At 48.5% G+C, this 230,686-nt stretch carries 193 protein-coding genes and 1 riboswitch (2 of these 194 running past the window's edge); of the genes, 32 read left to right on the top strand and 161 right to left on the bottom strand.

Going from position 1 to position 230,686, the window contains the following annotated elements; all coding sequences use genetic code 11:
• From pcrB to M1D61_RS03155, 12 genes are all read right to left on the bottom strand, one after another.
• Positions 1-549: the 5' portion of a heptaprenylglyceryl phosphate synthase gene (gene pcrB, locus M1D61_RS03210; protein ID WP_458121175.1), read on the bottom strand. It extends 141 nt beyond the left edge of the window; 549 of the gene's 690 nt are visible here — the first part of the coding sequence; it begins with the start codon at positions 547-549; its stop codon lies off the left edge, out of view.
• A 217-nt stretch (positions 550-766) separates the two neighbouring features.
• A complete protein-coding gene (locus M1D61_RS03205) occupies positions 767-2,191 on the bottom strand; it encodes an undecaprenyl-phosphate glucose phosphotransferase (RefSeq protein ID WP_458121174.1) in 1,425 nt (474 codons plus the stop codon).
• Positions 2,188-3,093 (bottom strand): glycosyltransferase family 2 protein, encoded by a 906-nt coding sequence (locus M1D61_RS03200; RefSeq protein WP_458121173.1) that lies wholly within the window; start codon positions 3,091-3,093, stop codon positions 2,188-2,190. The genes M1D61_RS03205 and M1D61_RS03200 overlap by 4 nt, the downstream gene beginning before the upstream one ends.
• Positions 3,094-3,272: 179 nt before the next feature.
• Positions 3,273-4,280, bottom strand: coding sequence for a glycosyltransferase family 2 protein (locus M1D61_RS03195; protein ID WP_458121172.1), 1,008 nt, complete (start codon positions 4,278-4,280; stop codon positions 3,273-3,275).
• A 220-nt stretch (positions 4,281-4,500) separates the two neighbouring features.
• Complete coding sequence (gene rfbD, locus M1D61_RS03190; protein ID WP_458121171.1) at positions 4,501-5,373, bottom strand: dTDP-4-dehydrorhamnose reductase; 873 nt, start codon at positions 5,371-5,373, stop codon at positions 4,501-4,503.
• Positions 5,373-6,392, bottom strand: a complete 1,020-nt coding sequence (gene rfbB / locus M1D61_RS03185) for a dTDP-glucose 4,6-dehydratase (RefSeq protein ID WP_458121170.1) — start codon at positions 6,390-6,392, stop codon at positions 5,373-5,375. Before rfbB ends, rfbD begins: the two co-directional genes overlap by 1 nt.
• A 96-nt stretch (positions 6,393-6,488) precedes the next feature.
• A complete protein-coding gene (rfbC, locus tag M1D61_RS03180) occupies positions 6,489-7,034 on the bottom strand; it encodes a dTDP-4-dehydrorhamnose 3,5-epimerase (RefSeq protein ID WP_458121169.1) in 546 nt (181 codons plus the stop codon).
• Between the two features lie 9 nt (positions 7,035-7,043).
• A complete protein-coding gene (locus M1D61_RS03175; protein WP_458121168.1) occupies positions 7,044-7,787 on the bottom strand; it encodes a sugar phosphate nucleotidyltransferase in 744 nt (247 codons plus the stop codon).
• Between the two features lie 224 nt (positions 7,788-8,011).
• Positions 8,012-10,306 (bottom strand): glycosyltransferase family 2 protein, encoded by a 2,295-nt coding sequence (locus M1D61_RS03170; RefSeq protein ID WP_458121167.1) that lies wholly within the window; start codon positions 10,304-10,306, stop codon positions 8,012-8,014.
• Between the two features lie 19 nt (positions 10,307-10,325).
• The gene (locus M1D61_RS03165) at positions 10,326-11,894 is read right to left on the bottom strand and encodes a class I SAM-dependent methyltransferase (RefSeq protein ID WP_458121166.1); all 1,569 of its coding nucleotides are present in this window, start codon (positions 11,892-11,894) and stop codon (positions 10,326-10,328) included.
• Complete coding sequence (locus tag M1D61_RS03160) at positions 11,891-13,120, bottom strand: ABC transporter ATP-binding protein (RefSeq protein WP_458121165.1); 1,230 nt, start codon at positions 13,118-13,120, stop codon at positions 11,891-11,893. Before M1D61_RS03160 ends, M1D61_RS03165 begins: the two co-directional genes overlap by 4 nt.
• Positions 13,121-13,131: 11 nt before the next feature.
• The gene (locus M1D61_RS03155) at positions 13,132-14,502 is read right to left on the bottom strand and encodes an ABC transporter permease (protein ID WP_458121164.1); all 1,371 of its coding nucleotides are present in this window, start codon (positions 14,500-14,502) and stop codon (positions 13,132-13,134) included.
• Between the two features lie 177 nt (positions 14,503-14,679).
• Here M1D61_RS03155 and M1D61_RS03150 point away from each other — a divergent pair, with 177 nt between their 5' ends.
• Positions 14,680-17,142, top strand: a complete 2,463-nt coding sequence (locus M1D61_RS03150; RefSeq protein WP_458121163.1) for an O-antigen ligase family protein — start codon at positions 14,680-14,682, stop codon at positions 17,140-17,142.
• Positions 17,143-17,350: 208 nt separating this feature from the next.
• Here M1D61_RS03150 and galU (M1D61_RS03145) read toward each other — a convergent pair whose 3' ends face one another.
• The 7 genes from galU (M1D61_RS03145) to uvrB all read right to left on the bottom strand — a co-directional run bounded on the left by galU (M1D61_RS03145) (position 17,351) and on the right by uvrB (position 31,049).
• On the bottom strand, positions 17,351-18,247 hold the full coding sequence (galU, locus tag M1D61_RS03145; RefSeq protein ID WP_458121162.1) for a UTP--glucose-1-phosphate uridylyltransferase GalU: 897 nt from the start codon (positions 18,245-18,247) through the stop codon (positions 17,351-17,353).
• 296 nt (positions 18,248-18,543) lie between these two features.
• Positions 18,544-19,431 (bottom strand): UTP--glucose-1-phosphate uridylyltransferase GalU, encoded by an 888-nt coding sequence (gene galU, locus M1D61_RS03140; protein ID WP_458121161.1) that lies wholly within the window; start codon positions 19,429-19,431, stop codon positions 18,544-18,546.
• A gap of 320 nt (positions 19,432-19,751) precedes the next feature.
• Complete coding sequence (locus tag M1D61_RS03135; protein ID WP_458121160.1) at positions 19,752-22,262, bottom strand: DUF3656 domain-containing U32 family peptidase; 2,511 nt, start codon at positions 22,260-22,262, stop codon at positions 19,752-19,754.
• Between the two features lie 367 nt (positions 22,263-22,629).
• On the bottom strand, positions 22,630-24,561 hold the full coding sequence (locus M1D61_RS03130; protein WP_458121159.1) for a stalk domain-containing protein: 1,932 nt from the start codon (positions 24,559-24,561) through the stop codon (positions 22,630-22,632).
• A gap of 54 nt (positions 24,562-24,615) precedes the next feature.
• Entirely contained in the window at positions 24,616-25,773 is a 1,158-nt protein-coding gene (locus M1D61_RS03125) for a S1C family serine protease (protein ID WP_458121158.1), read from the bottom strand.
• 191 nt (positions 25,774-25,964) lie between these two features.
• Positions 25,965-28,826 (bottom strand): excinuclease ABC subunit UvrA, encoded by a 2,862-nt coding sequence (gene uvrA, locus M1D61_RS03120; RefSeq protein ID WP_458121157.1) that lies wholly within the window; start codon positions 28,824-28,826, stop codon positions 25,965-25,967.
• A 222-nt stretch (positions 28,827-29,048) separates the two neighbouring features.
• A complete protein-coding gene (uvrB, locus tag M1D61_RS03115) occupies positions 29,049-31,049 on the bottom strand; it encodes an excinuclease ABC subunit UvrB (RefSeq protein ID WP_458121156.1) in 2,001 nt (666 codons plus the stop codon).
• A 372-nt stretch (positions 31,050-31,421) separates the two neighbouring features.
• Here uvrB and M1D61_RS03110 point away from each other — a divergent pair, with 372 nt between their 5' ends.
• Entirely contained in the window at positions 31,422-32,207 is a 786-nt protein-coding gene (locus M1D61_RS03110; protein WP_458121155.1) for a flagellar motor protein, read from the top strand.
• A gap of 2 nt (positions 32,208-32,209) precedes the next feature.
• Positions 32,210-33,016: a flagellar motor protein MotB gene (locus M1D61_RS03105; protein WP_458121154.1), complete on the top strand. Its 807-nt coding sequence runs from the start codon at positions 32,210-32,212 to the stop codon at positions 33,014-33,016.
• Between the two features lie 211 nt (positions 33,017-33,227).
• Here M1D61_RS03105 and M1D61_RS03100 read toward each other — a convergent pair whose 3' ends face one another.
• The 6 genes from M1D61_RS03100 to M1D61_RS03075 form a co-directional block, all read right to left on the bottom strand.
• Positions 33,228-34,670 carry a PDZ domain-containing protein gene (locus tag M1D61_RS03100; protein ID WP_458122399.1) on the bottom strand — a complete coding sequence of 481 codons (1,443 nt, stop codon included), beginning with the start codon at positions 34,668-34,670 and terminating at the stop codon, positions 33,228-33,230.
• 166 nt (positions 34,671-34,836) lie between these two features.
• Positions 34,837-36,297, bottom strand: coding sequence for a S41 family peptidase (locus M1D61_RS03095; protein WP_458121153.1), 1,461 nt, complete (start codon positions 36,295-36,297; stop codon positions 34,837-34,839).
• Positions 36,298-36,337: 40 nt separating this feature from the next.
• Positions 36,338-37,633 (bottom strand): murein hydrolase activator EnvC family protein, encoded by a 1,296-nt coding sequence (locus tag M1D61_RS03090; protein ID WP_458121152.1) that lies wholly within the window; start codon positions 37,631-37,633, stop codon positions 36,338-36,340.
• A 137-nt stretch (positions 37,634-37,770) separates the two neighbouring features.
• Complete coding sequence (gene ftsX, locus M1D61_RS03085; RefSeq protein WP_458121151.1) at positions 37,771-38,691, bottom strand: permease-like cell division protein FtsX; 921 nt, start codon at positions 38,689-38,691, stop codon at positions 37,771-37,773.
• On the bottom strand, positions 38,681-39,367 hold the full coding sequence (gene ftsE / locus M1D61_RS03080) for a cell division ATP-binding protein FtsE (RefSeq protein WP_017815490.1): 687 nt from the start codon (positions 39,365-39,367) through the stop codon (positions 38,681-38,683). The genes ftsX and ftsE overlap by 11 nt, the downstream gene beginning before the upstream one ends.
• A 262-nt stretch (positions 39,368-39,629) precedes the next feature.
• The gene (locus M1D61_RS03075) at positions 39,630-41,156 is read right to left on the bottom strand and encodes an MDR family MFS transporter (protein WP_458121150.1); all 1,527 of its coding nucleotides are present in this window, start codon (positions 41,154-41,156) and stop codon (positions 39,630-39,632) included.
• A gap of 203 nt (positions 41,157-41,359) precedes the next feature.
• Between M1D61_RS03075 and M1D61_RS03070 the strand changes: the two genes are divergently transcribed.
• The 4 genes from M1D61_RS03070 (at position 41,360) to M1D61_RS03055 (ending at position 44,410) form a co-directional block, all read left to right on the top strand.
• Positions 41,360-41,737: a GntR family transcriptional regulator gene (locus M1D61_RS03070; RefSeq protein ID WP_458121149.1), complete on the top strand. Its 378-nt coding sequence runs from the start codon at positions 41,360-41,362 to the stop codon at positions 41,735-41,737.
• Positions 41,734-42,612: an ATP-binding cassette domain-containing protein gene (locus tag M1D61_RS03065; RefSeq protein ID WP_458121148.1), complete on the top strand. Its 879-nt coding sequence runs from the start codon at positions 41,734-41,736 to the stop codon at positions 42,610-42,612. Before M1D61_RS03070 ends, M1D61_RS03065 begins: the two co-directional genes overlap by 4 nt.
• Positions 42,605-43,294, top strand: coding sequence for a hypothetical protein (locus tag M1D61_RS03060; RefSeq protein ID WP_458121147.1), 690 nt, complete (start codon positions 42,605-42,607; stop codon positions 43,292-43,294). Before M1D61_RS03065 ends, M1D61_RS03060 begins: the two co-directional genes overlap by 8 nt.
• A 78-nt stretch (positions 43,295-43,372) precedes the next feature.
• Positions 43,373-44,410, top strand: a complete 1,038-nt coding sequence (locus tag M1D61_RS03055; RefSeq protein ID WP_458121146.1) for an alpha/beta fold hydrolase — start codon at positions 43,373-43,375, stop codon at positions 44,408-44,410.
• A 132-nt stretch (positions 44,411-44,542) separates the two neighbouring features.
• On the opposite strand, the gene M1D61_RS03050 is transcribed toward M1D61_RS03055, so the two are convergent.
• From M1D61_RS03050 to prfA, 79 genes are all read right to left on the bottom strand, one after another.
• Entirely contained in the window at positions 44,543-46,033 is a 1,491-nt protein-coding gene (locus M1D61_RS03050; protein WP_458121145.1) for a UxaA family hydrolase, read from the bottom strand.
• 36 nt (positions 46,034-46,069) lie between these two features.
• The gene (locus M1D61_RS03045) at positions 46,070-47,551 is read right to left on the bottom strand and encodes a tagaturonate reductase (RefSeq protein WP_458121144.1); all 1,482 of its coding nucleotides are present in this window, start codon (positions 47,549-47,551) and stop codon (positions 46,070-46,072) included.
• 306 nt (positions 47,552-47,857) lie between these two features.
• Positions 47,858-48,859, bottom strand: coding sequence for a LacI family DNA-binding transcriptional regulator (locus tag M1D61_RS03040; RefSeq protein WP_458121143.1), 1,002 nt, complete (start codon positions 48,857-48,859; stop codon positions 47,858-47,860).
• Between the two features lie 186 nt (positions 48,860-49,045).
• Positions 49,046-50,437, bottom strand: a complete 1,392-nt coding sequence (locus tag M1D61_RS03035; protein ID WP_458121142.1) for a glycoside-pentoside-hexuronide (GPH):cation symporter — start codon at positions 50,435-50,437, stop codon at positions 49,046-49,048.
• A 201-nt stretch (positions 50,438-50,638) separates the two neighbouring features.
• Positions 50,639-52,066 (bottom strand): glucuronate isomerase, encoded by a 1,428-nt coding sequence (gene uxaC / locus M1D61_RS03030; protein ID WP_458121141.1) that lies wholly within the window; start codon positions 52,064-52,066, stop codon positions 50,639-50,641.
• Positions 52,067-52,812: 746 nt separating this feature from the next.
• Positions 52,813-54,225 (bottom strand): argininosuccinate lyase, encoded by a 1,413-nt coding sequence (argH, locus tag M1D61_RS03025; RefSeq protein ID WP_458121140.1) that lies wholly within the window; start codon positions 54,223-54,225, stop codon positions 52,813-52,815.
• Between the two features lie 8 nt (positions 54,226-54,233).
• Positions 54,234-55,490, bottom strand: coding sequence for an argininosuccinate synthase (locus tag M1D61_RS03020; RefSeq protein ID WP_458121139.1), 1,257 nt, complete (start codon positions 55,488-55,490; stop codon positions 54,234-54,236).
• A 146-nt stretch (positions 55,491-55,636) separates the two neighbouring features.
• Positions 55,637-56,590 (bottom strand): ornithine carbamoyltransferase, encoded by a 954-nt coding sequence (gene argF / locus M1D61_RS03015; protein ID WP_458122398.1) that lies wholly within the window; start codon positions 56,588-56,590, stop codon positions 55,637-55,639.
• A gap of 37 nt (positions 56,591-56,627) precedes the next feature.
• Positions 56,628-57,869 (bottom strand): acetylornithine transaminase, encoded by a 1,242-nt coding sequence (locus M1D61_RS03010; RefSeq protein ID WP_458121138.1) that lies wholly within the window; start codon positions 57,867-57,869, stop codon positions 56,628-56,630.
• 59 nt (positions 57,870-57,928) lie between these two features.
• Complete coding sequence (argB, locus tag M1D61_RS03005) at positions 57,929-58,732, bottom strand: acetylglutamate kinase (RefSeq protein WP_458121137.1); 804 nt, start codon at positions 58,730-58,732, stop codon at positions 57,929-57,931.
• Positions 58,733-58,754: 22 nt separating this feature from the next.
• Positions 58,755-59,981, bottom strand: coding sequence for a bifunctional glutamate N-acetyltransferase/amino-acid acetyltransferase ArgJ (gene argJ / locus M1D61_RS03000; RefSeq protein ID WP_458121136.1), 1,227 nt, complete (start codon positions 59,979-59,981; stop codon positions 58,755-58,757).
• A gap of 109 nt (positions 59,982-60,090) precedes the next feature.
• Positions 60,091-61,143, bottom strand: coding sequence for an N-acetyl-gamma-glutamyl-phosphate reductase (gene argC, locus M1D61_RS02995; RefSeq protein ID WP_458121135.1), 1,053 nt, complete (start codon positions 61,141-61,143; stop codon positions 60,091-60,093).
• Between the two features lie 537 nt (positions 61,144-61,680).
• Entirely contained in the window at positions 61,681-62,580 is a 900-nt protein-coding gene (locus M1D61_RS02990; protein WP_458121134.1) for a YitT family protein, read from the bottom strand.
• 337 nt (positions 62,581-62,917) lie between these two features.
• Positions 62,918-64,034 (bottom strand): peptide chain release factor 2 gene (gene prfB, locus M1D61_RS02985; protein ID WP_458121133.1). Its coding sequence is split into 2 segments (ribosomal slippage): positions 62,918-63,961 and positions 63,963-64,034, totalling 1,116 coding nucleotides; the frame shifts between segments, so codons are not numbered across the junction.
• A 108-nt stretch (positions 64,035-64,142) separates the two neighbouring features.
• Positions 64,143-66,602, bottom strand: coding sequence for a preprotein translocase subunit SecA (secA, locus tag M1D61_RS02980; protein WP_458121132.1), 2,460 nt, complete (start codon positions 66,600-66,602; stop codon positions 64,143-64,145).
• A 679-nt stretch (positions 66,603-67,281) separates the two neighbouring features.
• Complete coding sequence (gene hpf, locus M1D61_RS02975; protein ID WP_458121131.1) at positions 67,282-67,854, bottom strand: ribosome hibernation-promoting factor, HPF/YfiA family; 573 nt, start codon at positions 67,852-67,854, stop codon at positions 67,282-67,284.
• Between the two features lie 468 nt (positions 67,855-68,322).
• Entirely contained in the window at positions 68,323-68,520 is a 198-nt protein-coding gene (locus M1D61_RS02970; protein WP_046216421.1) for a cold shock domain-containing protein, read from the bottom strand.
• Between the two features lie 312 nt (positions 68,521-68,832).
• Complete coding sequence (locus M1D61_RS02965; RefSeq protein WP_458121130.1) at positions 68,833-70,032, bottom strand: glycosyltransferase family protein; 1,200 nt, start codon at positions 70,030-70,032, stop codon at positions 68,833-68,835.
• Positions 70,033-70,180: 148 nt separating this feature from the next.
• On the bottom strand, positions 70,181-71,326 hold the full coding sequence (locus M1D61_RS02960; protein WP_458121129.1) for a DegT/DnrJ/EryC1/StrS family aminotransferase: 1,146 nt from the start codon (positions 71,324-71,326) through the stop codon (positions 70,181-70,183).
• Between the two features lie 13 nt (positions 71,327-71,339).
• Positions 71,340-71,966 carry an acetyltransferase gene (locus M1D61_RS02955; protein ID WP_458121128.1) on the bottom strand — a complete coding sequence of 209 codons (627 nt, stop codon included), beginning with the start codon at positions 71,964-71,966 and terminating at the stop codon, positions 71,340-71,342.
• Between the two features lie 16 nt (positions 71,967-71,982).
• A complete protein-coding gene (gene neuC, locus M1D61_RS02950) occupies positions 71,983-73,122 on the bottom strand; it encodes a UDP-N-acetylglucosamine 2-epimerase (RefSeq protein ID WP_458121127.1) in 1,140 nt (379 codons plus the stop codon).
• Positions 73,119-74,153, bottom strand: a complete 1,035-nt coding sequence (gene neuB / locus M1D61_RS02945; protein ID WP_458121126.1) for an N-acetylneuraminate synthase — start codon at positions 74,151-74,153, stop codon at positions 73,119-73,121. Before neuB ends, neuC begins: the two co-directional genes overlap by 4 nt.
• Before the next feature lie 52 nt (positions 74,154-74,205).
• Complete coding sequence (locus M1D61_RS02940; RefSeq protein ID WP_458121125.1) at positions 74,206-74,910, bottom strand: acylneuraminate cytidylyltransferase family protein; 705 nt, start codon at positions 74,908-74,910, stop codon at positions 74,206-74,208.
• A complete protein-coding gene (locus tag M1D61_RS02935) occupies positions 74,907-75,929 on the bottom strand; it encodes a UDP-N-acetylglucosamine 4,6-dehydratase family protein (RefSeq protein ID WP_046216412.1) in 1,023 nt (340 codons plus the stop codon). The genes M1D61_RS02940 and M1D61_RS02935 overlap by 4 nt, the downstream gene beginning before the upstream one ends.
• A 68-nt stretch (positions 75,930-75,997) precedes the next feature.
• On the bottom strand, positions 75,998-77,806 hold the full coding sequence (locus M1D61_RS02930; protein ID WP_458121124.1) for a motility associated factor glycosyltransferase family protein: 1,809 nt from the start codon (positions 77,804-77,806) through the stop codon (positions 75,998-76,000).
• A 148-nt stretch (positions 77,807-77,954) separates the two neighbouring features.
• Positions 77,955-78,299: a hypothetical protein gene (locus M1D61_RS02925; RefSeq protein WP_458121123.1), complete on the bottom strand. Its 345-nt coding sequence runs from the start codon at positions 78,297-78,299 to the stop codon at positions 77,955-77,957.
• A complete protein-coding gene (fliS, locus tag M1D61_RS02920; RefSeq protein ID WP_046216409.1) occupies positions 78,299-78,682 on the bottom strand; it encodes a flagellar export chaperone FliS in 384 nt (127 codons plus the stop codon). Before fliS ends, M1D61_RS02925 begins: the two co-directional genes overlap by 1 nt.
• Positions 78,683-78,703: 21 nt before the next feature.
• Positions 78,704-80,179, bottom strand: coding sequence for a flagellar filament capping protein FliD (gene fliD / locus M1D61_RS02915; RefSeq protein ID WP_458121122.1), 1,476 nt, complete (start codon positions 80,177-80,179; stop codon positions 78,704-78,706).
• A gap of 12 nt (positions 80,180-80,191) precedes the next feature.
• The gene (locus tag M1D61_RS02910; RefSeq protein ID WP_458121121.1) at positions 80,192-80,569 is read right to left on the bottom strand and encodes a flagellar protein FlaG; all 378 of its coding nucleotides are present in this window, start codon (positions 80,567-80,569) and stop codon (positions 80,192-80,194) included.
• Between the two features lie 179 nt (positions 80,570-80,748).
• Positions 80,749-81,516: a flagellin N-terminal helical domain-containing protein gene (locus tag M1D61_RS02905; protein ID WP_458121120.1), complete on the bottom strand. Its 768-nt coding sequence runs from the start codon at positions 81,514-81,516 to the stop codon at positions 80,749-80,751.
• 237 nt (positions 81,517-81,753) lie between these two features.
• On the bottom strand, positions 81,754-82,521 hold the full coding sequence (locus tag M1D61_RS02900) for a flagellin N-terminal helical domain-containing protein (RefSeq protein WP_458121119.1): 768 nt from the start codon (positions 82,519-82,521) through the stop codon (positions 81,754-81,756).
• Positions 82,522-82,804: 283 nt separating this feature from the next.
• Complete coding sequence (locus M1D61_RS02895) at positions 82,805-83,572, bottom strand: flagellin N-terminal helical domain-containing protein (RefSeq protein WP_458121118.1); 768 nt, start codon at positions 83,570-83,572, stop codon at positions 82,805-82,807.
• A gap of 175 nt (positions 83,573-83,747) precedes the next feature.
• Positions 83,748-83,975 carry a carbon storage regulator CsrA gene (gene csrA, locus M1D61_RS02890; RefSeq protein WP_046212870.1) on the bottom strand — a complete coding sequence of 76 codons (228 nt, stop codon included), beginning with the start codon at positions 83,973-83,975 and terminating at the stop codon, positions 83,748-83,750.
• Between the two features lie 5 nt (positions 83,976-83,980).
• A complete protein-coding gene (fliW, locus tag M1D61_RS02885; protein WP_458121117.1) occupies positions 83,981-84,415 on the bottom strand; it encodes a flagellar assembly protein FliW in 435 nt (144 codons plus the stop codon).
• 101 nt (positions 84,416-84,516) lie between these two features.
• Positions 84,517-85,425 (bottom strand): flagellar hook-associated protein FlgL, encoded by a 909-nt coding sequence (gene flgL / locus M1D61_RS02880; RefSeq protein WP_458121116.1) that lies wholly within the window; start codon positions 85,423-85,425, stop codon positions 84,517-84,519.
• A gap of 19 nt (positions 85,426-85,444) precedes the next feature.
• On the bottom strand, positions 85,445-86,992 hold the full coding sequence (flgK, locus tag M1D61_RS02875; protein WP_458121115.1) for a flagellar hook-associated protein FlgK: 1,548 nt from the start codon (positions 86,990-86,992) through the stop codon (positions 85,445-85,447).
• A gap of 16 nt (positions 86,993-87,008) precedes the next feature.
• Entirely contained in the window at positions 87,009-87,515 is a 507-nt protein-coding gene (locus M1D61_RS02870) for a flagellar protein FlgN (protein WP_458121114.1), read from the bottom strand.
• Positions 87,516-87,518: 3 nt separating this feature from the next.
• Positions 87,519-87,806, bottom strand: coding sequence for a flagellar biosynthesis anti-sigma factor FlgM (flgM, locus tag M1D61_RS02865; RefSeq protein WP_458121113.1), 288 nt, complete (start codon positions 87,804-87,806; stop codon positions 87,519-87,521).
• 342 nt (positions 87,807-88,148) lie between these two features.
• Positions 88,149-88,559, bottom strand: coding sequence for a TIGR03826 family flagellar region protein (locus M1D61_RS02860; protein ID WP_458121112.1), 411 nt, complete (start codon positions 88,557-88,559; stop codon positions 88,149-88,151).
• Between the two features lie 239 nt (positions 88,560-88,798).
• Positions 88,799-89,644 (bottom strand): double zinc ribbon domain-containing protein, encoded by an 846-nt coding sequence (locus M1D61_RS02855; protein ID WP_458121111.1) that lies wholly within the window; start codon positions 89,642-89,644, stop codon positions 88,799-88,801.
• A 71-nt stretch (positions 89,645-89,715) separates the two neighbouring features.
• Entirely contained in the window at positions 89,716-91,746 is a 2,031-nt protein-coding gene (locus M1D61_RS02850) for a DEAD/DEAH box helicase (protein WP_458121110.1), read from the bottom strand.
• 137 nt (positions 91,747-91,883) lie between these two features.
• Complete coding sequence (locus tag M1D61_RS02845) at positions 91,884-92,609, bottom strand: response regulator (RefSeq protein WP_017810950.1); 726 nt, start codon at positions 92,607-92,609, stop codon at positions 91,884-91,886.
• A 13-nt stretch (positions 92,610-92,622) separates the two neighbouring features.
• Positions 92,623-93,774 carry a sensor histidine kinase gene (locus M1D61_RS02840; RefSeq protein WP_046212861.1) on the bottom strand — a complete coding sequence of 384 codons (1,152 nt, stop codon included), beginning with the start codon at positions 93,772-93,774 and terminating at the stop codon, positions 92,623-92,625.
• 60 nt (positions 93,775-93,834) lie between these two features.
• Positions 93,835-96,516 (bottom strand): stalk domain-containing protein, encoded by a 2,682-nt coding sequence (locus M1D61_RS02835; RefSeq protein ID WP_458121109.1) that lies wholly within the window; start codon positions 96,514-96,516, stop codon positions 93,835-93,837.
• 511 nt (positions 96,517-97,027) lie between these two features.
• The gene (gene metK / locus M1D61_RS02830) at positions 97,028-98,248 is read right to left on the bottom strand and encodes a methionine adenosyltransferase (RefSeq protein ID WP_458121108.1); all 1,221 of its coding nucleotides are present in this window, start codon (positions 98,246-98,248) and stop codon (positions 97,028-97,030) included.
• 629 nt (positions 98,249-98,877) lie between these two features.
• Entirely contained in the window at positions 98,878-99,513 is a 636-nt protein-coding gene (locus M1D61_RS02825; RefSeq protein WP_458121107.1) for a hypothetical protein, read from the bottom strand.
• 236 nt (positions 99,514-99,749) lie between these two features.
• Entirely contained in the window at positions 99,750-102,074 is a 2,325-nt protein-coding gene (locus tag M1D61_RS02820) for a stalk domain-containing protein (RefSeq protein ID WP_458121106.1), read from the bottom strand.
• A gap of 706 nt (positions 102,075-102,780) precedes the next feature.
• A complete protein-coding gene (locus M1D61_RS02815) occupies positions 102,781-106,848 on the bottom strand; it encodes an S-layer homology domain-containing protein (protein WP_458121105.1) in 4,068 nt (1,355 codons plus the stop codon).
• Between the two features lie 231 nt (positions 106,849-107,079).
• Positions 107,080-108,207: an MraY family glycosyltransferase gene (locus M1D61_RS02810; protein WP_458121104.1), complete on the bottom strand. Its 1,128-nt coding sequence runs from the start codon at positions 108,205-108,207 to the stop codon at positions 107,080-107,082.
• A 113-nt stretch (positions 108,208-108,320) separates the two neighbouring features.
• Positions 108,321-109,079, bottom strand: a complete 759-nt coding sequence (locus M1D61_RS02805; protein ID WP_458121103.1) for a WecB/TagA/CpsF family glycosyltransferase — start codon at positions 109,077-109,079, stop codon at positions 108,321-108,323.
• 6 nt (positions 109,080-109,085) lie between these two features.
• A complete protein-coding gene (gene csaB / locus M1D61_RS02800) occupies positions 109,086-110,264 on the bottom strand; it encodes a polysaccharide pyruvyl transferase CsaB (RefSeq protein WP_458121102.1) in 1,179 nt (392 codons plus the stop codon).
• Complete coding sequence (locus M1D61_RS02795) at positions 110,237-112,264, bottom strand: DUF5693 family protein (protein WP_458121101.1); 2,028 nt, start codon at positions 112,262-112,264, stop codon at positions 110,237-110,239. Before M1D61_RS02795 ends, csaB begins: the two co-directional genes overlap by 28 nt.
• A 222-nt stretch (positions 112,265-112,486) precedes the next feature.
• A complete protein-coding gene (locus M1D61_RS02790) occupies positions 112,487-114,202 on the bottom strand; it encodes a phospho-sugar mutase (protein ID WP_458121100.1) in 1,716 nt (571 codons plus the stop codon).
• Between the two features lie 66 nt (positions 114,203-114,268).
• Positions 114,269-114,706, bottom strand: coding sequence for a 3-hydroxyacyl-ACP dehydratase FabZ (fabZ, locus tag M1D61_RS02785; protein WP_458121099.1), 438 nt, complete (start codon positions 114,704-114,706; stop codon positions 114,269-114,271).
• A 232-nt stretch (positions 114,707-114,938) separates the two neighbouring features.
• A complete protein-coding gene (locus tag M1D61_RS02780) occupies positions 114,939-115,088 on the bottom strand; it encodes a DNA-directed RNA polymerase subunit beta (RefSeq protein ID WP_458121098.1) in 150 nt (49 codons plus the stop codon).
• A 142-nt stretch (positions 115,089-115,230) separates the two neighbouring features.
• Positions 115,231-116,088, bottom strand: a complete 858-nt coding sequence (locus tag M1D61_RS02775) for a flagellar hook-basal body protein (RefSeq protein WP_458121097.1) — start codon at positions 116,086-116,088, stop codon at positions 115,231-115,233.
• A gap of 36 nt (positions 116,089-116,124) precedes the next feature.
• Positions 116,125-117,006 carry a flagellar hook-basal body protein gene (locus M1D61_RS02770; RefSeq protein WP_458121096.1) on the bottom strand — a complete coding sequence of 294 codons (882 nt, stop codon included), beginning with the start codon at positions 117,004-117,006 and terminating at the stop codon, positions 116,125-116,127.
• A 97-nt stretch (positions 117,007-117,103) separates the two neighbouring features.
• Positions 117,104-118,102 carry a rod shape-determining protein MreB gene (gene mreB / locus M1D61_RS02765; RefSeq protein WP_458121095.1) on the bottom strand — a complete coding sequence of 333 codons (999 nt, stop codon included), beginning with the start codon at positions 118,100-118,102 and terminating at the stop codon, positions 117,104-117,106.
• A gap of 349 nt (positions 118,103-118,451) precedes the next feature.
• Positions 118,452-119,816: a UDP-N-acetylglucosamine 1-carboxyvinyltransferase gene (gene murA, locus M1D61_RS02760; protein ID WP_458121094.1), complete on the bottom strand. Its 1,365-nt coding sequence runs from the start codon at positions 119,814-119,816 to the stop codon at positions 118,452-118,454.
• A 297-nt stretch (positions 119,817-120,113) separates the two neighbouring features.
• A complete protein-coding gene (locus tag M1D61_RS02755; protein WP_458121093.1) occupies positions 120,114-120,362 on the bottom strand; it encodes a DUF1146 family protein in 249 nt (82 codons plus the stop codon).
• A gap of 388 nt (positions 120,363-120,750) precedes the next feature.
• A complete protein-coding gene (locus M1D61_RS02750) occupies positions 120,751-121,164 on the bottom strand; it encodes a F0F1 ATP synthase subunit epsilon (RefSeq protein WP_458121092.1) in 414 nt (137 codons plus the stop codon).
• Between the two features lie 33 nt (positions 121,165-121,197).
• Positions 121,198-122,598, bottom strand: coding sequence for a F0F1 ATP synthase subunit beta (gene atpD, locus M1D61_RS02745; RefSeq protein ID WP_458121091.1), 1,401 nt, complete (start codon positions 122,596-122,598; stop codon positions 121,198-121,200).
• 94 nt (positions 122,599-122,692) lie between these two features.
• Positions 122,693-123,562 carry an ATP synthase F1 subunit gamma gene (gene atpG, locus M1D61_RS02740; protein WP_046212842.1) on the bottom strand — a complete coding sequence of 290 codons (870 nt, stop codon included), beginning with the start codon at positions 123,560-123,562 and terminating at the stop codon, positions 122,693-122,695.
• Between the two features lie 192 nt (positions 123,563-123,754).
• A complete protein-coding gene (gene atpA, locus M1D61_RS02735) occupies positions 123,755-125,266 on the bottom strand; it encodes a F0F1 ATP synthase subunit alpha (RefSeq protein WP_458121090.1) in 1,512 nt (503 codons plus the stop codon).
• Between the two features lie 19 nt (positions 125,267-125,285).
• Complete coding sequence (locus tag M1D61_RS02730) at positions 125,286-125,831, bottom strand: F0F1 ATP synthase subunit delta (protein ID WP_458121089.1); 546 nt, start codon at positions 125,829-125,831, stop codon at positions 125,286-125,288.
• Positions 125,828-126,313, bottom strand: coding sequence for a F0F1 ATP synthase subunit B (gene atpF / locus M1D61_RS02725; protein ID WP_458121088.1), 486 nt, complete (start codon positions 126,311-126,313; stop codon positions 125,828-125,830). The genes M1D61_RS02730 and atpF overlap by 4 nt, the downstream gene beginning before the upstream one ends.
• 134 nt (positions 126,314-126,447) lie before the next feature.
• Positions 126,448-126,672: a F0F1 ATP synthase subunit C gene (gene atpE, locus M1D61_RS02720; RefSeq protein ID WP_188774165.1), complete on the bottom strand. Its 225-nt coding sequence runs from the start codon at positions 126,670-126,672 to the stop codon at positions 126,448-126,450.
• Positions 126,673-126,817: 145 nt separating this feature from the next.
• Entirely contained in the window at positions 126,818-127,618 is an 801-nt protein-coding gene (gene atpB / locus M1D61_RS02715; RefSeq protein WP_458121087.1) for a F0F1 ATP synthase subunit A, read from the bottom strand.
• Positions 127,611-128,030: an ATP synthase subunit I gene (locus M1D61_RS02710; RefSeq protein ID WP_458121086.1), complete on the bottom strand. Its 420-nt coding sequence runs from the start codon at positions 128,028-128,030 to the stop codon at positions 127,611-127,613. The genes atpB and M1D61_RS02710 overlap by 8 nt, the downstream gene beginning before the upstream one ends.
• Entirely contained in the window at positions 128,023-128,268 is a 246-nt protein-coding gene (locus tag M1D61_RS02705; RefSeq protein ID WP_458121085.1) for an AtpZ/AtpI family protein, read from the bottom strand. Before M1D61_RS02705 ends, M1D61_RS02710 begins: the two co-directional genes overlap by 8 nt.
• 167 nt (positions 128,269-128,435) lie before the next feature.
• Entirely contained in the window at positions 128,436-129,608 is a 1,173-nt protein-coding gene (gene wecB / locus M1D61_RS02700; RefSeq protein WP_458121084.1) for a non-hydrolyzing UDP-N-acetylglucosamine 2-epimerase, read from the bottom strand.
• Positions 129,609-129,628: 20 nt separating this feature from the next.
• Positions 129,629-130,258 (bottom strand): uracil phosphoribosyltransferase, encoded by a 630-nt coding sequence (gene upp, locus M1D61_RS02695; protein WP_458121083.1) that lies wholly within the window; start codon positions 130,256-130,258, stop codon positions 129,629-129,631.
• 516 nt (positions 130,259-130,774) lie between these two features.
• Positions 130,775-132,025 (bottom strand): serine hydroxymethyltransferase, encoded by a 1,251-nt coding sequence (locus tag M1D61_RS02690; protein WP_458121082.1) that lies wholly within the window; start codon positions 132,023-132,025, stop codon positions 130,775-130,777.
• A 91-nt stretch (positions 132,026-132,116) separates the two neighbouring features.
• Complete coding sequence (locus tag M1D61_RS02685; RefSeq protein ID WP_458121081.1) at positions 132,117-132,704, bottom strand: TIGR01440 family protein; 588 nt, start codon at positions 132,702-132,704, stop codon at positions 132,117-132,119.
• A 265-nt stretch (positions 132,705-132,969) separates the two neighbouring features.
• A riboswitch (ZMP/ZTP riboswitch) is annotated at positions 132,970-133,053 on the bottom strand.
• Positions 133,054-133,120: 67 nt separating this feature from the next.
• On the bottom strand, positions 133,121-133,714 hold the full coding sequence (locus tag M1D61_RS02680; protein ID WP_458121080.1) for a low molecular weight protein arginine phosphatase: 594 nt from the start codon (positions 133,712-133,714) through the stop codon (positions 133,121-133,123).
• A 108-nt stretch (positions 133,715-133,822) separates the two neighbouring features.
• Positions 133,823-134,929, bottom strand: a complete 1,107-nt coding sequence (locus M1D61_RS02675) for an L-threonylcarbamoyladenylate synthase (RefSeq protein WP_458121079.1) — start codon at positions 134,927-134,929, stop codon at positions 133,823-133,825.
• A gap of 236 nt (positions 134,930-135,165) precedes the next feature.
• A complete protein-coding gene (locus M1D61_RS02670) occupies positions 135,166-136,344 on the bottom strand; it encodes an FtsW/RodA/SpoVE family cell cycle protein (protein WP_458121078.1) in 1,179 nt (392 codons plus the stop codon).
• A 34-nt stretch (positions 136,345-136,378) separates the two neighbouring features.
• On the bottom strand, positions 136,379-137,248 hold the full coding sequence (gene prmC / locus M1D61_RS02665) for a peptide chain release factor N(5)-glutamine methyltransferase (protein ID WP_458122397.1): 870 nt from the start codon (positions 137,246-137,248) through the stop codon (positions 136,379-136,381).
• Between the two features lie 31 nt (positions 137,249-137,279).
• A complete protein-coding gene (gene prfA / locus M1D61_RS02660) occupies positions 137,280-138,347 on the bottom strand; it encodes a peptide chain release factor 1 (RefSeq protein WP_458121077.1) in 1,068 nt (355 codons plus the stop codon).
• 459 nt (positions 138,348-138,806) lie between these two features.
• On the opposite strand from prfA, the gene M1D61_RS02655 reads away from it, so the two are divergent.
• The gene (locus M1D61_RS02655; RefSeq protein WP_458122396.1) at positions 138,807-139,793 is read left to right on the top strand and encodes an aldo/keto reductase; all 987 of its coding nucleotides are present in this window, start codon (positions 138,807-138,809) and stop codon (positions 139,791-139,793) included.
• A 159-nt stretch (positions 139,794-139,952) separates the two neighbouring features.
• Here M1D61_RS02655 and ychF read toward each other — a convergent pair whose 3' ends face one another.
• The 10 genes from ychF to M1D61_RS02605 form a co-directional block, all read right to left on the bottom strand.
• Complete coding sequence (ychF, locus tag M1D61_RS02650; RefSeq protein ID WP_046212827.1) at positions 139,953-141,053, bottom strand: redox-regulated ATPase YchF; 1,101 nt, start codon at positions 141,051-141,053, stop codon at positions 139,953-139,955.
• A gap of 91 nt (positions 141,054-141,144) precedes the next feature.
• Positions 141,145-142,884, bottom strand: coding sequence for a methyl-accepting chemotaxis protein (locus M1D61_RS02645; RefSeq protein ID WP_458121076.1), 1,740 nt, complete (start codon positions 142,882-142,884; stop codon positions 141,145-141,147).
• A 211-nt stretch (positions 142,885-143,095) separates the two neighbouring features.
• Positions 143,096-144,145 carry a type 2 isopentenyl-diphosphate Delta-isomerase gene (gene fni, locus M1D61_RS02640; RefSeq protein WP_458121075.1) on the bottom strand — a complete coding sequence of 350 codons (1,050 nt, stop codon included), beginning with the start codon at positions 144,143-144,145 and terminating at the stop codon, positions 143,096-143,098.
• Between the two features lie 215 nt (positions 144,146-144,360).
• Entirely contained in the window at positions 144,361-145,857 is a 1,497-nt protein-coding gene (locus M1D61_RS02635) for a phytoene desaturase family protein (protein WP_458121074.1), read from the bottom strand.
• On the bottom strand, positions 145,854-147,110 hold the full coding sequence (locus M1D61_RS02630) for a glycosyltransferase (protein ID WP_458121073.1): 1,257 nt from the start codon (positions 147,108-147,110) through the stop codon (positions 145,854-145,856). The genes M1D61_RS02635 and M1D61_RS02630 overlap by 4 nt, the downstream gene beginning before the upstream one ends.
• Before the next feature lie 13 nt (positions 147,111-147,123).
• Positions 147,124-147,858, bottom strand: a complete 735-nt coding sequence (locus tag M1D61_RS02625) for a lysophospholipid acyltransferase family protein (protein ID WP_458121072.1) — start codon at positions 147,856-147,858, stop codon at positions 147,124-147,126.
• A complete protein-coding gene (locus tag M1D61_RS02620) occupies positions 147,842-148,567 on the bottom strand; it encodes a carotenoid biosynthesis protein (protein WP_458121071.1) in 726 nt (241 codons plus the stop codon). Before M1D61_RS02620 ends, M1D61_RS02625 begins: the two co-directional genes overlap by 17 nt.
• A gap of 68 nt (positions 148,568-148,635) precedes the next feature.
• A complete protein-coding gene (locus M1D61_RS02615) occupies positions 148,636-149,517 on the bottom strand; it encodes a phytoene/squalene synthase family protein (protein ID WP_458121070.1) in 882 nt (293 codons plus the stop codon).
• Positions 149,514-150,989 carry a phytoene desaturase family protein gene (locus tag M1D61_RS02610; RefSeq protein ID WP_458121069.1) on the bottom strand — a complete coding sequence of 492 codons (1,476 nt, stop codon included), beginning with the start codon at positions 150,987-150,989 and terminating at the stop codon, positions 149,514-149,516. The genes M1D61_RS02615 and M1D61_RS02610 overlap by 4 nt, the downstream gene beginning before the upstream one ends.
• Positions 150,986-152,536, bottom strand: a complete 1,551-nt coding sequence (locus M1D61_RS02605; protein ID WP_458121068.1) for a phytoene desaturase family protein — start codon at positions 152,534-152,536, stop codon at positions 150,986-150,988. The genes M1D61_RS02610 and M1D61_RS02605 overlap by 4 nt, the downstream gene beginning before the upstream one ends.
• A gap of 253 nt (positions 152,537-152,789) precedes the next feature.
• Between M1D61_RS02605 and M1D61_RS02600 the strand changes: the two genes are divergently transcribed.
• The 5 genes from M1D61_RS02600 to M1D61_RS02580 all read left to right on the top strand — a co-directional run bounded on the left by M1D61_RS02600 (position 152,790) and on the right by M1D61_RS02580 (position 156,856).
• The gene (locus M1D61_RS02600) at positions 152,790-154,346 is read left to right on the top strand and encodes a phospholipase D family protein (RefSeq protein WP_458121067.1); all 1,557 of its coding nucleotides are present in this window, start codon (positions 152,790-152,792) and stop codon (positions 154,344-154,346) included.
• 197 nt (positions 154,347-154,543) lie between these two features.
• Entirely contained in the window at positions 154,544-155,134 is a 591-nt protein-coding gene (locus M1D61_RS02595; RefSeq protein ID WP_458121066.1) for a TetR/AcrR family transcriptional regulator, read from the top strand.
• 61 nt (positions 155,135-155,195) lie between these two features.
• A complete protein-coding gene (locus M1D61_RS02590) occupies positions 155,196-155,546 on the top strand; it encodes a DMT family transporter (RefSeq protein WP_458121065.1) in 351 nt (116 codons plus the stop codon).
• Positions 155,546-155,860 carry a DMT family transporter gene (locus M1D61_RS02585; protein WP_046212815.1) on the top strand — a complete coding sequence of 105 codons (315 nt, stop codon included), beginning with the start codon at positions 155,546-155,548 and terminating at the stop codon, positions 155,858-155,860. Before M1D61_RS02590 ends, M1D61_RS02585 begins: the two co-directional genes overlap by 1 nt.
• Positions 155,861-155,908: 48 nt before the next feature.
• The gene (locus tag M1D61_RS02580; protein WP_458121064.1) at positions 155,909-156,856 is read left to right on the top strand and encodes a 1-phosphofructokinase family hexose kinase; all 948 of its coding nucleotides are present in this window, start codon (positions 155,909-155,911) and stop codon (positions 156,854-156,856) included.
• Between the two features lie 2 nt (positions 156,857-156,858).
• On the opposite strand, the gene M1D61_RS02575 is transcribed toward M1D61_RS02580, so the two are convergent.
• The 3 genes from M1D61_RS02575 to mobA form a co-directional block, all read right to left on the bottom strand.
• Entirely contained in the window at positions 156,859-157,059 is a 201-nt protein-coding gene (locus M1D61_RS02575) for a hypothetical protein (protein ID WP_458121063.1), read from the bottom strand.
• Between the two features lie 126 nt (positions 157,060-157,185).
• Positions 157,186-157,854, bottom strand: coding sequence for a TorD/DmsD family molecular chaperone (locus M1D61_RS02570; RefSeq protein ID WP_458121062.1), 669 nt, complete (start codon positions 157,852-157,854; stop codon positions 157,186-157,188).
• 243 nt (positions 157,855-158,097) lie between these two features.
• Positions 158,098-158,748 (bottom strand): molybdenum cofactor guanylyltransferase, encoded by a 651-nt coding sequence (gene mobA / locus M1D61_RS02565; RefSeq protein WP_458121061.1) that lies wholly within the window; start codon positions 158,746-158,748, stop codon positions 158,098-158,100.
• 253 nt (positions 158,749-159,001) lie between these two features.
• On the opposite strand from mobA, the gene M1D61_RS02560 reads away from it, so the two are divergent.
• Positions 159,002-160,198, top strand: coding sequence for an MFS transporter (locus M1D61_RS02560; RefSeq protein ID WP_458121060.1), 1,197 nt, complete (start codon positions 159,002-159,004; stop codon positions 160,196-160,198).
• A gap of 161 nt (positions 160,199-160,359) precedes the next feature.
• On the opposite strand, the gene M1D61_RS02555 is transcribed toward M1D61_RS02560, so the two are convergent.
• Positions 160,360-162,066, bottom strand: a complete 1,707-nt coding sequence (locus tag M1D61_RS02555) for a glutamine--tRNA ligase/YqeY domain fusion protein (RefSeq protein WP_458121059.1) — start codon at positions 162,064-162,066, stop codon at positions 160,360-160,362.
• A gap of 190 nt (positions 162,067-162,256) precedes the next feature.
• On the opposite strand from M1D61_RS02555, the gene M1D61_RS02550 reads away from it, so the two are divergent.
• Together M1D61_RS02550 and M1D61_RS02545 are read left to right on the top strand one after the other, a co-directional pair.
• Entirely contained in the window at positions 162,257-162,514 is a 258-nt protein-coding gene (locus tag M1D61_RS02550; RefSeq protein WP_046212809.1) for a DUF2164 domain-containing protein, read from the top strand.
• Positions 162,515-162,563: 49 nt separating this feature from the next.
• Positions 162,564-163,112, top strand: a complete 549-nt coding sequence (locus tag M1D61_RS02545) for a GNAT family N-acetyltransferase (RefSeq protein WP_458121058.1) — start codon at positions 162,564-162,566, stop codon at positions 163,110-163,112.
• 208 nt (positions 163,113-163,320) lie between these two features.
• Here M1D61_RS02545 and M1D61_RS02540 read toward each other — a convergent pair whose 3' ends face one another.
• On the bottom strand, positions 163,321-164,967 hold the full coding sequence (locus tag M1D61_RS02540) for a response regulator (RefSeq protein ID WP_458121057.1): 1,647 nt from the start codon (positions 164,965-164,967) through the stop codon (positions 163,321-163,323).
• 379 nt (positions 164,968-165,346) lie between these two features.
• Between M1D61_RS02540 and M1D61_RS02535 the strand changes: the two genes are divergently transcribed.
• A complete protein-coding gene (locus M1D61_RS02535; protein ID WP_458121056.1) occupies positions 165,347-165,772 on the top strand; it encodes a hypothetical protein in 426 nt (141 codons plus the stop codon).
• On the opposite strand, the gene M1D61_RS02530 is transcribed toward M1D61_RS02535, so the two are convergent.
• The 3 genes from M1D61_RS02530 to M1D61_RS02520 all read right to left on the bottom strand — a co-directional run bounded on the left by M1D61_RS02530 (position 165,760) and on the right by M1D61_RS02520 (position 168,111).
• Complete coding sequence (locus tag M1D61_RS02530) at positions 165,760-166,251, bottom strand: N-acetyltransferase family protein (protein WP_458121055.1); 492 nt, start codon at positions 166,249-166,251, stop codon at positions 165,760-165,762. The genes M1D61_RS02535 and M1D61_RS02530 overlap by 13 nt on opposite strands.
• A gap of 150 nt (positions 166,252-166,401) precedes the next feature.
• Positions 166,402-167,637 (bottom strand): MFS transporter, encoded by a 1,236-nt coding sequence (locus M1D61_RS02525; protein ID WP_458121054.1) that lies wholly within the window; start codon positions 167,635-167,637, stop codon positions 166,402-166,404.
• A 33-nt stretch (positions 167,638-167,670) separates the two neighbouring features.
• Positions 167,671-168,111 (bottom strand): hypothetical protein, encoded by a 441-nt coding sequence (locus M1D61_RS02520; RefSeq protein ID WP_458121053.1) that lies wholly within the window; start codon positions 168,109-168,111, stop codon positions 167,671-167,673.
• A gap of 266 nt (positions 168,112-168,377) precedes the next feature.
• Between M1D61_RS02520 and M1D61_RS02515 the strand changes: the two genes are divergently transcribed.
• Together M1D61_RS02515 and M1D61_RS02510 are read left to right on the top strand one after the other, a co-directional pair.
• Positions 168,378-169,517: a sigma-70 family RNA polymerase sigma factor gene (locus tag M1D61_RS02515; RefSeq protein WP_458121052.1), complete on the top strand. Its 1,140-nt coding sequence runs from the start codon at positions 168,378-168,380 to the stop codon at positions 169,515-169,517.
• Positions 169,518-169,655: 138 nt separating this feature from the next.
• Positions 169,656-170,102 carry a carboxymuconolactone decarboxylase family protein gene (locus M1D61_RS02510; protein ID WP_458121051.1) on the top strand — a complete coding sequence of 149 codons (447 nt, stop codon included), beginning with the start codon at positions 169,656-169,658 and terminating at the stop codon, positions 170,100-170,102.
• Between the two features lie 504 nt (positions 170,103-170,606).
• On the opposite strand, the gene M1D61_RS02505 is transcribed toward M1D61_RS02510, so the two are convergent.
• The 24 genes from M1D61_RS02505 to M1D61_RS02390 all read right to left on the bottom strand — a co-directional run bounded on the left by M1D61_RS02505 (position 170,607) and on the right by M1D61_RS02390 (position 198,081).
• Entirely contained in the window at positions 170,607-171,815 is a 1,209-nt protein-coding gene (locus tag M1D61_RS02505) for an ATP-binding protein (RefSeq protein ID WP_458121050.1), read from the bottom strand.
• A 191-nt stretch (positions 171,816-172,006) separates the two neighbouring features.
• The gene (locus tag M1D61_RS02500) at positions 172,007-172,900 is read right to left on the bottom strand and encodes a formate/nitrite transporter family protein (RefSeq protein ID WP_458121049.1); all 894 of its coding nucleotides are present in this window, start codon (positions 172,898-172,900) and stop codon (positions 172,007-172,009) included.
• A 424-nt stretch (positions 172,901-173,324) separates the two neighbouring features.
• Positions 173,325-174,686 carry an FAD-dependent oxidoreductase gene (locus M1D61_RS02495; RefSeq protein ID WP_458121048.1) on the bottom strand — a complete coding sequence of 454 codons (1,362 nt, stop codon included), beginning with the start codon at positions 174,684-174,686 and terminating at the stop codon, positions 173,325-173,327.
• 420 nt (positions 174,687-175,106) lie between these two features.
• Positions 175,107-175,973 carry an ABC transporter ATP-binding protein gene (locus tag M1D61_RS02490; RefSeq protein ID WP_458121047.1) on the bottom strand — a complete coding sequence of 289 codons (867 nt, stop codon included), beginning with the start codon at positions 175,971-175,973 and terminating at the stop codon, positions 175,107-175,109.
• Positions 175,974-176,147: 174 nt separating this feature from the next.
• Positions 176,148-177,173 carry a FecCD family ABC transporter permease gene (locus tag M1D61_RS02485; protein ID WP_458121046.1) on the bottom strand — a complete coding sequence of 342 codons (1,026 nt, stop codon included), beginning with the start codon at positions 177,171-177,173 and terminating at the stop codon, positions 176,148-176,150.
• Positions 177,170-178,225, bottom strand: coding sequence for a FecCD family ABC transporter permease (locus M1D61_RS02480; RefSeq protein WP_458121045.1), 1,056 nt, complete (start codon positions 178,223-178,225; stop codon positions 177,170-177,172). The genes M1D61_RS02485 and M1D61_RS02480 overlap by 4 nt, the downstream gene beginning before the upstream one ends.
• A gap of 360 nt (positions 178,226-178,585) precedes the next feature.
• Complete coding sequence (gene glsA / locus M1D61_RS02475; RefSeq protein WP_458121044.1) at positions 178,586-179,527, bottom strand: glutaminase A; 942 nt, start codon at positions 179,525-179,527, stop codon at positions 178,586-178,588.
• Between the two features lie 266 nt (positions 179,528-179,793).
• Positions 179,794-180,279, bottom strand: coding sequence for a DMT family transporter (locus tag M1D61_RS02470; RefSeq protein WP_458121043.1), 486 nt, complete (start codon positions 180,277-180,279; stop codon positions 179,794-179,796).
• A 96-nt stretch (positions 180,280-180,375) separates the two neighbouring features.
• Entirely contained in the window at positions 180,376-180,801 is a 426-nt protein-coding gene (locus M1D61_RS02465) for a DMT family transporter (protein WP_458121042.1), read from the bottom strand.
• 367 nt (positions 180,802-181,168) lie between these two features.
• Positions 181,169-182,812 (bottom strand): DEAD/DEAH box helicase, encoded by a 1,644-nt coding sequence (locus M1D61_RS02460; protein ID WP_458121041.1) that lies wholly within the window; start codon positions 182,810-182,812, stop codon positions 181,169-181,171.
• Between the two features lie 197 nt (positions 182,813-183,009).
• On the bottom strand, positions 183,010-184,458 hold the full coding sequence (locus M1D61_RS02455; protein ID WP_458121040.1) for a SulP family inorganic anion transporter: 1,449 nt from the start codon (positions 184,456-184,458) through the stop codon (positions 183,010-183,012).
• Positions 184,459-184,859: 401 nt separating this feature from the next.
• Positions 184,860-186,530: an ABC1 kinase family protein gene (locus M1D61_RS02450; protein WP_458121039.1), complete on the bottom strand. Its 1,671-nt coding sequence runs from the start codon at positions 186,528-186,530 to the stop codon at positions 184,860-184,862.
• Position 186,531: 1 nt separating this feature from the next.
• Positions 186,532-186,855: a phasin family protein gene (locus M1D61_RS02445; RefSeq protein WP_046212791.1), complete on the bottom strand. Its 324-nt coding sequence runs from the start codon at positions 186,853-186,855 to the stop codon at positions 186,532-186,534.
• 198 nt (positions 186,856-187,053) lie between these two features.
• Positions 187,054-187,719, bottom strand: a complete 666-nt coding sequence (locus tag M1D61_RS02440; RefSeq protein ID WP_458121038.1) for a ThuA domain-containing protein — start codon at positions 187,717-187,719, stop codon at positions 187,054-187,056.
• Between the two features lie 290 nt (positions 187,720-188,009).
• The gene (locus M1D61_RS02435) at positions 188,010-188,336 is read right to left on the bottom strand and encodes a hypothetical protein (RefSeq protein ID WP_458121037.1); all 327 of its coding nucleotides are present in this window, start codon (positions 188,334-188,336) and stop codon (positions 188,010-188,012) included.
• 460 nt (positions 188,337-188,796) lie between these two features.
• Positions 188,797-189,498: a pirin family protein gene (locus M1D61_RS02430; protein WP_458121036.1), complete on the bottom strand. Its 702-nt coding sequence runs from the start codon at positions 189,496-189,498 to the stop codon at positions 188,797-188,799.
• A gap of 221 nt (positions 189,499-189,719) precedes the next feature.
• Positions 189,720-191,699, bottom strand: coding sequence for a methyl-accepting chemotaxis protein (locus M1D61_RS02425; RefSeq protein ID WP_458121035.1), 1,980 nt, complete (start codon positions 191,697-191,699; stop codon positions 189,720-189,722).
• Between the two features lie 317 nt (positions 191,700-192,016).
• Positions 192,017-192,445, bottom strand: a complete 429-nt coding sequence (locus M1D61_RS02420) for a DoxX family protein (RefSeq protein ID WP_458121034.1) — start codon at positions 192,443-192,445, stop codon at positions 192,017-192,019.
• Between the two features lie 109 nt (positions 192,446-192,554).
• Positions 192,555-193,436 carry a M56 family metallopeptidase gene (locus tag M1D61_RS02415; protein ID WP_458121033.1) on the bottom strand — a complete coding sequence of 294 codons (882 nt, stop codon included), beginning with the start codon at positions 193,434-193,436 and terminating at the stop codon, positions 192,555-192,557.
• The gene (locus M1D61_RS02410; RefSeq protein ID WP_458121032.1) at positions 193,418-193,834 is read right to left on the bottom strand and encodes a BlaI/MecI/CopY family transcriptional regulator; all 417 of its coding nucleotides are present in this window, start codon (positions 193,832-193,834) and stop codon (positions 193,418-193,420) included. The genes M1D61_RS02415 and M1D61_RS02410 overlap by 19 nt, the downstream gene beginning before the upstream one ends.
• Positions 193,835-194,204: 370 nt before the next feature.
• Positions 194,205-194,642, bottom strand: coding sequence for a hypothetical protein (locus tag M1D61_RS02405; RefSeq protein ID WP_458121031.1), 438 nt, complete (start codon positions 194,640-194,642; stop codon positions 194,205-194,207).
• A 462-nt stretch (positions 194,643-195,104) separates the two neighbouring features.
• The gene (locus M1D61_RS02400) at positions 195,105-196,565 is read right to left on the bottom strand and encodes a catalase (RefSeq protein WP_458121030.1); all 1,461 of its coding nucleotides are present in this window, start codon (positions 196,563-196,565) and stop codon (positions 195,105-195,107) included.
• 329 nt (positions 196,566-196,894) lie between these two features.
• The gene (locus tag M1D61_RS02395; protein ID WP_458121029.1) at positions 196,895-197,710 is read right to left on the bottom strand and encodes a winged helix-turn-helix transcriptional regulator; all 816 of its coding nucleotides are present in this window, start codon (positions 197,708-197,710) and stop codon (positions 196,895-196,897) included.
• The gene (locus tag M1D61_RS02390) at positions 197,686-198,081 is read right to left on the bottom strand and encodes a Fur family transcriptional regulator (protein WP_046212781.1); all 396 of its coding nucleotides are present in this window, start codon (positions 198,079-198,081) and stop codon (positions 197,686-197,688) included. Before M1D61_RS02390 ends, M1D61_RS02395 begins: the two co-directional genes overlap by 25 nt.
• 530 nt (positions 198,082-198,611) lie before the next feature.
• Between M1D61_RS02390 and M1D61_RS02385 the strand changes: the two genes are divergently transcribed.
• Positions 198,612-199,979, top strand: a complete 1,368-nt coding sequence (locus tag M1D61_RS02385) for a transcriptional regulator (protein ID WP_458121028.1) — start codon at positions 198,612-198,614, stop codon at positions 199,977-199,979.
• A gap of 657 nt (positions 199,980-200,636) precedes the next feature.
• On the opposite strand, the gene M1D61_RS02380 is transcribed toward M1D61_RS02385, so the two are convergent.
• Positions 200,637-201,578 carry an aldo/keto reductase family protein gene (locus M1D61_RS02380; RefSeq protein WP_458122395.1) on the bottom strand — a complete coding sequence of 314 codons (942 nt, stop codon included), beginning with the start codon at positions 201,576-201,578 and terminating at the stop codon, positions 200,637-200,639.
• Between the two features lie 344 nt (positions 201,579-201,922).
• On the opposite strand from M1D61_RS02380, the gene M1D61_RS02375 reads away from it, so the two are divergent.
• From M1D61_RS02375 to M1D61_RS02340, 8 genes are all read left to right on the top strand, one after another.
• Entirely contained in the window at positions 201,923-203,017 is a 1,095-nt protein-coding gene (locus M1D61_RS02375; RefSeq protein ID WP_458121027.1) for an AI-2E family transporter, read from the top strand.
• Positions 203,018-203,428: 411 nt separating this feature from the next.
• The gene (locus M1D61_RS02370) at positions 203,429-204,283 is read left to right on the top strand and encodes a manganese catalase family protein (RefSeq protein WP_458121026.1); all 855 of its coding nucleotides are present in this window, start codon (positions 203,429-203,431) and stop codon (positions 204,281-204,283) included.
• A gap of 259 nt (positions 204,284-204,542) precedes the next feature.
• The gene (locus tag M1D61_RS02365; protein WP_458121025.1) at positions 204,543-204,884 is read left to right on the top strand and encodes a YtxH domain-containing protein; all 342 of its coding nucleotides are present in this window, start codon (positions 204,543-204,545) and stop codon (positions 204,882-204,884) included.
• A gap of 341 nt (positions 204,885-205,225) precedes the next feature.
• The gene (locus M1D61_RS02360; protein WP_458121024.1) at positions 205,226-206,164 is read left to right on the top strand and encodes a phosphate ABC transporter substrate-binding protein; all 939 of its coding nucleotides are present in this window, start codon (positions 205,226-205,228) and stop codon (positions 206,162-206,164) included.
• A gap of 187 nt (positions 206,165-206,351) precedes the next feature.
• Complete coding sequence (gene pstC, locus M1D61_RS02355) at positions 206,352-207,278, top strand: phosphate ABC transporter permease subunit PstC (protein ID WP_046212774.1); 927 nt, start codon at positions 206,352-206,354, stop codon at positions 207,276-207,278.
• On the top strand, positions 207,275-208,204 hold the full coding sequence (gene pstA, locus M1D61_RS02350; protein WP_458121023.1) for a phosphate ABC transporter permease PstA: 930 nt from the start codon (positions 207,275-207,277) through the stop codon (positions 208,202-208,204). The genes pstC and pstA overlap by 4 nt, the downstream gene beginning before the upstream one ends.
• Positions 208,205-208,275: 71 nt before the next feature.
• On the top strand, positions 208,276-209,031 hold the full coding sequence (gene pstB, locus M1D61_RS02345; protein ID WP_458121022.1) for a phosphate ABC transporter ATP-binding protein PstB: 756 nt from the start codon (positions 208,276-208,278) through the stop codon (positions 209,029-209,031).
• A 202-nt stretch (positions 209,032-209,233) separates the two neighbouring features.
• Complete coding sequence (locus M1D61_RS02340; RefSeq protein WP_458121021.1) at positions 209,234-210,196, top strand: DUF418 domain-containing protein; 963 nt, start codon at positions 209,234-209,236, stop codon at positions 210,194-210,196.
• Positions 210,197-210,588: 392 nt separating this feature from the next.
• Here the strand turns inward: M1D61_RS02340 and M1D61_RS02335 are convergent, their stop codons facing one another.
• The 13 genes from M1D61_RS02335 to M1D61_RS02275 form a co-directional block, all read right to left on the bottom strand.
• Entirely contained in the window at positions 210,589-213,501 is a 2,913-nt protein-coding gene (locus tag M1D61_RS02335) for a glycoside hydrolase family 3 C-terminal domain-containing protein (protein WP_458121020.1), read from the bottom strand.
• 376 nt (positions 213,502-213,877) lie between these two features.
• Positions 213,878-215,005, bottom strand: coding sequence for a toxic anion resistance protein (locus M1D61_RS02330; RefSeq protein ID WP_458121019.1), 1,128 nt, complete (start codon positions 215,003-215,005; stop codon positions 213,878-213,880).
• Between the two features lie 77 nt (positions 215,006-215,082).
• Positions 215,083-215,814 carry a hypothetical protein gene (locus M1D61_RS02325; RefSeq protein WP_458121018.1) on the bottom strand — a complete coding sequence of 244 codons (732 nt, stop codon included), beginning with the start codon at positions 215,812-215,814 and terminating at the stop codon, positions 215,083-215,085.
• 31 nt (positions 215,815-215,845) lie between these two features.
• A complete protein-coding gene (locus tag M1D61_RS02320) occupies positions 215,846-216,886 on the bottom strand; it encodes an ATP-grasp domain-containing protein (protein WP_458121017.1) in 1,041 nt (346 codons plus the stop codon).
• Positions 216,867-217,709 (bottom strand): HAD family hydrolase, encoded by an 843-nt coding sequence (locus M1D61_RS02315; RefSeq protein ID WP_458121016.1) that lies wholly within the window; start codon positions 217,707-217,709, stop codon positions 216,867-216,869. Before M1D61_RS02315 ends, M1D61_RS02320 begins: the two co-directional genes overlap by 20 nt.
• On the bottom strand, positions 217,709-218,857 hold the full coding sequence (locus M1D61_RS02310) for a cysteine protease StiP family protein (protein WP_458121015.1): 1,149 nt from the start codon (positions 218,855-218,857) through the stop codon (positions 217,709-217,711). The genes M1D61_RS02315 and M1D61_RS02310 overlap by 1 nt, the downstream gene beginning before the upstream one ends.
• A gap of 1 nt (position 218,858) precedes the next feature.
• Positions 218,859-220,280, bottom strand: a complete 1,422-nt coding sequence (locus tag M1D61_RS02305) for a phosphoribosyltransferase family protein (protein WP_458121014.1) — start codon at positions 220,278-220,280, stop codon at positions 218,859-218,861.
• On the bottom strand, positions 220,222-221,430 hold the full coding sequence (locus M1D61_RS02300; RefSeq protein WP_458121013.1) for an HpcH/HpaI aldolase/citrate lyase family protein: 1,209 nt from the start codon (positions 221,428-221,430) through the stop codon (positions 220,222-220,224). Before M1D61_RS02300 ends, M1D61_RS02305 begins: the two co-directional genes overlap by 59 nt.
• A gap of 160 nt (positions 221,431-221,590) precedes the next feature.
• On the bottom strand, positions 221,591-222,883 hold the full coding sequence (locus M1D61_RS02295) for a TerD family protein (protein WP_458121012.1): 1,293 nt from the start codon (positions 222,881-222,883) through the stop codon (positions 221,591-221,593).
• 119 nt (positions 222,884-223,002) lie between these two features.
• Positions 223,003-223,581, bottom strand: coding sequence for a TerD family protein (locus M1D61_RS02290; RefSeq protein WP_458121011.1), 579 nt, complete (start codon positions 223,579-223,581; stop codon positions 223,003-223,005).
• Positions 223,582-223,635: 54 nt separating this feature from the next.
• A complete protein-coding gene (locus tag M1D61_RS02285; protein WP_458121010.1) occupies positions 223,636-224,214 on the bottom strand; it encodes a TerD family protein in 579 nt (192 codons plus the stop codon).
• Between the two features lie 86 nt (positions 224,215-224,300).
• Entirely contained in the window at positions 224,301-224,900 is a 600-nt protein-coding gene (locus M1D61_RS02280; protein WP_046212761.1) for a TerD family protein, read from the bottom strand.
• 255 nt (positions 224,901-225,155) lie between these two features.
• The gene (locus M1D61_RS02275; RefSeq protein ID WP_458121009.1) at positions 225,156-226,040 is read right to left on the bottom strand and encodes a LysR family transcriptional regulator; all 885 of its coding nucleotides are present in this window, start codon (positions 226,038-226,040) and stop codon (positions 225,156-225,158) included.
• Positions 226,041-226,262: 222 nt separating this feature from the next.
• On the opposite strand from M1D61_RS02275, the gene M1D61_RS02270 reads away from it, so the two are divergent.
• From M1D61_RS02270 to M1D61_RS02260, 3 genes are all read left to right on the top strand, one after another.
• Entirely contained in the window at positions 226,263-226,826 is a 564-nt protein-coding gene (locus M1D61_RS02270; protein WP_458121008.1) for a non-oxidative hydroxyarylic acid decarboxylases subunit B, read from the top strand.
• An 86-nt stretch (positions 226,827-226,912) separates the two neighbouring features.
• Positions 226,913-228,349, top strand: a complete 1,437-nt coding sequence (locus M1D61_RS02265) for a non-oxidative hydroxyarylic acid decarboxylases subunit C (RefSeq protein WP_458122394.1) — start codon at positions 226,913-226,915, stop codon at positions 228,347-228,349.
• Positions 228,350-228,391: 42 nt separating this feature from the next.
• Entirely contained in the window at positions 228,392-228,619 is a 228-nt protein-coding gene (locus M1D61_RS02260; RefSeq protein ID WP_458121007.1) for a non-oxidative hydroxyarylic acid decarboxylases subunit D, read from the top strand.
• Positions 228,620-228,857: 238 nt separating this feature from the next.
• On the opposite strand, the gene M1D61_RS02255 is transcribed toward M1D61_RS02260, so the two are convergent.
• Positions 228,858-229,082, bottom strand: a complete 225-nt coding sequence (locus M1D61_RS02255) for a hypothetical protein (RefSeq protein WP_046212756.1) — start codon at positions 229,080-229,082, stop codon at positions 228,858-228,860.
• Positions 229,083-230,616: 1,534 nt separating this feature from the next.
• Between M1D61_RS02255 and M1D61_RS02250 the strand changes: the two genes are divergently transcribed.
• Positions 230,617-230,686 carry the 5' end (the start) of a DNA-binding protein gene (locus tag M1D61_RS02250; protein ID WP_458121006.1) on the top strand. 1,274 nt of this gene lie beyond the right edge of the window, so 70 of the gene's 1,344 nt are visible here — the first part of the coding sequence; it begins with the start codon at positions 230,617-230,619; its stop codon lies off the right edge, out of view.

Genomic DNA, 230,686 nt, shown 5'->3' with positions numbered 1-230,686 from the left:
GGCCTCGCCGGCAGCACGCTTGATATCCGCTGCAAGCTCCATATCGCCAAAGCGTCCGCTGTATTCGATGTAAATGATCGGCAGCTTCAGCAGCCGGTCAGCCGCCTGCGCATAAGCTGCAGCCCGGTCTCCATCGATCGAAGTCAGCGCATCGGTCAGTTGGGCTACAGTGGAATCGGGATTCAGCACAATGTAGCCTTCCGGCATAAGCAGTTCCCATGGAATCAGATGGCTGTACTGCTCAATCGCCTGCACATGCTGCCCGAGCAGCCATTTCCCATGATCGGTATTCAGCACCATTGGGATCATATACAGATCGAATCCGGGTACAACGGCTTCCAGATCGGATACTTCCAGTACGCAGGGAAGTTCATACCTGCGGACACGGGACATCAGATCCACCGTATTATCATAGGTCACACCGGATGAACCACCAATCATGATCGCATCGGTACCGGACAGGCAAATACGATCCAGATCTTCGTCCGAGATCAGACGGTCAGGGTCCAATTTGAATACGTGCTGCCACGCTTTGATTTCATCTCTCAACCTTCATTCCTCCGTCTTTCTGCAACCTTCAGAATAAGTCTATGACAGTGGTTGTACAGTGTCAATTTTTTGTTCGTATTTCATGGGAACAAAATGATATTATACGATATTTGGCAGCGGGTTTGCACCTTAATTTGCAAATAAAAATGCCCCGTCTGTTCAAACGGGGCATTTCGGTACAGGCAGCGCCATTCAGGCGTGGTGCCTGCAGCTGATCTTAATACGCATTTTTGTTCATGAATCCATTACGGATCGTTTTGAAAATAATCTTGATATCGAATAACAGCGACCAGTTCTCGATATAGAAAATGTCGTGGTTGATCCGCTCTTCAATCGATGTATCCCCGCGCAGTCCATTGCTCTGCGCCCAGCCGGTAATGCCGGGACGGACATGGTGCTTGACCATGTATTTGGGAATTTCCTCGCGGAACTGCTCCACGAAGTAAGGACGCTCCGGCCGCGGGCCGACTACACTCATATCGCCGATCAGTACATTGAAGAACTGGGGCAGCTCATCCAGGCTCGTACGCCGGATAAAGGAACCAAACTTGGTCTTGCGCGGATCATTGGCTGTCGTCCAGCCGGTATCGATCTGTCCTTCCGGGATCACCCGCATGGAGCGGAACTTAAACATCATAAATGTACGACGGTTCAGTCCGACACGCTCCTGCTTGAAAATGATCGGCCCAGAGGAAGTCAGCTTCACCCCGATCGCTACGAACAGCATAATCGGTGAAGTGATAATGATGGCAGCCAGTGAAAATACGATATCAAACAGCCTTTTGAAAATACGATTGGCTGCAATATCCAGCGGGATATCTCGCACATTGATCATCGGCATACCGGCAAAGTTATCAAAATACGGACGTGCCGGCAAATAATCGAAAAAGTCCGGTATGATCAGCGTACGCACGCCGGCCTTTTCACATTCGGCGATAATGAGCGGATACTTGTTATGTGCATCCAGCGGCAGTGCCAGAATGACCTCATCAATCATCATCTCATGCAGCTTGTGGCCCAGATCGTCGATCTTGCCAAGCACTGGCTTGTACTTCTTCGATTCAATCCCGTCGAATTCACGGTAATCATCAAGAAATCCCACAATCTCGTAGCCCATTTCCGGGTACTGCAGCAGATTGTCGTAGAAGCGCTTGCCGAGCGAACCTGCTCCGAGAATAAGCACAAACTGCTTGTTAAAGCCCTTCTGACGGGCACGTTTCAGTCCAAGCTTGATAATGTAACGGTAGCCCATAATGAGCAGCAGATTCATCACTACATACAGCAGCAGATAGTAACGCGAGATATTGATTTCTTTGAAGAAGAACAATGCACCAAGCAGGATAAAGATGCTGACCGCATGGGTCTGTATAATTTTGAGCAGCTCATCCGCAAAGCGCTTTTTACGCTTGGGCGAATACAGACTGCTGAGCGTTCCAATCAGGATGGCAATCACGCCGTAAATCAAGCTCCATTTGCCATATGTCTCAACCGGCAGTGCACCATAGCCTGCTGTTGGACTATCGTAAGGAAGAATATCACTCTGGAATTTGATAAACCAGGCAATTAGAAAGGAAATTTGAATCACAGAGAAATCCGCCAGAATATACAGTCTGGTCAAAAAATGCTGATTTTTGCGGATCACGTATGGACTCTCCTTTCCGAATCGGATACCGGCGCCGGGTGGGCGCGAAGCAGTTTATTTTTGAGTAGAGACATGGCCAGTTTGACACCGATACCCGTGAAGACAATACCATTGGTAATGAACGAATACTTTTGACGGTAATGCTTGCGGTGGAACAACCACATCGCCCGGTGAAACTCGTAGATGATTTTGAAAGGCTTGCGCCGGCTGCTGGCACCTTTGTGATGCACGATGAATGTATCGGCACAGTAGTGAATCTCCCAGTCCGCTTCCTTGATCCGGTAGCACCAGTCGATATCTTCCCCATACATAAAGAACTCTTCATCCAATCCACCAACCTGCTCGATCACCTCGCGGCGCACCAGCATAAACGCACCAACCAGGGAATCCACCTGATACGATTCATCCGGGCTCAGATAGCCCAGCTGGTAGCCGTTGAACCGTGGATGGTTTGGAAACAGTTTCGAAAATCCAAAAGCATAATAGAACGATGCCGAAGGTGTCGGGAATCCTCGCTTGCACGCTTTATCCAAGGAACCGTCCGGCAGGATAATTTTGCAGCCTGCTGCGCCTGCACGAGGATGGGCATCCATGAAAGACACCATCGTCTCCAGGGTGTCCGGCTGAACGATGGTGTCGGAATTAAGCAGCAAAGTATATCGTCCCCGGGCGACCTTCATCCCGATATTATTGCCTTTGGCAAAGCCACCATTATTGGAGTTGGCAATAAATACAGCATCCGGATACGCTGCCGGAATACGGGTGGTTGAATCATCACTGGAATGATTATCGACGACAATAATCTCGTAGGAATACTGTGTCTGTGAATTGTATACGGATTGAATACAGTCCATGGTCAGCTGGCATGTATTGTAGTTAAGAATTAAAATGCTAACGTCCATAATAACGCTCCTGCTCTATATTGAAGACTTCTAAAAATCACGAAATATGTTTATCGGCTTATCTTCCTGAAATTTTTCATTCATTAGTGTAATCTAATCGCATTATAGCATAGATATAGAAACAGGAGTTAGCTTCGGGAACCGGAAAAACATTTATTACCATTTTGATTATATTAAGGTTAAATATAACCAACCAAAATTAGAAATCGAAATAATAATTGCTCTGTTAGCGATTGTCTAAATAATTTGCAGTGCCGCAAATAATGAATACGATCCATAATTGTATTTCTCGGCGTAATAAATTGATTAAGCTGCTTGGTCATTTCTTTATCGGATATACTGGAACCATAAATTCGTTTGAATTCTTTCGCTTGCTTGACGAGCAGCTTTTTATCTCCTTTGTGCTTAAGAAAACTGTTCCACTTCTTTTTTACTTTCTGATAAACGGTCCACTCTCCGCCAACAGCATTTCCACCATGTTGGCGGTAATAAATGGATGGACTATGCACAAAGTGAATTTTTCCAAAACATGAGATAACTAAATACGCCCACCAGTCATGCATTTGTATACAATCAATATTTACCTCTTTCTTAGTGTTTACAAGCAACTGTAAGGCAGAACGGTTAAAGGATACCGTCGCTCCTACAGCGATATTCTGAATAAGTGCATTATAAAAAGAAGGCTTCAAATGAGGCATTCCTGGCCAGATTGCAGTCGGATTAAGTTCTCCATCCGTAAGCTGAGTATCCGTACAGATCAGTGAAGGTAGACGACCGGTAAGATAGTTATTTTGTACCAAAAACTCAGGTGTCTGATTATACAGCGATTTAGGGTCTCTTTCCATATCCGATAAAAGCTGGACTGCCTGCTGTGCTTTGTGTGGCATCCATACATCATCCTGATCACAAAAACAAAAATATTCAGATTCCTGATTGGCCTGCTGCATCAGAGTCCAAAAACTAGGAATCACACCAATGTTGTCTCCTTGTATTAATTTAATAAGTGTAGGGTACATTTGTTCATATTTAGCTAATATAGAAAGGGTGTTATCACTTGATCCATCGTCACGAATCAAAATATGAATAGGTCTGTACGGTTGTGACAGTATACTATCCAGTTGTGCTTCGATATATTGCGCTCCATTGTACGTAGACATAAGAACTTGCAGCATCCCATTCTGGTTCATAACCATACCTCATTTTTCGAAAAATATATGTACATGGCTTGGTCTAATAAGCATCCTTGCTATTGCATAGTGATCTAAACTTCGCCTGATATGCATTATACACAACAACTAGAGTGTCTGATATCAATCCTAACCAAAAAGTTGAATGATGATCCTGTAACCGATCATCATTCAACTTCTGGTTTAATCTATTTTATTTATCATCTGCGCTGTAAATTTTTCACTTTATACCATTTTTATATTCTTCCAAAAATGCTTTCAATCCATCCTGCCAGGAACGGATATCTTCAAAGCCGTTTGTACGAATCGATAAATGCTCCATTACTGAATTGGCTGGACGTGGAGCAGGTCTTGGAAAGTCAGCAGTTGTACAGGGCTCAATCTTGGCTGTAATGGATGCACCAAGAATTTCCTTAGCCTGTGCAAAGATCTCACCTGTAAACTCGTACCATGTACAAGAATCACTGTTGGATGCATGGTAAATACCATATTTTTCTGTCAGCATGAGTTCAGATATGAAATTCGCTAAATCAACGGTATACGTTGGCGAACCTTTCTGGTCATGAACTACTTTTAATTGGGGTTTTTCCTGTCCCAGCTTCAGCATCGTTTTGACAAAGTTATTGCCATGCATACCATATACCCATGATGTACGCACGATAAAGTAACGGCTGCATAGGGATTGAGTCAACACTTCACCTGCACGCTTGGACTTGCCGTAAATACCCTGTGGATCAGTATTATCATATTCATGGTAAGGAGTATTTCCCTGTCCATTAAATACATAATCCGTGCTGATATAAACTACCTTGGCCTGTACCGCTTCGGCGGCAACTGCAATATTACGGCTGCCTGTCGCATTTACCAGATAAGCACCATCCACATCTGTCTCGGCTGCATCTACCGCTGTATAGGCAGCACAGTGGACAACCACATCCGGATGAAACTGACCAATGACCTGCTGACACTGCTCCAGATCGATAATGTCCAGCTGGCTGCGATCACAGCCTAATACAGTATGTCCTTTGCGTTTCAGTACAGCTACTGTATCAACACCAAGTTGACCAGAAGCTCCGGTAACCAGTACTTTCATTATTTCTCACCCAAACGGCTACCATACTGCTTTTGGTAGTATGCCTGGTATTCACCTGATGCAATACGAGCCCACCACTCTTTATTATCCAGGTACCACTGGATAGTAGCTTTGATACCCGATTCAAAATTGTGTTTTGGCTTCCAGCCAAGCTCAGTCATTGTTTTTGTTGGATCGATACCATAGCGACGGTCATGTCCAGGACGATCTTCTACATACTTAATGAGCGATTCCGGTTTGCCCAGCTGCTCCAGGATTGTTTTAACAATATGAATATTCGTACGCTCATTGTTACCGCCGATATTGTATACTTCACCATCGCGTCCATTATGGATGACCAGGTCAATTGCACTGCAGTGGTCTTCTACATATAACCAGTCACGAATATTCAACCCGTCTCCATATACAGGCAATGCTTCATCAGCCAATGCACGTGAAATGATCAACGGGATCAATTTCTCTGGGAATTGGAACGGACCATAGTTGTTGGAGCAGCGAGTAATGTTTACAGGCAGACCAAATGTTTCATTATAGGCACGTACCAATAGATCGCCGCCTGCTTTACTTGCAGAATAAGGGCTGTTTGGAGTTAGTGGAGTCTCTTCAGTAAACAGGCCAGTTTCACCGAGTGTACCGTATACTTCATCTGTGGATACTTGAACAAATTTAGTAATATTGTGCTTTTTCGCTACATCCAAGAGCACCTGAGTGCCCAGTACGTTTGTTTTTACAAATACATCCGGTTCCAGAATACTGCGGTCTACGTGAGACTCTGCCGCAAAATTGACGATGATATCTACTCCTTGAGATACCAGCTCATTCATTTTGGCTGTATCGCCGATATCAGCTTTAACAAATGTGTGGTTGGGATTGCCTTCGATTGCTTTTAGGTTTTCCAGGTTGCCCGCATAGGTTAGCGAATCAACATTGATAATTTGGTATTCGGGATGTTCACGCAGCATGTACAGTACAAAGTTGCTGCCAATGAATCCGGCGCCGCCGGTAACAAGTAGTTTCATAAAATAGCCTCCTGTAATCAGTGAATAAGATTCAGCAAAGGTGCTGAATCTTATTCTTTCCAAATTGATATTTTAATATATTAGAAATATGATGTCTTAAAAATTAATGTCTGCATCTTTTAGTAACGGATGACGTGTATCTTTATCAGAAAGTGTTGGCTTATCTATAGGCCAATCAATTCCGAGCGCCGGATCATTCCAGAGAATACCACGGTCATGTTCCGGTGAATAATATTCATCCACTTTATACAGAACTTGTGTATTTGGGACGATTGTACAGAATCCATGAGCAAACCCTTGAGGCACCAGCAGCTGACGTTTATTGTATTCACTCAGAATAAATCCCTGCCATTGTCCGAATGTTGGAGAATCTTTCCGGATATCGACAATAACGTCGTAAATAGCCCCTGAAATAACACGTACCAATTTGGTTTGAGCTTTCGGATTTAACTGATAATGTAATCCTCGCAAGACTCCTGGTTCTGCAGAAAGAGATTGATTATCCTGGATAAACTTGTAATTGATACCCAGATCATGCATTATCGTTTCATTGTAACTCTCCATAAAGAAGCCTCTATGATCCCCATGAACAACAGGATCCAGCAGCTTTGCTCCTTGAAGTTGTAGATCAATAGCTTTCATAATGGCCTCCTATAGCTTCAACTTGCCGAATTCTTCACCGAATGTAATATCTTTTGCCAGTTCATTCGCTTTAGCCAGAGATGCATGAGTACCTGCATCGGTCCACCAACCTTCAAGAATATCAAAGGAAAGCTCACCACGTTGGATATAGGCGTTATTCACATCGGTAATTTCCAATTCACCGCGTGCAGAAGGTTTTAACGTTTTTACAATATTGAAGACATTGCTATCAAACATGTAAATGCCTGTTACAGCATACTCGCTTTTAGGCATTTTTGGTTTTTCTTCGATAGAAACGATGCGTTCTCCGTCCAATTCGGCTACACCGTAACGCTGCGGATCGTGAACCTTTTGCAAGAGCAGCTTGGCACCTTTTTGTTGCGTACGGAAATTCTCTACGAATGGTGTAATATCATCTTCAAAGACATTGTCGCCCAGGATAACTGCCATTTGATCATCCCCAACAAAATGTTCTGCCAAATCAAGCGCTTGAGCAATTCCGCCTGCTTCGTCCTGCACCTTGTATGTAAAGGTTACACCCATATCATGACCGCTACCAAGCAGGTTTACTACATCGCCCATGTGGTCTTTACCAGTTACGATAAGAATATCTTTGATGCCAGCCTGCTTCAGTTTTTGCACCGAATAAAAAATCATTGGATATTTACCAACAGGCAGCAAATGCTTGTTCGTTACTTTAGTAAGGGGATACAGGCGTGTACCTGTTCCTCCCGCAAGAATAATACCTTTCATAAAAAAACCTCCTGATTTTTATTATGGCCCTTATTTAAAATCGTATTTTCAAATGTCATTCCTAATAGTATATTAATAAGCAGTAAAATTCCATGAAGCTGACTAATTTTTTCGTAACTTTACTTCTGCCTTTTATCATATAGTCAGAAATGAACAATTTAGGATCTAACAAAGCTTGCTAAAAGAAATCTTCCATCAACACACCTATCGTGTGTTTCTGTCCATTAATCAATATAAGGATAGCCTAGAGAAAAGTCTTCTCTATCCTTAGTTAAATTAGGATTGTAAAATGGATCTTCTTTCAATTGTTCCGGCCATTTATTTTTCATGTACATAACTTCATTTGTAAATCTTTTTTGCTTTTCAGGAGTATCTTCATATCCTCGACTTTTGGATTCATAGTGAATAAGGACAGCTTGTGGAAGCCAAATATTCCAATATCCTTTACGACGAACTTCTAGACAGAAATCAATATCATTAAAAGCAACTTGCAGCTCTTCATTAAAACCGCCCACTTCTTCGCATATCTCACGACGAATCATCAAACATGCGGCTGTAACCGCTGAATAGTTACAAACCATTTGTAGTCTTCTGAAATAACCAGGATCAGTTGCCATATAATGTTTGTGACTATGCCCTGCTACGCCTCCTAAACTCAATACAACACCTGCATGTTGCATTGTTTCATCAGGATAAAGTAACTTAGCACCTACAGCTCCTATTTCAGGACGTATTGCCTGACTAGCCATTTCTCCGAGCCAATCAGGAGTAACAATCTCAACATCATTATTCAAGAAAAGAAAAAGTTCTCCCTTTGCCTTACTGCAACCATAATTATTCAGTTTGGAGTAGTTAAACGGGATATCATATTCAACTACATTAAAGCGATTCGGTTCCTTTTCCAGCCATTTATCATACAATTGCTTGGTTGTAGGATCGGTACTACCATTATCTACAATAATCACTTCATAATTTGTATAAGTCGTTTTTTCATAAATCGATGTCAAACATGTGGATAGCGTCTCTGTCATATTTTTACTTGGAATAATAATAGAGATAAGCGGTTCTGTTTTAGCTTGATAATGAACACGATACAGATTGAAAGCATCCTCTACATCCTCTACCCATCCATTTAGCTTTCGCCGTACTAACGCATCCTCTACAGCTCTCCGTCCGGATTCTTGTGTGTAATTTTTGGATGAATTACTTGAAGCTGTTGATTCAGGTATCGCTCTCCAGTGATATAGGATTTTAGGAATATGATAGATATACTTTGTCTTTTCGGATACACGTAACATTAAATCATAGTCTTGACTACCTTCAAATCCTATTCGGAATCCTCCTACTTCTTCTATCAAAGATTTTCGATACAAAGTTAAATGCGAAGTATACATTTGTGAAAGAAGTGTATCTGGCGACCAGTCCGGTTTGAAAAATGGAGAAAAGCGTTCGCCTTCTAAAGAAATTTTATCTTCATCACTATAGATGACATCTGCTTCTGGCGAATGGTTAAGCAAGCGTACATTTTCCAGCAAAGCAATTTCTGCCAACTCGTCATCATGATCCAACAAAGCAATAAACTCGCCAGTACTTGCTTCAACTCCTGAATTGGATGCTCTGGAAATATGTCCATTTTCTTTACGGAAAATAGGTTTTATTCGTTCATCTTTCTCAGCATACTCTTTAAGTACACGTTGAATATGCTCTTTGGATGAACAATCATCAACTATACATAATTCCCAATTTGGATACACCTGCGCAATAACAGAATCTATACATTTTCGCAACCAAACTTCATCAACATTGTATACCGGAACAATGATTGAAATTAAAGGCCGATAACTCAAACTATCAAGTCTGCTTTCCAAAACATCACGAGAATAAAGTGGTGAAGCGGTCCATAATTTGTATCTATCCTCATCAATCGCATGTATACTGTGCTGATTAAACACACCTGATGCATTTTTTGTTTTTTCCCACACTTCTCGCAAGCCCTTGTCTCTGTATATTCTCACGGCTTTCTTCATAAGAAAAACAAACGTAGACCAGGAACTCCCTTTTTGTTTCATAACATTTTTAACGGATTTGAGTAGAATATGCATTTTATTTACTTTTTTGAATTCCAGATCACTAATTTCAAATTCTGTTACTTCTTCCCCAGGATCCAAACGTAAATTTTGAGCATAAGGAGGAATAAAAATAGTAACGTATTGTTTACTACCTTCAATTGATATAGTTGACATTGAGCAGCTGTTTTCTTCCTGAAATCCATTACCATCATCCCAATATAATTTTAAAGGAATGTAATTGTCAGCTTTGGATTCCCATTCAATATTGTTCCAACCTTTATATACTGTCCCCTTAATTATAAAAGCAGGATCATTTCCAGTAATTTCCCACCTTGTATCATTGAGCTTCTTTAAGTCCGAAATCGGAACGAGTTGTACCTTAGTTTTTACTTTTAATAGACCAGCCAAAAATTGAGACAGACTTTTTCGATTTGTTTCTTCTATAGACAAAGTTAATCCTCCATATATTTTATCTTTTCCCCATTAATTTTTTTAATATAATTATCATCTTCCAAGTTTTAGAATTATATACACTGTTTAATTCTTTGAGCAATTCCATTTTTTCATTACTAACCTGTTCTATACGTTCATTTGCGCGATTTTTATAATCATCTAGTTGCCGCTGACATTGCTTGATTTTTTCTTGGTATTCTAGTATCTCTTGCTGATAATTCAATATATCTTGTTGGTATTTATCTGACTCTTCTTTTTGTAACAGCAAAAGTTGATCATAATTATTTTGAAGCAGTTGAAGACCATTCTTTATTTTTTTTCGTTTGTCTTTTTTGGCTTGGAATATTTTTTTAAACTCTTTTACTACAGTCTCATAATCTTTGGAAAACAAATATATATCTAATGACATTTTTAAAATGTTAACAGGCTGTTCAAGATCTAGTATGATGTAAGGATCATCATTTTCATAAACATATACTTCGTTTAAATTGAAGTCGAAATTTCCATTTATAGAATAAGTGAGCTCTTCTCCATTCTCATTTACTAACTGAATATTATTAATCTTATAGATACCTGAATAATTGGATGGGTCTATTCGAATTGAATAAATAGAGTTATGATTTAAAAGATCTATGTCATGAGAATGCAAATTAACAGGCTCATTTAGCTTATATACAATAGTATTTTCCTCATTATACCCTTCGCCTGTATTGATATATATTTTTAATTCATCTAGGTATTGTTTTTGTTCAGCATCTACTTCTTTATTTAATAAAGAAACAAGATTATAAAAATCTTTTTCCATTATTTTTAGTTCTTCATCATATTTTGATGGAATGGTCTTTTCTTCGAAAACTTCATTTAATATATTAACATTATAACATTTGGAAACAACAACTATTTTTCTGTACGACTCTTCTGAATAATCCCACTCAAAAATTTTGGAATTATAAAACTTGTCAATTTCATCTCTGAAAAAATTAAGTTTAGAGTTATATGCTGCAAAAAAATGAATTTTCATCATTCTTTCCCATATATCAACATTCCCATGTCCAATAATCTTATAAGATATATCCTTCTTTTGTGTCAAGTAGCTCTTCATAGCATCTAACTTTGGTAATCCATTATCTCTATGCTCTCTAAGCCATATAAAATCCTCACCAAATATTCCCTTATAAATGGAATTTGCTACTATTTCAGAATCTACTACTTTAGGTGAATCAAATGGAGCGGTAATCACAAAAAATTCTTTACTCACACGCTGAAGTTCATCAATAAATTTATTTCTCTTTGCTTCGGGAATATGCTCGAAAACGTCCAAAGCTACAACAATATCATATTCATCATCTTCAAACTCCATAGCAGTTGCATCACCAAGTATATATTGTGGATCATTCATAAGATGTTCAGGCAATTCAATATCCAAATATGTGATTTGATCATTTGGAAGGAATTTTTCCAAATTTCTATGTTCGTTTGCTCCGACTTCAAGTATACGAAAACATTTATTTTGAGTTCTAAAGCGGTTTACGATTGTAGTCACATTATTATAACGTTGATATTGATCAAAAATAACATGGATCACTGTACCACTTCCCATCTATGATTCATATATACAAGACCTTCAGAAATATATTTATTGGTTATAGAAATACGTTCAGCATTTTCTTTATAATGTAAGCACACTAATCCTTCATTGTTAAATATCCCTACATCTATACAGTATTTCCCACCTAGTAGAGGGATTTGCGAAATGATATATCTGACTGTATGCTTGCCAAGAGTTTGCGGTATATCGATTTCTTCCAGAAAAGTATTAGGACCAAAAATATATTCTCTGTTAGGTGTATATAGAGCAACGCCAAGTAGTAAGTCTTTAACATTGGATTCATATACTTCATATTCAATTTCAACGATAATCTCGTCAAAAGTTTTAACATTTTCTTTGTTTACTTTCACATTAGAAATGTAAGCCATATACTCTGATGATACTCCTGAAATGGTTGGAACTTCCGTTTCTTCCGGCTGCTCGTCAACAACTGCTTTATTTCGCTCTAAGTCTGAAGATGCATTGCCCGAATCAGTTTTCATATAGCTTTCATAAATATCTACAACTTCACTTGATTCTCCTACAGCTTCGATTTTACCTTCTCTAATCCATACCGCTCTGTTACAGAAACGTTTAACTTGTTCTGTAGCATGTGATACAAAAAGAATGGTGACTCCTCTTTTCTTCAATTCCTTCATTTTTTCTATACACTTTGTTTGAAAACGACTATCCCCTACTGCCAAAGCTTCGTCCACAATAAGAATATCTGGATCTACATTAATAGAAACAGCAAAGGCCAGGCGGGCAAACATACCACTTGAATAAAGCTTGACCGGTTGTTCTATAAAAGATCCTATATCAGCAAATTCTATAATGTTCTCAATTTTCTGGTTCATTTCCTCACGACTGATACCCAGCATAAGGCCATTCAAATAGATATTTTCACGACCTGTATATTCCGGGTTAAAACCTGCTCCAAGCTCCAAAATTGCAGAAATTCTACCGTGTGCAATTATTTCGCCATGTGTAGGCGTTAAGATACCTGTGATCAACTTAAGTAATGTCGATTTCCCAGATCCATTTCTCCCCAAAAACCCAACTGCTTCCCCAGGGTAAATATTTAAATTCAAACCATCCAAAGCATTAAATGTCTGGTGGTACTTTTTATCTGATAGACTAAGGGACTCCTTTAACCGATCAATGGGTTTATCATACAATTTATAGGTTTTAATCACATTCTTCACTTCAATAATAGGCTCCATAATTTCCACTCCTAAAGCACATCAGAGAAATGTGGCTTTAATTTTTTGAAAACTTTAATCCCCAAAACGAGAATAATGCTGCAGAACACCCAAAAATACAGGGTCTGATAAGGTCTCTCCCAAAACATGATATGCTCAATAAGCGTATCTCTGTAACCCTGTACAATGTAATACATTGGATTAAGTTTAAATACAAATGCCCAGAAGTCATTCAACATAGTAACGGCCCAGCCAATAGGTGTAAACCAGAAACCAACTTGTAATATGATTCCAATAATCTGGTTAAGATCTTTGAAAAACAAAATAATAGCTGATGTTAAAATTGATAAAGCAAATACTAGCATAAGTGAGCAAAATAAATAATAAACTAACTGTAAATCAACAAGCTCTGGATAAAGGCCATAAGAACTATAAACAATAAAAATAAATGCTATAAAAAATAAATGTACAAACAAAGCTGAAACAATCTTAACAACCGGCAATAACTCTATTTTAAATACAACCTTCTTTACCAGATAACTGTACTCCATAAAAACATTCGTTCCCCCCAGTAATGCTTCTGAGAAGAAAAACCATGGGATAATACCAGCTATAAACCATAGAATAAATGGAACGCTCGATATATCACCACTTCTCAAACCCACTTGGAAAACAAACCAATACGTAGCAATGGTAATAAGCGGTTGTATAAATCCCCAAATTATTCCCAAATACGACGCTGCATATTTAGTTTTAAAATCATTTTTCGCCAAATTAACTATTAATTTCCGTCCCTGAATCGTATATTTGATATATCTTGCCACTTCTTTAACATTTCTGATAGCCCAAGTACAGAGGATCGCAGTGATTACACTCAAAATTAGGAACAGGGCTAAATAAACGTAGTTCTCTTTTAAGATCATTGTATGAAAATAACCAATATTAAAGCCTATAAAAGGATCTTTTCCGAGTGACTTTAAACGAATAAAGTTTTGTTCTTTATTCAAGACTTTAACCTGTTGAACAGATAAATCCAGATTAGAAATATTAATATTAACAGTATGATTTTTAGATAATTTTATATCTTTTATATCTATATCAGCTGGCTGATTACCAGTATCCAATCTTACTTTACTTACATTTTGCGGGATATTAAACTGTATTTTTTTCCATTCTGTCGAGTCTGTATAACTTTTAATGATGGACTGACTTTCATCCCACTTCCCATTTGGTTCTTCGGCAAAATATAATTGAACATCTGCATTTACATTGGATTTGTATTGGAGACTAAGTGTAGTAGCTACCGTAGTTTGATAATAAGTTCTTATTATCAAAAAAAATGATATTGTTAGTATTAAAGCTAATATAATTAAAGTGGTGTTTCTTGCAAATGAATTTTTCATTAATACTCTCCTTACGTTATCCAAATAATAAATTAACTTTTAGTCATTTCACGAATTCGAACTCATTTTACAATTTATTAAATCAAAAATATTGAACGTAATAATAGCCTAGTGGTGAACACAGGGCGCATTATGCTAAAATGTCTTAGTACCTCTTATGTAAAGGAGTTTAAAACATTGGCTAATCCAGTATACGGCAAACAGTTTAAAGCGTCCACTGAGGACGACAAACGTAATGGCATGTTCTGGGTCGTTAACATCTGTCTCATTTTGTTCCTGTTATGGACCCCATTTCAAATTGCATTGTTCAATGGTCTTGGCGTAAGTTTTGAGAAACCGATTTTCTGGGCAGTGATGATGTCGGGTATCCTGCTGATTTTGGGATTGATTCAATTCCACAAAAAAATCAAGCTGGACGATCAGCGTGATCTGGCGGCACTGCTTATCATTCTGCTGCCGATCTCGTATATGATCTCCATGTTTTCGGCCGCCTCTTGGCATTATGCCGTAAATATGGTGCTAATACAATGGATGTACGCATTTATTTTCGTGATGGGTGTGTATATGCTGCGTGACCGGTTGTCCAACAAAATCATTCAAATTACGATCATGGGTTCCGCTTACCTGATCATCATGTTTGGATTTCTCAACTGGTTCGGCCAGGGGATTCTGGGCGGGCATCTGGTATCCTGGTTCTCGGTTGCAGTCAACAACGGTGTATATGTCGACGCGATCATGCAGGATTCCAACGGCTGGCGTCTGACTTCCGTATTCCAGTATGCGAATACATATGCAGCCTTCCTGATGGCGATCCTGTTCGCAGGACTATTTAATGTAAGCCGTCTGAAAAGATCGTATGACCACTTTATCCACGGCTTTATGCTCGTGCCGGTCATCCTGTCTCTGATTCTGACGCTGTCACGTGGTGGTCTGGTCGTCCTGCCATTCGTGCTGCTCGTGCTGCTGCTGATGCTGCGCCCGGCACAGCAGATTCTCTGGGTCATTTACATTGTGATCGCCGGTATTGCTTCGGCCGTGATTCTGAATCCGGTAACGAATATCGGTCTGCAGGTCATCGCCAAGTATGACGGCGGCGTTGCAGCCAAAGGCTGGGCGTACCTGCTGATCACATCGCTGATCGTTGGACTGATCGCGGTAGTGATCGGACGGTTCCTCGCTCCGAAGCTGGAGCATGGTGTGGAAGGCTGGACAGCGAAGCGCTTCTCCAGCGTATGGCTGCCGATCGGTGCAGCTGTTGTCGGAGGTGTGATTCTGGTACTGCTCATTGCCACCAACCTGCGCAATCTGCTGCCGGCAAATATCCGTGTCCGTTTTGAAAATATCAACTTCCAGCAAAGTAGTGTACTGGAACGTTTCACTTTTTATCGTGATGCAATGAAATTGCTGCGCGACTACCCGTTCTTCGGCGGTGGCGGCGGTGCATGGGGTGCGGCTTTTGAAGCGTATCAGAATAACCCGTATGTCAGCCGTCAGGCGCATAACTTCTTCGTTCAGTATCTGGTCGAAGTCGGGGTAATCGGATTTATTATTTTCATCTTGTTTGTCGGTTTTATTTTCTACAAATATATTCGCGGTTATATCAAATCGGATCGCGAGAAAAAAGAATCGCATTTCCTTTACTTTATACTTGTTGTCTCGATTCTGATGCACAGTCTGCTCGACTTTAACTTGAGTTATGTGTACATGAGCATTCTCGTATTCCTCGGTCTCGGCGGAATGGCTGCTGCGATGGATGCACAGCCGCTCAAGCGACTTCAGCTGGGTGCAGGTACCATCCGCGGCATTTACGTATCGCTGATGGGTATAGCCGTTATTGCGGTCGTCTTCACCTCTCTGCGCTTCAAGCAAGCTTCGGGTGATGTAATGGAAGTATCGGCGATGGCGAATACGCCAAATGCCACGTATGAAGGACTTCGTAAGCCTCTGGATGACGCACTGTCGATCCGCAGCACATTCCCGGATGGCGTTGTCTTCCTGAGTTCCCTGCTCGTACAGGGCTATCAGCAGACCAAGGATGAGCAGTTCTACAATGAGGATATGGCTCTGTTGACCAAAGCTCACGAAAAAGAGCCATTCAACAAGGATATCCTCAAACAGATGGTTACTCTCTACCAGGTACATGGAGATACCGATCAGGCGTTTAATGTAATGGTTGATAATATTCCGAAATACAAATGGGATATTTCTTGGTATGAAGGTGTCATTTCCCAGGCGTATATTCTCGGTAACCAGGCTTATGAGAAAAAAGATAAGGCTGCCGAACAGAAATACTTCCAGGCTGGACTTCAAGCGTACCAAGAAGTTCTCGATGGCATGCAGTATCTGACGACACTGCCGGAAGGTCAGCTGCAAGGTCGTGAATTTGACGTTACTCCGAAGATTGCACTGAGTATCGGTCAGATTCAGCTGATGCAAGGCAAAAATGCCGATGCGGCAGCAACCCTGAAGCGCGGACTGAAAGATGATCTGAATGACGAGACCAACAGACAGGTCGCACGTTATTATCTGGTTGCTCTGAAAAAAGAAGGTCAGAACGATCAGGCGGTCTATGACAAACTGATCGCAATCGATGCCAAGGAAAAAGAACAGATTGATCAGCTGGCCAAAACGACTTACTGATGTAGGTACCGTTTGATTCAGTCGGGATCATGAGAAATGAGAAAGAGACTTCTCCTATGATGGAGAAGCCTCTTTTTTTTGCTGTTTGTTTTATAGGATATGGATATGCATTTGCAGTACACATCGTTCATTCATACCGTTATACGTTATAGCCGATCCCTAGTCTATCCAGTTTTGAACGAGCATTTTTGTGTGAATAGTGTACTACTTATGCGGTTGGATAATCGATCTCTGTCAGTACTTTGCGCAGATATTGAATCGTTTCTTCACGCAGCTCAGGATGCTTCAATGCGTAATGGATGGTTGTCTGGATAAACCCGCTTTTCTCCCCTACATCATGGCGCAGTCCTTCGAACTGGTAAGCCAGAATGTCCTGTTGCTGGCTCAGTTTGGAAATGGCATCGGTTAGCTGGATCTCTCCGCCGGCGCCAATATCCTGATTTCCCAAAATATCAAAAATCTCCGGTGTCAGGATGTAGCGGCCCATAATCGCCAGGTTGGACGGTGCATCTTCGCGCTTGGGCTTCTCGACCAGACGGGTTGCTTTGTACAGTCGGCCGGAATCGTCGCCAGGCATCTGATCGCCTGCAACCAGACCATAGCGGGATACATGCTCCCACGGTACTTCCTTGATCCCTACAACCGATGATTCATGCTGTTCGTAGACATCCATCATCTGCTTCAGGCAAGGGATGTCCGACTCGACAATATCATCACCGAGCAGTACGGCGAATGGTTCATTGCCAATAAACTTGCGCGCACACCAGATGGCATGACCGAGTCCTTTTGGTTCCTTTTGACGGATATAGTGGATATCCGCCATCTCGGAAGATTCGCGAACCGCATCCAGCAGCTTCCACTTTTCTTTTTCTTCCAGGTTCTGTTCCAGTTCAATCGAATAGTCAAAATGGTCTTCAATCGCGCGTTTGCCTTTACCGGTAACGATGATAATATCCTCGATGCCCGATGCTACGGCTTCTTCAATAATGTACTGGATCGTTGGCTTATCCACGATCGGCAGCATTTCTTTCGGCATCGCTTTGGTGGCTGGCAGGAAACGGGTTCCGAGTCCGGCTGCGGGAATAATCGCTTTACGTATTTTCATTAATATATCTCCTTTAGCTATTTAGCAAGCATTAATTTTGGTATAAAATATACTGTAATTACCTGGAAACTTATCCCTGATGGACTTATCATCAGCCTATAATAGTAGAACACGCTTAGAACTGACAGCCAGGACTACTGTTTTCCTGAGCAGTATTCTTTCAGGTATAAATTCAACTTCATCCTGCTTGCCTATCTGATCGTAATAACAAAAAAGACACACCGTTCACTACATAAAGCAGAAAACAGTGTGTCTTTTATCATTATAGACCGAATAGGCTGTATCCTGTTTCGGATTTATTTATCCACTTCAGCCATTACTTTGCGCAGATATTCAACCGTAGAGTCGCGCAGTTCCGGATGGTTCAGTGCATAGTGGATTGTTGTCTCAATAAACCCGCTCTTCTCCCCTACGTCATGACGCAGTCCTTCGAACTGGTATGCCAGGATATCCTGCTGCTGGCCGAGTTTGGAAATGGCATCGGTCAGTTGGATCTCGCCACCGGCGCCAATATCCTGATTTCCCAAAATATCAAAAATCTCCGGTGTCAGGATGTAGCGGCCCATGATCGCCAGGTTGGATGGTGCATCTTCGCGTTTGGGCTTCTCGACCAGACCGGTTGCTTTGTACAGTCGGCCGGAATCGTCGCCAGGCATCTGATCACCTGCAACCAGACCGTAGCGGGATACATGCTCCCAAGGTACTTCTTTGACCCCTACTACAGAGGACTCATGCTTCTCGTACACGTCCATCATCTGCTTCAGGCAAGGGACATCGGATTCGACGATATCATCACCGAGCAGTACCGCAAATGGCTCGTCACCAATAAACTTGCGGGCACACCAGATGGCATGACCGAGTCCTTTTGGTTCTTTCTGGCGAATATAGTGGATATCCGCCATCTCGGACGGTTCACGAACAGCATCCAGCAGCTTCCATTTTTCTTTCTCTTCGAGGTTTTGTTCCAGCTCGAACGAGTAGTCAAAATGGTCCTCAATCGCGCGTTTGCCTTTACCGGTAACGATGATAATATCTTCAATACCGGAAGCGACCGCTTCTTCGATAATATACTGGATCGTTGGCTTGTCCACGATCGGCAGCATTTCTTTTGGCATCGCTTTGGTGGCTGGCAGGAAACGGGTTCCGAGACCTGCAGCCGGAATAATCGCTTTACGTATTTTCATCTTGTATTCCTCCATATCCCATTCAGATAAGTAATGTACAGCCGCTTAACCGCCTGCACGCTTGTCGGTTGGTAGCAGTGCTATGTAAGCCGGCAACTCGTCAATCTCACTCTGATATCTTACCCAATTTACCTGTTTTTTACCCATTCGATTGCTCTCTTCTTGGTAGCTATATTACATATGTGGATAACCTGTGAAAAAAGGATGCCCCGAAGGACATCCTTTTGCATTTATTGTGGATGATTTGCGGATAACTTCTCCGCTGAGCTGCTCGTGTTATACACAGGCTGTATCCGGATCATTCTTGGATTACGACTATCTTATTTCACCAGTTGACCGCGCGTTACGCCCAGCTGGTTGGTTGCTTTCAGACTGCGCCATACCTGGGTACCGCTGATCTCGCCGCGCAGCGCTTTGCTGTACAGTTCGATAACTTCCAGCACCTGCTCCGGCGTCTCTTCCAGGAATTCCACACGGTAGTTAGGCACACCCAGCTCCAGGAAATCTTTGAGGTATTCTGCACCGGACTGCTCGATCGCATTGTATACCGTGTTGCGGCAGCCTTCGTCCACACGTACCGGATGGGACATACCGATCCGATCCTGCAGGGATACGCGGCTGTCTTCACATGGACGACCACAGTTGGTAAAGTCGGTACCTTCGCTCAGGAAAGTACAGTACACACAGTGCTCGGTATGGAACATTGGCAGATGCTGATGGATAACCACTTCCATCTGGGACGTCTGGCTGCGTCCGAGCAGATCTACCATCTGCTGGATATTCAGGTCATACGATGGAGTAACCATATCTACGCCAGCTTCCAGGAACAGGCTTACCGCTTTGTGGTTGGCGATATTCAGTGAGAAATCCCCAATCAGCTGTGGATGGTTGTCCTGTGGATGACTCTGGCGGCGAGCCAGATAATAGTACAGTGCACCGGTATTGCGCACCAGTACCGCATCCGGTTGCAGACGCAGAATGTTGGCATGATAGCCATTTTCACCAGGCATATGGATACGCGGCGTTGCCAGCGCAATCTTTTTGCCGGCTGCGCGTACAGCAGCTACAGCTGCCGGGAACTGCTTAATAAATTCGAAATCGGCATAGATCATTTCTACATCGGTCTTCACTACAGCTTCGACCTGATCCAGATTACGGCACAGTGCAGTCAGCATCGCTTCGGTACCCTGAACCGGAGCAGTAGCCGGAGCGATATCTGCGTATGTCGTAATATCGCGCTTGATATATACCGGTGGTTTTGGACGTTCGCCTTCCAGCTGTTCTACCGCCTGACGGCGGATCGCATTCAGTTCACGCATCGGAATGATGATATCGCCGTGCAGCTGCACTTCCAGTTCATCCAGTTGGAAAATGGTACCGCCCAGACGGCCAAACTGTTCTTCCAGCAGTTCAGCAGTCATTGGACGCTTGGCTGCGATTTCCAGTTCCATCTCGGAATCCACGCGGATCGTTACGCCTTTTTGTACATCGGTCCAGTAAGTCACAAGCGGCTGACCGGCATGACCGATTGCTTTGACATGTACCGGGAATACGCGGTACGGCTTGTCGGTCTCGTACGTCTGTCTCATGCGCTTATCCAGTGCAGGATCGTTGGTTTTCCAGATCTTATCCCCAACATGTACTTTTTTGAGGTTCACATCGCTGCGACCCGGTACGATATCCACAATCCAGCTCTCTCCGGCTTCGCCTTCGAGCTTGACGCCCTGACGACGCAGATCGTAGATACGTCCGCCTTCTTCTTTTTGCGTTGGATCGCCGGCATCGAACACGATACCATCGCCGCGCTTGACCGGCGCCTCCAGACGGCAGACAACGCCATCACGCAGAATTTTCTCGACACGACCGAGGTATACGCCGCGGCTTTTCGGGAAAGTGCCGTCGACCAGTTTCTTGTTGTTGGTACCATCGAGGAACCCATGGGTAAACCCGCGTGAGAAACTCTGTTCCAGTTCGCGAATATCTTCGCGGCTGATCGGTGTGCTGTCTCCTTCAAAGTAGCGGTCAATCGCTTTGCGGTATTTGCTGACCACATTCGCGACATAGGTCGGGCTTTTCAGACGACCTTCGATTTTGAAAGAGGTAACGCCCGCTTCGATCAGTTCCGGCATGATGTCGATCGCTGCCAGATCTTTTGGCGACAGCAGATACGTCACATCGCCCATAATCTTCTGCTCGCCGTCAACGATCAGATCGTACGGCAGACGGCAGGCCTGTGCACATTCACCACGGTTCGCGGAGCGTCCGCCCCACATTTCCGAAGTCAGACACTGTCCGGAGTAGGATACACACAAAGCGCCGTGTACGAATACTTCCATTGGCAGACGTGCCTGTTCGCCGATTTTCTGAATTTGCTTGAGATTGTTCTCCCGGCCTAAGACGACCCGTTCCATATTAAATGGCTTGGTGAATTCCACCGCTTCCGGGGAAGTGATCGTCATCTGGGTCGAACCGTGAATCGGGAAGTCCGGCGAGATCTCGCGGATCATTTTCACCAGGCCCAGATCCTGTACGATTACCGCGTCCACGCCTGCATCCACGCAGGCATCGATCAGTTCCTTGGCATCTTCCAGTTCATTCTCAAATACGAGTATATTAAACGTCAAAAAGCCTTTGACTCCATAGCTGTGCAAAAATGCCATGATCTCCGGCAATTCATCCATACGGAAATTATTCGCCCGCGCACGCGCGTTAAATTTCTCCACGCCAAAAAAGACTGCGTCTGCTCCATTAGCTACCGCCGCCCGCATGCAGTCCCAGTCGCCTGCCGGCGCCAGAAGCTCCACGTCTTCTCTTCGTAATGCTGTATTCATGTAGATTGTTATCCTCCCGGATTGCCTGATGCCCAGGCAATGCTCTATTCGCGGATGAGAGCTCATCCTGATTGTTGGTATGCAACATACGCTGGTGCAGGGTGACAGCGTTACTGCTCGCTGAAGCGTGGCACCTCTGATTTAAAATGATTCTAATTCAGTGTAACAGACATGAGACGGTGTATCTACAGTATCATTTAAATTTGTATGAAAATTATTGAAATAGGGGAAAGTAAATTTGCAAAACAAAAACTGCCGGCTTATCGGTTTGCACTCTGTCAGCAGGACAGAGGCAATTTCGATAAGGCGGCAGTTCAGGTACCAAGTGGATCAGGTAAGATATATATTAGTGTTCAGTCGATTCGGCTTATTTGGTCAGCCATTGAAAAGAACTGAGTATTTTGGCGATTTCTGATTGGTGGAAAGGGGTATTGTTCGCTGTATTCAGTTCGCTGGACAGGATATAGGTACGTTTGCCTTTGTTAAAGATGATGTAGCTGGCCTGGTAAGGTGTGGAAGTATCCGGGTAGGCTGCTGTAAAGGTGTAGGCAGGTTCTCCGGCAAATGTGGTTGCGGTGCCTTCGGACAGCTGACCGCCTGCATTCACTCCTGCGCCCTGGAAGGTTGCTTTCCACTTTTCTACTGCCTTATCCAGGGAGCTCGCGTTGGCGATAGTGATGCGGAAAGTGCCGCCGCTGTGCTGGAAGGCTGTGGATGAAGACTCGTAGTCGTTGCCTGCGCCTGTCCAGTAGCGCGGTACCTGCAAGCTGTAACCGTACGTTTTGGATGCACGGGTAACTGTTTTGCTGCGGTCTTCGGAATAGTAATCGATCGGCAGCTTGCCGAAATTTTCCTGCAGAGTGTCAAAGTCCAGGGAAACGGTCGGCAGAATGGCTTCCAGATCGGAAGTCAATGTCGGCGAATCGGACATTCCGCCATATTCCATATAATAACGGTAATCGTCACGCTGGAACAAAATCTGGTATTCCGTATACCAAATATCTCCGTCATACGTATACTGTACCTGATTGACCACTGCCGTCTGCTCGCCGATCTGGCGCTCGGTCGTGCTCACATGGCGATAATGATCCGGTGTAAAGTTGTCGCTGAACCAGGTCTGGATCTGCTTGGCCCAATCTTGGACAGTCGCACCTGTCGGAGCACTGTAGGCATAGATTCCGGTATAACTACCGTCCGCTGTTCCCGCTTCCAGTGTATCACTGCTAACCGACCAATTGGATGGCAGTGATGCCGAGATGCCGTACTCTTCATTGGCCAGCATATTATCGCTTACTACCGGCTCTTCACCGGACTCGGTCGATGTGATGTCCTTTACCGTTTTATTGCCATTGTCGAATGACATACGGAATGAATCCAGCAGATCGGCTGCTCCATCGAAGTCCTTGTAGCTGTAAGCTTCGGAATCGGCATACATTACGTAATACAGATTGCCATTGCCGGAATACAGTCTGTTCTCGGACAGATAACCTTCTTCGGAACGGCTGATTACTCTGGCATAATCTCCGGCTGGACTGCTCATGACCTGCTGATCCAGCACCGTTTCTCCCAATTCCTCGTTATAACCAACCAGGTAATCCAGCAGATCTTCAGGATCGGAATGACCATAGACCGAAGAATTGACCGTATCCGGTTCTACCGATACCTGCAGCAGATACGTACTTTCCCGATTCATAAAGTTGGCTGTGCTGCTGCTCGAACCTCCCATATAAACCAGATCTTCCGGATAGTTGATCGTCCATTGATACTGGCTGCTGCCTACCAGCTTTTTACCTGCATGTTCGTTTGCGCTGCCACTTTCGCCCGTCTGTGCCGCCGATGCCGGCAGCGTAATGATAATCTGGCCGGATACGACTTTCATTTTACCGCCAATGCCCTGAACGAGTGAACGCAGAGGAACCATCAGCGTATTGGATTTCATCACGGGAGCGGCATCCAGCGTTACTTTTTTGCCGTTAATGGTCGCGGCTTTACTGCCGATTTTCATGGAAATAGTATGCTTGCCCGAGGTAAGCTGGACGGTATTGTTTTCATGAAGCTGTACATCGGCATGGAATGCACGGGAAAACAACCCAAGCTGCACCATAGTGGTACCGCCAGCTTCATAAGGTTTGATGATCGTCTCTTTTTCACCATTGATCGTTGCGGCTGTACTGCCCTTTTTGATTTTGAGTTCCAGCAGTTCAGCAGCTGCCGCTGTATGTACTCCGGCATATGCCATAGTAATGGTAATGATGGAGGCCAGCAGGCCGGTGGCGGCAATACGCACCCATTTGTTCATTCCGTTTCCTCATTTCTATAGTCAAAGTAGATGGCCTATCCGGCGGATCGCATATTACTGTTCAGGAGACGTTGCTTCGTCTGCCTGGCTGCTGTCGAGCAGATCTTCAGGCTGCGCCTGGACCAGCTTCAGCGTACGGCTTACAATATCTCCTCCGGATTGCATCATTAATTTGACAGTTTGACCGGGAGTATAGGCTTTGAGCAGCTCATTGAGTTCGACGGTCGTATGCACTCTTTTGCCGTTGATGCTGTAGAGTACATCGCCTTCTTTGATGCCTGCTTTTTTGGCGGAGGCGGAGGTGACTTCAGTGACTTTCATCGCATCATTGGTCGGCATGCCGATCAGTGCATCTTCGCTCTCCTCCAGCTGCACACCAATCGAAGCGCGCCGAACTTCGCCATACGTATACAGCTGATCGATAATATATTCCACTGTATCGGCCGGAATGGTAAAGCCCAGATTGTCTACACCGAGCGCTTCATATTTCATCGTATTAATGCCGATGACCTTGCCATCCATATTAACCAGCGGACCGCCGCTGTTGCCGGGGTTAATCGCTGCATCGGTCTGGAGCAGGCTGTACGAAGCATCCACCGCGCGGTTCACCCCGCTGATAATGCCGGATGTCGCCGAATTGCGAAGCGAGAGAGACAGCGGTGTGCCGATCGCGATCACCTGCTCACCTACTTCGGGCTTCTGGCTGCCGGAGATGAATGAAGCGGCCTTCAGTCCGGTGGCATTAATCTTGATCAGCGCCAGATCGCTCACCGTATCACTGTAGACTTCCTTGACCAGATAGGCCTTACTCTGTCCGTTCGCTTCAGACGTAATGACTTTGGCACCTTCCTGCATACTGTCGATGACATGGGCATTGGTCACAATCCAGCCATTGGATGCGATGATGACACCCGAGCCAAAGGCGATTCCTTCCTTGTCCTGGCCGTAGCCGCCGTCATCGCTGCCAGCCTCTTCGGCCATGGCTTCCGGCGTCGGTACACCTACGATGCCAACGACGGACGGTGAAACTTTGGCAATAATTTTGCTATATCCCGGGTGGATAGAAGAAGCGCCCAGCTGGGGCGCATGGTATGTATAATGTGAAGACAGTTCCGCTGCAGACGCTATGGCCGCATAGGGGGTAGACACGGTGAGAACCGAAGCCAGTAGTACAAATGCAGGTATTTTCGTGGAAATTATTTTCAAATTCATCCAGCCTTTCTATAGTTGCTTACGTGTCCACCATCAAACTGGTAATTCCAGTAAAATGAGTCTAATTTCAGATTACCATAATCTCTTGTTCAGGCACAATTACCTATAAGCCTATCTTTATGTATAAATAAGCAGGCTGTTGAATAGAAAAAATGCTTGTTTTCTTTCAACAGCCTGCCATAGGTGAAGGGTTAGACCTGGCTGCTTTCCAGTTCACGGCTACGTGCCGTATCCCGTTCCAGTACAGGTTTGAGGTAGTGTCCGGTATAGGACTCCTTTACCTTGGTAATGTCTTCCGGAGTACCGGAAGCGAGGATCGTACCGCCGCCGCTGCCGCCTTCCGGTCCGAGATCGATCAGATAATCGGCCGTTTTGATCACGTCCAGATTGTGTTCGATAACCAGTACGGATTCACCGGAATCGACCAATCGATGCAGCACAACCAGCAGACGGTCAATATCATCCACATGCAGACCGGTTGTCGGCTCATCCAGAATATAGATCGTCTTGCCGGTGCTGCGGCGATGCAGCTCGGAAGCCAGCTTCACACGCTGTGCTTCACCGCCGGACAGTGTGGTGGCCGGCTGGCCCAGCTTCACATAACCGAGACCCACATCCAGCAGGGTCTGCATTTTGCGCTGAATACGCGGAATGTTCTGGAAAAAGTCTACCGCATCTTCCACCGTCATATTCAGTACATCCGCGATATTGCGGTTTTTGTATTTCACTTCCAGCGTCTCGCGGTTATAGCGCTGGCCTTTGCATACTTCACATGGAACGTACACATCAGGCAGGAAGTGCATCTCAATCTTGATAATACCGTCGCCGCGGCAGGCTTCACAGCGGCCGCCTTTGATATTGAAGCTAAAGCGGCCTTTTTTGTAACCGCGTACCTTGGCTTCATTCGTCTGGGCGAACAGATCGCGGATATCATCGAATACGCCGGTATAGGTCGCCGGATTGGAACGAGGCGTACGACCGATCGGGGACTGGTCAATATCGATGACTTTCTCGACATGCTCCAGACCGCGTATTTCCCGGTACTGTCCCGGAATCACACGCGCACGATTCAGGTCACGCGCCAGCGTTTTGTACAGAATCTCGTTGACCAGTGTTGATTTACCGGAACCGGATACGCCGGTTACTGCAGTGAATACACCGATCGGTATTTTGACATTAATGTTCTTGAGGTTGTTCTCCTTGGCTCCGCGAATCTCCAGCCAGCGGTTATCCGGCTTGCGGCGCTCCAGCGGTACAGGAACGAATTTGCGGCCGCTCAGGTACTGTCCGGTCAGTGAGTTGGGATCATTCATAATCTCTTCCGGTGTGCCCTGGGCGATTACCTGACCGCCATGAATCCCTGCACCCGGTCCGATATCGATAATATGGTCTGCTGCCATCATCGTATCCTCATCATGCTCGACAACGATCAGTGTGTTGCCCAGATTACGCATATGCTCCAGCGTCTTGATCAGTCGGTCATTATCCCGCTGATGCAGACCGATACTCGGCTCATCCAGAATATAGAGAACCCCGGTCAGACTGGAACCGATTTGGGTCGCCAGACGAATCCGCTGTGCTTCACCGCCGGACAGAGTACCGGCTGCACGTGACATGGTCAGATACTCCAGACCGACATTGACGAGGAAGCCCAATCGGCTGCAGATCTCCTTGAGGATCAGACGCGCGATGCTCTGTTCCTTTTCACTCAGATGAATATGCTCGAAAAATTCCTTGGCATCACCAATCGGCATATCGGTAACGTCAGCGATATTCTGCTTGTCTACCGTTACTGCAAGAATTTCCTTTTTGAGACGTTTGCCTTTACATACCGGACAAGGCTTGGCACTCATAAAGCCTTCGATATATTCGCGCATGCTCTCGGAGGACGTATCTTTGTAGCGGCGCTCCAGGTTGGGAATGATGCCTTCGAACACAACCTGTGCTTCCTTCACACGGCCAAAGTCGCTTTCGTAGCGGAAGCGGATCTTGTGTCCATCAGAGCCATTCAGAATCAGATTCACCTGCTGCTCGGTCAATTCGGATACCGGTACATCCGTCGGAATCTTATAATGTTCGCAGACCGATTTCAGGAACTGTGGATAATAGTTGGATAATCCGCCGCTCCATGCCTGGAAAGCTCCTTCTTCAATCGTTTTGCTGCGATCAGGCAGCAGCAGATCCTGGTCAACGACCATACGGATACCGAGCCCGTCGCATTCCGGACAAGCACCGAACGGACTGTTGAACGAGAACATCCGTGGAGACAGTTCTTCAATACTGAATCCGCAGATTGGGCAGGCAAAGTTGGAACTGAAACGCAGCTCCTCCTGACCGATAATGTCCACCAGCAGTTGACCGCCGGACATTTTGAGCGCCATTTCAATCGAATCGGCCAGACGTACAGCGATGTCTTCCTTAACGACGATCCGGTCAACTACGACTTCAATTGTATGCTTTTTGTTTTTCTCCAGCTGGATATCTTCGGACAGATCACGCAGTTCTCCGTTTACACGCACACGTACAAAGCCCTGTTTGGAGATTTCCGAAAAAATACTTTTATGTTCACCCTTGCGGCCGGATACGACCGGTGCCAGAATCTGCAGACGGGTACGCTCCGGATATTCCATAATCCGGTCCACCATCTGCTCTACCGTCTGAGAAGTGATCTCGACGCCATGGTTCGGACAATGCGGATGTCCCACACGTGCAAACAGCAGCCGCAAATAGTCATAGATCTCGGTGACTGTACCTACCGTGGAACGCGGGTTACGGCTGGTCGTCTTCTGATCAATCGAGATCGCCGGAGACAATCCTTCGATCGAGTCCACATCCGGTTTGTCCATCTGTCCGAGGAACTGACGTGCGTAGGCAGACAGGGATTCCACATAACGGCGCTGCCCTTCTGCATAAATGGTATCAAAAGCCAGCGATGACTTGCCTGATCCGCTCAGTCCGGTCAATACGACAAAACGATCACGCGGGATACTGATATCAATATTTTTCAGGTTATGCGCTCGTGCGCCCTTGATTTCAATATATTTATTCGACAAATAATCCAACCTCCAAATCCGGTGCTTCCGGAATAATCACCACGTGCCCAGCCATTTCATAGTGTACCTGTGAAATGTCAGAGCTGTGCGCATAAACGGCCAAACTATGATAAAGGTTGCCGGGGATTCCGGTTCTGTATCCGGAATCACCCAACAACCTTGGATTGTGCATAATGTTCATTCGGTATAATAGCAGCGATCCATCGTCAGCAGGAACAGGAATTAACTGATCTCTGCCCGCAGTTCCAGTACCGCATCGCGCAGCTCGGCTGCACGTTCGAACTGAAGCTCCTTGGCGGCAGACTTCATCTCGGTCTCCAGACGCTGAATCAGTGCCATACGGTCGCGCTTGGACATCTTGGCTTTGCCCACTTCCGCCATATAGTCCGCTTTGCCTTCGGCCACTTTGGTCGCTTCGATGACATCGCGTATTTTTTTGCGGATCGTCTGTGGGGTAATGCCATGTTCTTCATTATAGGCAATCTGGATCGTACGACGGCGTTCGGTCTCGCGCATCGCACTGGCCATGGAGTCGGTGATTTTGTCACCGTACATAATAACCCGGCCTTCGGAGTTACGCGCTGCCCGGCCTATCGTCTGGATGAGTGAACGTTCGGAACGCAGGAAGCCTTCCTTGTCGGCATCCAGAATGGTAACGAGTGAGACTTCCGGCAGATCCAGTCCTTCCCGCAGCAGGTTGATCCCGACCAGTACATGGAATGTCCCCAGCCTCAGATCTCTCAAAATCGCCATCCGTTCCAGCGTTTTGATATCGGAGTGCATGTACCTGACCTTAATGCCGACTTCCTTGAGATAATCGGTCAGATCCTCGGACATTTTCTTGGTCAGTGTAGTCACCAGCACCCGTTCATCCCGTTCGATACGCAGATGAATCTCGCTGATCAGATCATCGATCTGTCCTTTGGTCGGACGAACTTCGATAATCGGATCAAGCAGTCCGGTAGGACGAATAATCTGCTGGGCCATCGTGTCGCAGTGCTCCATCTCATACGGTCCCGGAGTAGCGGATACGAAAATGATCTGGTTGATCTTGTCTTCGAACTCTTCAAATTTCAATGGACGGTTGTCCAGTGCGGATGGCAGGCGGAATCCATGATCCACCAGCACATTTTTGCGCGCCTGGTCACCATTATACATCGCCCGGATCTGCGGCAGGGTCACATGGGACTCATCGACCACGATCAGCATATCATCCGGGAAATAATCGAGCAGTGTAAATGGCGTATCTCCCCGTTCACGGAAAGTAAGCGGTCCGGAATAGTTCTCAATCCCGGAACAGAAGCCGACTTCCTTCATCATCTCGATATCGTAGCGTGTACGCTGTTCCAGACGCTGTGCTTCCAGCAGCTTGCCCTGTTCCTTGAGCACGGCGAGGCGGTCTTCCAACTCACGTTCGATATTTTTGATGGCGACTTTCATCGTTTCTTCTTTGGTGACAAAGTGAGATGCCGGGAAGATCGCGATATGTTCGCGTTCACCGACCAACTCGCCGGTCAATACATCGATCTCGGTAATCCGCTCGATCTCATCACCGAACAGTTCGACCCGTACGGCATGTTCACTTTTGGAAGCCGGGAAAATCTCAATAACATCCCCGCGTACACGGAATGTACCACGAACGAAGTTGATATCATTGCGCTGGTACTGAATATCTACCAGACGGGATAAAATCTCGTTGCGTGACTTTTCCATGCCTACCCGCAGAGACAGCAGCATGCCACCATATTCCTGCGGTGAACCGAGACCGTAGATACAGGATACGCTGGCTACGATGATGACATCACGACGTTCAAACAGCGAACTGGTCGCCGAGTGACGCAGCTTGTCGATCTCTTCATTAATACTGGAGTCTTTCTCAATATACGTGTCGGAAGACGGAATATACGCTTCCGGCTGATAGTAATCATAATAGCTGACAAAATAATCGACCGAGTTATTCGGGAAAAACTCCTTGAACTCGCTCGCCAGCTGGGCTGCCAACGTCTTGTTATGTGCAATAACCAGCGTAGGACGCTGCAGTTTGGAAATGGTCTGTGCAATGGTAAATGTCTTACCTGTACCGGTCGCGCCCAGCAGTGTCTGGAACTTCTTGCCCTGCTGTACGCCCTGTACGAGCTCTTCAATCGCGGCAGGCTGGTCACCCTGCGGCGTGAATTCCGACTCAATCTCGAATTTTTTGGAGCTGACAACAATATCGTTCATTGCCCTGCATCACCCTATCGTCTAAAATATATATTACGCTTGCCCGATAATAACAAAAGAGACCGTTCATCAGAGTGCCGGACACATAATACTATACCCAGCGTTGGCTGTAATGGCACATCCTGAATAGACGAATCTCATTATTGGTTAATACTTATATAACATAAATTAACAACATAAAAGTCCTGAATAGGAATGTTTGTTCCCTTCTATTATACTCTCCAGCTTTCACTTATGCAATTGAAACACGTCTGTAAACGACAACTTTTTCAGACGTTTTTTTCATATTGAAACATTGTCTGTTCTTTTTCCGGAGAGCCGGCAAGCATAAATATACAATTACTTCCCAGACGCAGAACAGGAGATGGATAAATGGATTTAACAACGATTATCGGTATTATTGCAGGAATCGCTGCATTGATTGGGGGGTTTTTATGGGAAGGCGGCGACGCTGGAGGATTGCTTCAGGGAGCTGCAGCTTTGATCGTATTTGGGGGAACGGCTGCTGCCGTGGCCATCAGCTTTCCGGCATCACGTCTGAAAAAGCTTCCGCAGGCCATGCGGACGGTACTCGTGCCGGTTCGTTCGGATAATGAGCAGCTCATCGAAGATGTCGTCAATATGTCCATGCATGCCCGGCGTGCCGGTGTACTCGCACTGGAGCCGCAGGCCGTATCGCATGAAAATGCCTTTTTGCGGGAAGGTTTACAGCAGGTTGTCGATGGCACCGACCGGGATGTAATCCGGCAGATTCTGGAGCTGGAAATGGCCAAGGTCGAGCAGGAATATGAACAGCATGCCAAAATCTTTGATTCTGCCGGCGGTTATGCGCCAACGATGGGGATTATCGGTACGGTTATGGGCCTGATCCAGGTTCTTGGCAGTCTCAGTGAACCAACCGGCCTGGGCAGCTCGATTGCGGTTGCCTTTACAGCCACTCTGTACGGGGTTGCCAGTGCCAACCTGATCTTCCTGCCGCTCGCTTCCAAAATCCGGGCACGCAGCGAACTGGAGACGCAGACGATGGAAATGCTGCTCGAAGGCATTCTTTCCATCCAGAACGGTGAGAATCCACAGCTGGTGCGCCGCAAGCTGGAGACATTCCTGACGGATACGGATGGTTATTCCGATAATGAACCACGAATGAGGGAGGAATAACGATGCGACGTTATTCTCGCCGCAATAAAAATACCGGTCACGACCACAAGGACCGCTGGTTAATTACCTATGCCGATCTGATCACGCTGCTGCTGATTTTCTTCATCGTAATGTACTCGGTCAGCCAGATCGACTCCGACAAATACAAGGTGCTGACCGAGTCGCTGCAGCTCACTTTCCAGAGTCCCAACTCGGTGCTGGACGGTGGCAAGGGAGTGACCGGGACAGCAGGCCAGAATGTAAACAACGGCGGTTCCGATTCCGAGCAGAACCAGGCGGGAGAGCAGGGCGGCAAACAAGGCCAGGAACAGCTGACCAGCCGCGAAGAAGCCTTTCGCAAGCAGGAACAGGAACTGGCAAATCTGATGCAGGTCATTGAAAATTATGTACAGACCAATAATTTGCAGAATCAGGTATCTGTCGTAGACAAGCCGCAGGGCATCTCCATTACCCTGAGCGACCAGTTTCTGTTCGATGAAGGCCAGGCCGATCTCAAAGCCCGCTCACTCGGTACGCTTGCCCGGCTCGCCAGCTTGTTCCAATCGATCAATACAACGATCAGCATTGAAGGCCATACGGATAGTCTTCCGATCGTCTACGCTTCCCGGTATCAGGATAATTGGGAACTGTCAGGCGCACGGGCACTGTCGGTACTTCGCTACTTTATCGATACCAAAAGACTTGATCAAGCCAACTTCCAGTATGCCGGTTACGGGGCTACCCGCCCTGCCGCCGATAATTCCACCGCAGCCGGAAGACAGAAAAACCGGCGCGTTGAAATTATCGTGCTGCGCCAATTGCAGGAGTAGCCAGCCGGCCTGATCGGATAATGTAAACTGTATATCCATATCAAAAAGCACACGAACAGCGGGATCTCCCGGCTTGTCCGTGTGCTTTTTTTGCTGTTCAGATGAAATTTACTGTTCACATTAACATTTCTTTTCACATTAATTTTTCTATTCGTATGAACAACGAAATCATCCTGCACTGCAAGAATGGATACTGCTGGACGGCTTCCCTTTATTTCTTGCTGCCTGCCCGGCGGCTTCGCTTGGGCAGAATGCCATTAGCATTAGAAGCGGCAGTAGAGTGCGCTTCAGTTGACGTATCCGTGTCTGCTTCTGCCGGAGCTGTTTCTTTAACTGAACCGGCTGGCAATCCGGTCGCTTCAATCTGCCTATTCCCATTGGATTGACCCATACCGCCTGACAAACGGCGTGTCCGCGGACGACCCAGCAGATGAAATGCCGACAGCTGCTGGATATCCGGTGAGACCGGCGCCTGATCATCCGGAGCAAAAATCATGCCCAGCTGATGATGATCCCCGGCATAGATCGCCCGCTGCAGGAATTTGCTTTCCCCGTGAATATTGAGTATTTCCAGTTTGCAAAAGGCCGGGTTCATCCGCAGCGCTTCATGCAGGGACTGTGGATGATGCACAGGAACTCCATTGACCTTATATACCGTCTCGGCTGCCCGTATACCCAGTTCATGCGCCGGACTGCCCGGAATCACATCCAGTACCCGCAGACCGCGCAGTGTCTCGGTATAGAGCGGGATGCTCTCCAGCTCTTCTCGTCTGCTGAGGTAAACGATTACCTCGCGCCAGATAACAGCGATCCAGATCACCAGCACTGCCAGCGGCGCCCACCAGAGCGCGACAGCAACCAGTACAAGCAGCACCAGACTGCTCAGCAGAAGCCTTCTGGAGACGATACGTGCCTTGTCCACCGGCAGACGACTCTGTGTTAGAATACTGCATCCGATCATTACCGGCAGAGCAGTAACCGCTGCTCCGCCGCTCCAGAATTCGCCGCTGTGGAGAGGACTCCATGGCAGCATAAATCCTTCTGCCGCCGGCATTAACAGCCAGAGCGGCACCGGCCAGAAAGCCTCCATCGCATAAGCGCCTACCGGTTTGCCGCGCTTGCCTTCAATCACTACTGGAGAAGATAGCCCGGGGCCCTGCACACGGAACAGTATGGCTTCTGCTAGCTGCAGCAGCACGCCAATCACCAGCAGACCCGGCAGATCGGCATGACGGATCGCTTGTACCGCTTCACCAAACCATCCTGCCGGCTGCCATGACGGAGCGAGCAGCAGCGCTACATGAAGAATAACGAGCACAGCGAGCGCATCCATCAGATGTGCCAGCCGCAGACGAATCAGCGACAGCAGCACAATGATAATCCCCAGACACCAGATCACTTCTTTTTCAATATGTATGCCAATTCCCAGCATCACCGCTGACAGGATAACCCCAATGATCAAACCGGTAATCACGGTCCGGACGACCCTGCCGGCATATACGTGCACCCTTATATTAAACAGTTTGCGTTCCAATAGCCCCTGCCGCCTGTAATGCAGCAGCAGACCGATCAGAAATATATAGTAAAACGGCTGCGAAAGCAGCTGTCCTATGGCACCACCAGTGATACGGAGTGCTTCTCCCAACACTGTCATCACGCTTCACACTCCTTTGCTTTCCATACGCGCTAACCCGCTGTCCAACACTCTTTATTGTACATAAAAAAAGAAGGCTGTGACAGCCTTCTTTTTACAATCCATCATTCATCCTCAGATGCCCTTCCGGTCGCTCATGCTGCTATAGCATTATACTCCAGGGGCTTTACTTTGTTCCGCTCAGCTTTTGCTTGATACCAGCGATGGCTTTATTCAGTTGTACGTCATATTGAGGATCCTGGATATGCTTGATCAGTTCGGCTTCCAGTGCAGCAGCGGTCTTGGCATCAATCGTACCGGTTACGGCCAGCTTGTGATTCTGCTGGAACGATCGAACAGCCACTTCCGTCTCGCGGTCAAAATAACCGTCTTTGCGATCCACCGTATAATCCAGTCCGGCGAGCATAATCTGTGCACTTTTCACATCATTGTTGTTCATGTCATATTTCAAGGTTTTGTCCTTGTTGATCGGTGTCACGGTGTAATAATCCGGTGGATCCACTTCCACATCGGGCTTGATTCCTTTTTTGTGAATCCAGTCGCCATTTGGTGTCAGCCACTTGGCAATCGTGATCTTGATCAGACTGCCATCATTGAACAGATTATCCATGCTGGTCTGTACGGTGCCTTTGCCGTAGGTAGTCTCTCCGTAGAGGGTAGCACCGGCAGACTGCTTCAGTGCACCGGCCAGAATCTCCGACGCGCTGGCGCTGCCGCCATTGGTTACTACGGCAATCGGATAATTCACACCCTGACCGTTCGAATTGGTGACCTGACGCTGACCATTTTTGTCCTCGACCTGTACGAGCGCTTTACCTTTGGGTACAAATTGCTCGGCCATCTCTTCGACAACAGACAGTACGCCGCCCGGATTATTGCGGACATCGATTACAAGTCCCTTCATTCCCTTGGCATCCAGCTTTTGCAGCTCTTCTCCGAAACGTTGTGCCGTATTCAGCGAGAACTGGGTAATCTCGATTACGCCGATCTTATCATCGGTCATACGCGCATACACAGTCTCCATTGCGATATCATCACGTACAATATCGAATGTCATCGTCTCGCTGCTGCCCGCCCGTTTGACTTCCAGCTTGGCCGTTGAACCTTTTTCTCCCCGGATCTTGGCTACTGCGGCATTGAGGTCTTTGCCCGACAGACTCTCTCCGTTGACGGAGACAATCACATCTCTGGCACGCAGTCCGGCCTGCTCTGCAGGTGAACCCTTAATCGGGGATACGATGACCACATTGCCGTTATCCTCGGATACCTCGGCACCGATACCGGTAAAGGAACCGGCGATCGATTCGGAGAATTGTCCGGCTGTATCGGTATCCATATAACTGGAATACGGATCACCGAGCGCTTCCAGCATGCCGTTAATCGCTCCATCGACCAATTTATCTTCATCTACGTTCTGGTAATAATTATTTTCAATCAGACTGGCGACAGTACTCAGCTTGCTTTGCTCCTGGTCGGTGAGTCCACCGCCGCTCAGCGCACCGATTACGCCCTGCCCCATTGAAGCTCTTTGCACAAAAGACGGTAGATTGACTACAGCCAGCGTCAGTACGCTGCTGAGCACCATCATGGCAATAACGAGCAGTGCCACCGTGCGTTTTCTCATCATGTATTACCGCCTCTCTCCATTAAAAAGCTGTTCCGCCGGCTTACAGATAGCCCAGCGGATCAACGGCTGTTCCATTTACACGTACTTCAAAGTGACAGTGTGGTCCGGTAGAGTTACCTGTAGAACCCACTTCGGCAATCTTCTGGCCTTTGCTGACACTCTGACCTTGGGATACCATCACGCCGCCATTACGAATATGACCATACAGCGTCTGGATTCCATTACCGTGATCGATAATAACCGCATTACCATAACCGCTCATCGCTCCGGCTATAACAACCGTGCCGCCATCCGAGGCTACGATAGGTGTGCCCTGAGGTGCTGCAAAGTCTACACCCGCATGCAGTTTGTAGATTCCGGTAACCGGGTTGGTACGATAACCGAACGGAGAAGACAAGCGGGCACCAATAACCGGTACACCAAGTATACCATTGCCGCTGGCCTGGTAACCTCCGCCTCCACCACCGCTGCTGCCACCGCCCGAAGAAGATCCGCCACTGGATGCTGCGGCTGCGGCACGGGCGGCAGCTTCGGCGGCTGCACGAGCTGCTTCAGCTGCTGCGCGTTCCTGTGCTTCAGCAGCTGTTTTTTCACGATACAGGGCTGCCCGCTTGTCGGCCAGATCCCACAGTGCCTGCTCCTGCTCTGCCGTTGCTTCTTCGGCATTTACAATTTGCAGATCATATTTGGCAATCAGACGTTGTTTTTCTTTTTCTTTGGCATCCAGTTCACCTTTACGCGATGCTTTTTCGGCGTACAGGCTTTTCGCGTAGGCATACTGTGCTTTTAATTTATTCTGAGTCACAATGACAAATTGTTTGTCTTTCTCATGTTGGGCCAGAATATCCTGATCCTGATCCACAATCATGCGCAGCGAATCTGCACGATCCACAAAATCAGAGAAACTGGTGGAAGACATCAGTACATCCAGATAGGATACCATACCATCGGTGTACATCATTCTTACTCGCGTATCAATCATGCCTTCACGTGCCTTGATACGTTCTTTAGCTTCGGCCAGATCTTTTTTGGACTGGCGAAGACCCGATTCGGTCTTCGTAATGTTATTGGACACACGCGCAATCTGGCTGTTTACTTCATTGATTGCATGCAGAACGGCACTCAGGTCTTTTTGTGCACTTTTCTTGAGTGCAGCAGATTTTTGCTTTTGCGCCTGGGCTTTTTTCTGCTGTTGCTCTGCCTTCTGGGCCTTTTGCTCAACAGCGTTTAGCTCTTTTTGGATTTCACTTGAAGATTTGGCGGCATGTCCGTGTCCAGGTTGTACCACTGCAGCGGCCAGCAACATGATGGCCATGACTGATGCGACTTTTTTCAATTGTTTTCCCATCCTTTTAACATTTATAGGTTGTTGAAATAGTCGGTTCCGGCATTCAGCAATTACGTCAACTCTATTATCGGCAGCCTGCTTGGATACCTTGATAGTTTTCATGAAAATTATGGTAAATTATAGTATTAAACTTTCAGGAAGCGGCGAATTGATACCGTACTTCCCCATACTCCGATCACAATGCCCAGTATAAGCAGCAATCCGCCGAGCCACGGCCAGATCTGCTGTAGTGGAATGAGTGTCACCATGGAGGCCAGACTGAGTGAAGTCACCGAAGCGACCACCAGCTGATGATAACCGACAAATAAAATAATAATCGTCACTACCGAGCCAATCCCGCCCAACAGTGCACCTTCTATGAAGAAAGGCCAGCGAATAAACTGATTGGTCGCACCGACAAGCTTCATAATGCTGATCTCCCGGCGGCGTGCCAGGATCGTCACGCGAATCGTATTGGCAATCAGGAACATCGCCATCAGTGCCAGCGCGGCTACCAGAATCAGCCCGATATTGCGGATCAGTGCCGTTACCTTGAACAGGGTCTGCACCGTCTCACCGCCATAGCGTACTTTGAGGATAGGCTTCTCTACATGCTCCGTATTGAGCGCTTCGATCTTTTGCGCGACAAATGGAACGGTGGTCGCTTCGATCACCTGTACCCGGAAAGCGTCCGGCAGCGGGTTGTTGTCTTTGGCATAGCCTTCAAGGAAGCTCTCGCCGCCCTCACCAAGATTCTCGCGCAGTTCATCCAGCCCTTTATCCTTAGGAATATACTGGATATTGCTGACTTCCGGCATTTCGCTGATTTCCTGCTGCAGCTGTTCGCGCAGATCCTGATTCACGTTCAGTTCCAGGAATACATTCACTTCGACCTGGCTGTCGGCCTGATCGGCGAGGTTATTAACATTAAATACGAGCAAAATAAATACGCCCAGAATAAACAGAGACACAATGATCGAGGTAATGGATGCAATCGACATCCATCCGTTGCGGAATACGCTTCTAAAACCTTCCCGCATATGCCGCAAGAAGGTGCTAAAATTCATAACCGTACTCCCCTCTGATCTGGTCTCTGACAATCATACCGTTCTCAATGGCCAGTACGCGTCGACGCATGGAATTGACGATATCCCTGTTATGTGTAGCCATAATGATCGTGGTCCCCCGGAAATTAATTTCGTCCAGCAGCTGCATGATGCCGTAGGATGTCTCCGGATCAAGGTTCCCTGTCGGCTCATCCGCGATAATCACGGAAGGATTATTGACGATGGCTCTGGCAATGGCGATCCGCTGCTGTTCTCCACCGGACAGATGGTCCGGATAACGATTGGCTTTGCTTTGCAGACCGACCAGATCGAGTACTTCCATGACCCGCTTCTTGATCTGCCGTCTCGGCGCTTCGATAACTTCCATGGCAAAAGCGACATTTTCATAGGCAGTCAGCTTCGGCAGCAGACGAAAATCCTGGAAAATGACGCCGATATTCCGGCGCAGCAACGGAATCTTGCGCTGCTTGAGCTTGCTCAGATTAAATCCATTGACAGAAATCTGTCCTTTGGTCGGCTGCTCTTCACGGTACATTAATTTCATAAAGGTCGATTTGCCCGCTCCGGAAGGTCCGACCACGTATACAAACTCATTACGGTCAATTTTTACGGAAACGCCTTGCAGGGCATGCGCACCATTAGGGTACGTTTTCCATACGTCTTGCATCTCTATCAATTCATCACTTCCTAAGCACAGGTTCAATTATGACAGCAATATTCCATTCCGGCAGAACCGGGAAACATGATAATCATAAGGTTTTTACAAATTTTATGAACAATTCAACAATCTCTATTGTAACAAATTCGTTACCTCTTGAGTACTATAATAACTCGAAAATATAGACATAATCAAAAAAAGCCCGATTTCATTTTGGAAATGAAACCGGGCTTTTCGTCATTACTCCATACTATGACTGTGCTCAGCGCCCTGCAGCGTTCTATTCTTCCCGGGAAGATACCGCGCGGGCATTCCCCATAAACGATACAGCGATCAGTGCGCAGACCGCTGGAATGATCGCCCAGCCAAATGTACCGGCAACCGATCCGGTCAGCGCCTGGCGGATCACTTCCAGCACCGCTGCCGGAATATGGGACTGCATCTCCTCCGACAGCAGTGCTCTCGGATCAATGACAGACAAATCCATACCACCGGGCTGCGCTTGTCCACTGCCCAGCTGACTCTCCATCTCTCTAGTGAGTAAACTCCGTTGAACAAGCCCAAATATCGTCACTCCGACAGACATACCCAGCGAGCGCACAAAGGAAAGCGTCGAATTGGCTGCTCCCCGCTGGCGGAAATCAAATTCCTGAATCCCGCTGATCCCCAACACGGAAAAGGAGAATCCGATCCCGAAGCCGGTAATCGCCAGATCGGTGACCAGCAGCCAGGTTGGCGTATCGGACGTCAGTCTGCTCAGCAGGAACATGCCTACGGTGAACATAACCGCCGAGAAGATCATAATCCGCCGAAACGTCATTTTGTTCACCAGTATTCCGCCCATCATCGCCGCAATCACCGATCCGATTGTCATCGGCATCAAGGTCAGTCCCGAATTGACCGCCGTTCCGCCGGTGACTCCCTGTACATAAATAGGGATATACAGCGTTACGGTAATAAAGGCCGCTCCATAAAAGAAAGAGGCTGCGACGCTGCCGGCAAACAGCTGCTTGCGGAACATTGGGAACGAGATAATCGGCTCTGCCGCCCGCTGCTCTGCAAACACAAATGCTACTGCCAGAACGGCAAAACAACACAGCAAGCCCATAATGATGCCCGAATCCCAGGCATAGGTGCCGCCGCCCAATTCCAGTGCGAACATCAGTGACACTACGGCACCGACGAGCAGCCCGGCGCCGGACCAGTCGATTTTCTGACGGGAACGTTCCAGCGATTCCCGGTAAAAGATAAGGATCAGCAGCAGCGATATAATGCCCAGCGGCACATTGATATAGAATACCCAGCGCCAGCTGAAATACTCGGTAATATAAGCACCAAGCAGCGGCCCGACCAAGCCGGACATACCGAATACCGCACCAAGCAGACCGGTCATCTTGCCTCGCTTTTCCGGAGGGAACGTATCAAATACGATCGTAAAGGCAATCGGCACCAGCGCGCCGCCGCCAATCCCCTGAATCGCCCGGTAAATACTCAGTTCCACAATCGAATGCGCCGTACCGCATAGGATCGAACCGATCATAAACATAATCAGACCAAAAATGAAAAACCGTCTGCGACCATACATATCGGATAATTTACCGAATATCGGAGTCCCTGCCAGTGAAGCGACCAGATATGCCGATGTCACCCAGACAAACTGATCAAACCCGCCCAGATCGCCGACGATCGTTGCAATCGCTGTCGCTACAATCGTATTGTCAATCGAAGCCATAAATATACCGAGCAGCAGAGCGGCCACTACCCAGCCGGTCCCAGCCTTTTTGTTATTAGCGGCTATTTGAGCCATTCCTGCTCACTCCCTGTTTTGAATTCAATAGGTTCTGCTTAAAGTTCATACGTTAATATTAACACACAAATCGCAAAATGACCCATCGGTCATCTGATTACGTTATAATATCTCTTTTTCTTTTTAGCCACCATTTTATTTGACAATTCATTCCAAACCCATTATGGTATGTTACATGACTAACATACCAATAGGGTGATTTGATGAAAGCTAGTTTTGATGATGGACAGCCGATCTTCCAGCAGATCGCGCATATGATCGAAGATGACATTCTTAACGGAACTTATTCGGAAGGAGACCAGATTATTTCCATGGCTCAATTTGCCAGTACATTTCAGGTAAATCCGGCTACAGCCGTCAAGGGCATTGGGCTGCTCGTGAATGATGGTATTCTGTACAAAAAAAGGGGATTGGGTATGTTTGTGACCACTGAAGCCAGAACAATTATTGTAAACAAACGCAAAGATCGTCTATACCGTGATCTGGTAGTCAAACTATTGGAGGAAGCCGCCAAGCTGGAGCTAACGACAGAAGAGATTATTGCCATGATCCGTCAAGGAAAAGGAGCTGAGCCGAAATGAATCCCATTCTTTCCTGTTCCCAGCTGAACAAACGCTTCGGTACCATCCACGCCGTCCGCCAGCTGCAGCTTGAATTGGAAGAAGATAAAATTTATGCACTGCTTGGCCGTAACGGTGCCGGCAAAACGACGCTGCTCCATATGATCGCCGGCGGAATCTCACCGGATAGCGGAGAGATCATTTTATCCGGGCAGATTTTGAAAAAAGGAGATATCCCCCGTCATCTCTGCTATGTACGGGAAAAGCATCTATTTTTCAGAAGCGCGAAGATCATAGAGACTCTTCAGCTCGCTTCTTCCTTTTATGAACACTGGGATTGGTCATTCGCTCATGAGCTGCTGACACGGTTCAAGCTGAATCCGGATATGAAGATCAAGCAGCTGTCCCGGGGAATGGAATCGCTGGTCGGCAATATTATCGGCCTTGCCAGCCGGGCACCGGTAACGATATTTGATGAACCTGTGCTCGGACTGGATGTAATGATGCGGGATCATTTCTACCGGATGCTAATGAAGGATTATGCCGATCATCCACGAACCATTCTGGTCTCCACCCATCTGATCGACGAGATCGCTCCGGTCGCAGAAGAAGTATACATTATGGACAATGGCAGTGTGATCCTGCATGACGAAGTGGATCATATCCGCACCCGGTCTTATCTGATCAGAGGGAATCAAGAGGCCGTCTGGCAGTTCACCGAGAGCAAGCGGGTCATTCATCAGGAAACGTACGGAAACGGGATGATGGCAGCGGTGTATGACTTGATTGAAGAAGAGGAACGCACATGGGCAGCACGACAGGGGATCTCGATTGAAGGTCTTCCGCTGCAGCAATTTTTTGCCTATCTGATTGAAGGGAGCACGATTCATGCCTAAATGGATTGCGTACTGGAAAGCCTCCTATCTGGAACTGCGTTTGTACATCTACATTATAATGGCGTTGATCGCTGCCGGGGTACTCGCCAATTTTATCATTAATCTGGCGATGGGACCGGAGCTGGATAATCGTGAAGTGACATTTGCCAATCTGTGTCTGTGTATGCTCGTGTTTGTAGCGAGTGTACTGCCGCTTCGCTTTTTCACCCGAATCATTCATCTTGGTGCTTCACGTTCGCAGTACTATACTTTGCTGATTACGATCTATGCTGTCTGGGCGGCGGCAATGGCCTTGCTCAATACCATATGGCAGCAGGTTCAACCGACGCTGGTATCTTCCTCTTTGCATACTTACAATCTTGTCGATATTTTTGGTTGGAGTCAGTTTGGCATCATCGGAAGCTTTGTGTATCAGTTTGGTATCTATATGCTGTTCCTGTCAGTATGGAGTCTGCTGTTCTCCGGCATGTACCGGTTGATCGGCTGGATCCTATGGTTCGTGCTGATTATCGGCATTACGCTCGGTACCTCACTGCCTGCTTACCGGCCCCTGTTAGCCAAAGGATTCTCGGTACTCCTGTTCAATGATTCGCTTATTCAGGGATTCGGCATTGCCCTGCTGCTTACACTGGTCTTTCTTGCCGGAGGATGGGGACTTACCCGCAAACGGCCTGTTCTGTAAAGCAGCGCATGGAATCAATTGATAGCACCTGCTTGATCTCTTTACTCTACATCCAAAATGTCAAGAGGAGACATACATATGAAGCGATGGATAAAAGGTTTTAAAATTACATGTATTACACTCGTCGCTCTGGTGCTCATTTTGCTCTTTTTTCCGACATGGACTTCGAACATCCCCGGAGATAACAGCATCAGTACACTGGAGCAGGTTCAGATCAATGGTACCGATCATGAGATTATGATACGCGGCAACAATCGTGATAATCCCGTAATCATCAATGTGCATGGTGGACCGGGAGCCTCCGAAATTCCTTATGCCGAGCAGGTTCAGGATCTGCTGGAGAGCCAGTTTACCATCGTCAATTATGATCAGCGAGCCAGCGGCAAATCCTATCACTTCTTCGAAGATTACTCCAACCTGTCCTCGGATCTGCTCGTCAATGATCTGCTCGCTGTCACAGATTATGCAGCCAGCCAGCTGGGCAAGCAAAAAGTGATTCTGATCGGCCATTCTTATGGCACGTATATTGCTGCACAGGCAGCTTATCGGGCGCCCGGCAAATATGAAGCTTATATCGGAATCGGACAGATGGGCGATTCTGCACAGAGTGAGCGCGACAGTCTAAACTATGTACTGGATCAGGCCAGGCTTGCGGGTAATACGGAAGATGTGCAGCAGTTACAGCACGTATCCACAGCCATCCGGCAGGGGAAGGCATTCACTCCCCGGAGCTATGTGGCCAAATATGGCGGTGCCACTCGATTAATCGAGAATCCCGACGGCGATCTGCTGGCGATGTTATACAGCGAGGAATATAATGCACTGGATCTGCTTCGTTATTATAAAGGAATAATCGGCAGTCAGGGCGTACTGATCAATGAAGTGTTCCTGCATCCTCTCCCCCGACTTGTACCGAAGCTGGAACTGCCGGTTTATTTCGTCATGGGCAAATACGATTATATGACTTCGGCTAAATCTGCTGAATCATACCTGAAGCAGTTGGATGCCAAGCACAAGGAATTGATTATTTATGATCAGTCTGCCCACTACCCTCAATTCGAGGAAAAAACGCGGTTTTTCAACTGGATGACAGATACATTTGCGACACACAAATAAATCATCCGCTTCATGTTACGGGTGTCTGCTGTATCATACAGCCGGCACCCGTTTGGACGTTCACATGAAGCGCATGATTGAGGTTGTACTAACAGATTCGCTGTTTGCTGATGCATAGGTTATCGCATTGTTTTACAGCGTTACACCATTTTTGAAAATGGCAATCTCGCGGAAGTTGTTCTTCTCATTGTTCACCCAGCGACCACTGGCGACTTCGATAATATAGTCGATAAAATCGGTCAGTGCGTCTTCCATCGTCGTCTCTTCCACCAGTACGCCTGCATTGTAGTCGATCCAGTGCGGCTTGTTGGCATACAGCGGCGAATTGGTCGATACTTTCATCGTAGGCACAAAAGAACCGAACGGCGTACCCCGGCCTGTCGTGAAAATGACCAGCTGACAGCCGGCTGCACCCAGCGCCGAGGAAGCGACCAGATCATTGCCGGGTGCACTCAGCAGGTTCAGCCCTTTGGTATGCAGACGCTCTCCATACTGCAGCACATCCTGTACAGTGGATACACCTGACTTTTGCGTGCAGCCGAGCGATTTGTCTTCCAAGGTCGTAATCCCGCCTGCCTTGTTGCCTGGTGAAGGATTCTCGTAGACCGGCTGCTTGTAGTCGAGAAAATACTGCTTGAAGTCGTTGATCAGATGCACGATTTTGCCGAACACTTCCTCATTCGCAGCCCGTTCCATCAGAATCTTCTCGGCGCCGAACATCTCGGGCACTTCGGTCAGCACAGTCGTGCCACCCTGGGCGGCCATATAATCGGACAGCTTGCCGAGCAGCGGATTAGCGGTAATGCCGGACAGTCCGTCCGAACCGCCGCATTTGAGACCGATGCGCAGTTCAGACAGCGGAATCTCTTCGCGTCGATCCAGGCGGGCGCTGTGGTAAATGTCCCGCAGCAGCTCTACACCGGCCTCCACTTCATCCGAGACAGACTGGGAGACGAGGAACTTGACGCGGGAATCATCGTAATCACCGATCGCCTGCTTGAAATCTTCCATCATATTGTTCTCGCAGCCCAATCCCAGCACCAGCACCCCGCCTGCATTCGGATGCCGAACCGCATCCGCCAGAATCGTCTGGGTGTGCAGATGATCATCGCCCAACTGGGAACAGCCGTAGCTGTGCTTGAGAACCAGTGCATTTTCAAAAGGAGCCAGGTCGTTGATTTCCGCCTGGAACTGCTTGAGGATCATCTCGGCAATACCGTTGACGCAGCCTACCGTCGGGACGATCCACAGCTCGTTGCGGATACCCACTTCCCCATTGGCACGGCGATAACCCTGAAATGTCCGGTTCTCCAGCGTGTAAGGCAGCGGGAAAGTGCGCGGTTCATAATGGTAATCCTCCACACCCGTCAGATTGGTTCGTGTATTGTGGGTATGCACATGTCCGCCCGCCGGAATGAGCTGAAGCGCATGGCCGATCGGGTAGCCGTATTTGATAATATGACGGTCCGGTTCGATCGGCTCGATCGCAATCTTGTGTCCTCTGGCTATATCCTCCTGCAGTATAATTTGACGACTGCCTGCCTGAATACTCTCTCCCTGTCGGTAATCGCGCAGGGCAACCACTACGTTATCCTGTTCATGAATCTGTATCATCTCCAGCACGGTCACTGCCTCCTGTTCATTATGAATATCAATCATCTAGTGGGACAGCAGCGTATCGGATGCAGTCAGCTCATGCAGCTCATGCAGCGCCTGACGCATCCCGAAAGTGCGGATATTCAGCAGATACTGCGCTGTCTGCTCGGTCAATCCGGCAATTTCGTTCAGACTCATGCCCCAGAATTGTTCCTGACCCAATACATCCCTCACCAGCTGCTCTATTCCCTGAACGGTATCTTCATATCGTGTCCATACCTGTTCAAAATAACCCAGCACCTCTGCATCATCTGCCAGCGCAATCCGCTCTCCATCCCGTTCCCCCCGATAAAAAGCGATCAGTGCAGCCAGCGAGAAAGTGAGCCGCTGCGGCAGCTGCCCCTGCTCTGCTGCATAGGCTGTCAGCGTCGGCAGATCACGGGTTTTGAATTTGGATATCGAGTTGAGAGCGATACTCATCACATAATGTTCCACATACGGATTGCGGAACCGCTCCATTACAGCTGCAGCAAAAGATTGCAGCTCCTCCTCCGGCAGATCCAGCGTCGGCATAATCTCCTCATGGATCAGTTCCCGGATAAAGGCACCGACCACCTCATCGTTGACCGCCTGCCCAACCGTCTCCAGTCCATACAGATAGGCTACCGGCGTAAGCGCCGTATGGGCACCGTTCAGAATTCGCACTTTTCGTGTCCGGTATGGACTGAGATCGTCGACAATCTTGACCTGCAACCCTGCCTCTTCTGCCGGGAATTCCCGGGCTATCCAGTCCGGTCCTTCGATGACCCACAAGTGAAATGGTTCACCTACTACCACAAACTGATCTTCATAACCAAGCTCGGCCGTAATCTCCGGCATACGCTGCTGCGGATAACCCGGCACAATCCGATCGACCAGACTGCAGCAGAACGTATTGGCCTTTTCCAGCCAGTTGATAAATTCGCTCCCTAACCCCCACAGCTTGCTGTACTGCAGCACGATATCCCGAAGCACCGCACCATTACGGTCGATCAGCTCGCACGGGATGATAATAAACCCTTTGGATACATCGCCCTGGAAATGAAGATACCGGCGATACAGCAGGGCAGTCAATTTGCCCGGATAACTGCTCTGCGGCCGGTCATCCAGCCGGTCTTCCGGATTGAAAGTAATCCCTGCTTCGGTCGTATTGGAAATAATAAAGCGCAGTTCCGGCTGCTGTATCAGCTGCTCATAGGCTTCGTAGCGGGCATACGGATCGATGCCCCGGGTTACACATTCCATCACCCGGTGTTCACGCAGCGGCTGTCCGTTTTGCATACCTTCCAGATAGACAGTATATAGTCCATCCTGTTCATTCAATCGCTCCGCCATACCGGTTGGCAGCGGCTGTACAACGACCACTCCGGTATCAAAGCCGGCCTTGCGATTCATCTCATCAATCTGCCAGTCGGCAAAAGCACGCAAAAAGTTTCCTTCTCCAAACTGCAGTACACGTTCCGTATATTCGGTCGCCTGATAATGGGTCCGGTTCAATCGATCCATGGATATCGCCTCCTGTAAATTCAACAATCCAGTACGTTATAGGTCTATTCTAAATTTATGCACACGTTAACAAAATGAGTTAAATCACATTAATTCGTTAAATTATATGCAGCCCTATACAAAAACAGAACGATAAATGGGCTGGCTTCATACTATCCGTTAATGGCTGCCATGGATCGGATGCTGCAGACTCTCTGACTGGCTGCGGTGAGTCCGATGCTGCAGGCCATCTGACTGGCTGCAGCATCTTCACTGTATTGTCTGCCACTATGACGGTTTTTCCCATATAGCCAGCAGTACCCGCATTCAGCCGCGGCGGACAGCGGACTGCCGCTCGACCAGTTCGGTCTCCAGGAAAATCAGTTCCTCCCGGTTGGCATCCTCTTCGATCCGTTCCATAATCTTCTCTGCTCCGTGCGCGCTGATCTCCTCGACAGGCCGCTTCACGGTCGTCAGCGCCGGATTGGTATACCGGGAAAAGTTAATATCATCAAATCCAATCACCGATACATCCTCAGGTACATTCCGTCCGAGTGCATAGGCCGCATTGATCGCCCCGATCGCCATATCGTCATTGGAGCAAAACACAGCGGTCGGCGGCGTTTCCAGCTGCAGCAGCTGACGCATCGCCTGATGCCCGCTCTCGGTCGTATAGTCACCGGCGACCCGGTAGCTGCCTGGTACGGTAATACCGTGCTGCTCCATCGCCTGCAGGAAACCGGCTCGGCGCTGCTCGGTCGACTTGAATCCTTTGAGTCCTTCAATAATCGCAATCCGCTCATGTCCCTGGGCAGCTAGATAGCATCCGGCGTCATAAGAGCCTTCCCGGTCATTGGAAACAATATTGACAAAACCGCCGCCAGGGATCAGCCGATTCAATACGACCAGCGGAATATCTTGCTCCAGTACATGCTGGATAAAGGCATTGTCATCATCGCTCTGGCTCATCAGGATAATCCCGTCAAACCGTTTGCGATGAATGGAACCGAAATCCTCGTATTCATCAATCCCGCGGACGAAAAGATTGTAGCCTACATCAATTACCGAGTTCACCCCGCGAATCGTATCCGCGAAAAAGCTGCTGCTCGTTCCCATCGAAATGCTCGTAAAGAACAGTCCGATCGTATGCGAACGCTGAAGCACGAGACTTTTGGCGTTGTAGTTGGGAATATAGTTCACTTCCCGCGCAATCTCCATAATTTTACGCTTGGTCACTTCCTTGATCAGCGGGCTGTTATTGAGTGCACGTGATACTGTGGTATGAGAGACATTGGCGAGTCTGGCAATGTCCTTGATCGTAGCCGCCATATGCATAACCTTCCTTTTCCGTAACTTGAGTATCCGCCCTGTACATGCGCTCTTGAGGCGCTGCAGTTCCGGCAGATCAGACGTATCGTCTGCTTTCCCCTAAGAATACCATAACTATGCATATTGACCATAACCAGAACTGTCCGGACATGCTGTGCCTTTTATCGCTGCATCCCGTATTCGGTATTACTGCTGATTGCGTATGCGCAGCTCGGCGACGATCTCCTCATGCTTGCTGTCTGTCAGCTTGTACATAAATCCGATAATGACCATGGCAATCGCCAGCGCAATTGCCGGATACAGACAGAGCAGACCTTTGATCCCGAGCAGTGTGCCTGTACTCTGGGCAACGTTTGGAATATAACCGACCAGTCCAAGACCAATCCCGGATAATGTACCTGCCAGTGACTGAGCCAGCTTGCGTGAGAAGTTAAACAACGAATACGTAATACCGTCTTTGCGCTCGCCGGACTCCCATTCTCCATAATCGATAATGTCCGATACAAAGGCCCATGTAATTCCGTTAGGAATACTGATCCCAATAAACGCGATACTGGCGAGAATTGTGAAGAGTACCACATTTGACGGCGCCAAAAAGTTGATTGTATCTGCGACGACACTGACACCGAGTCCGATCAGCGCCGTATTGCGCTTACCGAATTTTTTGACCAGCTTTGGCAGGAACAATACCCCTATAAAGGAAGATCCGATAATAATAAAGTTCATATACGCCATCAGTTCCACATTACCCAGATTGTACTGGGCAAAATACACCAGCATCGCCGACTTGATATTGTAGGCGGAAATAGTGAACACCGTCATCAGCACAAGTACCAGCAGCGGTTTGTTGCTGATAAATGTCTTGATGATCAGCCACGGCGTTAATTTCTCCTTGGGCGGCGCCTGATTCACTACCCGCTCCCGGGTTCCTTTGTAACAGAAAAAGAAAGCGATTACGCCAATCAGCGACATAATGCCCATTACGATCGGATACCCGACCTTCGGATTGGCAAAATGAACAATAATCGGCATCACGATAACGCTTGTCACAAACAACGCACCCAGCGAACCTGCCTGCCGGAACGAAGACAGCGACGCCCTCTCGACCGTATCCTGCGTAATCGCCGCTCCGAGCGAACCGTACGGAATATTAACAAAGGAATATCCGATTCCCCAGATCATATACGAAGCATACGCATAGATCAGCTTGCCGGAGGTCGACAGATTCGGCGAGATAAAGGTTAGGATCGTCAGAATCGCCAGCGCAATGCTGCCCATAATGAGATAAGGTCTGAATTTGCCGCGCGGTCCAATGTTTTTACGGTAATCAATGCTGGAACCGACAATCGGATCGCAGAAGGCAGCAAACAGCTTGCTTGCCGCAAAGATTCCACCGGCTGCAATTGCCGGAATCCCTGCCACATCGGTAAAGAATTTTAACAGATACAACTGGCCCAGGTCGAACATGAATCCGTTTCCAAAGTCACCCATGCCGTACGATATTTTTTCTTTCAAACTGATCTTGGCAGTAACTGCCGGCTCCTCAATCGATACAGGCTTTAATGCTGTAGCTCCCATCCGTAACACTTCCTTCGATCTTTGTAATGGTTTTATTAGTGAAATAATTCACAATATAAGTGTAAATGTACCGCTTGAACAATAAACTGGTTCTGAACCGGATGACAAGCTGCCTTTATAGATAACAGACAGCATGCGTCCTGTTCCTGTATTATTCAAGCGGTCATGTGATACCTTTAATACCTTTGGTCAACTATCTTCTCAGACGCGGCTCGATACAACAGCCGGGAAATTAAAATACTGCTGCGCATTGTTGTAGCAGATGCCCTGAACGAGGCTTTGCAGCAGCTGTGGATCATTCGGCGCTTCGCCGCTCTCCACCCAGGTGCCCAGCAGATCGCAGAGCAACCGGCGGAAATATTCATGCCGGGTATACGACAGGAAGCTGCGGGAATCGGTCAGCATGCCGACGAATCGGGACAGCACGCCCAGATTGCCGAGGATTCGCATCTGCTCGCGAATACCGTCACGATGATCGTTGTACCACCATGAAGTACCGAACTGGATTTTACCAGGAACGCCGCCGCCCTGGAAGCTGCCCGCAGCGCTTGCCAGCACATGATAATCATTTGGATTCAGGGAATACAAAATGGTCTTCGGCAGCCCGCCTGCATTCTCCATTGCATCCAGCAGGGAGACGAGCGGCTGGGCGATCACACCGTCATTGATGGAGTCGTAGCCCGTATCCGGTCCCAGTTTGCCAAAAGCGACCGAGTTGTTGTTGCGCAGCGCATGGATATGCAGCTGCATCGCCCAGCCGAGTTCGGCATACAGACTGCTCAGGAAGACGAGTGTATACGTCTTGTGCTTCGCTTCTTCTTCCGGGCTGACCTGACCCTGTTCCAGCAGTCTGGCAAAAATCTCGGCCGCTTCTTCGCGAGTCGTATCCGCATACATTACTTTATCGATTGCATGGTCGGAGACGCGTCCGCCTGCTTCATGGAAGAAGCGTACCCGTTTCTCCAGTGCAGCCAGGAACTCATCATAGGTACGCACCTCGGAGCCATTCACTTCGCTTAATTGCTGCAGCCATGGCTTGAAGGTCGCACGGTTCACTTCCAGCGCCTTGTCCGGGCGGAAGCTCGGCAGTACCGCTGTCTCGAAGCCGCTAATTTCGCGAATTCGGGCGTGATATTCCAGCGAATCGACAGGATCATCGGTTGTACAGACGACGGTTACTTTGGATTTGGTGATCAGATCACGAGCGCCGAATCCCGGGCCCTGCAGCTGCTTGTTCACCTTTTCCCAGATCATCGGAGCAGACTGCTCATTCAGCAGCTCATATACGCCAAAGAAACGCTGCAGCTCCAGATGGGTCCAGTGATAGAGCGGATTGCCGATCAGCTGCGGCACAGTACGTGCCCAGGCGAGGAATTTGTCATAGTCTTCGGCATCACCGGTAATGTAGCGTTCCTCTACTCCATTCGCCCGCATCACCCGCCATTTGTAATGATCCCCGTACAGCCAGGCTTCGGTAATGTTTTTGAATGTTTTATTTTCGTAGATCTCCTGCGGACTCAGATGACAGTGATAATCGATAATCGGCATATCTTTGGCGGTGTCATGATACAGCCGGATCGCCGTCTCACTGTTTAACAGAAAATTCTCATCCAGAAACTTCTTGGTCATCTTCTTCATTCCCTTCGCGAATAAATGCTGCTATGTCGCTGAATTATCATTGTACACTCAAATTGTTAACGTTAACATTTCTAGTCTCATTGTAGCGCTTTCTGTAGAATACGCAATACCATTTATGGATTTTTCTTGTTACAGTTTTTTGAAAAGAAACAGGCTGTTACTGTAACAGATATCACAGATAAAATGTGTAGGTATCGCTCTCGCTTCCCCGCTGTTTTAGATTTCCCATGGTTTTCCTGCTTACATGACTCTTTCTTTTCATTACATTTAGGCGGTTATTAACGGATATTGCTCTTTTGATATTGAAAATAATAAAAATGATACGTTAATGGCACTGTATGTTTCTCTCCAGACCTTTCCCTGATTACTTCAAAACGTATCTTTCTCATTAGTTCACGTACTTTTTACACCGAATAAAGTCCGTAACAAGCCCGAATCTGAATTTATCGTCTCCATTTGCCATACAAGTTTCTTGAAATTCAAAACGTTAATATGACTTTTGATATAGGCAGCCCTGTCATTCCTCACCATACTCCTGCAAAAATCCAGACCAAAAAGCAGCATTCCCAATGAGAATGCTGCCTGGTTGCAGTGAGTATACTGCTTGTACATGGTCATGCATTCCATCTGATACCAGACTACTGCATACCGAAATGCCGCATACAATACAGGCTTTTGATCGTTACAGCCCGCTTGTCTAACGTTTCATCTCACTTCGACTATTAACTGTATCCTCTTTACTGCGGCTGTGCATAGCCTTCCAGCCACTGTACCGTATGACCCAGCTTCTGCTCGGCGCGTTCAATCGCTGCCGCCACCTGTACCGTCGCTGTACCACCGTATACATTACGGGCATTGACGACCGTCTCCGGCTGCAGCACCTGATAAATGCTGTCATCGAACAGCGGGGAGAATTCCTGGAACTCCTCCAGCGTCAGATCGAGCAAATATTTGCCTTCCTGGATACAGTACAGCACCGTTTTGCCAATCACTTCATGGGCCTGACGGAATGGCAGGCCTTTGCCAACGAGGAAGTCGGCAATATCCGTTGCATTGGAAAAGTCCTTGTTGACCGCTTCGCGCATCCGGCCAGTGTTGACCTTCATTGTAGCGATCATCGGTGCAAACAGCTGCAGTGCACCTTCCAGCGTCGCTACCGTATCGAACATGCCTTCCTTGTCTTCCTGCATATCCTTGTTATAGGCAAGCGGCAGCGATTTGAGCACGGTCAGCAGACCGATCAGATTACCGTACACACGTCCGGTTTTACCGCGTACCAGTTCGGCTACATCGGGATTTTTCTTTTGCGGCATAATGCTGCTGCCGGTACAGAACGCATCATCCAGCTCGACAAAATTGAACTCGGTACTGCTCCACAGCACCAGCTCCTCGCTCAGACGGGACAGATGCGTCATGATCAGCGATGCGCCGGACAGGAATTCTACGATAAAGTCGCGATCACTGACCGCATCCAGACTGTTCTCATAGACCGCATCGAACCCGAGCTGTTCGGCTACAAAATGGCGATCGATCGGGAACGTTGTGCCCGCGAGGGCACCTGCTCCGAGCGGCAGTACATTGATGCGCTTGTAGCTGTCCTTGAGACGGTCAATATCCCGCTCGAACATGGACACATAAGCCATCAGATGATGCGGGAACAGAATCGGCTGGGCACGCTGCAGATGCGTATAGCCTGGCACGATCGTCTCCATATTGCTTTTCGCCTGCGTGATCAGTGATTCCTGCAGCGCATGCAGCAATCCGACCAGCTCTACGACCCGTTTGCGCAGGTACAAATGCATATCGGTCGCCACCTGGTCGTTACGGCTGCGGCCGGTGTGCAGCTTGCCGCCGACAGCCCCCACTTCCTCGATCAGATGCTTTTCAATATTCATATGGATGTCTTCATCCGAGACGGAGAAGTTTACTTCGCCCGCCTGAATTTTGGCCAGTACCTTGTTCAGCCCTGCCTTGATCGTCTCTACATCTTCCGCAGGCACGATGCCGCATTTGCCCAGCATTGTCACATGAGCGAGGCTGCCCTGGATATCTTCTTCTGCAAGTGCTTTATCGAAATGGATGGAAGCTGTATATTCTTCCACCAGATGGTTGGTTTGCTTGGTAAAACGTCCGCCCCATAGTTTGCTCATACTGCCGGTCACACTCCCTGCTTCGCTTGAGTTGCTGCCTGCTGCTGTACCCCTGCGCCCACTCTGAGACGAAGTGCATTCAGCTGGATAAAGCCTGCTGCATCGCCCTGATCATACGCATTGGTCGGATCAGCTTCCATGGTGGCGATATCCGGGTTGTACAGGCTGACCGGGCTGCTGAGACCTGCCGCGATAATATTGCCTTTGTACAGTTTTACTTTGACCGTACCGGTCACATTTTTCTGGCTTTCCGTAACGAGAGCCTGAAGTGCCAGGCGCTCCGGTGCAAACCAGAAGCCGTTGTACACCAGATTCGCATAACGGGTGATCAGGGAATCGCGCAGGCTCATCACTTCGCGGTCCATCGTCAGGGACTCCATTTTGCGGTGAGCAGTGAACAGGATCGTTCCGCCCGGTGTCTCGTATACGCCGCGGCTCTTCATGCCGACAAAGCGATTTTCCACCATATCGACGCGGCCGATGCCATGCTTGCCGCCCAGCTCATTGAGCTTTTCCATAACTTCCAGCGGAGTCATGGACTGGCCATTCAGTGCGACACAGTTGCCTTTTTCAAATTGCAGTTCCAGCATTTCCGGCTGATCCGGTGCATCTTCCGGCGATACGCTCAGTATGAACATATCCTTGTTGCTCGCTGCACTGGCGTCAAAGTCCGGATCTTCCAGCACGCCGCTCTCATAGCTGATATGCAGCAGGTTGCGGTCGGTGGAGTACGGCTTGGCTGCCGAAGCCGTCACCGGGATACCATGCGCTTCGGCATAGGCGATCATCTCGGCACGCCCCGGGAAGTCCGCGCGGAACTGCTCCAGACGCCATGGTGCAATAACCTGAATCTCCGGTGCCAGTGCAGCTGCGTTCAGTTCGAAGCGCACCTGGTCGTTCCCTTTGCCGGTAGCGCCGTGAGCGATAGCGATCGCTCCCTCGGCACGAGCAATCTCCACCATGCGCTTGGCAATCAGCGGACGGGCGATACTCGTTCCGAGCAGGTATTGTCCTTCATACAATGCGCCCGCTTGGAACATCGGATAAATGAAATCTTCGGCAAACTCGGCACGCAGATCGTCGATGTATACTTTGGATGCGCCGGTAGCCAGTGCTTTTTCTTCCAGACCGTCGAGTTCGTCTGCCTGTCCGATATCCGCTGTAAAAGCGATAATTTCGGCATCATAGGTTTCTTTGAGCCATTTTAGAATGATGGATGTATCCAGACCGCCGGAATAGGCGAGTACAATTTTATCTTTAGCCATGAGTAGGTTCCTCCAGTTACTGATTTACTTGGTTGGGTGCAGCTGACGATTATTGTGTATGGGTCATGATCGTTGTGATCATGTTGACGTAAGCAGGATTGGAAATGGATGCTGTTTATCGTATTCATCGTTTAATAATGGAATTGCTAACCGATCAGTGCGGCCATGATTGCTTTCTGGGCATGCAAGCGGTTCTCGGCTTCATCGAAAATGACGCTGTTCGGTCCGTCGATAACACCGGCGCTGACTTCCTCGCCGCGGTGGGCGGGCAGGCAGTGCAGGAAGATATAATCCGGCTTGGCATGGCTCACCAGTGCTTCATTGACCTGATAGTCGGCAAAAGCCTGCTCACGGATCTTCTGCTCTTCTTCGAAGCCCATGCTGGCCCATACGTCGGTATAGATCGCATCGGCATTTCGTACAGCTTCAACCGGATCACGTACGACCTTGATTGTAGCGCCGCTCTCGGCAGCGAGCTGTTCGCACTGCTTGATAACAGCCGGATCCGGTTCGTAGCCTTCCGGACTGGCGACATAGACGTCCAGGCCGACCCGTGCCCCGCCAATCATCAGGGAATGTGCCATATTGTTGCCATCGCCAATATAGGCTAATTTGAGGCCTTTGAGCTGGCCTTTTTGTTCCACGATGGTCTGGAAGTCAGCCAGCACCTGACACGGATGTCCCAGATCGCTCAGGCCGTTAATGACCGGGATATCGGCATATTTCGCCAGCTCGGTGACATTCTCATGGCCAAATGTACGGATCATAATACCATCGAGATAGCGGGACATGACACGCGCCGTATCCGCAATCGTCTCGCCGCGCCCCATCTGGATATCGTTTTTGCTGAGGAACAGTGCATGTCCGCCCAGCTGATACGTTCCTACTTCAAAGGAAACCCGTGTACGGGTCGATGACTTTTCAAAAATCAATCCGACGGTCTTGCCTTCGAGCGGATGATAGATTTCCCCTGCTTTCTGCTTGCGCTTCAGCTCAATCGCCAAATGGATCAGAAAGTTAATCTCATCCGCCGTATAGTCACTCAGTTCGATAAAGTCTTTGCCTTTAAAATGACTGAGTTCCAGCTTGTTCTGCACCATATCTTCCATGTCCCCATTCCCCCTTGATTGCTGCTGTTTAGCTTCCGCTTGGTCCTGACGCGCTAACGACAGGCGCATATTCCTGAATCACTTCATTCAGTATTTGAATCGCCTGGTCGATCTCCTGCTCTGTGATGAGCAGATTCGGCAGCAGACGGATTACATTGGGTCCTGCATTGACGAACAGCAGTCCTTTTTCCTGTCCCGCCATGATCAGTTCATTGACCGGTGATACACATTCAATCCCGATCATCAGACCTTTACCACGGATTTCTTTGACAAAGGAATGACCGGCCAGCTTGTCATGCAGCTGCTGTATCAGATAGTCGCCCATCTTGGCTGCATGCTCCACTACATTCTGCTCCTGCATCGTCTCCAGCGTAGCTATTACCGCAGCCGTTGCCAGCGGTGTTCCGCCAAAGGTCGACCCGTGACTGCCAGCGGTAAAAGCATCCTTGAGATATGCCTTGCCGACCATCGCACCTACCGGGAAGCCGCTCGCCAGCCCTTTGGCCAGAGTGAAGATATCCGGCTCAATCCCGTAATGTTCAAAGGACATCAGCTTGCCTGTACGTCCCATCCCCGTCTGAATCTCATCGATGATGAGCAGCAGTCCATGCTGCTTGCACAGCTCGGCAACAGCCTGCACATATTCCACCTCAGCCGGATACACGCCGCCTTCCGCCTGGATCATCTCCAGCATAACAGCCGCCGTATGCGGTCCAATCGCCGACTGGAGTGCCTCCAGATCATTCAGCGGCACCGTTACGAAGCCGGCAGGCAGCGGATGGAATCCTTCTTTGACCTTGTCCTGTCCGGTCGCTGTCAGTGTCGCCAGCGTCCGTCCATGGAATGACTGGGTAAAGGTAATGATTTCGTAGCGTTCTTCCCCTTTGACCTTTTGCTGATATTTGCGCGCCAGCTTGATCGCCGCTTCATTGGCCTCAGCACCGCTGTTGCAGAAAAATACAGCATCGCCGGAACTCATCGATGTCAGCAGCTGCGCTGCTTTTTCCTGATTCGGAATCTGGAACAGATTGGACGTATGCCACAGTTCATCCAGCTGCCGCTTCAGCTTGTCGGCCACCGCTGTTGGAGCATGGCCCAGATTGGTCACTGCCAGACCACACATGAAGTCCAGATACTTTTTACCGTTCACATCCCACAGATAGCTTCCTTTTCCTTTTGCAAAAGCGAGCGGGTATCGCGCGTACGTCGGAAATAATGCACTTTCTTCGCTTGACTGTGATTGCTGCTGATTACTCGTCGGATTAGCCATACGGGGCACACTCCTCTAATGTGTAGTCAAATGTATGTGAATCACTTATGGACGATCGATCATTTACGAATAATGCGGGTACCTACCGGATCGCCGCTCAGTACACGGCTCAAGATTTGCGGCTCACTGCCATCGACAATGATGACTTCCTGTACCTCTCCCTGGATGCAGGCAATGGCTGCCTTGACCTTGGGAATCATGCCGCCGTAGATTTCACCGGTGGATATCATCTCGTCAATCTCTTGTATGGTAACCTGGGGCAGTACTTTTTTGTCGCCGTCCACCGTGCGCATAATTCCCGGCACATCGGTGACGACGATCATTCGCGGTACACCCAGATGCGAAGCAACAGCACCGGCTGCGGTATCGGCGTTAATGTTATATCGCTGACCGGTTGCATCCACGCCGACCGGGGCGATGACCGGGATATAACCCAGATCGACAATCGCCCGGATAATGGAGGCTTCCACATAAGTCACATCACCGACCAGACCCACCTCTGCCGAGTTACTCACCGGACGCGCCTGAATCAGTCCGCCATCCACACCGGAGATGCCGATGGCTCTGGCTGGGCTGCCCTGAATACGCCGTACGATCTGCTTGTTGATGCTGCCGGACAATACCATTTCCACTACATCCAGCACCTGCTCTGTCGTCTTGCGCAGGCCGCCGACAAATTCCGTCTCAATTCCCAAGCGGGTCAGATTATCTGAAATGGCCGGGCCGCCGCCATGTACAATGACCGGCGTCGTACCCGACTCCTGAATATGCTTCAAATCTTCAAAAAAAGATGCCGGCAGTGCTGCCAGTGTACTTCCACCGCACTTCATGACAAAGGTACGGTCTGCTGCAGTTCCAGTCATGATCATATTCCTCCTGTTTCCATTAAGTACGGTAGGCAGCGTTAATACGAACATAGTCATACGTCAAATCACAGCCCCATGCCCGAGCCTGACCTTCTCCATAATGCAGATCCACCACGATCTGCACCGTATCGCCCTGCAGATACTGCAGGGCCCTTTCTTCGTCAAATGGCACCGGCCTGGAATCGGTCAATACTACAATGTCTCCGAGCCGGATATCCACCGTATTCACATTCACCGGTTCACCGGCACGTCCGACAGCTGCAATGACCCGTCCCCAGTTGGCATCGGCTCCGAACATGGCAGACTTCACGAGGCTGGAACCTATGACGGTTTTGGCAATGGCACGCGCAGACAGATCACTTACTGCTCCATTAACAATAACTTCAACCAGCTTGGTGGCTCCTTCGCCATCTTTGGCAATCGACTTGGCCAGATATTCACATACCTGACGGAAACCCGCTGCAAATGCCTCCCAATCCGGATGTTCCGGCGTCAGCTCCTCGTGTCCGGCGAGGCCGCTGGCCATCGCTACCAGCATGTCATTGGTGCTCGTATCGCCATCCACCGTAATCATGTTAAAGGTCTGATCGGTCGTCGTCCGCAGCAGCTGCTGCAGATTCTCCGCCGAAATGACCGCATCTGTCGTCATAAATGCCAGCATCGTCGCCATATTCGGGTGGATCATGCCTGACCCTTTGGCGGCTCCAGCAATATGTACCTGCCGGCCGTTCACCTGTACTGCCACACCAATTTCCTTTTTCACCAGATCTGTTGTCAGAATCGCCCGGCAAAATTGTTCCGCATGTTCCGGCTCTCCGCCGATGGCTGCCGGCAGCCGGGTAATGCCGGAGGTGACACAGTCCATCTTGAGCAGTTCCCCGATGACTCCGGTAGAAGCTACTGCCACATCCTCTTCAGCGATTCCCAGCTGTCTCGCCGTCTCCGCACGCATCGTATAGGCATCCTGCTCGCCCTGCTGCCCGGTACAGGCATTGGCGTTACCGCTGTTTACCACAACAGCCCGAAGGGTTCCGTTCGTCAGACTCTGCCGGGTCACCTGAAGCGGTGCCGCCTGAAAAAGATTCGTTGTATATACAGCAGCCGCTGCTGCCGGTACCTCGCATACAATAACACCAAGATCATTACACTCTGTTTTTTTCAGTCCGCAATGCAGACCTCCAGCCTGAAATCCTTGCGGAGTCACGATAGTTCCGTTTGGAATCTGCTCAAACCAAGATTCTGACATGATAGTTCCTCCTACTTTTCCGTCGGCAATGTATATTCTGTATAGGTATGCGTACATTTATATGCAATTTCACACGATATCATTCAATAATTCTTCCGAATAAAAATGATTAAGGATATACAGGCAGCATATTCAGCCCGGTGTTCTCCGCCCAGCCCAGCATTCGGTTCATATTCTGGATAGCCTGACCGGCGGCTCCTTTGACCAGGTTGTCGATTACTGAGATAATTGTCATCCGGCCTGTACGTTCGTCCAATGCAAACCCGATATCACAGTAGTTGGAACCGGCCACTTCCTTGGTGGAAGGCCACTGTCCCTGCTTGCGGATACGTACAAATGGACGACCCCGATAATATTCACGATACAGCTCAATCCATTCTTCTTCCGAATGACTGCCTACCGCTGTTCCATACATCGTACTCATAATTCCCCGTGTCATCGGTACGAGATGGGTAGTAAAGGTGACAGTTACCGGCTGACCGGCGGCTTTGCCAAGCACCTGCTCAATCTCGGGAATATGCTGATGTTTATTAATTTTATAAGCTTTGAAGTTCTCGTTCATTTCCGCATAATGCGAAGACAGGCTTGTGCCGCGACCTGCGCCGGATACGCCGGACTTGGCATCAATAATGATGCTGTCTGCCGCCAGCCAGCCTGCTTCCACTCCAGGCAGCAGGCCCAGCAATGTCGCTGTCGGGTAACAGCCCGGATTGGAGATCAGGCGCTTGCCGTGTACGTCATTGCCTTTCCATTCACACAATCCATAGACCGCTTCTTCGAGATAGGATGCTTCCGGTGCATCATGCTTGTACCACTGTTCATAGGTTGCGCTGTCCTTGATCCGGTAATCCCCGGACAGGTCAATGACCCGCAGACCTGCTTCGGCATACTGGGGAACCAGCTTGCTGCTTACTCCCGATGGTGTAGCCAGAAAAACAATATCCGCCTTTTGCGCCGTCTCAGCCGCATCCACTCCATCCAGTTCCATGTCCATTACACCGCTCAGATGGGGGAACTGATCGGACATCGGCTTACCGCTGCTTGAAGCCGAGATGACTGAAGTAATCTCCACCTCCGGATGATGCTGCAAAAAACGAATCAGTTCCACCCCGCCATAGCCGGTGGAACCTACAATCGCTACTCTTGTTTTAACTGAACTCAAGCTCAATTCCTCCTGTTCGGCACATTCTTGGCCTTTGCATTTCCGAATATAAGATGTGTATTATTATACATCCGATGTAATATAAATACAACCTTCATTACGAATGACTGCGCGCAGCAGGCAAAGTGCCATGATTAATAATAACCTGATCTTCCCAGCTTTATTCTTTTCTTTTCAATATTGGGTGTTTTGTCCTTATTTGGTTTAAATTGATCGCTTGTATTTTCCTCATTTAGTAGCTACTTTAGTGAAAATATAAGCACATATGCATATGTAACATTATATTTACAGATGTATCGACTTTCATTTCCTGTTAATTTTCCTTATATGCATGGTTGTATGGTTGTACGTTTTTTTCTACTTACCTTCACACTTCTCTCATCGAAGCGCCAAAAAGCGTGCTGCCCGGTAATCTTCCTACCCGGCAGCACGCTTTTATTATTATTTATACTTCTTATTTTCTTTTTCGTTTTTTACTCTTACTTCTCTATTCTTACCTTTTGTTTGCTCCCTTTGGTTTCAAGCACATACTCAGCCTTATCCAGGCAGCTTGAACCCTTTGCCCAACACTTCATGTGCATTACTGATAATAACAAAAGCGTCCGGATCTACCGCACGGACGATCGTTTTCAGCCGGCTTGCTTCATTTTGCCCGACAACGACCATGAATACAGTTCGTTCGTCTCCTGTATAGCCGCCTTCTGCATTCAGTTTGGTCAGTCCGCGATCGAGGTCATTCAAAATCGCCAGCCGCATCGGCTCGACTTCCTCTGAGATAATATAGGCCACTTTCGAGTTGCTGAATCCCAACTCGACTGCATCGATCATTTTACTCGTTACAAACAGACCGATCAGTGCATATAATGCCTGCTCCGGCTTGAGCAGCAGACCGGCCAGCAGAATGACCGTACCATCCGTTAGAATTACACAGAATGACATGCTAAAACCGGTCAGCTTGTGTATAATCTGCGCCAGGATTGCCATCCCGCCTGTCGATCCCCGGCCGCGAAAGACGATGCCAAGACCCAGACCTACACCAATACCACCATATAATGCACCCAGCAGTGGATTGGTGGTAGGTGCAGGCAGATCACGCGTCAAATAAATAAACATCGGCAGTACAATTGTACCCAGCAGTGACCTTATGCTCGCCTGATGTCCCAGCAGCAGATATCCTGCCACAAACAGCGGAATATTAAATACCCACTGCGTATACGCCGGCTCAATCCCCATAATCTCTGAAGCAATAATCGATATCCCCGCTACTCCGCCGGAAGCGATATGATTGGGCAGCAAAAATAAATTAAACGCCAGTGCCATAATACAGGCTCCGATCACGATCAGAGCGGCATCCCAGCTATTGCGCAGCGGACCGGTCAGCGGAATAATCGGCGGTTTCCTCCTGCGTGAATTGGTCTGAGAAGATGTTGTTGTCATATTATTTATTCACCTGTACCCTATCAAATTTGCATCAGTTGCCGAACAACCCTTACAGATCATATCCCTCATCCGGAATACATATTTCTGTTGCGTTTTTTATTGTAGTGCATATTGTTTATTTCTGAAAGAACATGCGGCAAATAGGTGACACTTTAATCCGGGACCGGGCCACCGCATCTGTGTAAATGCACAAAAATACATCATCCATGTACCCAAAAAATCAATATATCAAAAATCCAACACACCAAAAAAGACCTTCATCCATAAGGCATGAAGGTCTCTATATTTAGTACAACTCTGTCCATACTATTGGAATATGATTGTTGTAATATTCTTACTGATCCACTTCCACTTTCAGCTGGCTGCGCAGATATCCATCGATAAATGGATCCAGGTCCCCGTCCATTACCGCTCCAATATTACCTGTCTCCACCTGGGTACGATGGTCTTTGACCATGCTGTACGGATGGAATACATAGGAGCGAATTTGGCTGCCCCAGGCAATCTCGGATTGCTCACCACGGATTTCATCCAGTTGTTTGCGTTCTTCTTCGATTTTGCGTTCATACAATTTAGAACGCAGCATCGTCATTGCACGCTCACGGTTTTTGATCTGGGAACGTTCGGTCTGACAGCTGACGACTACGCCGGATGGCAAATGCGTAATCCGGACAGCAGAGTCAGTCGTATTGATATGCTGACCGCCCGCGCCGCTGGCACGGTACGTATCCACTTTTAGATCTTCCGTACGAATCTCGATCTCGGTATCATTGGTAATCTCGGGTACCACATCACAGGATACAAAAGACGTATGACGACGGCCCGAAGAGTCGAATGGAGAAATACGCACCAGACGGTGTACTCCTTTTTCCGCTTTCAGGTAGCCGTAGGCATTATAACCTTTGATCAGCAGAGTAACGCTCTTAATCCCTGCTTCATCGCCTGGCAGATAATCCATTACTTCCACCTTGAAGCCGCTCTTCTCTGCCCAGCGTGTATACATCCGCAGCAGCATGGAGCCCCAGTCCTGGGATTCCGTGCCGCCTGCACCCGGATGAAGTTCCAGAATCGCATTCAGCTTGTCATACGGCTCATTGAGCAGCAGCTGCAGTTCGAACTCTTCCAGCTTTTTGACCAGCGCCTGTACGCCGGAAGTGACTTCCTGTGCCAGTTCTTCATCGTTTTCCTCGTCGGCCAGTTCAGCCATCAGGCTGATATCGTCATATTCCTGCTGCAGTTTGTTGTACTGGTCTACCGATCCTTTGACCGCATTCATCTCTGCAATGACCTCTTGAGCCGATTCATTGTCATCCCAGAAATCCGGAGCCGACATTTTCACCTCAAAGTTACCGATCATTTCATTTTTGAGATCTAAGTCAAAGAGACCCCCTAAGGTTGGATAATTTTTGAGCCATTTCACGCAGATCATGCTTTACATTCGGTTCGATCATGAACATTCACCTCTTCGTTAGTATACGATTCCTTTATCCGAGAAAAGACACCCACAACCATGGTGAGTGTCTCCCGGTATCCTCTGCTGCCTGGTTCGATAACCTTAATTATCTGCGTCTGCGACGGCGTTCTTCACGGGAAGGACGTTTCTCTGCCGCTTCGGAGCTGTTGGTACTGACTTTGCTTGTATCCACAACCGCCTGACGTTCCTGCTGGCTTTGGCTCTGGATCTGTGCTCTCATTACATAGCCGGCAACTTCCTCTTGGATGTCTGCCACCATCTGATTGAACATTTCAAAGCCTTCAAACTGGTATTCACGCAGTGGATCGGTACCACCGTATGCACGCAGGTGGATACCCTGACGGAGCTGTTCCATCGCATCGATATGGTCCATCCATTTACGGTCAACCGCACGCAGAACAACCACTTTCTCGAATTCGCGGATTGTTTCTTCCCCGATTTCCTTTTCACGCTGCAGATAACGCAGTTCCACACGCTCGAAGAGGTAGTTGACCATCTCTTCTTTTTCTTTCTCATGCAGCTCGGACTCATCTACGGTATTCTCAATCAGGAAGTTGTTGTTTACATAGTCTGCCACTTCCTGCAGTTCCCAGTTTTCCGGAATATCATCATTACAGTGAACTTCAACCACACGTTCGATACAAGGCTTGATCATCTGCAGAACAACCTCACGGATATTCGCCGATTCCAGCACTTCACGACGCTGTTTGTAGATGATTTCACGCTGCTTGTTCATCACATCATCATACTGCAGGACGATTTTACGCATATCAAAGTTACTGCCTTCGACGCGGCGCTGTGCAGATTCAACCGCACGCGTAATCATCCGGCTCTCGATCGGCTGGTCTTCTTCAAAGCCCAGCTTTTCCATCATATTCATGACATTATCCGCACCAAAGCGCTTCATCAACTCATCGCCCAGTGACAGGTAGAACTGGGTAGAACCCGGGTCACCCTGACGACCGGCACGACCGCGCAGCTGGTTATCGATCCGGCGGGATTCGTGACGCTCTGTACCGATAATGTGCAGACCGCCCACTTCCGCGACGCCTTCACCCAGAATGATATCCGTACCGCGACCGGCCATATTGGTAGCGATCGTTACCGTCCCCGGCTGACCGGCACGGGAGATAATTTCCGCTTCTTCGGCGTGGTACTTGGCATTCAGTACCTGGTGTTTGATGCCTTTGCGTTTCAGCATTTCGGACAACAGCTCCGAGTTCTCGATGGAGACTGTACCGACCAGTACCGGCTGGTTTTTCTCATGACGACGTACAATCTCATCGACGACAGCACGGAACTTGCTTTGTACGCTCTTGTATACAACGTCCGGAGCATCCTGACGCTGATTCACGCGGTTCGTTGGAACCTGCAGTACTTCGAGACCATAGATTTTTTTGAACTCTTCTTCCTCGGTTTTTGCTGTACCGGTCATACCTGCCAGCTTTTTGTACATACGGAAGTAGTTCTGGAACGTGATCGTTGCCAGCGTCATGCTTTCATTTTGTACATCGAGGTTTTCCTTGGCTTCGATTGCCTGGTGCAGACCATCGCTGTAACGACGGCCGGCCATCAGACGTCCGGTAAATTCATCGACGATCAGAACTTCACCATCGGCTACGACATAATCCACATCACGGTGCATGATAGCATTCGCTTTGAGCGCCTGTACCACGTGATGGTTAATCGTTACATTGCTATTATCATACAGGTTCTCCAGACCAAAGAAGTTCTCGGCCTTTTCAACGCCTGCTTCAGTCAGAGCTACGGATTTTACTTTGATATCGACGGTGTAATCATCTTCAGCCTTGAGGCTTTTCACAAAACGGTCAGCTGCAAAATACAGTTCGGTCGATTTCTGTGCCTGACCGGAGATGATCAGTGGTGTACGGGCTTCATCGATCAGAATGGAATCGACTTCATCAATGATACAGAAGTGCAGCGGACGCTGTACCATCTGTTCTTTGTACAGCACCATGTTGTCACGCAGATAGTCAAATCCAAACTCATTGTTTGTACCGTACGTAATATCGCAGGCATAAGCAGCCTGTTTCTCCTCATGCTTCATACCGCTGAGGTTAACACCGACTTCCATGCCCAGATAGTTGTAGATACGACCCATTTGCAGGCTATCCCGTTTGGCCAGATAATCATTGACCGTAACGACGTGGGCGCCTTTGCCTTCGAGTGCGTTCAGGTAGACCGGCAGCGTACCTACCAGCGTTTTACCTTCACCTGTTCTCATCTCGGCAATTTTTCCTTCGTGAAGAGCAATACCGCCGACCAGCTGTACGTCAAAATGACGCATGCCCAGCTGACGTTTCGAAGCTTCACGCACAGTGGCAAAAGCTTCGGGAAGCAGCTGTTCAAGCGTTTCACCTTTTTCCAGACGTTCGCGGAATTCAGCGGTTTTCCCCTGAAGTTCATCGTGGGAAAGTGCTTCAAATTCCTTTTCCATATTGTTGATGATGTCAACCGTCTTCATAATTCGTTTAACATCACGCTCATTTGTGTCACCAAATATTTTCTTAACGATACCTAGCATGGTTAACCCCTTTCGCGCTAAACAGAGATGGATTATTGAATAAATGGAAATTACACGACGCTTCCGGGGGATTATTCAATAACCTCAGTTGCAATAAATTGTACCAGTTTCAGGTAAATGCCGCAACAAATCGGCTATTTCCGGAGGCAAAATCATATAATGATGCAGCAATATATTTTGCTTTATAAGAATCGCTTTTATTGGAAATTGCGTTTCAAGTTTCGAACGCTGAATCGTAAACTTACTTCAACGTGCACAAGCCGTCTTTTGATCAGGTCTTGCATTTCATAAGGTGTAGGCTACAACAATCAAGTTCAATAGGACACAAGATAAATATATCCCGTGCCTGGCTGTATCCATATGGTATTCATTACTGTGAATAATACTGCGTATACTTATACGTATAAAAAGCAAAAATGTTTCATTATGTCGGTGATACGGATCAGATCGGCCATGACTGAACAGTTAAGCCGGGGTCTGCCGCTGTGTATGCAGGCTGCAAGGCTGTTCTGCAGGATGCATCAGCGCTTGGAACACTCTATATAGTATACTCCACTTTGGGCAGGATTGCACTTCTTTCACGGCGGCCAGGCTGTATTCCGTGCCAGCCTGTACCTGCATGATCAGGCCGCTAAAAAGCCCCGTCCGGTTGGACGAGGCTCTATTACATTTACGTATATTATTCTTGTTCAATCAGGCCGTATTTACCATCATCACGACGGTAGACCACATTGACCTGCTGGCTGTTAATGTTCGAGAATACAAAGAATGTATGCCCGATCAGATTCATTTGCAGAATGGCTTCTTCAACGTCCATCGGCTTCAGGAGGAAGCGTTTGTTACGGACGATTTCGAATTCATCGCTTTCCACTTCCACGTCTGCATCTTCATCTACTGCGAGAGAAGCCGCAGTTGGATCTTCTACGAAGAATGACTTCAGATTTTCGTCATTTTGACGGAATTTCCGGTTCAGCTTTGTTTTGTGCTTGCGGATCTGACGCTCCAGTTTGTCGACAACAGAGTCGATAGAAGCGTACATATCTTCGCTGCGATCCTCAGCACGCAACAGCAGGCCGGGGAGAGGAATTGTAACCTCAACGGTAAAGCGTCCGCGATTGGAACTTAGTGTAACCATACCGTCGGATACGGGAGGTGAATCGAAGTACCTTTCAAGTCTGTTAAGCTTTTTGTCCACATAATCTTTAATAGCATCTGTGACATCAAAGTGTTGACCTCGAATAGCAAAATTCATAGAGCATTCCTCCTTTAGGGAATTATAACATAGATGTTAGCGGCAAGTAAAAGGAGCGTTAAAGGAAAGAAGCTGTGATTTATAGAAAATTGATGACCGACTGCTACAGCGTCTGTTCAAGCTCATTACAAGCCGGAATATTGTTGCGATAGCATGGATGACAGTAGGCACAGAAACGCCTGTTTATATTCACTGACTGTACCCATATGGAATGTGTATATTGTGTAAGATTGTGCAGTCGGCAAAAGATGGTTCTGCTTTGTTCTTAACCTGTTTTGGCTGGATTGAATAGGCCGGAAAACGGGTATTGGCAAGCAACTTTTATTGCTGATTGTCGTCTATGTATACCGATATTGGAACAAGCCGTACATACTGAAAAAGACCCCGGAATCTACCGGAGTCTTAGCTAATTGTTCAAATGTAACCATCAGAATTACCTATGTAAGGTCGGCATGCGCCAAGGGATGATTATAATTTGATAACGTTAGCTGCTTGAGGTCCACGCGCGCCTTCGACAATGTCGAATTCTACGGATTGGCCTTCTTCAAGCGTCTTGAAACCTTCGGACTGGATTGCGGAAAAGTGTACAAATACGTCTCCGCCTTCTTCTGTCTCGATGAAGCCGTAACCTTTTTCTGCGTTAAACCATTTTACTTTACCTTGCATGCAATAACATTCCCTTCGTTATCAAATAAATAAGCTTCGCTTACATTTCTGAATATACCATCTCTGGTTGGAAAATGTCAATTGGAAAAGAAAAGGTTTTATTGTAATTTTATTACATAAAAAAGGTATATCATGTATTTATTTATGGATTGCAATAACCATTAATTTTTACCCTGGTTGCTTAAAGTAGAACCAGCTAAAACTATTACAATATGCTGGCACCTTGATTATGCTAAGTTCAGTATTCAACATTCCTGTTGCCTCTCAAAAGCAAATAGCTTAAAGAACTGTTGAAATATATGTTTAAGCTGGTCAACCCACTAGGTTCGTATGAATAAATACAGCTTCCAATATGTTCGCAGCCCGGTGTCTCCACTGATGACCTGTTAAAACAAGAGAACGACCATTATCAGCGATATTTTGAAGAGAATCTGGGGCAGCTAGAGATTTACTTGCCACTTGTGCAGCATCTTCAATATCTTTAAAAAATAATATATTTTCACCTGCTTTAAAAGTATTCTCAAAATAAGGCGAAGGTAATGTCATTGAAACAGCACCAGCTGCTGCCGTATCGAACACTCTTTCATGTGAATATTGATTATAAGTAGAAAAAGCATTGACGACCAATTTCGAATTTTGCATAGTTCGCAGCATCTCAGGATAGGGAAGAGCCGGCGAAATTCTAATCTTCTGTTTGGCATTCTTGAATTTTTCCCATCCGTTCCCGGCAACAAATATATTTTCATTCTTGAGAGCCAGCACGAGATCGTGTCGAAATCTCCTTCTCAAATATGTATCTGCTATCCGCAAGAACTCATAGGATTTATCATTGTAAAAGGTATCAAAAAGAAACCCTTTGCTAGATAAAACTTGTTCGAATGACTGCTGCAAAGTATGGGATGGGTATGCTAAAGCACACTCTATTACTTGCTCCATCATATTGGCAAGTGGCGAACTCCAATCTTTCCACATTTCCCGTGTCTCTTCTGGATCTCCATATCCTCCAGGCATAAACATATCAATCTCTCTATCCTTGACTGCTTTCAACTCTAGATCTGGTCCATTAATGTGACTTGCAGCATGAGGCAAAGCAATTGCTGTACTGCTATTCATTAAATGATCCTTAGCAAATGTGGCTTGGTTAAAATCTAAGAATGAATACATATGCTGATTGTTTTTTGATGATTTATCTTGCTTGCGTAATCGCTGTACATGATAAATAGGATGATCAACAAAGAAAGAAAAAAAGGGTATATCAATCTGTTCGTGTAACCGTCTTCCTTCACTCAGTGTGATATCACTTCCAATCCCATTAAAAGAAAAAATAAAAAATACTTGGCCTTCTTGCAGTATTTCAAACAACTCTATAAGAGCCTGTTTCCCTTTAACAAGATCGATAATAATTACATCATAATTATATTCTCTAAATCCTTCTGCCAAGTCGTCTACAAAGTAACGAAGTACATCATACTGGCTTTGTCCTTTATACATAATAATTTTAGGAATGGTCATCGCTCTACCCCTTACAATTTTAATTATATAAATAGATGAATACTGCATTAGGAGCACTGCTGGGCAGTGCTCTACAACATACTGCCAAAGAGGAGTTGGAAATGAACAAATAACTCTAAAGAATTTGTACTACAAGTATACTAATAAATTACTTGAGTACTTTTACAATCTCTTCAATACATAATTTTTGATCTTCCTCAGTCATATTGGTATCTGAGGGCAAACAAATTCCTCTTTCAAATAAGTTTCCACTTACATCCGCATTTTCCTCATGAGCATAATAACTAAACGTACTAAATAACGGTTGCATATGCAATGGCTTCCATACAGGGCGGGATTCTATATTCAGTTTTTCCAAATGTACAATAATGTCAGTAACCGAAACTGAAATATACTGGGGATCAAGTACCATAGCAGTTAACCATCGGGTAGTACTGCCCATGTCTGATTCAGGCATGAAACTTATACCCTGGATTTTGGATAGTTCTCTTTGGTAACGCAAAAATATTTCTCTTTTTTGGCTAATCCTTTCGTTCAGAACTTGCAGTTGTCCCCTACCAATTCCTGCCAACACATTACTTAACCGATAGTTATAGCCAACTTCACTATGTTGATAATGTCGTGCCTGATCCCGAGCTTGGGTTGCATAGAATCTTGCCTTTTCCAAAGCGGCAACATCATTAGATACCAGCATGCCACCACCGGAAGTCGTAATAATCTTATTGCCATTAAATGAGAAAACTCCAAATTTTCCGAAAGTACCAGTCATTTTTGTATCATATGTGGCTCCCAGCGATTCAGCAGCGTCTTCCACAATAGGCACTTCATAAGTATCACAAATGCGCTTCAATTTATGATAGTCTGCACTTTGTCCATACAAATTGACAATAACTACTGCCTTAGGCTTCTGACCTTTGGCTACATATTCTTTGATTGCTCGTTCCAGAGCTGCAGGAGACATATTCCATGTTTCAGGCTCCGAATCAATAAATACAGGTGTAGCTCCCTGATACAATATCGGGTTAGCACTTGCAACAAACGTAAAGGAAGAGCAGAAAACAATATCATTCTTTCCTACGTCCAATAAAATTAGTGCCAGATGAATGGCTGCTGTACCTGAGCTGAGCGCTACAGCTCCAGCACTCCCTACATAATCAGCAACCTCTGCTTCAAACCTATCGACATTTTTGCCCAGCGGAGCGATCCAATTTGTATCAAATGCTTCCGTAATATACTGTTGTTCCAGTCCGCTCATATGCGGAGAAGAGAGATAAATCCGGGAACGTTCAGACATTGCTGCTCACCCTTTACTCTAAATTTCTAATAATTTTTGCGGGACAGCCTACTGCCAGCACCTGATCAGGAATATCGTACACCACACAAGCAGAAGCGCCGATTATACTGTAGCATCCTACACTGACACCAGGGATTAGACTCGCTGCAATGCCAATGTGACTCCCTTTATCAATAGTGACATTGCCAGCAGTATGTACGCCTGGCGACAAATGTACGTAATCGGCAATCCGATTATCATGATCCACAGTCGCAGCAGTATTAATAATGACATGCTTACCAATAACAGTATCTGCGTTTATTACCACACGTGGCATTAGCACGCTTCCCTCTCCAATTACGGTGCCGGAACCAATAATTGCATCTGGATGAATGGCTGTGCCCCAGCGCACATTAAAACGACCTAGCTGTTCGGTAAGCATTCTACGCACACGGTTATCACCGATTGCTATCAGCCATAATGCTTCTGGATACCCGGCCAGAATCTGTGGCATCTTATTCATACCACCCAGTATGGGTATGCCCTGCCATTCACCGGTTTGATGATCATCCATTAATCCGATAATATGCCCGCCCTGTGCCCGAACAATATCAACGATCACTTTGGCATGCCCGCCAGCTCCATAGAGAATATAATCCATCTGCTGCTTGCACCCCTTAATAAGTAATCACTTTCTGGATCAGCTTTTCCGATTTGCCATAGGTTTGTAAACATTTCACTATACGGTCACTTGTACCCGGCTGTTCATATACATTCTTTTCGGAACGAACAAGCTCACGGAAAGGATTAGACAGAGCCTTCGATAAAGCCTGGCTTAGATCATCCGCCCTTGCTGCAATATCGATTACATTGGCGGAACGTTCCCTTGCTCCTTGACGGCTGCCGATATTAATGACAGGGATATGAAAGGATGCCGCTTCAATGATGCCTGACGATGAATTACCAGCCAATACTGCTGCCCCTTTTAACATGGTCAGATAATCCAGCTGCCTAAAGCTTGTGATCGGATGAAAGTTGGAATGTACCAGCATCGGTTCATATACTTGCATAATCGTTTCTGTACCAGCATCTGCATTGGGCATTACACAGACGATATCTTTTCCAGTATTCAGCAGTACTTTCAGCATACGTGCAAGTTCCAATTGATCAGCCTGTTCTGTCGTTACCGGATGATAGATGAATATAATGTATTCCTGGACCGCATCCAGTCCATATCTATGTTTTACTTCATTCAGCTCAGGCAGAACTGTATTTATCATTGTCTCAATTCTTGGTGCACCCACTACGTGAATACGCCAGTCATCTTCCCCCATACGCAGCAGACGCTGTCTGCTCCCCTCTGTTGCTGCAAGATGAATATGAGCCAGCTTACTGATTGCATGACGGACTGATTCATCAATGGTACCCGATACTTCTCCACCATGCAGATGGAATAACGGTATATTCATATGCGAAGCCGCAATTGCAGCAGCCAGCATTTCTCCGCGATCTCCCAGAATAAGTACTCGATCTGGCATAATCATTTCAAAAGCCTGCGTCATTCCCATCAAAGCAAGCCCTACAGATTTTGCCATATTTGCATGAGTAGATCCTTGCAGTAAACAATCCACCTGTGCAGCAATCGTAAATCCATCTTTCCGGATATGATCAATTGTATAGCCGTACTGTGGGGACAAATGCATCCCGGTCACCAGGAGATTCAGCTCCATATTTTCTGTTTGTTCAATCGCTTTGAGAATAGGGTAATAAATGCCATAATCCGCCCGGGTCCCTGTGATAACAAGTATTTTGATCATTGGATATCTTCCCAGGTCAGCATTTGGTCTTGTTTCAGATTTCTGGTCAATGTCTTACCAATAAATTGACTATAAAATTTCGGTTCAATTCCCGTTCCTGGACGCTTTACCGATATATCGGCTTCGGTCAGTATGTCTCCAGCATGCTTATCTACTGTCAGCACCAAACTTTTACGCGCCACAGCTTTGGTGTTTTTTTCTGACGGCATGCAGCGTTTTACTCCGTCTCCAAGCGCTTGTTCAATACCGCGTACAGCTTTTACGAGTGCAGCAAACTGTTTTGGTTCCAGAGAAGCCTTATGATCAGGTCCAGGCAGATTGCGATCCAGTGTAAAATGCTTCTCGATCACACGTGCACCCAGTGCTACCGCTGCTACTGTCACTTCAATTCCTTCCGTATGGTCAGAGTATCCGATGATTTTTCCATAAGTGTACGCCATAGTACGAATAGCTCTCAAATTAACATCTTCCAACGGCGCTGGATAATCAGAAGTACAATGCAGCAGAATCACCGGACAGTTCTCAAGTGCTGTCAGTGGCTCACGAATTTCATCTAGTTCAGACATTCCAGTCGACAGCAGAACCGGCCGCCGATATTGATTAATTTTTTGCAGAAACGGGATGTTATTCATATCACCTGATCCGATTTTAAACGCATCAACTTTAATAGAGTCAAGAAATTCAGCGCTCTCATCATCAAATGGAGTGGACATGAAATCAATTGACTTCTCTGCACAATAATCTTTTAACGTTACAAAGTCCTCAAAACGCAATTCCAGTTTTTTGAGCATGTCCAACTGGCTTTCCGTGGAGGCTGTATTTTTATTCTGGTAATCCGCTTTTTGCGCCTGTTGAGTGACCAGCTTTTCACTTTTAAAAGTCTGGAACTTAACAGCGTTGGCTCCGCATGCAACCGCCGCATCTATGCATTGCATAGCCCGCTCCAGAGAGCCATTATGATTTACACCTATCTCGGCAATAATATAGATTGGAGTACGTTCATCCGAAAAAAGGCTGCTTACTGACATCATTACACCTCCGTATTAGTAAACTAAAATACATCTCCCGAGTAGAATAATGAATTTAATTATTGTATTCGTCCCAGATCAACTGAGCAAATTTCAGATCCAGCTCATTATCAATATCAATCGAACGTTCCTTTGGCATAACATAACCGCAATTATGCTCGCCAACAATACGATACCGATCCATCAACAAGCTGCGATTCATAATATAAATGGCTCCATTCAGTACATAAATGTCCTCAAGTTCCTGTCTGCGCAAATGAGAAGATTCCTCTTTCAAATAAGGTTTTAACTGTTCATTCGTGAACGTCCGCAGCAAGTAAGGATGAGTATGAGAAGAAGTTACACTTTGCAGGGAATCTGCCTGATGACTCTGAAAAATGGAAAAAGCCTGTTCAATATCTTTTGTTGTACGAAGTGGTGAAGTCGGCTGCAGCAGCATAATATATTCAAAGGAGCGCTGCTGCTCCTGTTCATAATAATGAACCGCATGAATAAGTACATCGATGCTTTTGGCTTCATCTGTAGCGAGTTCCGCCGGACGTATAAAAGGAACCGCAGCGCCTGCATGAAGGGATACTTCTGCAATTTTAGTACTATCTGTCGATACAACCACTTCTGCCACACATTCACTGTTTAGAGCAGCTTCGATTGTATGCTGAATCATCGGTTTGCCACCCAGCATTGCAACGTTCTTACCTGGCAATCCTTTGGATCCGCCTCGTGCAGGAATGATAGCCAGACATCCTGCTTCTCGAATCATATTAGCATTCCTTTCTCAAATCCCAAATTATTTCTTTCAATCAATTCACGGATTTCCGGCATAAATAATTGGGGAGCAGTATGGGACGAATATTCCTGATGCTTGGCTTTACTGAATCCTTCATATACCTGATTGACCGGATTGAATGGAGAGGGAATTAGATACATGCTTTCACTTTCCAGCGCACGTTCTGATTCATCCAGCGTCATAAGCTCTTCATACAGCTTTTCTCCTGGACGGATACCGGATTCTATAACTTTACCAGCATACGGGCGCCGGGCTGCTTTTTCATAAGATTCAATCAGACACTGTGCCAGATCTGAGATTTTAAGAATCGGCATTTTGAGCACAAATACTTCTCCCCCCTGCGAATACTGGGCTGCATCGATAACCAGCTGGGCTGCTTGAGGAATGGACATCATAAAACGGGTCATCTCTTTGTGAGTGATGGTCAATGGCTGTCCTTTGGCAATCTGATCACGAAACAGTGGAATTACAGATCCACGCGAACCCATAACATTGCCGAAGCGTACACATGCAAATACAGTGCCCCGACTTCCTTTATACAGGTTGGCTGCAGAAATCAGCTTCTCAGAAAGGAGCTTGGTCGCTCCCATCGTATTGGTAGGATTAACAACCTTATCCGTACTGATCGCTATAACTTTTTCAACATGGTTTTCAATCGCACTTTCAATAATGTTTTGGACACCCATCACATTTGTTTTAACAGCTTCCATCGGATTGTACTCACAGGCAGGTACATGTTTGAGAGCAGCTGCATGGAAGATATAGTTCACATCCTCCATCGCATAATTCAACCGTTTCTGATCACGAATATCTCCAATCAGATAGCGAACATTATCGTATTCTTTTAATTCATGCTGCAAAGCAAACTGCTTGCTTTCATCCCTGCTGTAAATCCGTACAGCTTTCGGGCGGTGAGAGAGAATATTTCTAACAATCTCACTCCCGATAGATCCTGTACCTCCTGTAATAAGCACTACTTTATCCTTGAACATAGGCTACCTCCGTGGGACCGTATTTTACATGGCTATGAATCTGAGTAGGTTTATAATAAAAAATATACTTACCCGATCTCCATATTGGAATTCATAATATGATCAATACGGGAAATTGACTCGAGCACCATTTTTTCCATCGTTGGAATTATATTGGTGATATCCTTTAATAACTTGCCCAGATGTTCATGAATCAAATCGGCTTTTTTCGTTATAGTCTGCTCTGTTACAACACTTGGTAGCACCTGATCAAAGCGGGCCACCTCCAAAGGAATAATCGTCTCCAACACCGGTGCGAACCAAGGACGATTCGCAATGATTCCCCATAATCTTTCGACTTCCTCAATCGTTTTTTGCGCTTTAACCGGCTTGGTACGACTGAGTTCACGCACTTTGCCCAGCTGTTTTTCGACCAACTTTACTTCCATTTGGACCTGGGTAAGATCATACACATAATTTTCCATACGCTGCTTTAATTGCTCCGCATGCTCCATATTGACCTGATGGTTATTTTCTTTCAACCAATTGGAGATTACATTCGGATCTACCGACTCCTGTTTTAACTCTTCATAAAAAGTATCAATCGGCTGGAAAGGAGCCCCTTCAATCGCTGCGCCATGACGAGTTGTATTTACAAACTGGATTTCCGGCAAGGATGCAATCAGACCTTCCAATGCGTCTTTCATAAATAAGAAGCTGTCTTCTGTCGCATTGTATCCACCTTTTACATTGAGTACAGTTTGGGTTGCCCTTTGCACCTTTTGATCAGTGGTTTCACTTGCAAAGTGAGCAACTCCATCCGTATAAAACTGATTGTTAGGGAAAGATAAATCCTGCCCTGCCAGCAAAATACGCTTGGCACCCAAAATGGCTGCTACCTGTATCCCATTACCTGCTACCGTCGCAGTTGGAATCATTAATACATCTTCTTGGTTCAAACCCAGAAAATATTGAGATAACTCATCATTTTTCATAATCCCATAAATTTTTTCATCTTTTTTTCGTTCCGAAATTTCATGATAGGATGAGCTCGTATATACTAGTGGAGCACTAAGTGTCTCGGGTGTAGAAAAGATTTTGTTATTGACCGGATGTCCATCCATAATTACTGCTACATGCGGTTTGATTCCGTGTTTGACAAGCGCTTGAATGCTGGAACCTACCGCAATGACCAGAGTATGCGGATGAAGCTTACGAACCCATTCAATATCTTCCTGCAAAGAAGGACCTGATGAGACTACAATAGCCGTTGTATCTTTACAGGTATACACCATTTCCTCAATGAAAGGAGATGTTAATCCTTCAGCCAGATGATACAAATAGTTGCGTGTCCAATCTTCACGGAAAAAATGTTCTGTATGCTTGTTGGAGTAAAAGCTGCTGCGATAATCATCGAATTGTTTCCGGATTTCTTCCAATTTTCCATCTTCACTCTCTAGATACTTACGCTGAGCAACAAACACCATTTCCTGCTGCATATAACTGCATACCATATGAAACAACATTTTCAGCTGTGAACTGCCCAGCGAGAAAAAGTATAAATTGGGATGCTGCAATAATGGACGCAGATCATATTCCTGTACTGCTTTATAAAACAATCGCTCGTCCGGCTCATAGATAAACAACCAACGATCCGGATACAATTCCAATAAGTCCGCTACACTAAGTCCCCTTTCGAATCCATATACAAACACAATCTTGCATTCTCCCATTAATCCTTCAACAGCTTTAAGCCAATTATGATCCCGTTCGAACGCTTCCTTAAAATCATGATTTGAATCTATAGAAGCATTCTGCCTTTTCATTTCCATCACCTTGTTGAAAGCATGAGGAAAACGAGCCTGCAGTATCTGTGTATTTGCCTGTAAATGTGACAAAAAAATACCACCATTCTATAAAGTATTTATTACATATTATATCGGTTTGCGCATTTATGAAATGAATACTCTTATTTCACAAAATAAATAACAAAACCTCATCCTTGATCCGGATGAGGTTCTCCAAAATACAGCTGAATTTTCATGTTTACTTGCGGTGATCAACGAACAGACTATCTCCGGCATAAGCATGCTGGTAGGCATTTTGCTGTGTACGTACTGTCCCTTTGCGCTCCAGCCACTTGCCAGCCTCATCTTTGAGAAAAGTCATCCGCTGCAGAATAATTGGATCACTATCAAGCAGCGTTGCAATCTGAACACGATGTCCGTCTGTAATATCATTACGGTACCCTTCAAGCTTCTGTGTAAGAAGCTCACGCTTTGTCGCAAAGTCCTCGAACTGTTCCTCTGTCATTTCATGCAGTTGATGAAGAGCTTCTGTAGTCAGTTCATTCATCTGGTTCAGCAAAGATTGTATGATTTCAGCTGGCATTATACTTCACCAACAGCTATTTGCATTTTACTTGCTTCTACCCAGGCTTCTCTCAGTTCGGACAAATGCTCCAATACTTCACGTGCAGGTGCAGCATCTTTTTTCACATTAGCTTCAATCAGCAAGCGAAGACTGTAATCATAAATAGTAACCAGATCATTCGCAATTGGATAATCAAAGTTTAATGCAGAGACCAGTTCATGAACAATTGCCTGTGCTTTACAAAGATTGGTATTGGCTTTGCCATAATCACGTTCTTCAATACCTTCAATGCCTGCACGTACAAAGCGAATGGCTCCATCATACAGCATAATAAGCAATTTGGGTTTAGATGCCGTCTGTGCTTGAGTTTGCTGGTATTTCTGATATGGTGATTTAATCAATTTATGTCCCTCCTTGGGTTATCACATGCCCGCCAGGCTTGATGATGTGCTGTTATATTTATTAATGGCAGTTTCCATTGCAGTAAATTTCTTATAGTAATTGGTTTCCAATCGATTCAGACGGGCAGTCATATCACTAACACGACGGTCCAAACTATTCAGTTGTTCTCCGATCGTACTATTAGCGATAAAAGTGGATGTCAGATCAGAACTAACGCGTGACGTACCGGCAGTCTCTGCCATTCTTTGCAATGAAACATTACCGACTTTTTTAAGTTTAGCAATAATTCCATCCTGCTGGGTATAATTATTGGTCAGCTGGGTACTTGCATCCCGTGTACCAAAAAATTTGGATACCACATCCGGGTCCTTATCAATTGCTGCACGCAATTTATCTGCATCCAGAATCAACTTGCCTTTGGTCTCATATCCTCCTGTTGTAATACCAAGATCAGACATTGTCATTAGCAGTGGATTTCCTTGAGCATCCTTGTTACCTACGTCTACTCCCTGAACCATTGCATTACGCATGCTGGAGACTGTTTCTTGCAGTATACTGTCATTTTTGAGCATCCCGCTTTTGGCTTTGTCTGTCCACAGTTTGGCTTCCTCATCACTCATTCCAGAACGCTGTTCAGTCGTCAGCGGCGCATACTTACTGTAACGTTCTTCACTCAGCTTATTGTTGTAGGTAGACAATACATCATTGTATGCATCCACAAAAGATTGCACGTTCGCTACCAGCGCGTCAACATCCTTGACGACCTCAATATGAGTAGAAGCACCACCTGCTTTTTTTAGAGAAATTTCTACGCCATTTATAGAGAAATTATTCGACGTTTTTGTCATGGATAGACCATTAACCGTCAGCTCAGCATTAACGCCTAGATTAGAGGTGAGTTTAAATGCCGTACTTACATCGCTACTAACATTCATAGCCTGAGCACCTGTAGCTTTATTTGTTAAGGACAACCCAGATGCTTCATCATAGATCGCAGTCACACCTGTTTTGGTGTTATTGTTAATTTTATTGATAAAGGAATCAATAGTTTCTCCAGCATCAATTGTAATGCTTGCTGCTCCAATCGTTACACTGCTAGGAGCAGTCCCACCAAAAAGCGAGGAAAGTGAAGTACTGCTTGCTGTAGATGTCCAGCCACTGGAAGTGGCTGACGATGCTGTAGCCAGCTTATTGACGGTAATATCCATTACACCGCCGCTTGCAGAGGAAGCAGCTTTGGCAGTTAATGCATCCGTATTTCCAGTCACAGTAGCAGATTGCGCATTGATGGAAGCAGTACGACTAAGAGTATCCAATTTATTTTGTAAAAAGGACACCATTTTGGTACTGGATTCGCGGTAACTTTCGCGCTTCCATTGGAGCGTTTGCTGCTGCTGATTCATCTTATCAAGCGGTGCCTTTTCTGCTGTCATCAACTTTTTGACAATAGAATCAATATCCAGACCACTTGAGAATCCTGTAATTCTTGTTACCATGTGAATAGCCCCCTATACTTTCTTATCAACAATCAATCCAGTGACTTCCATAAGCTTGGCCACTGCATCCAGTACTTTTTCCGGTGGAGCTTCACGAATAATTTCCCCGGTTTCTTTATTTTTTACTTTAATCATGATGGCATGAGTTTCCTCATGAACAGACACTTCCAAAGATTTCTGAGGACCCTGAATGGCATTAATAGTTTTTTGCAATTCTTTGATAGCTTCTTCAGGATTTTTGGCAGGCAGTTGGTTAATCTGAAGCTGCGAAGCCAGCTCACTTACCAGATCAGGCTGTGGCGCCTCAGTATTATCCTTTTTGATGATTGGCACTGGCCCGGATAGCGGTACAAATCCGCCCGGTGTGCCAGAAGAGTTAATAGAACTCATTGGTTAGCCCCCTTTTATAAGGATTGGTTATGTGTAATTTATAATGGTTACGCGTATTCATCTGTTAGTATATATATCGGTCAGATCATAGCTTTTTTTAGATAATAGCTCCAAAATAAGCAAAAAGACCCTGCTGAAGGCAGGGTCTTTTACAAGATTCAACATATTTATGCAAATTATTAACGAAGCAGGGACAGTACGCCTTGTGGCGAAGAGTTTGCCTGGGACAGCATGGATTGGGAAGCTTGTACCAGAATGTTGTTCTTGGACAGTGCCACCATTTCTTTCGCCATGTCTGTATCACGGATACGGGACTCGGATGCTGTCAGGTTTTCTACTGTAGTTCCCAGGTTGTTGGAAGTGTATTCCAGACGGTTTTGCATCGCACCCAAGTTAGCACGTTGTTTTGCTACGTTTTTGATCGCGTCGCTTGTGCTAGCCAGAGTAACACCGGAAGTCATGCCTTTGAAGCCAACAGTAGAGATTCCTTTAATCGTGATTTTGAATTTATCATCATCCGCTTGGATACTGATGCTGGAAGTGATTTTGATTCCGTTGAAGTTCGTGTTGCTCATGATCGCATCAATTTGCGCGCCCAGTTGACCCAGTTCCGCTTTGATGTTCGATTTGTCGCCTGCGCTGTACGTTCCGTTTTCTTGCTGTACGCCCAGCTCTTTCATACGAGTCAGCATGGAGCTCACTTCGTTCATTGCACCCTCTGCTGTTTGTGCAAAAGAGATACCATCTTGTACGTTGCGTTGTGCTTGTTCCAGACCACGAATCTGACCACGCATTTTCTCGGAGATCGACAGACCTGCTGCATCGTCTGCTGCACGGTTAATACGCAGACCGGAAGACAACTTCTCCATATTCTTGCTTGCAGATGTGCTGTTGAGGTTCAAGTTACGCTGTGTGTTCAAAGCCTGGATATTATGGTTGATAATCATTGTTATTTCCTCCCTGAAATTGAATCATCCCACATCCATGTGGTTGATTATTTTGATTTAGCGATTGTTTGTACAAGGTCGGCCGCGCCCTTTTGCATTCTTTCGCCGTATATACTATATCGGTCATTACTCTTATTAATGTATAGTCATTGATTAATTTTATAATTTATATGTTAGTACCATATAACAAAAAGGCCCTGCCAAAACAGGAACCTTTTTGTTGCCAAGCGATTAAAATTAACGAAGCAGGGACAGTACGCCTTGTGGCGAAGAGTTTGCCTGGGATAGCATGGATTGGGAAGCTTGTACCAGAATGTTGTTCTTGGACAGTGCCACCATTTCTTTCGCCATATCTGTATCACGGATACGGGACTCGGATGCTGTCAGGTTTTCTACTGTAGTTCCCAGGTTGTTGGAAGTGTATTCCAGACGGTTTTGGATCGCACCCAAGTTAGCACGTTGTTTTGCTACATCTTTGATTGCAGCTGATGTAGCAGACAGCGTTACGCCAGAAGTCAGACCTTTAAAGCCAGCAGTAGAGATTCCTTTGATCGTGATTTTGAAGCTGTCATCATCTGCTTGTACGTTTATGCTGGAAGTGATTTTGATTCCGTTGAAGTTCGTGTTACTTACAATCGCATCAATTTGCGCGCCCAGTTGACCCAGTTCCGCTTTGATGTTCGATTTGTCGCCTGCGCTGTACGTTCCGTTTTCTTGCTGTACGCCCAGCTCTTTCATACGAGTCAGCATGGAGCTGATTTCGTTCATTGCACCCTCTGCTGTTTGTGCAAAAGAGATACCATCTTGTACGTTGCGTTGTGCTTGTTCCAGACCACGAATCTGACCACGCATTTTCTCGGAGATCGACAGACCTGCTGCATCGTCTGCTGCACGGTTAATACGCAGACCGGAAGACAACTTCTCCATATTCTTGCTTGCAGATGTGCTGTTGAGGTTCAAGTTACGCTGTGTGTTCAAAGCCTGGATATTATGGTTGATAATCATTGTTATTTCCTCCCTGAAATTGAATCATCCCACATCCATGTGGTTGATTGACTATTTGAGTTATATAATACTTAGCAATAAAGCTGCAAGACGGCCGTTCCTTGCAGCTCTCTTGCTCTATTATATATATCGTCCACGTAATTTAAATTGTTTATAGCATTTATTGTTTTTCCTCGAACATTTTCGCGACTTCATTTTCCTTATATCATAAATTTGTATAACAAAAAACCCCTGCCATAAATGGCAAGGGTTGAATAAGCAGATTGCAAATTGAGCTTTAAAATTAACGAAGCAGGGACAGTACGCCTTGTGGCGAAGAGTTTGCCTGGGACAGCATGGATTGGGAAGCTTGTACCAGAATGTTGTTCTTGGACAGTGCCACCATTTCTTTCGCCATGTCTGTATCACGGATACGGGACTCGGATGCTGTCAGGTTTTCTACTGTAGTTCCCAGGTTGTTGGAAGTGTATTCCAGACGGTTTTGCATCGCACCCAAGTTAGCACGTTGTTTTGCTACGTTTTTGATCGCGTCGCTTGTGCTAGCCAGAGTAACACCGGAAGTCATGCCTTTGAAGCCAGCAGTAGAGATTCCTTTAATCGTGATTTTGAATTTATCATCATCCGCTTGGATACTGATGCTGGAAGTGATTTTGATTCCGTTGAAGTTCGTGTTACTTACAATCGCATCAATTTGCGCGCCCAGTTGACCCAGTTCCGCTTTGATGTTCGATTTGTCGCCTGCGCTGTACGTTCCGTTTTCTTGCTGTACGCCCAGCTCTTTCATACGAGTCAGCATGGAGCTGATTTCGTTCATTGCACCCTCTGCTGTTTGTGCAAAAGAGATACCATCTTGTACGTTGCGTTGTGCTTGTTCCAGACCACGAATCTGACCACGCATTTTCTCGGAGATCGACAGACCTGCTGCATCGTCTGCTGCACGGTTAATACGCAGACCGGAAGACAACTTCTCCATATTCTTGCTTGCAGATGTGCTGTTGAGGTTCAAGTTACGCTGTGTGTTCAAAGCCTGGATATTATGGTTAATAATCATTGTTATTTCCTCCCTGAAATTGAATCATCCCACATCCATGTGGTTGATTGATCATTTTAGTTTTTCCTCATAGTGTTCAAAGTCCAAGTCGGCCGTCTCCTGAACTCCTGCTCACTATATATTATATCGACCATAATCCTAATTTTATTATAGATAATTAGATTTATCCTAAAATTTAATTTTTGTTTTCGGATTGCAGCCAACTTTTTAATTGAGCCGAGCTAGCTGCTGCATTCTGGTTATTTGACTGAATGGCTTCATAAATTTCCTTACGATGAATCTCTATATTTTTTGGCGCTTTAATACCTACTTTGATTGTTTCAGCATCAATCGCCAAGATCGTAATTTCAATCTGATCATTAATCATAATAGATTCGCCTTTTTTACGTGACAGTACCAGCATAAGCTTCAATCTCCTTTCAGATTAGACTGCTGCAAAGGATGACGGATCATATATGCAGGATTCTGTAGAATAATTTGTCTGGCCTGATGGTTAACCAGGTTGAATACAAGTGGTGCTACCAGATTAACCGTTCTCTTCTCCGGATCCTTATGCCAGGAAACAATATTGCGGATAACTACCTGATCCTCCGCTGTAATATCCAATTCATTTATAACTTCCTCTGGCAGTTCAATCTGATAATCAGAATGGATCTGAAAAGGATCGACAATAATAAAGCCGACTTCTGGCTGGTCTACAGCCTGTAATACGCTAAACAGATTATCATATTCAACAATTACATATTTGTTTACTTCTTGAAACCCCGGAATACCTTTTGCAAATGTAAATTCACTATCCTGCTCTACAACAGGACCGTTAGAATTGATATGTGAATCCGACATGACCCAAATTCCTCCTTGATTCAACAAAAGGCTACGGACAAACTGAGTCCATAGCCTTTTATCGTTAATTAAATTTCTAACGAATTACTTATATTGTAAATTTATTTCAGAAAATTCACAAGTGACATCTGCATAACAGACGCAGATGTCTGCAATGCCGCCTGATATACAGTTTGTGCAGTTGTTGTTCTAATCAGTGTATCCGAGATATCTGCATCTTCTACCCTTGCCTGAAGTGTAGTAACATTCAGACGGCGATCATCGAGACGATTATTGATCAAATCCACACGATTTGTCTTCGCGCCAATCTCTGCACGTGAAGTAACCATTTTATCTTTCCTGCTCTCAATGTTACTGATTTCTTTCGTGATTGCTTCATGATCACCTTTGGTCAAAGCATCATTCAGACGATCCAGTGTAGCAAATACATTGTCAGGATCTGCTTTACTGCCAAAAAACTCATTACCAGTAACATTAACGTCTATAGATACGCCTTCACTAATACCATAAGTTACTCCACCAGTATCAGTTACCACATCACTATAGGTGGGAACCGTGCTGGATAATTGGTAAGGTGGCTTGTCCAGTTCCTGACCGTTAAAAACATATTTACCATTCAATTGGCTATTACCGATATTAACCAGTTGATTTTTCAATTCTGTTATTTCACTTTGAACAGCTTTGAGTCCATCCGAATCTGTTGTGCCGGATCCGGCCTGTATAGCCAATTCTTTGATACGTGTGATTACATCACCGGCCTGCCCCATAACTGTATCCGAATAATCCAGCCAGCTTTTGGCTTCATCTGTGTTACTCAAATACTGATCATTTGCTGCAAGTTCAGCACGGTAGCGTAAAGCATACGTTGTACCTACCGGATCATCTGAAGGCTTATTAATTTTACGGCCGGAAGAAGCTTGGTCACTTAATTTATCCAGCGTCGCGCGGTTACTGTTCAGGTTACGCAGTGACTGCGAAGACATCATATTGGAAGTTATGCGAATCGCCATTATAATACTCCTTCTTAAATTAGAGTCCAACTCGTCCAGTGCCGTTAATAAGCTTATCAAGCAACTGGTCCATTGTGGTCATAAAACGTGAAGCGGCACTGTAAGCATGCTGAAATTTGATAAGATCAGCCATTTCTTCATCTTGAGAGACCCCGCTAACCGATTGTCGATTGGAATCAACCTGACTGGTTAACGTCGCTGCATTCTCTGCTTGGCGTGTAGCTTCTGCAGAATCCACGCCCAATTGCCCTACCAGACCATTAAAGAAATCTTGCACTGTTGTTGGCGTAGCACCACCAAAGTCGATTTTCGCATTTTTCAGTTCTGACATCATTAAAGCTAGACCGCCATTACCTGTTACAACTTTTTCATTTGTACCGGTACCTGTTGTGCGGAGAGAGAATGCAATATTACTGGGCGTGCTTTGAAGATCAGGATTAAGCGTAATATTGCCTGCAGTGATTGTAGCACTGCCTCCAGTTGCTGTGAAGAAGTCACCACCGGATTTGCCTGCACTATTATAACCCAATTGGTGTAACCCATTAATGCCTTTAACGGTTAAAGTCAGTTCAGATGTTAGCGTACGATTACCTGCTGCATCGGAATAAGTAACCCCATTGATTACTGTCCCTTCCGGAATTACAGAGCCTGCTGGAAGGGTGGCTGTGAATTCGCCATTAGCCAGTGTATTGGCAAGCTGATCCAACTCGGCTTTTTGTCCGGCTACATATTGATCACGAGAGTATATCAATCCATGTAACTCACCACCAGTGAGCGTACCTCCATCATAAGCAGCTTGTACTGCATCAGCAGTAAGAGCTGTTACCGTACTGCCTGTAACAAGTTGCTGACCGGCAAAATTGACTTGATAACCATCATTTAATTCAGTCACCGTAACATTACCATATTTAGACAACTGATCTACTGCATAATCGCGTTGATCACGAAGGTCATTTGCATCGTTACCTTGGGCTTCAATTTTCATAATATTCTGGTTAAGGCTGGATACGGTGGAGACGAGAGAGTTAATCGTCGACACATTCAAGCCTACACTTGAAGTCAAGTCTGTATTTAGTGCATCCAATTGTTTGCTCGTCTGATTCAAAGCATCAGTAAGAGCCAGCGTTGTTTCTTTCAGAATTTTTTGGTTGGTTGTACTTTGCGGATTGTTACTTAGGTCAGACCACGCACTCCAGAATTTATTGAGTACAGTCTGCATACCTGTCTCAGAAGGTTCGTTAATCACTTTTTCCAGCTTGGAGAGTGTATCTGCACGAACATCCCAACTTCCCAGCGAAGCATTTTCACCACGGAATTGTCCATCTAGAAATAAAGAACGAACGCGTTTAACTGCTGTGGCTTCTACACCGGTACCAATTTGGCCAGCAGAAGTTGAATTTTTAAAGGCTACTGCTTCGAGCGGGTTAGTCGCACTGGTGTGCACGACTTGTCGCGAATATCCTACTGTATTAGCATTCGCAATATTATGGGCAACAGTATTCAGCGATGTGCTTGTTGTATTAAGACTTCGTCTGGACGTTTCAATGGAATGAAATGTTGATGTCATAGGATCCTCCTAAATATTAACCTCTTGTATCAAACAATCCGGAACGAGTTGCTCCGTAGGCTTTTTCCGCCGGATGCTGGTAAGTTATATCCAACTCAGGAACAAGTGTCAACGTCTCCAATGAAAAGTCCACATAATCCAAAGCCTGCTGAATCAGCTGTTTATTCAAATCGTTGAGTTGCTGGAGATTGTGCAGCGTATTGAATAACTTGGAGCTAGCATCAAGGAGTAGTTGTTTTTCATTGGGATCAAATACCAGACGCGCCAGTTCAGTCAGGTTCAGACGCAGCTTGGATTTGATACCTCTTTCGAGCAGGAACGCATAAATTAGTTCTTCACGTTCTTGATCCAGCTGCTCGATATGTTTGGCTAACTTGGACTCCTGATTCATAATTCTAATCAGAGAACCTATATCGTTTTGAATTACTGTCTGCTTTTTGCTCTCTCCCAGTTCAATCATTTGCAGGTGGCTATCGTTTAGTTCATTTAGCTTAGCCACCAGCGGCTGCACAGTTCCACTCATTTTTTAATTCCCCGTTCCCTTTAAGAAAGGAAGTAGTTTGTCTGCAAGGGCACCAGCGTCTACTTTGTAAGTGCCTGCAGCTACTTGCTCTTTCAGACTTTGTATTTTTTGTGCACGTTCTGCATCGGCAGATGCTTGAGTTGCATTGGCTTGCAGCATTTCCATAGCTTCCGGCGAGATGGACACTTCGTCTTTACGACCTGCTTTTTTATCGTTAGTGACGGACTTGGCTTCTGCACTTCTTTGATATGGGTTAATTGCGCTTACACGTTGAGTATCGTTAATTTTCATGGTTTTTTACACACTCCTTAGTAAATTTGAGAAAGAGTTCCTACTTCTTACCGTCTATTGTACCCGCAAGAGGGACTGTCTTTTTAAAATAGGAAGTCCTTCAGAGGATACCAGGAAAGTTGGGTGATATCCAAATTGCTTCATTTCCTGGTATCATGAGGCAACCGATTGTTCTTACTAAGATTATCGACGAGTTTAGCTACAAATTTTATAGTCTTAAAGTGGCTAATTATGAAGTGTTTTTTTTCGCTGCTTAAGTCCTAAAGCTGCGTAGCTACGCAAGTTTCAGCCCTCTTATAGTACTAGGAAATGTCGTTATTTGACTAGGAATAGGAACAATTCCTAGTTATTGCGGTATTTGTCGACAATACGGTAGGCACCATGACTATTACTGCCCGATTCTTTGGCAGCTTCATCATCCTGATAGGCATTGCGAATATCCTTGGTGAGACGAGTACGACATGGCTCACACATATTGTTCTCACGAATAACCGTTCCGCATACCTCACAGGCATATCCCATATTCGGCGCATTCGCAATCGAGATGCGTCCTTCTCGGATAAATGTTGTAATCTGCTTAATGGATACATCCACAGCTTCAGATAAATCGGTAATCGTTGTTCCTTTGTGCTCGCGCAGATACTGGTTGCACCGTTCGTACTGTTGATCGATATTCTTGATACAATTTCCACACATTCCTCTAAGATTGGCCACGTATAATTTACCGCAATGCGGGCAGTTTGCTAAGTTCATTTGTATTCGCCTCCTGAAATGTATACCATCTATATGATTAAGCTTAACAATTAAAATGTTTGTCTATACTTATATCGTATAATGGAGGCTGTTTTGTTAGTAAACATATCTAAAATAAATAGTCATTTTAGCATTTTCATCTTCTGATTGCTCCGAATATGCCCATGAACCTTTATACATATAGCCCTATCTTCTTATTCTCAATTTATTTCCTATTTTTCTGTAATGCATATTACTAATCAGGAACGTGACCAGGTTAATGAACACACTTCAACTGTGATTCTGCTGCCTGCAACAGCTTGTTGCAGCGCCTGAGCACAGCTGTTAATAGTACTTCCTGTAGTATAAATATCATCTATCAGTAGAATACGGCAAAGATTTTCCCCATTCCCCGTTCCTATCGTTGAAGACGGCGAAGTATCGGAAAGAGTAGCTTCTCCCTGTAAAATGTGAAGCAGCCATTCCGGCGCCTGTGGGTGATAGGAGAATACTCCCTGTACATTTTGCATCCTGCCCCGGCGGTCCTGTGTACTCTGTTTGACGGTATGACGATTGCGGATCAGCAGCGGAAGACACGGAACCATGATCGCTTTTGCCAATTCATCGGCCATGACTCCGGCTTGATCAAATCCCCGGCTCACCAGACGATCCGGACTGGCAGGAACCCATGTAATGAGATCCGGACACCATATCTGCCGGTAAAAAGAAGTCATTTCCTGCTGCATACGGTAATATCCCTCTTTCAATATACCTCCGATGACCTCGGTGTAACCCTCATTCCCACTATATTTATATTCTGCCAGCCATCTTCTCATCTCGGTATCATATTGTACTGCACTCCGATTAAATGTGAAGTAACGATCTGCAAATGCACGACGGCGGCAATCCGGACAATCTATGGCACGTCCGCACACCTTGCATACCGACTGATAAATCCATGGAATCGCAGCAGCGCAACGGGTGCATAAACCAGATATTCTGCCGTTCATGGTTGTATGACGATGACAGGCAATACAGGCAGAGTGGTGCGGATACAGATAAGATAATACTTTCTCCCATAAGGTAGACAGCTGCTGAATAGACATATTTGGCTCCTTTCCTTGATGTGTTTATCTCTGGATAGGTTGGTCCTATACGAGTAGATCATGACTTTTATTCATCTCAAATACCCCTGCTGTTTCGCAGTTCGATTCATAAGCCTGATCTGACTCACAGCCCTCTTCTGTTCTAGCGTCCAATCCGATGAAGCAAAAAAAACACCTCCTGCCGGATCATCCATGGAGCGTCCTGCTCGACCAGCCATCTGGATAAGTGCAGCTGAATCATACAGCTTGTCATGCGCATCCATAATATATACATCGCTTCGTGGAATTGTAACACCTCGCTCCAGAATAGTCGTCGTCACCAGCAAACGAATGTGCTGCTGCCGGAAAAGACTGACTTTATCTGTACGATCGGGGTCCTGCGAGGATGTACCTTCTATATGTATATTCGGAAAATGGCTTCGGATCAGTTCAACTGCATCTTTAATCCAGGCAATACGGGGAATAAACAGAAATATTTGTGCCCCCCGATTGATGGATATATACAATTGACTTCGCAGAGCAGCCGGGATCTGCTTGCTGTGGATACACTTGGTTAGGGATGGTATTCTGAGATGTCTGGGTACAGGCAGCGGATGACGATGATAACGAACCGGCACCTTGGCATGGGCAAGGGTTCCCTGCTTTATTTCCTGCTGCAGTTCAGCAGATGGTGTGGCAGATAAATAAATGAATTTGCCATCCTCTCTGCATGCCTGAGCAGCTGCATAGCTGAGCATAGGGTTATTATGGTAGGGAAAAGCATCGAGCTCATCAATAATCACTAGCTCAAAAGCTTCATGAAACCGCATTAGCTGATGTGTTGTAGCGATCGTAAGTGCTGCTGCCCGCCACCTCTCCTCACTACCGCCATATAATACGGCAATCCCAATATCCGGAAATGCTCTGGCGATACGTGGAGCCAGCTCCAGGACCACATCTCGGCGCGGAGTTGCAATCACTGCCCTGCCACCGGTACGAATCGCATGTTCAAGTAGTGGAAACACCATTTCTGTCTTGCCTGCCCCGGTGACTGCCCAAAGTAGAAACCGCTCTCTACCGGTTGCGCCTATTTTACAGGCTCGTCGATGACTGGTTAAAAATAGCAACGCCTGATAAGCTGCTGCTGTCTGAGCTGGGCTTAGTCCCCAGCGCTGCTGGATCGTTTGGGAAGTATAGGACATTTCGCAGAATAAAAGTGAAACTGGATGACTGTGACCATTCTCTTGATCCTGCAGACTAGGAAGATTCGAGCATCCCGATTGTGCAGCCTGCTCATCGGGATGGACAGCCTGCAGCAGCAGCCCACACTCCCGGCTTCGTCCAAGAGTCAGACAGTCCTCGCAGTAACCGCACGCAGCAGAGCCACAGCTGGCACAGGCTGTATAGCGTATGCGTGTGCCTCCGCAGCGGCGGCACTGTGATGCGTTAGGACGGGACGAACGTAATCGATTAGCCAATCGCTGGTGTATCCATGTTTGCCGCTTCTGCTTATCTGCGGGATGAACCGCTGATAGCATTCGAATGTGCTGGCCGAGATAAGCGAGCTGGATGGAGCTTTTCCAACCTTTTTGTGGAGTTCCTGTCTCATGGAGCATCATAGTACATTCACTGAGCAGAAGGGAACGTCCGATTATTTTTTTGCTTATGTAAGCTGCTTCATCGGTAAGCTGTCTTTTCCACAGGAATGAGTCTGGATTGCCCGGCAGTTGATCTTCTTCCCAGCCGCTTAGTACATACTCGCCCGCAGTAGTCCAGCCTGTCTGAATATCCCAGAGTAGATGTCTCATCTGTTTGATATTTAGATGATGATATGGAATCTTAGCTGCAGAAGATAAGTTGGTGCGATACAAGTCTGCCAGAAAATTATGAATATGTTCCCACCATGCCTTCTGCTGCATAGAAGACTGATCCAATGATTGCATATGGGAACAGCACTGCAGAGCCCACCCCAGCGGTATACCGGATATTACCAGCCAGATTTGCTCAGTGAGCTGTTCCCGTTTTGCTGAAGCTGTCCACCACATAAGGTCTACCCTTAAATCGAGCGATATCTGGATCGACCAGCTTCGTTCCTCCTTTACCGTATACAAAGCCACCTGCATTTTTACTGCCTCCTGTCTGATTGAACTGTCTATCTGCTGCGCAATGATCCTGAAAGCAAAAAAAGCACACTCTCCCTTACAGGAAAGTGTGCTTCACTTGTTATATCTCTATTCGATTGGATTATTCAGCAAATGGATTACAGTGTAACCCATCCATGCTTAATGGAATTAATAACTGCCTGCGTACGATCGTCAACTTCCATCTTCTGCAAAATGCTGCTGACATGGTTTTTAACTGTTTTCTCACTGATAAACAAATATTCACCAATCATTTTGTTGCTCTTGCCTTCTGCCATCAGACGCAGAACTTCAGCTTCGCGACGGGTCAGCGGATTGTCATCACCTGCGACAAACTTAACGCCTGTCTCGCCATTGTTATTATTATCTGCCAGCGTGCCGGTCTCATTCACATACGTCATGCGGCGCAGCTGCTGAATCAGTTTGCCAGTTACTTTGGGATGAATATAGGCATGCCCTTCAACAACAGAACGAATAGCATTAACCAGAGATTCTGCTTCCATGTCTTTCAGCAGGTAACCGGATGCTCCTTTGCGCAGTGTTTCGAAGACATAGCTTTCATCATCATGAATGGAGAGAATGATAACCTTAATATCCGGGAAAAGCTCGCGAAGCTTCTCTGTAGCTTCTACCCCATTTTCAATTGGCATATTGATATCCATCAATACAACTTCAGGTGGAGTATGGTTACAAAACTCCAGCACTTGAATGCCATCTCCACATTCGCCAATAACTTCAAGATCATCCTCCATGTTAAGGATGCGCTTTAGCCCCTCGCGAAACAGTTGATGATCATCGGCCAGCAGTATTTTAATTTTTTTAGAGCCGTAATCATGGTTTTCCATTCTGTTGCCCCTTTCACTTTTCCACGTTCGTCGGAATATGAATTACAATTTTTGTTCCCTGATTTTCAGCAGATTCAATTTCCATTCTGCCGTCCAGTAATTCAACCCGCTCCCGCATACCGATTAAGCCAAAATTATTATGGTCCTTGGTACGCTGCTCTACTTTTTCCAGATTGAAGCCTTTACCGTTATCTTCCACAGTCAGCTTCACGATCTGTGCCTGGAATGTAAGAATAACTGTTACATACGTAGGCTCAGCGTGTTTGGAAGCGTTAGTAAGTGCTTCCTGAACCAGCCGATAGATAGCAGCCTCCATAGCTGAAGTGAGTCGGTATTCCTTGCCTCTCGTTTCGAAGATAGAACGAATTCGAGTTTTTTCCTCATAATCCTGCACATATTTTCGAAGAGTAGGAATAAGGCCCAGATCATCCAGTGCCATCGGTCTTAGATTAAATATTACTTTTCTCATTTCTTGTAAGCTTGAACGCACTTGTGCTTTCAAATCTACTATTTCGTCCTTAACCATCTGATATTCCTGCTTGGCAATCATTCTTTCCAAAATTTCCGTCCTAAGAACTAGATTAGCCAGCAGTTGTGCAGGCCCATCATGGATTTCCCGGGAAATTCTTTTGCGTTCATCTTCCTGAGCCAAAATGATCTTCAGACCAATCAACTGGCGGTTTTTGGCAGATTCCAGGATACGAGTGACCTGATTCAGCTCGCCGGACAGATATTCCAGTACGACCCCCATCTGCGAACCGATCGTCTCGGCCCGTTCGATGGAGCTTTCCACATTTTTAACCCGCTTCTGCAAATCGTCCCGTCTGGCTTTCAGGTACATTTCCTTTTCCCGGTATATCATCAGATCAAGCTGTAGCTGAGTCGCCTTCTCATAGGCTTGCTTGATATCCTCTTCATTATACCGCACAAAGTCGCGACTTACCTCAGTGAGTCTAATTCGGGAACTGCGATAACCGACTTCGAGCTGATCTACCTTCTCGATGGTCTCCGCTGTCTCGCGCAATACGAGTTCCAACTCCGTATTGAGAGAAAGCAGTTCTCGGCGGGAAGTATCCAGGATCTCAAAGATCTGATATTTGCTGTTTTCCATTACGTTTGTTGCGTTCTTAATGACGTGATCTATCGCATCAGCGTGGAACTCCACTTGATCTTCTCCATTTCTGTAAGTCAATTATATGATACTTTTATATCATATTATAACTTATCATGATTGGACAGTAATCGTCTTGGTTTTTTGATCCCATTTTACAGTCAGTCCAAGCTCTTCAGAAACCAATCTGAGTGGGACTAAAGTCCTTCCAGACATGACTAAAGGCGCTACACTGGAGTTTTGAAGCTTGCCGTTCATCACATATTGCTTGTCACCAACAGTCAGATCCATCAGTTCGCCTGAGCGAAGAATGGTCACTCGCTGATTTTTCTGATCCCAGTTCGCCTGTCCGCCAAAAGCGTCAATAATGTATTTTACCGGGATATAGGTAGCATTATTACGAAGCATCGGAGCCGCATCGACAGATTGGGATTTACCATTCAGTGTAGCGGTCTTTTTGCCAACTGTCATCGCCAGTGTTCCCGAAGGATTGGTAAAGCTTGCAGCCTGGGCAGCACCTGTCAGCTTGATATTGTCAATCTGGATGCTGCCGGTTGCAGAGCGCTCATCCTGTCCTTCTTCCACATTAACCAGATAGATCCGCTTCAACTTGGCTGGATAGCTGATTCCCAGTGAAGACAGATCTACATTGAGTGTTTTCCAGCCCTTCCAGTTTACGCTTTTCGCCAGATCAATATAGACGGTTTTACCGCTGGCATCTGCGACTTCAGCGCGCAGCCAGTTAAAGCTCTGATCGCCGTATACATCAACAGACATTGCTTTGGTGCCGGCATTCAGCGTTTTGCCCGCATTACCATTAAGCTGGACATAGGCATATTTTTTGCCGGTTCCATTGGTCATATCATAGGTGAGCTGCAGTACTTTGGAGTTGGCATGATCCTCCGCCCCTTGTATAATCGCTGCTGTACCGGTAACTGCACTCGGATTGCCGAGGAAGCTGACGCTGTAACCTGTATTTTCAAAGTCTTCCCATGTAGTTGTCGAACCACCACCGGTCGTAAGCACCATCATGGTGCTGAAGCCATCATAACGGGCAATAGCGTAGCCCACTGTAGTACTACTATCTACAGAATTGATCGTCAGTTGATCATTCTTGATAGTTCCTTTGAATCCGATAAATTCCCAATCCAGTGTCTCTGGCGAAATGGTCATGCCGGATCCGTTTTTCAGCTTGGCTGTTACAGGTACGGCAATCGTCGTGCCTGCTTTCAGCGTAGCTGTAGCGCTTGCTGGAGACAGGCTTTGAATGGCATCTGCTCCTACGATATTTACATTCATGCTGGTACTGATGCCATTGCTGGTAGCAATAACCTTGGCTGTACCCGAACCGGTCGCTTTGAACTCGCTGCCTGTCCATTTGATATTGCTGCTGCCTGCTTTCCAGGTAGGCTTGATATTTTCATTGTTAATCGGATTGTAGTACGTGTCATATCCGTTAGCTGTGTATTTCGCAGTCTGACCCAGCAGCAGCTGCTTCGGACCACTGATGTTGAATCCTTTGACACTGCCCTGAGGAGCTGTCGTATACACTCCCAGACCGTTTACCACGCTGCGCTGCGTTGTGCCGCCATACTCTGTCTCGAAGGTTAACTCCACTTCCTTCTCACCCAAAGGACGCGTTACGAGCGTCGTGGATCCGCCACCGTCCAGGTTGATCCCTTTCCATACTCCGATCGAGACCATAAAGGACTGCAGTTCATACAGCGACATACCTGCACTGTTATTATTATCCTGAACAGCGATAATATAAGCATAGCGTCCATTCTGAGAGTAACCTACTGCCGTACGCGCGCGGTTGCCGCCAATAGCATTAACGTTACGGGAAAAAGATGTCGTTTTCCCTTGATCCACCAGAATGGTATGACCGCCTATCATCATTTTTAGATCGGCCGGATCTACTGTTTTACCGGTAGAACGGACTTTTAACGCATAGTCGGTTGATACTTTTTGACCGACTGCCATATGCTGCTGAATATATTTGGCAGCTGTTCCATGAGCCCTTAAAATATATGCGCCTGCAGGAACAGTCTGTTTGATCCCTTTATTTAATGAAATCTGAGTAATTACTCCATCCTGTACCAGTACTTCGGTAGGCGTGGTAGAGCTGTTCGCCGGACGTTCTACTGCTTTCCAGGCATCTGTGTAAATATACAACTTATTGGTATGGCTGAAATTCTTATCCGGCTCGGTCATGTAGGAAGCCTGGTTGATACCTGCCAGATCAAACGTGGCACCATCTTCTGCTGTTACCTTGCCTTCAAAGGTGAACTGTTCGATCATTGGTGTTCCACTTTTGGTTACACCAAAAGCGTACATACCAGCTAATTGGGACGGACTGGACATTAACACTCCATCCGATGCCTGAGCTCCCATCGGGACACCTTCTGCGCTGGTATTAAAATAGTCACCATTCACGCCTGCGACAGCATTCGTTTCTTTGGCCATGCCTTCTACAGACTGACGGGTAGTAAATTTACCGCCTTGTCCGGTCATTACGTTCAGATTGACATAGGGGTTCTGCAAATCCACTTTTACCACGTCTGCGATAGCAGTCGCCGATTTGCCGGAACGAGTGGTAGTGTAACGGTATTCCAGTAATTGGGCTCCTGAAGTGATATTACTTTCACTCAACTTGGTAGTTGAAGCTGCTTCGGCCCGGTGTACAGGGAACCATGCTGCCGATGGTACACCGATCTCCAGTACAGGTTGAATCCACAACGTACCTGCAATGGTAAGTGCCATCCATTTGCGCATTGTTTTTGCTTTGCCAGTCATAATTTTGAACGCTCCTATTCCTTGGAATTCCAGGTTTTCTCTTTATCTATTCATTTTCAACAGGGATATCCTATTCATACGCCTCGGTTATCATCAAGTTTATCCATCCAATTGTCAAACGGTAAAGTTATCCTTATATCAGTTAGACTACAAAAAGGACAAAAAGTTACGGAACAATCATTACTTTATTGAAATATTGTCATCTTTTATTAGATTGACTTTATACCCTCCTGGAGATTTGTATAACACAATATCGGAATAAGATGTACCCTCAGTGATATAAGAAGCTAAATAATAGAATATTGACATTGAAAATAAAAAGCCGCCCGGCAGTTGGACCGGACGGCGTGAACACAGTTCATTATTTATAACCAAAAATGATATCAAAACCGACTTCCCTGCAATACAACTGCTATGAAAATCTCCAATACCTGTGGATATCAAAAGAATTCCATCACTGCTGTACTTCAAGTGTTCGATCAATAATATAAAATCGGTTGTTAGGCTTATATTACAGACCTGCCTGGGATTTCAGCAGTTCTGCTTTGTCGACACGTTCCCAAGGAAGATCTACATCTGTACGGCCAAAGTGACCATAAGCTGCAGTTTGACGGTAAATCGGACGACGCAGATCCAGCATACGAATAATGCCTGTAGGACGCAGATCAAAGTTGTCGCGTACCAGTTCTACCAGTTTATCTTCGTCAATTTTGCCTGTTCCATACGTATCTACGTTGATCGATACCGGGTTAGCAACACCAATTGCATAAGCCAGCTGAATCTCGCACTTCTCAGCAAGACCCGCAGCAACCAGGTTTTTCGCTACATAACGTGCAGCATAAGCCGCGGAACGGTCTACTTTTGTAGGATCCTTACCGGAGAATGCACCACCGCCATGGCGTGCATAGCCACCATAGGTATCTACAATGATTTTACGGCCAGTCAGACCCGCATCACCTTGAGGACCACCAATAACGAAGCGGCCAGTAGGGTTAATGAAGTATTTGGTTTCATCATCTAACAGTTCTGCAGGCACGACCGGCAGAATAACATGCTCGCGAATGTCTTTCTGGATTTGCTCCAGTGTTATTTCTTCGGCGTGTTGCGTGGATACAACAATTGTATCTACACGTACAGGCTTGCCATCCTGGTATTCCACAGTGACCTGTGTTTTACCATCCGGACGCAGGTAGTCCAGCGTACCGTCTTTACGCACTTCAGACAAACGGCGTGCGATACGATGGGACAGAGCGATAGGCAAAGGCATCAGTTCAGGCGTCTCATTCGCAGCAAAACCGAACATCAGACCCTGGTCACCTGCACCAATATTTTCGGTTTCTTTTTCCATTTGTTCCGGATCGCGAGTCTCCAGAGCAGCGTTTACGCCCTGAGCGATATCTGCAGATTGCTCGTTCAGGGAAGTCAGTACTGCGCATGTATTATAGTCAAAGCCGTATTTGGCACGAGTATAGCCAATTTCTTTGACGGTATTTCTAACGATAGATGGAATATCCACATATTCCGAGTTTGTGCTAATTTCACCAATGACAAGTACCAGGCCTGTAGCTACAGACACTTCACATGCAACACGTGCATTCGGGTCATTTGCCAAAAAAGCGTCCAGTACGGCATCAGAAATTTGGTCACAAATCTTATCCGGATGTCCCTCAGTTACAGACTCTGATGTAAATAGATGTTTTTTAATATTGGACAACAGTTTCCAACCTCCCATATGGATAATAAGGTGTGAGCGTTGTGCAAAATACCTCAGTGTGCATATCAAGAGTTTCTACACAAAAAATGAACCCTTTCCATAGGGGAAAAGGTTGCTTTACAAGCCTCAAAAGTCATAATAACGTATTTAATACCTGGTGTCAAACTTATTATTTGTAAGTTTGTACATTGAAATAACTGCATATCTGAAGCAGTATGATTAGCTGAATAAGCATCATTTTCATGGATCATAGTTGTGGGTTGCAAATTGTCTCAAAAAGGGGGCGCCATTATTGGTCTGTACAAAAAAATATAAAGGATCCGTAAAGTAGTTGTATTAGCTAATTGCATTACTTCTATTATTAATAGTGTACATTTGAATACAAAAATCGCCTGGACATACACAGCAATTGAAAGAGAATAGATTCTCTTATCCTTAACGTTTCTGCTCTTTTCGTTATATCGTATAATTGCTTCCATACTATCTTACAGACATGGCTACGTTTAATAACAGCATATTGAACTTATAGAACAGCTACTCACTAAAGTTATAACAGTAGAAGAAAGAGGCTTACAACTTCATGATCAATAAAATCAAATAAACTTTACTAAACTTCTATAAATCTTGCTTTATTATAAATAATTTAATTACAGCACCTTATAATTCCCAATGACCATAATTGTCGCATTATAACGCAGTCTGGAATCCACTTCTACGCCACGGCCTTCTCTCGGAAATAATAGCAGATGATTATTGGGTGCCGCCTGAGCACTTCCAATCTCGTTCCCCACTGTAATATCAATAATTCCATTCGTTCCCTCACTGTATACCTTCGCTTTGCCTGTCCGAACAATCAACTGTGTGCCGGGTTCAGCAATCAGCTTCTTGCCTGGACGCAGCTCTACAATGCTTACACCATTGCTGGCAGATGAACTCGAACCTGTCTGTGAAGCAGGAGTACTTGTACTTCCACTTACTGGCGGTGTAGTTGTCGTGCTGCCGGCACTATTATTTTTACTGCTTGCGCTACTGGATGTATTAGTGCTTGTAGAATTCGGAGAAATTGCGTTTTTCGAACTGCTGTTCGTTTTGGAATCGGTACTGCTGATCGTGCCACCCAGAGCTTTTTGGATTTGCTGATCGACGTAGCTTTTAGTGACGACTGGATCATCAGCAGAACCCAATTGACTGCTTGCATTACTGACTGTAGTAAACGAACTTCCTGCCCAGATACCTACCATGATTGTTCCTGCTGCCAATAACCAGGTTGAATGTTTTTTCATTGTTTTCCTCCAAGCAAAGTAATCATTGATTAGATCTCACTCCATATAGCCACTTAATAACACTATCCATATAGTATGCAGATACAGCATATAATGCTGCAAATAATTTGAGGATATATACTCTTGTAACTGAAATGGAAATGTATAAAAAAAACACCCCGGAGCAGTTGCCTACTCCGAGGTGTCTCAGTGAAGGTATGACTACCTTCTATGGTGTAGCAATAATATCAGGGATATTATTTGCTAGTTACTGTTACAGTTTTAGCAGCTGCATCATATTGTACAGTTGCATCCAGTGCTTTACCAACCCATGCGATTGGCAGTACAGTACGGTTAGCTTTAGTTACAGCTTTAACGTCCATGTTGATTGTGGAACCATTGATAGTCAATTGGTTAGTTTTCAGCTTCAGCTGAACCACGCGGTCGCCTTTGATCAAAGTAACCATAGAAGTTGCTTTGTCAAACAGGATGTTAGCTTGGGATACACCCAGAGCTTCAGCTACGTAACGAACTGGCAAGTAAGTGCGGCCGTTTTCTACATAAGGAGCAACTTCAGCAGTACGAGTAGTACCATTTACGCTATAAGCTGTGCTTCCGATTGTGTAGATTGCAGTTACAGCATTGTCAGTTTGGTCAGCTGGAGCAGTACCGATTGTAGCGATAGCTGCTTGAGCTGCGTAACGATAGCTGTCACGCCATACATCAGTTACGCCATTAACACCATGATAAGCAGTGTTTGCAGCTGCGTCACCTTGTACTTTAGCAATGATTTCACCTTGTGGTACAGTACGGTCGATACGCAGGTTTACACCGGTAATCGCTACAGTACTTGCAGTAGTACTTTCGCTATCTACGTAGAAACGCAGAACGCCTTGAGTACCGCTGTTGTTGTAAGTGTCTACGGATACGTTACGGATACGCAGGTCACCGGAAGTTACGGATACAGTTGGAGTGGATCCGAATGTTACGCCAGCTGGCAGAAGGATTTCAACCAGGCCGTTATCATCGTCAGTCAGGGCACCAGCAGCGCCTTCTTTCAGTGTCAGATCGCCGATTGCAGCGTTATCTGTACCGATAGCGATGTTGTAAGTTGCGTTAGTAGCAGTCAGGGATACGGAAGAAACTGCAGTTGCCAGTTTCACTGTACCAGTCAGACCTTGGCTACCAGCTACAGTTGCGTTCAGATCACCAGTGAATCCTGGTTGAACAGCGATCTCAACGTCACGCAGTGTAACAGAACCAGCGTTGTTGGAAGTGTTTTGAGCAGGGAATGTCATACGCAGTGTACGACCATCAGTACCAGTGTAAGTGATGTTTGGTGCTACCAGACCGTTTGCAGTGTCGATAGAACCAGTAGTACCAGTTACATTTTCGCCATCTTCGTAAACAGACTGCCAACGAGCGCCCTCAGGCAGTTGCAGAGTTACTGTACGACCAGCAATGAAAGAACCTGCTACAGCTTCTTTAACAACGATATCGCCAACTTGTTGCTCATCTTGACCAGCTACTACTGTAGTTGGGGAAGCAACAGTTACGCCACCACCGTATTGGCCATAAGTACCAACAACCAGGGAAGATACGTTTGCAGAAGAGTTACCGCTAACAGTAGCAGTTACATCGCCTTCTTTAGCTTTGTCTTCGTCTTCTACGCTATAGCTCAGAGCCAAGTCGAAGGAAGAAGCTGCGGAAGACAGCGTATCAGCGTTGCGTGCAGAGATGTTCAGTGTATCACCATCTACAGAAGTAGTGATATCGGAAGCGGAAAGATCACCATACAGAGGAGTGAAAGCTCCTACTGCATTCCATTCGAAACCAGTTGGCAGTTTAATTTTAACAGCGTTACCAGTTTTCAGAGATCTAGAAACAGATTCTGTCAAACGCAGTGTGAAGTTAAAGTTGTCGCTGCTGGATTGAGTGTCACGTGCTTCCAGAGCGATTTGGCCGGAAGATACCACGTTAGCAACTTTTACGTTACCAGTTGGCAGACCACTGTTCGGAGCAGCAGTGAAGCTCAGGTTTACGTCGCCACTGTTAGGACCAGTAGAACGGATACCGTTCAGGTTCAGAGCGATAGTGATATCGTCTTTTTGGTTGGCACCAGTAATACCGATACGTGCGCTAGTGTTGCTCAGACGTTGTGAAGTAAGGTCAATCACTTGACCGTTGAAATCTGCTTCAGCAATGTTAGTGCCGCTAGTGCCAGTGAAAGCATCAGCAGCAAACTCGAAACCAGTTGGCAGAGTTACTGTCATGTAAGTTGTTTCAGTTGCAGAAGTCAGTGTATATTGGTCGATGTTAATGTTAACGCGACCCAGGTTTACCAGTGTTCCACCAGTAGAAGAGCTCAGTGTTGGAACGTTGATTACTGTGAAACTACCGGATGCATGTGCTGCTGTTGGAGCGATAACACCTGCAACTGGAGCAACACCCGCCAGCAAAGCTGCGCTTGCTGCTACGTTAATAACTTTTTTAGTAGACTTTTTCATAACCTTTTGTTCTCCTCCTTGAATATCATAAACGTTTTTTTTGTTTTTTTGTTTGTTATGGATTTTGTCACTCATCAGTCGTTACACCCCCTTTCCGAGTTTAAGCAAATCCTGTTTTTGTATGATGATATCTGTGACAAAATCACAGAAAATCGTAACCGGAACATTCGCCAATCGAAACCCGCAGTGTCCAAAAGTATTATACATTGCGTCAATGATGCCGTAAAGACATTTTTTCACATTGAGATTGTTGAGAAGCTCCATTAAGGTTCATGTTCATTCAACAACCTGCCAGCATGTGTTTGCTGTCGTTTTATCAGGTTCATATATGTAGACGCATGTTTTCTCTAAAAGTTGCGGTTCTTCCAAAAAAAGTTTCAATTTTTTAATCGAATCCTGTTTTTTGGCTCAACCTTGTTAATTTTACTACACTTTTAGCAGAAATACCAATTTGCCTACCCTGACTGACTACTTTTTGGTAACTATAGTAGTACTAAACAGCTTGGATACTGTTTAAACAGGTTGGGAGCAGTTATTTCATCGAATCATTTGCTGCTTCCAAAACTATAGACGCAGGGGGTTGCGAAAAGGTTGCAGATGTTGCAAAAGAATTTTAAGTTTTTCTAAATTTATTTATTCTCGTATTAAAATCCGCCTATAAAAAAAACATTTAATCATTTAAAGAAAGGCAGATATTTGCTGGTTTAAAGCTATTTAAACATACAAAAGGGAGTACCTGGTCACCCAGGTACTCCCTCTATGGTATTAATAAAAGCCGGTCTTACATCTTAGGCAAAAGCTTCTGTCCAATCATGACTCTTGCCAGGATTACATCTGTATCCGAACGCAGCATTTTGGCTGTCGGGTCATAGGTGTACCCTTTGCTTGCATCCTTTGGATCAATTGCGGAACCTGTAATATAACCTTTTTTCGCCACAGCAAGTACCGAAGCACGGGCATAGCGGTCAATGGAGTTAAAATCTTTAAAGTATTTAACGAGACCTTTATTAATTTTGTCGATATCGGTCTCCAGTTTGAGATTGGTAGCACTCGCAATAATAACAGCTGCATCCTGACGAGTAATATTGTCCCCAGGGCTGAATACCTGAGGATCTGTACCACGTACAAAGCCTGCACGAGCTGCTGTCTCGATATAACGGAAATCATAAAGTGCATTTTGCGTAATCGAACTCATGTTGGTATTCAAATCAATGAAATGTTTGGTACCTTGATAGTTCAACGGGATCTGCAAAGCTTTTACAATAGAGCGTACAAACTCTCCGCGTGTAATATATTGATTAGCACCAAAAGCAGTATCCGGATCTGTAGCATTCATAATTCCTTTGGCAAACAAAGTCTCCATATAGTTACGTGCATAGCTATGCTGAACGATATCATTGTAAGAATAGCTAAGCTTCGCTACTACATAGTATCCAAAACGATCCAAAGGTACAGTAACCGTACGTTTGGAAGCATTGACCACTCCACCAATATTATCCCATTGTTTCAATTCAGGATCAAAATAGAATACTGTTACAAGTTTACCTGCATCTTCAGCCATATCCGAAAGATAGGATAATGTCATTGTTCCACGCTTGGAAGGAACCAATTCATTGTCCGGATCACGATTGTAGAAGCTTGGTGCTACAGGGTCACTAGGGAAAGTCACTGGTTGATACGGATTTTGACCATCTTTGATGGGATCAAATTTTTTCCCTGTAGAAATATCATCCGCAATACCGGGATCAATCCAGTAAACATCACTTGCTTTAACAAAATGAGAATTAAAGTTATTTACAAAATATTGTCGTCCAATTGTATATTGCTGCTCTACACCAGGTTTAGCATCTTCAAAGTTATAACGATCAGTAACACCATCAGTGCTATTTGCAATAGCAAACAACAGATTATGGTCAGTAAACACTTCTGTTTTCAGCTTTTCCGCAGTATCTGTATCACGACGAACCAGGCTGGTACCTGAAGGGAATTTGAGTGATAATTTTCCGTCAAATACTTTGGCAGAGTTTTTCATTACCTGCATGAATTGTGCACCTGGAATGTTTGTAGGCACATACTTGACTACTACCGTGTCTTTGAAAGTCTCATCACCGATCGTTACAGTAACCGGTATCTTTGTTTCTTTATTAGCTTTAAGATCTTTGACAGTTACTCGATATGCATTTTCAAATTCTGGAGTACCATCACCATTCATATCAAAAGAAGTTTTCTCAGCCTTGATTTTATTAATAGTTACTGCAGTAGCATTCTTGGAGTCAACGATTACATCAATAAAGTTGCTGTTCGTTACTTTTTGCGCAGTTAATGGTCTTACGATATTGTAAGTTCCTGTCAAAGGATCAATTTCAACAGTTGCAGTAGCTGTCGGACCACCGTCTCCAGCGTTGTAAACTGTAAAGCTGTATACAATAGGGCTGTCTTTCATCTCTTGATTTCTCACAATAAATGCAAATGACTGTTTGTCATAGTCATAGTACACAGTCAGGCGGTCTACCGTAGTACCAGAAGAGTTAATTACGTCTCCTGTAGGTTCCCCATTTTTAATACCTGTAAAGGTATTGGACAGATTCCATGAATAAGTCTTGCCTTCAGAGTCAACAACTTGAAGCTTATAATTGGTTTTAGTTGCCACTTTGCTTAAGTTTGCCTCTACCGCTGCCTTGTCTTTACCAAGATCAAGGAAATCGAATGTGCCATATAAATTGAAGAATTTTTCTTTTGTTGTATAATTTGCACCACTCATCGGGAAATTATCGTTATCTTTTGTTTTAGGTGGCGCGTCACTTCCACCGCTATACTTGAATGGGAATATTCCCAGATTGCTATCAGCAGGAATAACCGGAATATCTGTAGGAACCAGATTTATTTTAATCGTATTTTCATAAGTTGTCTTCGGAGAGCTCAGCACAAACTTCACTGTGTTTTCTCCCGAGAACATAGCCTTATAAGCATCAGCACTATTGACTACTTTGAAATGAAACTTGTCCCCCACTTGTTCCAAAGGTACCAGCGTATTATTGATATAGAAGAAAACAGTCTGTCCTGCTCCGCTATACACAATATCAGACTCATTCGCTACGTTGACAATTTGGCCTTTGAATGAATCCAAGGCACCTTCGATTACACTGGTAGCCACATTTGTATCATTTTGACCATACTGTACTACCTGACTATCGTAAGCTTTGGTATAGCTAACATAAGGACCATACAAGAAATTAACCGTTGCTGTCACAGCCGAACTTGTGGCTGTCCCTTTTTTAGCAGTGAATGAGAGTATAGTTGTTCCATTTATCGATACATTGGTCAATTTGTATAGAATTTTTTGCACATTGGTTCCCGCACCCTGAGAGCTTATTGGGGTAAGAGTAACAGCAACATCTTTACCACTGGCATCTTTGGCTGTGGTGGTGATTGTAGTGCTATCATCGCCATTTGCAACCAACAATTCTACTGCGGTTGGCAAAGAGAAGATACTGGCGCCATCCAGAGCGGAACTGCTCAATCCTGCTGCCTGGGTATTACTCGTAGAAGCTGAATAACCCGGCAGATAGTTCACTTTAGTAATATAAGGAGCGGAACTGTCACGCAGTGTGAATCCCAGACTGCTTGTAGAAGCAGAACCACCTTTTAATTTAATCGTTACGTCTACACGTGTGCCGTATTCAATCCCTGAAACACCGGGAATAGTATACTTCATTGTCATATAAGCAGAAGTACTTTCTGCTGCAAGCTTTTCTGGTGTAACAGATCCGGTCTTAGTCACTCCGTTTGCAAGAGTGTATTCAATATAATCTGTAAGAACAGGCTCACCTGCAGTTGTTAAAGGAATAACCACTTTACCTGTAATATCTACAGTACCTTTTCCATCGGCATCAGGAGTTACACTCACATCCGGATAGGTTGCCAAGTCTGCAGAATTAGTAGTACCTTTCACAGCATAAGTGTCATAAAAAGTAGTTTTACCGTTAAAGAAAGTCACTTCACGATAGGTGACCAATTTTTGGGTTCCGTTAATCACTTGAATTTCCAAAGTATTCTTTCCACTGATCAAAGTAAGTGGTGCTACTGTAAACTGATAGCTGTTTGTACTCGATACGTTGGCCGTTCTGCTGGCGCCGCCATTTACAGATACAATAACCTGTTTGGCATTGGGTGCAGAACCTGACAAAGCAATACTCGCTTTATCTTGTCCAAAGCTGATTCCACTTTGGGATGCTTTTAATACTGCAGGAACATTTTCATTCAGCGCTACAGTATCCCCATCCAATGTAGCGGAGAGGTTGTATACTGTTGGGCCATCATGATAATCGAAGTAAATCGCTTCGTTAACTGCATTCCCGCCACCAGCAGGACTGGCTGAAAACTCAACTTTATTCAAACCAGAATATAAAGGAATATCCGTTACGGTCATTTTAGAGTTACTAATCGTATAGTTTGTTAACCCTTTATTCTCGTTGGAAGAGTCTTCCACGTACTTGTCTCCGTTTTTATATACACGAACTACTCTATACTTGATGGTACTGGCATTTACACCGTTAAACGTACCGCTAATCGTAACACGGTTGTCTCCAACCACGTGTGGTGATGCAGGATCATAACTTTCGTTCGGGAAAATAAAGAAGCTCGCTGCTTGGGCCGTATTTCCACCAATCCCCTGCGGCAAAATACCAACCAACAAGACTACCGCCATGAGCATCGATAGTATTTTCTTCAAAATAATGTTCCTCCTTTTATTCCGGTCACCGCTCCAACTCTTTTTGGCGGGCTTAACCTGTCTACCTATTTTATCGGCAGATGTACCCCATATTTTAATAAAAACAGGAAATTCCATAAAAAAGCTCTCTTCCCGGAGGAAGAGAGCTTGGGATGATACTATTCAACTGTACCGTATTCGCTTGTTCAGTTGCCATTGTCTATAATCAATCATAGTCGTTATAGACACTTTGTTTCTTCTACATATTATATAGAAGAAACTCGATTAGACAGTTCATTTTTTAGAGGAATTATTGATTGCATCAAGAGGTTAACCTCCATCAACCAACCCGCTTTTATTACCTTTTGTCTAGGATTTGCTGCCTCTGGTCGGATCAGGTTTGACCCGCAGGCGTGCAATCAGACTAAGCAGCGGTCGTCTTGTTTTGCCAACAAGACCAATCAGTTCGGCACCGATCTGCATCACAAACATCATGATACAAATGACTGCGAACGTAACCCAGTTAGCTTCATTCAATGCAGCCGACGACTGGATAATCGCCAGAACACCGAAGAATGCTGCAATACCGTAAATCATCAATACGGTTTGACGATGGCTGAGTCCCAGTTCGCGCAGACAATGATGCAGATGACCTTTGTCTGGAGCGAAGATTGGCTTTTTATGTACCCAGCGGCGGATAATTGCAAAGAATGTATCGGACAATGGAACACCGATAATGATCAGCGGTGTAATAAAGGATACAACCGCGATCTGTTTGAAACCAAGCAGTGACAGCATGGCCAGACTGAAACCGAGGAATAACGAACCGGTATCCCCCATAAAGATCTTGGCCGGATGGAAATTGAAATACAGGAATCCGATAATGGCACCCAGCAGCAGTACACACAGCAGCGCTACAGGATAGTTCCCCATGATCAGTGACATAGTGAAGATACTGCCGATCGCAATCGCAGATACCCCGGCTGCCAGACCATCGAGTCCATCAATCAGATTAATCGCATTGGTTACGCCAACGATCCAGAAGATCGTAAGCGGAATGGAAATCCAGTTCTCGAGTGAGAAATAATTATCCTGAAAAGGAATATCCACAAAATCAACTTTGATACCGTATCCGAATACTACTGCACAGGCAGCAATGATTTGTCCTAATAATTTAACTTTGGCTGATAATTCAAAACGGTCATCCAGTACTCCAATCAGTACAATAATTGAACCGGCCGTAAAGAAAGCTTTCATAAAGTTAGCGTCGCGTGCAGGAAGATCAAAAGGCAAAAATGGTAAGACTGCAACGAATGCAACCGTAAATGCCAAAAAAATCCCGAGTCCGCCAAGCCGCGGCATAATTCGTGTATGCACTTTGCGGGCATTGGGAACGTCTACTGCTCCGATTCGAATTGCAAACTTTTTGACGAGTGGTGTGAGTGCCAGCGCTAAGGCAAGCGCCAGGACAAACCCGATAATACAAATAGTTAACATTTTGCTTTTCGACCCCCAATTTATCTCACGGAGCCAATTATACTCCGTTCGAATCTAAACACCAAGCTTTTTTTAAGAACTTTTCGACAAAAATGCGTAGGAAATTCAAGGGATTACTGAGCTTTTACTACGCTTTCTTTGTCTTTAAGCACTTTTAGAGCAAATTTGGGAAGAACAAGCATACGTTTATAACGATAAGGTTCTTTCATCAGGCGATAAAACCATTCCATCCGCATTTTCTGAAACGCGATTGGTGCGCGCTTCGTTTTGCCTGAAATGATATCGAAGCTGCCACCTACGCCCATCATAATCGGTACACCAAGTTCCTGCTTATACCTGCCAATCCATGGCTCCTGCGTATCTGCACCCCTTGCTACAAAAAGCAGATCCGGTGCTGCTTCCCGAATACCGGCGATGACTTCTGCATCTTGATCCGGTCCGAAAAATCCGTCTCTGTATCCGGCAATCACAATGCCAGGATATAAACTTTGTAACCGGGCAGCTGCAGCCTGAATCACTTCAGATGTCGAGCCGAGCAGATAGACCTTCCAGTTGTGCTTTTGACCGACATCCAGCAGACGGTGAAGCAGATCGAATCCGGTCACACGTTCAGCAACAGGCTGCCCGCAGGTAGCAGCGGCCCATACCAGGCCTGCACCATCAGGAACGAGCAGTTCGGCATTTTTCATAATATGCATGTACTGCGGCTGCTCCAGTGCTGTCATGATCATGATCGGATTAGCGGTAATGATCTGATGAGGCTTGCCTGTGCCCACAATGGACTCCAGGTAGCTTACGGTATCATTCATATTCAGTTTGGATACATTCAGACCGTAAATTGGCACGGTCGGAATAGATTGGATTTGATTCATTCGTTATCACCTTTTGGCCAGAAAATATTGAGCTATAAAATGAGCCGGTCTGGCAGCATCCTGTTGCAGTGCATGAATAAGCGGTAATTTGTTATGTTTCCATTCCTGCTCATGTTCCAGCAAGTATATCGCATCCTCCACCAAACGTGAAGGTTCGGTAATCGAACTCGTACCTGTCGGTTTGATCTGCATCCGGTTTAGGAACTGATCAATTTTGGGATCATAGGAGACACCCATTAGCGGGACAGACTGTGATGCTGCATAGATCAGACTGTGCAGTCTCATGCCCAGCAGTATGTTACAGCGGCTTACTTCAGCCAGCATCTGCTGTGGATCGGTGACCTGCTCAGCTGTACTGATTATACTACCATTTCCGCTAATGTCTCCAATTTTATCAATTACATAGCGTGAAGCCTGTTCGTCATCCGGCAAGTGGAACGGCAGGAAGCGCAGATGAACCGGACGCTGGGAGCTCAGAATTTTCAGCCCTTCGGAAATTCCATCCAGTTCGCGGCGCTGCTTGTCCCAGAATCGGACTGATATACCGATAACCGGAAGCGAAGCGGCTGTGGTATAGGATGTGCCGGTCTCTGCAACATTTCCATAAAATCCGGTGCTGCCGGATGATTGTGTAGGAGACGTATTTTCCGGTAAAGGAAGGCCCATTACCGGGTCGGCTACCACTTCGACGGAAGAGGCATCAATTCCCATTCTGCCGAGCAGTGCCGCCGATTCCTGATCACGTACGGAAATATAGGCACTTTTGCGGAAAAAATTACGAATCCATTTGAAAAAGAACGGACGCTGTACCGGGCCTACGCCCTGGGCGTAAATGAATACTGGCTTGCGTACCCACTGGGCGATATGGATAATGCCCAGATAATACGGGATGGTGAGCAGTCCGGTAGAATCCTGAAGCAAACTGCCTCCGCCGCTGATCAGACCATCACTTTCCTTGAGCAGCTGGCGAATCTCTCCCAGCTTCATCCGCTGAACGGAACGGACACCATACATACGTGATGTCCATTCGGGATCATTGGATAGGACAACCGGTACGATCCGGATGCCCTGCTCTTCCTCCTGGGCTGCCAATGAATTCAGTATGGATTTCAAGACTGCCTCGTCACCGCTGTTGCGGAAGCCGTAATAGCCTGAGATTACGATTTGAACAGAGACGGGAGCCATTTTTTCCAACACCTTTCAATGATTTGCCAGATTACAATTGCAACCAATCCCAGAATTAGACCGAGTCCCATACCCAGCAGACCGCGGGACAGGGAAATGAGCACCGGGGAATGGATATGGGCAAATGTATCTACCATCGACAGCTGACCAATTGAAGCAATGATCAGAATATAAATGGCATGACGATACTTGGCTGCAATGAACACTCCAACAATGAACAGCGGATGTGCCATCAGGAATTCCTTGTTACGCGGGCGGACATTGAACAGTCCTTCCAAGGCGTTACGGAACTGCATTTCTAGCGGAGATACGGCTCCGGCATTACCAGTACGTTCCAGATAATAACGGCCGACGATAAATACGACACCAATCACGATAATCCATGTTAGGGTAACCGGCGATTTGAGCAGTTTGCGAACACCTGCAAAGCCGAACCCTTCCTTGCCGCGATAAAAAGCAATATAGATGGCCGTCAGTGCAATCGGTGCAAAGTGCAGCAGACTAACGCCGCGGAATTGATTGATAACGAGCTGGTACGTAATATCATCCAGCAGACCGATAATGAACAGTGCTCCGGTCAATGACCAGAAGGATGTAATAATGAATAGTACCACTGCCTGAATAACACGTTTGCCTGTTGACAGGTTATGTCGGGACTCATACAGACGGTCCACTTTGCGTACGGCATAGATCATGGCAATCGTAGGAATGCTGATCGCTGCCAGCAAGGCGACTCCCTGCTCCAGCAGCAGTGCTTTGTGAATCAGGATCAATCCGGCGCTGCCGATCAGCCCAAGCACAAAAGCGATCAGTGTCAGTCGACGTATAAAGTAGTACACCAGCAGTGAAATGGCTGCGATGACTCCAATCAGTACGAGCAGTTTCGCATAGCGCTCCATGGCAAAGCTGCTAACTTCGCGTGCCACAGCCGGACCAATGGTAAAGCCATTTTGCTGAATATCCTGTATGGCATTGCCCCCAGCCTGAAGGCTGTTAATTACATTATCAATGGAATTCGTCATTTTCGCTTTGGTGGTATCACGAGACACCGCCAGATTCAGGTACATCATACGGATATTACGATCTTTGCTGGCCAGTACGAAACGATCAGCAACTGTAATCGGATCCAGTTGGGAATCTCCCTCACTCAGTGAGTAGAGACGAACCACATTGTAATCATTCAGATAGGCCAATTTGCTGAAGCCTTCCTGAGGTGCTTTGAGGTTCTCAATCGCTGCGATCGCGATATGATGTTCTTTCAGCAATTGTGCAAATCCAGTAATACTCTTTTTCTCAATATCGTCATTAAATCCTGTGACGGTACTGCCATCGAACAGAATAGTCTTTACACCGTAAGCGGTAAACTGATCGAGCAGTCCGCTCAGCATCGCCTGATTATACGGCAGTGCATCATTCAGACGCGGAACGATCTGGAAGCCCATATCATGCAGGGTCTTCATCGTGATCGGGTCCGGATCCAGCGGTTTGAGTCCCGCATCATCCGGTGACGTCTGAATCACTACCCCCGGCAGTCCCTGATACGACCAGGAAGACACCGGAATACTCAATGAACCGAACACCCGCTCAAGAACAGGCTTCAACATCTGCGCGTTCTCTTCATTGGTGAACTGGACATATGTAAAATTTTCGTTGAGTGGAATCGCCTGATCTTGGAGATTAGCCACATCCGCAGAACTATACACATGAATTCGTTGTGAGGTTTGCAGTTCACTCAAACTGCTCTGGTATACAGCTGCCGATCCAACCCCTGCATCTTTGAGCCGCTGTAATTGCTGTTGGATATAATCCTGGGGATGAGGCTGATACGACGCAATAGTAATCAGATTACGATAATTAAATACAAACTCCACATTTTTGGACGTTGCTTCTGTCTGGATACGATTATAGGCAATCGGCAAGGAAGCCACCATACCGAGAATTACGAGTATCCATAACCATTTTGCCGAAGCATTGTTCCAGCGCTGCCATTTCTGAACCACTAAAGTACCTCCTTAATAAGATCGTTATATCCGTCTCCCATAATGCTGTTAGCCGGGGCCAAACATAACGAATGGTTCCGCTGCTCAGATTGGACCTGGCAGCGGAACCCCTTCATTCATCTGCTTTATTATATACTGTACGTCAACCAAGTCCTACTACAAATTCATAAGATTTTATACTTTTTGCCGTGGTTTTTATGCCAATTCCGTCGTTATGAACAATTATCCGTCAACACGGCTCATTACAGCCTGCTTGAGAGTGTTCATGCGTGCTTCGGAATCGGCCTGGGAATCACCGCGTACGGCAAAGTACACTTTGATTTTCGGCTCTGTGCCGGATGGACGCAGGCAGAACCAGGAACCATCGGCCATCATGAATTTCAATACATTTTCTTTTGGCAGTCCGTTCAGTCCTTTGGAATAATCAAGGGCTTCAGTTACCTGAACACCATTGATTTCGGAAGGACTGTCTGTACGCCAGCTCTCCATAATCGCCTGGATTTGAGCGACGCCATCTTTACCTTTGAGCGTACGGGATTCCAGGCTTTCCTGGAAGTAGCCGAACTGCTCATACAGTTCCTGCAGTACATCATACAGTGTCTTGCCCTGCTGCTTGTAGTAGGCAGCCGCTTCACTGATCAGCAGTGCTGCAACAACGGCATCTTTGTCACGTGCATAGTTGCCGGCCAGGTAGCCATAGCTTTCTTCATAGCCAAACAGGAAAGTATGCTCGCCGGTCTCTTCGAACTGGTTCATTTTCTCACCGATGTATTTGAATCCTGTCAGTGTGTTGTATACTGTCGCGCCATAATGTTCGGCAATGGCTGCACCCATTTCGCTGGTAACGATCGTCTTCACCACTGCACCGTTGGAAGGCAGTTTGCCCTGCTCCTGCAGCTGGCTCAGATAATAGTGAATCATAATTGCACCGGACTGGTTGCCTGTCAGTACGAAATATTTGCCGGAAGGATCCTTGACGACAGCACCCATACGGTCGCTGTCCGGGTCGGTACCAATCAGGATATCCGCGCCGACTTTTTCACCCAGCTCAATGGCCAGTGTAAAAGCTTCGCGCTCTTCCGGGTTCGGAGACTTAACGGTGCTGAAGTTGCCATCCGGTTCCTGCTGCTGCTCTACGATCGATACATTGGTAAAGCCCAAACGCTGCAGACCTTCGCGCACGGGACGGTATCCTGTACCATGCAGCGGTGTATATACAATCTTCAGGTTTTTGCCGGCCTCTCCCTGCAGCAGTTCACGGTTCACGCTGATGGAAGTCACGGTATCCAGGAAAGCTTCATCCTCTTCATTGCCCAGCCATACAAGCAGTCCCTGACTTTCTGCTTCTTCACGGCTAATACGCTTGATATCTGCAAATGAAGCTACTTCGCGAATATTGCTGATAACCTGCTCCGCTTCATGCGGAACGAGTTGGCCGCCGCTTGCATTGTAGACTTTGTAGCCGTTATATTCAGGCGGATTGTGACTGGCTGTAATAACGATACCGGCTGTTGCATTTAGATGACGCACAGCAAAAGACAGCTCCGGCGTAGCACGCAGCGACGGGAACAGTTTGGTCACGATACCGTTGCCTGCCAGTACCAGGGCAGCTTCCAGAGAGAACTCGGGAGAGAAATGACGGGAATCATGAGCAATAACAACGGACGGTTTTTCCGTTCCTTTATGTACAGACAAAATGAATTCCGCCAGTCCCTGCGTCGCTCTGCCGACCGTGTAAGAGTTCATTCGGTTGCTGCCTGCTCCGATGACACCACGCAGTCCGCCTGTACCGAATTCCAGATCACGATAAAAACGGTCTTCCAGCTCTTGCACCTGTCCATCTAAGCTTTGCAGTTCCTCTTTGGTTTTCGCATCGATTGTCGTATCATTCAGCCATTGATCCAAATTACGTTGTGCCTGTTCACTAAGGGTTGTCATTATATCCTTCCTTTCTCCACTCGAATATATTTTCTCAATCCAATATCGTTTTATTTATCCCACGGTTCAGGCATTATCCCGCGCAGTGAGTGCAAACATAATCTCCCCTTCGGCCACTACATTGCCGTCTACGGTAGCAACAGCATGTCCTTTGCCGATCGAAGCTTTCATACGGGTAATCTCCACTTCCAGATGAAGCGTATCTCCAGGCACAACCTGGCCGCGGAAACGAATATTATCGATTCCGGCAAACATCGCCAGCTTGCTGCGGTTCGCTTCCACTTTGAGAATGGCAGCTGCCCCCACCTGGGCGAGTGCTTCAACAATCAGTACCCCCGGCATAACCGGATACCCCGGGAAATGGCCTGCGAAGAAAGGCTCATTGATCGTGACATTCTTGATCCCTACGGCGCGCTTGCCTTCTTCCAGCTCCAGAAGGCGGTCTACCAGCAGAAAAGGAGGGCGGTGCGGAATGATTTCCTGAATTTCTTGTACATTGTACATGGATAGTCTCCTCTCATTTTCCATTATTATAGATTCTTGACCCATATAATGGAATATATCTTTTGGGCATATTTCATTTGCTGCCAGTATGATATATCCATTTATACTCCCATATCATATGTAAGCAATTTTCAGCCATTTTAAGCATCCCCATCATTATAACGGTTTCGGCATAAAAAATAAAACTCCTGCCAAAGCAGGAGTCTCTTCTTTAATAACATCATCTATTCGTTTAGGGGGCAAAAATCAGCTGGAAAATGTGTGCCCATGTCTCCGGGTACAATATATCCGCAATACTTTTGTGCCCCAGCAATGCATAACCTACGATCATACCGAGCAAAATCGCTACGACAAATCCGGCAATCGTCAGCATGATACGCATGGTTTTGGTTCCCGCTGAACTGGAAGAAGGGGCTGGCTTCTTCTCCCGTTCTTTTGGTTCAGGAGCAGCCGGTCTTCGGGTTAGCTTTTTGTTTGGAGCTGCTTTCTGAGTCTTAGCTGCTTCCTGAATCGCGGAGCGGCGACTAGCCACGAAGCGTATTGGTCAGGTTCATCATTTGATCACTGGATGTAAGGGCACGCGCTGCCAGCTGATAAGCGCGCTGCACTGTCATCATTTCCGTCATTTCATTGCTGAGATCCACATTGGAACTTTCCAGATAGCCCTGACGAACTTCTGTAGATGCAGACATCAGTCCGATCACGTTAGCACGTTCCTGATTAGCCGGCAGTACGAATAGATTGCCATCCATCTGCTGCAGGCCTTCCGGATGGGTAATCCGGTCAATCTGGATACGCTGCGGAACAATAGTTTCTCTGCCTGTGTTAGGATCTACTGTACGGGTACCGACAACCGTTACTTTTCCTTTGCCGTCTGTAGAACGGATGACACCTTTGGCATCAATATCGATCTGTGTCTTGGCAGGTACTTTGACCGGTTGGCCATTGTCTCCGAGCAGCAGGTAACCCTGATCGGTTGCCATATAAGCGCTCTTTGGATCATTGGCTACAGGAACATAATGAAAGGATCCTTCACGTGTCCAGCCTTGCTGTCCATCTACACTTACTGCGAACATTCCGTCTCCCTGGATAGCCAGGTCGGTCGGATTCTGGGTACTCTTCAGCGCACCCTGGGTCATATCCATCGTCACATCACCCATACGGGCTCCAAATCCGATGTTATAACCAGGAGCAGTAACACGACCCGGCAGCTGTGATGCGGCGCCCGGCTGCTGTTTGACTGTAGTGAATACATCCTCAAACGTAGCCTGCTTGCCTTTGTAGCCTACCGTATCGGCATTGGCGATATTATCGGATACTACACCCAGCTTTTGCTGAATACCGGTCATTGCCACCATTGCGCTGATCATGGAGTTATTCATTATTGGCCTCCTTTGCTTACGATCTATTGTGCTTTATTATACACGTCCGATTTCGTTGACGGTTTTCTCAAGACTCTTGTCATAAAATTGTACAACTTTCTGGTTGGCTTCATAAGCGCGCATCGCTGCTGTCAGATCGACCATGGAGGCCGCTGCATCCACCGTAGAGCCTTCAAGGTAACCCTGGCGCACTTCCACATTATCGCCTGCTTCCAGCGCTCTTGCTCCGGCTGCCTCGGCATTGGCGATACGGAACAGTCCATCACCGCTGCGGGACATCTGACCTGGCTGTGTAACGACGGTAATACCCATACGTCCCACTTCATCGCCTGTTGCCCTCGCTGTAATCACACCGCGGGAATCAACCATGTAATCTTCCATGGAACCCTGCAGCGTAATCGGGTTACCATTCTCGCCAAGTACCTGGTTGCCGGTGGATGTAAGCAGATTGCCTGCCCCGTTCAGTTGGAAGTTACCATCACGAGTATAACCCGTCTCGCCATCTTTGCCGGTTACTGCGAAAAAGGCTTGTGGACGATAGGTTACCGTGCCATTTTCCGCGATATATTTACCAGAAGCATCGAAAGGAATATTTTGTCCGGTGGCCGGATCTGCCAGATTAATCTCCGATACCAGGGCGAAGTCGTCCAGTGCATTCGTCTGACGCATATCTCCCTGTACGTTCATGGAGATACTTTCTTCAGCCAGCACACCTGTATTCAGGCGGCCAATGTTACGGTTCGTTGCGCCATGGTCCCCGTGTGTCAGGGAAATCAGCATTTCCGGGAAAGACCGTTCAATGCTCTCTACCTGTTTGTAGCCGGGGGTATTGATATTTGCGATATTCTGCGTCACTGTATCATGGCGGCGCTGTTGAGTAATCATACCAGAAGCAGCAGTGTAAAGACCTCTTAACATTTCCGGATACTCCTCTCACGTTCTGAATCTAACCAAAGTATTGCTCTATGGATAAAAAAACCGTCATTTATGCATTATATGTTTTATATCGGCTTGGTCAGAACTTTTTTTTAGAGACTTTATCCAAATTATTTAACATAATTCCAGTTCCTTTGACTACACAGTGCATTGGGTCTTCAGCAACCAGTACCGGAACATGAAGTTCCTGGGACAACAGTTCTTCCAGACCGTCGAGCAGTGCTCCGCCACCTGTCAGGATAACGCCGCGATCAATAATATCTGCAGACAATTCCGGTGGGGTCTGTTCCAGAACCACTTTGGCTGATGCCACGATGGATAGGATCGTATCGGACAGGGCAGCCTGTACTTCATTGGCGGTAATGGTCACTGTCTTCGGCAGACCGGACACCATATCCCGGCCGCGGATATCCATCTCTCTCTGCGTTCCGCCCGGACGAACGGTAGCAATATTGATTTTGATATCTTCGGCAGTACGTTCACCGATCAGCAGCTTATATTCATTTTTGATATGACGCATGATCGCATCGTCAAATTTGTCACCGGCTACCTTGAGGGATGAGGAAGTAACAATGTCACCGAGGGACAGTACAGCAATGTCGCTGGTACCTCCACCGATATCGATAACCATATTGCCGCTTGGCTCATAAATATTCATGCCCGCACCGATGGCAGCGGCTTTGGGTTCTGCTTCCAAAAACACTTCTTTGGCCCCACTTCGCTCGGCAGCTTCACGGATTGATTTTTGTTCTACGGAAGTAATATTGGTTGGTGCACAGATCAAAATGCGCGGATGACTGTACCAGTTTCTCGCGCCCACTTTATTAATGAAATACTTAAGCATCATCTCAGTCACTTCAAAGTCAGCGATAACCCCGTCACGCAGCGGGCGGATCGCCACAATATTCTCAGGGGTACGTCCGATCATACGACGTGCTTCCTCGCCTACAGCAAGAACGCGCTTGGTATCCCTTTCCAATGTCACTACCGAAGGTTCATTCAGAACGACACCTCTTCCTTTCACGTGAATCAGTACGTTCGCTGTCCCCAGATCAATCCCGATATCCTTGCTAAACATGTCAAGAGCCTCCAAAAGTTGTATTTCCGGTAAAAGAGTCTCTTATCACCACACCGTCTGGGCGAATTCACCAATACAGCTGCCTGCATCCTGAGAACGTTACTATCTATAGTAGAATTCGCATTTCGTCCAAATGCTCAGATCGTCAAACTCTAATCACGGTCAATCTTTATTAAAATTAGCATACTTACCGGGTGTATTCAACGCCATTGTTCGTTATTTGCCGAAAATGAGATTCATTTAACCATACAAAAAGCCAGGCCCCGGAAGGTCTGGCTCTCTGTCTATTGTATTTGGCCGATCTGACCGTCTAACATAAACGGCCAGACAAGCAGGATTATTGAATGAATTAGACACCTGTTGGCTGTGCATTCAGCAGGGCAGCGCCTGCCGGTTTGGATTGGTCGCCCAAGGTAACCGTCTGCTCTTGCTCCGCCGCAACCGTTTTGGTTTCGGTTTCTTCCAGACGCCAGATATCTGCGCCCAGACCGGACAGTTTCTCAGCCAGATGAACATAACCGCGGTCGATATGATGAGTACCACGTACTTCGGTAGTGCCCTCTGCAATCAGACCTGCACAGATTAACGCTGCACCGGCACGCAGGTCGGTAGCACACACTTTGGCGCCTACGAGGCTTGCATCTCCGGTAACAATCGATGTTCTGCCTTCGATGCGGATGCCTGCGTTCATCAGGTTGAACTCATCGACGTGCATAAAGCGGTTCTCAAATACAGTCTCGGTAATGATGCTTGTTCCTTCGGAAGCCAGCATTAATGCCATCATCTGTGCCTGCATATCCGTAGGGAAGCCCGGATATGGCAAAGTTTTTACGTCTACGGCGCGCAAAGGATGGTCTGCAATGACCTGAACCCCATTCTCATCAGGAATGATCTCCACGCCCATCTCTTCCATCTTCGCAATAACAGGACCAAGGTGGTCAGCAATCGCACCTTCCACATATACATTACCGCCAGTAATAGCAGCTGCTACCATATATGTGCCTGCTTCAATACGATCCGGAATAACCGTGTGTTCAGTCCCCTGAAGCTTCTCAACACCTTCAATCCGAATAACACCAGTACCGGCACCGCGGACTTTGGCTCCCATTCCATTCAGGAAGTTCGCCAGATCCACAATCTCGGGCTCTTTTGCGGCATTCTCAATTGTAGTAATACCTTCTGCCAGTGTCGCAGCCATCATGATATTCTCGGTTGCGCCAACACTCGCTACGTCCAGATAAATCTTGGTACCACGAAGTCTGCCTTCGCATTTGGCTTCAATGTAGCCCTGTCCAAGATTAATCTCTGCTCCCATTGCTTCAAAGCCTTTGAGATGCTGATCAATTGGACGTGTGCCAATTGCGCAGCCGCCAGGCAGAGAAATGCGAGTATGACCCATACGAGTCAAGAGTGGACCCATCACCAGAAAAGAGGCACGCATTTTGCTTACCCATTCATAAGGTGCTTCGCATGAGGACAATTCCTGTGCGTTCACATGAATCGTCTCATCCTGGTATGTAACCACCGCTCCAAGCGATTCCAATACTTTGTTAATCGTCATTACATCGTCTAGGGATGGTGCATCATGAATAATACTTACACCGTTTTCTCCCAGTAGTGAGGCAGCAATAATTGGAAGAACAGAATTTTTAGCTCCGCTAACTTTGACACTTCCTGTCAATCGCTTGCCACCGCGGACGATAAATTTGCTCATTAGGGTTCCCTCCGCGCGTCATTTTGCTTATCCGGCATAATAAAGGAGGAATCAATAGTATAACAGGCTGGCGGAGACAAGTTTGTCTTGATGCAATGCCATTCGTATATTATCTATTCGCTCTGTATTATAATGCCCTATTGCATAAATTTTGATTTTTAATATTTGGTATAGTAGTTGATTATCCTGCGGTCGTCTCAACATAGAGAGGTACACTGTTACGCTGTTGATCTCGCATCTTCGGATGCAATAAACCATGAAATAAGTCTAAAACACTTATAACCATCCTCTTTACATTCAAAACATAAATCGCAGAGACTGTGTCCAGCGGATGTAATCGAGCAAAAAGGCAGATACGAAATGCCCAAGCACAATGGCCAGCAGCAGTTGAAGCAACTTACCGGCAGCACTCTTGGGATAACGGATCAGCAGGTCCAGCTTTAAGTTTTGCAGTGCCCAAAATGAAAGACCGATGCAAAGAAGCGAGATGAAGATGGATAGCAAACCGTTTACGCCGACAGCGGCTCCCGCATCTACTGTATTCATTTCAGCTCTTGCCCTCCTTACAAAAATTACTTAGCAATCAGCCTTAATACGGACTATTCTATAATACTTGCCCTTACCCAAAGAATCTAGTCCCAAATTTACAAAAATCACCGTTTTATTGACATAATCGTGTATTTACAGAAAATAACCAGCATTGGCGCTGTTTTTTTCTCATAACATGCATAAATTTACAGCATTGAGCGATCTATTTATATAGGTCGAAATACCTGACGTCCTGTCCAGAAAGCGGCTGTTTGGGCCGGTTAACGCTTTGTATTTCCGGGAAAGGCTCATTGGTCAGACATCGTTAATAGTCATGGTTAGTCGATAGGAATAACGTCAATAACGCAAAAAGCCGGACCGCTTTGGACGGGCCGGCTGCATACGTTTATCTATTTTCACCTGATGATGATACCTTGATCCGGTTCATCGCCCGCTGCAGAGCAAGCTCTGCACGACGGAAATCAGTGTGATCCTGACCTCGGTTGTTCAGACGACGCTCGGCACGCTCTTTGGCAGCACGTGCACGATCCAGATCAATCTCCGTTGCTTTCTCGGCACTGTCTGCCAATACAACGACTTTATCCGAACGGACTTCGAGGAATCCGCCCTGGATAGCGTACGTTGTACGCTGTTTACCGGCCTGGAAAACCAGTGGAGCGACTTTGAGCGGTGTAACCATCGGAACATGACCAGCCAGGATACCCAGCTCTCCGTCAATTCCGGTCGCTTTCAGCCGGTCTACCTGTTCGGAAAACACCAGGCGTTCAGGTGTAACGATCTCCAGTAAAAACGTGCTCACTTTCATCCCTCCTCACGTTTTGCAGGCATCTGCTTACAGTGTTTTCGCTTTTTCCACTGCCTCTTCAATTGTGCCTACAAAGAGGAATGCTGCTTCCGGAAGGTCATCATGCTTACCGTCCAGAATTTCTTTAAAGCTGCGCACTGTTTCTTTTACAGGTACATAACATCCCTTGATACCGGTAAATTGCTCTGCGACGTGGAAAGGCTGGGACAGGAAGCGCTGAATCTTACGTGCGCGTGATACTGTCAGCTTGTCTTCTTCACTCAACTCGTCCATACCCAGAATAGCGATGATGTCCTGCAGTTCCTGATAACGAGCCAGAATACGCTGTACGCCCTGTGCGACGTTGTAATGCTCTTCGCCTACAACTTCAGGAGTCAGGATACGGGAGCTGGAAGCCAGCGGATCTACCGCAGGGAAGATACCCATCTCGGAAATTTTACGCTCCAGATTCGTCGTTGCATCCAAGTGGGCAAACGTCGTCGCTGGCGCTGGATCCGTATAGTCATCCGCAGGTACGTAGATCGCCTGGATGGATGTAACCGATCCTTTTTTGGTGGAAGTGATACGTTCCTGCAATTGACCCATCTCGGTAGCCAGCGTAGGCTGGTAACCTACCGCAGACGGCATACGTCCAAGCAGGGCAGATACTTCGGAACCCGCTTGAGTAAAGCGGAAGATGTTATCGATGAACAGAAGTACGTCTTTACCTTCTACATCACGGAAATATTCGGCCATTGTTAGACCAGTCAGTGCAACACGTAGACGTGCGCCCGGAGGCTCGTTCATCTGGCCGAATACCATGGCTGTTTTGTTGATAACGCCGGACTCTCTCATCTCGTGGTAAAGGTCATTACCTTCACGAGTACGCTCGCCGACACCGGAGAATACGGAGATACCGCCATGCTCCTGGGCGATATTGTTGATCAATTCCTGGATTGTTACCGTTTTACCTACACCGGCACCACCGAACAGACCGATTTTACCACCTTTGGCATAAGGAGCGAGAAGGTCGATAACCTTGATGCCTGTCTCCAGCATTTCTGCCTGTGTGGATAACTCATCAAATTTTGGTGCTTCACGGTGAATCGGATTTCTGACTTCAGCGACAACTTCGCCCGCTTCATCGATTGGGTTACCGAGTACGTTAAATACACGTCCCAGGGTAACATTACCTACAGGTACAGAGATTGGACCGCCCAGATTGATTACATCCAGACCGCGTACCAGACCATCTGTGGAAGACATCGCAATACAGCGGACAAGATTATCGCCCAGGTGATTGGATACTTCAAGCGTCAAATCGATAATCGTACCATTATCCAGTGTAGTCTCGACTTTGAGCGCATGCAGAATTTCCGGAAGTTGACCACGTTCGAACTCCACGTCTACGACCGGACCCGTGATACTTACAACGCGTCCTTTGTTCATTATCGTTTTCCCTCCTACTGACTTGCTGTATAAAACAATTGGTTTATGTGATTGCCCATTTGCCGTTCATAACTGTTGCCTATGTGTAGACCGATCAGTTCTGTGCGCTGGCACCTGCTACGATTTCCGTAATTTCCTGTGTAATGGCAGCCTGACGTGCACGGTTGTACACCAGTTTCAGATCGCCGATCAGCTGGGAAGCATTTTTTGTTGCACTGCCCATTGCTGTCATCCGTGCGCCCTGCTCACTTGCTTTACCCTCAAGAAGGGCATTGTAAATGAGTGTCTGTGCATACCGCGGCAGCAGAACGGCGAGTACATCCTCAGCGGAAGGCTCGTATTCATAGCTGGCTTTGACACTAACCTGTTCGGCAGTCTCCATAGCGTCCATAGGCAGCAGACGTGTCAACGTCGGAACCTGAGTTAACGGGTTCACAAACTGGTTATAACATAAGTGAAGCTCGTCGTAACGCCCTTCTTCATATCCCTGTACAGCAGCCTGTGCGATCGTCTTGATATCCGCATAGGTCGGGAAATCGGACAGTTCGGTTACCGCTTCGGTTGTCGGCATACTGCGACGACGGAAATAGTCGCGTCCTTTACGGCCGATTACGAATAATTCATACTGGTCTGTTGACGTATGACGCTTGCGTATTTCAGCAGAGACGTGACGAAGTACGTTGGCATTGTAACCGCCTGCGAGTCCACGGTCGGAAGTAACGACCAGATAGGCTACTCTTTTGACAGGACGGGTATCGAGCATTGGATGATGAATCCCCTTGGTGCCGGAAGCGATACTTGCTACCACTTCACGCAGCTTGTCGGAATACGGGCGAGCCGATTGGGCTTTCTCCTGGGCTTTGCGCAGCTTGGAGGCAGCAACCATCTCCATCGCTTTGGTAATCTGACGGGTGTTCTGTACACTCTTGATCTGCCTTTTGATCTCACGCATACCTTTAGCCATATGATTTCACCACCTTGACCTTGAATCTACTTCAAAGTATAAGATTTGGAGCAGGCTTACCGGCAAATACTCACCGGACCTGCCAGATCCTGCTGCTGTTCAATCATCAGGCTGAATCGCATGATCATGAACAGCAATGGACCTTATATAAGAAAACTACTGATTTATATATCTTGGTTACCGATCAGCGGCTCAGCTGGTAGCAAAGCCTTTTTTGAATGCATTGATCGCATCAACCAGTGCTTTTTCGTTATCTGCTGTAATATCCTTGGTGTCACGGATAGATTGCAGAACGGCATTATGGTTGCTGGCCATGAATGCGAGGAACTCACCTTCAAAACGACGTACATCATTTACCGGAATATCATCCAGATGACCTTTGACAGCGGTGTACAGGCTGACTACCTGTTGTTCAACGAGCAGCGGCTGGTTGACACCCTGTTTCAGGATTTCCATCATCCGTGCACCACGATTCAGACGGGACAGCGTGGATTTATCCAGATCGGAACCGAACTGGGCAAAAGCCTGAAGCTCACGATATTGTGCCAGATCCAGACGCAGTGTACCTGCTACCTTTTTCATGGCTTTGATCTGTGCGGAACCACCTACACGGGATACAGAGATACCGACGTTAATCGCCGGACGCTGACCTGCATAGAACAGCTCGGATTCCAGGAAGATCTGACCGTCTGTGATCGAGATCACGTTGGTCGGGATATATGCGGATACGTCGGATGCCTGAGTCTCGATAAATGGCAGAGCTGTCAGGGAACCGCCGCCTCTTGCATCGCTCAGTTTGGCTGCACGTTCCAGCAAACGGGAATGCAGATAGAAGACGTCACCCGGGAATGCTTCACGACCCGGTGGACGGCGAAGCAGCAGGGAAAGTTCACGATAAGCAGCAGCCTGTTTGGACAGATCATCATAAATAATCAGGGCATGCTCGCCTTTGTACATGAAGTATTCGCCCATTGCACAACCTGCGTATGGAGCGATATACAGCAGTGGAGAAGGCTCGGAAGCGGATGCTGTAACGACGATCGTGTAGTCCAGTGCACCATGGCGACGCAGTGTCTCAACAACCTGTGCTACAGTAGATTGCTTTTGTCCGATCGCAACGTAAATACATTTTACGTTTTGACCCTTCTGGTTAATAATCGCATCAATGGCAATCGCCGTTTTACCGGTCTGACGGTCACCGATGATCAATTCACGCTGTCCACGACCGATTGGAACCATTGCGTCGATCGCCTTGATTCCTGTCTGCATTGGTTCATGAACCGATTTACGGTCAATAACACCTGGTGCAGCACTCTCGATAGGACGGTATTCTGTAGCGGCGATTGGTCCTTTGCCATCCACTGGTTGACCCAGTGCATTGACAACACGGCCGAGCATCGCTTCGCCTACAGGAACCTGCATGATGCGGCCAGTACGTTTAACCTGATCGCCTTCACGAATATTGGTATATTCACCCAGAATGATCGCACCGACATTGTTGGCTTCCAGGTTCTGGGCCATACCCATTACACCATTGGAGAACTCAAGCAGTTCGCCGGCCATTACGTTTTGCAAACCATATATACGGGCAATACCGTCGCTTACCTGGATAACGGTACCGACTTCAACGACTTCAATATCGCTTCTGTATTGCTCGATTTGACTTTTTATCAATGTACTGATTTCTTCAGGTCTGATACTCAAGTCAGTCCCTCCTGTCTACTTATGCTTGTCTTTGAAAAGACTTTTCCAAACGTTCAAGCTTGCCCGAGATGCTTCCGTCATACAATGTGTCACCGATCACGACTTTGAGTCCACCGATCAGCTTCTCATCGATAAGGTTTACAACTTTCAGGCGCTTGCCTGATATCTGTCCGAAAGTGGCTGCCACTTCGGCCTGTTCCTGTTCACTCAGCGGATAAGGGGTATACACTACAGCATCTGCAACATTCAGCGTACGGCTGACAATGTTGTTATAGCTGCTCAGCAATTCACTGAACACGCCCTGTCTGCCCCGTTCAATCAGCAGCAGTATGGTATTCAGCAGTACATCGGATACTTTGCCGGAAAGGACGTTCTTCAGTACATTTTCTTTATCCGTAAGCGATATATTCGGTGTAGCGATAAAGTTGCGCATCTCGCTATCCATTTCAAAAGCCTCAACGACCGATTTCAGTTCCTGTCCTGTCTCTTCTACACGTCCCTGATCGGACGCTGCGTCAAAAAGTGCTCTGGCATAGCGGGAAGATACTACCGAATCCCGGCTCATTGTCTGATCCCTACGTCTTTCAGGTAGTTATCCACCAGTTGTTCCTGCGCATTGGCATCGACTTCTTTTTGCAGCACTTTAGAAGCAATTTGTACAGAGACAGCACCGATTTCACTGCGAAGTGCAGCCACGGCTTTGTTTTTCTCATTCTCGATATCGCGTGCAGCCTCATCTTTGAGACGCATGGATTCTTCTTTGGCTTGATTCAGCAGCTGTTCCGTCTGGCTGTTGCTCGTCTGGCGAGCCTGCTCGATAATATCCTGAGCATCTTTACGAGCCTGCTGCAAAGCCTCTTTTTGTTCTTCTACATATTGAGTCGCCTGCTGGCGTGTCTGAGCTGCTTCATCCATTTGCTGTTTAATCAGCTCACGACGTTTTTCCATAACGGAAAATAGTGGACCAAACGCATAACGGTTCAAAAGCCAATACAGGATTAAAAACGCGATAAGCACAACGACAAGATTCGTCCATTCGAAATGCAAATCAAGTCACTCCTTCCTTAGAACTTCTGTTTGAAATATATCTGTTTTATGCCCATTCACGTCCCTACACTAGTACGCTAAAAAGAAGGCGCGGATGGCTGTGGCCTTCCCCGCCAATTGATTTGTTTTTTTGTTTACGCAGCTGCGTAGAAAATAAATGCAAGTACAACACCGATGATTGGCAGTGCTTCTACCAGACCTACACCGATAAACATAACCGTTTGAAGCGTAGATTTCGCTTCTGGTTGGCGAGCGATACCTTCTACTGTTTTACTTACAATCAGACCGTTACCAATACCTGCGCCTAATGCGCCCAAACCTACAGCGATAGCTGCTGCTAGAAATGCTAATGCTCCCATTGAAAAAATCCTCCTTAGAGATGTATAAGTTAGTTTATATGTTGAGTCCGGCACGAAGGTCCCCCTACTTCCGAACTTTGAAACCATGTACAAAACGAGAATAGTCAATACTATTCAAAATACGGCAGACGGAATCGATAATGAATTAGTGATCCTCTTCTGTCTCCAGCGATTGTGATATGTATACCATGGCCAGAATAGTGAAAACAAAAGCCTGGATGGTACCAACGAATATACTGAATCCCTGCCAGACAACCAAACCAAGGACAGAAACGATTGCTCCTGCTCCGAACCAAAGACCAGTCATTTTTACCAAAACCGAAATCAGAACTTCTCCGGCAAAAATGTTACCAAACAGACGCATTCCGTGTGTCAGCAATTTGGAGAATTGCTCAATCAGGTTGATTGGGAAAAAGAAGAAGAAGGGTTTAAAATAATGTCCAAAGTAATGTTTAGGATTTTTCACCATACCCAGATAATGGACAATCACAAATACGATTAATGCTAGTCCCATTGCTGATGCAGCATCAGCTGTTGGTGACTTCCACCACGCCACTTCAACCGATTCTCGGCCAGCTGCCAGACCTTCAACCACAGAGGTGATCGGCATACCAAAGAAAGTTGCCGATGCTGGATCTGTGTAATTCACTGCAAACAGCAAAGGCAGTCCAAGCATATTGCTAACAAAGATAAACATAATCAATGTCAGGCCGAGTGACAGAAATGGTTTTCCCTTTTTGTAGTCCATTGTACTTGAGATCAACCCCTGTACAAATTCGACAACCCACTCCATGAAATTCTGCAGTTTACCAGGATTTTCGACGGACAGATTGCGTATAGACAACTTAGCTAATAGGAAAACAATAACAGAACTAACAATAACGGTAATAATTAGTGCAAGATCAAAATGTAAACCTCCAACTTCAATAATCGGTGCTTCATGCATTTTTCTCACCCCTTTCGTTAGCAGAGTTCAATTTGCTTTCGTGGCGGGAAAGAAAAAAGCCGATTATGATCAAGGCAAAGGGTGCAAATACAAGACTTCCTGCCAGAGAATGAATCTCAAACAGATGTGGGAACTCAATCGCCAGTATGACCCCGCCAATCGATATAGCCGCCCGCTGCGCAAAACCTAAACCTTTAAATCTTTTTCCAGTACCGCTTGCTGCCTCGTCAGTCATTTTTTGTACTTTTCGAGCCAGATACTTTGTATTTACAAAGCTAACCATCGAACCTACTATAATCCCAAAAAAAATAGAACGATATTCCGGAAGCAATGCAACTGCTAAAAAGCAGAAAGCCAGAAAGACAAAGGTGGTCCGGGTCAACCAACAAATGTAACTTGGTATTTCATTCATTCGTGTCCCCCACTATTTTTTTGATAATAACAATGATGCCGAAAATACCTGCAATCAGGCCAATCAGCACACCGATACCAATCCATAATCCAGAACCGTTCCACAAACGGTCTAGCCAAGACCCGAACCAGAATCCTACGAGTGTACATACAGCCAGATCAAGTCCTATAGCACTCACCAAACTTATTGCTTTCCATGGTGATGAATTCGGCGGTTTATGCTTTGGTTGTTCTGTCATTTTATATTCCACCCTCAGAATCCCAGTTCATTGTACTGAATCGGTCAAGTCTTTGTCAAACCCTTTTGCTTTAATACGTTAACGCAATGCCCTGAAGGAATATCCTTGTTATAGCAAGGTTAATGGCACTAACCCTACAGTACCACTGTATACTGCAATCTGCTTTTTCACAAGACTGCTGTAGACCCTTTTTTGAACGTTGTGTGAAATTCTTCAGGACGCTCTTTCAAGACGCCATAATGATGCAAAATGGCATTGACAATTCGCTTGGATGCCTGACCATCTCCATACGGATTAGCCGCTTTGCTCATGGAATCATACAGTTCTTGATCGGTCAGCAGTGCCTGTGCACGCTCGTAAATTTTCTCTTCATCGGTCCCTACCAATTCCAGTGTGCCAGCTTCGATGCCTTCCGGACGCTCTGTCGTATCACGTAGTACCAGTACCGGTACGCCGAATGAAGGGGCTTCTTCCTGCAAACCGCCGGAATCTGTCAGAATCAGGTGGGTGTGCGGGTAGAAATTATGCAGATCCACGACATCCAGCGGGTCGATCAGCTGAATGCGCGGATGGTTGCCCAGGATCTCATGCGCAGGTTCCTTGACGGCCGGACTTGGATGAACCGGATATACGATGGCGATATCTTCGAACTCATCGGCAATACGTTTGACGGCACGGAAAATATTACGATGCGGTTCACCCTGTGACTCACGACGGTGTGCGGTCATCAATATCAGGCGCTTGCCTGCTGCCCATTCCAGTACTGGATGGTTATAATCAGGCTGCACAGTATATTGAAACACATCCGTAACGGTGTTGCCTGTGATATACACGCTTGACGCAAGCTTATTTTCTTTGTACAGATTACCGGCAGACCATTCCGTCGGGGAAAAATGAAGATCAGCCAGTACGCCGGTCAGCTGACGGTTCATCTCCTCCGGATATGGAGACATCTTGTTCCATGTGCGAAGACCGGCTTCTACGTGTCCTACACTGATCTGTTGCATGAATGCGGCATAACTCGCGAGGAACGTGGTCAGTGTGTCGCCGTGAACCAGTACGATATCCGGCTTGGCTTCACGCAGTACAGGCTCCAATCCTCCCAAAACGCGAATGGAAATCTCATTCAGCGTCTGGCGGTCTTTCATAACGTCCAGATCATAGTCCGGAGTAATATTGAATACTTCCAGAACCTGATCCAGCATTTGACGGTGCTGGGCGGTAACGCAGACAACGGATTCGATATGTTCAGGATGCTGCTGAAGCTCCAGGATGAGCGGAGCCATTTTGATCGCTTCCGGACGCACGCCAAAAATAGTCATTACTTTGATCTTTTTCATAATAGTGGTCATACCTCGCTTTACTTAGTTCCGTACAGACGGTCGCCGGCATCACCGAGACCAGGGACAATATAGCCGTGATCATTCAGATGATCATCCAGGGCTGCTACATAAATATCAACGTCAGGATGCACATCATGCACAGCTTTGACACCTTCAGGAGCAGCAATCAGATTCATCATTTTGATCTGGGTGCAGCCGCGTTTTTTGAGTACGTCGATCGCTGCGATCGCAGAGCCGCCTGTAGCCAGCATTGGATCGATCACGATCAGTTCGCGCTCCTGTACATCTGTCGGAAGCTTCACATAATATTCCACCGGCTGCATGGTATCGGGATCACGGAACAATCCGACATGGCCCACCTTGGCTGCAGGAAGCAGCTTCAGGACGCCGTCGAGCATACCCAGACCCGCGCGCAGAATCGGAATTAATCCGAGCATACGTCCGGAGATCACTTTGCCTTCCGTCTGAACGACAGGCGTCTCCACAGGGATCGATTCCAGCGGAATATCACGTGTAATCTCGTAAGCCATTAAGGTTGCCACTTCATCAACGAGTTCTCGGAATTCTTTGGTATTGGTGTTAACGTCACGAATGAACGTGAGTTTGTGTTGAATTAAAGGGTGATCGCATATCACCAGTTTTGCCATGGTTTGTCCCTCCGGTATGTTCAATAATAACAAATAGGTAAGTCCTGCGTATCCGTATGTAGTCACATGACCTGTCATAAGGGTAAGGACTGGGGAAAATGCTTTTCCCCGTAAATCTTGTCTATTATATCATTACCTCAGGGCAATTTCATCCGCAACTCTACTGATTTCACGCAATTCTCGAATCCTGTAGTATAACGCTTACATTTTCCAAATATAAGCGTATTCATCCTGTTTTCACCCAGTCCTTATTATTATAAGGGTAAATGGCTTGAATGGGGTAAATTATTTTAATTTTTTCAAAAAAATTTACTGGAAAAGTATACAAAAACCGGCAGAAGGAGATTCTTCTGCCGGTTTGCAAGTTCAGGCTGAATATAAGGACTGTATAAATGTCATATCCAGTCAGGTTTTCATAAGGATATAATGACATATAAGCTGATTGGACTACTGCTCAGCAGCTCGATGCAATGGTGAAATTTCAGGCTGAGTGCGGTTCATTTTACAAATGGTTGCTTAGTATTTGACCTGCTCATACAGCGGGAAACGATCTGTCAGTTCAGCAACAAGCTTACTTGCCTGTGCCAGTACAGCTTCATCTTTTGGAGACTTGAGGGTCATGGCGATAATTTTGCCGATCTGCTCCATTGCTGCTTCGTCCATGCCGCGGGATGTGGCGGCAGGTGTACCGAGACGGATACCGCTCGTTATGAACGGGCTGGTCGGATCGAACGGAATGGCGTTTTTGTTGGTCGTGATGCCGACGGAATCCAGTACATGCTCGGCTTCTTTACCGGTGATGTTAATATTGCGGGTATCGACCAGCATCAGATGGTTATCGGTACCGCCGGATACAATGGTCAATCCTTCGTCCACCAGTGTCTGTGCGAGCACTTTGGCATTTTTGACTACATTTTGGGCATAGGTTTTGAAAGAAGGCTGCAACGCTTCCCCAAAAGCTACCGCTTTGGATGCAATTACGTGCATCAGCGGACCGCCCTGGGAGCCCGGGAATACGGCTTTGTCGATAGCAGCTGCCCATGGCTGGCGGCACATGATCATTCCGCCACGCGGCCCGCGCAGTGTCTTGTGGGTCGTCGTCGTCACGAAATGGGCATGCGGCACAGGGCTCGGATGCTCGCCTGCAGCGACCAGACCGGCGATATGAGCCATATCCACCATGAACAGCGCACCTACATCGTTGGCAATGGAAGCCAGTGCTTCAAAGTCGATCGTACGCGGGTAAGCACTCGCACCGGCCACGATCAGACGGGGACGATGTTTGAATGCTGCTTTGCGGACTTCATCGTAATCGATCAGGAAGTTGTCTTCACGTACGCCATAAGCGACAAAGTTGTACAGCAGGCCGGAAGCATTAACCGGGCTGCCGTGTGTCAGATGTCCGCCGTGAGCCAGATTCATGCCGAGTACAGTATCGCCAGGTTTGAGTGCTGCCAGGTATACCGCCATATTGGCCTGTGCGCCGGAGTGCGGCTGCACGTTGACATGCTCCGCGCCAAACAGTTCCTTCGCACGGTCACGGGCGATATTCTCGACAATATCCACATGCTCACAGCCGCCATAGTAGCGTTTGCCCGGATAACCTTCGGCATATTTGTTGGTCAGTACGGAACCCATGGCTTCCATAACGGCTTCACTTACGATGTTCTCGGAGGCGATCAGTTCGATATTGGTGCGCTGACGCTTCAGTTCCAATCCCATTGCTTCCAGTACTGCCGGATCACTGTTTCTCAATTGCTCCATCATTCGTCGTTTCCCCCTGTAGGTCATTATTTATTCAAGTTAAAATCGCAGACTGGCTGCGTGTAAACACAATTGTCATCGGTCTTTCCCGGAATCAGTCGCATGTTCCGCCATCCGCATGTGGAAGCGGAGCATATACGGCACGTTCGCCGCCGATCAGCTTGGGACGGGTACGTGCTGCATTAACGCGGGCTTCGCCTATGTAGCGGATAGCCGGCCGGTAAGGGACAGCTACGCGTCGCAGATGCATACCGATCAGCGTCTCACCGATATCGATTCCGGCATGGGCTTCCACCGCCTCGGCCAGGCACGGGTTTTCCATCGTCTGGTACACATATGCGGCCATGGAGCCTCCGGCACGTGGAATGGGTACTGCCGCCACCTCGGTCCAGTTATACCGCTCCAGGGTGGAACGTTCAATGACCAGCGCACGGTTCAGGTGCTCACAGCATTGAAAGGCCAGCTGAAATCCCAGCTCCGCCTGTACTTCCCGGATTCCTTCTACCAGGGCTTCTGCAATATCGAGCGTTCCGGATGTACCAATATGCTGTCCCGCAATCTCGCTGGTACTGGCACCGATTACCAGCAGCTTGTGGGGTCCCAGATTCGCAGCTTCCGCCACTTCACGGGTAACCGCCGCAGCATCCCGTCGAATCGATGCAATCTTTTCCTGATCAGCCATTATTGTTCTCCTGCCTCCTTTGTGCTTTTATCACAATGTTCAACAGCACCGACATGATTCAGTTCCGCTTTTCATCATTATTATAGCGCAGGCAGGAGAGGTACGGCGACATTGATCCAAAAACATATACCGTTCCGGCATTTCCTGCTGCTTGTGGGCCGCAATGTATACTGCCGGACAGAAGACGATCACAAACAACAAAACATCCCCGACTCCCAAAGACCAAAAAAAGAGCAGGACACACATGCGTATGCGATGTGTATCTGCTCTTTGCCCAGGCGACCGGCCGTATATCCCAGTGCTCCATCGTGGTCAGGTTCCACTCTTGTCGCCAGTTACACCGGGTCTGTCTTGTGCTTACATCATAAGATATGTTTTTTATAAAATCAACACGTTCCTGCGATAAAATTAATTTTTCAGGAGGATCTGGGACGGTAGGCTTCCAGCTTGTCCAACAGCTTGTCCAGTGCAGCGCGAATATCGGCTGCAGCTACTTCATAGTCATCCCGGCTGCCGCCATACGGATCGACAATATCAAAGCCCGGGATACGCTGCTGAATCTCGATCAGCCGCTCATACTCGTCGGAGTCAATCTTTTCCCCGAGGGCACGGCGTATTTCCAGTGAGGCATGCAGGCTGTCCAGTTCTTCCAGATCAGACAGTACATAGGTGTCATTCTCCACATATTCCTTGAGTGTATACACTTTGCCCGGTGCTGTCGGAAAACGACTCAGCACATGCTGCTTGTGGCTGCCGGTCAGTGTCAGTACGAGATCCGCCCATTCCAGCATCTCTCTCGTAAGCGAGGAGGAGGTCAGACGGTCATGGATCTGATGATCTTTCAATACAGCTTCGGCATGATGGGAAACGGACATTCCATCGACCGCAGCCACCCCCGCTGAACGAACTTCTACCGATATTCCGCGTTCCTGCGCCAACTTCCGCATAAAAGCCTCCGCCATGGGACTGCGGCAGGTATTGCCGGTACATACAAATAAAATACGATGCATACCATGCACCTCCGTTCAATGGATTGGGATCATGCTACTGCTTAACCTCTATTATACCAAAAGACGTCTTATCGTTCACTTGTACAGGCAGATTATCCAGGAACACGATCATACGTGTATCATCCGGCCTCCGGCTGCTTTGGACAGGCGGTTCATCACGGCCGCGCCGACGCCTTGTTCGGAACAGCCTGTAGCCATGATAAAGGTAATTCCATGTGCGTCCAGCGTACGCAGACAGGCATACAGACGGCTTGCCGCCACCTCTGGCGTGTATCGGCTGCCAAGCGACAGCTGCAGCGCTGTTCCATAATCATCCTGATCCTCCTCAAACCGCAGCACCCCGGTGTGCTCTCCGTGCTCTTCTGCCTGATGCAGCTGCTCATGAATATGATGGCGTACCGCATCATGGTCCTCACCCAGCACAATGGTCATACTGCCGCGCGGAGCGTAATGGGCATACTTCATCCCCGGTGCACGTGGTGCCGTATCGGCTGACAGGCCAGATAGCCCCGGGTCCGTCATAACCGATGAAGCGACTGTGAGCAGCTGATCTTCCGTAATGCCGCCTGGACGGAGGATCAGTACCGCTCCATCCTCCTGCACCTGAATAACGGTCGACTCAACCCCGACACCCGCACTGCCGCCATCCACGATTCCCTGTATGCGGGAAGACAGATCTTCGGCCACATGCTCCGCTGTGGTTGGACTGGGCCGGCCGGAGCGGTTGGCGCTTGGCGCAGCCAGTGGACATCCTGCCGCCGTAATTAGACGCAGTGCGACCGGATGATCCGGCATCCGCACACCTACCGTATCCAGGCCGGCTGTGACATACGGAGATACCGCTCCCGGCTGCACCGGCATGACCAGAGTAAGCGGACCCGGCCAGAACTGCTCCATCAACTCCCGCTCCACCGGCTTCACATTCGTGACCAGACGATCCAGCTGCTCCAGCTGTGAAATATGCACGATAAGCGGATTGTCGGATGGTCTTCCTTTGGCAGCAAATACAGCCTCAACGGCTGCGGAATTGCCTGCATCTGCACCCAGCCCGTACACCGTCTCTGTCGGAAAAGCGACAATTCCGCCCTTTCTCAGAATCTCCCCGGCTTCTGCAATATGTTGTTCTGCTGTATTCACCTGCCGCGCATCCCAGATTCTCACCGGTTGATCCGCAGACAATGGAGAATAACCATTCTCCGTCCAATCGTTCATCATGTACTGCCTCCCTGTCTTGTATGCATTACCCTGCCTGTCATTCTCTATACATTATTTATACATCCATATCCCCGGTCATATAGAAAAGGAGCCCCGATGGCAAGCTCCCGGTTCTCCTTTTGTGTCCTGACGCCGTCTGCTGTTGGTTTTTGCAGTAGAATAAAATTTATCCTTCTGCGAGATCCTCAGATAGGATCACATCAGGACTGTACGGTGAGTACGCTATGTACTCCAATCTAGTTCAGTGTGTAACGACTCGACGCTTCCATGGGAAGATCTTCCGTATCCAGCTGATTATGAATCCGGATACTCATGACCAGACCCATACAGGCCATATTCATAACAAGCGAGGTACCGCCAAAACTGATAAACGGCAGCGTAATCCCGGTCAACGGCATCAGACCGATAAACATGCCGATATTTTCAAATATCTGATACAGCAGCATCGCCACAATACCAATAATCAGATACGGGCCGGCTCGCTCCCGGCATTCCAGGGATACCAGTACCAGCCGATGAATAAGCGTAAAATACAGCAGGAGCAGTACCGCTGCCCCGATAAATCCGAACTCCTCTGCCACCACGACAAAGATCGAATCCGAATACGTTAACGGCACGCGTTCCGCCTGTACAGAACTGCCTTTCATGAAACCTTCTCCGCCCAGACCACCTGAAGCGATGGCCAGCTTGGCATTACGTGTATGATAGATTGCCTTTGGTGTTGCTTCGTCCGGCATCAGCCACGGATCAATACGTTCCATCCAGTGATCCCGCTTGATATCTGACAGATACGTCTCAATCTGATCATGGTACGTTACATAACTGCGAATACCCACAATGACCATTACCGCTACCAGCGTAGTGAAAATAATCGCCTGCGTGTATTTGATATTGCCGATCCATAGCAGTGCTACCATGATGATCAGATAGCTCAGCGCATTTCCAAGGTCATTTTGCGCCATAACGATAGCAAATGGAACAAATGCTACGGCAATCAAAGGTGTAATGTCCTGCCAGAACAAAAGCTTGAGCTTTTTTTTGGAAGCCAACAATGTAGACAGGGCAATAATAAGCACCAGCTTGAACAACTCAGCAGGCTGTAGACTCAAACCGCCTATGCTCAGCCAGCCCTGGGCGTTGTTAAGCGTCTGACCGATGATCATAACGAGCAGCAGCAGAGCAATTCCGCCAATATAAATATATTTGGCGTACCGGATCCAGAGCCGGTAATCGACCAATGCAGCTATAAAAAAGACGATAAAACCGGCCAGATAGTACAGGGCCATTTTGCTGGTGGAGCCGCCAAAACGGGAACTGCTGTGGGTCGCGCTGTAAATAACCACCAGACTTATCGCCATCATGATCAGTAAAATTGTAAATAATGTCCAATCGATCCGTTTCAGCTTTGTGATCATGCCTGTCTCCTTTTCGCATTCAACCTGTACTGCTTCAGGTTAGGATTCCAATTACATGACGTTCAATACCGGCCAGGTCCTTGATAATATGAATCTGTTCATAGCCCGCTTCACGAACCATCCGGGCAACATCCGGGGCCTGCCCCTGGCCCAGTTCAAAAGCGACCATCTCCGGGCGGTTCGCCAGCAGACTCAGCTGGGACATCATAATCCGGTAAGGTCCAAGACCGTCCGGGCCGCCGGCCAATGCGGTCAGCGGCTCATGCTCTCTCACTTCCGGCTGCAATCCGGCGATGTCTTCATCGGGAATATACGGCGGATTGGATACCACAATATTCACACGCTTCCCGGCAAATGGCTCCAGCAGATTGCCCTGCTGCCAGCCAATCTCCGTGCCCTGCTGTCTGCTGTTATGCTGTGCGACCTGCAGGGCGTCCGCTGAAATATCACTTGCCCATACTTCCCAGTCCGGACAAAGACGAGCAATCGTGAGCGCAATGGCTCCACTGCCTGTACCGATATCGACGCAGATTGGACGTTTTTCATTTTCACTTGAAGGAAGCGTATGACCCAGATTCACCACCGCTTCGACGAGCAGCTCTGTTTCTGGACGTGGAATAAGTACCGAACGATTCACGTGGAACAATTCTCCGTAAAATTCCTGTTCCCCGATAATATACTGTGCCGGTTCACCCTGAGCTTTGCGATTCACTGCGCTCTCCCAGGCTTCACGCTTGTCCGCTGGAAACGGATCGGGCAGCGCCATATAATAAGCAGCTCCCGACAAATCCAGCACCCATTCCAGCAGCAGCCTGGTATTGGATTCCGGCTCCATCACCTGCTGCTCCCTTAAAAAAGAAGAAGCCTCAACATAGGCTTCCCTTATACTTCGCTGCGGCTGCATGACGAACAGCTGTTGATCCTGTGCCAACCGATCAGGCCTCTTTCGCCATCAGATCAGCCTGCTCGGCCAAGGTCAGCGCCGATACAATCTCTTCGATCTCGCCATTCATAACCTGATCCAGCTTGTGCAGTGTCAGTCCGATCCGGTGGTCGGTCACACGACTCTGCGGAAAATTATACGTACGGATACGCTCACTGCGATCTCCGGTACCTACTTTGCTTTTACGCTCGCCGGCGTATTTGGCTTCTTCTTCCTGGCGCATCATATCGGAGATACGGGCGCGCAGTACCTGAAGTGCTTTTTCCTTGTTGGAGTTCTGGGATTTGCCGTCCTGACAGGTGGCCATGATTCCGGTTGGCATATGGGTAACCCGTACTGCCGATTTGGTCGTGTTGACGGACTGGCCGCCGGCACCGCTGGAACAGAATGTATCCACACGGATATCGCGATCATGAATCTCAATGTCCAGTTCTTCCGCTTCCGGCATAACCGCTACTGTCGAAGTGGAAGTATGAATACGTCCGCCGGATTCTGTCGAAGGAATACGCTGTACACGGTGTGCACCGCTCTCGAATTTGAGTTTGCTGTAAGCGCCGCGTCCATTGATCAGGAAAGTCACTTCCTTAAATCCGCCCAGATCGCTGACATTGGTATCCAGCACTTCGACACGCCAGCCCTGTGTATCTGCGAAACGGGTATACATGCGGTACAGATCAGCTGCGAACAATGCTGCCTCGTCGCCGCCTGCCGCGCCGCGAATCTCCACGATGACATTTTTATCGTCATTTGGATCTTTTGGCATCAACAGAATATGAATCTGCTCTTCCAGTTCTTCCTTGCGGGCAGACAGTTCATCGATCTCCATCTTGACCATCTCGCGCATCTCGTCGTCGAGCTTCTCACCCTGGAGCTGCTTGGCTGCATCCAGCTCTTCGGTTACCCGGCGATATTCGGTATACGCTTCAAATGTCGGCTGCAAATCCGACTGTTCCTTGGAATAATCACGCAGACGCTTGGAATCACTCGCCACATCCGGATCACATAACAACTCGCTCAATTTCTCATAGCGGTCCGCTAATGCCTGTAAACGATCTAACACGGAAAACCACCTCTTCATATATTCAATAGTTATTTATAAAATTCAGGAAAAATACGATACCGCACATCCACTTGGAACTGTGAAATATGCCTGTTCCAACAACTTCCGCAAACAAAAATATAACGATAAAAGGAATACCCTGCCTCCAACCGCATCACAGATGTACGGGATACAGCTGCAATTATGCGTCAAATACAGGGTTACGACTCTTGATTATAGCATAATCAGAACCGCTTTCCTATCCTAAATATGCAGTTTTCGCCATTTTTTTGCGTATGGCTGACGAAGCATTTTAGCCGGATTTGGCTATTGTTCTGCTGGTTATTTATAATAAGCATATCGGAATGATCGACTTCGATGTCTGTTATGTGCAGCCATCCGATCATGTCCGGTACAGCGTATCTATTTCTCTATCGCCCGTCAGCCATTACATGAACCTCAAGGAGGAAAATCATGACCATTACTCAACGAACCATTGGAAAGCAGGGACTTATCGTATCGCCGCTTGGTCTGGGATGTATGGGAATGTCCGAGTTCTATTCGGGAAGGGATGAGCAGGAATCGCTGCGCACCCTGGAGCTGGCTTTTGAGAAAGGCATCACTTTTTATGATACTGCAGACATGTACGGAAATGGACACAACGAGGAATTTATTGGCCCCTTTATCCGTAAGCATCGCCGTGATGTCGTCATCGCCACCAAGTTCGGTAACGTGCGCGGTGATGACGGATCGTATCAGGGCATCAGCGGGCGTCCCGAATATGTGCGCGAAGCGTGTGAGAAAAGCTTGAAGCGTCTCGGCATCGATACGATCGACCTGTATTATCAGCACCGCGTCGATCCCGATGTACCGATTGAAGAAACGATCGGGGCGATGGCCGAACTGGTACGTGAAGGCAAAGTGCGCTATCTGGGAATGTCCGAGGCTTCTGCTACGACGATTCGCCGGGCGCATGATGTGTTCCCGATCTCGGCGCTGCAGACCGAATACTCTCTCTGGAGCCGGGATGTGGAAGACGAGATTCTGCCGGTGTGCCGTGAGCTGGGAATTGGCTTTGTGCCGTACAGTCCACTCGGACGCGGCTTTTTGACCGGTCAAATCAAGTCATTCGATGATCTGGCGGAAGATGATTACCGCCGCTACTCGCCGCGCTTTCAGGGCGATAATTTCCAGAAAAATCTCGATCTGGTCGACCGGATCGGCGAGATTGCCCAGGAAAAGAACTGTACTCCTTCCCAGCTGGCGCTCGCCTGGCTGCTGGCACAGGGTGAAGATATCGCTCCGATCCCCGGCACGAAAAAGACCAAGTATCTGCTGGAAAATGTGGGGGCACTGGATGTTTCCTTTACCGACGAAGAGCTTCAGCGGATTGATGCCGTCGCTCCCAAGGGTGCAGCGGTCGGCGAACGCTATCCCGAAGCAGGTATGGTTAACGTGAACCGCTAACCACGAGAAAAGACGGGTTATTCTCGTCGTAACCTTTTACGGCAAAACAAAAGCCTTATTCCGCCAGCCCGCTCGTATACCTAGCGTATACGGAGAGCTGTATGGAATAAGGCTTTTATACTTTTATAGTAGGAAAGATCCGGTAGATCCTTTTGATTCTTATACGTTGAAACGGAAGTGCATAACGTCGCCATCCTGCACGACATACTCTTTGCCTTCGAGGCGCAGCTGGCCACGTTCTTTGGCACCGTTCATGGAACCTGCATTGACCAGATCCTCATAGCTCACTACTTCGGCACGGATAAATCCGCGTTCGAAGTCCGTGTGGATAACACCAGCTGCTCCAGGAGCTTTGGTGCCTTTACGGATTGTCCAAGCGCGCACTTCCTGTACACCGGCAGTAAAGTACGTGTACAGACCGAGCAGACGGTAGGCTGCTTTGATCAGACGGTTCAGGCCAGATTCGGACAGACCCAATTCTTCGAGGAACATCGCTTTGTCTTCATCTTCCATTTCGGAAATATCCGCTTCAATCTTGGCACTGATCGGCACGACAACGGCATTTTCCGCTTCGGCGAATTCTTTGACTTTCAGAACATAAGGGTTGGTATCGGCTTCGGTCACGCCATCTTCGCTTACGTTAGCCGCGTACAATACCGGCTTCATCGTCAGCAGGTGCAGATCGCGTACGATCAGGCGCTCTTCATCGGTCAGCTCCACACTGCGGACAGGCATGTCGTTGTACAGAGCTTCCTTGATGCGCTCCAGTACTTCCACTTCCTGTGCGTACTGCTTGTTGCCGCCCTTCATGTTCTTTTTGGAACGGTCGATACGCTTCTCAACGCTGTCCAGATCGGCCAGAATCAGCTCCAGGTTGATCGTCTGGATATCGCTGATCGGATCGATTTTGCCATCCACGTGTGTGATGTTCTCGTCTTCAAAGCAGCGTACCACGTGTACAATTGCATCGACTTCACGGATATGGGCGAGGAATTTGTTACCCAGGCCTTCGCCTTTGCTTGCGCCGCGTACGAGACCGGCGATATCGACAAATTCAAATGCGGTAGGGACGGTTTTTTTCGGTTCAACGAGTTCCGTCAGTTTGTCCAGACGCTCGTCCGGTACTTCGACGATGCCAACATTAGGATCAATCGTACAGAACGGATAGTTGGCGGATTCGGCACCCGCCTGGGTGATTGCATTAAAAAGTGTGGATTTCCCGACGTTAGGAAGCCCAACAATACCAGCTTTCAAAGCCATTTATATGACAACTCCTATTGGTTGAATTGGTAAGCATTCGATCTGAATTTCCACACTATTATATATGAGAACAACAGACGTGGCAAACGAACTATACGATAAATTTATCCGATTGTCCCTTGAGCTCATGCGCCAGTGTCTTCAGGCTGCCGGATATCTCGGAAAGTTCCGAGACGGACTTTTGCTGTTCGAGTGCGCTGGCGGCCACTTCCTCGGTCATGGCGGACGTCTCTTCGGTCGCTGAAGCGATATAGCCCAGATGTTCTTCTACTTCATGACGGATATGCTGCATGTCGCCTGTTTTCTCCGACAGCTTCAGCGCCAGTTGATGCACTTCACCGGAAACCTGGCTCACTTGTTCAAAGGATTCCATACATTCCTCGATCTGCACTTCCTGACGGTTCGCCGAATCCATATTCGCTTCAAACTGTACATTGATCCGGCTGATCTGCTCCACAAACTGGTGAAGAATGCTGTCGATCTCGCCGATGGACTGCTCGGACTGCTGGGCTAGATTTCGCATCTCGCTTGCTACGACAGAGAATCCTTTGCCTGCTTCACCGGCACGGGAAGCTTCGATCGAGGCGTTAAGCGCCAGAATCTGTGTCTGCTTGACGATACTCTGTACCTGTCCGCTGATGCCGGAAGCTTTGCGGGACTGCTCTGCCAGAATCTCGGATTGCTGCTGGATCTGCTGTACCCGGGCGACATTTTCCTTTCCATGTTGTAACAATTGTTCATGTTGATGCCGTACTTTGCCGCTCACGCTGGACAGCTGTTCGGCTGTCGCACTGAACTGGCTCACATAGCTGCCGATTTCATCGATAATATGGCCCAGCTGGGTCGACTGCTGCACAGATTGTTCGGTCTGCTCTGCCTGCTGGGTAGACCCGGAGGCAATTTCCTGAATAGCCCGCGACAGCTCTTCCGTCTGGCGAAGTGTTCCTTCGGCGACTTCGGCAATATACTGGGAAGAATCCTGCAATGTACCGGAGCCAGACTGAATGCTCGTAATCATCTCAGTAATATGATGGATCATGGCGTTGTTCAGATCGCTGATCTCGCCCAGCTGATCGCCGGTAATACGCTGCGATCCTACGGTCAGATCTCCCTCAGTGACTCGCTCCATACTGTGCTTGACCTCTCCCACCTGGGTCAGCGTACGGCGGATAAACAGCATCGCACACAGCGCTGCCAATGCAACAACAGTAGCAAAAATAGGAATGACCAGCTTGTACGCCTGGGTCAATGTCTGTTCATATACCATGTTGACATCCGCTGCAGAAATATCGATTCCCAGATAGCCTACCGTCTGGCCGCTCTTGTCCTTGATCGGGGTAAAGGTAGAGAACAAATCTCCCCATTCCGGATCAGACACCACATCGGTAGTCACGCTCTGGCCGGCAGTCAGCCGTGCAGTCGTATCTCCATCAAAATCCATGGAATCATTATAGGAACTGTATTCCGCATCATTCCAATCGGCGCCATCCACTGTGTAAGACCATTTGTTATTCTTGTAGTTAAACATGTATACATAGAGCGCCCCGGACTGCAGTCTCAGATTATTAATCTGAGTCCGAAGATTTTTGTATACCTGGCTCTGTTCGGGATCACTGTACGTGTATAATTTACGGATCTCGTCCGTGTTCAGCTGTGCTGCGGTATGGGTAGCCAGCGTCTCATTGCTTTGCTGCAGCGTAGATAGCGCAGATTCCTGTATGAGACGCTGAGTCGTCCACATGGTCAGCGAGCCGATGATGAATAATGGCAGCAGAATAATAAGATATAGTTTGGGACGCAACCCCAGTCTGATGTGCTGAAGCTTTTTCAATTTCTCTTTCCTCCCTGCGATTATAATCATGTTGTGTAGTTCTAATTACCTATATGTTATCGTCTTCAGGGCGCGAATTTTGTAGAGTTTTGCAGAAACTTTCTTAATTTCAAAATGTTGTTTTCAGGTTACTTCGCTTAACTGCAGATTGTATGACTCCAGAGAACGCGCAAAAGCCCGGAATGAATTCCGGGCCTGGTGCGTGACTATTCTATTGGCGTCTGTACAATCGGTCTGTCTGCTGCAGCTCACTGATCCGGGCAGCTCCAACGCCGAACATGGCTGCCGACAGCTCGAACTCCACACGGGTCAGAACCTGCTCCAGTCCCTCTGTCGATTCGACCGCCGCTCCCAGCAGAGAACGGCCAAAGCCTGCCAGATCGGCACCAAGCGCAATCGCTTTGGCGGCATCGATACCATGACTCAGTCCACCGCTGCCAATCAGCGGCATCTGCGGCAGCTGCTCGCGCACGTCACGGATACACTCTGCGGTAGGTGTACCCCAATCTGCAAATGCCTCGGCAGCGGCGCGGCGCACCGGATCACTGCTGCGGAATTTCTCCACCTGGCTCCATGATGTGCCGCCTGCTCCCGCTACATCAATAAAAGCGGCTCCGGCATCTGCCAGCCGGCGTGCGGTACTTCCATCAATGCCCCAGCCCACTTCCTTGATACCTACCGGAACATTCAGCTGCCGGGCGATCTGCTCGATCCGGGACAGCAGTCCGGCAAAATTCACATTCCCTTCCGGCTGAAACACTTCCTGCAGGCTGTTCAGATGCAGCACCAGCGCACTCGCTTCCGCCAGTTCCACAGCACGCCTGCATTCGTCAATACCAAATCCGTAATTGAGCTGAACCGCTCCCAGATTGGCGATAATCGGAATAGTCGGTGCCTGCTGGCGTACATTAAATGTAGCTGCCAGCTCATCATGCTCAATCGCTGCCCGTACCGATCCGAGTCCCATCGCCCAGCCGCGGCTTTGCGCAGCTTCGGCAAGACGACGATTGATCTGCCCGGTCGCTTCGCTGCCGCCGGTCATGGAGCTGATCAGCAGCGGCGCACGCATCGGAATGTCCAGAAATGATGTACCCAGATCAATACTGCCAAAATCCGTCTCCGGCAGTGCCTGATGCCGAAAACGATAATGCTCCAGTCCGGAGGTGACGCCTGCTCCAGCTACGTCTTCTTCCAGACAGAGTCGTACATGTGCGCTTTTCCGGTCGGAAATATTGCCTGCTATAGGGTTCTCCTGATTCATGAGCCCCTTCCTCTCTGAAACCGGCCGCCTGCAGATGCTGTCATAATCATACCGATCAGCCCTCTGCGATGGACCGGCCACTTCCTTGTATTCATTTGGCTCATCCTTCAAGCCCATTATTTAAATATACCAGCATTCCATTGTAATCCAAACAGGAATAATAGATATGCTGCCTGCATTCCGAACAATGCTCACCAGAACTGTGTCTGTAGAACCTACAAATGATCGGCAATATGCCGGGCGACCAGCTGTCCGGACAGCGTCACGACCGGCGTGCCTCCACCAGGGTGCGTTGTGCCGCCTACATACCATAACCCCTTCACATCCCGGCTGCGATTGCCCGGCCGGAAAAAGGTCTGGCGTGGACTATTAGACGATATGCCATAAATTGCACCCTGATGCGCATACGTATCGCGCCGGATATCCTCGGGCGTATAATGCTCCCAGACCGGACCCTGGCGGATGCCTTGCAAACCGAATCCTTCCAGCATCTTACCGATCTGCTGACCATATGATTCACGCTGCTCCTGCCAGTTCCATTGATCCGATACATAGGGTGCATTAGCCAGAATAAACAGATTGCTGCCACCCGGCGGTGCAAGCTCCGGTTCGGAATAACCGGAATGGCAAATATACAGCGTCGGCTGCACTGGCGGCTTTTTTTGCCCGAAAATCGACTGGAACTCCGGCTCATATTGTTCCGGGAAAAAGACCGTATGATGCAACAGCTGATCGTACTGCTGCGGTACACCTGCCAGCGTGACAAATCCGGACAGGGAAGGTTCGTAGACATCAATCCGCCTGTCCGGGAGAGAAGGACGATACTCCTGTCGCAGAAGCATCCGGCTGGCGCTCAGTACATCCCCATTTACAATGACCAGCGGAGACTGCCAGCTTCCCTGATCCGTCTCCACCCCGGTTACCCGGCCGGAATTCGTCAGGATCCGGTTCACTTCCACACCCGTTCGGATCTGTACGCCCAGCTCCAGCGCCACCTTCTCCATCCCGCGCACAATCTGATGGGTGCCTCCGCGGACCCCATAGACACCCTGATTGGCTTCCACATGAGCCAGCATGGCAAAAATCGACGGCGCCTGATACGGGGAAGCTCCCACATAGGTAGCGTACCGTCCCAGCAGCATCAATGTATTGGGATGACGAAAATACTTGCGCAGCAGGGACTGCAGCGTCGTCAGCGGACGGACACGCAGCAGACTTTTACCCATGGAAGGTTTGAGCTTGTCCTTCCATGACAGCAGTAGTCTATTCAGGAACTGTGCATCCGCTTCACGATACAGTACCTCGGCTTCCTGCAGAAAGCGCGGATAGTTCAATGCATCTTCCGGACTGTAGGCAGCAATCTGCTGCGCTGTCACGGAAGCGTCCCGGCTCAGATCCACAACCGATCCATCAACGAAAATATTGCGTGTGCGCGGCTCCAGTTCATACAGCTGCACATAATCGTCCATCGACCGGCCGGCATATTCAAATACACTGCGGAATACATGCGGCATCGTAATCGTGCTCGGTCCCCGGTCAAAATGATAGCCGTCCCGTTCAACCGACTGCAGCTTGCCGCCCACGACAGGCTGCTTTTCCAGCATAGTCACTTCATAGCCTCTGACTGCCAGCGTAATGGCGCATGACAATCCGCCAAAACCGGCACCGATGATAATGATCCTGCGGCTGCCGGGCTGTTGATTGATAGTCATCCGTAGGTCCTGCCTTTCCATCTGTAGCCTTTGCCCTTGATGCCTGCGAACCAGGAATCGAGCAGAATCAGGATCAGACAGAGAGCACTGGCAGGCAGCAGTACACCCGTCCAAAGCGGCTTGCCGCTGTGATGATCGATGATTCCTTTGCTAAGCATCCCTGTCAGTACGGCTGCCGCCGACCAGCCGATCAGCTCTGTCTGCATGGTGATCAGACCATAGATCAGCATCAGCAGCGGCCATATAAACAGCAGTGTATACAATACAATAATTCCCAGTACGAGAAGCGGATTGCGCCCGGTACCGGCAAATATATTTTTCTTGTAGCCTTCCCATACCTGGGCAGCATTACGATACATGCGGGCGGAAGTATGGCGCTGTACATTCGCCAGTGTAACCGGATCACCAGCTTGTTTGACCGCTTTGGCCAATTCCATGTCTTCAACAATATGATTAAAAATATGCTTGTGACCGCCGCAGCGCATATAGCTGTCCCGGTGAATCATCAGCCACGCCCCGGTTACAGCCAGGTAAAAGGGACGCGGACTGCGCCGCACCATCATGATTGGCAGATGATAGCCAATCACAAAGGCCATCATCGGCACGACCAAACGTTCCAGCCAGGTTCCCGTCTCCATGCGCGGAAAGCCGCTGATCAGTCCGGTCTGCTGGGAACGTGCCGTTATCATGGCTGCCTCCAGCGCTTCCGGTCCCAGCCTCACATCCGCATCCACAAACAGCCACCATTCTCCCTGTGCATGCTGGGACAGCTGATGACAGGCATATGACTTGCCCATCCAGCCTTCGGGCAGCGGCTGCCCTTCGTACAGACGGACACGGGTATCGTACGCCATTACCTTTTTCACTTCGCTAACCGTCCCGTCCTCGGAATGATCGTTCATGACGAGAATCTCCAGCTCTATACTGTCGGTTCGGCAGGACAGCACCGATTCCAGGCATTCCCGGATATTAATCTCTTCATCACGGACCGGTATCAATATGGACAGCAGCGGCCGTTGTTTGCCGGTAGAAGCAAGTTCAGTCCCATGGGATGCCGCTAATCCATCCGCCGGGTCAGCAGCAGTGCCGCTGTATGTATGATGGGTAGTGGTATTGCTGTTCTGCTGGCTGTAATCATACTGCTGTTCCCATCCGTACGAATGCAGTCGACTGCCCAGTTTTGGCATTTGCCGAAGATTCCAGATTGTGAACAGCAGCTGAAGGACCAGCCAGAGCGTTATTGCCTGCAGCATGAACTCCATAGATTCACCTTTTTCTGAGGCTGCGATAGTGGTCGTACTTCTCATCGGTAGAGCGCTGGCGGCGGATCAGATCCTTGGCACCCGGCTGCTCTCCATCTGCGATAAGCAGCCGGTTACGCTGATCGTCCAGCTGGCTGGTGATGATCGCCTCCAGCCGACTGGCACAATCACGGGACGACAGTCTGCTCCAATCCTGATATACAGGTGCACCGACCTGCAGGGAAGCCTGCAGCCGGGCATGCTGATACAGTCCATAATATAATGTCACCGGAATGACCGGTACGGAACCAGCGGTCTGTCTTAGCAGCAGACCAATACCCGGACGGAAAGTGAGCGGCTGCATTTCCAGATGACGAATCTCCCCCTGCGGGAACATCCATACCCGCTTGCCCTGCTCCAGCAGCCCGGCCGCATAGCGCAGCGACTGCCGGATATCGCCCGGACTGCCTTTATCAATCGAGAAAGCGCCCAGCTTGCCAAAAAAGGCATACCGGTTCAGCTGACGCTCCTCCATCATCACATAGTGATCCGCAGCCGAGGTATGACGGAACGCATGATAAATAAGCAGACCGTCCCACCAGGAACTATGGTTCATAATATACAAGGCCGGCTGATCCGCCGGTACAAGATCCAGCTCACCTGACAGGGTAAAGGAATGAAAACTTCGGCGCAGCAGGTACCATTCGTTGTAACGGATAAACATCCGGTCAAACCAAAGCGACTTATGCGCGGGTATCATACCGGTAGCTCCCTTCCGCGAGCAGTATGCCAAGCGCAGCCGCCAGCATCGAACCTTCGATGCCCGCTTTCCAGGCCAGCAGTCCAAACAGCAGCAGCATGCCCTGATACAGAAAAGTCGCCTGACGGTGCACTTTGCGGGTGATAAATAATATCGGCAGTGTCAGCGAGAGCACTCCGCCCACGACAAACCAGGCGACAAAATTACTCCATGGCACTCCATAAAATCCTCCGCTTCCACCCCAGTGCCAGAATCTGCGCGCATGGGCGACAGGGTCCAGTACCAGATCCAGAATAAGGATCCAGATGCCGATTTTGACAGCACGCAGCAGACGCGCAGGCCAGGAGCGTACAGCAGCAGGCACCTGCTCGCCTGTCTCCACCCGGGCACTGCTGAGCAGCGCTCCGCCGGCTACTACACCAATCCAGGCAAATCCCAGCGTCCACGGTACGCCGAAAATCAGACTGCCCAGCACAGGCGTATATTCATACTCTCCAAACGGCCATACGGTATGTACACCGATCCATTCCAGTGACATCCCGCCCAGCCAGATCATAACGGTCGGCAGCAATAAACGGACATACGACTTGCTCTCCCCACTACTGACTGACTGGTCGGACAGTAGCCAATATACCTGCTGTCGCTTCATCAGATACAGGGCATACAGCGCGTAAAACACTAAAAATAATCCATTTGAGAAATCCAGCATTTCTGGTACGCCTATCGTTAATAGCAGGGCGGCTCCAATTGCGTACCAGATCCAGAATAACCAGCCCATCAGGATACCGCAGGCCGTTCAAGCATTTCCGGATTCACACCGTGATGCAGAGCTACCTTCATCAGCAGCTCACGCTTGCGCGCTTCATCCACATAGGCACGCTGGGAAAATACATCGTATTCATTATCTGCAATGGCATCCATAATGCCCGCATAAAATGTCGCCGCCAATTCCACCGTAAACGCACTGCGTTCCGGATAAGCATGTAAATCTCCAAGCCCTGTCGCAAACCACTGCTCGGCCAGCAGACGCAGCTCATCCATCATCGCCCGAAAACGATCATTGATCACGCCGTTTTCCAGCTCCTGCTCGGTATAGCCGTGTTTGTTCAGCAGCTCCAGCGGCACATAACGCCGTCCTCTGCGGCTGTCTTCACCGATATCCCGCATAATGTTCACGATCTGCATCGCTTTGCCCAGCGCAATGCCGGAATGACGGATCTGTTCGCTGTGCTCGCCCTTGAGCACCGGCAGCAGCATCTCGCCCACCGTACCGGCTACGAGATAACAATAATGCTCCAGCTCCCGCATCGTGGAATAGCGGGTAAAGGTCAGATCATATGTCTGCCCGTCCATCTGCCGCTGAAACGGCGTCCGTGACAATGAAGGAAACGCATCAAACAGCCAGCGCAGGGAAGGCCAGATAAAGTGTCCTTCCGCCTGTTCCAGATTGGCAAACAGGGACTGCAGCTCCTGAATCGTATAGGCGGATTGGTCCGGCTCGTCCACACTGTCGTCAATCATCCGGCAAAAGGCATAGATGACATGAACCGCTTCTTTCTCGGGACTGTTCAGCCAGCTAAAGGCATAATAAAAAGACGACGAACCGTGACGGATCATTTCTTCGCAGCTTTGCAGATCCGCTTCGCTTACATAATTCAAATTCCCAACTCCTTTACAATTTGCTGTACAGCCATTCTCGCTCCCTGCATCACAATCGGTACGCCGCCGCCGGGATGCACGGATGCTCCGGCTGCATATAACCGGCGTATGGTCGGAAAAGGTCTGGGCTGCGGACGATAGACGCCGGACTGACGAAGAATCGGCGCAATCCCAAAGCTGCCGCCTCCATACAAGCCGCTGCGCAGCGCATCCGCCGGTGTGCGTACTTTCATCCATTTCAGGGAATCACGCAGTCCGATGAATCCCCTCTCTTCGGCGGAATCCAGCACCTGCTGCACAAGCCGGTCGGTATCCTGTTCCCAGTCAATGCCTGCTTCATCCGTTACCGGAATCAGGAAATACAGAACACTCTCGCCTGCCGGAGCTGCATCTTCATCCAGTGCCACCGGATTGAATACATAAAAGGAAGGATCCCGCGGCAGCTGACGATTGCGGAAGGTCTCGCGCAGACTCGCATCCAGACCATTCGGCAGGAAAAATTGATGAGTCAGCATATCCGGCCATTGTCGCCTGGTACCCGCATAGATCAGTACACATCCGGTAGATGGCTGATAGGGCGTACGGCGCGGCTTGATCGGCGGCTTGCTGCCAGATAACAGGGAATGAATATAGGGAAAGTCCCCATTATACAATACAGCATCAAATGCCTGTTTTTCTCCATCTGCCCGAACACCCAGACAGACACCATGGCGAACCTCGATCTCCTCCACCGGACAATCCAGATGGACAGTGACACCACGCGCTGCCAGCTCTTCTCCGAGAATCTGCGGCAGCATGCCATATCCACCCTTGAGCATCCAGACACCAAAAGCATGCTCCGCATAAGGCAGCATCGTATACAGTCCCGGCGTCTTCTCGGGAATGCCGCCGATATACAGGCTCTGCAGCGAATAGGCTTCACGCAGCTGTACATGGCGGAAATACATCCCTGCCGCACTGCTCAGATTGCGATAGGCGCGCAGGCTGCGCATCAACGACAGATTACTTCCGCTAAAAAACTGCGTCCAGGCCGGAAAATCACGCTCCAGAAAAGAAGCCTGTCCCCGTGGAAACAGTGGATGCATCTCACGGATAAACCGCCGGAAATTCCGTCCTTCTCCGGGAAATACGCGTTCCACTTCCTCTGCCTGACGCTCCGGATCACGATGCTTGGTCAGCACTTTGCCATCCGGATAATGAATACGGTACAGCGGATCACATTCGATCAGCGGCAGGCGATCACGACTGACTCCCGCTTCCTCCAGAATGCTGTACAGCATCTCGGGCAGCAGGACAATCGTCGGTCCCTGATCAATCCGCTGCTCGCCCTCTTCTTCAAAGGCGATTCGTCCGCCCAGCCGGTCGCTCTGTTCGAACACCGTTACATCGACGTCCCGGCGGCTTAATAACAGGGCTGCCATCAATCCGCCAATGCCACCGCCGACGATGGCGATCTTTTTCCTGCGGCTCATGATGGTTCCGCCCCCGCCAGAACCGATCCGGCGTCCATTTTGGAAGAATGGGCTACCCCGTCCTGCTTGAAAATAAGCGATGTACTGATCCGCGCCGATTCAAAGATCGTCGGCAGTCCGCTGCCCGGATGCGTTCCTCCGCCAACCAGCCATACGCCGTCCACTTCCTCGAATTGATTATGTGGACGAAAAGCCATCATTTGTCCCAGATTGTGGGTCAGGTTAAAAGTCGCTCCCTGATACACATCCAGCTGTTGCTCCCAGTCCAGCGGGGTAAAGAAGCTCATCGTCTCGATTCGGTCACGCAGTCCCTTCAGCTGCGGAATCTGCTCTGCCCGATCCAGCATCTGCTCCTTCACCTGCTCACGCTTGGCTTCCCAGTCGGTCTCGCCCGTCAGATTCGGCGTCGGCATCAGAATATACAGCGCCGATTTGCCTGCCGGTGCCAGCGTGGAATCCAGCACCGAAGGGTTGTGTACATAGATCGACGGGTCCTCGGATAACGTCTTGAACTTGGTGATTTCATCTACATTTTTGTGATAATCGGCAGAGAAGTGAACAGAGTGATGCTCCAGATCGACAGCCCCGTCAATACCCAGATAGAGCATCGCGGCCGAACAGGAATATTTCTTCTGTGCCAGCTGATCCGGCGCATACTTGCGCAGCACACCGGGTTCGAACAGCTGGTTCATCGCCGAAGCGAAGTCGGCATTAATCACCACATGATCGGCATTGACCTGTTCGCCGTTGTCCAAGATTACTCCGGTAGCTTTGCGCCCCTGTGTAATTACACGCTGCACCCCTCTAGAGGTATGTACGCGTCCGCCGTGCTCGGAGATCACCTGTGCCATCGCTTCAAATACGGAATTCAGCCCGCCTTTGGGGTGAAAAAGACCATAGCGATGTTCCAGGTAGGACAGTATCGTAAATGTACCCGGACATTCCCAGGCAGACATGCCAAGATATTTGGACTGAAACGTAAAAGCCTGCTTGAGGCGCTCATCCTTGAAATAACGGGACAACCGTCCATAGACGGTATCATTCAGATGCAGCTTGGGCAACGCGCGAAGAACATCGGTGCGCATATAATCAGCCAGACTGGAGAATGGACGGCGCAGCAAAGGCATCACTTTGTCCAGCTTCACATCTTCCTCTTCCAGATAGCGATAGTATCCCTGCTCATCGCCAGGGAACAGGCGGGCGATCTGCGCTGCCGTATCCTCGCGATCCCGTGAAGGCTTGAATACCATATCTCCAAAATGCAGGCTGTACAGCGGTGTCAGCTCCTGCATGTCTACATAGTTATCCAGCGAACGGCCGGACATCTCAAATAACTCCTCGATCAGGTGAGGCATCATCAGGAATGTGGCTCCGCGGTCAAACCGGTATTCACCCAGATGCAAACGGGAAGATCGGCCGCCTACCACCGGCTGCTTCTCATACACGTCCACCTCGTACCCGTGACTGGCAAGGATCATGCCTGCAGCCAATCCTCCGGGTCCTGCCCCAACAATAACTGCTTTGCGGGTAGACTGAATTGCTTTCATTACATTCCCCTTTTTCCTCTATGATAGCGTTATTCAGGTATTACATGTAACTATGCTAGATACCCATGAATTATATATAAACGCGCGATACCCCGTTTGCAACTGTATGTCACAGATTTTACAAAATTAAATTTTATTCTTCTTAAAGACCCATTAATTTACATATTGACGTTTTGCGTCAAAAACCGACTTTTGTTGTTATATGGATACATATGTGACACTGTTGTCCATCCTGAAAGGAGCTTCACTGCTAATGAAAGCATTTTCCAAACATACACCACCTATTCACGCTTCGGGTCCCGGTAAACGCAAGTCCAGCTGGCAGGTCATTTCCCTTCGTTCCCTGCTTGGTTTGCTAATTATCTGGCTTATCGCCGTTATGATCTATCAGACCCATAAACCATTGCCTGCCGGAGTATCCTATGAAGGCCCGCTCTATAATGTGGACCATGTGAATTTTTATTACGATCTGACCTATGCCGCTCCGGGAACCGAGAACAGCTTTACCCAGAAAAGGCAAATCTACGATCGTATCATCAAAATGATCGGTGAAGCCAAAGACTACATCGTCATCGATATGTTCCTGTTCAACAATTACGTACATAAAGGACAAAAATACCCGCAGCTGAGCGAGCAGCTCACCAATAAGTTGATTCAACGCAAGCAGCAGGTTCCGGATCTGCAAATCGTCTTCATCACCGATGAGGTCAATACGGATTACAATTCCAATCCCAATCCACTGCTGGAGAAAATGAAGCAAAACGGCATTAATGTCGTTATGACGGATGTGGACCCGCTGCGCGATTCGACACCGGTCTATTCGGCGGTATGGCGTACCTTTTTCCAGTGGTTTGGTCAGGAAGGCAATGGGCATATTCCGAACGGCATGGCTACATCCGGTCCCAATGTGACCTTCCGCTCCTATCTGAAGCTGATGAATGTCAAAGCCAACCACCGAAAGGCCGTCATCACCGAGAACAGCGCACTCGTCTCTACCGGCAATATTCATGATGCCAGCGCATATCATTCCAATATCGCCTTTGAGGTGCAGGGACCGATCACGGCCGATCTGCTGCGGGCGGAGCAGGCGGTGATCGATCTGTCCGGCAGCAAGGTACAGCTGCCGGAATATGAAGAGACCACCCAGCCAAACAGTAGCTCTGGTGCAGCGGCAGGCCCTGCAGCCTCCACACCGGCTACGACCGGCAAAGGAGATATCCAGCTCCGCTATATTACCGAAGGCAAAGTATACGATCGCCTGCTGGAAGGCATACAGAGTACCCGCGAAGGAGATACCCTGTGGATGGGCATGTTCTACCTTGCCGACAAGCAGGTGACTTCCGAATTGATCAATGCCTCACAGCGCGGTGTGAAGATCCAGCTCATTCTGGACCCGAACCAGAATGCGTTTGGTCAGGACAAAATCGGCATCCCGAACCGTCCGGTGGCTGCCGAATTAAGCAGCGAGACCGACGGCAAAATCGGTGTACGCTGGTATAACACGACCGAAGAGCAGTACCATACCAAGCTGATGTATATTGATCGGGGATCAGGCAATGATCTGATTATCGGCGGTTCGTCCAACTTTACCCCGCGCAATCTGAAAGATTACAATCTGGAAAATGATCTGTGGATCTCCGCTCCCGGAGACAATGCACTGATGAAGGAAGTAAATGATTACTTCACTATGCTGTGGACCAACAATGGAGAGCAGTATACCCTGCCGCTGAGTGCCTATCAGGAAGACAGCACCTGGATCAAGGATATCGCTTACCGGCTGCAGCTGATCCTCGGCTTTACTACGTTCTGAATCGTTATCCATCTGTAGCGGCTGTACAGGCAATCTATACTCGCTAGTCGGCTCTTCATATATTATTGGCAAAGCGTCTGTCCTTCCGGGGAGCAGGCGTTTTTGTCGTATAGCCATTACAGGAAAATACCCAGTTGACAGATTAAAAATGATGTGAAATAATCAATTAAACTAACGACCGTTAGGTAGGTGTATTTATGAGTGTGAAGTTACAGCTGCTCCATATTGGATTGTGCCATTTTGCGGAGGATGGTTATGAGGGGGCTTCTCTCTCCAAATTGGCTGCAGAAGCAGGGATCAAGAAACCGTCGATCTATGCCCATTTCAAAAGCAAGGAAGACCTGTTCCTCAAGGTACTGAGCCGGGCGGCACGGGCGCTGAAGCATCAGATCATTCGCTATATGATCGCCCACCGGGAACAGCCGCCGGAGCAAAAGCTGCGCGGACTGCTCACCTATTTGCAGGAGTTATATACCAGTGATGATACGATCAAATTCGTGATTCGCATGTTATTTTTTCCGCCTGCAGCGCTTCGGGAAGAGGTCATTCCGCTGATTTATAATCTGCTCGATGTACTAGAATCCCGTCTGACCCGGCTGCTGCGCCAGAGCATGGATCAGGGCGAGCTCTCCCTCTGCCTATCTGCGGAGGCAGCTTCCCAGGCATACATGACCTGCGCCGACGGTATCCTGATCGAGATGCTGTATGGACAGTCCCATCGCTCGGTGCAGCGGCTGAATACCATATGGCCGGTATACTGGCGGGGGATTCAGGCCGTTCATCAATAACGGGAAAATCAAAAATTAAAGACACACAGGATGTGCATTACAAAGGGGATGAACAAACATCATGAATCGCAACTGGTTATATGTATTTATCGGTGGATTGATAGAGGTCGTCTGGGTATCCGGCCTTAAACATGCCGGAACTGTCAGTGAATGGATACTGACAGCGGCAGGGATTACCCTCAGTTTTTATCTGATTATCAAAGCTTCCAATCGGCTGCCGGTTGGTACGGTCTATGCAGCATTTACCGGGATTGGTACCGGGGGAACCGTAGCTGCGGAGATGCTGATCTTTGGCGAGCCGTTCCAGTGGACCAAGCTGCTGCTGATTATGCTGCTGATGGCTGGCGTGATTGGATTGAAGCTTGTCACGGATAATGAAAGCAAAGTTGCAGAAAAGGCAGGTGAGGTCTGATGTACTGGTTAGCTCTTGTTATTGCAGGAGGATTTGAAGTGGTCGGTGTCATCAGGATGAACCGGCTTGTACGTCATAAATCCGTGTTAAACGTTATGCTGCTCATACTGGCTTTTGCAGGCAGCTTCTCCTGTCTCACCTATGCGATGAACGGTATTGCCATGGGCACCGCTTATGCGGTCTGGACAGGTATCGGTACGGTCGGGGGCGCAATTGTCGGCATGCTTATGTATAATGAAGCCAAAAGCGGCTGGCGCATCCTGTTTATAGCGATGATCATCGCTTCGGCCGTTGGGCTGAAACTGATCTCCTGAGCAGACCATGCAGACCATCCGTAACTCTCATTCAGAGGCGGTGGCTTCATGATTACGACAGTAACACTGAATGCAGCACTGGATATTATTTACCAGATTCCTTCCTTACAAATCAATCACGTTCACCGAACGGCCGGACTGACCCTGCCCGGCGGCAAAGGCGTCAATGCCGCCCGGGTCATCCGTCAGCTCGGAGAACCCGTAGCTGCCGCCGGATTCACGGCAGGCTATAACGGACAGAAAATGCAGCATCTGCTCGCTGCCGAACAGGTCGACTGCCATTTCACCGAGGCCGATGGCGAGACCCGGCTGGCGATTACGATTCTGGAACAGCAGGAACAGACACAGACAGAGCTTATTGAGCCGGGTCCGCTGGTCACGTCCGCACAGCTGGAGCAGCTGACCCGGCAGCTGGAGACACTCGCTCACAAGTCCGACTGGGTACTGTTCTCCGGCAGTCTGCCGCAGGGATGCCCGGACGATCTGTACGCCCGGCTGATCGGCATCGTACGCGACTGCGGTGCCCGGACAGCGCTCGATAGCAGCGGTGCAGCCCTGCATCATGGTATCGGAGCGGCACCGGATCTAATCAAGCCCAATGCCCAGGAAGCCTGCGATTGGGCCGGCATAACGACGGGCGGTCTGCCGCCTTCAGCGGAGCAGCTGCGGCAGGCTCTGACCGCCATGCTGGATCATGGTGCCGCGATGGCTGCCATTTCGCTCGGCGCTGATGGCGCGATAGCCGCCGAACGGGCGACCGGACGCTTTTACCGGGTCCGGGTGCCCGAGCTGCAGATTACGAGTGCACTGGGCAGCGGCGACGCGATGGCCGCCGGTATGGTAACGGCAGCCAGTCGGGGCGGGGCATTAAGCGATATGCTGCGCCTTGGTTCCGCCTGCGGCAGTGCCTGTGCGCTCCAGCCTGCGGCCGGTCTGATTGATCTGGACGATGTACAGCGCATCAGTACGAGTATACAAATAACCCCTGAGTCCTAGGCTCAGGGGTTATTTGTATGTGTGGCAAATCGTACATCCATAAAAAGTTCACCTGTATCATCATCCCGAATCACGAAGTTAATCTCATGAGGAACCAGTTCCCGCAGCGCATACTGCCGGGCCCAGTCCAGTGACGGAAATTCCCTGACCTGCTCGACTGACGTGACGACAATTTTGGACTTCAAACATCGGTACGTATGCAAGGCGGTATTCCCCCTTTAACTATCATTGGACAGGAAATGCAGGTTTGACGCCTGTTTCGACCCATTTGGCAGACAAAATCATTCTTTTAACAGAGAATAGATGATCGATATGGTGGTCTACCCGGATTATCGGAATAAATGCTGCTCGGCTGCGTACACACGCAGGTTATACAGATCTTCGATCAGATAGGCGGATGCAGTCTTTGCCCACATCTGGTAAAGGTTATGCTCCGCTGCCTTATTCAGCTCCCGGCAGAAAGACGGCACCCATGGCAGCAGGTAATTTTCCAGAAAATCCGTCTGTGCCTGGATCATCGCATTCTGCTCCAGCACATTGCCTTCGCTCTCGGCCATACGCTCGGCCAGCAGTGACATGAATTCCAGTTCGATCCCGACATGATCATCGGTCTCCTGATCCATTTTTTTGAAAGCAATGCCTGCCCGCGCATAGATCGAATTCAGTGTAGCTTCATAGCTCCAGCGCTCCTGAGCGCCGGGCAGATATTCCGCTGCACGAGGACGATGTGGCAGCCGCTGCTCCAGGAACAGCTGGTCATACTGCACACACTCATCATAAGCATATTGAATAATATTGGTCAGCGGTATATTCTCCAGCATATGGATTAACGGGTTGCTCTGTCCGGATAGAATCCGGATGCGTCCGGCTTCCTTGCGCCATTCAATTAACTTGGACAGCGTAGGACGCCGCTGCAGCATTTCACTCAGCAAACGATAGGTCATGACCCGGCTGTACAACCAATCTGTCTTCATGCATGTTTCCATCTTTACTGTCATGAGAATACACCCCTTGTGATATTATTCACTTATCATATGTCAGCGCTTGCAACTTAGCGACCAATTACAGAAATGAACAACTTGGCAGCGCAGTCTATCAACCAAGACAATCTGTTGGACAACGTATTTCCTACCTGTATTGTACCTGAATTGGGCAGAAATAGGGGGCAAATAGCCCTAAGTTCATAAAATAGCCATGTTTGCCGGCGGCTCTGCTCCTTCTGTCTATGCCAAGTATCATATTCACTGCAAAAAGTTGCGGCTATCCGCCATTTGAAGCGCCTGCTTGTACGCTTCAGGATCATTCATATTGTGCAGACACCAGGAGGACAGGTCCCCTTTCCCCTGTTCGTTATCCTGCTCCAGCAGCTGTTCCAGCGGCAGCTCTATCGCACGATGCTGATACAGCCAATCCATTACCTTGAGCTGCCCCTTTTGCAAGGCTGCCTCCAGCGAAGGACGGACACTGTAATGATATACGGCATACAGCGGATGCCGGCGTCCCTGATAGGTCGGTAGCACAGCCTGTACCGGCAGTCCATCCACTGCTGCCGTACGCGCCTTCTCCAGCAGCATTTCCAGCAGCCGCGTACTGGCAAAAGGCAGATCACAGGCACTGAGCACATACCACTGTGCATCCAGCGCATTCATCCCTGCATACAGTCCCGACAAAGGCCCCTGCCCGGGAAATCGGTCTGCAGCTATCGGCAGCTGCAAGAATTCATAGCTGCGGTCTTCGGCAGAAGCCAGGCACAGCTGGGGGACACAGCTCCCCAATGCTGCTGCGACCCGTTCAATCACGCTGCGCTCCCCGATCTTGAGCAGTGCCTTGTCTGTCCCCATCCTCCGGGACTGCCCACCTGCCAGAATAATGCCCGCTGTATCCTTATACATGATGTTTCCTCCTGTTCATGCTCACTCGCTCCCTGTCTGTTCACTTCTGTTCCTCCTAACCAGTATACTGCATCCTGATTCTCCCCGAACCTCTGCTGCTGTAACCCGGCAAGGAATTCACAGATTATTACGAAAAGGTGACAGCAGAGTAATGACGAATCCACCGTTAGATGAATTTGGCTCAAAATGGTTTGTATCCCCTTTCAACAAATGATACAGTGAACTAAAAGTTCTCGGAAAGGGTTGGCCCGCCATGCGTTCACATTCGTCTCAGCCTGCATTCTTCTCCCTTCGTTGGTATACTTTTTTCATATATGGAACGATGGTCATTTTCACAAGTTTCTTTCAGTTGTACCTGCAGGATATCGGGATGAGCCAGAGCCAGATTGGTGCACTGATGGCGATTGGTCCTTTTATCTCGCTATTTGCCAATCCGTTCTGGGGCTACTACAGCGACCGGCTGCAGAATACACGACTGATTCTGCTGATCATGATGACCGGTACCCTGCTGCTCGTGCAGATGGTATTCCAGGTACATAATTACACGCTTATTTATATGGTAATGGCCTGCTTCTTCTTTTTCCAGACACCGATGTTTGCCCAGACCAGTACGCTGATTCTGAATTATATCGACGGGACGCCATACAAGTTCGGCGGATTCCGGCTGTATGGATCGATAGGCTGGGCACTGACTGCGGTCGCGGCTGGTCCGGTGATCGACCATCTGGGCGTCTCCAGGATCGGGATCGTCTTTACCGTGCTGCTGTTGGTCGCGATTGGACTGATGCTGGTCATGCCTGCGCAGACCCGTTCACCGGGCGGAGCTGCCGCACTCAGCTGGCGAGCGCTGCGCCAGTTCAGCGGTAATGGATACTTTGTCGGCTTTATCGTCCTCGGGGTGCTTGTGTCCATTCCGAATATGATGAACAGTACCTTTCTCTCGCTGTATGTGATTGAACTGGGCGGCAGCAAAAGCATGGTCGGCTGGGCGGTATTTGCTTCATCGATTTTCGAAGCGGCATTGTTCCTGCTGTTTGACCGTTTCCTGAAGCGCCGAATTTCCTTTATGCTGGGCTGGCTGGCAATTGTGAGCATCCTGTTCACCCTGCGCTGGCTGCTGATGGCGGAAGCGGTCAGTCCGCTGCAGGTCGTATTTATCCAGCTGCTGCACGCAGTGACATTTGGCGGTTATTTCTATGTCGGCACCCAGCTGACCATGATGTTCGTACCGAATCAGTTCCGCAGCTCCGGTCAGGCGATCTATACGATGACCTGGAGCGGTCTGGCCGGAGTCATCGCCGGCTTCCTTGGCGGCTGGCTGTTCCAGAATTTTGGTTCGGAGCATATGTATCTGGTCGGCATGCTGCTGTCCTTTGCCGGAGCGGTTGGATTTATCCTGATGTGGCTCAATGTGCGGCGGACAGGCTATCAGCTGCCGGATGAAGAATAAACCGATTGAATCATCTGTAGCCAAATGTCAGATTGCTGTTGCGGATACCAGGAATATAGCAAAAGCCGGAACTGTCTGCACAGTTCCGGCTTTTTTGATGGCTTATTATTTATATTCATACTTTATGCTTTATACCGCTTGATGCGGTCGCAGAAATCTAATTAGGCCTTTGGCATTTTGAACGAGCTCTTCATCGATACGACCAGGTTGAATACCGGATCGCCAGGCATGGTGTATTTCGGATCGGCGCTGAAATAGCCATGGCGGAAAAATTGGTAGCGGTCGTAGGCTTCGGAGTTTTTGAGTCCCGGCTCTACGAATCCGTGTACCACTTCCAGCGAGTTCGGATTGATGGAATCCAGGAATGTTTTCTCCGGAATCTCATCGTTGCCGCCGCTTGTCTCTTCCACGAGTTCTTCTTCCGCTTTGATCAGCGGCTCATACAGACGGAACTCAGCAGGCACAGCCTGCGTCGCTTCTACCCAGTGGATGGTTCCTTTGACTTTGCGTCCGGTAAAGCCGGTACCGCTCTTGGTCTCCGGATCGTAGGTGCAGTGAATCTCCACCACATTGCCGTCTTCGTCCTTGATAAAGTCGTTGCATTTGATAAAGTATGCATGCTTCAGGCGCACTTCATTGCCAGGGAACAGACGATGATACTTGCTCGGCGGTTCTTCCATAAAGTCATCCTGCTCGATATAGATCTCGCGGGAAAATGGAATCTGGCGAATACCCATCTCTTCGTTCTCCGGGTTGTTCTCCGCATCCAGCATCTCCACCTGTCCTTCCGGATAGTTGGTGATGACCACTTTGAGCGGACGCAGTACGCCCATCGTGCGCGGTACACGCAGCTTGAGATCTTCACGGACAAAGTGGTCCAGCATCTGCAGATCCACAATTCCCTGACTTTTGGAAATGCCTGTCTCGTACACAAACGAGCGCAGCGCTTCCGGTGTAAAGCCGCGGCGTCTCATTCCCGAGATCGTCGGCATACGCGGATCATCCCAGCCATCGACGATGTTCTCGTCCACGAGCAGCTTGAGTTTGCGCTTGCTGGTCAGTGTCTGGGCGAGATTCAGGCGGCCGTATTCATACTGATGCGGCTCGGCATCCACGTCACACTCGCGGATGACCCAGTCATAGAATGGACGCTGATCTTCGAATTCCACCGTACACAGGGAATGCGTAATATTCTCGTAGGCATCTTCCAGCGGATGGGCAAATGTATACATTGGATAGATGCACCATTTGTTACCGGTATTGTGATGCTCCAGATGAGCGATACGATAGATAACCGGATCACGCATATTGATGTTTGGCGAAGTCATATCGATCTTGGCACGCAGTACCTTTTCCCCGTTGGCGAACTTGCCGTCACGCATCTGACGGAACAGGTCCAGGTTCTCCTCGACTGTACGATTGCGGTAAGGGCTGTCCTGTCCGGGTTCGGTCAATGTTCCACGTGTCTCACGGATCTGGTCTGCAGACTGGTCATCCACATAGGCCAGACCTTTGTTGATCAGCAGCTCTGCCTTTTCATACATAAAGTCAAAATAGTCGGAAGCGAAATACTTGCCTTCCCATTCATAGCCGAGCCATTTGACATCGGCTTCGATAGAGCGTACATACTCTTCGTCTTCCTTGGCAGGGTTCGTATCGTCAAAGCGCAGATGCGTTCTGCCGCCAAACTCGTCTGCCAGTGCAAAATTGACCCAGATGGCCTTGGCATGTCCAATATGAAGATAACCGTTCGGTTCCGGCGGGAAGCGGGTTACCACTTTGTTGACCTTGCCGGACTTCAGGTCTTCGGTAATAATGGTCTTGATAAAATTAGAAGGAGTCAAATTCTCGTTCTCCACGCCTATCAACCTTTCGTCGTTCAGTTTCTGTTGCGAATAATTTCTATTATAACGGTTCTGAAAACTTAGGCAAGGACAGCGCCTTCATGAAGCGACTCCAGTCCTGCCTGCAAACGCTATAATTGCGGCTAAATGACTTTGACGGAAGGCAGTGAATACGGTAGCATATAAGTTAAATCGCCTGCAAGGAGGATCGCTTATGCAACCTTTACAATTACCACGGGACACCCGCGAGCTTCTGATCGCCGATATCCGTCAGTTTTTTGAAATGGAACGGGGAGAAAGCATCGGTGAACTCGCTGCGGATACGGTACTGGATTTCTTTCTGAAATCGGTCGGTCCCCACGTGTATAATCAGGCTTTGTCAGACTGCCGCACCCTCGTTAATGAGCGTATGGCCGGTCTGGAAGAAGACATTTACGCCCTTGAACAGCGTTCACCGCTGCGGCCGCGATAAGATGTCCATATCATCGTTATTTTATTCAGGAAAGAGAGGAATTCCCCGCATGTTTACATATATATTGGATGACGATACAGAGCTTCGGCCGCTGGAGCCGGCCCATGCCCGTCATATTTACCAGCTGATCGACCAGTCGCGCTCGTATCTGCGCCAGTGGCTCTCCTGGGTCGATGCCACCACTTCCGTGCAGGCAAGCGAAGACTATGTTCGTGCCGCGCTGACACAGTCGATGGAAAATGGCGGCTTCACCGCCGGCATCTGGTACAAGGATCAGCTCGCCGGCATTATCGGCTTCCATGAGATCAACTGGAATCATCGCACCGTCGGTATTGGCTACTGGCTCGGTGAAAATTACCAGGGGCACGGACTGGTCACCTCGGCGCTGCGCGTCATGGTCGATTATGCGCTGCTGGAGCTGAACCTGCACCGGGTCGAAGTCCGCTGCGCGACCGGCAACAAACGCAGCCGTGCCGTACCGGAACGTCTGGGCTTTATTCTGGAAGGCATCATCCGCGAGACCGAGCTGCTGCCATCCGGCTATGTGGATCATGCCATCTACGGCATGCTGCAGCAGGAATGGAAGCTCAAGCGCTGACCGGATACAGGACGAATACAAGACGCTATTCGCTATATTCAAATAGACCGGGCATGTGCTCCGGTCTATTTTTTTATGACTGCTTAATAAAAATAGTTCTGTTCAAAATAAATACTCTAAGGATAAACCACCTTGATTTCTGCTGCCCTTTGCTTGTACCGATTTACTGTTACATCCATAGATCTTTTCTCCGCACCGGCATCCCTGTTTATTTATTCGTATACACCTTGCTGAGCAGACGGCGAACCCTTGCTTCCAGTTCAACCATGCTGAACGGCTTGGTCATATAATCATCGGCTCCCGCACGAATCGCCTCTGCAATCCCGTGTTCATTATCGATACTCGTCAGCATCAGTACCGTATAGAGCGTAGAGGCACTGGATCGCTCGCGAACGCGTGCAAGCATTTCCATCCCGTTCATACGAGGCATCATCCGGTCCAGAATGAGCAAATACCGCCCTGGCTCCTGATTCCATAAATCTTCCATAAAAGCCAAACCATCCTCGTAGGCACGCAGCTCTATCGGCTGATCTCCTCCAATATCGCGCAGCTGACGCTCCAGTATCCTGCGGATCAGCGGATCATCGTCCACAATTGCCAGTCGAAGCGGCAATATCCTGCTGCCCGGCAGGACAGCAGGCACGGATGCCGCCATATCGCTGCTTCCCTGTTCATACTGCTCGGCTGCTGTCAGCATACGATTCACCTGGCTCAGCGCTTCGCTGACCAGTCCCGGCTGGGTCGGGTCTCCCTGCACCGGCAGAATCGCGTACTGTACCGCCAGCTGCACTTCCTCCAGCATACCGGTAATATCTCCGCTATGCAGCAGATTATCCATAAAGGCAAAGCTCTGCTCTCTCGTAAATTCCGGCTGCAGTAGATAGAAGTGCCCGGATCGTTCATGCACCCATATATCCTCCACCCGAAGCTGCATCCGGATATAATCCGAGAATTGGCGCAGCTGCCGGTCTCCGGCTTCATAGCCCCAGCGTTCATTGTATCCGCGCATTCCCTGCAGATGTACAGCAATCAGGTTGGCTCCGCCCCGCTGTCCGGCAAACCGGGGCAGCTGCTGATCGAGAATATTCATCGTAAAGGCTCCCGTATTCTCATCAAGCATCAGCAGTCGGTTCAACCTCCTTTTGCGGGCGACCAGCTTGCGGACGCGCAGTGAGAATTCATCCATTTCTAGCGGCTTGGCCATAAACTCATCCGCCCCTGCCTCATATCCGCGCATCCGTGTATCCTTGTCACTGCGTGCGCTGATGATGATTACCGGGATCAGATGCAGGTCGCAGAGCGCCTGAATTTGTGACAAAAAGTGGAACCCATTCGAGTCTGGCAGCACCAAATTCAGCACCAGACAGTCCGGCTGCATATCATAGAACCATTTCAGCGCTTTGTCCGGATAAGGAGTAGCCAGTACCATCAGTCCCTGCGTTTCCAATTCATCCTTGAGCAGGGTCAGGAGTCCGATATCGTCATCCAGCACCAGCACGGTACCTGTAGCTGATATATTGCGCTGTGGACTGGCTTCGTCATCCGCCTCTTCAGGAAGATTCGCCATAGTCAGTTCCAGTTCTGTCGTACGGGACAGTTCAATCAGCGGTTCCAGCATTCGGAACAGCTGATTGCTGGTAAACGTCCGTTCTCCTTCTTCATCAAATGCCATCAACAGACGAATAGCTTCCGCATACCATCCGGGCAGACCGATCGTTCCTGCTGTTCCTTTGATCGAGTGAATCATCCGGTAGACTTTGCTTTCCGGTGTCTCTGCCTCCGGTGCCAGCATTTTCTGAAGCTGTTCCTGCACCTGCCTTTTGAACAACAGCTGATATTTACGCATCCGCTCCATATCATATCCTCCATTTCGTTTCTTCCTGATCGGCCATGACGCGAACTTGTGTCCATACGGATACTTCGGTGAAGGTTTGGATGAAGAGACTACCCATTTACTTTTATGATCATTCAGCACCTGTTATTTAGTAAATTTTGGTATGTCGCTTGTTAAGTATTACTTAAATGGTTCTTCTGTCCTTTGAAACATGATCTGCAGCCGGGACAGGATTTATTTACCGATTATCAGGTGATTTGCGTAAGATGGGGACAAGTTTACATGATGATGCAGATGTTTTAGCTATTCTTTACATGCTTTTAAGTTTCCTTTAAGCCGGAGAGGGTAAGATGAGAAGGTAAGATTAGCAAGACAGCATGAAAAAAAGTGAGGTATCCATATGAAAAGCACGAACACCTATCGCCGAATCCGCAAAGGAAAAGCGATGATCAGCACGCTGCTGCTCGGTATTGCCATCAGCAGTCTGTTACTCGGGGAGCAAGCCAATGCGCAGTCAATTGCCACATCGTCCACTTCTTCCGTCACCCGTGAACAGCAGGACCCTTTCCTCGGCGCGCTTGGCGCTGCTTCAGATGAGGATGTCTATGATGACCTGTATGAAGGCCGTACACTGGCTGAGACTGCCCGCCGTAACAACAAAAACCCACAGGCCATTATTGACCTGCAGGTGGCACAAATGAACGAAATGCTTACACAGCGGCTGATTGACGGAACTCTTTCACCGGATACATACCGGGCACAAAAAGAGGAACTGACCGATATCATCACCCAGAGTGTCTATGGCCAGCATCCCTATAACCAGTAAGTCATAAAGATGTCATCCACATATTGTCCATTAATATAAAATTGTTCCTGAAGCCGTCCATTTTCGACGAATCCGTATTTGTCGTAAAAATGGACGGCTTCTGTATTGGTCGACAGCACCCGCAGCGTCAGCTTGCGGATATCGTTCGCACGTGCATGACCGCACAATGCATCCATCAGCTGTTTGCCGATATTTTGCCCCTGATGATGCGGATGCACGGCAATATGAATATCGTAGACATGACTGCTGATCTCCAGTGGATGCGGATGGCGGAAGCCGACATAGCCGCACAGCCGGTCCGACTGGACTGCCAGCAGCTGACTGCCCGGCGGCGAGGATTGCAGATACTGTCTGCGGGACGAGCAGCAGAGAATCGAGGGCGTATTCCGTTCATTCCAGACGAGCTGGTCGAGCGTCATCAGCTCTCTGGCATCTTTCATGGTGGACAGACGGATCGTCAATGGAACAGCAGATTGCATATTTATCCGACACACCCCTTTTCCCCAAAAAAAGTTATGCTGCGAACAGCGGTAATTCTGCTCTCATTATAACATTCGATCCGGCTGGAAGATCCAGTGATATACCTGGATCACTCTGCTTGCTGCCCGATTGTTTTTCATTTGAATAAATCAGGCATGATCCCGCGGACGCAGTATGACGCCGCGCTGGGCAATACTGTGCACGACATAGAATCCAAGCGACAGTACACCGGCAGCCACGGCGACCCAGCTGACCGGAATAATTCCGCCCTGGTCATAGAATATCCCCATCACATAAGGCCCGATGACCCGGCCGACGGCTCCAATCCCTCCAGCGACCCCAAGATAGAACGGCGCATACGCCCCGGTCCGCTCCGATACAAAGGAAGGAATTGCCGGTGACATCAGCATCTCGCCAAAGGTCGTCAGGATCATCGCGGCGATAAAAGCCGGATAATTGTGGAATCCCAGAATTACGATATAGCCGAGCAGGTAAAAGACCGCACTCGCTGTCAGCTGTGCCTGTGCTGTCTGGGCGACGAGCCGGCGTACCAGATTCACAAACGGCTGTCCGACAAAGATCAGCACCCCATTCAGCGTCCACAGCAGACTGTAATAGCTGATCAGCATGCCCGAGCTGACGATAAAGGGAGACACCCCCGTATTCCAGATCGAGTTGCCAAGCCAGAGAAACAGCGTAGCGACACCCATGAACAGGTACACACGTACCTGACCAAGCAGCCAGATAGTGCTTTCGCCTTTTTCCATTTTGGGGCGGCCCGGATTGTTCTCATCAATAGGAGCACCGGCCTCGGTTCCCTCGCCAATCCGTTTCAGATATACATAGAAGAACCCGGCAAACAGCACACAGCTGATCCCATTCAGCACAAACGACAGATAAAATGAAATATCCGCCAGTATTCCGCAGAGTGCTGTTCCGAGCGCTACACCGATATTGTTGGCGACATAGATAATATTGAACAGTTCTCCCCGGCGGTCGGCAAACCGGAAGCCGATAAACGCCTGGATCGCCGGCAGCGACATCGAGTTAAACAGACCGATCAATACCATCGTACCCATAAATAAATGCCAGTTATCGCTGACGATCGGCAGCATAAACAGCAGCAGCCCGTTCATGAGCAGCGAACCGACGATCAATTTCTTTACACCCAGGCGGTGGTACAACGTTCCGCCGAGCAGCTGTCCGACAATCCCTCCAAGCGATTGCAGCAGCACAACGAAGCCGGCATCCCGCATCGGACGGTCCAGCTCCTGATACACAAACAAAGTTACCAGCGGCCACATCAGTGACCCGCCTGCGGCATTGATCAGACTCGCAAACAGGAACACCTGTATTTCCCGCGGGTAGGTTTTAAGCCAGCGCATAATTATATTTCCTTTCTTCTCCTGCTCTGCTAATCAGTCCAACTCAAAAAACCATTCCAGAAAAGCATTAAAATCCGGCCACTGCGGCTGCAATGTACCCTCCATAAAATGATACCAATCCTCTCCCAGCCCCAGGCCGAGAACCTGTCCGGTGCTGCGGTTATAAAAATAACCGTACTCGCCTTCAAAGCTGTCCAGCGGAATATATTCTTCCGGGAGCTTTAACGTCTCATGGGTTCCCTGTATACTCATCGTATAACTGTCACTGTTCACGATAAACCAGCAGAGCTGGTACATCTGCTGATGATTTCTGCCACTAAACACAGGACCGTCTTCCGCATGCAAATAAAAAAGAGCACAATCCGAATGAAGATCCATCCCAATCGGCTGCAGTGCATCCATATACTCCTGCGTGATATCATCAACCCACCAGCCCTGATGCTTGCAGTGGTTGACTACTTTCTCCGACAACATAACGACTCTTCACCTCTTCATGCCCCGTCGGAATACCTCAGCTGTTCCGGTCTGCTATGGGCTGCGTATATTGATGTACTGCCTGGTTGTATTCCGCAAGGATAACCGGCATCTTGCAAGCCCCATACAGCATGGACTGCCGATCATCTGCTTTTGACATTCCACCCTAGTATGCTTTACTCTTTGCCGGGTGGCAAGCCATCCCTTTGATGCTTTACTCTGCTAATAGCACCTATTATTCAACATTAGTAAAGGAGCCATATATCATGAACCACCCTATGGAACCCAATCACATTTCTCAGCCAGCTTCTCCCCTACATACGAAACCGAAAACTCCATCCGGATCACCGATACCTACTGCGCCTAAATCGCAAGGAGCAGATACACTCGATCCTCATTCCGCCCATCCTGAACAGACAGCTACAGTTCATTCTCTTGACCAAGTCTACAGCCTATATTATTCCCGGCTGCTGGCTGTCGCCTACCGGATGACCGGGACTATGACCGACGCGGAAGATATCGTACAGGACCTGTTCGTCTATCTCAGCCAGCGGCAGGAGGAATTGCCTCGGATTGAGCATATACAGGCGTATCTGATCCGTGCCGTCACAAACCGCAGTATCAATCTGCTGCAATCCGCTCGCAAAAAGCGTGAACTCTACACCGGTCCGTGGCTGCCGGAACCGGCCTTGCAGTCTGCCTCTTCCCGGCGTTCCCGTTCAGCCGGATCTGGAAGCCATCATGACGACGATCATCTCCAGCGGTCCCTGCATCCGGCGGTCGATCAGATGCCTTCTTCCTCTAATGCCGATTCCGGTGCGGAACAGCTCGTTCTGCGTCAGGAGGAGCTCAGTTATGCAGTAATGGTTCTGCTGGATCAGCTTTCTCCGGTGGAACGTGTTATTTTTGTCCTGCGTGAATCGCTCGGTTATGACTACCGCGAGATTGCCGAATATGTGGACAAATCCGAAGCCGCCTGCCGCAAAATACTGAGCCGGGTTCATGCCCGTCTGGAGCCGGCTGCTGCCTCTTCTGCGGTCGCCAGCCGGCAGGGAGAGTCGCTTGTGCTCGCTTTTCTGGCGGCGGCACGGGAAGGTGATTTACAGCCGCTGCTGGAACGACTGCAGGAAGATGTGCGGCTGTATACCGACGGCGGAGGCAAAGTCCGCGCAGCTCTGCGTCCGATCCTTACCCGCAGCCGTGTAACGGCATTTTTCCATGGAATCGCCAGCAAGGGTTCACTGGACGGCCAGTGGTCGATGGTATGGATTAACGGAGAGCCCGGACTGCAGATGCAGCGCGATGGTCGTATCGTCTATGTATGTGCACTGCAGTGGGACAGCAGCGGACAGATTCAGAATATCTACATGGTGTCCAATCCCGACAAACTCCGGGAACCGATCTGAACCGGACGGCTTTTCCCTTTTCATTTCACAGGGTGTCACAGATATAATGCCTGCCCTGTCTTATATACTGAAGGCGACTTTTCCGGAAAAGAACAGCCTGCTTTGTAAAAAGATCCCATTTCCCAAGGAGGCATTACCATGCAAACCCGTATGAATCATTACCAGGCCCACCCTGCCGTCTACAAACAAATGATGCAGCTCGAGACCTTTATCAAGGAACAGGAACTTGATCCCGTTCTGTATGAACTGATCAAAATCCGTGCTTCCCAGATCAACGGCTGCGCCTTTTGCCTGGATATGCATACCCGCGATCTGCGCAAAATGGGCGAGTCCGAAGAGCGAATTGCCCTGCTGAGTGTATGGAGAGAGACGCCTTATTACACCGACGCCGAGAAGGCTGTGCTGCACCTGACAGAGGTAGTCACGGAGGTATCGCAGCATGGTGTTCCGCAGGACGTATATGATCGTGTGCTGGCGCATTTCAGCGAAAAGGAATACATGGATCTGATCATGGCGATTAATATCATCAACAGCTGGAACCGGATCGCCATTTCGACCGGAATGTTCCCTGGATGCATGGGCTAACAGCACATTCATAAATTTTTTCAGGAATTTATTCGGTGGGTGTTTCAAGTTCTATAGACCCGTTTAACAATAAGTAACGGCATTTGGCGAGAGTGATGTCCCCTTCATTCTCACCCTCTGTCATATCATGGACCACTCCCGGAATCCGCCATACTACGGTTTCGTTCCCCCGAACCGCATTATGGCGGATTTCATTTATATTCAGCCGTATATCGGCTGGAGACACGTACATGTATTCATATCAGCAGCCCTTGCCTATGCGGCAGGGGCTTTTTGCTTTGATTCAGCCCCACAGATACAAGCAGACCCACCCGTCGATTGGCGATCTGGCTATTGAGGTGACATCCATAAACCAAAATTCAACCAATTTTAGCCGCAGAAAAGAAACGGACAGGCACCTTCATATACCTACCAATTTGATCCCATACAAAAAGGACCTTTCCACGAGGAAAAGTCCTTTTTTATAGATGCTATGAGTGATCCTAATCGCATCAATAAAGTATGCTAACGCTGGCTCTGCTGAAGTGCCAGTATGCTGTTAAGCATATGAATTTTGCGAACCGGCTTGGTAATAACCGTATCAAAGGTATCCCGGAATCCACCATCGATCTTCTCCCCGAGCGGCGCCAGCAGAAACACACACTGCTTCTGGATTTTCATTCGGTCCTGAATCCAGCGCTCCCGATCAATCATCTCCAGGTCAATCAGTATCAGATTATAGGCATGATGATACATTTCATCAAAAAAACGATCATCCATGCCCGAGGATGTGGTGACCTCTGCTCCCCATTCAGTAAGCATATCGGAGATAATGCCTACACTCTCCCCGTTGCTATCCAGCAGTAAAATGCGAACTCCCTGCAAAATGTCATCCTGAAACGGAATCGACGGCAGATCGGTATACTGCTCAAAATGAAGAATAATACTCACTTCGGTACCTATTCCATGCATACTCTCCAGACGGATCTCGCCGCCCATCAGTTCGACCAGGTGCTTGCTGATCGACAGCCCGAGTCCAGTACCTCCATAAATATGTTCCTGCTCCGGATTCAGCTGGCTGTACACTTCGAAAATATGCTGCAGCTGTCCATCTTCTATCCCTATACCTGTATCTTCAATGGCAATCTTTACAGTCAATTTGTTATCCAGCATGGGTGGTAATAGAAAAAGAGAGACTGTAATATCTCCTGTATGCGTAAATTTAATGGAATTTTGCAGTAAATTCATAATAATCTGTCTGACTTTGAGCGCATCGCCGATTACAAACAGTGGAATATCCGAATGCACATTCAGATGCACTCCGACTCCTTTTTCAAAAGCGCGTGGAGCAAGCGCATACGTCAGATCCTCAATTGTATTAATCACATCAAACGGGTCCCTGTTCAGTTTCATTTTACCGGCTTCCATCTTGCCAATATCAAGCAGGTTATTTACCAATGCCATCAGGGAGTCACTGCTGGTCTGCAGGATCTGTACATAACTGTCCTGCTCTTCATCCAGCCGGGTCTTCTGCAATAGCTCGGTCATGGACAGAATGCCGTTCATCGGGGTTCTGACCTCGTGGCTGAGCATGGCGATAAAACTGGATTTATCTTTGGCGGCCTTTTCCACACGGGTTCTAGCCTGCTGACAATCATCCAGTTGACGGCGAAGCTGCTCTACTTCCATCTCGAGCTCCTGCTGCCGTCTCACTAATTCATCTACATTTTCCATGATTACACCTCTTGAGCCTTATTGGCGTATGTAGTGTATGTATTACCCAAAAGTCGGTTTTTCAATCAACAAAAAGCCCTGCCTCTGCGATAGAGAAAGGGCTGGGGACAAAAAACGTATGGATCAAGTCTGAATGAGTATATCCGTTGTTGTAGGTGTCAGCTCGCTCCTGCACTGCAGATACCGAATGATCAGTGAGCCTGTTCGCTGTGCTGCAGCGGCATCGACACAGCCGCTCCTGCACTCATACCTGCAGCAGCAGCTGGCTGTTCCACACTATGACCGCCTGCAGAATGTGATGCTGGTGCAGCTGTTCTCGGCTGGCGTACATAAGCGGTGAAATACGCGCAGGCCACGAACAATGCGCCACCGGTCAGATTGCCGAGCCAGACCGGTACAAAGTTCATCAGATATTCGCCCCAGGAGTAGTAGCCTGCAAAGATAGCAGCAGGAATCAGGAACATATTGGCTACCACGTGCTGAAAGCCAATAGCGACGAATGACATGGTTGGGAACCAGATGCCCAGAATTTTGCCGCTAATGCTGTCTGCGCTGTAGGAGAGCCAGACGGCCAGAGCGACGAGCCAGTTACAGCCGATCCCGGACAGGAACATCTGCAGAAAATTCCCTTCCAGCTTATGACCAGCCATCTCTACTGTCTTCGCCAGATACGGTCCGGTCTCGGTCAGTCCGACGATATGCCCAAAGAAATAAGCAACAAACAATGCGCCCAGCAGGTTGGCTACCGTGATCGCAAACAGATTGCGTACCAGCTCCATGGTGGAGATGCGCTTGGCCATCCGTGCCAGCGGCACTGCCATCATATTACCGGTAAGCAGCTCACCGCCCGCGACCAGTACGAGCACCAGACCGACCGGGAACAGCGACGCCCCTATAAAATTGGCAAAGCTGCCCCAGGATTCGGGGGTATTGGCGATCACACGAATATCCAGCAGAAACCCGATCGCGATAAAAGCTCCGGCGAGAAAGCCCAGCACCAGCATCTGCGTCCAGCTGGAGCGTGCCTTGGTCACGCCTGTCTCTATCGTATTCATAGCAATCTGCTGTGGTTTGTAATAAGCCATAATATGTTCTCTCCTCATCTATGGTCAATTTCTCATATTTCAATTTTAATGGATATATTTTGTGAAAAAAGTAACAAATGTCACGATATGCATAAAAAAAGCCCGTATGGCATAAAAACCATACGGGCAAACAAGAAAGCTTAATTAACCATTTGTGAACGTGATGTTCGGTGAATCGTGATTGGAGAGAAACCTTATCATTCATTTCTCCTGTGATCAATCCTTACGCTGGAGCATGAATATATGTTAACGGCAGAGAGCCGGAGCCACTGCTTCCGGATACAGATGCCGGAAGCAGCCGGGTTGCATATGGAATGAACTCTGATGAGCAGGCTCTGCTCCACCGCCGGAATAACCATTAAGCGACATTGTGTTACCTTTCACATAGTAGCGCAAAGATATTGATGGAATACGGATGACTGGCTCAGACGGTAACCGGCTGCTTGGCTTCGACCGGTGCCAGCGCCTGCAGACCTACACTGTTCAGGTAGTTCCACGGTTTGTTGTAATGCGGCTGGAAGAAGAAGTCGACAAAGGCCAGCTGATCCACCGTCATGCCGGTCTGGATACATACCGAGATCGTATTGATCGACTGGGTCAGATCCGCTTCAGACATAATCTGTGCGCCTAGAATCCGGCGGCTGTCTTTTTCATAGACCACTTTCAAAGTGACGGTCTCATGGGTTGGCATAAACTCCGGACGGTAGTGATCCTTGAACGTGGAAGTCTCTACATCCAGACCAGCCAGGCGGGCGGACACTTCGGTCATGCCGGTACCAGCGATATTCTGTTCATAGATCTTGATACCCGATGTACCCTGTGTACCCATGTACTCATTGGTTGGTGTAACCAGGTTGCGGGCAACCAGTGTACCCATACGTACTGCATTCGTAGCAAGCGGGATATACGCATGCTGACCCGTCGGATTGTAGAACACCGCACAGCTGTCACCAGCGGCAAAAACGTCTTTTTTGCTGGTCTGCATATACTTGTCGACGATGATCGCGCCGTTTGGCAGCATGTCCACTTGACCGGTGAGCAGCTCGGTTTGCGGGCGGAAGCCGATGCAGAGAATGACCATATCGGCAGCATGTTCGCCTTTATCGGTTACGACAGTGCTGACTTTGCCGTTTTCCCCTGCGAACTTCACGACTTTCTCGCCGAGAGCGAGCTGGATGCCTTTGTCGGTCAGCAGCTGTTCGGTACGGGCAGTGAATTCAGGGTCTAGGTATTTGCTGAGGATACGGTCTTCCGCATCGATCAGAGTCACCTGTTTGCCGTTCATTTCGAATGCTTCGACCAACTCGACACCGATATAACCGGCACCGACAACGACGATGTTACGGGCAGATTTGGCTTTTTCAATAATGGTATTGGAATGGTTAAAGTTTTTGGACAAGACGATGTTGTCCAGCTCAATGCCTTCGAACTTCGGAATGATCGGCCATGAACCGGTCGTAACGATCAGTTTGTCATAGGTGTCAGTCAGTTCAATACCGGTGTTCAGATCGCGTGCAGTCAGCGTCTTGGCATCGGTATCAACGGAGGTCACTTCATGCAGCATCTTGGTAGTGACACCCAGCTCGGCCAGCTGCTGTGGCGAAGAGTAGAACAGTCCCTGTGCATCCTCTACCACACCGCCTACATACAATGCAATCCCGCAGGACAGGAACGAGATATTGTCATTACGTTCGTATACGGTAATCTGTGCATCCGGGTATAATTTGGCAGTGTTCACAATTGCGGAAGTTCCGGCGTGAGTACATCCAATAACAGCTACTTTCATGGTTGTTTCCTCCTGAGTCAATCTGTATTTGTTGAAGCTTGTGTCTATCAGGTCATGGGTGTAAATGAAATAATAATCAGGCGATTAGGTCAACAACAGGTGATTCATTCACAGGCTTTGAATGGGATGAATCTATGCTGCTTTGTGCTTGTGAATCATTTCACCTTGTAGTCTTATTATATTGTGATTTTTATCACATTACAAGAGATTTTGGTAACGTTCATACTTTGTTCATAATTTCACAATTGTATAGTGATGTAGTGTATTGACTGGGATAGCTGCACCTCATCCACTACTGGGGTGAAAGATACTTTGACGAAATTGAAGTTCTTTGCATTCGATAGAGGGATTGAATTAAAAAGCCGCTTCTACTCGGTGAGTTCCGAGTAGAAGCGGCTTTCTCTTGTTATAGTGTGTAACTCAGTTCTGGGCAGCGGTGCGCAGTTGGGTGTACTGGCGGACTTCCTGTACCTGCTGCTCGGCAGCTACTGCAGCCTGTACATTGCCTGCAAGAGCGTACGGCAGACACAAAGGCACGCCGCTGCGCGGGTCGACGACGATATCAGCTTCGATGCCGAATACGTTTCGCAGAACGTCGCAAGTCATGACTTCGACCGGTGATCCTTCGGCGACGGCTTTGCCCTGCTTGATCGCGATCATATGGTGGGCATAGCGGGAAGCATGGTTCAGGTCATGCACGACCATGATAATGCTGCGGCCGGAGGTGGCGTTAAGCTTCTCCAGCAGCTGCAGCACTTCCAGCTGATGCGCCATATCCAGATAGGTTGTCGGCTCGTCGAGGAACAGAATCTCCGTATCCTGTGCCAGCGACATGGCGATCCAGGCGCGCTGGCGCTGACCGCCGGAGAGCTGGTCGATCGGACGATCGTGGAAGTCCATCATGCCGGTCGCTTCAATCGCCCAGGATATCTTTTCCCTGTCTTCAGCCTTCATCGAGCCAAATCCCTTCTGGTAAGGGAAACGTCCGTAGGAGACCAGTTCGGTCACGGTCAATCCTTCCGGAGCGGTCGGTGTCTGCGGCAGAATCGCGAGCTGCTTGGCGACTTCACGGGTAGATTGCTTATGGATTGATTTTCCGTCGAGCAAAACAGCACCTGCTTTGGGCTGCATAATACGTGCCATCGTCTTCAGAATCGTGGATTTCCCCGATCCGTTCGCACCGACCAGCGCAGTAATCTGGCCCTGTGGAATCTGGATATTCAAATCCTCCACAATCAGACGGTCTTCATAGGCAATGTCCAGCTTGGACGTCATCAAACGCACCATAGTTCATCCATCCCTTTCAGTCGGCAGCAGATCCGTATGCTGTGCCGCTTTATATAATAGTAGCAAATTATCCGGCAGTATCAGGTGTTGCTGAAAATGGCTCTGCCAGGCAGATGCCGTATATATGGGCTTACATGTAACGTTTCGGTCATTGTCCCATACTTCTGCAGAAGATCAGGCTCTGGAACGGGCCAGCAAATACAGGAAGTACGGGCCACCGATAATCGCGACCATGACGCCGGCCGGAATCTCGGCATTGTCCATCAGTGTCCGGCCGACCATATCGGCGATCAGCAGCAGCACCGCTCCGATCAGGGCAGACACCGGGATGACATGCTCATATCGCGGTCCAACGAGTCTGCGGGCAATATGCGGACCCAGCAGACCGATAAAGCCAATTCCGCCGCTCACCGCTACACACGAAGCGCTCAGTGCGACCGCGATAATCAGCAGCAGCAGACGCTGCTTGTTCAGATACGAACCCAGCCCTGTCGCCGTATCATCGCCGAGCGAGAATACATTGAGCTGTCTTGCCTTCCATAAGGCGGCTGGCAGCAGGACGACAATCCATGGCAGCAGCGCAAGCACGAATTTCCAGCTGCTGCCCCAGATACTGCCTGCCTGCCAGGTTGCAATAAAGTTGAATTCATTCGGGTCCAGCTGCAGGGTCAGCACGATCATCAGTGCGTTGATCCCTGCTGCCAGGGCTATCCCCGACAGCACCAGCCGCGAAGACGAGATGCCCTTGTCCTTTTTGTAGGCCATCAGATAAATAATCGCCGCCGCTGCAAAGCCGCCGATCAATGCCAGAAACGGCATAAACATCGGTGAAGCGGACTCGCGCATCGGGTTCGTGACGACGAACAGCACAACCGCAAGTCCCGCTCCGGAGTTGATTCCGAGAATCCCAGGATCGGCCAGCGCATTCCGGGATACCCCCTGTAAAATAGCACCCGCAATCGCCAGCCCCGTACCGACGAGCAGCGCGATAACAATACGCGGCAGCCGGAATTCAAACAGGATCAGATTGTCCCGTGGTGTACCGCCGCCAAACAGCGTTCGCAGCACTTCTATCGGTGACATTTTGGTAAAACCTGTATTCATGCTGAGCAGCAGTGTAATAAATGCAATTACGATCAGCGCGACGATAGTAATCGTCGTGCGAATCGTACGTTTACGGTTAAAAATAATCGGATTCAAAAGGTATCCCCCACTTTCTTCCGAATGACATAGAAGAAGTAAGGAACCCCGATCAGGGCAATCAGCGCGCTCACAGGTTGTTCGGTCGGCGGATTCAGCAGCCGTCCGAACGTATCGGCAAACACAAGCAGCAGCGCGCCCAGAATCGCAGAAGTCGGGATGACCCATTTGTAATCGACGCCGACCAGTGCACGTGCCGCATGGGGAATCATCAGACCGATGAATCCAATCGCACCGACCGTGGAGACAGAAGCTCCTGCCAGTACCATGACCACCAGTACCGCGCCGAGGCGCACCAGACCGGTACGCTGACCGAGCCCGGAGGCGACATCATCGCCCAGACTGAGAATCGTTATCGACCGGGACAGCAGTAGTGCCCCGATCAGAGCACCAGCAATCCATGGCCAGAGAATATCAACCTGTGACCAGGTCACCCCGGCCACACCACCTGCATACCAGAACGCAAGGTCCTGGGAAATCCGGAAATACAGCGCGATCCCTTCAGACAGCGCGACCAGCATCGCCGCTACGGCGGAACCCGCCAGCGCCAGACGAACCGGTGTCAGTCCGCCTTTGGCAATCGAGCCGATACCATAGACGAGTACCACGCTAATCGCCGCTCCAATAAAGGAAAACATGATCAGCTGGTTAAAGCTAAGTCCCGGGAAAAAAGCAAAGCACAGCGCCAGCATAAACCCGGCACCGGCGTTCACCCCAAGCAGCCCGGGATCGGCCAGCGGATTGCGTGTCATTCCCTGCATCAGCGCACCAGCGACTGCAAAAGCGGCGCCGACAAGCGCACCGGCAATCGCCCGTGGAAGGCGCAGCTCCCAGATCACCTGATGATCTTGATTGGCCGGGTTAAATGCGACGATCGCCTGCCAGACCACGTCCAGTGGGATCTGCCTACTGCCCTTTGCGACCGAAAAGGCCAGTCCGGCCAGTAAAAGCACAAGCCCGCCAATGATAATCAGCAGCGCTGCATAAGGACGCGACCAGATTTCTTCCTTCGGCGAGGTCTGCCGGCCTTTCACAAACGTACTGCGAGTCATAAGCAAGCCTCTTTCTGCATCAGTAATGGATGATAGTATGAAAAAATAGTTGATTGTCTGTTGGATTGTGAAAAAGTGTTAATTCTTCATGATAATTTCATCTATTTAAAGATACTGATAATCATTATCACTTGTCAACCGATATCGCGAAAAAGCCGCCTAAATTCCTACGGATTGCAGGGAAGTTGGGCGGCAGACTTTGGTGGTGGGGAATGAAGCGTTCCTATTATTTACGTTCCTGCTCGATGGGGAACAGTTCATTCAGGCTGTTCATATTTTTGTTCCATATGCAGTGTGCAGGACTACCAAATGAATTAGTGGTCCGCTTGTGCACTGTTTACCTTTTATATTTCAATCGACTCAGAACAGGCTCCAGCTGAATTCCTTGGACAGGCGCTCCAGCAGATGCACACCGGCGATACTGTTGCCTTTGCTGTTCAGTGATGGACCTACGACGCCGATGCCGTACTGTCCGGGCACCAGGGCGAGGATGCCGCCGGACACGCCGCTTTTCGCCGGGATGCCGACGTCGATGGCGAATTCGCCGGAAGCATTGTACATGCCGCAGGTGACCATGAATGTCTTGGCGATCTGCACGTAGCGGCGCGGGATCAGCTTCTCCCCATTGCACGGATCTACTCCGTCAAAAGCCAGAACCAGTGCCATCCGTGACAGATCCGCACAGTTAACTTCGATCGAACAGTGCTTGAAATAGACAGACAACACATCCTCCACCGGGTCCTTGAGTACGCCATTTTGCTTGAGGAAGTAAGCAAGTGATCGGTTCAGGTCACCGGTCTCCAGCTCGGAATGGTAGACGTCCATATTGTAATCCAGCCCGTTATTACCAGCGAGCTTGCGGAAAAATTGCAGGATGCGATCGGATTTGTCTTCCGGACTGTCTCCGGCAATCAGCGAAGAGACGGTAATCGCTCCTGCATTGATCAGCGGGTTAAAGGGAATGCCCGGCTCGACCAGCTCCAGCTTGATCATGGAATTAAAATCATCGCCGGTCGGCTCCTTACCTACATTATAGAAAACCGCTTCTTCGCCATGGTCCATCAGGGCGAGAATCAGGGTAAATACTTTGGAAATACTCTGCATCGTAAACGGAATTCCATAATCTCCTGCCGAAATCGTCTTGCCCTGGGAATCGGCGACAAAAATCCCCAGCGTATCGTGGGATGCTTTGGCCAGTTCGGGAATGTAGGAGGCAACCTCCCCCTGTCCTGTACGCAGCCGGCTCGTTTCCAGCCACTCCGGCAGCAGGGTCTCCATTTTCTCCATATGCTCTATACTCATTCGCAGTTCTCCTATCTGTTCAAATTTTATCTATCGTTAGCTTAGCATTGTATTCGGCAACTTCATAATATCTTTTCACTTCAATTCCATCCCAATGAATCAGTATTGCAGCAGGTGTCTCTGTTATCCGGCAGCCGGATCGATGACACGCTTCGTACGTTAACTGCCTGTATGACCAACCACCGCCTGTATGACAGACAGCAAAAATCTCCCGGCATACGAGCTGCCGGGAGACTTTTCGTCCTTATTTCCTCATTCCCAAATGCTTAATTCTGTGGCTGGGAAGACGGGTTGGTTTCTTCCACATGTGTCTTGCGTCTACCGCCAAATTTGAAGACGAGAATACCGGCGACCACGACCAGTACCCCGATAATTTTGCCGGGTGTCAGCGGAATCTGTTCCAGACCGAGCCAGCCGGCCGAATCGAACAGCAGCGCCGTTGCCAGCTGGGCGATCAATACGATTGAGGTGGAGAAGGTCGGGCCGAGCAGTCGGATGCCCTGTACCAGACAGAACACGACACCTACGCCGATCGCTCCGCTGATCCAGTACCACAGCTGCATATGCTGAAGCGAAAAGGTTCCTTTTCCCTCAAAAATCAGACTCGCTGTCAGTGAAGCGATAAATCCCATGCCCAGTACCAGCGTAGTCGTCGCCCAGGAACCTGCACGGGCGTTCACCTGATTGTTAAAAACGGTCTGCAGACTGACCAGTGAGCCGGCGACAACCGCCAGCAAAATACCTAAAATCATGAGTGTACACTCCTTATTGGTTCATTATTATGTCTTGATCCCCTATCATTTATGCCTGTGGACCGGTAATGCCATTGGTCCTGTTCCTGTCTATCCTTACAGCTTGAGAATGACCACGCCGCCGATCATCATCAGAATGCCGATAAACTGTGGTACCGTCATCTTCTTCCGAACCACGCCAAACCAGCCTCTCAGATCGATCAAAAAAGTCACACACAGCTGGGCAATCAGCAGCGCAGACACCGTCAGTGTCACTCCCACATACTGAATCGCCATCACTTCACTGTAAATAATAACCGAAGCCAGCGCACCGCCAAACCAGTACAGCGGCTTCACCTGCTTGAATCCCTGCCAGCTGCCGTCCCTTACAACGAGCAGCACCAGTGCTGCCAGAATAAATCCGGTCAGCTGGGTAATCGTAGCTGCCTGCCATGTGCCGATATCCTGACTGATCCGGTTGTTGGCTACACCCTGCAGGGTAATGCATGCGCCGCCCAGCAGGGCAAAAATGATTCCTTTCATGCGGTTATGATTCCTCCCATATTCCTGTATGATCGCCGGAACGGTCCGATTCCCTGTCTTCGGCTCCATCTCCTGGCGCTATCTATTTCTATTCTGTCCATAGCGGATCTACTGTCTATTATACGAACAGCTGCCTATCCGATGAAAAGGACATGTGTCCCAGCGGTGTATTTATCCCATTCGGCAAAAGAGTACCTGCGACGCAGTTCAGCTGCTGCCTGCCTGTTTACAGACCATTTATTCCACCCGGCATATCAAACAGCCCCTTATACAGACAAGGGGCTGCCGGGATACCTATTCAAATCAGCATATGCTTACCCTTTTGCAGGAGCTGCATGATCCTGTCTATCCGAATCATTGACGGCGATTAACGTTTGCCGCCGCGGCCTCTGCTGTCGGAACTGCGGCCGGATTGGCCTGGACGGCTGCTTGCTTGGCGACTGCTGCCTGGACGGGATGACGCGCTGCCACCTTTACCGCCGCTCTTGCCGTACTCGCGGGTACGACCACCTGCACTGGCGCCAGAACCTTTTGCTGCTTTGGTGGAATCACGACGGAATGAACCGGATTCATCGGTACGACGTGCCATAGCGCCTGTCAGCGTGCTGGTCGCTTTGGCTGGACGTGCTGAATTCTCGCTGCGCTTATTCTTGCCGCCGCGTCCGCCGGTACCTGTGCTGTCAGCGCCGGAAGCCGGACGATCGGAAGGACGCCCGCTGCCGCGTCTGCCACCGGCACGGCCGGATGGCTCATCACGGTAACTGCCGCGTGCTTGACGGCTGCCGTTCTCACTGCGTTTGTTTTTGCCGGTACGACCGCCTGCGCCGCCGGTACGTTGGGACTTGGGACGAACATTGGACAGCAGTTCGCCGGAGTCTTCCGACTGTGCGGAGGTCTGGGAGATCTCGCGCGGCAGTTTCTGACTCGTCTGGCGTTCGATCTGTTCCAGTTCCTGACGGTCATGCGGCGTTACAAAGGTAATCGCACGGCCTTTGCCGCCTGCACGGCCTGTACGTCCGATCCGGTGAATATAATATTCCACATCCTGAGGGATATCATAGTTGAATACGTGGGTAACCCCTTCAACATCGATACCGCGTGCAGCCACGTCGGTAGCAACCAGCAGCTGCAGTTTGGCCTCACGGAATGCTTTCATAACCTGCTCCCGCTTGTTCTGGGACAAATCGCCATGCAGCTCGTCCGAGGCGTAGCCCATCTGCTGCAGCTCTTCGTTCAGCGCAGCAGCCCGGCGCTTGGTCCGGCAGAAAATAACGGCCAGATACGGACGTTCCCGTTCAATATATTCACGCAGTGCAGCCAGCTTGCCGCGTGGTGTACATTCCACGACCAGCTGACGGATCAGATTGAGCGGTACGGTTTCTTCCGTACCGACACGGAAATCGCGTGGTTTGCGCATATACTGGGCGGACAGACGGCGGATACCATCCGGCATCGTCGCAGAGAACAGCATTGTCTGGCGGGATGGGGATGTCGCCATAATGATCTGTTCCACTTCCTTGAGAAAACCCATATGCAGCATCTGATCGGCTTCATCGAGCACGAGCGTACGGATCTTGGTCATATCGAGTGTACCGCGGCCCATATGGTCGAGCAGACGTCCCGGTGTACCTACGACCAGATGACAGCCGCCTTCCAGTTTGCGCAGCTGACGTTCCACATCCTGGCCGCCATAGGCAGCGAGAATACGAACACCTTCGTAGGCATCTGCCAGCTTGCGGGCTTCGGTAGCGATCTGCAGAGCCAGCTCGCGTGTAGGTGCAACGATAAGCGCCTGCGGTGCGCCGGTTACATTCAGATTCAATTTTTCAAAAATGGGCAGCAAAAAGGCCAGTGTTTTACCTGTACCGGTCTTCGCCTGTACGATTGCATCTTCGCCGTTCATCAGCGCAGGGATAGAAGCTTCCTGAACTTCGGTCGCCTCGGTAATTCCGTTGACGGCCAGCAGTTCAACCGCCGCTGGCGAGATGCCGAATGAATTAAAATTTTTCAATGATTTCACCTGTCTTTTCATATTGTATACCATGCAGCATTCGTAAAAAGAAGCACCGGCGTGATACCGATGCTTCTGCATCTGTCCGTGACAGATACCATTATGATCATCCGCAGCCCAACACAGGCTGCAGCCTGAGATTACCGACCATTCTAACGACAGCTATAGCGTCAATATAACGTTTATTTCCCGCCGCGTCAATGCCCGGAAGGGGCAGAACGGCCGAGTTTTTCGTACAATTGGCGACTTTCTTCATTCAGACCGCGAATATGAACCTGCTTGCCCAGCTGTTCATATTTTTCCTTGAGCTTGCCGATACCGATGACCGCCGAATGATCCCAGATATGGGAGCGGGCAAAATCGATCGTAATCTCCTTGGAATCGTCCGCAGGAGCGAAGTGATCCACAAACTGGCTCATGGTGCCAAAGAACATCTGTCCACGCACCTGATATACCCGATGCGCAGCGGTGGAGTCTTCCGCTTCGGTAATGTCCAACTGTGACATTTTCCAGCCAAACCGCAGTGCGCTCATCACAACACCGACGCCCACACCGATCGACAGATTGTCGGTCAGTACGACGATCACTACCACTGTTACCATAATGACCGCTTCGGCGAGCGGAATCTTGTGAATCGTCACGAGCGAATTCCAGCTGAATGTGCCGATGGAGACCATGATCATGACACCGACGAGCGCTGCCATCGGCACTTCGCGGACGATCGTCCCGAGTACGACGAGCAGCACCAGCAGGAAAGCTCCGGCGATAAAGGTAGACAGTCTGCCCCGTCCGCCGGACTTTACATTAATGACCGACTGGCCGATCATGGCGCAGCCCGCCATTCCGCCAAAGAAGCCGCTCACGATATTCGCAAGCCCCTGTCCCTGTGCTTCGCGGTTCTTGTTGCTGCGTGTCTCAGTCATCTCATCGACAATGGTTGCAGTAAGCAGCGACTCGAGCAAGCCGACAAAAGCAATCGAGATCGAATATGGCAGTACCGTAATAAACAGATCCCAGCTGATTGTCACAACCGGCAGATGGAAAAATGGCAGCTGATTGCTCAGCTCGCCCATATCACCAACCGTACGCACGTCCAAATGCAGGAAGTACGTCAGCAGCGAGACGATAATAATCGCCACCAGCGGAGCAGGCATCGCCTTCGTGAACAGCGGCAAAATGTAGATGATCGCCAGCGTCAGCGCTACCAGTGCATACATCAGCCAGTTCGCTCCGACAAACTGCGGCAGCTGGGCCGAGAAGATAACGATTGCCAGTGCATTGACGAATCCGGTCATGACGGATTGCGGGATAAAGGTAATAAACCGCCCGATCTTGAGCCAACCGAGTATAATCTGGAAAATCCCCGCCAGAATCGTCGCGGCAAACAGATATTCCACACCATGCTGGGCGACCAGCGTACCGACCAACACGGCAATCGCTCCAGTCGCCGCCGAGATCATACCCGGACGGCCGCCTGCGAACGAAATAACAATTGCAATACAGATGGAAGCATACAGGCCGACCATCGGATCGACACCTGCAATAATGGAGAAGCCAATCGCTTCCGGTATAAGGGCCAGGGCTACAGTAATACCGGCAAGTACATCCGTGCGGATATTACCGAACCATTGTTGCTTGTAGTTCATGATTTTCCTCTTTCAGACATGTGACAACGATCCGATTGAATGGGTACAACTTCCGGACGTTACTGATCAGATGAAGCACAGTGCTTGTTTGATTTGAAATGGCTTTCCTCTCGCAGGAAACCCGGGTCCGTGGCAAAGATAGATTTTCATTATAACTAATTTTAAGCAATGTCTCTACTATTAATTGCTGTATCGCCGGATTAATTAAAATGTAAGCGTAACCAGTTTTGTATAACAAAAACGCCCTGTCCAAAAGGCAGTAACCAAAACATTACCGTCTTTCGGACAAAGCGCATGATAAGCCTACAGGCTGAACATATTTTCGCATTCAATCAGGTCTATCTGTCGGAGAGCAGCTGATCCAGCTGACCGCTCGGTCTTCGGGCAGCAGAGGATCTGTACTAAAATCGTCCTGACCTGAAAATGACGACCAGCAGCCAGATTACCATCAATGTGGCAATGGCAAAGCCGATCTCCACAACAGGCAGTCCCCATAGAATCGGTGTCTGATCCCTCAGGGACGAACCGATAATCAATCCGACCATAATGATGCTGAATGCCAGCAGCACGATGCTAAAGGCGAGCCGATTGCTGATCTGGTCCATCTTATGCAGCAGCTCCCCGAGCTCTGGCACGCTGACTTCCACCTTGAGCTTGCCGGAGCGGATCACCCGTGACAGCTCGGACGCCTGACGCGGCAGATCGGTGAGAATTTCTACCGCCTGGAATGCACCATCCGTAATCCGCTGGCGGATCTTGCTTGGACTGTAGCGCTCACTGAGCAGCCGGCGGCCAAATGGCTCCGCCATATTCAGAATGCTCAGTGACGGGTCTAGCCGCTCAATGACACCTTCCAGCGTGATTAGCGCCTTACCGAGCAATGCCAGATCGGTCGGAATATCAATCTTGTACTGGCGGATAATCGCGAACATCTCATTCAGCGCTTCTCCGAGATCGATCTGGGAGAACGGCAGATCATAATACTTTTCCCGCAGCCGCTCCAGCTCATTACGCAGCGCAGACATGTTAATATCCTCGGGCACAAATCCGAGCCGCATGACGGCCCGGACCATGCTATCTGTATTTTTGCGCAGCAGGGCGATGACAAAGCCGGCCATGCCGTTCTTCGTATCACTGCTTAGCCGGCCCATCATGCCAAAGTCCAGATAGGCGATCCGCCCATCACGCAGTGCCAGCAGATTGCCCGGATGCGGATCGGCATGGAAAAAGCCGTCGATAAAAATCTGCTGCAGCATCGAGTCCACGAGGCGCTGGGCCACATCTGGCAGCTTCAGTCCCTGCTCCACAATATCATCCGGCTTCCCCATATGAATGCCGTCGACAAATTCCATGGTTAGAACGCGGGCAGATGTGTAATTCCAGTACGTTTTCGGAATATGAATCCGGCGGTCTTTTTCAAAATTCTGACCGATCCGCTCCATATTACGGCCTTCAATATTATAGTCGAGCTCTTCGCGCATGGATTTGGAGAACTCTTCGATGATTTCTTCTACATTATACTGGGCGACCCATTCCAGATGACGCTTGGCCAGTGAGATCAGATCCTGCAGAATCTCCAGATCCCGCTGTACTACACGGGATACGCCTGGACGCTGTACTTTGATCGCCACCATTTCACCCGTATGCAACTTACCCAGATGCACCTGCCCAATCGAGGCGGCAGCCACCGGTTGTTCCTGAAAAGTCTCCAGCATCTCTTCCAGACTCATACCCAGCTCCAGCTCAATAATCTGGCGTGCCTCTTCTCCCGGAAAAGGCGGTACCTGATCCTGCAGCTTGACCAGTTCATTAATGACGTTCTCAGGCAGCAGATCCGAACGTGTACTCGCGAGTTGTCCCAGCTTGACAAAGGTAGGACCCAATTCCTCGAGCACAAGGCGAATCCGCTCCGCAAGTGTACGAATGCCGTGGACATCACGGCGTGCCAGCTTCAGCGGAATCGCCAGCATACGGTGAAGTCCCATCTCTTCGACCATATAACCAAAGCCATGACGCATGAGCGCCATGGCGATTTCCCTATACCTTCCGGCATGCCGGATATGCAGAGACATCTTATAACAATGGCGGCTGCTGCTGTTCCTGCTCAGCCAGACGCTTTTCCAGAACAGTAATCCGCTGCTGTAATTGTTCGACGGTTTCCTTGGTCGGAATATCCAGCTCGGTCAGCATTTTTTGGATCTGACCACGCATCCAGTCCTTCATCTGATTCTGTTCTTCCGCACCACGGTCCATCAGACGATCAACCAGTGCACGGGATTCGGATGGGGCCAATTCTCCGCGTTTGACCAGATCATTTACCGCTTTTTCTACCTTTTCCTTACTAACTACAGTAGCACCCAGTCCCAGGGATAACGCTCTTTTGAACAAATCGCTCATCTCTATTCCTCCTGACATGAAGTAAAGTACGGTCAAGGCTCAACAACAATCAGCTGCATATTGGCATACTCCGGTAAAATCATCTTTACCGGCTCATGGCAACATGTCCATGCATGGTCCATCTCTCTCTAGTATAACGGTTTGGCAGCCATATGCCTAATCCGGTATAACCTGAACTCCCGGTAGGTTTGTGCCCGCTCAATCGCAGCCTGCGACCCAGCAGATACTCTGCGCAATCATAGTCCGGCATTCCGGATAGGCAAAGGAAGCCGCATGGTGTCCAGGCATCAGATATACGGTGCGTCCCAAGCCATAATGGGAACACCAGGCTGCCGGCCAGGTATCGCCATTCATCGTGTATTCCATCAGAATGGTTCGTTCCACACCCGGCAGCAGCGTGAATTCATAAGGTTCCTCTTCCATGACGAAGGAATGGATTCCCTTCATAATCGGATGACCCGGTGAAGCGATGTGCATCTCCAGTGCACCGTATTCCTCATGGCCGCCATACTGCGCGCCCATCAGCTGCCTGAGCTCATAACTGGTCTCCTGGAGCGAGACACCGCAGTGGAGTATCATCAATCCGCCTCCATTTACTACATATGTAATAATGCCGGCTGTGTGTTTGGGGTTGATTTTCTTGTTAAATGCATCGGTGTAGACAATGCAGAGGTCATAAGCTTCCAGACGTTCCATATCCAGCATATCGTAATCATCCGATACATGCAGTTCCCAACCCTGCGGCATCAGTTCGCGAACATGGTTCTCGATCTGATCCAATGGATGGTAAGGGGCATCCTCCCCATAATCTCCGATCAAAATCGCCTGCCTGGCCTGCGATTTATCACCATTTTGTATGTTCATAATACGGACAACTCTCCTTCACTGCATAGTATAAACGCATCTGCCAAGGATCTGCCCCTGACTCTTTGACAACAGATCAACATATACCGTAATCTTATATGCCGGTGACAAAACCATTCTTCATACCTGACAGAGCCTTCTCTTATGTCCTTACCCGCATTTCCGTTAAATGGTACAGATTATTTAAATTTAATCTTTTTTCCAATCTCTCAAACTATCCGCACAACATAAAACACGGCCTCATCAGATCACTGACGGGCCGCTGCTAAAGGATCATCGTATGCAGACGGTTACTTGCGTACCGCTGGTTTTTTACGGGCAGGTTTACGGTTTTTCTCCTGTTCGGCAGCTACACGGATTGCTTCTTCCGCACGGTCCTGATCGAACTGAAGCTTATCGGCTGCCTGTTGTTTGCGCTTGGCTTCATACGCTTTGTAAAGCGTATCCTGTATCTCCGGCTTGTCAATTTTCAGATGAGTGCCAAAAGCATCGGGGAATACAAATACTTTGCGTCCCACTTCCTCGGAGAACATCACGGTGATTCGTTCATCATCGTTCTCCAGCACCTTTCCGACACCAAACTGCTCATGCATTACCTGTTCATCCGTTAAATTCATACGCTTGCCTCCTGTGGCCGCTGATCGGGCCTATTGATGAAGCTGCTTGCCTGGATTAATCCTTCTGTCTCCGGTGTGAAAATTTCAGCACAGAGGCTGCATTTCCCGAGCCGGACCTATACTAAAATTGCTATCTGCATACCGGCAGCAAGTACATGTGAGGATTGAAGATAGCAGCTGAAAACAGTGTGCCCAAACGGTGAAAGTGACGGCAAAAGGCCATCGTTGAGAGGTTAAGTGATGCAGGATTTTAGACGTGTCCATAAAAAAATGCAGATCAGCCGGAACCCATTTGAGTGAAATAAGCGGTCTTTCCTGCAATCATTAGAAGTGTATCTATTTAATTAGAGCACATATGTTCGAAGAAAGTCAAAGGATTTGTTTGGCTCACGCCCGGTAATCGGTCGGTAAATAGCGAATCCTCACAGCAATCTACAGATTCTTTTATTCGTTCTCCTCCTCAGGGCAAATCGATCAGCAGGAAAAATACCGCTTCTTCCGCCTGCAGCTGCAGACGGCTTTCCCGCTCCAGCCGGGCTGCATCCCTGCGACTGAGTACCTCTTCATTATTAAGCCGCAGGGCACCATGGATCACGAACAGATAGGTACGCCGATTCGGCTTTTGTACAAACTCGATCTGCTGCCCTTTTTCCAGACGGCTCAGGTAAATGGTCAGATCCTGGTGGATCGTAGCCTGATGCTCTCCACCCTGGCGGCTGACCACTGGCAGCAGACGACCGCTTAGTGAAGCCGGATTGTAGGAAGCACTCATATAGGACGGTTCCAGACCGCTCGCTTCCGGTTCAAACCATAGCTGAAGCAGATTGCAGGCCGTCTCGTTGGATGCATTATGCTCGGTATGCACAATACCTTTGCCTGCAGATATGCGCTGAATGCCTCCGAATGAACTGACCGTCATATTGCCGATATTATCCTCATGCCGCAGCTGCCCCTGCAGCACGATCGATACGATCTCCATATCGCTGTGCGAGTGCGCCCCAAATCCATAACCCGGTGCGATCATATCGTCATTAAATACACGCAGTGCGCCAAATCCCGTATTGACAGGGTCCTGATACTCCCCAAAGGAAAAGCTGTGACTTCCGCGCAGCCATTCCTCTTCAAAATGAAATCGTTCGCTTGCCGGATACAATGTGATCATATCTGTTCCTCCCCGAGACTGTCGCTTGTGAACGGTCGGACAAATGCCAAGCCGTCCTTTTCGCCAAATATTAACCATAGCTTACTATTATGATGCAATAGTTCTGCAAAGGGGCAGCTATACGCTGCAGCAAAAAGCAGCCGCTGCTCCTCATACATATATGGAGCAGCGGCTGCAAGATTAAACAACCAAGATCTATTTTGTTATGAGGTTACCTGTTCTTATAGTTTGAAACGTGATACGACGTGCTGCAGCTGTTCGGCCAGACGTGTCAGATCGGTTGCCGCGCTGGACACTTCCTCCATCGAAGCAAGCTGCTGCTGCGCTGCTGCAGAGATCGTCTCGGTATTGCTGGCGGACTGGTCAGAGATGCTGGCGATTTCTTCAATGGAAGCGACCACTGCATCGGCTTCACTGTTCAGCTGATCGGTTGTGCCGGACACATCATCCATTTTGCGGGATACGGCCTTGATCGAGCGGTTGATTTTGGAGAACGAACGGCCGGACGTATCGACCGCGATAATACCGCCTTCCACGTTCTGCTTGGCCTGTGCCATAACATCCAGTGATTGGGTAACCACACCCTGCATACCGGTAATCAGATCACTGATACGCTGTGCGGAATCGCCGGATTCGGAAGCCAGCTTGCGAACTTCCTCTGCGACAACGGCAAATCCCTTGCCATGTTCACCTGCTCTGGCTGCTTCGATCGAAGCGTTCAGGGCCAGCAGATTCGTCTGCTTGGCAATATTACGGATCAGATCGACGATACTATCAATCTCGGAAGACTGATTGTTCATCTGTGTAATTATTTCGCTCAGCTTGTCGACGGTAAGCTGAATCTCATATATTTTCTGTACCACATCAATTACGGATTCATTTCCTTTGACAGCGGCTTTGGCAGCGTCATTCATCGTCTGGCTGACTTCATTGACATGACTGGAAATTTCCGCTACCCGCTCGGACATTCGCTGGATAGCAGCAGCTCCCTGATTCACACTCGCCACCTGACGTTCGCTGCCGGTCGCCACTTCCTGAATCGCCATTGTTACATGCTCTACCGAGCGTCCTGTTTCTTCGGCACCGGCAGCCAGCTCTTCGGAAGCCGAGGAGACATTGTCGGTGGTATCCTTGACGTTCTCAATCATATCGCGCAGGCTGTTCACCATACCGGCAAAGTCCCGCGCCAGGTCTCCAATTTCGTTATTTTTGCTCTGATCGATTTCTACCGTCAGGTCACCGCCACTGATGAGTGTGGTTGTCTGACGAAGCCGCTGAATCGGCTTCATAATCATACGGATACAGAAGAAGACGATAATGGCAGCGATCAGAATAGAGATACCTACAATTAGAATGGCTTGGTTACGGACAGGCTCTACCGCTGTATCCACTTCACTCGTATACATGGTTCCGGCAATTTTCCAGCCCGTTGTCGGATTGGTCAGGAATACCATCTGTTTGGGACGGTTCTCAAAAGTATAATCAATCTTGCCATGATCCTGACTATACATGGTTGGCAAATAGCCACCTGTTGCTTTTTCACCTGGCTTGCCATTACGGCTAACCACATAATTCTGGTCCTTGTCGAGTACAATCACATATCCTTCAAGGCCGACCTGAATATCTGCCTGCTTGGCGATATTTTCCAGGTTCAGCGAGATACCCAGTACGCCGGAATTATCCGGGAGGGTACGCGCAATTACAACGACCGGCTTATTGCTGGAATTGATCACGACAGAAGTCATGACCGTTGTCCCCGGTGCAGCAATAGCCTGCTTGTACCAGTCACGCTCACGCGGATCATATCCATTCTCATTTTCCTTCGGAACACCACGGATCATCGTACCATCAGGCGTACCTACAAATACATCAATTGCTTCCGGATGCAGCTTAATATACTGCGTTAGCCGGGAAACAATCTGCGGACTCAGCCGCCCTTCGATCATGGACTCGTTAAATAAGCCCGACAATACTTCCGCATCATGGAACTTGGCATCCAGCGAGCTGCTTACAAAATTATTCGCTGTCTTCACCGTTTCATTGGCACTGGTAATCAGCTGGCTGGCTACCTGTGCCTTGGCATTATTGTACATACTGATACTGATCACAAGACTCGGGGCGAGCAGCACAATCGCAAACGCCACAATAAGCTGATTGCGGATTGACCAGCGTAGCTTAAGCCTTTTGAATTTCTTCCCCATGTATTTCACACTCTTTCCTCTAAGTAATATATACGGCTCTTCTATAAATAGAGCTGGCAGTACCCATAATAATGTATATATCGCCCAATCCATGTTAATTATTTAGATAATCACCGAAACGAATCGAAATTTGGTGAAAGTTCGACACATGTATGATACTTACACCTGTATCTTTTCCATAGTGTTTCCACAAAATTATCAGATGAATTTGGACACGACAAAAGAGGACACGGATAATCGCGTCCTCCGAGTATACCTTCTGTTATGCCTCGAATCATTCATAGCGGAATCAACCGATAAACAGCTGAATGCTATCGTTATCCATTCTCTGCCAGGCGGCGGTTCTGACTGCGTTCTCTGCCCCAGAACATACCGTCCAGCGACAGCAGTGCGCTGCCGCTGATCGCCATCTGCAGACTCGTAATCAGCAGCAGATAGTTGAACTCGGTACCCATCAGGAACGGATCCCCTTTGTGCGCAGTAACGAGAGTACCCACAATGATGCAGGCTGTTACGACACCGGCGATCCGGGTGAACAATCCGACGATAAGTGCGATCCCTCCAGCAATTTCCAGTACAGCTACAACCGGAGCCAGCCAGCCCGGCAATCCCATCCCCTGAAAGAATCCCATCGTGCCGCCGATTCCACCCTGAAACTTGGACAGGCCATGCAGCAAGAATATTAGTCCTGTCAGCACTCTCGTAATCAGTATTCCCACTTCCACATTTCTTCTTGTCATATTCATTACAACGCCTCCTTGATAGCTTTACACTACATACTGTAGTGTTATGGTATAAAATAAAACCGCTGCGCCGGACATGCCTTACATTCAGCATGTCCGGCCTTCATTTTACTCATATCAGCGACCATAATAACAAAGTACTGAGCAGAATCAGCACCGGCAGGGAGACAAGAATCGACCACCATGGAAATCGGGGCGACAGTCCACTCTGCGGGTCGATAATCCGTTGTATCCGGTAATTCAGCGATGTGTCTGCAAAGGACGTATAGATCATACGTGCCGACACTTCCATCCGGGAACGGGAGCGTTTGACCAGCTTCAGCAGCGCGCCGCCAAGGCCTACAGGCGTACCAAGACGCTCAATCGCATAATTATCCGCCAAAATTTCGCGTGAGATTTTGTAATGCAGTGCCAACGTCCGAACAACCGGCAAAAACCACAGCGCACAGGCTGCCTGTCTCAGCAGGAACGCCGTCAGCGGATCACGCTGATGATAATGAAATAGTTCGTGGTGCAGTACCGCCTGCCGTTCATCCTCATTTAACAGGGATAACAGTCCTTCGGACAATACGATGCGCCGGTTCACAATACCGATCGTCAACGCTAACGGCTGCTCACACGAGACGATCAAAAATACATCCCGACCATCCGGGCTGTAGCGCTTATTGTAGTCTGCCGACAGCCGGTGATTCTCCAGCTGAAGGAAGCGCCGCATCGCCCGAAATGATCCATACCACTGATCCAGTCCATAACCAATATACAGCACAAATGTGCACAGGACCAGCGTCTCCAGCAGATGGCTCACCGACAGCCAGCCATGTGCCTGCATCCACTGATTGCAGATGCGCAACAAGTCAAACGGAATATTCCAACCGAAAAATACATGCAGTGCGTACATCACCATCAGACCCATCGTAAACAAAGTGATGAACAGCCCTGTCTTCAGCAGTCTCACGGAACGACGTTGCCACCATTCTACCCGTTGTTTTTCCATTGTCTGATCTTTTCCTCCAAGGCTTGAATAAGTTGAGGATCCACCTCTTCCAGTACATCCACCATGTGGTTTACAGCGAGTGATCCGAACTCTTCCATTAATTCATGAGTTAATTCCCTGGATTGATTGTTCAAAAATTCTGCGCGACTTTCCGACGGAATGTAATGAAAGCTTCTGCCTTCGCTCTGTTTGAGGAGGGCGCCCTTGTCGACGAGACGGTTCATGACCGTCATCACCGTATTGAAGCTAAGCGGCTTGGCCGACTTGAGCGATGTCTGTACTTCCCTGATCGTCATCGGATGGTCCATGTCCCACAGCACATTCATAACCTGTGCTTCCAACGGGCCAAAAAAGCGATCCATCCCTGTGGCACCCACTTTAAAATTTTGTATTTTCATCTTGATCTACGCCACCTCACACTACACATTGTAGTGTAATCATTAAAATGAAGTCAAATTTCAGTACTTAATTGTATATTATCATATTATGCGTATCAGTCCATCCTTTTTTAACAGTTATTTAGGCGATATAGGTATGATAATAAAGAACATCTTCTTTTACTCATTTCATTGCTCATTGTTATGCGCATGAATTACATCAAATAAAATTTGTGTTTATTACCATATAAACCATATGAATATAGGTCGTTATTTACAAAAATACGCGGAACCCGGAAAATCAGGTGTCCGCGCTTCTATACAATCCGGTACGTACATCACAGCCACTTTACTGTATACCGGCACCATTCATCTATTATGATTGATTTGCTCAGCGTTCATCGGTCCAGACGACCGTCAATTCTACCTGTCCATCGGTGGATGCGACGGGCACTGCAGTCAAAATCCAATTTTGGCGAGCCGCCTCGTTGGTCCCCTGAATGACCATCTTGCGCTCGCTTATCGTCTCGATCGCATCCTGCATATCGTGCTCACGGAAATACTCGCTGTAGGTCTTGGCCAGCGTTTCCATACTTAGCCGGGTCTGAAACGTGAACAGAACAAACTTCTCCTCATCAGTACTATTCTGCACTGCTGTAACGGTCTGCGCATCATCGGGAACAGGGAAGCTAGCAGGCAAATTAAGAGGCCGCTGCTGAATGGGCTGCACATTCGAATCCGCCGCTGCATAACCTGCTGTACTCCACAAACCAATTGTCATGAACACTACTACCATACCGCATATCCCCAGGCTCCATGATTTCCTCATGATATACCTCTCCTTTGCTGTTGCAATCGCAATCTTGGGCTTACAGCATTCCGGCAAAGTATGGTCTTTACCACAGTGTCCTTATCCACTTGTATCTCCCTGAATGGAATTGATCCCGGCAAGCAGCAGGGTAGTAAGGAAGAAGAAAACAGAAGGAAGCCCACACTATATCCTGCTCATAGTATTGCTTCCTCCTGCTGTATATATGATGGCCAGATCGGCCTTGTCCGCTGCGGCTTACGGGTTCAGGCAGCATGTACGGGGTTCGTCATCCTGCGTTATTTCCCGGCTGAATGCGCCGCAGACAGTGAAAAGTATGAGCTTGTTGAACAGCTCCGTATCCTCTGCTTCCGGGAGAGCGATTCAACAGGCTGTATATAAAAGCATCCTGCCTTTTGGGTGATTATAAAATCATACCCCTTCAGGTTACAAAAGCAGGCTGCTGGATAACGTTACTACGAATCAGGAACGCATCTGGGACATGAATTCACTAATATCCACATTCAGTCCCTGAGCGAGACGCATGCCGTATTCACGATCTGCACGGATAAAGTTACAGATCGCGCGCAGCTGGATATCCTTTTTCACTCCCTGTAAATCATTAACCAAATTTTGAAGTAAATTATCTCTTTGTTCGGCTGTATAGGAACGATATTGTTCACCCGCCTGGGTGAAGTCATCGGTTTTCTCGATTTTCTGACGGGTCACCTTGCCTTTGATCTCTACTTCGCTGTCACGATAGGCTGGATCTTCAACAGGTCCATCCGTATAACTGTTTGGTTCATAGTTGAAACGGGAATTATCCTGGTTCACATTCATCAGTCCATCACGCTGGTGATTGCGCACCGGTGCGTACGGGCAGTTGATCGGAATCTGCAGATAATTCGGTCCCAGGCGGTGGCGCTGTGTATCCGGATAGGAGAACAGACGACCCTGCAGCAGCTTGTCTTCCGACGGCTCAATACCGGGTACGAGCGCGCTTGGAGAGAATGCGGACTGCTCCACTTCGGCAAAAAAGTTGTCCGGGTTCTGGTTCAGTGTCATCGTGCCGACCAGATGGAACGGGAACTGCTCTTCCGGCCATACTTTGGTAGGGTCCAGCGGATCAAAGGAGTAGCTGTCGATATCCTCCGGCTTGATGAACTGTACTTTCAGTTCCCACTCCGGGAACTTACCCTGTTCAATATGGTCGAACAGGTCGCGGGTCGCATGGTTAAAGTCTCTGCCCTGCTGCTCACGCACTTCATCAGCGGAGAAAGTACGTACGCCCTGCTTGGATTCCCATTTGTATTTGATATAAGTCACTTTGCCCTCGGCATTAATCCACTTGAAGGCATGAACGCTGAATCCGTCCATCTCGCGGTAATTGGCCGGGGTACCGTGATCCGAGAACAGCCAGGTCATCATATGTGTCGATTCCGGCGTCAGAGTCATGAAATCCCAGTAGCGGCCCGGATTCTGAATATTGGTCTGCGGGTCGGGCTTAAGGGAATGTACCATATCCGGGAATTTGATCGCATCACGGATGAAGAATACCGGCAGATGGTTGCCTACAATATCATAGTTGCCTTCCTGGGTGTAGAACTTAACGGCAAAACCGCGCGGATCGCGTGCCGTCTCCGGAGAACCGACGCCGTGGATAACGGTGGAAAAACGTACAAACACCGGTGTCTCAAGTCCTGCTTCCTGCAGAAAAGCGGCCCGGGTGTATTCCTTCATGCTGTTGGCCACGCGGAATACGCCATGGGCTCCGGCACCGCGGGCATGTACGACACGCTCGGGAATACGTTCACGGTCAAAATGGGCAATCTTCTCGATAAGGTGGTAATCCTCCAGCAGTGCAGGTCCTCTGCGGCCGGCTGTTCTGGAATTCTGGTTATCTCCTACAGGAGCACCCTGGTTGGTGGTTAGACGGTTGTCCATCGTTAGAATCATCCTTTCAAATCGGACAGAATCAAGTCTGCTGTCTTACCGGTCTATTCCTGATCTATTGCCCATCAATGAATTAGACTTGCAATTAGACTTAATTCAAAATCCGTAAGTTTAGAATCATTCTAACATCGTCAACCTTTCGATTCATGAGGTACACATGAGCCTTGGGTGAGTCTTGTATGAGCCTTAAATGAAGAAGGGGTGAATATCCTTTCATCCCGCTCATTATCCTTTTATTTCTCAACAGATCCATTCACCTGTTAAAAGAGAACTTTCAACTAAAAAACCTTCAACTAGCATAGGGAACAAACATTGTCCAATTAATCCGCCAGGCGGTAACCGACGCCGCGGACGGTCGCAATATACTGAGGTGCGGACGCATTGTCGCCGATTTTCTTGCGCAGACTCTTCACATGCACGTCGACCACATTGCTGCCGCCAAAAAACTGGGTGCCCCAGATCTCGCTCATCAGTTGTTCACGGGACAATACACTGCCTTCCCCTTGGATCAGCATGAGCAGCAGATCATATTCCGTCTTGGTCAATTCGACACGCTGCTGTCCGCGGTGCACCGTCATTTTCTTGCGGTCGATCCACAGATCCTTGAATACCGTACGATGCTGGGTATCATCGGCAGCAGGCGCAGCGGGACGGCTCGCATTGGAGCGAATGACACGTTCCACATGATACAGTCCTTCCTGCGGACGCATTGGCCAGACGAGCAGTTCTTCCTCGGTCCACTCCTTCATACCCAGGGCCAGCATCTCCTCACGAACGAGGAAAATGGACGGTACATGAGAATTGTTATCATTTATACGCAGCTTGGCGAGCTCAATATCGCTGCTGCCAGCAGAGGTAATCATATCAAAAATGTACAGATCCGCACCGATTGCGCCGGCACCGTTGTTTTCCCAGCGGTGGAATACCATCACATCAAAGCAGCTGTCGGACAGCATGCGTGTCAGTTCATGAATACGGCTCGGAGCCGGACTGATAATCACGACGCGGCGTGTTACCGGGCAAGCCTGAATCCCCATCTCCATGTCTGCGTAGCTGTTGTCCGGAGCCCAGTTGACGCTGGATCTTGAATCAGAAAGATAATCATTCTCAATTACTTTTTCGATTTGTTTTTGCATTCGGTACACACTCCTTTAAATACAACATGTGCATGATGGACATCGTACCCGGTCTCCTCCGCTACATCAGCGTACCATTGCAGCGGTGCATCGGTCATGACTTCATCCACACGTCCGCAGGTTTCACATACAATATGCTGGTGATCGTCCATTTTGCCATCATAGCGGCTGGCCGTCTCACCAAGCTTGAGTTCACGGATCAAGCCGTTATCTGTCAGGTATCTAAGCGAGTTATATACAGTACCATAAGCGAAATTATGACCACGCTCTACCAACCGGTTCATTACGTCAGCGGCAGTCGGGTGATCCTCGGCGTTGCAGACGATTTCGTAGACAGCTTTGCGCTGCGTCGTCAGATTGATAGTTTTCACATGGATCATTCCCTTAATTTGATTTTAGAATAAGTATAAATCCATTTCAAATGTCGGTCAATAGGTTTACGAATAATACGAGAATCATTCTCATGGATTTTAATTATTTACTATATAATATTCATTAAACGGTTCTTTTGTCCGTGAACAGTTATTCCGCAGTGTCGTATAATGTAGAATAAATGATCGGCAGATATAGGTATTCCAAGTTATGTTTGCGAATCCCTGCAATATAACATGATAAAGCGCAAAAATAGTCGATCCTATACGTTAAAGAAGCTTACTTCAAAGCCGTTTTTTGTTGTGCATAATGTTAGTATTCGTGGTCTTCACTTACACTACGCTATAAAATGGATTGCTCACTGCGCCTTCATCCGCTATATTTTAGTTAAAAACCGTTAACTTTTGCGGCTTGTAAAGCATCCTTATCATGGACCTTACACGAAACGATTCGGCTATACTTCTCTATCCAGCTATTCCCCTGCTTATTAATTGCCTAATCAAGTAATTACACAAAGGAGGTGTGCCCTTTGGATAATCTCCTGCTAATCCGGGATAGACTGGAACAACGTATCCAGCAAGAAGAGATTTCCATGAGCCGTTTTGCCAAGAAATACAATATTAATGTAGGAATCATCAGTTCCATCCTCAATGGCAACCGTGTACTCAGCATCGAGCAGCTCGACAAAATCACCGAGATTCTGGAGCTGGAGAAGGGCACGCTGTATGACCAGTACATTAATGAATACCTCAACGATGCGACACCGGACTGGCGGCGGATCAAACCCTTTCTGTATCGCTGTGTAGAGCTGGACAAACTGGATTGTATCCAGAAAATTGTCAGTATGCTCGCAGGCAAGTCCCAGTATCCGGGATTCCTGTTCGAGACGGCCGAGGACTTTTTCAAGGAAGACAAAAAGGAAGCAGCCAGCATGCTGTATGAAAGTGTAGCCGAGAGTGAGAACAAGCAGCATTCCGAGCGGCTGGCGATCTGCCACTACCGTCTGTTTATGGCGAGGCAGGGCGACGATCAGGAAGAGAACTATCAGCTGGCGATCCGGTTCGAACCATTCGTGGAACGATTGAATGAAGTGGAGCAGCTGGATGCGTATACCGATCTCGCCAATACGTACCGCTCCCTGCGCAACTGGAAAAAGGTCGAGAAAATCGCCGAGATTCTGCTGAATAAAGCCAAGGTGCTCTACGACCGCAAACAGGCCGGCGAGCTGCCCACTGACCGCCAGCCGCAAAAGCCGTGGTTCTTTTACATATCGTATGCGTATCTGCTGCGCGCTCATGCCAATGAGGAGTACAAAGATTACGAACAGGTCGCCCATTACCTGAAGCTGACTACCGAGCTGGACTGGGTGCAGGAAGAGGATGAAGATACTTTATTATGGAAAAACCGGTTTGAAGAATGGGCACGGGCCAACAGCTATGCAGCACGGCTGTATGCCGGTGAGCCGGATGTGCTGGAAGAGTATGTGCAGTATGCGGAGCAGCGGCCGGAAGAACTGCTTGTGTTCCTGCTGAACGTGGTCACTGCGGCCAACCGTCATCGGCTGGACCTGAGTACGGTGCTGCCAAAGTTCAAACATGAGATCGACGATCTGGAAGCACAGGCACTGGATGATGAACTGTATACGCTGCAGCTCAACCTGGAACGTTATGCCCGGCTGCTGTACGAGCTGGCGACGTATTATCTGGAGCATGGGCAGTACGGGCAGGGATTCGGGTATTTGCTGGAGTGTATGCAGCAGTCCCAACAGTGGAATTACAGCCTGCTGCTGCTCAAGTGTACGAATCTGTTCGAGCGGTTCCGAGGCAATGCGATGAAGGATGTAGTGGCAAGGTATGAGGAGCTGTATATGTATACGCAGCGGCTGCTGCATCTTTGAGATGAGTGTGACGGGTTAGGATTGTAGCAAGTTTCTTTTTTGAATTTATCCATAGCTAAAAGACCTTGAGGAGTATCCTCAAAGTCTTTTTTATTGGAAAACAATATGACACAAAAATGCTTTTTGACTATCCATGGCGGAAAGCAAGTAATATGTACAATAATTCTTTTCATCTTCTTTTACATAGAATGTCGATAAGTATTCTATAAATCGTACTAATGAAGTGAATAGACTCCTGGCTTCATTTATATTGAATATGTTCAGTTTAATCATGATATTATATTGGCCGTCTTCATAATGAATAGAAGAATCCGAAATACTATTCTGTCTTTCCAAACTCCCAGTATGATTGTTTTTTGGAAGTCTCTATGTACCATCGACTTTCTTTATTCACAACTTCTTGTTTACCATTCGTACTATTTTTTGAAATACCATGGGCTATATATTTCACTATTAGGTATACCAGGCCATTCTCCGCTACCGGTATCCCAATTTCTCAATAACTCGGCATACTTTGAATCTTTTACTAAGGTTTTAGTCTGTATTGTATATGCATAATATATATTACAAGGGAAACATTTAAGCTTATTAGATACACTTCCAAAACCATAAAGCCCTTCTGTACCTCTATACTACAGAAGGGCTTTTCAGTTAGCGTTATTTCGTCAATACTTCTTCAATCGCATTCACTACATCCTCACTCAGCTTCACACCTGCAGCTCCCGCATTCTGCTGAATCTGTTCCGGACGGCTCGCTCCAACCAGCGCGCTGGAGACGTTGTCTTGACGCAGAATCCAGGCCAGTGCCAGATGGGTCAAAGACAATCCGGCTTCGTCGGCGATACGCTGCAGCTGCTGTACCTGACTCAGGCGCTGTGCATCCAGCTTTTTCTCGTCCCAGCCGAGCTTGGCGGCGCGGCTGTCGGACGGGATTTGGCCGCCGGAGGTGTATTTGCCGGTCAGCAGACCCTGTGCCAGCGGGGAGTAGACAACCTGGCCGATGCCGTATTTCTCGCCGAGCGGGATCACTTCTTCTTCTATATAACGCTCGAACATATTGTAGATCGGCTGGTTGACGACGATCCGATCCAGCAGATACCGGTCGGCTACCCCGACAGCCGCCTGCATCTGTGCAGCGGTCCACTGGCTCACGCCGACGTACAGAATCTTGCCCTGGCGCACCAGATCGTCGAGCGCACGCAGCGTCTCTTCAATTGGCGTCTCCGGGGAGAAGCGGTGGCAGTAGTACAGGTCGATATATTCATGACCGAGCCGCTTCAGGCTGGCATGGCACTGCTCCATAATATGTTTGCGGGACAGGCCTTTGTCATTCGGACCATCTCCCATATTGCCGAATACCTTGGTCGCCAGCACATACGATTCACGCGGATACGATTTCAGTGTCTCGCCGACTACTTTCTCGGCTTCGCCGCGTTCATATACATTGGCGGTATCGAAGAAATTAATGCCCAGATCGTATGCGGCACGGATCGAATTGACCGCATTCTCTCGTTCTACATATCCACCATACGTCAGCCAGCTTCCCAGACTAATCTCACTGACCTTGAGTCCACTTCCACCCAGTCTGCGGTAATTCATCGTCATCGGTTACAGCCTCCTCGTCATATGTATCATGCGTCTGTTCCCTCCAGCAGATATACTGGAATGATACAGCCATCCCTATCGGAATAGGCGCATCTGTGTTCCATTATATCGCCATAAGAATCCGCTTCCAAATTTTTATTCCGAAAATGATTCGGTATCTCCCTCTCCTGCTGCCTGTCGGGAATCCGTATGAAAAATCCGGCATAGCGATTGAGCAGGCTATAATAGCGTTTATATACAGTTATCAGCTCTTTTAAATAGCGAAGTTACTTGAGTTACCATACATATAAGCAACTAAGCCGCATAGAGTTGTACTATTTTTCGGGAGGAACCTGTCTATGATACAAAACCGCTTTTTTCGTATTGGCGCGGGCATCGCGCTGGTACTGCTGATCATCTATCTCGGGACGCTGGTTGATTTTATCTTTGTGCCGATCCGCTCGCTGATCAGTCTTACGATTGTACCCCTACTCATTACCGCTTTTATCTACTATCCGCTGCGTCCGCTGGTGAATTGGCTGGAGCGCAAGCGCAAGGTCAAGCGCTCCATGTCCATACTTATGATCTATGTAGTGATTATTCTGGCTCTGGTCATTTTCTCCATGATCGGCTGGCCAACGCTGCGTGATCAGGTGACGAGCTTTGTGCAGAATACGCCCGAGTTCACTAACAGCATTATTCGTCAGATCGATGCGCTGCAGCACAATTCCTTTATCCAGCAGTATCTGCCGGATCAGGGTGGCAGCAACGATATGCTGTCACGGCTTACCGAATATTTGAATACGGTATTCACCTGGCTGTCGGATCATATTTCCAGCATGTTCTCCTTTGTATCCAATATTGTGCTGGTTATTGCTACCGTTCCGCTCATGCTGTACTACCTGCTTAAGGATGACAAAAAGCTGTCCGAGCGTCTGGTACTGCTGTTCCCGCAGAAGTTTCGTGAAGACGGCAAACTGATGCTGGCCGAGATTGACGATTCCCTGAGCAGCTTTATCGCCGGACGCGTTATCGTTAACTTCGCGCTGTGTGTACTGCTGTATATCGGATTTTTGATCATTGATCTGCCGTATTCCCTGCTGCTCGTATTCCTGGCCTTTTTCCTGAATTTCATCCCGTATATCGGGGCGATTCTGTCGGCTGTGCCTGTAGCGATTGTAGGCTTTATTGAATCGCCAATGATGGGCATCTGGTCAATCGTAATTGTGATTGTAGCCCAGTTGATTCAGAACAACCTGCTGGAACCGATCATTTTTGGAAATCAGCTGGATATTCATCCGTTCACCATCATCGTGCTCCTACTCGTCGGGGGAGACATGGGCGGTATCCTCGGTATGCTGCTCGTTATCCCGATCTATATGGCAGCCAAGATTACGATTGTGCATATTTACCGGATGTATCTGAAACAGAAGATTGGTAGTGACTTCCAGTAGAAAGTACCCCTTTACCAAATCTTCATCTGCATTCAAGCAGCCAAAGTTCGTTAATATTATAGAGTGTGGCAGATCAGTGATAGGCGAAGCAGGCATACTCTGATCTGCTTTTTATTTCCAGATAAAAACATGCTTCTTCCTATTTTTTATTTGCTTGATAAATAACAATTTTGTAATTTCTCTATTCAAAAACAGGTTATATCCAATATGAATTGGTTAATAGTTGTTTGCGATGGCCATCGTATCATTTGGGACACTTTTCATATTGGGCTGCTATGCAGATGTGGATTCATCATCCTGATAGAGCCTGTGCAAAGTGTGACTACTTAACTTGAAGTGAATATGTACAGCGTTACGAATCCCTATGCATCCCGGTTTTATTTTCAAACACAACAAAGGAGGAGTTACATTATGTTCTTTCACATTAAAGAGTTACAGTATACTGCCAAGCCAGACAGACCAGATCCGATTTATGCCAAAAAGCTGCAGGAAGTACTCGGTGGACAGTATGGTGAAATGTCCGTTATGATGCAGTACCTGTTCCAGGGCTGGAATACTCGCGCCGAGAGCAAGTACAAAGACATGCTGCTGGATATCGGTACCGAGGAGATCGGTCACGTGGAAATGCTGGCAACGATGATTGCCCAGCTGCTCGACGACGCACCATTGGATCAGGTAGAGCAAATGGCCAAAGACCCTGCGATCGGAGCTGTACTGGGCGGTATGAATCCACAGCACGCGATCGTATCCAGTCTGGGTGCCCTGCCATCCGACAGTGTTGGTTATCCGTGGAACTCCCGCTATATTGTAGCGAGCGGCGATTTGCTGGCTGATTTCCGTGCCAACCTGAATGCCGAATCTCAGGGACGCCTACAGGTTATCCGCCTGTATGAGCAAACGACAGATCCTGGTATCCGCGATATGCTGTCCTTTATGATCGCCCGCGATACGATGCACCAGAACCAATGGCTGGCCGCTATTTCGGAGATCGAAGCGAAGCAGGGTCCTATCACACCAGCCTCCTTCCCTCCAGAGCTGGAGAAGCGCGAAGTGGTTCACCAGTTCATGAACTTCTCCCAGGGTGAAGAAAGTGCAGCCGGACGCTGGGCCAGCGGTCCTGCAATGGACGGCACAGGCGACTTTGAATATGTACAGCAGCCAAAAGCCTATGGCCAGGCTCCGATCCTGAAGCCGGCTCCAGACTTTATGCACTCCCGTGCAGATCAAGCGCCAAGCATCGTCAATGTAGGTACTTTGAATAAATAAGATCATGCATCACATCTGCCACTATGGCAGATCTGCAAATAAAATAACAGGCCCTGCTCATCTCAAGCAGGGCTTTGTTATCATCATCACTGCATAACGTCTCCCGGACAATCGGGCAGGCGCCACTCAGTCAGGCTGTTATCCGACGAATAAGAGCAGGACGGATAAAATAAATGACCTGATTGCCAACATAACTGGGATAAATCCGCAAATGTGGGTAATAATAAACAAGCACTTCACTACGAAGGGAGTAATGAACATGAATACAGAGACAACAAAGACACTAGCCATTGGTGCAGTAACAGGTGCGCTGGTAGGTGCAGGTGTAGCTGTTCTGGTCGCCCCGCAGCAAGGTGCAAAAGCACGTGCCAAACTGACTCAGGTTACCGAACTGGTCAGAGAAAAAGGGCCGATGATTAACGAAAAAGGTCATGAAATCGCCGAGAAAGGCCAGGAAGTTGTTGGCGTTCTCAAGGAATCCCTTAGCACTGCCAAAGACTTCAAAACCGAAGCACAATCGGCAGTAGGCGAAGTGAAATCCGAGATTCAGGATTTCAAGCAATCCTATAACAGTACAGGCAGTGGCCCGACCACTATGTAACAAGCCTGATGTCATCTGCTGCGAGACAGCCTATGACAATATACATTTCAGTTTAAAAATGCCCCGATTCCGGTGTTCCGGAGACGGGGTATTTTGTTGTGTTTACGTTTCTGTTTTGCATTTCCTTCTATATATATAAAGAACATCCGGAATCCTGCGATTCTTTCCTTTCTGCATTTCCCCTCTGCCCCGCTTACATTTCTCAAACAATTTCGTGAAATTTTAATACAGAGTTTACAAAACTAAGACTTAACTCTAACACTGCACCCATAGAATAAGTCATGTAAGAACAAAACACATAAGAGTATTGCGCCTTTAATTAGGGGGAGGAGACTTTACAAATGTTTAAAAAACTGCCAATCATGCTTCTTACGCTGACAATGGTCCTCGTGCTTGCTGCCTGCGGATCAAACGGCGGAACTACTTCGGGATCGGGTGCTGGTGGAGATACCGGCAACACAGGAGAAACTGGTTCTTCTGAGCTTAGCGGTTCTATTCTGGCTGTAGGTTCCACAGCATTGCAACCACTGGTTGAACAAGTGTCACAAAAGTTTATGGCAGATTCAAAATATGCTAACGTATCCGTTCAAGTACAGGGCGGCGGTAGTGGTACGGGTCTGACTCAGGTGTCTGAAGGTCAAGCCAACATCGGTAACTCCGACGTATTCGCTGAAGAAAAACTGGATGCTGACAAAGCAGCCGAGCTGAAAGATCACCAGGTAGCGGTTGTGGCTATGGCAGCTGTTGCCAACACTGCTGCTAACGTGAAAGACCTGAAAAAACAACAACTGGTTGATATCTTCACTGGTAAAGTAACGAACTGGAAAGAAGTTGGCGGCGCGGATCAAAAGATCGTTGTCATCAACCGTCCAAGCAGCTCCGGTACACGTGCTACTTTTGAGAAGTACGCACTGGGCGAAAAAACGGAAGATCCAGCGGGTTCCATCCAACAGGATTCCTCAGGTACAGTGAAAAAGCTGATCGCTGAAACTCCGGGTGCTATCGGTTACCTGGCACTGTCTTACCTGGATGACAGCGTAGCTCCACTGAGCTATGACGGCGTAGAACCTACGGTTGAAAACGTTGAAGCTGGTAAATACCCAATCTGGGCTTACGAGCACATGTACACCAAAGGTGAGCCGGATGCTGCAACCAAAGCATTCCTGGATTACATGCTGAGCGAAGACGTTCAACAAAGCGATGTAACTGAACTGGGCTACATTCCAATGTCCGGTATGCAGGTACAACGTGATGCAGAAGGTAAAGTTAGCCCGAAGTAAGATTTCAATCGAATATAATGGATGAAAAGATGCAGCTGCTGGCTCGAACGCCATGGCTCGAAGAGGCGGGAACCCCGCCTCTCTTTTCACGTTTTTATACAGAATCATATGTCATCATTCTCCCTTGAATTGTTGAGATACCGGCAAGACATTTATTTTAAAGCATGAAGAAAAGAGGTTATTACTTATGGAGCATTCCAAAGTTACTCCACGGGAAGCACAGCGTCGCAGGCTGCCGCTTGAGAAGCACCGTTTGGAAGACTGGATCGGCAGAATTTATACGTCTATCTGTGTCGTATTCCTGATCGCAGTCATCGTATCCATCGTATATTTTGTTACATCCAAAGGTGTCGCTACCTTTGCTGTAAACGGCGTCAGCCTGACCGAGTTCTTTTTCGGCACACACTGGGCGCCGGATGCGGCTGAGCCTTCGTTTGGTGCACTGCCGGCCATCTCGGGTTCCTTTATGGTCACCTTGCTGGCTGCGCTTCTCGCCAGCCCGCTCAGTATTGCAGCTGCACTGTTCATGACCGAGATCGTGCCTACTTTTGGCAAGCGAATCCTGCAGCCGGCCATCGAGCTGCTGTCCGGTATTCCTTCCGTTGTCTACGGCTTTATCGGTCTGACCCTGATCGTTCCATTCCTGCGCGATAATGTCGGCGGGCAGGGAATTGGTGTGGGTGCCGGTGCACTCGTACTGTCGATTATGATTCTGCCTACCATTACAAGCGTAGCCGCAGATGCGCTGGCCTCTCTGCCGCGCGGTCTGCGCGAAGCTTCCTATGCACTGGGCGCCACACGCTGGCAGACGATCTACCGTGTCGTACTGCCGACGGTTCTGCCTGCACTGCTGACCGGTATCGTACTCGGTATGGCCCGCGCATTTGGTGAGGCACTGGCGGTACAGATGGTTATCGGTAACGCCCCTTACATCCCAACTTCCCTGCTGGAATCCGCATCCACACTGACCAGTGTAATTACACTTGGTATGGGTAACACGGCGATGGGTTCCATTCAGAATAATGCATTATGGAGTATGGCACTCGTACTGATGTTGATGACATTCGTATTCATCCTCATCATCCGCCTGCTCGAAAGGAGAAACCGGATATGACAACGAAAACCGTAAACACCAAAGCCAGAACACGGGCCAGAAATGCAGACAAAATAGCCACGGTTATCATTGTTGCGCTTGCTCTCTCCATTGTGGTGATTCTGCTGGGACTGCTCGGATTTATCCTGTTCCGCGGACTGGGACATATCAGCTGGGACTTCCTGACATCCAAGCCGCAGACGATCCGCGAGGGCGGCGGTATTGGACCGCCACTGTTTAACTCCCTGTACCTGTTGATTCTGACAATGATCATCACCATCCCGCTCGGTCTGGGCGGCGGTATCTATATGTCCGAATATGCCAAACCGGGTAAGATTACCAGTTTTATTCGACTGGTTGTAGAGGTACTATCCTCTTTCCCATCGATTGTTATCGGTCTGTTCGGTTTGCTCGTCTTTGTCAATACATTCAATATGGGCTTCTCCCTGCTGGCAGGTGCACTGGCTCTGACCATTTTCAACCTGCCGCTGATGGTTCGGATTACGGAACAAGCCTTCACTGCTGTACCTCGTGAACAAAAAGAGGCCGGGCTGGCACTGGGATTATCCAAATGGAAAATCATCACTTCCATCATGCTGCCGGTCGCGATTCCTTCGCTCGTTACCGGTACGATTCTGGCCGCCGGTCGTGTATTCGGTGAAGCGGCAGCCCTGCTGTTTACTTCCGGGATGACGACACCTCCGCTGAACTTCTCGGACTGGAATCCACTGCATCCGCGTTCACCGCTGAACCCGCTGCGTCCGGCCGAGACACTGGCGACCCATATCTGGAAAGTCAACAGTGAAGGACTGGCACCGGATGCGATACAGGTTGCGGCTGGCGCTTCGGCTGTACTCGTCATCATGGTACTGATCTTCAACCTGCTGGCACGCTGGTTCGGACGTACGCTGTACCGTTACATGACGGCTTCCAAACGCATGAACTAGATTTCCAGGATCATTTTCGGGACAGATGGTTTCTGTCCCCATGGCAGTCCACTCAAGGAGGATTTTATACTATGGCAATGCCTTTCAGTACTGAAGATCTAAGTGTCTATTATGGCGAATATCAGGCCATCAAAAATATAAGTCTCGGATTCCCGGCCAAGACCGTCACTGCGCTGATCGGTCCTTCCGGCTGCGGGAAATCCACCTTCCTGCGCTCACTGAACCGGATGAACGACGAAATTGCCGGAGCACGCAGTACCGGTCATATCTGGATGGATGGTATTGATCTCGCTGCTCCAACCACCGATGTGATCAAGCTGCGTCAGCGGATCGGCATGGTATGGCAGCGTCCGAACCCATTTTACAAGTCCATCTATGAGAATATCGCATTTGGGCCGCGCTATTACGGAATCAAAAACCGTAAAAAACTCGATGAAATCGTCGAGACCAGTCTGCGCCGCGCTGCGCTCTGGGATGAAGTCAAAGACCGCTTGAAAGAGTCCGCTCTGTCCCTCTCCGGCGGTCAGCAGCAGCGTCTATGCATCGCTCGCGCATTGTCGGTCAATCCGCAGATTCTGCTGCTGGACGAGCCGGCTTCCGCACTGGACCCGGTATCCACCGGCAAAGTCGAAGAACTCATTTCCGAACTAAAAAGCGACCTGCGGATTGTTATCGTTACACACAATATGCAGCAGGCGGCACGGGTATCCGACTACACCGCTTATTTCTACCTCGGCAATCTGGTCGAACATGGGGAGACGAACAAGATTTTCACAAATCCCGATAAAAACTCTACCCAGGAATACATTATGGGACGCTTCGGATGAAGCGTCTTTTTTTTATGCGTGAGTATCTATTCAAGCTCTACCTTTCAACGCTGTAAGCTTTCCGTAAGGTGAATCGATAGTGCCCGGCTGGATCTTCTTTTATGCTGGGTGTATGGAGCGACTGTATGTGATGGAGGAGCAGTAAGCCTGTTCCCTTCTATGCTGTCTTTCGTACAGAGATTCGCATGAAGGAGGAGTTATATTGAGACGTTTGGCCAACCTGGATATTCTGCGGGGATTTGCCCTATGCGGAATTATTCTGATCAATATCATGCAGCTGGTGAATTACAATCTGGACAAGACACCGCTGGATGAAGGCATTCAGAAGTTTTTGTATTTTGCTGTGGAACAGCGGTTCTATGTGATTTTCGCTTTTTTGTTTGGAGTAGGATTTCATATTTTTATGACTCGTGCAGAGGCTCGCGGGGAGCGGCCGCTGCTCCGTTTTACCCGCAGGCTGGTCATTTTGCTGATGATCGGTATTATTCATCATTATTTTCAGCCTGGTGAAGCGCTGCTCGTGTATGCCATACTCGGTTTCTTCCTGATGCCGGTTCACCGGGCCAAGCCGTGGGTGAGTCTGCTGCTGGCACTGTTCATTATTGGGGGTAGTGCCTTCTGGCTCGGAATTGCCCAGCTGGAGACACTCGGTATGTTCTTCCTCGGGAAGTGGACCGGACAGATCGGACTGTTCGCCGAGCCGGAGCGCTATCGCAAAGGGCTGCGGATTACGCAGGTTACCTCGCTGCTGCTGATCTGGCCGCTGCATCTGCTAGGTAACCGGATTCTGGATCAGACCGGGCTGGTCGATATGGCCTCGACAATGAGCGGATTACCAGTAAGCGTTTTTTATGTAACGACACTGACGCTGCTGCTTCGTCATCAGCGGGTAGAGCGTCTGCTGACACCGCTCGGCAATCTCGGCCGCATGGCCCTGACCAACTATTTATCCCAGACTGCGATTATTCTACTGCTGTCGCATCTGCTCCACTGGCCTTTTCAGGTACATATCACGGTGCTGATAATATCAGCTGTATTCATTCTGATCATTCAGATAATTATCAGCAGCTGGTGGCTGAGCCGATTCAGCATGGGACCGGTCGAATATGTATGGCGCCTCGGCACTTATGGAAAAAAGCAGCACCGGACCGTAACGCAGTCCTGAAGAAAGGAATGACCCGGCATGATCCGCAAAGCTCTGTGTATAGGAATAATTGCCGTGCTGTTAATCCTTGCTTTCTTCGTTGCTGTTCAGCTGCCTATTCACCAGTTCAACCAGGGCTGAGCGCGAGTCCATCCTGCTTTATCACAGGTGATACATCTGATTGCATCAGACCCGACAAATGTAACGATCCTGCCTGTTGCCCGGCAGAACTTGCCAAATACAAAGACAACTGCATATATAGCCAAAAAAGCGACAGCTCTCTCTTAGGAAAGCTGCCGCTTTTTTCATTACTACTTGTTTGCTGTTGCTTGTTTAATTATTATGCTCTGTACGGCTTCAAAATCAAACAATCGTTTCCTGAGTGTTAATCCATCGCACCTAATACCTGCCTGCTAGTGCTGAACGCCGAATCGGAATTCACGGATACGGGTTCCCTGGCTGAGTACCAGATATACATCATGGCGTCCTGTAATGTGCTGCACATTGATCCCTGTATCCTGCCAGTTCTGTGCTCCAGCAGCTGATGCATCCAGAGTCAGCGTCCCCGCCAGTTCTCCATCCGGTGCATCCAGGCGAATCTGGATCTCTCCCTGCTGTCCGGCAAAGGCTGCCCGTGCCTGGAAGTGCCCTGCACCTGCTGCGCCGAATTCCGCATCGCTGAACAGAACCCATGCTCCATCTTCCCGCGCTTCCACCGCAGCTCCGCCTTCTTTGGATTCCACCAGATGGACGTGACGGTAATCATCATAGTTCTCCGCCAGCACGGTCTTGTACAGGTCCTGCGGCGGAATCACTTCTCCATTTACCCGGACTTCGGCCTGCCGCTGGATATCTGCTGAGGAACGTCCGATCATGAATGTGTAGCTGCCGGACTCTACGCAATACCGGCTGCGGGTCACATCCCAGATGGCCAGTTCTGCAGCCGCCAGCTGGAACGTTACTGTCTGCGATTGCCCGGCTGCCAGATGAATACGCTGGAAAGCCTGCAATGTACGCAGCGGCCGCTGGATACGTGACTGCTCCAGTTTCGTATACAGCTGCACCACTTCATCACTGTCGATATCACCGGTATTGCTGACCCGGACAGACAAACGAACCATGCCTTGAGCATCCACTTCTGCCGTATCCAGTTCCAGATCGCTGTATTGTATCGGTGCATAGGTCAGACCATGACCAAACGGATACAGTGCCTTTCCGTCAAAATACTGATACGTCCGCTGTGAACGGATGATATCGTAGTCTTTCAGATCCCCGAGCTGCTCCTCCGAACGGTACCAGGTCATATTCAGACGTCCTGCCGGAGCATAATCGCCATACAGCACATCCGCTACGGCACTGCCCAGTTCCGGACCCGCATGGGACAGATAGAGAATTGCCGGAATATGCTCTTCCACCCATTCCATTGCAAATGGATAGCTCCCCACGACAACAACCACGGTACGCGGATTGGCTGCATATACTTCCTGGATCAGCTTCAGCTGCGAAGCAGGCAGTTCCAGACCCGGACGGTCATTCTCTTCCTTGCCGTTGATCAGCGGATTGTTGCCTACAAATACAACAGCCGTCTCGGCTGCCTTCGCCGCAGCTACTGCCTGCTCCAATCCATTTTCCAGTACGTTCTTGTCAAAATATATCTCTTCGACAAGTCCATCTTTCTCATCCGCAATGACCAGCTGGCCCTCGTCTCCGCCAGCATGCACAGTGCGTCCGTTCCATGTGCTGATAGCCACCCGTCCGTCTTCCTGCTGATCCAGACCGAATACTTCTTTGACGAACCAGCCATAGGCCTCGTCGGCAGAAGCGGTAATCTGCTGGCTGTCATCATCGGCCGTCCAGTACTTGCCATTTGCGGCCGAACGAATCGTGTAACTGCCAAATCCCCAGTCGGATACGGTGAATACACTGTTGTCCTCTTCACCGGATACTCCTGCCGCTGCATCGTCTGCCGATTGTACAGCAGATGAAGAGACAGTCATACCTGCCCGAACGGCTGGCTTTTCCTCTGCGGAGGTAGGCTGCTGAACGGATAACAATTTTGCGTTTCTCGAGGAAGTGAAGCTCACCCGGTCATTCCCGTCATGATAATGCACATTGCCCTGTGCCTTGGAGCGAATACCCTGCAGGCCGGTAACTGCATAAGGCAGGGTGCCCGAGTACCAGTCCCGATAGACGATATCACCGAGTTCGCCGATCACGGCTATATCGCCGGTGCTTTTACCGGACAATGGCAGAGTGCCGTTATCATTTTTGAGCAGGACGATTGATTTACGTACAGCTTCCGCTGCGATCGATTTGGCTTCATCGGTCATCATGGATTCTTCTCCGATCGCCGCATACGGGTTTAGTTCCTCCGGATCAAATTCGCCAAGCCGGAAACGCACCCGGAATGTGTTGAACAGTGCACGATCAATATCTTCCCAGCTCAGCAGCCCCTGCTCCAGCGCTTCACGCAACGCAGCTTTGGAGAGATCGGCATCATCGGTAATACTGTCGATACCGGCTTTGACCGATTCCGCGACGCCTGGCGTATGCGAATCATAATATCCGTGATCATTCATAATGCCCATTACATCACCGGCATCGCTGACGATAAATCCGTCCATGCCCCATTCGCCCTTGACCACTTCATGGACGAGCGGATGCAGCAGTGCGGGTATACCATTGATGGAATTGTAGGCTGTCATCATCGATTGGGCTTTGCCCTCGGTAAATGGCTGTTCAAACGCCTTGAGGTAATATTCCCGCATATTGCGCGGATCGATACTGGATGAGCCGCTGCCACGATCCACTTCATTATTGTTGCCCAGAAAATGCTTCAACGTCGCTACAGCCTTGAGATATGTAGGATGGTCCCCCTGAATGCCCTCTACCAGACGAGTTGCCAGCTCACCGGTCAACCGCGGATCTTCACCATAGGCCTCTTCATTGCGTCCCCAGCGCGGATCACGCTCCATATCGACTGTAGGCGCCCAGAGTGTCAGCCCGTTCACGGCCGGATTGCGCTTGTACATCACCCGTGCTTCATCCGAGATCACCTTACCGATTCTGCGCATCAGATCGCTATCCCATGTGCATGCCAGTCCGACCGGCTGCGGGAAAAAGGTCGCTTCGCCCAACCAGGCAATTCCGTGCGCCGCCTCGGTACCGTGCTTGTAAGCTCCTACACCGAGCCGCTCGATCGCAGGCTGATACTGCAGCATGGATTCGATTTTCTCCTCATCAGTCAGGCGGGATACCAGATCATGAACACGCTGATCCAGCTCCTGGGTATGATCCTGAAACAGATACTTGGTTGTTTGTTCCATATTGTTATATCTCCTTTAACTTTAGTGTCTGTAAGGGTGCATTATACCGAATAATGTTTTTCTGCCTTCGTTTTCTGTGCTGCTACATTTTTATGGTAATGCAATCATTTACCAAAAGAAAGCCCTTACAGTCTGAATTGTCAGGTCATAATTAGCGTAATAATTAGTGAAGATTTCTATGGCTCCTATAGCTGCTGCCGTCACTCCAACATGTTCTGATTCCAGACAAGTCGGCGTGCCTGTTCCCTGCTTCCTGCTCCCTATCCTGTTACCATGAAAAAAAGCCCTCTGCATCGGCAGAAGGGCTTTATATATCGGATGTTATTCCTGTTTCCGGCTCATCTACCGCTTTCCCGCCAAAGCGGGAAAACTGCGATTACCGTAACAGATCAGCCAGCGGATCACGGCTGGCAGTAGAACCGGCAGCACTGCCATTCAGCGCTGCCGATGATCCGGCAGAAGTCTCTGCCTTTTCCAGACCAAGGCGGCGGGTCATCTGTTCATTTATGGTAGACAGCTTGGTCGTATAATCCTGGCAGCTGTTAATAATCTCACGGTTGGAACGCTCGGATGTATCCAGCGCAGACATCAGATCGGAAATCGCCTGATTGACTGATTCAAGCGACATCGTCGGTTTTTTGAGCAGTTCGGCAGAGCGTTCGCTGTTCGTTTTCAGCATCTCGGCATTGCGCTTGAACTGATCCTCGATCGTCTGGTTGACGCTCTCGACCGCATCGGCTACCCGTTCCTGATCTTCGATCGCCAGCGCGATCATGGCGGAGATTTTGATCAGGTTGGCGGCTTTGTACACCGAGTCATTGACCGAATCAATCAGCTTGTCATTCGTATCGTTGACAATATCGGTGGCAGCAATCGCCTGGTTGAACAGCATAATATTTTCGGTCATCGACTGGGTGCGGGTCATTACCTTGCGCAGACCGCGTTCCAGATAGACTTTGCGATGTTCATTTTCCGGCTTTTGAATTTCGGCTTCGAACAGCTTTTTCAGCTCGCCGCCCATGGCGATTTTGTACTGGAGATTATAGATCTCCTGCAGGGAATTGCGCTTGAGAGTACGCATGCTGATCATGTTCTCTTCCAGTGTATCCTTGCCGTCGCGCAGACCCTGTACGATAGCATCGACATTTTTACTGACAGACTGGTATTTGTAAACGTAATTTTTGATTGGGGATTTGCGCAGCAGTTTGCCAAACAGGCTGACATTTTTGCTCTGCTGCAGCGCTTCGCATTCATCGCGCAGGGACAGGATCAGATTGGAGACCTGCTTGGACTTGCCCGACATCAGATCATTGACCGGACGGTCCAGCATCTGCAGGGTCTGGGTAGCCCGCTCCTGCGTCTGCATGCCGAGCTTGCCGACTTCATCCATCAGCATATCAAGGCTCATGCTGTCTGCCTGAGCCACCTTCTGGATGATGACAGTAGCTTCCTGGGTAACCTTTTGTTCATCTTCTTTTTTTAAATTTAACGGTGGAGTTGCCATCGCACTCTCCCCTTTCATCTATTTCAGCGATTGTCGGACCGGAGCAGGGCAGCTGCACCGCACCTTCATTTCGGGCATCAGGAGTAACGCTGATGAATGATTTCCGCTCTGGATTGCAGTTCGATCAGGTCTTTATGTTCAATCGTTTTGACGATATGGGTAATGCGGTTGTTGACGTCCCGCAGCCCATCGAGCAGGATGCGGCGGTTTTTCGTTTTGGCTTCGCCGCTGAGACGCAGGAACGGGTTGATCACGCTGTTCAGGTCTTTCAGCACCAGCCGTTTGACCGTATGGTTGATATCGTCATTATGCATCTCGGCCAACATCGGGATTACGCGCTGCAGGCGCAGGAACAGCGAACAGGATTTTTCCACAATTTCGTTATCGAGATTGTTCTTCTGGCCTTCGGAAATGATCATCTCTTCCAGCACGCTCAAATACTCCATTACCGGTTGAAATACCGGCGGAATCTCCTGGAGTTCCTGAGCCGGCACACCGGCGGCGGAAGCTGCTGCAACAGGCTGAGGGATTGGTGGAGCAGCAGTTCGGGCAGAGCGTTCAGACACAGTGTTTCTCTCGGATACAGGCAGTGGATTGCTGCGTCCTGTCGGAAGTTCCGGCTCAGGCTGTGTAAATTCCATCGACGGACGCGCTTTGCGCTCCGGCCGTGTAATGCCATAGATGGAGCCTGCCAGCGGAAACAGAAGAGTGATATATTCCGGTACATCCCACACACCCAGCACACATCCGACTACATAACCTGCACCTCCGGCCAGTAACGTTCTGCCTATCATTCTGCTTTTACTCATCCATATTCACCTGCCTTTTCAGCTGATCTATTTATTGCGCAGGCTGTCCCTGCATCAGAACAGGCTGCTCTACGTAACTTGTTAACAATCCATATTCCGGCGTTTGCGGATCGACTTTGTAGCCAAGAGCCATTTTAACGGCCAGATAAGGGAAATTAACACCGCTCAGGCAGGTCATATGCAGACCGCCGGACATACGCGGGTTAATCTCCAGCGCTTTGGGAACAGTGCCCTGATAAATCAATTGTAGATTATAATTATACGGAATCTTGTAAAACTGCGCCACTTTTCGGGCGATTTCCAGTAATTCAGGCACTTCTTCCAGAAGACGGGAACGTCCGCCGGCTTTGCGCCTTGGGACAGCAGCAAGCAGTTCTCCTTGCGGAGAAGCCAGACAGTCGATGCTGTATTCATGACCTTCCAGCAGCTCCATCACCATCAGTTCCGGAAAAGATTCCACCCGGGACAGTGCCGCATAGGCCTGCTCATAAGATATTCTCGGACTCACCGTATCGAACAGCGCGCCCAGTGCATCATAATCCGGGTCGATGATCCGAAAGCCTGCCCCGCCTTCCATACGTGTCGGTTTGAAGCAGACGCTTAGCCCCAATTCACGCAGTTCTTCATACGCCTGCCTGAACTGGTCGGCTGTATTCACCAGCCGATATGCCGGCACGACCATCAGCCGATTCTGCTCTGCCGACAGGAAAAAGTTGCCCTTGTCCTCGATCTCATTGAGCAGCTCCATATCCGTACAGCAGACCAGCTTCACACCCATTTCGGCAAAGGAAGCTGCCGCCGCGACCACATAACGCATCCCCCAGCGCGGAACGAACACCTCAATCTGGTGACGCCGGCAAAAGTCCAGGCAGTACGCCGCATAGGCTTCACCTGTTAATACGGGCTCAACCTCCGTATAGTCGCAGGCACGCAGGGATACATGCTCGGGATCACGGTGTGTGCCGTAAATCTCAAATGCCATGCCGTCTTCATTGTGACGTACCGCATTCATATAATGATATCCTACCGCAAAGCTGCGATTGAACCAGATTCTAACTTTCCGTCCGCTCATAGTTCATGATTCCTTCCCTGTTCATGATGTCCAGTACAAACTGCAAAATATCCTCTGCCGCCCGAATGCCGGAACGCGCTGTAAATCCGTATTTACCCTGCTTCTCACCACTCTGGAAGCCGCGGTAGAGCTCGCCGTGCGCAGGAGCAATCGCTTCATCTGCGTAATCCAGCAGTCCGCGGTCCAGCAGGGAATCCCCGGAAGCAATGACCCGATCCGCACCCGCCATGCATTTTACATGCTCGATCGCCCGATTTTTGCTGACCGGGAAAGGAACCAGATATACCTTTCTCCCCTGAATGGAGAGACCCCAGCCCAGCTGCGCCAGTTCCGGCAGAATCGCCATCACCTGCTCATCCGGCATCATCTCCCGGTCCACCAGTACGGAGAAGAACGTCTCTTCCCAGTAGCTCTCCCGGATGATCCATGATGGATCGGATACCCGGTGGAAGACGGAAATGGCTTCGGCAGGCGGCGCTGACTGACGACGTACGTCCAGCATAATCTGCTCATGCCATTCCCGGTCCACCTGACCGTTGATCAGAATATGAGCGCCATTGCTTGTAATCGCATACTTTGGCACAACCTGTTCCCGGAAAATATGAATGCGATGATACAGTTCCAGCACCCGTGTCGTCACCGGTACAAAGGGAATACTCCCGGCAATCTCTCTCAGCTGTTCCAGCGCCCGGATTGAAATATGGGAGATGACACGTCCCTCCACCATTTCAGCCGGTATCATCACTCGATCGTCCACATCCATCCCGCGGGAGCGTTCCGAATAGATCAGTGTCTGGTCCAGATCACTAGCATACAGCAGCATCAGGATTGCTCCTCTCTTGGCTTAATAATTCCGCAGCAGGAATAGGTTAGCTGCGGACAGACTTCGATCTGTGCCTGACGCTCACGAGCCAGCAGCAGAATATGACGCAGATTCGGATTGTCTTCCCGGTCGATGAGGATTTTCCAGGGAACCCGGCGCAGCAGGACACGCGTCGTCTCACCGACACCCGGCTTGATCAGATTAATATCCCTGATCTGATACTCCTGCTGAATCCAGCGAATATCTTCAATTCCCTGCCAGTTCGCCGGTACAGGATGCTCCAGCAGCTCCCCGGCCTGCTGCTCCGCCAGCTGCTGTACCGCGGAGAAATATTCACTAATATGATCGACAAATGTATTGGACAGATCCTGATCCAGCCACTGTCTGTAAAATTTGGACCCGTGAAAATCATTCTCCCCGACCAGATCATCCCGTAGAACGGTCCGGCTCATCAGCCCGGATACCGTCGAGTTCAGGCACGCACTCGGAATGAGAAAATCTTCCCTCGTCCCGTATGTATCCGAAGAACCGCCGGGATCGGCCAGTACCGCCAGATCATCATTCAGCGTAACACCGTATCGTTCTTCGAACTCGCGACAGGACTGTATAAGTACATTACGGATCGCACCCTTGCCGGTCCATCCGTCGACAAACTGAATCTGCTTGCCGACCCCGTGTTTTTGCAGAATATATTTAAGGGCGTTCCTATCGATGCCTTTACCCCGGATAATCGAAATGCTGTAATGCGGCAGATCCAGATTGTACTTGTGCAGCAAATAGCGCTTGATCAGGATACCTACCGGCGTACCTGCCCGGGCGAGAGAGACGAGCACTGTCTGAGGTCCCCGCTTGTGCAAAATCAGTTCGCTGACCACACCGGCAGCCAGCGCCACTTTCTCCGCCGAATCGGCCAGTGTACGCTGGAACAGCTCCACATACTCATCGGTCGGCTGGTATTCCTGCGGAAGCATCTCCGAATAGTGGGTACCGGTCTGGATCGCTTCTTCCCGCTCCTCGGTACCACGCTCCAGATTCACATCGCTCAGATCCTTCAGCAGAAATACCACATCGGCAGGCGAATAGCTGCCCAGCTGTACAGGATCGGCCAGCTGCGGCTCGTTCCAGGCGTTATGCGTCTCAGTTGTCATGTTATTGACCTCCCTGACTCAGCTGGGTACTGCCGCAGATCACAATATGAATCTGCTGGAACATGCCGCCTTGCAGACTGTCAATTAGTGTATCCAGATTCCCTTCCGGTACCTGCCGTTCCAGAAATACGAATACTTCGTCATACACATCCAGGATGAGATTATAGACATAATTGGTAACACTGCTGTCTTCAGGCGAAGTAAATGTATGCCCTGTACGGATCGGATAGCCCGAGTCGATCGACCGGTATACCGGACTGCGTGTCGTCGAATGATAGGAGATCCCTTCCCCCATCTCTGCGCTGATCATCATCGGGATGTACATGAATTCTTCGGTGCCCAGGCATAAGGTACGCTGGCCCTTCCGCTGTCTGCTCAGTATGTCAGCTGCCTGAAGGATGCTGGCTGCTGTCCGCCGGTTGTCCTGCTCATCAATGCCAAATCTGCCGGTTCCCATCATAAATGGCCCGTTATGCAGTACCCCTGCGCCATCGACAGACTGTCTGTTTTCCAGCAGTTCGAACACATTTTCCAGTTCGATCCTGTTTACTGGCGCCGGGGATGCCGTCCCAGCAGGTACATAGGCCGGATGTGACAGGTCCGGCTTGCCTTCCACTTCAATCTGGCCTTTGACCAGTGAAATAGGTGTAATCGCGATACCCAGCTCCCGCTCCAGTTCGGCGTATCGTCGTACATTGTCCTCGCTTCGCCAGTCCAGCAGAGAAGCGACATAGTAGGCTTTACGTGGATGCTGTTCATGAATCGCCCGGATAATATTCAGCGCCGTCTTGCCGGTTGTGATCTCATCATCGACTAGTACAATCGGATGATCGCCGGCAATCATGCGCGCTTCACGTGCATAGCAGCGGTGGGATACTGCATGGGAATGCTCTTCTTCGAACTGGATAAATGGCTGCTGACCTACAATCTGATGCCGGGTTGTATGTACATAGGTCGCTCCCTCGCTAAATGCACGGTACATGCTGTGTCCAAGCGCAGTTGCCGTCTCCGCAAACCCGATAAAAGCCACCGGCTCCGGCAGCTTCAGCTTTAGCCGCATCAGCTGCTCATATGCACCGGCCACTCCCATGCCAGAGGACATTGCCTCGATCAGCCCGGGCAGCAGCTGTTCGACCTCCGAGTCCATCTCTGTGTCCATTCCACGGTACAATAGCAGCGACAGAGCTGCTCCGCTCAACAGGGACTGGTACGGATTCACCGCCAGATGCTTGCCCAGCACCTTGCTGACAAACAGAAAGGACCGCTTCGGATTGACCCGCGCTGCCATTTCAAACAGCTGCTCCAGCGGAAGCTGGAACGGATTGTGCTCGACCGTTACATGTACTGCCAATCCATCCAGAATCTTATACGTAGACGTGCCGTTCTTGCTCTGAGAGTAAAGAGATGAAATGTTGTTGTTCATGCAGCACCCCGTATATTTGTGATCGGGCCATAATTCGTCTGGCCCAGTTAAGATGTGGTTTGATCTCGTTCATTTTGTTGGCATATCCGCTTTTGAAGACGCCGAGTTCGCCTGTATTGTTGGCGATAATCCCCTGTGCATCTTCGTATTCTTCCTGTCTGACCGTGTAGAGTGACTGCACAAGTCCGATATGGGAAGGGTGAATAATTGTCTTGCCGATCATTCCGTTTTCCTTGTCCATAATCACTTCCCGGATCAGTCCATCGACATGGTGGTTGATATATTCATTGCGCAGCTTGCGCCCGTCCGCCCCGAGTGCCTCCTCAAAGGGAGACTGGCGAATCTGCGGCTTCAGTACCCGTTCTCCGCTGGAAAAGTATTCCCATACCGGTCCCGAGATGACATACCCCGCATCCATCCGGCCGAACAGGTTGATAATATCCGAAATGCAGTCCCGGATCGTCGTAATATCATAGATGGTCATCTCTGAACTGCGCCGCAGTCCGAACAGACTGGAGAAGTCCGTAGCTCCAATGCGCACGTTCAGCACATATTCCCTGTAAGTATCCAGCACCTGTTTGATGGCGATCAGTTCATCCATCCGGCTCTCCCGGTAGATGACCGCCGCCGTCTCCAGGATCGGCAGACCATACAGCACCGGAGCGCCTTCACGTCTGAAATCATTATACTCTGCAATGACCTCCAAATACTGCTGACCGACCGGAGCACTGAACTTGGGCAGCATAATGCCGGCAATACGCTCCATACCGCCTGCCATATGGCGGATAATCCGCTGCAGCTGCTGCACATTTCGCACTCGGATAAACAGAAGCGGGATAATCGGCCGGACCGAAGGGTCAGTCGCCATGACTTCCTGCAAATAATGGACCTGCTCCACCAGTGAACGTTCAGCCGCCTCTACCTGCTGATCTCCGATCGCATCTTCCAGATCGAACACCCATGAAGTCAATCCGCGGTGCTTCTGGGTGAGGATGTCCCGGGCGATCGTCGACCGGGTCGCCGGACAGTACAGCGCCGGTCCGATCGCATAAGCCAGCAGATCCCGCTCGGAAGAGTTATCATAGTGAACCGGTACCGAGTAGAACAGCTCCTGCTCTTCCGCCTGTGACAAATAATTAAAGTAACGCATAACACCCCTCCTGAATGGGTCCCGCCCTGGTTGCCATGATGCTGTCATCCGGCTAACCTTCCAGATAAAATAAGCCCCTCCTGTATAGCCAGCAGGAGGGACGACAATAGTGCTCTAACAACCGCACACAACAACAGAGGTGAATCACAAGCTTTTCGGTTTATTTTCTTCCGGCTGTCCAGCGCATTCCCCAGCGGAATGCTTCATCCATCTGACGATGTCCTGGGAAATACTGTACAACCCGCTCAATACTGAACGTCTCGTTACCCACATTCTGGATCAGCGCAATCGCACACATCGGCTTGCCATTATCATGTTCATCCAGACGCACGATAATATCGGGACCGTCCTTCTGGTAAATGGTGACGACGCCATCTGCTTCCGTCCAGCGCGAGATGCCTTCATAGATAAAGGAAAAGACCAGGATGCGCTTGATCTGGGCAATCTTGTTGCCGTTGATGCGCATATTCTCGCCGCCCGCACGGGCACCGGTACGATCATCCGCATCGAGTGCGATATAAGGATCGAATTCCATATGACCAAAGCTGTTGCCCAGCGCCTGCACGACGCCCTTGCTGCCATTCTGGAGCTCATACAGACAGCCCAGATCGAGATCCGTCCCCCCGCTCCCACGGCTGAACAGCCCTTTCTTTTGCACACGGTTCCAGTTGAGGTTAATCAGCAGTTCACCGAGTGTACCGCTGGCCTTTTTCTGGAGGTTGATTACATCGCCCTTTTTCTTGAGTTCAATCTTGCGCAGATTCAGCGGCGCTGCCTGCGGAGCGGGAGCCGGTGGTGCAGCTGGCGGTGGTACCTGTCGCTGTACAGGCGCTGGTGGTGCCGGAGTCGGCGGTACAGGCGCTGGCGGTACTGGAGTTGGCGGTGAAGGTGCAGCCGGAGGCGTATCTTCCACCTCGACCCCATAGCTGCCGCACAGCTCTTTCAATCCGCCAAAATAACCCGCGCCCACAGCGGAGAACTTCCACTCCGACTGGTATCTATACAACTCTCCAATGACAATAGCCGTCTCGTTGGAGAAATGATTTTCAAGATCATAACGAAAAATCTCCGCTCCGGTGCGTCCATCTGTACAGCGCAGATACATCCCGCTGGCCTGACTGAACGTATAATGACCGGCGCCACTGTTATAAATGGTGAGCGTCACCGCTATTTTCTGAACATTGTTTGGAACCGCATTCATCGTAAGCTGAAATTGACGCTGATCACTACCGGCAGGATTCTCCTGATATGTAATAAAGGAGTTGCCGGGATTGCCATAAAAAATCAGATCGTTGTCACTGCTGACACGTCCATCCTGCTGCAGCAGAAACGCCGAAGTATCCAGTTCCAGCGCTGCAGGCGCCTGCCATCCCAGCATCATATTCAGCTGGCTGAGCCCCGGATTGGTTTTGGTTACATCTGTTTTCTGTCCTTTGACGATGGATACACTCATCCGTAGACCTCTTCTCTGGAGTCTGACATAGGATTACTCAATCCTTACCGGCAGATTGTAAAATGGAATACAAGGCTATTATGCACCCTGTATTCCATTGCATGATTCTATTTGGTCTTTTATACGTCCAATCCATAATTACGGCACAATGCAGCCAGGCCGCCTGTAAAACCACTGCCTATCGCCTGGAACTTCCAGTCGCTGCCGTGCCGGTAAAATTCACAAAATACAACCGCCGTCTCCGTGGAGAAGTCTTCGCCCAGATCAAAACGCAGCAGCTCGCTGCCATCCGCTTCATTCGCAACCCGGACAAATGCAGAGCTCACCTGACCGAAGTTCTGGCCGCGGCTGTCTCCATCGTGAATGGTCACCGTAATGCCCACACGCGAAATGTTTGGCGGTATCAGACTGAAATCAACGACGATCTGCTCATCATCACCGTCGCCTTCACCGGTACGGTTATCACCGGTATGCGCAACAGCTCCGCCATAGGCGACCAGATGATTGTAGAACACAAAGTCTTCTTCGGATTTGGCTTTGCCATCCTCATGCAGCAGGAAGGCACAGGCATCCAGATCAAAGTCGGTGCCGCCGCTGTATTTGTTAATATCCCATCCGAGACCGACTACTACTTTGGTCAGCCCTGGATTGGTTTTAGTCAGATCGATACGCTGCCCCTTAGCCAGGTTGATCGTCATATGAAGTTCTCCCCCTGCTCAGAAAAGTTACCATAAGATAGCCGTTTGGACTGCTTAGGCCTGCAGACCGTAGTCGCGCACGAGTCCTGCCAGGCCGTCTTTGTAGCCGTTACCGATCGCGCTGAATTTCCATTCGCCGGAATGACGATACAGTTCGCCGACCACTACACCTGTCTCGATAGAGAAGTCTTCTCCCAGATCAAAGCGGATCAGTTCTTCGCCGCTCTGTTCGCTCAGAATGCGTACATAGGCATTGGATACCTGACCGAAGTTCTGGTTGCGGGTATCTGCTTCATAGATTGTAATCGTGAAAGCAATTTTCTCTACTTCTGCAGGTACGGATGGCAGATCTACTTTGACTTGCTCGTCATCGCCTTCACCTGCGCCCGTACGGTTGTCACCGCTGTGCACAACAGAACCGTTGGCATTTTGAGGATTGTTGAAATAAATGAAGTCTTTATCGCTGGCTACTTTACCAGCAGCATTGGCACAGAAAATGGACACGTCGAGGTCAAAATCTCCGCCGCCATCGTATTTGTTGGTATCCCAGCCCAGACCGACGATTACTTTGGTCAGCCCCGGGTTTGTTTTCGTCAGATCTACTTTTTGACCTTTGCTCAAGTTAATTGCCATTGTGAATTCCCTCTTTCATTTAAGTATAGGTTTAAAGTTATCTATCGACTCCCGAAAACCACACATCCCGTTTTCAAAGGGCCGGCTTATACATATTGATTCGCGAGGATATCAACATGGGCTGCCTGTTTGCCTTGTCCAATCGCATTAAACTTCCATTCGGAACCATTGCGGTAGATTTCACCGGTAATCAGTGCAGTCATGCCGGAATAATTGTCCGTCAGATTGAAGCGGACCAGCTCTTCACCACTTTGTGCATTGGCTACCCGGATATACGCGGAAGCGATCATGCCAAAATCCTGTTTGCGCTGCTCGGCCTGATAAATGTTGACGACTACTAATACTTTATGAACATCTGCCGGTATTCTGGACAGATCGATGGAGATTTGTTCATCGTCGCCATCACCTTCACCTGTCAGATTGTCACCGCTGTGCTCTACCGATCCACACTCACTGCGCAGATTGTAGAAGCAGACGAGATTGCCTTTTTTCGTCAGTTTGTCATTCTCATTCAGCATCAGGGCGGAAGCGTCACAGTCAACAGCAGCTTTGGCTTTTTTCATGCCGAACAATCCACGAGACTGCGTCTGTACCGGGTCCCAGCCCAGACCGACTGTCAGCCTGGTAAGACCACTTCTGCCTTTTGTCAGGTCGATTTTCTGTCCTTTGACCAGATTAATACTCATAAATGGATTAGAGCCTCCTCTTCGTTGTTTCTATGTAATACTATTCCTGCGCACGTAATGTTTCATTATTTTTAAATTTTATACTTTTTTTAAAGGTAATCCCTGGCTTGACGGTAAGTCACATGAGGACCAGAAGATAGAAATAATTCTATTTATTAGGTCATTTGTATTATAACGTCATGGGTATTACCAAGTCCATTTTCACACACGTTAGTAAAAAGAAGATCATCGTCTTTTGAGTATACAGTATATGGTTTAGCTGGTAATTATACGCTGGATCAGCTGCTTCGCCGCCTTGCTCATATAGCGGTTTTTCAGCCAGACGAGTGCAGGCCGGGTACGGATCACCGCCTGCTCCAGCGGAATCACGCACAACCGGTCGGCATATACCTGCTGGATCTCCGATTCCGGGATTAGAGTCAGCCCCATTCCGGCAGCAGCAAAAGAAAACAGCGCCGAGATATCCGGACAATCCAGGATTACCCGCGGTTGCAGCTGACGCTGCTCAAACTCCCCGATGATATTCTCATACGTGCCCTCCCCGGACATCCGACGGGCCAGCAGCAGCGGATAATCGGCAATCTGTTCCAGTGTCAGTGACTTCGCCTGACACAGTTCCGTCCACTCCCTCGGAATAACAGCGACAAACGGATCATCGCTCAGCGGCATTATCTCGTAGATCAGCTCATTGTCCACCGGCAGCAGCAGGAGGGCAAAATCGATCTTGTGCTGCTGAAGCAGTTCCTCTAAATGAGAGGTATCCCCGTACAGAATCTTGTGGTAGATCTCCGGGTAATCCTGATGAAATTCGCTGATATGCCTGGATACACGCGAGATACAGATCGAGGACGTGCCTATCGTAATCGAGCCGGTCAGACCCTCGTCCACATCGCTGATCTCCTGCTGTATATTATTCATCTCCCGCAGTACATTCCGAGCGCGTTCATACAATCGCTGCCCGGCCTGGGTAACTTCCCAGCGCTTGCCCTCCCGGTGAATCAGCGTTACACCCAGCTCCTCTTCCAGCTGCCGGAGCTGCTGACTCAGCGGTGGCTGGGCCATATGCAGCGTTCTCGCAGCCCGCGTAATCTGTCCTTCTTCTACAATGGTGCAGTAATAATGCAGCTGACGAATATCCATCTCTCCGCCTACTTCCCTTAAAATGTTTATTTAACCATTAAATAGTTGATTATAACTAGGTTAGCGCATTTAATGTATGAATGATCTTCAGTATAGCTTTGCTATATGAACAGACTGTACATACGCCAAAAGTATGCAATTTATACCATATATATATTTTACGTATATCCATTATGAACGTACACTATGTATATGACAACAATGACACAAGGAGATGCAAAAATGAAGATTATTGTAGGCATTACCGGTGCGACCGGTGCAATCTTCGGTGTGCGCATCCTGCAGATGCTCAGGGAAGCCGATGTGGAGACCCATTTAGTAATGTCTTCCTGGGCAGCTGCCACGATTCAACTGGAGACTCCTTATTCGGTCAAAGACGTGGAGCAGATGGCGGATTACCATTATTCCTACAAAGATCAGGCAGCACGAATCTCCAGCGGTTCCTTCCGTACGGATGGAATGATCGTCGCTCCCTGCAGCATGAAATCGCTGGCTTCGATCCGGATGGGACTGGCCGATAATCTGCTCACCCGTTCCGCTGACGTCGTGCTCAAGGAGCGCAAAAAGCTGCTGCTGCTCACACGCGAGACACCGCTGAACAATATTCATCTGGAGAACATGCTGGAACTGTCGCGCATGGGCACGATCATCATGCCGCCGATGCCGGCCTTTTACAATCTGCCGGCCAGCATCGATGAGATGGTCGATCATATCGCCTACCGGGCGCTGGATCAGTTCGGTATTCACCGGGATGAAGCCAAGCGCTGGGATGGCATCGGCAAATAAACTGTTCTTATCCCAAAAATGTATTCTCACCTTGTCTAAAGCGATATATCTGCAAACCATACTATCTGTCAAAGGAGCAATGCATGATGGCTTATCAGGATTTTCGTGACTTTTTGAACACACTGGAAAAGGAAGGCCAGCTGCTGAAGGTCGAGGAACAGGTCAATCTGGAACCTGACATCTCCGCAGCGACAAGAGCGCTAAACAATCTGGGCGACAAATCACCGGCACTCCTGTTCAACAACATTAACGGCTATGAGAAAGACCAGGCACGTATCGCCATGAACGTGATCGGCTCCTGGCCGAACCATGCGCTCATGATGGGCATGCCCAAAAACACACCGCTCAAAGAGCAGTTTTTCGAATTTGCCCACCGATACGATCAATTCCCGATGCCTGTACAGCGCGAGGAGACCGCACCGTTTCATGAAGTGGAGCTGACCGAGAATATCAATCTGTTTGAACTGCTTCCCCTGTTCCGTCTTAATCAGGGCGATGGCGGCTTTTATATCGATAAAGCCTGCGTGATCTCCCGTGACCAGGACGATCCGGAGCACTTCGGCAAGCAAAATGTCGGGATCTACCGCCTGCAGGTCAAAGGCAAAGACCGTCTCGGTATCCAGCCGGTACCGCAGCATGATATCGCCGTTCATCTGCGTCAGGCTGAGGAGCGCGGCCAGAACCTGCCAGTCGTAATCGCACTCGGCTGCGAGCCGGTTATTACTACGGCGGCCGCTACACCGCTCAAATACGATCAATCCGAATATGAAATGGCTGGCGCGATCCAGGGACAACCTTACCGCATCGTCAAAGCCAAAGATGCCGATCTGGACATTCCATGGGGTGCCGAAGTGGTACTCGAAGGCGAGATCCTGTGCGGTGAACGCGAATTCGAAGGTCCATTCGGTGAATTCACCGGACACTATTCCGGCGGACGCAGCATGCCGGTCATCCAGATCAACCGTGTCTACCATCGCCAGAACCCGATCTTCGAACATCTGTATATCGGGATGCCATGGACCGAGACCGACTATATGATCGGAGTCAATACGAGTGTGCCGCTGTACCAGCAGCTCAAGGAAGCTTTCCCGAATGAAGTGGTCGCCGTCAATGCCATGTATACCCACGGCCTGGTCGCCATCATCTCGACCAAACGCCGTTACGGCGGCTTCGCCAAAGCGGTCGGTATGCGCGCTCTGACGACACCGCATGGTCTTGGTTACTGCAAAGTCGTTATCGTCGTGGATGAGGATGTCGATCCGTTCAACCTGCCTCAGGTGATGTGGGCGATCTCTACCAAGCTGCATCCGAAGCACGATGCGGTCATTATCCCGGATCTATCCGTCTTGCCGCTTGATCCCGGCTCCAATCCGGCCGGTATTACGCACAAAATGATTCTCGATGCGACTACACCGCTCGCGCCGGAACAGCGCGGTCACTACTCCCAGCCGCTCGATGCCCCTCCAGGTGTCGACCAGTGGGAAAAGAAAATCATCGATCTGCTGAACCGTCAGCAGTCCTGACGGCCATCAACCATCTTCCAATAGGATAAGGAGTGTGTTCATATGAATATTTGCCCTCGCTGCAGTTCGCAGCATACTGAACAGGTTGCCGCCTCTCCGGTAGCCGGCGTATGGACCGTGCATATGTGCTCGACCTGCATCTTCACCTGGCGTTCCACTGAACCGGAGCATATTACCAATCCGGACAAATATTTGCCTGCTTTCAAAGTCGATCAGGCGGATATCCCCAAAGCCGCTCATGTGCCGCCTATTCCCGCACGCCGCGTCTGAGTATGAATTGGGATTCCTAACCATATGCCGATTGAGCATATTATCCGTATCATGCATATCATCTGTATCATGTACAACATAAAAGCACCTGTCCGTATGGAACAGGTGCTTTTTGTCTATATATGCCTGTATGATAATCAGCCCGTGTGACTGATGACATTTGCTTGTCTGTTATCGCATATGCTCTCCACTAATCATCTGCAATTGGTGAGTATAACCTTAATTGACGATTCAGTGGTTAGCCTACATGCTTTTTATGTTTGGTTGAATTCTCGAAAAAGTACAGGGACACCATATCACCGATCGACAGCAGGATAAACGCGACGAGCGCTGTACCAATCGAATCTTCCATACTGGCCTGCAGTCCGTAGAACCAGAACAAAAGAATAACTACCGCCGGAATGACATTGCCAATCAGACGCTTTCTCAAAAATGCTACAAAGGCTACAAACAGCCTATTCATGGTGAACCCTCCATAAGATGTAATGTGCTCCCGAATTCTCTTTTACCCCAGATAAAAGGCGTATAAACAGTAAAATATGGTTTTTACAGGAAATTGAACAAAAATTCCAATCTTCTTTATTACAATCGAATCAACATCTGTACGTACATTCATCATCACGATCCAGCAGACTTGAGTTCCTGATGCCAGACCGCAGCCTGCATATTTACCGGAGAATCTCATTATTATGTATTTCATATGGTAACACCAGTGCATAATTGACTAATCTGATTGCTGCCCTTCTGTCGAAACTTAGCCGTTTGCGTAGAAATACATATCCACAACCCAAAACAGACCCTCTCCAGTTGTAAAAATACTGGCGACAGCCTGCTGGTACGGATCATACATCAATCATTTACAGGCACAACTGTGCCAGAGAACGGACGTCATAACAACACAAATCCTGCTTGCTTATTAGTGAACAAAAGCATGTGCACAGTTAAACTGGGGCGCGTAACCGGGCAGAGCCTTATTCCGTGGAATTACTCTTATAGAGAATTATGCCAGAGGTTTGCAAAAAACCGGGTTTTCAAATTTTATCAACAGCAATTATTTTTTTGTATAAGCTGCTATTATTTCCCGCTATACGATAATGCCGATTAGTCTGCATACAGGCTGATATATAAATGGAAAATAAATAGAACGCTTTGGGCTGCTTCTGCGTCTGTATAGTAGAAGGACTCTGTACAAGTATTGCTATCACTTATCCGTCGACACCTGCTGCTGCAAAAAGAAAAGGCCTGATCGCTGGGATCAGGCTTCACTCGGTACTGCTCTATTATTCAGGGAATGTTATTGGTGTTCTATGATATAAACTGCTGTACGACTTATGTGATAAGGCTGCTTGTACTGCTTACTTGCTACATGAGCTATACTTACTATGGTCTTGCTACGCTTGCTGAGTGCTGCTTTTAACCTGAATTTCACCGCTATATCAAAAAGCTGCGTTCTTGTGTAGTTCACCCTCTGCTGCCCCCGCGGATGCATCTGGTGCGGTGAAATTATGGTGGCAGGTGAAACGTTACGACAAGCAGAGTGACAAGTCGAAGGAATCAGATTCTATCTGTCTACTGCCTGATTACCATCGCCTGTATGTCTATTATTACAGCAGTTTACAAAAAACCGACTTATTTTTTTTGTAATCACTCCCTTTTTTTTCATGTAATGATTCTATTCTGGGATAAACTTGCGCGATGATATAAAGTTACCAAAAATGAGGATTTATCCTTTTGAGTAACCTGTATAATAATAAAAATTATCTTTTTTTGGTAAAGTTAGGGGGAGTTGGTTCGCCGGTATCTCCGCTAATAACGAGCCGGTACTCCAGATGAAGAACGTTAGATTACGCATGATATGTATAAATTAACGGATTCGGCAAATCATTTACGAAACGTATTGGATAGGTCATTACGTAAAAGATGATATAGGCCGTACAATAAAGTGCAGCTTCGCATTTATAACATTTTATGCCAATTCAGGATAAGAGGTGATCCGCATGGATAATCTAATCACACTACGAACCGAACTGGAGCAGGAGATTGCCCGGCAGGGTTATTCTCTCAGCA

It is taken from the genome of Paenibacillus sp. Z6-24 (genome assembly GCF_054161335.1).
The sequence above is the reverse complement of the archived record's forward strand: the minus strand, read 5'-3'. Positions and strand labels throughout refer to the sequence as shown.

Coding starts and splice junctions, on each gene's coding strand:
- wecB (WP_458121084.1), bottom strand. CDS start 129,608: ATGAAAAAGATCAAAGTAATGACTATTTTTGGCGTGCGTCCGGAAGCG.
- M1D61_RS02395 (WP_458121029.1), bottom strand. CDS start 197,710: ATGCAAAAACAAATCGAAAAAGTAATTGAGAATGATTATCTTTCTGAT.
- M1D61_RS02290 (WP_458121011.1), bottom strand. CDS start 223,581: ATGACGATCAACCTGGCTAAGGGGCAGCGTATCGATCTGACTAAAACC.
- M1D61_RS02620 (WP_458121071.1), bottom strand. CDS start 148,567: ATGCTGGATTTCTCAAATGGATTATTTTTAGTGTTTTACGCGCTGTAT.
- M1D61_RS02440 (WP_458121038.1), bottom strand. CDS start 187,719: ATGAACATACAAAATGGTGATAAATCGCAGGCCAGGCAGGCGATTTTG.
- M1D61_RS03020 (WP_458121139.1), bottom strand. CDS start 55,490: ATGGCTAAAGATAAAATTGTACTCGCCTATTCCGGCGGTCTGGATACA.
- flgM (WP_458121113.1), bottom strand. CDS start 87,806: ATGAAAATTAACGATACTCAACGTGTAAGCGCAATTAACCCATATCAA.
- M1D61_RS03105 (WP_458121154.1), top strand. CDS start 32,210: ATGCGACGTTATTCTCGCCGCAATAAAAATACCGGTCACGACCACAAG.
- M1D61_RS03130 (WP_458121159.1), bottom strand. CDS start 24,561: ATGAACAAATGGGTGCGTATTGCCGCCACCGGCCTGCTGGCCTCCATC.
- M1D61_RS02455 (WP_458121040.1), bottom strand. CDS start 184,458: ATGAACTACAAGCAACAATGGTTCGGTAATATCCGCACGGATGTACTT.
- M1D61_RS02375 (WP_458121027.1), top strand. CDS start 201,923: ATGATACAAAACCGCTTTTTTCGTATTGGCGCGGGCATCGCGCTGGTA.
- mreB (WP_458121095.1), bottom strand. CDS start 118,102: ATGTTTAGCAAGGATATCGGGATTGATCTGGGGACAGCGAACGTACTG.
- M1D61_RS02850 (WP_458121110.1), bottom strand. CDS start 91,746: ATGCAGGTGGCTTTGTATACGGTAAAGGAGGAACGAAGCTGGTCGATC.
- M1D61_RS03010 (WP_458121138.1), bottom strand. CDS start 57,869: ATGGCTAATCCGACGAGTAATCAGCAGCAATCACAGTCAAGCGAAGAA.
- flgK (WP_458121115.1), bottom strand. CDS start 86,992: ATGACATCAACATTTCATTCCATTGAAACGTCCAGACGAAGTCTTAAT.
- M1D61_RS02470 (WP_458121043.1), bottom strand. CDS start 180,279: ATGATTTTAGGTATTTTGCTGGCGGTTGTCGCCGGCTCACTGGTCAGT.
- M1D61_RS02310 (WP_458121015.1), bottom strand. CDS start 218,857: ATGACAACTGAGACGCATAACGCCTGGAACGAGCCGCAGCTGGCCGAT.
- M1D61_RS03040 (WP_458121143.1), bottom strand. CDS start 48,859: ATGGCGGCTACGATCAAGGACATTGCCAGACTCGCCAATGTCTCTCAT.
- M1D61_RS02370 (WP_458121026.1), top strand. CDS start 203,429: ATGTTCTTTCACATTAAAGAGTTACAGTATACTGCCAAGCCAGACAGA.
- M1D61_RS02790 (WP_458121100.1), bottom strand. CDS start 114,202: ATGACAACCCTTAGTGAACAGGCACAACGTAATTTGGATCAATGGCTG.
- M1D61_RS02940 (WP_458121125.1), bottom strand. CDS start 74,910: ATGATTCGAGAAGCAGGATGTCTGGCTATCATTCCTGCACGAGGCGGA.
- M1D61_RS02430 (WP_458121036.1), bottom strand. CDS start 189,498: ATGATCACATTGTATCCGGCAAGCGAACGATTTCATTTTGAAGAGGAA.
- M1D61_RS02315 (WP_458121016.1), bottom strand. CDS start 217,709: ATGCTGCTGTATGCTAGTGATCTGGACCAGACACTGATCTATTCGGAA.
- pstA (WP_458121023.1), top strand. CDS start 207,275: ATGACAACGAAAACCGTAAACACCAAAGCCAGAACACGGGCCAGAAAT.
- M1D61_RS02300 (WP_458121013.1), bottom strand. CDS start 221,430: ATGCGTTACTTTAATTATTTGTCACAGGCGGAAGAGCAGGAGCTGTTC.
- M1D61_RS02855 (WP_458121111.1), bottom strand. CDS start 89,644: ATGTCTATTCAGCAGCTGTCTACCTTATGGGAGAAAGTATTATCTTAT.
- M1D61_RS02845 (WP_017810950.1), bottom strand. CDS start 92,609: ATGGAAAACCATGATTACGGCTCTAAAAAAATTAAAATACTGCTGGCC.
- M1D61_RS03070 (WP_458121149.1), top strand. CDS start 41,360: ATGAAAGCTAGTTTTGATGATGGACAGCCGATCTTCCAGCAGATCGCG.
- M1D61_RS02260 (WP_458121007.1), top strand. CDS start 228,392: ATGAATATTTGCCCTCGCTGCAGTTCGCAGCATACTGAACAGGTTGCC.
- M1D61_RS03060 (WP_458121147.1), top strand. CDS start 42,605: ATGCCTAAATGGATTGCGTACTGGAAAGCCTCCTATCTGGAACTGCGT.
- M1D61_RS02900 (WP_458121119.1), bottom strand. CDS start 82,521: ATGATTATCAACCATAATATCCAGGCTTTGAACACACAGCGTAACTTG.
- M1D61_RS02550 (WP_046212809.1), top strand. CDS start 162,257: ATGCAACCTTTACAATTACCACGGGACACCCGCGAGCTTCTGATCGCC.
- M1D61_RS03125 (WP_458121158.1), bottom strand. CDS start 25,773: ATGAATTTGAAAATAATTTCCACGAAAATACCTGCATTTGTACTACTG.
- M1D61_RS03200 (WP_458121173.1), bottom strand. CDS start 3,093: ATGGACGTTAGCATTTTAATTCTTAACTACAATACATGCCAGCTGACC.
- M1D61_RS02965 (WP_458121130.1), bottom strand. CDS start 70,032: ATGACCATTCCTAAAATTATTATGTATAAAGGACAAAGCCAGTATGAT.
- M1D61_RS02710 (WP_458121086.1), bottom strand. CDS start 128,030: ATGAATGAAATACCAAGTTACATTTGTTGGTTGACCCGGACCACCTTT.
- M1D61_RS03110 (WP_458121155.1), top strand. CDS start 31,422: ATGGATTTAACAACGATTATCGGTATTATTGCAGGAATCGCTGCATTG.
- M1D61_RS02255 (WP_046212756.1), bottom strand. CDS start 229,082: ATGAATAGGCTGTTTGTAGCCTTTGTAGCATTTTTGAGAAAGCGTCTG.
- galU (WP_458121162.1), bottom strand. CDS start 18,247: ATGAAAATACGTAAAGCGATTATTCCCGCAGCCGGACTCGGAACCCGT.
- M1D61_RS03035 (WP_458121142.1), bottom strand. CDS start 50,437: ATGGGAGCTACAGCATTAAAGCCTGTATCGATTGAGGAGCCGGCAGTT.
- M1D61_RS02910 (WP_458121121.1), bottom strand. CDS start 80,569: ATGAGTTCTATTAACTCTTCTGGCACACCGGGCGGATTTGTACCGCTA.
- M1D61_RS03100 (WP_458122399.1), bottom strand. CDS start 34,670: ATGACAGTGTTGGGAGAAGCACTCCGTATCACTGGTGGTGCCATAGGA.
- pstB (WP_458121022.1), top strand. CDS start 208,276: ATGGCAATGCCTTTCAGTACTGAAGATCTAAGTGTCTATTATGGCGAA.
- M1D61_RS02820 (WP_458121106.1), bottom strand. CDS start 102,074: ATGAGTGACAAAATCCATAACAAACAAAAAAACAAAAAAAACGTTTAT.
- hpf (WP_458121131.1), bottom strand. CDS start 67,854: ATGAATTTTGCTATTCGAGGTCAACACTTTGATGTCACAGATGCTATT.
- M1D61_RS03055 (WP_458121146.1), top strand. CDS start 43,373: ATGAAGCGATGGATAAAAGGTTTTAAAATTACATGTATTACACTCGTC.
- M1D61_RS02835 (WP_458121109.1), bottom strand. CDS start 96,516: ATGACTGGCAAAGCAAAAACAATGCGCAAATGGATGGCACTTACCATT.
- argH (WP_458121140.1), bottom strand. CDS start 54,225: ATGAGCAAACTATGGGGCGGACGTTTTACCAAGCAAACCAACCATCTG.
- M1D61_RS02825 (WP_458121107.1), bottom strand. CDS start 99,513: ATGAAAAAACATTCAACCTGGTTATTGGCAGCAGGAACAATCATGGTA.
- M1D61_RS02560 (WP_458121060.1), top strand. CDS start 159,002: ATGCGTTCACATTCGTCTCAGCCTGCATTCTTCTCCCTTCGTTGGTAT.
- mobA (WP_458121061.1), bottom strand. CDS start 158,748: ATGTATAAGGATACAGCGGGCATTATTCTGGCAGGTGGGCAGTCCCGG.
- M1D61_RS02815 (WP_458121105.1), bottom strand. CDS start 106,848: ATGGAATTTCCTGTTTTTATTAAAATATGGGGTACATCTGCCGATAAA.
- M1D61_RS02490 (WP_458121047.1), bottom strand. CDS start 175,973: ATGGTGCGTTTGATGACGTCCAAGCTGGACATTGCCTATGAAGACCGT.
- uxaC (WP_458121141.1), bottom strand. CDS start 52,066: ATGACCAAGAAGTTTCTGGATGAGAATTTTCTGTTAAACAGTGAGACG.
- M1D61_RS02265 (WP_458122394.1), top strand. CDS start 226,913: ATGGCTTATCAGGATTTTCGTGACTTTTTGAACACACTGGAAAAGGAA.
- M1D61_RS02955 (WP_458121128.1), bottom strand. CDS start 71,966: ATGGATTATATTCTCTATGGAGCTGGCGGGCATGCCAAAGTGATCGTT.
- M1D61_RS02305 (WP_458121014.1), bottom strand. CDS start 220,280: ATGAACAACAACATTTCATCTCTTTACTCTCAGAGCAAGAACGGCACG.
- M1D61_RS02895 (WP_458121118.1), bottom strand. CDS start 83,572: ATGATTATTAACCATAATATCCAGGCTTTGAACACACAGCGTAACTTG.
- M1D61_RS02610 (WP_458121069.1), bottom strand. CDS start 150,989: ATGAGCCGCAGGAAAAAGATCGCCATCGTCGGCGGTGGCATTGGCGGA.
- M1D61_RS02905 (WP_458121120.1), bottom strand. CDS start 81,516: ATGATTATCAACCATAATATCCAGGCTTTGAACACACAGCGTAACTTG.
- M1D61_RS02410 (WP_458121032.1), bottom strand. CDS start 193,834: ATGAAAATACAAAATTTTAAAGTGGGTGCCACAGGGATGGATCGCTTT.
- atpG (WP_046212842.1), bottom strand. CDS start 123,562: ATGGCTAAAGGTATGCGTGAGATCAAAAGGCAGATCAAGAGTGTACAG.
- M1D61_RS02450 (WP_458121039.1), bottom strand. CDS start 186,530: ATGTCTCTGCATATCCGGCATGCCGGAAGGTATAGGGAAATCGCCATG.
- M1D61_RS02780 (WP_458121098.1), bottom strand. CDS start 115,088: ATGCGTATCATGCTGACGATTGCCGGATTTGTCGTAGCGATTTTGCTC.
- csrA (WP_046212870.1), bottom strand. CDS start 83,975: ATGCTGGTACTGTCACGTAAAAAAGGCGAATCTATTATGATTAATGAT.
- M1D61_RS02270 (WP_458121008.1), top strand. CDS start 226,263: ATGAAGATTATTGTAGGCATTACCGGTGCGACCGGTGCAATCTTCGGT.
- neuB (WP_458121126.1), bottom strand. CDS start 74,153: ATGATGTCAGTAAGCAGCCTTTTTTCGGATGAACGTACTCCAATCTAT.
- M1D61_RS02935 (WP_046216412.1), bottom strand. CDS start 75,929: ATGTTCAAGGATAAAGTAGTGCTTATTACAGGAGGTACAGGATCTATC.
- M1D61_RS02605 (WP_458121068.1), bottom strand. CDS start 152,536: ATGAAAGCAATTCAGTCTACCCGCAAAGCAGTTATTGTTGGGGCAGGA.
- M1D61_RS02505 (WP_458121050.1), bottom strand. CDS start 171,815: ATGGAAAATGTAGATGAATTAGTGAGACGGCAGCAGGAGCTCGAGATG.
- M1D61_RS02545 (WP_458121058.1), top strand. CDS start 162,564: ATGTTTACATATATATTGGATGACGATACAGAGCTTCGGCCGCTGGAG.
- M1D61_RS02755 (WP_458121093.1), bottom strand. CDS start 120,362: ATGAATACAGTAGATGCGGGAGCCGCTGTCGGCGTAAACGGTTTGCTA.
- fabZ (WP_458121099.1), bottom strand. CDS start 114,706: ATGTACAATGTACAAGAAATTCAGGAAATCATTCCGCACCGCCCTCCT.
- M1D61_RS02690 (WP_458121082.1), bottom strand. CDS start 132,025: ATGATGGAGCAATTGAGAAACAGTGATCCGGCAGTACTGGAAGCAATG.
- M1D61_RS02960 (WP_458121129.1), bottom strand. CDS start 71,326: ATGTCTGAACGTTCCCGGATTTATCTCTCTTCTCCGCATATGAGCGGA.
- glsA (WP_458121044.1), bottom strand. CDS start 179,527: ATGAGTATAGAGCATATGGAGAAAATGGAGACCCTGCTGCCGGAGTGG.
- M1D61_RS02595 (WP_458121066.1), top strand. CDS start 154,544: ATGAGTGTGAAGTTACAGCTGCTCCATATTGGATTGTGCCATTTTGCG.
- M1D61_RS02405 (WP_458121031.1), bottom strand. CDS start 194,642: ATGAGGAAATCATGGAGCCTGGGGATATGCGGTATGGTAGTAGTGTTC.
- M1D61_RS03195 (WP_458121172.1), bottom strand. CDS start 4,280: ATGAACCAGAATGGGATGCTGCAAGTTCTTATGTCTACGTACAATGGA.
- M1D61_RS02335 (WP_458121020.1), bottom strand. CDS start 213,501: ATGGAACAAACAACCAAGTATCTGTTTCAGGATCATACCCAGGAGCTG.
- M1D61_RS02990 (WP_458121134.1), bottom strand. CDS start 62,580: ATGACAACAACATCTTCTCAGACCAATTCACGCAGGAGGAAACCGCCG.
- csaB (WP_458121102.1), bottom strand. CDS start 110,264: ATGGCTCCCGTCTCTGTTCAAATCGTAATCTCAGGCTATTACGGCTTC.
- M1D61_RS02705 (WP_458121085.1), bottom strand. CDS start 128,268: ATGACAGAACAACCAAAGCATAAACCGCCGAATTCATCACCATGGAAA.
- M1D61_RS02280 (WP_046212761.1), bottom strand. CDS start 224,900: ATGAGTATTAATCTGGTCAAAGGACAGAAAATCGACCTGACAAAAGGC.
- M1D61_RS02435 (WP_458121037.1), bottom strand. CDS start 188,336: ATGAATTTAACGGATGAACAGGTAATGCATGAGCAGTTTGGTGTCGGA.
- M1D61_RS02295 (WP_458121012.1), bottom strand. CDS start 222,883: ATGAGTGTATCCATCGTCAAAGGACAGAAAACAGATGTAACCAAAACC.
- atpB (WP_458121087.1), bottom strand. CDS start 127,618: ATGCATGAAGCACCGATTATTGAAGTTGGAGGTTTACATTTTGATCTT.
- murA (WP_458121094.1), bottom strand. CDS start 119,816: ATGAGCAAATTTATCGTCCGCGGTGGCAAGCGATTGACAGGAAGTGTC.
- M1D61_RS02805 (WP_458121103.1), bottom strand. CDS start 109,079: ATGAATCAAATCCAATCTATTCCGACCGTGCCAATTTACGGTCTGAAT.
- M1D61_RS02870 (WP_458121114.1), bottom strand. CDS start 87,515: ATGAGTGGAACTGTGCAGCCGCTGGTGGCTAAGCTAAATGAACTAAAC.
- M1D61_RS02535 (WP_458121056.1), top strand. CDS start 165,347: ATGAAAAGCACGAACACCTATCGCCGAATCCGCAAAGGAAAAGCGATG.
- M1D61_RS02680 (WP_458121080.1), bottom strand. CDS start 133,714: ATGCATCGTATTTTATTTGTATGTACCGGCAATACCTGCCGCAGTCCC.
- M1D61_RS02630 (WP_458121073.1), bottom strand. CDS start 147,110: ATGCTGCAGGCAATAACGCTCTGGCTGGTCCTTCAGCTGCTGTTCACA.
- atpD (WP_458121091.1), bottom strand. CDS start 122,598: ATGAACAAAGGACGCGTTGTAAGTATCACGGGTCCGGTCGTAGACGTG.
- M1D61_RS02670 (WP_458121078.1), bottom strand. CDS start 136,344: ATGATCACAAAGCTGAAACGGATCGATTGGACATTATTTACAATTTTA.
- M1D61_RS02500 (WP_458121049.1), bottom strand. CDS start 172,900: ATGGCTTATTACAAACCACAGCAGATTGCTATGAATACGATAGAGACA.
- M1D61_RS02530 (WP_458121055.1), bottom strand. CDS start 166,251: ATGCAATCTGCTGTTCCATTGACGATCCGTCTGTCCACCATGAAAGAT.
- M1D61_RS03160 (WP_458121165.1), bottom strand. CDS start 13,120: ATGGAGCCTATTATTGAAGTGAAGAATGTGATTAAAACCTATAAATTG.
- argJ (WP_458121136.1), bottom strand. CDS start 59,981: ATGTCAGAATCTTGGTTTGAGCAGATTCCAAACGGAACTATCGTGACT.
- flgL (WP_458121116.1), bottom strand. CDS start 85,425: ATGGCGATTCGCATAACTTCCAATATGATGTCTTCGCAGTCACTGCGT.
- M1D61_RS02520 (WP_458121053.1), bottom strand. CDS start 168,111: ATGTTGTCGGAGAAAGTAGTCAACCACTGCAAGCATCAGGGCTGGTGG.
- M1D61_RS02420 (WP_458121034.1), bottom strand. CDS start 192,445: ATGAATATGACAAGAAGAAATGTGGAAGTGGGAATACTGATTACGAGA.
- M1D61_RS03075 (WP_458121150.1), bottom strand. CDS start 41,156: ATGGCTCAAATAGCCGCTAATAACAAAAAGGCTGGGACCGGCTGGGTA.
- M1D61_RS02600 (WP_458121067.1), top strand. CDS start 152,790: ATGAAAGCATTTTCCAAACATACACCACCTATTCACGCTTCGGGTCCC.
- M1D61_RS02510 (WP_458121051.1), top strand. CDS start 169,656: ATGCAAACCCGTATGAATCATTACCAGGCCCACCCTGCCGTCTACAAA.
- M1D61_RS02365 (WP_458121025.1), top strand. CDS start 204,543: ATGAATACAGAGACAACAAAGACACTAGCCATTGGTGCAGTAACAGGT.
- ychF (WP_046212827.1), bottom strand. CDS start 141,053: ATGGCTTTGAAAGCTGGTATTGTTGGGCTTCCTAACGTCGGGAAATCC.
- rfbD (WP_458121171.1), bottom strand. CDS start 5,373: ATGAAAGTACTGGTTACCGGAGCTTCTGGTCAACTTGGTGTTGATACA.
- M1D61_RS02380 (WP_458122395.1), bottom strand. CDS start 201,578: ATGAATTACCGCAGACTGGGTGGAAGTGGACTCAAGGTCAGTGAGATT.
- ftsX (WP_458121151.1), bottom strand. CDS start 38,691: ATGAATTTTAGCACCTTCTTGCGGCATATGCGGGAAGGTTTTAGAAGC.
- M1D61_RS02540 (WP_458121057.1), bottom strand. CDS start 164,967: ATGGAGCGGATGCGTAAATATCAGCTGTTGTTCAAAAGGCAGGTGCAG.
- M1D61_RS03175 (WP_458121168.1), bottom strand. CDS start 7,787: ATGAAAGGTATTATTCTTGCGGGAGGAACAGGTACACGCCTGTATCCC.
- fni (WP_458121075.1), bottom strand. CDS start 144,145: ATGAATCAGGAGAACCCTATAGCAGGCAATATTTCCGACCGGAAAAGC.
- M1D61_RS02325 (WP_458121018.1), bottom strand. CDS start 215,814: ATGAGTAAAAGCAGAATGATAGGCAGAACGTTACTGGCCGGAGGTGCA.
- M1D61_RS02525 (WP_458121054.1), bottom strand. CDS start 167,637: ATGCGCTGGCTTAAAACCTACCCGCGGGAAATACAGGTGTTCCTGTTT.
- neuC (WP_458121127.1), bottom strand. CDS start 73,122: ATGATCAAAATACTTGTTATCACAGGGACCCGGGCGGATTATGGCATT.
- M1D61_RS02480 (WP_458121045.1), bottom strand. CDS start 178,225: ATGACTCGCAGTACGTTTGTGAAAGGCCGGCAGACCTCGCCGAAGGAA.
- M1D61_RS03045 (WP_458121144.1), bottom strand. CDS start 47,551: ATGGATCGATTGAACCGGACCCATTATCAGGCGACCGAATATACGGAA.
- M1D61_RS03135 (WP_458121160.1), bottom strand. CDS start 22,262: ATGAATACAGCATTACGAAGAGAAGACGTGGAGCTTCTGGCGCCGGCA.
- fliW (WP_458121117.1), bottom strand. CDS start 84,415: ATGTCGGATTCACATATCAATTCTAACGGTCCTGTTGTAGAGCAGGAT.
- M1D61_RS02590 (WP_458121065.1), top strand. CDS start 155,196: ATGAATCGCAACTGGTTATATGTATTTATCGGTGGATTGATAGAGGTC.
- rfbB (WP_458121170.1), bottom strand. CDS start 6,392: ATGAAACTACTTGTTACCGGCGGCGCCGGATTCATTGGCAGCAACTTT.
- pstC (WP_046212774.1), top strand. CDS start 206,352: ATGGAGCATTCCAAAGTTACTCCACGGGAAGCACAGCGTCGCAGGCTG.
- M1D61_RS02580 (WP_458121064.1), top strand. CDS start 155,909: ATGATTACGACAGTAACACTGAATGCAGCACTGGATATTATTTACCAG.
- M1D61_RS02685 (WP_458121081.1), bottom strand. CDS start 132,704: ATGGCTGATCAGGAAAAGATTGCATCGATTCGACGGGATGCTGCGGCG.
- M1D61_RS02810 (WP_458121104.1), bottom strand. CDS start 108,207: ATGTTAACTATTTGTATTATCGGGTTTGTCCTGGCGCTTGCCTTAGCG.
- M1D61_RS02400 (WP_458121030.1), bottom strand. CDS start 196,565: ATGGACAACCGTCTAACCACCAACCAGGGTGCTCCTGTAGGAGATAAC.
- M1D61_RS02730 (WP_458121089.1), bottom strand. CDS start 125,831: ATGAGCCGGGATTCGGTAGTATCTTCCCGCTATGCCAGAGCACTTTTT.
- prmC (WP_458122397.1), bottom strand. CDS start 137,248: ATGCAGCCGCAGCGAAGTATAAGGGAAGCCTATGTTGAGGCTTCTTCT.
- galU (WP_458121161.1), bottom strand. CDS start 19,431: ATGAAAATACGTAAAGCGATTATTCCGGCTGCAGGTCTCGGAACCCGT.
- atpE (WP_188774165.1), bottom strand. CDS start 126,672: ATGGGAGCATTAGCATTTCTAGCAGCAGCTATCGCTGTAGGTTTGGGC.
- M1D61_RS03065 (WP_458121148.1), top strand. CDS start 41,734: ATGAATCCCATTCTTTCCTGTTCCCAGCTGAACAAACGCTTCGGTACC.
- argF (WP_458122398.1), bottom strand. CDS start 56,590: ATGGTGCAGAACAAGCTGGAACTCAGTCATTTTAAAGGCAAAGACTTT.
- M1D61_RS02330 (WP_458121019.1), bottom strand. CDS start 215,005: ATGGCAACTCCACCGTTAAATTTAAAAAAAGAAGATGAACAAAAGGTT.
- secA (WP_458121132.1), bottom strand. CDS start 66,602: ATGCTAGGTATCGTTAAGAAAATATTTGGTGACACAAATGAGCGTGAT.
- M1D61_RS02585 (WP_046212815.1), top strand. CDS start 155,546: ATGTACTGGTTAGCTCTTGTTATTGCAGGAGGATTTGAAGTGGTCGGT.
- rfbC (WP_458121169.1), bottom strand. CDS start 7,034: ATGAAAGCTATTGATCTACAACTTCAAGGAGCAAAGCTGCTGGATCCT.
- M1D61_RS02625 (WP_458121072.1), bottom strand. CDS start 147,858: ATGATACCCGCGCATAAGTCGCTTTGGTTTGACCGGATGTTTATCCGT.
- M1D61_RS02360 (WP_458121024.1), top strand. CDS start 205,226: ATGTTTAAAAAACTGCCAATCATGCTTCTTACGCTGACAATGGTCCTC.
- M1D61_RS02285 (WP_458121010.1), bottom strand. CDS start 224,214: ATGGCAATTAACTTGAGCAAAGGTCAAAAAGTAGATCTGACGAAAACA.
- fliD (WP_458121122.1), bottom strand. CDS start 80,179: ATGGTAACAAGAATTACAGGATTCTCAAGTGGTCTGGATATTGATTCT.
- metK (WP_458121108.1), bottom strand. CDS start 98,248: ATGGGAGGTTGGAAACTGTTGTCCAATATTAAAAAACATCTATTTACA.
- M1D61_RS03095 (WP_458121153.1), bottom strand. CDS start 36,297: ATGATGAGAAAACGCACGGTGGCACTGCTCGTTATTGCCATGATGGTG.
- M1D61_RS02415 (WP_458121033.1), bottom strand. CDS start 193,436: ATGGAAAAACAACGGGTAGAATGGTGGCAACGTCGTTCCGTGAGACTG.
- M1D61_RS02925 (WP_458121123.1), bottom strand. CDS start 78,299: ATGCCAGCTGAAATCATACAATCTTTGCTGAACCAGATGAATGAACTG.
- M1D61_RS02445 (WP_046212791.1), bottom strand. CDS start 186,855: ATGAGCGATTTGTTCAAAAGAGCGTTATCCCTGGGACTGGGTGCTACT.
- M1D61_RS02635 (WP_458121074.1), bottom strand. CDS start 145,857: ATGACTATCAATCAACAGCCCGGCAGCCGCAGGATCATTATCATCGGT.
- upp (WP_458121083.1), bottom strand. CDS start 130,258: ATGGCAAAACTGGTGATATGCGATCACCCTTTAATTCAACACAAACTC.
- M1D61_RS02970 (WP_046216421.1), bottom strand. CDS start 68,520: ATGCAAGGTAAAGTAAAATGGTTTAACGCAGAAAAAGGTTACGGCTTC.
- M1D61_RS03155 (WP_458121164.1), bottom strand. CDS start 14,502: ATGAAAAATTCATTTGCAAGAAACACCACTTTAATTATATTAGCTTTA.
- M1D61_RS02770 (WP_458121096.1), bottom strand. CDS start 117,006: ATGTTAAGAGGTCTTTACACTGCTGCTTCTGGTATGATTACTCAACAG.
- M1D61_RS02320 (WP_458121017.1), bottom strand. CDS start 216,886: ATGAGCGGACGGAAAGTTAGAATCTGGTTCAATCGCAGCTTTGCGGTA.
- M1D61_RS02465 (WP_458121042.1), bottom strand. CDS start 180,801: ATGAAAGGAATCATTTTTGCCCTGCTGGGCGGCGCATGCATTACCCTG.
- M1D61_RS02515 (WP_458121052.1), top strand. CDS start 168,378: ATGAACCACCCTATGGAACCCAATCACATTTCTCAGCCAGCTTCTCCC.
- uvrB (WP_458121156.1), bottom strand. CDS start 31,049: ATGAACGATATTGTTGTCAGCTCCAAAAAATTCGAGATTGAGTCGGAA.
- M1D61_RS02775 (WP_458121097.1), bottom strand. CDS start 116,088: ATGAATAACTCCATGATCAGCGCAATGGTGGCAATGACCGGTATTCAG.
- M1D61_RS02570 (WP_458121062.1), bottom strand. CDS start 157,854: ATGACAGTAAAGATGGAAACATGCATGAAGACAGATTGGTTGTACAGC.
- M1D61_RS02675 (WP_458121079.1), bottom strand. CDS start 134,929: ATGATGAACGATTGGACGGAGAATGGTTATTCTCCATTGTCTGCGGAT.
- M1D61_RS02495 (WP_458121048.1), bottom strand. CDS start 174,686: ATGAAAGTAGCTGTTATTGGATGTACTCACGCCGGAACTTCCGCAATT.
- M1D61_RS02425 (WP_458121035.1), bottom strand. CDS start 191,699: ATGGGGAAGAAATTCAAAAGGCTTAAGCTACGCTGGTCAATCCGCAAT.
- M1D61_RS02275 (WP_458121009.1), bottom strand. CDS start 226,040: ATGGATATTCGTCAGCTGCATTATTACTGCACCATTGTAGAAGAAGGA.
- M1D61_RS02860 (WP_458121112.1), bottom strand. CDS start 88,559: ATGAACTTAGCAAACTGCCCGCATTGCGGTAAATTATACGTGGCCAAT.
- argB (WP_458121137.1), bottom strand. CDS start 58,732: ATGACTGGAACTGCAGCAGACCGTACCTTTGTCATGAAGTGCGGTGGA.